At 62.3% G+C, this 230686-nt stretch carries 199 protein-coding genes, 1 tRNA gene and 1 riboswitch (2 of these 201 only partly in view); of the genes, 110 read left to right on the top strand and 90 right to left on the bottom strand.

What is annotated here, in order from left to right; genetic code table 11:
* Window positions 1–659: the 5' portion of a helix-turn-helix domain-containing protein gene (locus LPB73_RS24040; protein WP_231078444.1), read on the bottom strand. 259 nt of this gene lie to the left of the window's left edge; 659 of the gene's 918 nt are visible here — the first part of the coding sequence; it begins with the start codon at window positions 657–659; its stop codon lies off the left edge, out of view.
* 184 nt (window positions 660–843) lie between these two features.
* Here LPB73_RS24040 and LPB73_RS24035 point away from each other — a divergent pair, with 184 nt between their 5' ends.
* Entirely contained in the window at window positions 844–2967 is a 2124-nt protein-coding gene (locus tag LPB73_RS24035) for a molybdopterin-containing oxidoreductase family protein (RefSeq protein WP_120287878.1), read from the top strand.
* A gap of 9 nt (window positions 2968–2976) precedes the next feature.
* Here the strand turns inward: LPB73_RS24035 and LPB73_RS24030 are convergent, their stop codons facing one another.
* The 3 genes from LPB73_RS24030 to LPB73_RS24020 form a co-directional block, all read right to left on the bottom strand.
* Complete coding sequence (locus LPB73_RS24030; protein WP_231078442.1) at window positions 2977–5067, bottom strand: molybdopterin-containing oxidoreductase family protein; 2091 nt, start codon at window positions 5065–5067, stop codon at window positions 2977–2979.
* Between the two features lie 96 nt (window positions 5068–5163).
* The gene (locus LPB73_RS24025) at window positions 5164–5355 is read right to left on the bottom strand and encodes a hypothetical protein (RefSeq protein WP_081422070.1); all 192 of its coding nucleotides are present in this window, start codon (window positions 5353–5355) and stop codon (window positions 5164–5166) included.
* 80 nt (window positions 5356–5435) lie between these two features.
* Window positions 5436–6548 carry an alkene reductase gene (locus LPB73_RS24020; RefSeq protein WP_231078441.1) on the bottom strand — a complete coding sequence of 371 codons (1113 nt, stop codon included), beginning with the start codon at window positions 6546–6548 and terminating at the stop codon, window positions 5436–5438.
* A gap of 192 nt (window positions 6549–6740) precedes the next feature.
* On the opposite strand from LPB73_RS24020, the gene LPB73_RS24015 reads away from it, so the two are divergent.
* From LPB73_RS24015 to LPB73_RS23970, 10 genes are all read left to right on the top strand, one after another.
* On the top strand, window positions 6741–9023 hold the full coding sequence (locus LPB73_RS24015) for an FdhF/YdeP family oxidoreductase (RefSeq protein WP_231078440.1): 2283 nt from the start codon (window positions 6741–6743) through the stop codon (window positions 9021–9023).
* 84 nt (window positions 9024–9107) lie between these two features.
* Window positions 9108–10388: an MFS transporter gene (locus tag LPB73_RS24010; RefSeq protein WP_231078439.1), complete on the top strand. Its 1281-nt coding sequence runs from the start codon at window positions 9108–9110 to the stop codon at window positions 10386–10388.
* A 133-nt stretch (window positions 10389–10521) separates the two neighbouring features.
* On the top strand, window positions 10522–10731 hold the full coding sequence (locus tag LPB73_RS24005) for a hypothetical protein (protein ID WP_068737702.1): 210 nt from the start codon (window positions 10522–10524) through the stop codon (window positions 10729–10731).
* Between the two features lie 19 nt (window positions 10732–10750).
* Window positions 10751–11698, top strand: a complete 948-nt coding sequence (locus LPB73_RS24000) for a glutathione S-transferase family protein (RefSeq protein WP_231078438.1) — start codon at window positions 10751–10753, stop codon at window positions 11696–11698.
* Window positions 11699–11907: 209 nt separating this feature from the next.
* Window positions 11908–13152: an ABC transporter substrate-binding protein gene (locus LPB73_RS23995; RefSeq protein WP_231078437.1), complete on the top strand. Its 1245-nt coding sequence runs from the start codon at window positions 11908–11910 to the stop codon at window positions 13150–13152.
* Window positions 13153–13197: 45 nt separating this feature from the next.
* A complete protein-coding gene (locus LPB73_RS23990; protein ID WP_120287883.1) occupies window positions 13198–13917 on the top strand; it encodes an ABC transporter ATP-binding protein in 720 nt (239 codons plus the stop codon).
* Window positions 13910–14614, top strand: coding sequence for an ABC transporter ATP-binding protein (locus LPB73_RS23985; protein ID WP_231078436.1), 705 nt, complete (start codon window positions 13910–13912; stop codon window positions 14612–14614). Before LPB73_RS23990 ends, LPB73_RS23985 begins: the two co-directional genes overlap by 8 nt.
* A gap of 12 nt (window positions 14615–14626) precedes the next feature.
* The gene (locus LPB73_RS23980) at window positions 14627–15493 is read left to right on the top strand and encodes a branched-chain amino acid ABC transporter permease (protein ID WP_068737690.1); all 867 of its coding nucleotides are present in this window, start codon (window positions 14627–14629) and stop codon (window positions 15491–15493) included.
* Window positions 15490–16485, top strand: coding sequence for a branched-chain amino acid ABC transporter permease (locus tag LPB73_RS23975; RefSeq protein ID WP_231078435.1), 996 nt, complete (start codon window positions 15490–15492; stop codon window positions 16483–16485). The genes LPB73_RS23980 and LPB73_RS23975 overlap by 4 nt, the downstream gene beginning before the upstream one ends.
* Before the next feature lie 114 nt (window positions 16486–16599).
* Complete coding sequence (locus LPB73_RS23970) at window positions 16600–17964, top strand: FAD-containing oxidoreductase (RefSeq protein ID WP_231078434.1); 1365 nt, start codon at window positions 16600–16602, stop codon at window positions 17962–17964.
* Between the two features lie 7 nt (window positions 17965–17971).
* On the opposite strand, the gene LPB73_RS23965 is transcribed toward LPB73_RS23970, so the two are convergent.
* From LPB73_RS23965 to LPB73_RS23950, 4 genes are all read right to left on the bottom strand, one after another.
* Window positions 17972–18151 (bottom strand): hypothetical protein, encoded by a 180-nt coding sequence (locus LPB73_RS23965; protein WP_231078433.1) that lies wholly within the window; start codon window positions 18149–18151, stop codon window positions 17972–17974.
* A 173-nt stretch (window positions 18152–18324) separates the two neighbouring features.
* The gene (locus LPB73_RS23960; RefSeq protein ID WP_093758024.1) at window positions 18325–19074 is read right to left on the bottom strand and encodes a glucose 1-dehydrogenase; all 750 of its coding nucleotides are present in this window, start codon (window positions 19072–19074) and stop codon (window positions 18325–18327) included.
* Between the two features lie 113 nt (window positions 19075–19187).
* Window positions 19188–20771, bottom strand: coding sequence for a Na+/H+ antiporter (locus tag LPB73_RS23955; RefSeq protein ID WP_231078432.1), 1584 nt, complete (start codon window positions 20769–20771; stop codon window positions 19188–19190).
* 188 nt (window positions 20772–20959) lie between these two features.
* Entirely contained in the window at window positions 20960–22024 is a 1065-nt protein-coding gene (locus LPB73_RS23950) for a glycosyltransferase family 4 protein (protein WP_231078431.1), read from the bottom strand.
* 302 nt (window positions 22025–22326) lie between these two features.
* Here LPB73_RS23950 and LPB73_RS23945 point away from each other — a divergent pair, with 302 nt between their 5' ends.
* The 4 genes from LPB73_RS23945 (at window position 22327) to LPB73_RS23930 (ending at window position 28368) form a co-directional block, all read left to right on the top strand.
* The gene (locus tag LPB73_RS23945; protein WP_231078430.1) at window positions 22327–24093 is read left to right on the top strand and encodes an ABC transporter ATP-binding protein; all 1767 of its coding nucleotides are present in this window, start codon (window positions 22327–22329) and stop codon (window positions 24091–24093) included.
* Window positions 24094–24168: 75 nt separating this feature from the next.
* On the top strand, window positions 24169–26370 hold the full coding sequence (locus tag LPB73_RS23940; RefSeq protein WP_175369566.1) for an amylo-alpha-1,6-glucosidase: 2202 nt from the start codon (window positions 24169–24171) through the stop codon (window positions 26368–26370).
* A gap of 57 nt (window positions 26371–26427) precedes the next feature.
* Complete coding sequence (locus LPB73_RS23935; RefSeq protein WP_231078429.1) at window positions 26428–27015, top strand: PRC-barrel domain-containing protein; 588 nt, start codon at window positions 26428–26430, stop codon at window positions 27013–27015.
* Window positions 27016–27102: 87 nt separating this feature from the next.
* Window positions 27103–28368, top strand: coding sequence for an MFS transporter (locus LPB73_RS23930; RefSeq protein ID WP_231081241.1), 1266 nt, complete (start codon window positions 27103–27105; stop codon window positions 28366–28368).
* Here the strand turns inward: LPB73_RS23930 and LPB73_RS23925 are convergent.
* The 4 genes from LPB73_RS23925 to LPB73_RS23910 all read right to left on the bottom strand — a co-directional run bounded on the left by LPB73_RS23925 (window position 28365) and on the right by LPB73_RS23910 (window position 33111).
* Window positions 28365–29543 carry a pyridoxal-phosphate-dependent aminotransferase family protein gene (locus LPB73_RS23925; RefSeq protein ID WP_231078428.1) on the bottom strand — a complete coding sequence of 393 codons (1179 nt, stop codon included), beginning with the start codon at window positions 29541–29543 and terminating at the stop codon, window positions 28365–28367. The two genes, LPB73_RS23930 and LPB73_RS23925, sit on opposite strands and share 4 nt — an antisense overlap.
* 86 nt (window positions 29544–29629) lie before the next feature.
* On the bottom strand, window positions 29630–30481 hold the full coding sequence (locus tag LPB73_RS23920) for an LssY C-terminal domain-containing protein (protein ID WP_089266719.1): 852 nt from the start codon (window positions 30479–30481) through the stop codon (window positions 29630–29632).
* Window positions 30482–30534: 53 nt separating this feature from the next.
* Complete coding sequence (locus LPB73_RS23915; RefSeq protein ID WP_231081239.1) at window positions 30535–31260, bottom strand: thermonuclease family protein; 726 nt, start codon at window positions 31258–31260, stop codon at window positions 30535–30537.
* A gap of 114 nt (window positions 31261–31374) precedes the next feature.
* Window positions 31375–33111, bottom strand: a complete 1737-nt coding sequence (locus LPB73_RS23910; protein WP_231078427.1) for a hypothetical protein — start codon at window positions 33109–33111, stop codon at window positions 31375–31377.
* 350 nt (window positions 33112–33461) lie between these two features.
* Here LPB73_RS23910 and LPB73_RS23905 point away from each other — a divergent pair, with 350 nt between their 5' ends.
* On the top strand, window positions 33462–34328 hold the full coding sequence (locus LPB73_RS23905) for a caspase family protein (protein ID WP_089266722.1): 867 nt from the start codon (window positions 33462–33464) through the stop codon (window positions 34326–34328).
* Window positions 34329–34343: 15 nt separating this feature from the next.
* On the opposite strand, the gene LPB73_RS23900 is transcribed toward LPB73_RS23905, so the two are convergent.
* From LPB73_RS23900 to LPB73_RS23880, 5 genes are all read right to left on the bottom strand, one after another.
* Window positions 34344–35249, bottom strand: a complete 906-nt coding sequence (locus LPB73_RS23900; RefSeq protein WP_231078426.1) for an efflux RND transporter periplasmic adaptor subunit — start codon at window positions 35247–35249, stop codon at window positions 34344–34346.
* Between the two features lie 9 nt (window positions 35250–35258).
* Window positions 35259–38369, bottom strand: a complete 3111-nt coding sequence (locus LPB73_RS23895; RefSeq protein ID WP_231078425.1) for an efflux RND transporter permease subunit — start codon at window positions 38367–38369, stop codon at window positions 35259–35261.
* Window positions 38369–39232, bottom strand: coding sequence for an efflux RND transporter periplasmic adaptor subunit (locus LPB73_RS23890; RefSeq protein WP_231081238.1), 864 nt, complete (start codon window positions 39230–39232; stop codon window positions 38369–38371). The genes LPB73_RS23895 and LPB73_RS23890 overlap by 1 nt, the downstream gene beginning before the upstream one ends.
* 230 nt (window positions 39233–39462) lie before the next feature.
* A complete protein-coding gene (locus tag LPB73_RS23885; protein WP_089266920.1) occupies window positions 39463–40119 on the bottom strand; it encodes an OmpA family protein in 657 nt (218 codons plus the stop codon).
* A 221-nt stretch (window positions 40120–40340) separates the two neighbouring features.
* On the bottom strand, window positions 40341–41843 hold the full coding sequence (locus LPB73_RS23880) for a caspase family protein (protein WP_231078424.1): 1503 nt from the start codon (window positions 41841–41843) through the stop codon (window positions 40341–40343).
* 267 nt (window positions 41844–42110) lie between these two features.
* Between LPB73_RS23880 and LPB73_RS23875 the strand changes: the two genes are divergently transcribed.
* Complete coding sequence (locus tag LPB73_RS23875) at window positions 42111–42923, top strand: N-acyl homoserine lactonase family protein (protein WP_231078423.1); 813 nt, start codon at window positions 42111–42113, stop codon at window positions 42921–42923.
* Window positions 42924–42968: 45 nt separating this feature from the next.
* On the opposite strand, the gene LPB73_RS23870 is transcribed toward LPB73_RS23875, so the two are convergent.
* On the bottom strand, window positions 42969–43442 hold the full coding sequence (locus LPB73_RS23870) for a MarR family winged helix-turn-helix transcriptional regulator (protein WP_231078422.1): 474 nt from the start codon (window positions 43440–43442) through the stop codon (window positions 42969–42971).
* 144 nt (window positions 43443–43586) lie between these two features.
* Between LPB73_RS23870 and LPB73_RS23865 the strand changes: the two genes are divergently transcribed.
* Genes LPB73_RS23865 through hmgA form a run of 4 tightly spaced genes read left to right on the top strand, consistent with a single transcriptional unit; the run spans window position 43587 to window position 47738 of the window.
* Window positions 43587–45200: an FAD-dependent oxidoreductase gene (locus tag LPB73_RS23865; RefSeq protein ID WP_231078421.1), complete on the top strand. Its 1614-nt coding sequence runs from the start codon at window positions 43587–43589 to the stop codon at window positions 45198–45200.
* Window positions 45197–45412: a DUF2783 domain-containing protein gene (locus tag LPB73_RS23860; RefSeq protein ID WP_231078420.1), complete on the top strand. Its 216-nt coding sequence runs from the start codon at window positions 45197–45199 to the stop codon at window positions 45410–45412. The genes LPB73_RS23865 and LPB73_RS23860 overlap by 4 nt, the downstream gene beginning before the upstream one ends.
* 24 nt (window positions 45413–45436) lie before the next feature.
* On the top strand, window positions 45437–46390 hold the full coding sequence (locus LPB73_RS23855; protein WP_231078419.1) for an MBL fold metallo-hydrolase: 954 nt from the start codon (window positions 45437–45439) through the stop codon (window positions 46388–46390).
* Window position 46391: 1 nt separating this feature from the next.
* On the top strand, window positions 46392–47738 hold the full coding sequence (gene hmgA, locus LPB73_RS23850) for a homogentisate 1,2-dioxygenase (RefSeq protein WP_231078418.1): 1347 nt from the start codon (window positions 46392–46394) through the stop codon (window positions 47736–47738).
* A 70-nt stretch (window positions 47739–47808) separates the two neighbouring features.
* Here the strand turns inward: hmgA and LPB73_RS23845 are convergent, their stop codons facing one another.
* The 3 genes from LPB73_RS23845 to LPB73_RS23835 all read right to left on the bottom strand — a co-directional run bounded on the left by LPB73_RS23845 (window position 47809) and on the right by LPB73_RS23835 (window position 51262).
* Window positions 47809–48120, bottom strand: a complete 312-nt coding sequence (locus LPB73_RS23845; RefSeq protein ID WP_231078417.1) for a DUF1272 domain-containing protein — start codon at window positions 48118–48120, stop codon at window positions 47809–47811.
* A 90-nt stretch (window positions 48121–48210) separates the two neighbouring features.
* Complete coding sequence (locus LPB73_RS23840) at window positions 48211–50643, bottom strand: methyltransferase domain-containing protein (protein ID WP_231078416.1); 2433 nt, start codon at window positions 50641–50643, stop codon at window positions 48211–48213.
* Between the two features lie 142 nt (window positions 50644–50785).
* The gene (locus LPB73_RS23835) at window positions 50786–51262 is read right to left on the bottom strand and encodes an Lrp/AsnC family transcriptional regulator (protein ID WP_089266744.1); all 477 of its coding nucleotides are present in this window, start codon (window positions 51260–51262) and stop codon (window positions 50786–50788) included.
* Between the two features lie 133 nt (window positions 51263–51395).
* Between LPB73_RS23835 and hppD the strand changes: the two genes are divergently transcribed.
* The gene (hppD, locus tag LPB73_RS23830; RefSeq protein ID WP_231078415.1) at window positions 51396–52520 is read left to right on the top strand and encodes a 4-hydroxyphenylpyruvate dioxygenase; all 1125 of its coding nucleotides are present in this window, start codon (window positions 51396–51398) and stop codon (window positions 52518–52520) included.
* 200 nt (window positions 52521–52720) lie between these two features.
* Here the strand turns inward: hppD and LPB73_RS23825 are convergent, their stop codons facing one another.
* The 4 genes from LPB73_RS23825 to LPB73_RS23810 form a co-directional block, all read right to left on the bottom strand.
* Complete coding sequence (locus tag LPB73_RS23825; RefSeq protein WP_231078414.1) at window positions 52721–53827, bottom strand: CaiB/BaiF CoA transferase family protein; 1107 nt, start codon at window positions 53825–53827, stop codon at window positions 52721–52723.
* Window positions 53828–54120: 293 nt separating this feature from the next.
* Window positions 54121–54921 carry an FAD binding domain-containing protein gene (locus LPB73_RS23820; RefSeq protein ID WP_231078413.1) on the bottom strand — a complete coding sequence of 267 codons (801 nt, stop codon included), beginning with the start codon at window positions 54919–54921 and terminating at the stop codon, window positions 54121–54123.
* A 74-nt stretch (window positions 54922–54995) separates the two neighbouring features.
* Complete coding sequence (locus tag LPB73_RS23815; RefSeq protein ID WP_231078412.1) at window positions 54996–57350, bottom strand: xanthine dehydrogenase family protein molybdopterin-binding subunit; 2355 nt, start codon at window positions 57348–57350, stop codon at window positions 54996–54998.
* Between the two features lie 88 nt (window positions 57351–57438).
* Window positions 57439–57924, bottom strand: a complete 486-nt coding sequence (locus tag LPB73_RS23810; protein WP_068737631.1) for a (2Fe-2S)-binding protein — start codon at window positions 57922–57924, stop codon at window positions 57439–57441.
* Window positions 57925–58279: 355 nt separating this feature from the next.
* On the opposite strand from LPB73_RS23810, the gene LPB73_RS23805 reads away from it, so the two are divergent.
* The 3 genes from LPB73_RS23805 to LPB73_RS23795 all read left to right on the top strand — a co-directional run bounded on the left by LPB73_RS23805 (window position 58280) and on the right by LPB73_RS23795 (window position 62014).
* The gene (locus LPB73_RS23805) at window positions 58280–58951 is read left to right on the top strand and encodes a 3-oxoacid CoA-transferase subunit A (protein WP_093758046.1); all 672 of its coding nucleotides are present in this window, start codon (window positions 58280–58282) and stop codon (window positions 58949–58951) included.
* Window positions 58948–59652, top strand: coding sequence for a 3-oxoacid CoA-transferase subunit B (locus LPB73_RS23800; RefSeq protein WP_231078411.1), 705 nt, complete (start codon window positions 58948–58950; stop codon window positions 59650–59652). The genes LPB73_RS23805 and LPB73_RS23800 overlap by 4 nt, the downstream gene beginning before the upstream one ends.
* Before the next feature lie 316 nt (window positions 59653–59968).
* Entirely contained in the window at window positions 59969–62014 is a 2046-nt protein-coding gene (locus LPB73_RS23795) for a methyl-accepting chemotaxis protein (RefSeq protein WP_231078410.1), read from the top strand.
* 160 nt (window positions 62015–62174) lie between these two features.
* Here LPB73_RS23795 and atzF read toward each other — a convergent pair whose 3' ends face one another.
* The 4 genes from atzF to LPB73_RS23775 all read right to left on the bottom strand — a co-directional run bounded on the left by atzF (window position 62175) and on the right by LPB73_RS23775 (window position 67493).
* Window positions 62175–63995 (bottom strand): allophanate hydrolase, encoded by a 1821-nt coding sequence (gene atzF, locus LPB73_RS23790; RefSeq protein WP_231078409.1) that lies wholly within the window; start codon window positions 63993–63995, stop codon window positions 62175–62177.
* A gap of 54 nt (window positions 63996–64049) precedes the next feature.
* The gene (locus tag LPB73_RS23785) at window positions 64050–65693 is read right to left on the bottom strand and encodes a regulator (protein ID WP_093758047.1); all 1644 of its coding nucleotides are present in this window, start codon (window positions 65691–65693) and stop codon (window positions 64050–64052) included.
* Window positions 65690–66424 carry a cysteine hydrolase family protein gene (locus LPB73_RS23780; protein ID WP_231078408.1) on the bottom strand — a complete coding sequence of 245 codons (735 nt, stop codon included), beginning with the start codon at window positions 66422–66424 and terminating at the stop codon, window positions 65690–65692. The genes LPB73_RS23785 and LPB73_RS23780 overlap by 4 nt, the downstream gene beginning before the upstream one ends.
* A 262-nt stretch (window positions 66425–66686) precedes the next feature.
* A complete protein-coding gene (locus LPB73_RS23775) occupies window positions 66687–67493 on the bottom strand; it encodes an SDR family oxidoreductase (RefSeq protein ID WP_175369585.1) in 807 nt (268 codons plus the stop codon).
* Window positions 67494–67675: 182 nt separating this feature from the next.
* Here LPB73_RS23775 and LPB73_RS23770 point away from each other — a divergent pair, with 182 nt between their 5' ends.
* Entirely contained in the window at window positions 67676–68401 is a 726-nt protein-coding gene (locus LPB73_RS23770) for a CBS domain-containing protein (protein WP_231078407.1), read from the top strand.
* 56 nt (window positions 68402–68457) lie between these two features.
* Here the strand turns inward: LPB73_RS23770 and LPB73_RS23765 are convergent, their stop codons facing one another.
* On the bottom strand, window positions 68458–69516 hold the full coding sequence (locus LPB73_RS23765; RefSeq protein ID WP_231078406.1) for a polysaccharide deacetylase family protein: 1059 nt from the start codon (window positions 69514–69516) through the stop codon (window positions 68458–68460).
* Between the two features lie 162 nt (window positions 69517–69678).
* Between LPB73_RS23765 and LPB73_RS23760 the strand changes: the two genes are divergently transcribed.
* From LPB73_RS23760 to phoB, 10 genes are all read left to right on the top strand, one after another.
* On the top strand, window positions 69679–71082 hold the full coding sequence (locus LPB73_RS23760) for an OmpA family protein (protein ID WP_231078405.1): 1404 nt from the start codon (window positions 69679–69681) through the stop codon (window positions 71080–71082).
* Window positions 71079–71378 (top strand): hypothetical protein, encoded by a 300-nt coding sequence (locus tag LPB73_RS23755; protein ID WP_068737611.1) that lies wholly within the window; start codon window positions 71079–71081, stop codon window positions 71376–71378. Before LPB73_RS23760 ends, LPB73_RS23755 begins: the two co-directional genes overlap by 4 nt.
* Before the next feature lie 329 nt (window positions 71379–71707).
* Window positions 71708–72754, top strand: coding sequence for a lysylphosphatidylglycerol synthase domain-containing protein (locus tag LPB73_RS23750; protein ID WP_231078404.1), 1047 nt, complete (start codon window positions 71708–71710; stop codon window positions 72752–72754).
* Window positions 72755–72793: 39 nt separating this feature from the next.
* Window positions 72794–74110, top strand: a complete 1317-nt coding sequence (locus tag LPB73_RS23745; protein WP_089266759.1) for an ATP-binding protein — start codon at window positions 72794–72796, stop codon at window positions 74108–74110.
* Between the two features lie 439 nt (window positions 74111–74549).
* Window positions 74550–75560 (top strand): phosphate ABC transporter substrate-binding protein PstS, encoded by a 1011-nt coding sequence (gene pstS / locus LPB73_RS23740; RefSeq protein ID WP_092140314.1) that lies wholly within the window; start codon window positions 74550–74552, stop codon window positions 75558–75560.
* Between the two features lie 147 nt (window positions 75561–75707).
* Window positions 75708–76706: a phosphate ABC transporter permease subunit PstC gene (pstC, locus tag LPB73_RS23735; RefSeq protein WP_086937148.1), complete on the top strand. Its 999-nt coding sequence runs from the start codon at window positions 75708–75710 to the stop codon at window positions 76704–76706.
* Window position 76707: 1 nt separating this feature from the next.
* Window positions 76708–77553, top strand: a complete 846-nt coding sequence (gene pstA, locus LPB73_RS23730) for a phosphate ABC transporter permease PstA (protein WP_089266762.1) — start codon at window positions 76708–76710, stop codon at window positions 77551–77553.
* Window positions 77550–78377 carry a phosphate ABC transporter ATP-binding protein PstB gene (pstB, locus tag LPB73_RS23725; protein ID WP_068737599.1) on the top strand — a complete coding sequence of 276 codons (828 nt, stop codon included), beginning with the start codon at window positions 77550–77552 and terminating at the stop codon, window positions 78375–78377. Before pstA ends, pstB begins: the two co-directional genes overlap by 4 nt.
* A gap of 28 nt (window positions 78378–78405) precedes the next feature.
* On the top strand, window positions 78406–79119 hold the full coding sequence (gene phoU / locus LPB73_RS23720; RefSeq protein WP_089266763.1) for a phosphate signaling complex protein PhoU: 714 nt from the start codon (window positions 78406–78408) through the stop codon (window positions 79117–79119).
* Window positions 79120–79209: 90 nt separating this feature from the next.
* On the top strand, window positions 79210–79914 hold the full coding sequence (phoB, locus tag LPB73_RS23715) for a phosphate regulon transcriptional regulator PhoB (RefSeq protein ID WP_068737970.1): 705 nt from the start codon (window positions 79210–79212) through the stop codon (window positions 79912–79914).
* Window positions 79915–80016: 102 nt separating this feature from the next.
* Here the strand turns inward: phoB and LPB73_RS23710 are convergent, their stop codons facing one another.
* Window positions 80017–80526, bottom strand: a complete 510-nt coding sequence (locus tag LPB73_RS23710; protein ID WP_068737968.1) for a GcrA family cell cycle regulator — start codon at window positions 80524–80526, stop codon at window positions 80017–80019.
* Between the two features lie 446 nt (window positions 80527–80972).
* On the opposite strand from LPB73_RS23710, the gene LPB73_RS23705 reads away from it, so the two are divergent.
* The 3 genes from LPB73_RS23705 (at window position 80973) to LPB73_RS23695 (ending at window position 84422) form a co-directional block, all read left to right on the top strand.
* Window positions 80973–82211, top strand: coding sequence for an aspartate aminotransferase family protein (locus LPB73_RS23705; RefSeq protein ID WP_175369590.1), 1239 nt, complete (start codon window positions 80973–80975; stop codon window positions 82209–82211).
* Window positions 82211–83149 (top strand): ornithine carbamoyltransferase, encoded by a 939-nt coding sequence (argF, locus tag LPB73_RS23700; protein ID WP_068737593.1) that lies wholly within the window; start codon window positions 82211–82213, stop codon window positions 83147–83149. The genes LPB73_RS23705 and argF overlap by 1 nt, the downstream gene beginning before the upstream one ends.
* 274 nt (window positions 83150–83423) lie before the next feature.
* The gene (locus LPB73_RS23695) at window positions 83424–84422 is read left to right on the top strand and encodes an Hsp33 family molecular chaperone (RefSeq protein WP_089266767.1); all 999 of its coding nucleotides are present in this window, start codon (window positions 83424–83426) and stop codon (window positions 84420–84422) included.
* 1025 nt (window positions 84423–85447) lie between these two features.
* Here the strand turns inward: LPB73_RS23695 and apaG are convergent.
* Window positions 85448–85840: a Co2+/Mg2+ efflux protein ApaG gene (gene apaG, locus LPB73_RS23690; protein ID WP_089266768.1), complete on the bottom strand. Its 393-nt coding sequence runs from the start codon at window positions 85838–85840 to the stop codon at window positions 85448–85450.
* A gap of 241 nt (window positions 85841–86081) precedes the next feature.
* Here apaG and LPB73_RS23685 point away from each other — a divergent pair, with 241 nt between their 5' ends.
* From LPB73_RS23685 to LPB73_RS23675, 3 genes are read left to right on the top strand one after another with little or no spacing between them, the layout of a single operon-like run.
* Window positions 86082–87338, top strand: coding sequence for an OpgC domain-containing protein (locus LPB73_RS23685; protein ID WP_184512953.1), 1257 nt, complete (start codon window positions 86082–86084; stop codon window positions 87336–87338).
* Complete coding sequence (locus tag LPB73_RS23680; protein WP_175365881.1) at window positions 87335–88093, top strand: SGNH/GDSL hydrolase family protein; 759 nt, start codon at window positions 87335–87337, stop codon at window positions 88091–88093. Before LPB73_RS23685 ends, LPB73_RS23680 begins: the two co-directional genes overlap by 4 nt.
* On the top strand, window positions 88093–89064 hold the full coding sequence (locus LPB73_RS23675) for an SGNH/GDSL hydrolase family protein (RefSeq protein WP_231078403.1): 972 nt from the start codon (window positions 88093–88095) through the stop codon (window positions 89062–89064). The genes LPB73_RS23680 and LPB73_RS23675 overlap by 1 nt, the downstream gene beginning before the upstream one ends.
* A 128-nt stretch (window positions 89065–89192) precedes the next feature.
* Here LPB73_RS23675 and LPB73_RS23670 read toward each other — a convergent pair whose 3' ends face one another.
* The gene (locus LPB73_RS23670) at window positions 89193–90374 is read right to left on the bottom strand and encodes an O-succinylhomoserine sulfhydrylase (RefSeq protein WP_120287922.1); all 1182 of its coding nucleotides are present in this window, start codon (window positions 90372–90374) and stop codon (window positions 89193–89195) included.
* Between the two features lie 82 nt (window positions 90375–90456).
* A riboswitch (SAM riboswitch) is annotated at window positions 90457–90536 on the bottom strand.
* A 107-nt stretch (window positions 90537–90643) separates the two neighbouring features.
* Between LPB73_RS23670 and LPB73_RS23665 the strand changes: the two genes are divergently transcribed.
* Complete coding sequence (locus LPB73_RS23665) at window positions 90644–91750, top strand: 2'-deoxycytidine 5'-triphosphate deaminase (protein WP_068737579.1); 1107 nt, start codon at window positions 90644–90646, stop codon at window positions 91748–91750.
* Window positions 91751–91850: 100 nt separating this feature from the next.
* On the opposite strand, the gene LPB73_RS23660 is transcribed toward LPB73_RS23665, so the two are convergent.
* Both LPB73_RS23660 and LPB73_RS23655 read right to left on the bottom strand, forming a co-directional pair.
* Window positions 91851–92513 carry an outer membrane protein gene (locus tag LPB73_RS23660; RefSeq protein WP_093758063.1) on the bottom strand — a complete coding sequence of 221 codons (663 nt, stop codon included), beginning with the start codon at window positions 92511–92513 and terminating at the stop codon, window positions 91851–91853.
* A gap of 229 nt (window positions 92514–92742) precedes the next feature.
* Window positions 92743–93636, bottom strand: a complete 894-nt coding sequence (locus tag LPB73_RS23655) for a LysR family transcriptional regulator (RefSeq protein WP_231078402.1) — start codon at window positions 93634–93636, stop codon at window positions 92743–92745.
* A 139-nt stretch (window positions 93637–93775) separates the two neighbouring features.
* Here LPB73_RS23655 and LPB73_RS23650 point away from each other — a divergent pair, with 139 nt between their 5' ends.
* Entirely contained in the window at window positions 93776–94768 is a 993-nt protein-coding gene (locus tag LPB73_RS23650) for an aldo/keto reductase (RefSeq protein WP_231078401.1), read from the top strand.
* Window positions 94769–94786: 18 nt separating this feature from the next.
* On the opposite strand, the gene LPB73_RS23645 is transcribed toward LPB73_RS23650, so the two are convergent.
* A complete protein-coding gene (locus LPB73_RS23645; protein ID WP_231081237.1) occupies window positions 94787–95629 on the bottom strand; it encodes an NAD-dependent epimerase/dehydratase family protein in 843 nt (280 codons plus the stop codon).
* A gap of 162 nt (window positions 95630–95791) precedes the next feature.
* Between LPB73_RS23645 and garD the strand changes: the two genes are divergently transcribed.
* Complete coding sequence (garD, locus tag LPB73_RS23640) at window positions 95792–97336, top strand: galactarate dehydratase (RefSeq protein ID WP_231078400.1); 1545 nt, start codon at window positions 95792–95794, stop codon at window positions 97334–97336.
* A gap of 169 nt (window positions 97337–97505) precedes the next feature.
* Here the strand turns inward: garD and LPB73_RS23635 are convergent, their stop codons facing one another.
* Complete coding sequence (locus LPB73_RS23635) at window positions 97506–98846, bottom strand: PQQ-dependent sugar dehydrogenase (RefSeq protein ID WP_231078399.1); 1341 nt, start codon at window positions 98844–98846, stop codon at window positions 97506–97508.
* A 128-nt stretch (window positions 98847–98974) separates the two neighbouring features.
* Here LPB73_RS23635 and LPB73_RS23630 point away from each other — a divergent pair, with 128 nt between their 5' ends.
* On the top strand, window positions 98975–100027 hold the full coding sequence (locus LPB73_RS23630) for a hypothetical protein (RefSeq protein WP_231078398.1): 1053 nt from the start codon (window positions 98975–98977) through the stop codon (window positions 100025–100027).
* A 129-nt stretch (window positions 100028–100156) separates the two neighbouring features.
* Window positions 100157–101602 (top strand): MATE family efflux transporter, encoded by a 1446-nt coding sequence (locus LPB73_RS23625; RefSeq protein WP_231078397.1) that lies wholly within the window; start codon window positions 100157–100159, stop codon window positions 101600–101602.
* 7 nt (window positions 101603–101609) lie between these two features.
* Here the strand turns inward: LPB73_RS23625 and LPB73_RS23620 are convergent, their stop codons facing one another.
* The 4 genes from LPB73_RS23620 to LPB73_RS23605 are packed head-to-tail and all read right to left on the bottom strand — an operon-like array spanning window position 101610 to window position 104001.
* Window positions 101610–102137 carry a hypothetical protein gene (locus tag LPB73_RS23620; RefSeq protein WP_231078396.1) on the bottom strand — a complete coding sequence of 176 codons (528 nt, stop codon included), beginning with the start codon at window positions 102135–102137 and terminating at the stop codon, window positions 101610–101612.
* A complete protein-coding gene (locus LPB73_RS23615; RefSeq protein WP_231078395.1) occupies window positions 102134–102535 on the bottom strand; it encodes an SRPBCC family protein in 402 nt (133 codons plus the stop codon). The genes LPB73_RS23620 and LPB73_RS23615 overlap by 4 nt, the downstream gene beginning before the upstream one ends.
* Window positions 102536–102570: 35 nt before the next feature.
* Entirely contained in the window at window positions 102571–103413 is an 843-nt protein-coding gene (locus LPB73_RS23610; protein ID WP_231078394.1) for an AraC family transcriptional regulator, read from the bottom strand.
* A 9-nt stretch (window positions 103414–103422) separates the two neighbouring features.
* On the bottom strand, window positions 103423–104001 hold the full coding sequence (locus LPB73_RS23605; protein WP_231078393.1) for a methylated-DNA--[protein]-cysteine S-methyltransferase: 579 nt from the start codon (window positions 103999–104001) through the stop codon (window positions 103423–103425).
* Window positions 104002–104168: 167 nt separating this feature from the next.
* On the opposite strand from LPB73_RS23605, the gene LPB73_RS23600 reads away from it, so the two are divergent.
* Window positions 104169–104242: transfer RNA gene (locus LPB73_RS23600), tRNA-Gly, on the top strand.
* A 110-nt stretch (window positions 104243–104352) separates the two neighbouring features.
* Complete coding sequence (gene corA, locus LPB73_RS23595; protein ID WP_231078392.1) at window positions 104353–105360, top strand: magnesium/cobalt transporter CorA; 1008 nt, start codon at window positions 104353–104355, stop codon at window positions 105358–105360.
* Window positions 105361–105372: 12 nt separating this feature from the next.
* Here corA and LPB73_RS23590 read toward each other — a convergent pair whose 3' ends face one another.
* A complete protein-coding gene (locus LPB73_RS23590) occupies window positions 105373–107031 on the bottom strand; it encodes an FAD-binding dehydrogenase (protein WP_231078391.1) in 1659 nt (552 codons plus the stop codon).
* A gap of 255 nt (window positions 107032–107286) precedes the next feature.
* Here LPB73_RS23590 and LPB73_RS23585 point away from each other — a divergent pair, with 255 nt between their 5' ends.
* The 3 genes from LPB73_RS23585 to LPB73_RS23575 all read left to right on the top strand — a co-directional run bounded on the left by LPB73_RS23585 (window position 107287) and on the right by LPB73_RS23575 (window position 108709).
* Window positions 107287–107745, top strand: a complete 459-nt coding sequence (locus LPB73_RS23585; protein ID WP_089266785.1) for a hypothetical protein — start codon at window positions 107287–107289, stop codon at window positions 107743–107745.
* 143 nt (window positions 107746–107888) lie between these two features.
* A complete protein-coding gene (locus LPB73_RS23580) occupies window positions 107889–108083 on the top strand; it encodes a hypothetical protein (protein WP_089266786.1) in 195 nt (64 codons plus the stop codon).
* A gap of 32 nt (window positions 108084–108115) precedes the next feature.
* A complete protein-coding gene (locus LPB73_RS23575) occupies window positions 108116–108709 on the top strand; it encodes an SCO family protein (protein ID WP_231078390.1) in 594 nt (197 codons plus the stop codon).
* Here the strand turns inward: LPB73_RS23575 and LPB73_RS23570 are convergent.
* Window positions 108700–110580: a glycosyltransferase gene (locus tag LPB73_RS23570; protein WP_231078389.1), complete on the bottom strand. Its 1881-nt coding sequence runs from the start codon at window positions 110578–110580 to the stop codon at window positions 108700–108702. The genes LPB73_RS23575 and LPB73_RS23570 overlap by 10 nt on opposite strands.
* 211 nt (window positions 110581–110791) lie before the next feature.
* Between LPB73_RS23570 and LPB73_RS23565 the strand changes: the two genes are divergently transcribed.
* Window positions 110792–111673 carry a transporter substrate-binding domain-containing protein gene (locus tag LPB73_RS23565; RefSeq protein WP_414716821.1) on the top strand — a complete coding sequence of 294 codons (882 nt, stop codon included), beginning with the start codon at window positions 110792–110794 and terminating at the stop codon, window positions 111671–111673.
* A gap of 72 nt (window positions 111674–111745) precedes the next feature.
* Window positions 111746–113389 carry a lysine--tRNA ligase gene (locus tag LPB73_RS23560; protein ID WP_231078387.1) on the top strand — a complete coding sequence of 548 codons (1644 nt, stop codon included), beginning with the start codon at window positions 111746–111748 and terminating at the stop codon, window positions 113387–113389.
* A gap of 63 nt (window positions 113390–113452) precedes the next feature.
* Here LPB73_RS23560 and LPB73_RS23555 read toward each other — a convergent pair whose 3' ends face one another.
* Both LPB73_RS23555 and LPB73_RS23550 read right to left on the bottom strand, forming a co-directional pair.
* Window positions 113453–113950, bottom strand: a complete 498-nt coding sequence (locus LPB73_RS23555) for an SgcJ/EcaC family oxidoreductase (RefSeq protein ID WP_231078386.1) — start codon at window positions 113948–113950, stop codon at window positions 113453–113455.
* An 83-nt stretch (window positions 113951–114033) separates the two neighbouring features.
* Window positions 114034–114663 carry a S24 family peptidase gene (locus LPB73_RS23550; protein ID WP_089266927.1) on the bottom strand — a complete coding sequence of 210 codons (630 nt, stop codon included), beginning with the start codon at window positions 114661–114663 and terminating at the stop codon, window positions 114034–114036.
* Between the two features lie 224 nt (window positions 114664–114887).
* Between LPB73_RS23550 and LPB73_RS23545 the strand changes: the two genes are divergently transcribed.
* Both LPB73_RS23545 and LPB73_RS23540 read left to right on the top strand, forming a co-directional pair.
* Complete coding sequence (locus LPB73_RS23545) at window positions 114888–115232, top strand: DUF952 domain-containing protein (protein WP_175365899.1); 345 nt, start codon at window positions 114888–114890, stop codon at window positions 115230–115232.
* Window positions 115229–116323, top strand: coding sequence for a quinone-dependent dihydroorotate dehydrogenase (locus tag LPB73_RS23540; RefSeq protein WP_175365900.1), 1095 nt, complete (start codon window positions 115229–115231; stop codon window positions 116321–116323). The genes LPB73_RS23545 and LPB73_RS23540 overlap by 4 nt, the downstream gene beginning before the upstream one ends.
* Here the strand turns inward: LPB73_RS23540 and LPB73_RS23535 are convergent.
* The 4 genes from LPB73_RS23535 to LPB73_RS23520 form a co-directional block, all read right to left on the bottom strand.
* On the bottom strand, window positions 116298–117647 hold the full coding sequence (locus LPB73_RS23535; RefSeq protein ID WP_231078385.1) for an MATE family efflux transporter: 1350 nt from the start codon (window positions 117645–117647) through the stop codon (window positions 116298–116300). The two genes, LPB73_RS23540 and LPB73_RS23535, sit on opposite strands and share 26 nt — an antisense overlap.
* 30 nt (window positions 117648–117677) lie before the next feature.
* Window positions 117678–117983, bottom strand: a complete 306-nt coding sequence (locus LPB73_RS23530) for a DUF6460 domain-containing protein (RefSeq protein ID WP_068737958.1) — start codon at window positions 117981–117983, stop codon at window positions 117678–117680.
* A gap of 86 nt (window positions 117984–118069) precedes the next feature.
* Window positions 118070–119746: an ATP-dependent DNA ligase gene (locus LPB73_RS23525; RefSeq protein ID WP_231078384.1), complete on the bottom strand. Its 1677-nt coding sequence runs from the start codon at window positions 119744–119746 to the stop codon at window positions 118070–118072.
* Window positions 119743–120783, bottom strand: coding sequence for a ligase-associated DNA damage response exonuclease (locus LPB73_RS23520; protein ID WP_231078383.1), 1041 nt, complete (start codon window positions 120781–120783; stop codon window positions 119743–119745). Before LPB73_RS23520 ends, LPB73_RS23525 begins: the two co-directional genes overlap by 4 nt.
* Before the next feature lie 74 nt (window positions 120784–120857).
* On the opposite strand from LPB73_RS23520, the gene LPB73_RS23515 reads away from it, so the two are divergent.
* Window positions 120858–121790, top strand: a complete 933-nt coding sequence (locus LPB73_RS23515) for a methyltransferase domain-containing protein (protein ID WP_231078382.1) — start codon at window positions 120858–120860, stop codon at window positions 121788–121790.
* Window positions 121791–121979: 189 nt separating this feature from the next.
* On the opposite strand, the gene LPB73_RS23510 is transcribed toward LPB73_RS23515, so the two are convergent.
* Window positions 121980–123353, bottom strand: a complete 1374-nt coding sequence (locus LPB73_RS23510; RefSeq protein ID WP_231078381.1) for an outer membrane protein — start codon at window positions 123351–123353, stop codon at window positions 121980–121982.
* A gap of 197 nt (window positions 123354–123550) precedes the next feature.
* Window positions 123551–124900: an outer membrane protein gene (locus LPB73_RS23505; RefSeq protein WP_231078380.1), complete on the bottom strand. Its 1350-nt coding sequence runs from the start codon at window positions 124898–124900 to the stop codon at window positions 123551–123553.
* A gap of 346 nt (window positions 124901–125246) precedes the next feature.
* Here LPB73_RS23505 and LPB73_RS23500 point away from each other — a divergent pair, with 346 nt between their 5' ends.
* The 4 genes from LPB73_RS23500 (at window position 125247) to pdeM (ending at window position 131443) form a co-directional block, all read left to right on the top strand.
* Window positions 125247–126467: an ABC transporter substrate-binding protein gene (locus LPB73_RS23500; RefSeq protein ID WP_231078379.1), complete on the top strand. Its 1221-nt coding sequence runs from the start codon at window positions 125247–125249 to the stop codon at window positions 126465–126467.
* Window positions 126468–126572: 105 nt separating this feature from the next.
* A complete protein-coding gene (locus LPB73_RS23495; RefSeq protein WP_231078378.1) occupies window positions 126573–127790 on the top strand; it encodes an ABC transporter substrate-binding protein in 1218 nt (405 codons plus the stop codon).
* Between the two features lie 186 nt (window positions 127791–127976).
* The gene (locus LPB73_RS23490; RefSeq protein ID WP_231078377.1) at window positions 127977–130712 is read left to right on the top strand and encodes a ligase-associated DNA damage response DEXH box helicase; all 2736 of its coding nucleotides are present in this window, start codon (window positions 127977–127979) and stop codon (window positions 130710–130712) included.
* Between the two features lie 38 nt (window positions 130713–130750).
* Window positions 130751–131443 carry a ligase-associated DNA damage response endonuclease PdeM gene (gene pdeM, locus LPB73_RS23485; protein ID WP_231078376.1) on the top strand — a complete coding sequence of 231 codons (693 nt, stop codon included), beginning with the start codon at window positions 130751–130753 and terminating at the stop codon, window positions 131441–131443.
* A 24-nt stretch (window positions 131444–131467) separates the two neighbouring features.
* Here the strand turns inward: pdeM and LPB73_RS23480 are convergent, their stop codons facing one another.
* Both LPB73_RS23480 and LPB73_RS23475 read right to left on the bottom strand, forming a co-directional pair.
* Window positions 131468–132001, bottom strand: a complete 534-nt coding sequence (locus LPB73_RS23480) for an ureidoglycolate lyase (protein WP_184513009.1) — start codon at window positions 131999–132001, stop codon at window positions 131468–131470.
* A gap of 80 nt (window positions 132002–132081) precedes the next feature.
* On the bottom strand, window positions 132082–132945 hold the full coding sequence (locus LPB73_RS23475; RefSeq protein WP_231078375.1) for a LysR substrate-binding domain-containing protein: 864 nt from the start codon (window positions 132943–132945) through the stop codon (window positions 132082–132084).
* A gap of 95 nt (window positions 132946–133040) precedes the next feature.
* On the opposite strand from LPB73_RS23475, the gene LPB73_RS23470 reads away from it, so the two are divergent.
* From LPB73_RS23470 to LPB73_RS23460, 3 genes are all read left to right on the top strand, one after another.
* A complete protein-coding gene (locus tag LPB73_RS23470) occupies window positions 133041–133967 on the top strand; it encodes a DMT family transporter (RefSeq protein ID WP_231078374.1) in 927 nt (308 codons plus the stop codon).
* A gap of 3 nt (window positions 133968–133970) precedes the next feature.
* Window positions 133971–134735, top strand: coding sequence for an MBL fold metallo-hydrolase (locus LPB73_RS23465; protein WP_231078373.1), 765 nt, complete (start codon window positions 133971–133973; stop codon window positions 134733–134735).
* A gap of 73 nt (window positions 134736–134808) precedes the next feature.
* Window positions 134809–136113, top strand: a complete 1305-nt coding sequence (locus tag LPB73_RS23460; protein ID WP_231078372.1) for an NRAMP family divalent metal transporter — start codon at window positions 134809–134811, stop codon at window positions 136111–136113.
* Between the two features lie 127 nt (window positions 136114–136240).
* Here the strand turns inward: LPB73_RS23460 and LPB73_RS23455 are convergent, their stop codons facing one another.
* From LPB73_RS23455 to LPB73_RS23435, 5 genes are all read right to left on the bottom strand, one after another.
* Window positions 136241–137014 carry a TIGR02186 family protein gene (locus LPB73_RS23455; RefSeq protein ID WP_068737508.1) on the bottom strand — a complete coding sequence of 258 codons (774 nt, stop codon included), beginning with the start codon at window positions 137012–137014 and terminating at the stop codon, window positions 136241–136243.
* Window positions 137011–137940 carry a sulfite exporter TauE/SafE family protein gene (locus LPB73_RS23450; RefSeq protein ID WP_093761694.1) on the bottom strand — a complete coding sequence of 310 codons (930 nt, stop codon included), beginning with the start codon at window positions 137938–137940 and terminating at the stop codon, window positions 137011–137013. The genes LPB73_RS23455 and LPB73_RS23450 overlap by 4 nt, the downstream gene beginning before the upstream one ends.
* A gap of 215 nt (window positions 137941–138155) precedes the next feature.
* Window positions 138156–138971: a hypothetical protein gene (locus LPB73_RS23445; RefSeq protein WP_231078371.1), complete on the bottom strand. Its 816-nt coding sequence runs from the start codon at window positions 138969–138971 to the stop codon at window positions 138156–138158.
* Window positions 138972–139087: 116 nt separating this feature from the next.
* Entirely contained in the window at window positions 139088–142492 is a 3405-nt protein-coding gene (locus LPB73_RS23440) for a tetratricopeptide repeat protein (protein ID WP_231078370.1), read from the bottom strand.
* A 227-nt stretch (window positions 142493–142719) separates the two neighbouring features.
* On the bottom strand, window positions 142720–143307 hold the full coding sequence (locus LPB73_RS23435) for a TetR/AcrR family transcriptional regulator (RefSeq protein ID WP_231078369.1): 588 nt from the start codon (window positions 143305–143307) through the stop codon (window positions 142720–142722).
* A gap of 77 nt (window positions 143308–143384) precedes the next feature.
* Here LPB73_RS23435 and LPB73_RS23430 point away from each other — a divergent pair, with 77 nt between their 5' ends.
* The 4 genes from LPB73_RS23430 (at window position 143385) to LPB73_RS23415 (ending at window position 149271) form a co-directional block, all read left to right on the top strand.
* Window positions 143385–143771, top strand: a complete 387-nt coding sequence (locus tag LPB73_RS23430; RefSeq protein ID WP_120288154.1) for a nuclear transport factor 2 family protein — start codon at window positions 143385–143387, stop codon at window positions 143769–143771.
* 99 nt (window positions 143772–143870) lie between these two features.
* Window positions 143871–145661 (top strand): acyl-CoA dehydrogenase C-terminal domain-containing protein, encoded by a 1791-nt coding sequence (locus LPB73_RS23425; RefSeq protein WP_231078368.1) that lies wholly within the window; start codon window positions 143871–143873, stop codon window positions 145659–145661.
* Window positions 145662–145833: 172 nt separating this feature from the next.
* Window positions 145834–147042, top strand: a complete 1209-nt coding sequence (locus LPB73_RS23420; RefSeq protein ID WP_231078367.1) for an acetyl-CoA C-acetyltransferase — start codon at window positions 145834–145836, stop codon at window positions 147040–147042.
* 12 nt (window positions 147043–147054) lie between these two features.
* Window positions 147055–149271: a 3-hydroxyacyl-CoA dehydrogenase NAD-binding domain-containing protein gene (locus LPB73_RS23415; protein ID WP_231078366.1), complete on the top strand. Its 2217-nt coding sequence runs from the start codon at window positions 147055–147057 to the stop codon at window positions 149269–149271.
* A 265-nt stretch (window positions 149272–149536) separates the two neighbouring features.
* On the opposite strand, the gene gstA is transcribed toward LPB73_RS23415, so the two are convergent.
* The gene (gene gstA / locus LPB73_RS23410) at window positions 149537–150151 is read right to left on the bottom strand and encodes a glutathione transferase GstA (RefSeq protein ID WP_231078365.1); all 615 of its coding nucleotides are present in this window, start codon (window positions 150149–150151) and stop codon (window positions 149537–149539) included.
* A 125-nt stretch (window positions 150152–150276) separates the two neighbouring features.
* On the opposite strand from gstA, the gene LPB73_RS23405 reads away from it, so the two are divergent.
* The 5 genes from LPB73_RS23405 to LPB73_RS23385 all read left to right on the top strand — a co-directional run bounded on the left by LPB73_RS23405 (window position 150277) and on the right by LPB73_RS23385 (window position 153797).
* The gene (locus LPB73_RS23405; protein ID WP_068732586.1) at window positions 150277–150777 is read left to right on the top strand and encodes a MarR family winged helix-turn-helix transcriptional regulator; all 501 of its coding nucleotides are present in this window, start codon (window positions 150277–150279) and stop codon (window positions 150775–150777) included.
* Between the two features lie 96 nt (window positions 150778–150873).
* Window positions 150874–152244, top strand: coding sequence for a glutamate--cysteine ligase (locus tag LPB73_RS23400; RefSeq protein ID WP_231078364.1), 1371 nt, complete (start codon window positions 150874–150876; stop codon window positions 152242–152244).
* A 149-nt stretch (window positions 152245–152393) separates the two neighbouring features.
* On the top strand, window positions 152394–152909 hold the full coding sequence (locus LPB73_RS23395) for a PAN domain-containing protein (RefSeq protein WP_089266816.1): 516 nt from the start codon (window positions 152394–152396) through the stop codon (window positions 152907–152909).
* A 27-nt stretch (window positions 152910–152936) separates the two neighbouring features.
* The gene (locus tag LPB73_RS23390) at window positions 152937–153296 is read left to right on the top strand and encodes a DUF6152 family protein (protein ID WP_231078363.1); all 360 of its coding nucleotides are present in this window, start codon (window positions 152937–152939) and stop codon (window positions 153294–153296) included.
* Between the two features lie 9 nt (window positions 153297–153305).
* Complete coding sequence (locus LPB73_RS23385) at window positions 153306–153797, top strand: hypothetical protein (protein ID WP_231078362.1); 492 nt, start codon at window positions 153306–153308, stop codon at window positions 153795–153797.
* 16 nt (window positions 153798–153813) lie between these two features.
* Here the strand turns inward: LPB73_RS23385 and lepB are convergent, their stop codons facing one another.
* Both lepB and tldD read right to left on the bottom strand, forming a co-directional pair.
* A complete protein-coding gene (lepB, locus tag LPB73_RS23380) occupies window positions 153814–154590 on the bottom strand; it encodes a signal peptidase I (RefSeq protein ID WP_089266821.1) in 777 nt (258 codons plus the stop codon).
* Window positions 154587–156014 (bottom strand): metalloprotease TldD, encoded by a 1428-nt coding sequence (tldD, locus tag LPB73_RS23375; RefSeq protein ID WP_089266822.1) that lies wholly within the window; start codon window positions 156012–156014, stop codon window positions 154587–154589. The genes lepB and tldD overlap by 4 nt, the downstream gene beginning before the upstream one ends.
* Window positions 156015–156357: 343 nt before the next feature.
* Here tldD and LPB73_RS23370 point away from each other — a divergent pair, with 343 nt between their 5' ends.
* On the top strand, window positions 156358–157542 hold the full coding sequence (locus LPB73_RS23370) for a PepSY-associated TM helix domain-containing protein (RefSeq protein WP_231078361.1): 1185 nt from the start codon (window positions 156358–156360) through the stop codon (window positions 157540–157542).
* A 17-nt stretch (window positions 157543–157559) separates the two neighbouring features.
* Here LPB73_RS23370 and LPB73_RS23365 read toward each other — a convergent pair whose 3' ends face one another.
* Window positions 157560–157976, bottom strand: a complete 417-nt coding sequence (locus tag LPB73_RS23365; RefSeq protein ID WP_184520136.1) for a winged helix-turn-helix transcriptional regulator — start codon at window positions 157974–157976, stop codon at window positions 157560–157562.
* A 149-nt stretch (window positions 157977–158125) separates the two neighbouring features.
* Here LPB73_RS23365 and LPB73_RS23360 point away from each other — a divergent pair, with 149 nt between their 5' ends.
* From LPB73_RS23360 to LPB73_RS23350, 3 genes are all read left to right on the top strand, one after another.
* Entirely contained in the window at window positions 158126–158509 is a 384-nt protein-coding gene (locus tag LPB73_RS23360; RefSeq protein ID WP_184513040.1) for a DoxX family protein, read from the top strand.
* Between the two features lie 90 nt (window positions 158510–158599).
* Window positions 158600–159112, top strand: coding sequence for a hypothetical protein (locus tag LPB73_RS23355; RefSeq protein ID WP_231078360.1), 513 nt, complete (start codon window positions 158600–158602; stop codon window positions 159110–159112).
* Window positions 159113–159158: 46 nt separating this feature from the next.
* Window positions 159159–159791, top strand: coding sequence for a TlpA family protein disulfide reductase (locus LPB73_RS23350; RefSeq protein WP_231078359.1), 633 nt, complete (start codon window positions 159159–159161; stop codon window positions 159789–159791).
* An 18-nt stretch (window positions 159792–159809) separates the two neighbouring features.
* Here LPB73_RS23350 and LPB73_RS23345 read toward each other — a convergent pair whose 3' ends face one another.
* Entirely contained in the window at window positions 159810–160370 is a 561-nt protein-coding gene (locus tag LPB73_RS23345; RefSeq protein WP_231078358.1) for an invasion associated locus B family protein, read from the bottom strand.
* 483 nt (window positions 160371–160853) lie between these two features.
* Here LPB73_RS23345 and coxB point away from each other — a divergent pair, with 483 nt between their 5' ends.
* The 13 genes from coxB (at window position 160854) to LPB73_RS23280 (ending at window position 172231) form a co-directional block, all read left to right on the top strand.
* Window positions 160854–161699: a cytochrome c oxidase subunit II gene (gene coxB / locus LPB73_RS23340; RefSeq protein ID WP_089266828.1), complete on the top strand. Its 846-nt coding sequence runs from the start codon at window positions 160854–160856 to the stop codon at window positions 161697–161699.
* A gap of 103 nt (window positions 161700–161802) precedes the next feature.
* Entirely contained in the window at window positions 161803–163428 is a 1626-nt protein-coding gene (gene ctaD, locus LPB73_RS23335; RefSeq protein WP_068732612.1) for a cytochrome c oxidase subunit I, read from the top strand.
* Window positions 163429–163529: 101 nt separating this feature from the next.
* The gene (locus tag LPB73_RS23330; RefSeq protein ID WP_231081236.1) at window positions 163530–164471 is read left to right on the top strand and encodes a heme o synthase; all 942 of its coding nucleotides are present in this window, start codon (window positions 163530–163532) and stop codon (window positions 164469–164471) included.
* 16 nt (window positions 164472–164487) lie between these two features.
* Window positions 164488–164661: a CoxF protein gene (locus tag LPB73_RS23325; protein ID WP_120288167.1), complete on the top strand. Its 174-nt coding sequence runs from the start codon at window positions 164488–164490 to the stop codon at window positions 164659–164661.
* Between the two features lie 19 nt (window positions 164662–164680).
* The gene (locus LPB73_RS23320; protein WP_231078357.1) at window positions 164681–165301 is read left to right on the top strand and encodes a cytochrome c oxidase assembly protein; all 621 of its coding nucleotides are present in this window, start codon (window positions 164681–164683) and stop codon (window positions 165299–165301) included.
* 96 nt (window positions 165302–165397) lie between these two features.
* Window positions 165398–166255 (top strand): cytochrome c oxidase subunit 3, encoded by an 858-nt coding sequence (locus LPB73_RS23315; protein WP_089266832.1) that lies wholly within the window; start codon window positions 165398–165400, stop codon window positions 166253–166255.
* Between the two features lie 80 nt (window positions 166256–166335).
* Entirely contained in the window at window positions 166336–166731 is a 396-nt protein-coding gene (locus LPB73_RS23310) for a DUF983 domain-containing protein (protein WP_231081235.1), read from the top strand.
* The gene (locus LPB73_RS23305) at window positions 166728–167483 is read left to right on the top strand and encodes an SURF1 family protein (RefSeq protein WP_231078356.1); all 756 of its coding nucleotides are present in this window, start codon (window positions 166728–166730) and stop codon (window positions 167481–167483) included. Before LPB73_RS23310 ends, LPB73_RS23305 begins: the two co-directional genes overlap by 4 nt.
* Before the next feature lie 19 nt (window positions 167484–167502).
* Window positions 167503–167898 carry a hypothetical protein gene (locus tag LPB73_RS23300; protein WP_231078355.1) on the top strand — a complete coding sequence of 132 codons (396 nt, stop codon included), beginning with the start codon at window positions 167503–167505 and terminating at the stop codon, window positions 167896–167898.
* A 149-nt stretch (window positions 167899–168047) separates the two neighbouring features.
* Window positions 168048–169463: a threonine synthase gene (thrC, locus tag LPB73_RS23295; RefSeq protein ID WP_231078354.1), complete on the top strand. Its 1416-nt coding sequence runs from the start codon at window positions 168048–168050 to the stop codon at window positions 169461–169463.
* Complete coding sequence (locus LPB73_RS23290) at window positions 169463–170752, top strand: M16 family metallopeptidase (RefSeq protein ID WP_093761650.1); 1290 nt, start codon at window positions 169463–169465, stop codon at window positions 170750–170752. Before thrC ends, LPB73_RS23290 begins: the two co-directional genes overlap by 1 nt.
* 34 nt (window positions 170753–170786) lie before the next feature.
* Window positions 170787–171374, top strand: coding sequence for a GNAT family N-acetyltransferase (locus LPB73_RS23285; protein WP_068732622.1), 588 nt, complete (start codon window positions 170787–170789; stop codon window positions 171372–171374).
* 167 nt (window positions 171375–171541) lie between these two features.
* Window positions 171542–172231, top strand: coding sequence for a hypothetical protein (locus LPB73_RS23280; RefSeq protein ID WP_349768794.1), 690 nt, complete (start codon window positions 171542–171544; stop codon window positions 172229–172231).
* A gap of 72 nt (window positions 172232–172303) precedes the next feature.
* Here LPB73_RS23280 and LPB73_RS23275 read toward each other — a convergent pair whose 3' ends face one another.
* From LPB73_RS23275 to LPB73_RS23255, 5 genes are all read right to left on the bottom strand, one after another.
* A complete protein-coding gene (locus LPB73_RS23275) occupies window positions 172304–172792 on the bottom strand; it encodes an ATP F0F1 synthase subunit B (protein WP_231078353.1) in 489 nt (162 codons plus the stop codon).
* A 4-nt stretch (window positions 172793–172796) separates the two neighbouring features.
* Entirely contained in the window at window positions 172797–173366 is a 570-nt protein-coding gene (locus LPB73_RS23270; protein ID WP_089266933.1) for a F0F1 ATP synthase subunit B', read from the bottom strand.
* A 62-nt stretch (window positions 173367–173428) separates the two neighbouring features.
* Window positions 173429–173656, bottom strand: coding sequence for a F0F1 ATP synthase subunit C (locus tag LPB73_RS23265; RefSeq protein WP_068732626.1), 228 nt, complete (start codon window positions 173654–173656; stop codon window positions 173429–173431).
* A gap of 73 nt (window positions 173657–173729) precedes the next feature.
* Window positions 173730–174479, bottom strand: coding sequence for a F0F1 ATP synthase subunit A (locus LPB73_RS23260; RefSeq protein ID WP_089266839.1), 750 nt, complete (start codon window positions 174477–174479; stop codon window positions 173730–173732).
* A 104-nt stretch (window positions 174480–174583) separates the two neighbouring features.
* Window positions 174584–174961 (bottom strand): AtpZ/AtpI family protein, encoded by a 378-nt coding sequence (locus LPB73_RS23255; protein WP_089266840.1) that lies wholly within the window; start codon window positions 174959–174961, stop codon window positions 174584–174586.
* 275 nt (window positions 174962–175236) lie between these two features.
* On the opposite strand from LPB73_RS23255, the gene LPB73_RS23250 reads away from it, so the two are divergent.
* The 3 genes from LPB73_RS23250 (at window position 175237) to LPB73_RS23240 (ending at window position 176821) form a co-directional block, all read left to right on the top strand.
* Complete coding sequence (locus LPB73_RS23250; RefSeq protein WP_120288171.1) at window positions 175237–175860, top strand: 2-hydroxychromene-2-carboxylate isomerase; 624 nt, start codon at window positions 175237–175239, stop codon at window positions 175858–175860.
* 56 nt (window positions 175861–175916) lie between these two features.
* Window positions 175917–176453 carry a hypothetical protein gene (locus LPB73_RS23245; RefSeq protein WP_414716820.1) on the top strand — a complete coding sequence of 179 codons (537 nt, stop codon included), beginning with the start codon at window positions 175917–175919 and terminating at the stop codon, window positions 176451–176453.
* Window positions 176454–176599: 146 nt separating this feature from the next.
* Window positions 176600–176821, top strand: coding sequence for a DUF6894 family protein (locus LPB73_RS23240; RefSeq protein WP_068732634.1), 222 nt, complete (start codon window positions 176600–176602; stop codon window positions 176819–176821).
* Window positions 176822–176836: 15 nt separating this feature from the next.
* Here LPB73_RS23240 and LPB73_RS23235 read toward each other — a convergent pair whose 3' ends face one another.
* On the bottom strand, window positions 176837–177265 hold the full coding sequence (locus LPB73_RS23235) for a hypothetical protein (RefSeq protein ID WP_231081286.1): 429 nt from the start codon (window positions 177263–177265) through the stop codon (window positions 176837–176839).
* Here LPB73_RS23235 and LPB73_RS23230 point away from each other — a divergent pair.
* A complete protein-coding gene (locus LPB73_RS23230; RefSeq protein WP_231081232.1) occupies window positions 177150–177560 on the top strand; it encodes a secondary thiamine-phosphate synthase enzyme YjbQ in 411 nt (136 codons plus the stop codon). The genes LPB73_RS23235 and LPB73_RS23230 overlap by 116 nt on opposite strands.
* Before the next feature lie 101 nt (window positions 177561–177661).
* Here LPB73_RS23230 and LPB73_RS23225 read toward each other — a convergent pair whose 3' ends face one another.
* Window positions 177662–179314, bottom strand: a complete 1653-nt coding sequence (locus LPB73_RS23225) for an MFS transporter (RefSeq protein WP_374725619.1) — start codon at window positions 179312–179314, stop codon at window positions 177662–177664.
* A gap of 412 nt (window positions 179315–179726) precedes the next feature.
* Between LPB73_RS23225 and LPB73_RS23220 the strand changes: the two genes are divergently transcribed.
* Window positions 179727–180404, top strand: coding sequence for a response regulator (locus LPB73_RS23220; RefSeq protein WP_068732722.1), 678 nt, complete (start codon window positions 179727–179729; stop codon window positions 180402–180404).
* A 5-nt stretch (window positions 180405–180409) separates the two neighbouring features.
* Here the strand turns inward: LPB73_RS23220 and LPB73_RS23215 are convergent, their stop codons facing one another.
* From LPB73_RS23215 to LPB73_RS23185, 7 genes are all read right to left on the bottom strand, one after another.
* A complete protein-coding gene (locus tag LPB73_RS23215; RefSeq protein ID WP_231078352.1) occupies window positions 180410–183928 on the bottom strand; it encodes a PAS domain-containing hybrid sensor histidine kinase/response regulator in 3519 nt (1172 codons plus the stop codon).
* Window positions 183929–184041: 113 nt separating this feature from the next.
* Window positions 184042–184371, bottom strand: coding sequence for a GlpM family protein (locus LPB73_RS23210; RefSeq protein ID WP_068732644.1), 330 nt, complete (start codon window positions 184369–184371; stop codon window positions 184042–184044).
* A gap of 131 nt (window positions 184372–184502) precedes the next feature.
* Window positions 184503–185732: a 5-aminolevulinate synthase gene (hemA, locus tag LPB73_RS23205; RefSeq protein WP_089266846.1), complete on the bottom strand. Its 1230-nt coding sequence runs from the start codon at window positions 185730–185732 to the stop codon at window positions 184503–184505.
* A gap of 162 nt (window positions 185733–185894) precedes the next feature.
* Complete coding sequence (locus tag LPB73_RS23200; RefSeq protein ID WP_231078351.1) at window positions 185895–186959, bottom strand: MBL fold metallo-hydrolase; 1065 nt, start codon at window positions 186957–186959, stop codon at window positions 185895–185897.
* Between the two features lie 87 nt (window positions 186960–187046).
* Window positions 187047–188099 (bottom strand): biotin synthase BioB, encoded by a 1053-nt coding sequence (gene bioB, locus LPB73_RS23195; RefSeq protein ID WP_231078350.1) that lies wholly within the window; start codon window positions 188097–188099, stop codon window positions 187047–187049.
* A gap of 120 nt (window positions 188100–188219) precedes the next feature.
* The gene (locus LPB73_RS23190; RefSeq protein WP_231078349.1) at window positions 188220–190364 is read right to left on the bottom strand and encodes a methyl-accepting chemotaxis protein; all 2145 of its coding nucleotides are present in this window, start codon (window positions 190362–190364) and stop codon (window positions 188220–188222) included.
* Window positions 190365–190554: 190 nt separating this feature from the next.
* Window positions 190555–191289 carry an outer membrane protein gene (locus LPB73_RS23185; RefSeq protein ID WP_089266850.1) on the bottom strand — a complete coding sequence of 245 codons (735 nt, stop codon included), beginning with the start codon at window positions 191287–191289 and terminating at the stop codon, window positions 190555–190557.
* 452 nt (window positions 191290–191741) lie between these two features.
* Here LPB73_RS23185 and LPB73_RS23180 point away from each other — a divergent pair, with 452 nt between their 5' ends.
* Window positions 191742–192098, top strand: coding sequence for a hypothetical protein (locus LPB73_RS23180; protein ID WP_231078348.1), 357 nt, complete (start codon window positions 191742–191744; stop codon window positions 192096–192098).
* 182 nt (window positions 192099–192280) lie between these two features.
* Here the strand turns inward: LPB73_RS23180 and LPB73_RS23175 are convergent, their stop codons facing one another.
* On the bottom strand, window positions 192281–194149 hold the full coding sequence (locus LPB73_RS23175) for a dihydroxy-acid dehydratase (protein WP_231078347.1): 1869 nt from the start codon (window positions 194147–194149) through the stop codon (window positions 192281–192283).
* Window positions 194150–194489: 340 nt separating this feature from the next.
* Between LPB73_RS23175 and greA the strand changes: the two genes are divergently transcribed.
* On the top strand, window positions 194490–194972 hold the full coding sequence (gene greA, locus LPB73_RS23170) for a transcription elongation factor GreA (protein WP_231078346.1): 483 nt from the start codon (window positions 194490–194492) through the stop codon (window positions 194970–194972).
* 86 nt (window positions 194973–195058) lie between these two features.
* On the opposite strand, the gene LPB73_RS23165 is transcribed toward greA, so the two are convergent.
* Window positions 195059–196117, bottom strand: coding sequence for a ketopantoate reductase family protein (locus tag LPB73_RS23165; RefSeq protein ID WP_231078345.1), 1059 nt, complete (start codon window positions 196115–196117; stop codon window positions 195059–195061).
* A gap of 223 nt (window positions 196118–196340) precedes the next feature.
* On the opposite strand from LPB73_RS23165, the gene LPB73_RS23160 reads away from it, so the two are divergent.
* Window positions 196341–197330, top strand: coding sequence for a Bug family tripartite tricarboxylate transporter substrate binding protein (locus tag LPB73_RS23160; RefSeq protein WP_093761630.1), 990 nt, complete (start codon window positions 196341–196343; stop codon window positions 197328–197330).
* Window positions 197331–197483: 153 nt separating this feature from the next.
* Here LPB73_RS23160 and LPB73_RS23155 read toward each other — a convergent pair whose 3' ends face one another.
* Both LPB73_RS23155 and LPB73_RS23150 read right to left on the bottom strand, forming a co-directional pair.
* Entirely contained in the window at window positions 197484–198398 is a 915-nt protein-coding gene (locus LPB73_RS23155) for a 3'-5' exonuclease (protein WP_231078344.1), read from the bottom strand.
* Window positions 198399–198525: 127 nt separating this feature from the next.
* A complete protein-coding gene (locus LPB73_RS23150) occupies window positions 198526–200088 on the bottom strand; it encodes an adenylate/guanylate cyclase domain-containing protein (protein ID WP_231078343.1) in 1563 nt (520 codons plus the stop codon).
* Window positions 200089–200339: 251 nt separating this feature from the next.
* Here LPB73_RS23150 and LPB73_RS23145 point away from each other — a divergent pair, with 251 nt between their 5' ends.
* Window positions 200340–201593 carry an acetyl-CoA C-acetyltransferase gene (locus LPB73_RS23145; RefSeq protein ID WP_231078342.1) on the top strand — a complete coding sequence of 418 codons (1254 nt, stop codon included), beginning with the start codon at window positions 200340–200342 and terminating at the stop codon, window positions 201591–201593.
* A 223-nt stretch (window positions 201594–201816) separates the two neighbouring features.
* On the opposite strand, the gene LPB73_RS23140 is transcribed toward LPB73_RS23145, so the two are convergent.
* Window positions 201817–203265: an amidohydrolase family protein gene (locus LPB73_RS23140; RefSeq protein ID WP_231078341.1), complete on the bottom strand. Its 1449-nt coding sequence runs from the start codon at window positions 203263–203265 to the stop codon at window positions 201817–201819.
* 183 nt (window positions 203266–203448) lie between these two features.
* Between LPB73_RS23140 and LPB73_RS23135 the strand changes: the two genes are divergently transcribed.
* Together LPB73_RS23135 and LPB73_RS23130 are read left to right on the top strand one after the other, a co-directional pair.
* The gene (locus LPB73_RS23135) at window positions 203449–205041 is read left to right on the top strand and encodes a gamma-glutamyltransferase family protein (protein WP_231078340.1); all 1593 of its coding nucleotides are present in this window, start codon (window positions 203449–203451) and stop codon (window positions 205039–205041) included.
* Between the two features lie 615 nt (window positions 205042–205656).
* Window positions 205657–207663, top strand: coding sequence for a TonB-dependent siderophore receptor (locus LPB73_RS23130; RefSeq protein WP_231078339.1), 2007 nt, complete (start codon window positions 205657–205659; stop codon window positions 207661–207663).
* Window positions 207664–207726: 63 nt separating this feature from the next.
* On the opposite strand, the gene feoB is transcribed toward LPB73_RS23130, so the two are convergent.
* The 3 genes from feoB to LPB73_RS23115 all read right to left on the bottom strand — a co-directional run bounded on the left by feoB (window position 207727) and on the right by LPB73_RS23115 (window position 211780).
* On the bottom strand, window positions 207727–209613 hold the full coding sequence (feoB, locus tag LPB73_RS23125) for a ferrous iron transporter B (RefSeq protein WP_231078338.1): 1887 nt from the start codon (window positions 209611–209613) through the stop codon (window positions 207727–207729).
* Window positions 209610–209897 carry a FeoA family protein gene (locus LPB73_RS23120; RefSeq protein WP_175365953.1) on the bottom strand — a complete coding sequence of 96 codons (288 nt, stop codon included), beginning with the start codon at window positions 209895–209897 and terminating at the stop codon, window positions 209610–209612. Before LPB73_RS23120 ends, feoB begins: the two co-directional genes overlap by 4 nt.
* Window positions 209898–209986: 89 nt before the next feature.
* Window positions 209987–211780, bottom strand: coding sequence for an ABC transporter ATP-binding protein (locus LPB73_RS23115; RefSeq protein WP_231078337.1), 1794 nt, complete (start codon window positions 211778–211780; stop codon window positions 209987–209989).
* A gap of 190 nt (window positions 211781–211970) precedes the next feature.
* Between LPB73_RS23115 and LPB73_RS23110 the strand changes: the two genes are divergently transcribed.
* Both LPB73_RS23110 and LPB73_RS23105 read left to right on the top strand, forming a co-directional pair.
* The gene (locus tag LPB73_RS23110; RefSeq protein ID WP_231078336.1) at window positions 211971–213314 is read left to right on the top strand and encodes a TAXI family TRAP transporter solute-binding subunit; all 1344 of its coding nucleotides are present in this window, start codon (window positions 211971–211973) and stop codon (window positions 213312–213314) included.
* 74 nt (window positions 213315–213388) lie between these two features.
* On the top strand, window positions 213389–214348 hold the full coding sequence (locus tag LPB73_RS23105) for a phospholipase D-like domain-containing protein (protein WP_175365956.1): 960 nt from the start codon (window positions 213389–213391) through the stop codon (window positions 214346–214348).
* Window positions 214349–214534: 186 nt separating this feature from the next.
* On the opposite strand, the gene LPB73_RS23100 is transcribed toward LPB73_RS23105, so the two are convergent.
* From LPB73_RS23100 to hutI, 4 genes are all read right to left on the bottom strand, one after another.
* Entirely contained in the window at window positions 214535–215416 is an 882-nt protein-coding gene (locus LPB73_RS23100) for a LysR family transcriptional regulator (RefSeq protein ID WP_120288191.1), read from the bottom strand.
* Between the two features lie 152 nt (window positions 215417–215568).
* The gene (locus tag LPB73_RS23095) at window positions 215569–216138 is read right to left on the bottom strand and encodes a HutD family protein (RefSeq protein WP_231078335.1); all 570 of its coding nucleotides are present in this window, start codon (window positions 216136–216138) and stop codon (window positions 215569–215571) included.
* A gap of 9 nt (window positions 216139–216147) precedes the next feature.
* Window positions 216148–217821: a urocanate hydratase gene (gene hutU / locus LPB73_RS23090; protein WP_231078334.1), complete on the bottom strand. Its 1674-nt coding sequence runs from the start codon at window positions 217819–217821 to the stop codon at window positions 216148–216150.
* A gap of 10 nt (window positions 217822–217831) precedes the next feature.
* Window positions 217832–219058: an imidazolonepropionase gene (gene hutI, locus LPB73_RS23085; protein WP_231078333.1), complete on the bottom strand. Its 1227-nt coding sequence runs from the start codon at window positions 219056–219058 to the stop codon at window positions 217832–217834.
* A gap of 133 nt (window positions 219059–219191) precedes the next feature.
* On the opposite strand from hutI, the gene LPB73_RS23080 reads away from it, so the two are divergent.
* The 7 genes from LPB73_RS23080 (at window position 219192) to LPB73_RS23050 (ending at window position 229807) form a co-directional block, all read left to right on the top strand.
* On the top strand, window positions 219192–220571 hold the full coding sequence (locus tag LPB73_RS23080) for a formimidoylglutamate deiminase (RefSeq protein WP_231078332.1): 1380 nt from the start codon (window positions 219192–219194) through the stop codon (window positions 220569–220571).
* Window positions 220571–221335: a histidine utilization repressor gene (gene hutC / locus LPB73_RS23075; protein ID WP_231078331.1), complete on the top strand. Its 765-nt coding sequence runs from the start codon at window positions 220571–220573 to the stop codon at window positions 221333–221335. The genes LPB73_RS23080 and hutC overlap by 1 nt, the downstream gene beginning before the upstream one ends.
* A gap of 135 nt (window positions 221336–221470) precedes the next feature.
* Entirely contained in the window at window positions 221471–222385 is a 915-nt protein-coding gene (locus LPB73_RS23070; protein WP_231081231.1) for an ABC transporter substrate-binding protein, read from the top strand.
* A 129-nt stretch (window positions 222386–222514) separates the two neighbouring features.
* Entirely contained in the window at window positions 222515–223288 is a 774-nt protein-coding gene (locus tag LPB73_RS23065; protein ID WP_093761596.1) for an ABC transporter permease, read from the top strand.
* Window positions 223285–224070, top strand: a complete 786-nt coding sequence (locus tag LPB73_RS23060) for an ABC transporter ATP-binding protein (protein WP_231078330.1) — start codon at window positions 223285–223287, stop codon at window positions 224068–224070. The genes LPB73_RS23065 and LPB73_RS23060 overlap by 4 nt, the downstream gene beginning before the upstream one ends.
* Before the next feature lie 270 nt (window positions 224071–224340).
* A complete protein-coding gene (locus LPB73_RS23055; protein WP_231078329.1) occupies window positions 224341–226974 on the top strand; it encodes an EAL domain-containing protein in 2634 nt (877 codons plus the stop codon).
* Window positions 226975–227164: 190 nt separating this feature from the next.
* Window positions 227165–229807, top strand: coding sequence for an EAL domain-containing protein (locus tag LPB73_RS23050; RefSeq protein ID WP_231078328.1), 2643 nt, complete (start codon window positions 227165–227167; stop codon window positions 229805–229807).
* Window positions 229808–229810: 3 nt separating this feature from the next.
* Here LPB73_RS23050 and LPB73_RS23045 read toward each other — a convergent pair whose 3' ends face one another.
* Window positions 229811–230686 carry the 3' portion of an ATP-binding protein gene (locus tag LPB73_RS23045; RefSeq protein WP_231078327.1) on the bottom strand. The gene runs 738 nt beyond the window's last position, so 876 of the gene's 1614 nt are visible here — the last part of the coding sequence; its start codon lies beyond the right edge, outside the window — the gene reads right to left on this strand; it ends in the stop codon at window positions 229811–229813.

Here is a 230686-nt window from a genome sequence, read left to right as displayed (position 1 = left end):
GCCGTGCGGGCCATATCGGCGACCGCGAATTCGCGCGAGATGTTGGCGTCAACGAATTCGATTACCCGCGCCAGCCGCCGTTGATCCAATGGCTTGTCGGATGACGGTGGCGGCTTCAGCGGAAGCGCGTTCGCCGCATATTTGTGAACGAGATGTGCGGACAATGCACTGCTGAGTGTTTCAATCAGCAGTCGGCCGGCGGAGGTCTCGGTATTCAGCTCCTGCAGGATCAGCTCGGCGACCTGTTCGATGAATGGATCATGATCGACGCTCTCATAGCGCAAGGTCATACGTGATGGATCGATTTCCAGATCCTGCAGAAGCGTGTCCTCAAAGGGCTGGCCGGGAAGATAGATGTGCAGGCAGTCCGCGACCGGTTCGGAGACGTTGATATATTCTTCGCGAATGCCGGCGGGGCAGAGCCAGATGGTGCCGCGATGGCCCGACGTTCGTTGCCGCATACCGCCGCCCTGACGCTCTACGACCGAGTTGCCGCGCAGGAACATGGCAATCTCGGTATCTCGTGGCAGCACCGAGGGTAAATCGCCGGCCCGATGGCTCCAGCGCTCCGCGAGCAGATGGGGCCAATTCCGGTCCTGAGACCCATCGATGAGATGTCCGGTGACATACTTTTCCGCGCCGTGGCCTGCAATCGTCATAGCCAACCCCCACTCGCTGAAATGATCGCCGCTTAACATTCAATTCCTGTGCCATGGGCGCGGGGCGGAACCCGCCGCGTGGTCAGCAGGATTTGCAAACAGAACAGCAGGCTCGGAAAAGCCAACAGTCCGTCAGCTCAGCATGCTCGGCATCGACCCAGATCGGTAGCCAGCGGAGGCCAGCTTGACCCAGATAACCGTAATTGGTGCATGCCCCCATGATTGCCCCGACACCTGCTCCATGATCACGACGGTCGAAGATGGCCGCGCCGTGTCCGTGCGGGGCAATCCGGATCACCCGTTCACGCAAGGTCGGCTCTGCGTGAAGGTCAACGATTATCAGGAGCGCGTCTATAGCGACCAGCGCATTCTCTATCCGATGCGGCGCTCGGGGCCGAAGGGCAGTGGCCAGTTTACGCGCATCTCATGGGGTGCCGCGCTGTCCGAGATCGCCGGCAAATGGAAGACGATCATCGCTGAGGACGGCGCCAAGGCGATCCTGCCGTGCAGCTATCTTGGCACCCAGGGCATCATCAACGGCCTCAATGTCGGCGATCCCCTGTTCAACAAGCTCGGCGCCACGGTGGCCGAACGTACGTTCTGCGATTCCGGCGCCTGTACTGCCTATCTGATGACGATAGGCCATACGCCGGGTACCGATCCGGAGAGCTTCGTCCATTCCAAATACATCATCCTCTGGGCCTGCAACACGCTCAGCACCAACTCGCATCACTGGCCTTATATCAAGCAGGCGATGAAGAACGGCGCCAAGCTTGTGGTCATCGATCCCGTGCGGACGCGGACCGCGCAGCAGGCGGACTGGCACATCGCTATAAGGCCGGGGACAGACGCGGCGCTGGCGCTGGGCCTCATCCACGTCATCACCACCGAGGGGCTGATCGATCGCGATTACGTCGACAACTATTCGATCGGCTATGACGAGCTGGCCGAACGTGCCGCGATTTACACGCCCGACTACGTGTCTGGAATCACCGGGATCGCGGCGGACGACATCCGCACGCTGGCGCGTGAATATGCCACCACGCCGCCCGCGGTAATCCGCATCGGCGTCGCCGTCGAGCGACATGCCGGCGGAGGCCAGACCGTGCGCGCGATCTCATGTCTGCCCGCGCTGATCGGTGCCTGGCGTCACGTCGGCGGCGGTCTGCTGCAGCTGCCGATCTGGGCGTTTCCGGTGAAATGGGACGTGCTGATGCGCCCGGACCTACAAGGAGAGGATCTGCGCATCGTGAATCTGTGGCAACTCGGCCCGGTGCTCACCGGCGAGCTTGGTTTCGATCCACCGATCAAGTCGCTGTGCGTCTACAATGCCAATCCGATGGCCATGGTCACAGAGCAGGGCAAGATCGAGGCTGGCCTGGCGCGTGAGGATCTGTTTACCGTCGTCAGCGAACACTTCATGACCGACACCGCGCGCTTTGCCGATATCGTGTTGCCGGCGACGACGCAGCTCGAACAGAAGGATCTAATGTTCTCGTGGGGGCATCTTTATCTGTCCTACAACAACCAGGCGATCGAACCCCTCGGCGAAGCCGTATCGAACACTGAGCTGTTTCGCAGGCTCGCCGCCGCCATGGGCATCGACGATCCGTCGTTCTTCCGCAGCGATGACGAGATGATTGCGGATTCGATGGACTGGACCAGTCCCGTGCTGGAAAACATCACCATCGAGCAATTGAAGCAAACCGGCTATGCGCGCTTGAAAGTCGAGGGATCCGATACTTACGCGCCACATCGCGAAGGCAATTTTTTCACGCCGTCAGGCAAATGCGAATTCAAATCCTCGATCGCCGCCGGCGGCAATTTCGTCGTGCCGCTGTTCCGGCAGGGCTATGGTGGCCAACAGTCCGGCGAGCCGGTCGATCCGTTGCCGTCCTATATTCCACCACGAGAATCGCCGCAGACCAATCCCGAGCTGGCGAAGAGATATCCGCTCAGCCTGATCTCGCCGAAGAGCCACGCATTCTTGAATTCCAATTTCGGCAATATGCCGAAGCAGCTCCATCATGCCGGCGAGCAGGCCGTACTACTGCATCCCGACGATGCTGCAGTACGTGGCATCGAAGCGGGCGCGCCGATCCGTGTCTATAACGATCGCGGCTCGTTCGAGGCGCTCGTCACCATCTCGGCGGATGTGAAGCCCGGCGTGGTGGTGGCACCGAGCGGCTATTGGCAACGCTCGACCCGCAAGAGTGCAACGGTGCATGCGCTGACTTCGCCGGCGATGGCCGATCTCGGACGTGCGCCGACCTTCTCCGACATCCTGGTGCAGGTATCGACGGCGTAAGAAGGCGGGCTATCCCGCCTTCTTCACCCACACCTTGTTGTCGTGAAACGCCGCGCCGCCATAGGGCGCGACGGCTTCGCCTGCTGTCAGCATATTGATGCCATGACCGCCGATATGCGCCTTGTTGGGGTGCACCGATTCCGCAATCAGCACGCCGCGCCGCAGGCCCTCGAAGATACGCGCGGTCAGGGTCGTCTCGCCGCGCGTGTTGCCGAGTGTCACGGCATCGCCATCGGCAATGCCGAGCCTCGCCGCGTCGACGGGGTGCATCATCACACTGGGTGCACCCTCGCGGGCCTGCGATGATGGCGTCTCGTTGAACGAGGTGTTGAGGAAGCTGCGCGACGGGCTCGTGGCCAGACGAAACGGATGCGCCTCATCGACCTGTTCGATCACCGCCCAGTGGTCGGGGAACGACGGCATCTCGTCCCACGCGCCCATCAGCCCGGCATTGGGCATCGGCACTGTCGACCAGTCCGCCTTGAAGTGGAATTTGCCGTCGGCATGGGCGAAACCGTCGAGATAGTGCGAGGTGCGGAAATCCGGCTGGATATCGCGCCATTTGTCGGCCTCCAGCCCTTCGATGCCACCGCGGCCGCTGACTTGCAGCGTCTCGTCGATGATGTCGCGCGGATGCATATCGAACGCGCGGTGTTTCGCGCCGAGGCGGGTGGCGATGCCCTGCAGAACGTCGTGGTTCGAGCGGCATTCTTCCGGCGCATCGATCAGCTTGGCACCGACCGAGATGTGCTGGTTGCCGCCGGCGTAATAGAGATCGTCGTGCTCCATGAACATGGTCGCCGGCAGCACGATATCGGCCATCATGGCCGTTTCGGTCATGAACTGCTCATGCACCGCGACGAACAGGTCTTCGCGGGCAAAGCCCTGCCGCACCAAGGCCTGCTCGGGCGCCACCGTCATCGGATTGGTGTTCTGGATCAGCATCGCCTTCACTGGCGGGCCGTTGTGCAAGGCTTCCGCGTCACCGGTCAGAATGCGGCCGATCTTCGACTGATCAAGACGCCGAACGCTCTCGTCGAGCACGTCGAGGCCCTCGATCAGCGTCTTGTCGAATTTCCAGATTGCGGCATTGTTGAAGAAAGCGCCGCCACCTTCATATTGCCAGGCGCCGGTAACGGTGGGCACGCACAGCGCTGCATGCATCTGCGCGGCTCCGTTGCGGCTGCGGGTGAAGCCGTAGCCGAGGCGGAAATAGCTGCGCTTGGTCTCGCCGACCAGGCGCGCGAAGGCTTCGATTTCCGCAGCGGGCACGCCGCAAATGTCTGAGGCCCATTGCGGCGTGCGCGCCGCCAGATGCGCCTCGAACTCGGGCGAGTGGTCGGTATATTTGGCGAGATAGTCGCGATCAGCCAGGCCGTCGCGGAACAGCACATGCATCACGCTGGCGGCGAAGGCGCCGTCTGTACCTGGTCGCAGCAGGATCTTGATGTCGGCCTGCTTCATGGTGTCGTTATCGTAGATATCGACGACGGCAAGCTTGGTGCCGCGCTCTTTCCGGGCGCGGGAGACGTGGGTCATCACATTGATCTGCGTCGAGACGGGGTTGGTGCCCCAGATCACGATCAGGTCCGACTTCGCCATCTCGCGCGGATCGACGCCGGCGACCTTGCCGGTGCCGGCGGCAAAGCCAGCCCAGGCAACGGTTGCGCAGATCGTCGAGTAAAAGCGCGAATACTTCTTCACATTGGCAAGGCGGTTGATGCCATCGCGCATCACCAGGCCCATGGTGCCGGCATAGTAATAGGGAAACACCGACTCCGCGCCGAAGTCGCGCTCGGCCTCGTTGAACCTCAAAGCGATCTCGTCGAGCGCCTCGTCCCAGGTGATGCGGGTGAAATGGCCGGAGCCCTTCGGGCCCGTGCGGCGCATCGGATACATCAGCCGTTCGGGGTGATGGATGCGCTCGGCATAGCGCGCGACCTTCGCGCAGACCACGCCGGCGGTATAGCTTTGCTCCTTGGAGCCGCGGACCCGGCCGATCGTGTTTCCGCCGATCACCTCGATGTCGAGGGCGCAGGCAGAGGGGCAATCATGCGGGCAGGTGGAGTGCTTGATGTCGATCTTGGCTTGAACGTTCATGCAGCCAAGCTAGCCAAAAGTTTACTGGAGGAAAAGCCGTGGTTTTACGCATCCCGCCCGACAACCGGGCAGGCCTCCAGTCCGTAGTCCTCTCGGCTATTTGCCCAGGGCGTCGCGTTGGGCGATCAGCCGGTCCAGCTCCTCATTCTGCTGAGCCAGCCGATCCGCGGTGCGCTCCTCGTTGCTCTCGCCGGAAGCCGCGGTGGCCTGCTCAATCAACTGCCGGATATTGTCGCGAAGGATGGCGATGCGATCGTCGAGCTCGGCGGCTGAGAGGGTGGAATCCATGGGGCGATACTCCTGACCCGCTACGGGCCGTACGCAGACTATAGCGCGCCAGAAGTGCTTTCTATTGAATAATCCGCAGATTAGCCTGCGCCAAACACCGGGTAGTCGGTGTAGCCAGCCACATCGCCGCCGTAAAACGTCGCCCGGTTATAAGGCGTAAAGGGCGCCTTGCGCTTGATACGCTCCGGCAGGTCCGGATTGGCGATGAATGGGCGGCCGAACGCGATGATGTCGACACTGCCGGAAGCGACGGCCTCCTCGGCGGAGGTGCCGTCGAAGCCGCCGGCCGTGACCAGCACGCCGCTCCACATCGGCCGGAACAGCTCATAGGCTTTAGGCACATTGTTATGAAACACTTCCGCGCGGCCGACGCCGCTGGTGCGCGGCTCGACGAAATGGAGGTAGGCGAGGCCGAGCTTGTCGAGCTCACGGACCACATAGCTGTAGAGCGGCATCGGATCGGCTTCGCCGGAGTCATTCGAGACACCATAGGGCGACAGGCGGACGGCGACACGATCCGCGCTCCAGGCGTCGATGACGGCATTGGTCACTTCGAGCAGCAGGCGGGCGCGGTTCTCGATTGAGCCACCATATTGGTCGGTGCGCCGATTGCTGCGGGTCTGCAGAAATTGTTCGAGCAGATAGCCGTTGGCGCCGTGCACCTCGACGCCGTCGAAGCCGGCTTCCCTGGCGTTGCGCGTGGCCTGTCGGTAGGCGTCGATAATGCCGGGAATCTCGCTGGTCTCCAGGGCGCGGGGCGTTTCGTAAGATACCGTCTCGCCTGAAGCCGTCCGCGTGGTAGCGTCGATCGCAATGGCTGACGGCGCGACCGGAAGCCCGCCGCCGGGCTGGAACGAGGAATGTGAGGCACGGCCGACATGCCAGAGCTGCAGGAAGATGATGCCGCCTTTGGCATGCACGGCGTCAGTGACCTGACGCCAGCCGGCGATCTGCTCTTTCGAATAGATGCCCGGCGTGTTCGGGTTGCCTTGCCCTTCCTGCATGACCTGCGACGCCTCGGCGATAATCAATCCGCCTTCGGTCGCGCGCTGAGCATAATATTCGGCATTGAGCGTCCACGCAGCGAGAGATGTCTTCTCGGCACGCATGCGCGTCAGCGGCGCCATCGCAACCCGGTGGCTGAGTTGATACGGGCCAACTTGCAGCGGCTGGAACAGGGAAGAAGAGGTCATCGGCGCTCCATTCAAAATATCAATCGGGCGATAGCCTTGGTGAACAGGTGTCGCGGCGTTCGTATCGTTCAATACAGCGCAGGCCTGGTCAATCAAAGTTGATGGCATCTATTCGCTGTATTACAGCCTTTAATGCTACGAGACGGAATTAGGTTGGGCCATATGGGCCCTGACGACGAAGGACGGATCGCGATGGCGAAGAAGCAGGTTCAGGGCGTCGAAGACTACAAAGGTGCCGCCGCAGGTTGGGGCGCGTTGAAAGCAGTGGCCGACGCGGTGCGCGGACAGTTGGCGGTGGTCAACGAAACGCATGGCCTCCTGACGATGAACCAGCCGCACGGCTTCGATTGCCCGGGCTGCGCCTGGCCTGACCCAAAGCATACATCGTCCTTCGAATTCTGCGAGAACGGCGCCAAGGCGGTGTCGTGGGAAGCAACGGCCAAGCGCACGACGCCGGAATTCTTTGCGGCCCATACGGTGAGCGAACTCTGGGAATGGCATGATCACGACCTCGAAAACGAGGGACGTCTCACCCATCCGATGGCCTATGACCAGGCTAGCGACAAGTATCTTCCGATCTCGTGGGAGGATGCGATGGCGCGGATCGGTGCCGGCTTGCGCGCTTTGCCCGATCCGAACATGGCCGAATTCTACACGTCGGGCCGTTGCTCTAACGAAGCAGCGTTCATGTATCAGTTGTTCGTGCGCGAATTCGGCACCAACAATTTCCCCGATTGCTCGAACATGTGTCACGAGGCGACCAGCGTCGGTCTTCCGGAATCCATCGGCGTTGGTAAGGGCACGGTGACGCTGGAGGATTTCGACCATGCGGATGCTGTGTTCTGCATCGGGCACAATCCTGGCACCAATCATCCGCGCATGCTGACGACGCTCCGCGAATGCTCCAAGCGCGGTGCCGCTATCGTTTCAATCAATCCGCTGCGCGAGCGCGGGCTGGAACGATTCACATCCCCGCAGCATCCCGCGGAAATGCTGACGTTGAGCTCTACGCAGATCTCGTCGACCTATTACCAGGTCAAGGTCGGCGGCGACATTGCGGTGCTGAAGGGCATGATGAAGGCCGTCGTGGCGCTCGACGCTGCGAGCCTGGCCGAAGGCGGTCCCGGTGTGCTCGACCGCGCCTTCATCGCCGAACACACCAACGGCATCGAGGCGCTGCTGGCCGATCTCGATGCGACCTCATGGGAGGCGATCGAGAAATCGTCTGGCCTGCCGCGCGCCGATATCGAAAACCTCGGCAATATCTACGCCGGGGCCAAGAGCGTGATCATCAATTACGGCATGGGTATTACCCAACATCGCCACGGCACCGGTAACGTGCAGCAGATCGCGAATCTCCTGATGCTGCGCGGAAACATCGGCCGTCCCGGCGCCGGCATCTCGCCGTTGCGCGGCCATTCCAACGTGCAGGGCGACCGCACCGTGGGGATCACCGAAGTACCCAACGCCGCGCTGATCGACGGCATCGAACGCACCTTCAACTTCAAGCCGCCGACTGCGCATGGTCATGACGCCGTCGCGTCGGTGAAGGCGATCCGCGATGGACGTTCGAAGGCGTTGATCTGTCTTGGCGGCAATCTCGCGGTCGCGATGTCGGATCCCGAGGCGACCTATCCGGCGATGCGCAGCCTCGATCTCGTGGTGCATATCGCCACCAAGCTCAATCGCTCGCATCTGCTGATCGCAAAGGAGTCGATCATCCTGCCATGCCTTGGTCGCACCGAGATCGACGTGCAGGCGACGGGACCGCAACTGGTGACGGTGGAAGATTCGATGTCGATGGTGCATGCCTCGCGCGGCGGCTTGAAGCCGGCGTCGGAGCATTTGAAATCGGAAACCGCGATCGTTGCCGATATGGCCATCGCGACTTTGCCGAATACCAAGGTGAAGTGGCTCGATTACGTCGCCGACTACAGCAGGATCCGCGACGCCATCGAGTCGGTCTTTCCGGCCTTCGAGGATTACAATGCACGGATCAAGAAGCCGGGTGGCTTCCGGCTGCGCAACGCCGCCTCGGAACGGGAATGGCTGACGCCGAGCAAGAAGGCGCAATTCCTGGTTTTCTCCGGCCTCTATGAGGACGGCCCCGCCGAGACCGCGTTGACGCTGACCACACTGCGCAGCCACGACCAGTACAACACCACGATCTACGGTATGAACGATCGCTATCGCGGCATCACCGGGCGGCGCGATGTGGTGTTCGTCAACGAGCAGGACCTCGCCCGCCGCGGGCTGAGCCACGGTGATCTGATCGACATCGTGCTGGATCGTCCGGACAGCGCGCCGCGCGCGCTGCGTCGGGTGACGGCGGTGGCTTACAACATCCCACAAGGATCGGTGGCGGCCTATTATCCCGAGGCCAATGTGCTCGTGTCGCTCGACCAGCACGATTTGAAGTCGGGAACGCCGGCTTACAAATCGATCCCGATCCGGATCGAGGCATCGGCCGCCTAAGCTGCACCGCAGCATTGAGAGAGCATGACCGCCACGGCTTTCGTGGCGGTTGATGCGCGCCGTGTTTCCGCGTAGGCGAGCGCCATGACCAGTGCTGCCGACTCTTCTGCCTTCAAGCCCGTTGCCATCGATCCGCCCGTGAGCGTGGCCCTCGTGGCCGCCATGCTCATTCTGACCTGCGGGCATGTACTGTCCAACATGCTGCGCACCACGCCTGCGGTCGCGATCGATTTGATGTCGACCGATCTCGGCGTTACGCCGCAGACGCTGGCCGCGCTGACTTCGGCCTATCATTTTTTCTTCGCGCTCCTGCAGATACCGGTCGGCGTCGCGCTGGATCGCTACAGCATCCGCACGGTGTCGCTCGTGCTGTTCGCCGGTACGGTCTGCGGCGCGGCGATTGCCGCGCTATCGACAGGACCTCTGTCGTTCTTCGTGTCGCAGGCAACGATCGGCATGGCGACGTCGGGCATGCTGATGTGCCCGATGACGCTCGCGGCCAAGCGGCTGACACCAGCGCAGTTCGGTCTGTGGTCCGGCATCATTCTGTCATTCGGCAATGCGGGGCTGCTGTTGTCGGCCAGTCCGCTTGCTTACGTCGTCGAGCACTGGGGCTGGCGCGCCGGTTTCTGGATTGCGGCGGCCGCGGCTATTGTCGTGGCCATGCTGATCGCGGTCATGGTGCCGGCATCGCGTCCCGAAGGCCGGCCGCGCGCGCTTCTGGGCGAGATGGTTTCGGTTTTGCAACTCGGTGTATCACGTGCTGTGCGCGGTATCGTGATCCTCGCTTTCGTGTCACTTGCGGTTCAACTCGTGTTGCGTGGCCTTTGGGCAGGTCCCTGGCTGATGAATATCAAGGGACTGTCGCGGATAGAGGCCGGCAATGTACTGGCTCTGTTTACGGTTGCGCTAGTGATCGGACCGGCGCTGTCGGGTTTGCTCGATCGCAAGCTCGGTCATCGCCGCGTGCTGCTGTTTGCGGTCCATCTGTGCGCCGCCGCGCTGCTGCTCGTGATGGCGCTCGGTGCACCGGGCTATCCGTTGGCCACGCTTTTCGGCCTGCCAGTGATGCCTGTGGCAGTCGATACCGGCCTGCTTGTGGTCATCGGCCTTCTCGTGGCGATGCAGCCGCTCGTCTATGCGATGATCCGCCAGGTCGTCGCTGCCGAGAATATTGGCAAAGCGCTCTCTGCAGCAAACCTGTCATTCTTCCTCGGCACCGCCGTGATGCAATCGGCTACCAGTCCGATCGCCGCCGCCTGGGGATTGCCCGCAGTTTTAATCTCAATGGCGGTATTCCTGACCGTATGCACCCTCGTCTTCTTCGCGTTGACGCGTCCCGCAGCGCAGCGCGGGGCTGCATAACAGGTTCATGACGATTGCGACGGCAAGTTGCTGGAATTGCCGCGAGTCCTGTGGTCTGATGCGCAGAGTGACGCGATCAAGACGTCGCGCGCGGTCTCGCATTGCGGGGCGCCTCACACAGGGAGGACGTGACTTGCCGTTTTTCGTCAGGGGAACCGATACGTCAGGGACTGTTTCACTCCGCCGCGACAACGCGGCCGGAGCTGTCAAGAAGGCCAGGGAGCTGCTCGACGACGGCAGCTGGGATGTTGAAATCACCGGCCCGGATGGACTTCCGCATCCGATTGCCGAATTCGAGGCGATGTATTCCGCCGGTGCGACGACGGCGGTGCATGCGACATAGCTGACAGGCAAGGGATGCAGTGACGGCGACCGATCTTGTTCTGCATCACTATCCGCGTTCGCCGTTTGCCGAGAAGGTGCGCGTCGCCTTCGGATTGAAGGGGCTGTCTTGGCGATCGGTGATCCAGCCGCGGATCGCGCCGAAGCCACAGCTCGTGGCGCTCACCGGAGGCTATCGCCGCGTTCCGGTGCTGCAGATCGGCGCAGACGTCTATTGCGATACGCGCCGCATTCTCGCGGAGCTTGAGCGGCGTTTTCTCGAGACGACGCTTTATCCGACGGGCACGCGCGGTCAGGCCGATATCATCGCGGCCTGGGCCGATCGCGCGCTCTTTGCCAATGCTCTTGGACTGGTCTTCGGCCTGAACGGCGATCGTTTTCCGCGGGAGCTGCATACTGATCGCGCGAGTTTCACGTCAGGCAAGTTCGATGGTTGGGACAGCGTGAAGATGCGTGAGCAGATTCCTGCGCTGCGCAACCAGTTTCGCATTCATCTTGCCTGGCTCAGCGATTGGCTTGCGCTTGGCGACGCATTCCTGCTCGGCAACGCGCCGTTACTTGCCGACATCGCCGTCTACCACCCGCTCTGGTACGCGCGCGGCAATCTCGGTGAGAGCGAAGGTCTTGCCGAGCATCCGCGCGTTCTCGCGTGGATGGACCGGGTTGCTGCGCTGGGGCACGGAATGGTTGAGGAGCTGTCGCCCGAGCAGGCGCTGGACATAGCGCGGCTCTGTCAGCCTATGGCGACATCTGCTTCTCCTCATAACGATATTGCAGATGATCAAGGTCTGCCGTTTAAGGAAGGCGTAATGGTATCGGTCATGCCGACCGATTGGGGTTTCGATCCCGTCATCGGTGCGTTTGTTTCTGCGGGTCATGACAGCATCGCTTTGCGGCGTGAGGATCCCGATGTCGGCGCGACGGTTGTACATTTCCCGCGTGCAGGCTTTGCGATTGCGCGACTGTGAAAGCCCCGTCACGGATGCATGGCCCTCATTCGCGATTTCCATGCGCCGCAATTTGACGCAGCTGCGCAAACGCGGCTAAGTCCGAAAAACGCTGCCCGACTGCGATATGCAGACTCCCAATCTGCAACGCGGTGTTCGACACTCCAGCGCCCAGTAACAGAACAAGAAAGCGCGCCGCTTCAGCGACGTTGCGCATCGGAGGATATGACATGACCATGACCCGCCGCACGTTTGGACTTGGTGCCTCTGCCGTTCTGGCGGGGCCGATCGCCGCGCCTTTCATTCGTAGCGCAGGCGCCGCCGAGCCGGCGATCCGCATCGGCATGGTCAATTCGATGAGCGGCGGTCTTGCGGCTTACGCGCAGGAAGGCCAGCCGGCTTTCGAATACATCATCAAGAAGATCAATGCCGAAGGCGGCATCAAGAGCAAGGGCGGCGCCAGAATCGAGCTGGTGCTGGCGGACGACACCAGCCAGCCGGCGCGGACCGCTGCCGAAGCGCGGCGCCTGATCACCGAGGAAAAGGTGCAGCTTCTGACTGGCACCATTCTCAGCGCACAAATGTTGGCGCTGACGCCGGTGGTCGACGAAGCCAAGATTCCGACGCTGTCGGTCTGGGCTGGTGGGTCGCAGTCGAACTATATGTTCACGCTGGGTTATCCCTATGATCGCGGCTATGCGCAGACCATGCATGACTTCGTCATCTCATTGCGCGATGATTTCAAGTTTCCGATCAAGACTGCCGTCATGGCCTATTCGAATTACGAGGCCGGCCAGCAGTCGAACAAATTCCTGGTCGAGAAGCTGAAGGCCAGCGGCATCCAGATCATCGGCGAAGCCGCGCTCGATATTCGTGCGCAGGACCAGACGGCGGCCATGGTTCGTATCCGCTCGCTCAAGCCGGATGTCGTTGTCGGCCTCGTGACGCCGCGCGATGGCATTCTGCTGCATCAGGCGCGTTACAATCTGAACTATCACGGCAGCATCTTCTGCGGTGGCACCGGCGGCTACTCGGATCTGTCGCTCTGGAAGGATCTCGGCCCCGAGATCGGCAAGGCCGTGCTGACGAAGAACCTGTTCGGTATGACCGGCTTCAGCGCCGGCGCCAAGATCGAGTCGATGCAGAAGATCGTCACGGAATTGCGCGATGTCGCCAAGCTCGAAAAAATCGGCCAGGGCGCGGTGCAATACGCCCAGGCGGCGCGCGTGCTGCAGCAGGTGCTTGAGAATGCCAAGTCGCTGCAGAGCGATGCGTTGCTCGAGGCGCTGAAGAACGTCAACATTCCGGCAGGCGATCCGAACCTCTACATCGCCAAGCCGAAGGGCCTGCAATTCGCAGAAGACCGTTTGCTCAAGGACGGTTCTGCGATGTTCATCCAGTGGACTCCCGAGCAGGATCAGCAAGTCGTATTCCCGAAGGAATTTGCCCAGGTGCCGCCGCGGCCGAAGTCCTGATCGGCGCTGTAGTAAGACTGAGCGCAACCTAGAGAGTGGACGGCTGTGGCATTTCTGGAAGTCTCCAACATCACCAGGCGGTTTGGCGGTCTGATCGCGCTCAACGCGGTGAGCTTCGACGTCGAGAAAGGCGAAATTCTTGGCATCATTGGCCCGAACGGTGCCGGCAAGACCACTTTGTTCGGTGTGATCTCCGGCTTCATTCCGCCGAGCGCGGGCGACGTTGTTTATGACGGTGAAAGCATTATCGGGGTGTCGCCGGATCGGCTGGTGCGCCGCGGATTGATGCGCTCCTTCCAGATCGTCCAGTCCTTTGCCGACATGACGGCGCTCGACGTCGTCACGACCGCGGCATTGACACGCCGGCCGATGCGCGAGGCGATCGACTATGCAGCGCAAGCACTGCTGCGCGTCGGTCTCGGCGGCAAGGAACACAAGACACCGGCGACACTGTCGCTGCAGGACAAGAAGCTGCTGGAACTGGCGAAGTGCATCGCTACTGATCCGCGCTGCATTCTGCTCGACGAAGTGATGGCCGGCCTGACCATGGCCGAGACCGCCGCGCCGATCGCGATCATCGAGGAGCTCAACAAGCAGGGCGTCACCATCGTGATGGTTGAGCATGTGATGCCGGTCATCATGCGGCTGGCGCAGCGTATGGTGGTGATCAATTTCGGCGAGAAGATCGCGCAGGGCACGCCCGACGAGATCCTTCGGGATCAGCGCGTCGTCGATGCCTATTTCGGAGATCATCTCGATGCTTGAGATCGATAACCTGGTTGCAGGCTATGGTAGCGTGCCGGTGCTGCGCGACATCAATGCCAAGATAGCTGCGGGTGAGATCGTTGGCCTGCTCGGCGCCAACAACGCCGGCAAGACCACGCTGATCAATGCGCTGTCCGGAATGGTCAAGCCGATATCCGGCCGTATCTTGTTTCTGGGTGAGGACATCAGCAAATTAACGCCGCAGGCGCGTGTCGAGCTCGGCATCGTGCAGGTGCCGGAAGGCCGTCTGGTGTTTCCGGAAATGAGCATCCGCGAAAATCTTCTGCTTGGCGGCATCAATGCGCATGCGCGCAAGCATCGTCCGCAACAGATGGAAAAAGTCATCGGTTTGTTTCCGCGGCTTGGCGAGCGGCTGACCCAGAGTGCCGGTTCACTATCAGGCGGCGAGCAGCAGATGCTGGCCATCGGTCGCGGGCTGATGGCGGAAGCCAAGCTGCTGATGCTCGATGAGCCCTCGCTCGGTCTGTCGCCGCTATTCGTGCAGTATATTTTCGAGATCATCGACAAGTTGCATGCCGACGGGCTGACCATCCTGCTGGTGGAGCAGAATCTGAATTTGACGTTGCGCCACGCCAAGCGCTGCTACGTGCTGGAGCGCGGGCAGGTGGCGGTCGAGGGTGATGCGGAGACCGTGAAGAACGATCCGCGCACGCGCAGCGCCTATCTTGGTCTGTGATCGGAGAGTGATGTGACCGAACTTTATCAAGCTCTCGCCCAAGGCCTTCTGATCGGCGCCACTTATGGCTTGCTGGCGCTGGGCATGGGGCTAGTCTACGGCGTGTCGGGCGTCGTCAATTTCTCGCATGGCGATTTCATCTCGCTCGGCATGTTCATGTGCCTCGCCCTGTATTCCGCATTCGCCATGGACCCTTATGTGTCCATCATCATCACGGTGCCGCTGATGACCGCGATCGGCGCACTGGTCTACATCTTCCTGATACGGCCAATGGTCGGGCATCAGTTCCTGATGGTGGTGCAGCTTACGCTCGGTCTGAGCCTGGTGCTGCAGAACGGCATCCTGATGGTGTTCGGCGGCGAGCCGGCACGCACGCCGTCCTTCGTCGAATCCAAGCTGATCATTCTCGGTGACGTGGTGCTGCGGGTGCCGCATATCGTGGCTTTCGTCGTCTCCTTCGCGCTGGCGATCGGCCTTTACATCATGCTGCGCTCGACCGATTTCGGCCGCTCGATCCGCGCCGTGCACCAGAATGCCCATGCCGCGGCGCTAATGGGCATCAATGTCGGCCGCGTCCAGGTGCTCACTTTCGCGCTCGGCATCGGCATTCTCGCGCTGGCCGCCGCGCTGCTGCTGCCGGGCACTCCGATCCAGCCGACCCAGGGCCTGCGCTACACCGTGATCACGCTGCTAGTCGTGGTGCTCGGCGGCATGACCAATTTCGTCGGCATCATGCTCGGGGGTCTGATCATCGGCATCGCCGAAGCCTTCGGCACGATCTATCTCGACGGCCCGATCGGCCTGCTGCTGCCATACATCATCTTCGTGGCGATCATGCTGTTTCTCCCGAAGGGCCTGACCTGGAGCTCGGCACGATGAGAGACGAATTCTACAAGACGCTCGCATCGCCGATCTGGTGGGGCGCGCTGGTCATCGCCGCCATCATGCCGTTCGTGCTGTCGAGCTATTACGTCCACATCCTCACGCTGGCGCTGGTCTATGTGGCACTAGCCTCGTCGTGGAACATCGTCGGCGGCATGGCCGGGCAGATCTCGCTGGCGCACAGCCTGTTCATCGGCATCGGATCGATGTTCTCGGCCGCGCTCCTGCTCAAGCTCGGCATCAATATGTGGCTGGGTCTCGTGATTTCGGCGGTGATCTCCGGAATCCTGGGCGCCGTGATTGCCTGGATCGATTTCCGCTTTCAGCTCGGCCATCTCTCTTTCGTGCTAATCACGCTGGCTTTCGCGGAAATGGGCAGCATCGTCGTCGAAGGCTGGGACTTCCTCGGCGGCGCGTCCGGGCTGCTGCTGCCGAAGGACACGGGTAATTTCCTGGCGTTCCAGTTTGGCGGCGGTCACGGTGCGTTCTGGATGATGCTGGGGCTGGCCGCGATTTGCGTGCTGGTCAATGTCGCGATCCTCAATTCGCCGCTTGGCTATTATCTGCGCACCATCCGCGACAATGAGAAGGCGGCGCAGGCGATTGGCGTCAACATCCTGCGCTACAAGATCACCGCCATGGTGATCTCGGCGATGCTCGCCTCCGTCGTCGGTACTGCCTATGTGCGCTACCTCACTTTTGCCGATCCCTATCTCCTGATCTCGCCTGTGATCACCATCGAGATTGTGCTGTTCGCAACGGTCGGCGGGCTTGGCCGTGCCTACGGTCCGGCGCTCGGTGCCCTGTTGCTGGTGCCGCTCGGTGAAATCCTGCGTGGCAAGCTCGGCAGCACGCTGCCCGGCCTGCATTATTTCATCTACGGCATCGTGGTGATCTCGGTGATCCTGGTCACGCCGCGTGGGCTGTTGCCGCTGTTTGAGCGGCTCTGGGCGCGCTGGCGCGGCCCGGCGGTTGCCGGCAAGCCCTAAGCGGTTTGGGAATTTCCGGCGCTGGAACTTCGGTCATCCGTTGGCTGATGCCATTTCCAACGATAGTCTCTCGCCACGGCGGAGCATTGGCTGTGCCGGTTGGGAGCTGAAATCATGCGCTTCGACGCTATCATCATCGGCGCTGGGCAGGCCGGACCTTCACTCGCGGGTCGGCTCACATCCGCAGGCATGTCGGTCGCGATTATCGAGCGCCATCTGTTCGGCGGCACCTGCGTCAATACCGGCTGCAAGCCGACCAAGACACTGGTCGCCAGCGCCTATGCTGCGCATCTCGCACGCCGCGGTGCTGACTATGGCGTCATGCTCGACGCGCCCGTGCGGATCGATATGGCTCGCGTGAAGGCGCGGGCAGACAAGGTAATCCATGACTCGCGCAACGGCGTCGAAAGCTGGTTGCGTGGTATGGACAAATGCACGGTCATCAATGGGCACGCGCGCTTCGAATCTGCGGATACGATCCGCGTCGGCGATGAGTTGCTGACGGCGCCAAAGGTCTTCCTGAATGTCGGTGGGCGGGCTGTCGTGCCGGACATGCCGGGGATCAACGACGTCACCTATCTGACCAATACGGGAATCCTGCAGCTGGATCGCGTGCCGAAACATCTGGTGGTCATCGGCGGCAGTTATATTGGGCTCGAATTTGCGCAGATGTATCGCCGCTTCGGCGCCGAAGTGACGGTGGTTGAGAAAGGCGCGCATCTGGTCTCGCGCGAGGATGTGGAGATTTCAGAGGCGATCCGCGATATCCTGCTCGCCGAGGGCATCCATATCCGAACCAATGCCGAATGCATCACCTTCAAGCCACATCCCGATGGCGTGACTGTCGGTGTCGACTGCACCGAAGGCGCGCCGGAGATCATCGGCAGTGATGTTTTGCTCGCAGTCGGGCGACGGCCGAATACCGACGATCTCGGTCTCGACAAGGCTGGCGTCGCTGTGGACGCGCGGGGCTATATCAAGGTCGATGACGGTCTCGCTACCAATGTGCCGGGCATTTTTGCGATGGGCGATTGCAACGGCCGCGGCGCCTTCACGCATACGGCTTACAACGACTTCGAGATCATTGCCGCGAACCTGCTCGATAGCGCAAGCCGCCGCGTCAGCGATCGGCTTCCCGGCTATGCGCTGTTCATCGACCCGCCGCTTGGCCGCGTCGGCATGACGCTGACTCAGGCAAAGGCCACCGGCAGAAAATTGCTGATCGGCAACCGGCCGATGATCCATGTGGGCCGTGCCGTCGAGAAGGGTGAGACCGCGGGCATGATGCAGGTTGTGGTCGATGCTGAAACGAAGAAGATTTTGGGAGCCGCCATCCTCGGTACCGGAGGCGACGAGGCAATCCATGGCATCCTCGACATCATGAATGCCGGCGCCGATTACACCCAGTTGCAATGGGCAGTGCCGATCCATCCGACGGTGTCGGAACTGATCCCGACGCTGCTCAACGAGATGAAGTGATCGCCGCTCAGGCGGTCTGGAACTTGAGCACGGCCATCAGCGTCAACAAGGTGGTTGCGCAGGATGCGGACACAATCGCCATATTGATAAGGCTGCGGACTGCAACGGCCGCGACTGCAGAAATCGGATGAACAGCGTCCGATGCACTGGCTTTCTTGCGCGGAGCCGGTTTCTTCTTTTGTGCCATGCCGATCCCCAAAGAGAGGGGTCAGACCGTTGACCGGCCTGACCCTGACGCCTTCCCTGCCGAGGTGTGTCCCTCGATCATGACGCGACCATCGCATGAATGGCCGGTGAACTGCTTAACGCGCGTGGTGAATCGAATCTGACCGGATTCGATGGTTTATGAATTTCCTCGTTCTAGATTGTCCGTCCGCCATCGACCGGCAGGATCACGCCGGTGAGGAATTCGGATTCCTCGCCGGCCAGATACACGCAGGCATTGGCGATATCCGAGGGGCGCGACATGCGGCCGAGCGGGATCGTCCCGATGAATTTAGCGCGGTTCTCTGGCGTATCCGGCACGCCCATGAAGGATTCCAGTAGCGCGGTTTCGCCGATCACCGGCGCGATGCAATTGACGCGGATGCCATCGGGCGCCAGTTCCACGGCCATCGATTTCGACATCAGGTTCACCGCGCCTTTGGTGGCGTTGTACCAGGTCAGGCCCGGGCGCGGCCGGACGCCGGCTGTCGAGCCGATATTGATGATGCGACCGCTCTTCTGCTTCTTCATCACCGGCACGCAGGCATTGGTCATCAGGAAGATCGATTTCACATTGATGTCGAACGCCTTGTCGAATTCTTCTTCGGTCACTTCGAGCAAGGGCTTGTTGCGAAAGGTCCAGCCGGCATTGTTGACGACGACGTCGAGCTTGCCGAATTTTTCGACCGCGAGCTTCACCGAGGCATCAACATCGGCCTTGCTGGTGACGCTGCCGCCAAGGGCGATTGCGCTGTCGCCGATCTCGGCCGCAACCTTTTTCGCGCCATCGGCATTCAGATCGAGGATGACGACCTTGGCGCCTTCGCGTGCGTAAGACCGCGCGATCTCGGCACCGAAACCCGATGCGCCGCCGGTGACGATAGTGGATAGGCCTTGAAGTCGCATGTTGTTTTCTCCCGGATTTTGCGCCTTGTCTGGCGCTTGACGATCAAGGTTAGAGCCGATGGTGGCGGCTGTGAAGGCGCCACGGCGAATGGCTGCTAAAGGAAGCGTGGCCTTTACAGAAAACGTCTTGCGTTGACTTCTTCGAGATCGAGGCCTTCCTCGATCGCATGCAGCACACTGTCGTGGATTTCGCCCTCACGGTGCATCTTCAGAAGCTCTGCACGGCCGGCTTCGATGGCGGCCAGCACGGTCGTGTAATGGTCGATGCGGTGCGGCGATAGTGCCTCAGCCTCTTCGGCATAGCGCGCCGCGGCGCCCTTGCGATAGGTATATTGCTCGAACAGGCGCGGATGGCGATGTGTGCCGTCATCATTGCGTGACGCCTTCTCGATAGCTGAAAATTGCGCGGCCGCAACGCGCGCGCGCGCCTGCGCTTCGCTGAGTTTGGAATGATGCGGTGCGCGGACATTGTCGGTTTTGATGAGACGGCGCACGATCGGTGCCAGCGTCGAACCCTGGACAAGGACGGTTACCAGGATGACTGCGAAGGTGATCGCCAGGATGACGTCGCGGCCCGGAAATTCCTCCGGCAATGATAATGCGGCAGCGAGGCTCACCACGCCGCGCAAACCGGCCCAGCTCATGATGAACGGTACCGTCCATGGCGGAGCGGGGTCGCGGGCACGCAGCTTCGGCATCAGCATGCGCGGCAGATAGGTGCCGGGAAACATCCAGGCGAAGCGGGCGAGGATCACTGCTGCGATGACAGCAGCCGTCACCGGCAACAGCGCCACCACCGCGTCATAGCCGCCGAGGCGATACAGCACGCCGCGCAGCGACAGCCCGATCAGGATAAACACCAGAGATTCCAGCACGAATACGACGACGCTCCACGCTGCGGTGGCCCGGGTGCGCGTCGCAGCGCCGAAGAATTCGTGCTGCTTCCATCCGAGGATCATGCCGCAGGCGACGGTGGACAGCACGCCGGAGACGTGGAGCTTTTCCGCGGCGATATAGGAGATCCAGGCGACCAGGAAGGTCCATGCAATCGCAAGGTCGATTTCCTTGATGCGCTTGATCACCAGGATGGCGGCGAAGGCGAATGCGATGCCAACAAGCAGGCCGCCGATCGCGACCGAGAAGAAACTCACGGTGGCCGCAGTGGCGCTGAACGAGCCGGTCAGCGCTGCCGCGATGGCGAAGCGCAGCAGCACCAGGCCCGATGCGTCGTTGACGAGGCTTTCGCCCTCCAGCAGCACGATGATGCGCGGCGGAAGCGGCACGCTCTGCAGCACGGCCTTGGCCGCCACCGAATCCGGCGGCGAGACGATGGCGCCGAGCGCAAAACAGGCAGCCCAGGGCAGCGACGGCATCACCAGATGCGCAACCACGCCGACCACGAGGGTGGTGAAGAAGACAGCGCCGACGGCGAGCTGCAGGATGATGCGAAGATCGGCGCGGAAATCCCGCCAGGAGGTGAACCAGGCGCTCGACATCAGCAGCGGCGGCAGAAACAGCACGAGCACCAGCTCGGGGTCGATTTCGACATCCGGGGTGCCCGGGATCAGTGCGAAGCCGATGCCGCCGAGGATCAGGGCAGCCGCGCGCGGGAGCTGAAAACGCCGCGCGATCATGTCGAGCAAAACGATGACAGCCATCAGCAGCAGGATAATTTCGAAGCGGGAAACGGCGGTCATGAGGGCCTGTCGAGATGCGAGAAAAACGGTCGGACGTCGATTCGGGCCAATGCCGTGATCTGATGTCTGTCATCTATCTTGCAAATGTCGCACGGGCTGTACAGCGGGCCAGTGATTTTGCAGCAGGCCAGCACGAAAAAGGGCGACCCGACGGGCCGCCCTTCGATGCCTTAATTATGCGCTTCAGACTACTCTGCGCTGCTGACCAGTCGCAGCGACACCCTATGCTCCATCATGCTGCGATAGGTGGCCACATAATCGAGAGCCATGCGCCGGGCGGTGAAGCGGGTTTCGAACTGCTTGCGGATCGCTGTACGGTCCATGCCGGCGAGACGACCCACCGCGGCAACTGCACTGGTCTCGTCCTCGACGATGAAGCCGGTGAGGGCCTCGTCGATGATCTCCGGCACCGAGCCGCGGTTATAGGCAATGACCGGCGTGCCGCAGGCCATCGATTCGATCATCACCAGGCCAAACGGCTCCGGCCAGTCGATCGGCAGCAACAGACCATAGGCGCCGCTGAGGAATTCCGGCTTCTCCCGGTCGCTGATCTCGCCGATATATTCGACCAGCGGATGATCCATCAGTGGGCGAACGACCTGTTCGTAATAGTCCTCATCCGCGCGGTCGATCTTGGCCGCGATTTTCAGCGGGATGCCGGCGCGGATGGCGATCTTGATCGCGCGGTCGACGCCCTTCTCGGGCGCAATACGCCCGAGCACGGCGAGGTAGCTCGGCGTGATCGGTTGCGGCGTCAGCAATTTCTCGGGAAGGCCGTGATAGATCGTGCGTACGAAATTCGCCTGCGGTACCGGGCGCCGCTGCGCATTCGAAATCGAAATCACGGGAATCTTGGAAAAGGTCGTGAAGGTCGGCTGATGCTCCGGCAGATCCAGACGGCCGTGCAGCGTCGTGAGAAATGGCGTGGGTTGGCGGGAGAATAGCGAGAACGGATAGTAATCGAGATGGAAATGCAGAACGTCGAATTCGTCGTCGTCACATTTCTGTCTTACGCGCTCGAGCATTTCCATATGGAGGGCGTTGGGATCGCGGACAGAGCCATCGAGCCGCAGCGCCTTCGGCCATCCGGCGTCAAGCTTGCCTGACGTTTGAGAGTCGCCGCTGGCGAACAGCGTAACATCATGCCCCTGCGCCACCAGCTCTTCGGTCAACCAGTGGACGACGCGTTCCGTGCCTCCATAGAGCTTCGGCGGAACGGCTTCTGTCAGCGGAGCAACTTGCGCGATGCGCATTTTACATATCTCCCATGTTGGAAGTGATGAACAACTTCAGCGACGACGTGTCGGTACCGGTATGCTGAAGCTGGAACGTTCTCGCATCTGCGAGGTTCCTATGTGATCTGCGTAGTTCGTCCACACTGTGGTCTTGCTGATGCCATCACGTTCAACCACGGTTTCCGGAGTGTTAATGCTGCCCGAATGTTGCGCCGAGATGGCGAGAGCGTGGGTAATTCGGGATGGCATCATCTCCATCAGCGGGCGGGGACGCTGTCCGTCGAGATTCTTGTTCTTATTCAACGGGTTTTGACAATCACATGGACAGTCTTTCCGGATATGCGTATCGCCCTTTCGCTTTCGTGATGCGCTATATCAGGATGCGTTCTGCATCGCATCTGATCATCCTGATATCCGTGCTTGCAGCCGTCGCCTGTTCGGTGGGCACGCAGTACGGAATTAAATTTTTAGTCGATGGCCTCTCATCGGGACCTTCGGGACCCGGTAATACCGTCTGGATCGCATTTGGCGTTCTGATCTCGCTGATCACGGCAGACATGTTCCTGTGGCGCGTGGCCAGCTGGACCGCGAGCTACACATTCGTTGGTGTCACCGGTGATCTCAGGCGCGATATCTTTCGCCATCTGACCGGACACGCACCGAGCTACTTCTCGGATCGGCTGCCCGGCATGCTGACCAGCCGTATCACGGCAACATCCAACGCGGTCTTCACGGTCGAAAACATGTTTGTCTGGAACGTGTTGCCGCCCTGCGTCGCGACATTCGCGGCGATCCTGCTGATTGGAACCGTCAGCCTGCCGATGGCGGCGGGACTGACAGTGGTGGCGGGCGCGGTCGTCGTGATGATGTTCAAGATGGCCGCGGCCGGCAAGAAACTGCATGACGACTTCGCCAGCAAGGCGGCCGCCGTCGATGGCGAAATGGTCGATGTCATCAACAATATGCCGCTGGTCCGCGCATTCTGCGGATTGAGCTTCGAACATGACCGCTTCGATGAAACGGTCGATCGCGAGCTGAACGCCCGTGGTCGCAGCCTGCGCTATCTTGAGCGTCTGCGTCTGACGCATGCGGCCATCACGGTCGCGCTCACGATCGGGCTGCTCGCCTGGGCGATCATGCTCTGGCAAGGCGGCGGTGCCAGCACCGGCGATGTCGTTCTGATCTGTACGCTCGGTCTCTCGATTCTGCATGCGACGCGAGATCTTGCGGTGGCGCTCGTGGATGTCACGCAACATGTTGCGCGCTTGTCCGAGGCGCTGTCCACATTGCTGGTGCCGCATGAGCTTAGCGACCATCCCGAGGCCGAGCCGCTGGTGAAGTCAGGTGCGGCGATCGCCTTCAACAATATCTCGTTCCGCTACCCCGGCGGTCTGCAGGTGTTCGACAAGTTCACATTGCGGCTCAATGCCGGCCAGCGCGTTGGCCTTGTCGGCCAGTCCGGAGGAGGAAAGTCGAGCCTGTTCGTGCTGTTGCAGCGCTTCTACGACGTCCAGGATGGCAGCATCACCATCGATGGCCAGGATATTTCACGCGTAACCCAGCACAGCCTGCGTCACGCGATCTCCGTGGTACCGCAGGACATCTCATTGTTCCATCGCTCCATCATGGAGAACATCCGGTATGGACGTCCCGAGGCGACGGATGACGAGGTATTGCGTGCGGCCATTTCGGCGCGTTGCGACTTCGTCGAGACGCTGCCGGAAGGTCTTCACACCATGGTCGGGGACCGCGGCGTCAAACTGTCCGGCGGGCAGCGTCAACGCATCGCCATTGCACGCGCCTTCCTGAAGGACGCGCCCATTCTGCTGCTGGATGAGGCGACGGCTGCCCTCGACAGTGAATCGGAAGAGGCGATCCGTGAGGCGCTGGCGCGTCTGATGCGTGGTCGCACGGTAATCGCGATCGCGCATCGCCTCGCGACGTTGCGCAATTTCGATCGCGTGGTCATGCTGCAGAGCGGCAAGATCATTGAGGATGGCAAACCTGATCATCTGATGCAGGGCGAGGGGCCATATCGGGAACTCGTCACACAGGAAATGAGCCGTCTCGCGCAGCACGCAGCCTGACGACTCAGTTATCCTCTCCAGGCGCTGCGTTTATCTTCGTGCCTGTCTTCACCTTACAACCGGCCGAGGTCATCCATGCCCATCGAAGCCGCCGCGACCAAGTTGAACGCTATCGCCGATCAAAAGGCGGTCGAGTCGCCGTTCTACATTCCGATGACGGGTCCTGCGTCGCGCCCGCGACGTGCACTCAAGCACGACGATACGTTCGTGGTGCTCGACAGCCATGGTGACATCGGCGCGTCCGCGGGCGGCCCGGATGGCCTGTTCAATGCCGACACGCGCTATCTCGCGCGGCTCGAGCTGGCGCTGAACGACGTTCAGCCGCTGTTGCTCGGCTCGAATCTGCGCGATGACAACTCGTCGCTGACCGTCGATCTGACCAATCCGGATATCTATCGCAACGGCCGCCTCGTGCTGCAGAAAGATATGCTGCACATCGTGCGCACGTTCTTCCTGTGGCGCGGTGCGGCCTATCAGCGGATCGGCCTGCAAAATCACGGCGAACACCGCGCCAGTTTCGATCTGACGCTGTCATTCGACAATGACTTTGCCGATCTGTTCGAGGTGCGCGGCGAAAAGCGCAAGCATCGCGGCATCGCCACCAGCCGCCTGGTCGGGCCCAGTGACGTTGCGCTGGAATATACCGGCCTCGACGGTAAGCCGCTCAGCACGATGGTGCATTTCGATCCGCGCCCGACGCGGCTGGCAGCCAACACCGCGACCTACCACTTCGAGCTGAAGCCGCAGCAAACGACGTCACTGTTCGTTGCTGTCAGTTGCAATGCCGAGGTCGGCCACAAGCCTGTGCCGTTCTTCCGCGGGTTGCTCGCGCATCGCCGCGAGATGCGCAATTTCAGCAAGGGGGCGGCGACGGTCGAGACCTCGAACGATATTTTCAACGAGGTACTCTGCCAGGCGATGGCCGATCTCAGCATCCTGATGACGAATACGCCGCAGGGGCGATATCCCTATGCCGGTATTCCCTGGTATTCGACGACATTCGGTCGCGATGGCCTGATCACGGCGTTGCAATTGTTGTGGATCGATCCGCGCGTGGCGCGCGGCGTGCTGAAACGGCTTGCGGCATTTCAGGCGAAGTCGGTCGATCCGCTTGCGGATGCCGAGCCCGGCAAGATTCTGCACGAAATGCGCGGCGGCGAGATGGCTGCGCTCCGCGAAGTCCCGTTCGCGCAATATTACGGCAGCGTCGACTCCACGCCGCTCTTTGTGATGCTCGCTGGGATGTATGTCGAGCGCACCGGCGATGATGAAACCCTGCGCGAGCTGTGGCCGGCCGTTGAGGCGGCCCTCGGATGGATCGATGGTCCGGGCGATCCCGACAGGGATGGCTTTGTCGAATATCAGCGCGCGACCGAACAAGGATTGCAGAACCAGGGCTGGAAAGATTCGTATGACGCCATCTTCCATGCCGATGGAAAGCTCGCTGAGGGCAATATCGCACTGGCGGAGGTGCAAGGCTATGTCTTCGCCGCCAAGCATCTGGCGTCGCGTCTCGCATTGCGCATAGGCCTGCCCGACAAGGCCCGGCAGCTTGAGGCCGAAGCGGAGCAACTTGCTGCGCGGTTCGAGGAAGCATTCTGGTGCGAGGAACTCGGCACCTATGCGCTTGCGCTCGACGGCAAGAAGATGCCTTGCGCGGTTCGTGCCTCCAATGCGGGACAGTTGCTGTTTACAGGCATCGTCCGTGAAGACCGTGCGCGCATGGTCGCCGCCGACCTGATGCGTCCGCATTTCTTCACCGGCTGGGGCATTCGCACCATCGCGCGCGGCGAGGCGCGCTACAATCCCATGTCCTATCATGACGGCTCGATCTGGCCGCACGACAATGCGCTGATCACACTCGGTCTGGCGCGCTATGGCCTGAAGCATTCGGTCGAGGCCGTCTTCAAGGGCTTGTTCGACACCGCGGCCTATATGGACCTGCGACGATTGCCCGAATTGTTCTGCGGCTTCCAGCGCGAAAAACGCCGCGGCCCGACCTTGTATCCGGTGGCCTGCGCGCCGCAGGCCTGGGCCAGCGCTACGCCGTATACTCTGCTCGAGGCAGCACTGGGAATCGAATTCGATGTCGCGCGCGGGGAAATTCGTTTCCGCAATCCGCGGCTGCCCGCTTTCCTGCAATACGTCATTTTGCGTGATCTTCGGCTCGGCGAATCCAGCGTCGATCTCTGCCTGCGCAAACACGAGAACGATGTGTCGCTGGAAGTGCTGCGAACCCGCGGTCAGATCCAGGTATCGATCGTATTGACGCATTGACGCGTCGCCTGGCGCTGGGGTCGTACCCATCAGCGAAACGCGTGTGAGGGAGTTTCCATGCCTGCAATTCGCATCGTTGCCGGATTGGCTGTAGCGTTGGCGTTGAACGCCGTGGCCGTGTGCCAGGCGGCGGATGCGCCTGTGCCTCCGCCCGCGTCGTCAGAGAAATCCACCCCTGAAGCGCAGCCGTCCGTGCCGCCGCCAGCACCGGATGCGGCTGCGGTGCAGCCGGCAGCGCCACCGGTCGCGTCCACGCCTCATGCGTCTGTCGCCAAACCGCCATCGGTTACGGTGATCGACGCTTTCGATGCCAAAGGCATTCTCGGCCGCGATGTGCGCAGCCCCGCAAGCGAGAATATGGGACGTATCGCCGACGTGATCGTCGATCGCGCGGGGCAGGTGCGCGGCGCGGTCATCGACTTCGGCGGATTCCTCGGGGTCGGCTCGCGCAAGATCGTGGTCGATTGGGGTGCGCTGCATTTCTGGAACGTGGCCGACAAGACCGCCAGCATCACGCTCGATCTCACACGCGAGCAGGTGCGTGCTGCGCCGGAATACAAGGACGACCAGCCGATCGTCGTGCTCGGCGCGTCCGGCACGCTGACGCCGCTGAGGTTTCCGCCTCTCACCATGCAGGAGCGCTAATTGGCGGTTCACGCGACCACACGTGCAGCCGATCTCTCCCGCCGCGACGATGTCGCGGCGGTGCCCGAGGTTGCCTGTGCGCCGGGGATTGCGCCGGAGTCCGAGTTGGGCCCGCAGGAGCCGCAGCGGAGTCCTGAGCCATCGAAGCAGAGCCTGCGCGGGCTCGACTGGTTCATCTTCTTTCTCGCCGATGTGCAAACCGGATTCGGTCCGTTCGTTGCGGTCTATCTCACCACACAGAAATGGACCCAGGTCGAGATCGGCTTCGTGCTGTCGATCGGGGGCATCGTCGCGCTGCTCGGCCAAATTCCGGGCGGCGCGATCATCGATGCGGCGCGCTCGACGCGGCTGGTCGCCGGCGCCGCAGTCGCGACCATCGGCGGCTGTGCGCTAGCCTACGCGGCGCTGCCGGTGTTTCCCGTCATTGTCGCGGCAGCGACGTTGCATGCGATGGCGAGTTGTGTGCTCGGTCCTGCGATCGCCGCTATCAGCCTGGGGCTGGTCGGGCCGCTGCGGATCGGCGAACGGCTGGGGCGCAATGCGCGCTTCGCCTCGCTTGGCAATGGCGTCGCCGCCGCCGTCATGGGCACCTGCGGTTATCTACTGTCCAGCCGGTCGGTGTTCATCGTCACCTTCCTGCTGGCGCTGCCGGTGCTCTACGCGCTGTCGCGGATTCGACCTCAGGAGATCAATTCCGCACAGGCCCATGGTGCCAGCACCAAAGAGGCCGAGAGCAATAAGCCGATCCGTTTTCGCGATCTGGTGCGCCAGAAACCGCTGTTGATTTTCGCCTGCGCTGTACTGCTGCTGCAGCTTGCCAATGCCGCGATGCTGCCTTTGATGGCGGGCGTCGTCACGACGCGCTCGGCCGATTGGGCGCCGGCGCTGATTGCCTTCTGCATCGTGGTACCGCAGGCCATTGTCGCGGCGACCTCGCCGACGGTTGGCCGAAAAGCGCAGCAATGGGGCCGTCGGCCGCTGCTGCTGATCGCCTTCGCCGCGCTCGTGATCCGCGGATTGCTATTCGCCGTGGTCACCGACCCGTTTGCGCTGGTCGCCGTGCAGATCTTCGACGGCGTCACTGCTGCCGTGTTCAGCGTGATGATCCCACTGATCGTCGCCGACATCGCCTTTGGCAGCGGTCGCTTCAGTCTCGCGCAAGGCATTGTCGGCACCGCCACTGGCATCGGCGCGTCACTCAGCACGGTGACGGCCGGCTTCGTCGCCGACAAGCTCGGCGCGCCGGTTGCCTTTGTCGGCCTGGCCTGCGTCGCCGGGCTTGGTCTGTTGCTGATCTGGCTGGTGATGCCGGAAACCCGCCGCGACCACGGCGAGGTTGAGAGCGGACCCTAGGGCGCGACGCTCTCGCCGAGGAAGTTGACCGCCGCCGTGACGCCGCCCTTGCCGTGCGGAATGCCGAGCGCCTGCAGTCCCATCTCGATCACGCCGAGCGTTCCGAGGATCATGGGCGCGTTGACATGGCCCATATGGGCGATGCGGAATGCTTTTTCGTGCAGGTCGCCGATGCCGACGCCGAGAATGACGCCGCATTTATCGCGGCAGTAATCGAGCAGCGGCGTCGGGTTGTCCATCCGCACCGTCGTGACCGTGTTGCCGCGTTCTTTCGGCTCGATGATATTGAAGCTCAGCACGCCGCCGTCGGCCCATACGGCGACGGCGCGGCGGACGGCTTCCGCCAGCAATCGGTGGCGCTGGAACACGTTGACCAGCGTCTCGTCGAACAGCATGTCGATGGCCTGGCGCTGTGCGAACATCAGGTGCACCGGCGCGGTGCCCGAATGTTTCCGATAGTGCTCGTCGCCGTCGCGCTCGGTCCAGTCCCAATAGGGCGTGCGTAGATTGGCAGTTTTGTGCACTTCGCGCGCACGATCATTCGCCGCGACGTAGCCGAGGCCGGGCGGTGTCATCAGGCCTTTCTGCGAGCCGGACATGGCGACATCGATCCCCCATGCATCCATTTCGAATGGCATGCAGCCGAGCGACGCGACGGTGTCGACCATGAACAATGCGGGATGACCGGCCGCCTTGATCGCCTTGCCGATGGCTTCAATGTCGTTGAACGCGCCTGACGCCGTGTCGATCTGCACTGCAAGCACAGCCTTGATCTCATGCTTGGTGTCTTGTCGCAACGTCGCTTCAACCTCGGCAGGACGAATGGCGCGATTCCAGTCGCCCTTCAGGCTCTGCACGTCGACGCCCATGGCGCGCGCCGCGTGGCCCCAGCCGACCGCGAAACGCCCGCTTTCCAGCACCAGGATCTTGTCGCCGCGCGACAGCACATTGGTGAGCGTCGCTTCCCAGGCACCATGCCCGTTGGCGATATACATATAGGTGTTGCCCTTGGTGGCGAACAACGTGCCGATATCGCGCAGCAGCCCGAATGTGAGCTGCACCATTTCCTTGGAGTAGATATCCAGCGGCGGACGATGCATCGCCCGCAATACTTCGTCTGGCATCGTGGTGGGGCCGGGGATGGCGAGAAATTCACGACCTGCACGAACGACCATTTTCAATCCTTGTTGGTATTTTTGGCCATGGTGCCATGGCGCAGCGCGAAATCAAAGCGCGTGTGAGGTGGTTTGAATTTCACCGCTTAGTGAGTCAGCGCATCACGCCCGATCACATTCGCGATGGCCTGGAAGATCTGGTCCTTGATCTCGGTCGCCGCCGGGCTCGGGATCGTCTCGGGAGGGCCGTCGTGTTTGGCGCAGGCCACCACGAGCCGCAGGATCCAGACTTCGCCATCGGTGTAGTACAGGTCACCGCCGCCATTGTGGCCGGCGACGGTTGGCCCGATTCCTGTGACCTGATATTTGGCCTCGACCATGCCGGCCTTTTCGAGGTCGCCTGCGAGTACCGCGCGCTCCGCGTCGATATCGGCAGCGATATGATGCGTGATCGCGCCGGTGTATTTGCTGATCCCGACGCTGCGATCGAAAGTCGCATCGCCGAGCCAGACCGGGCGATCTTCCTGTCCCTTGTCGAGGACCTTCCAGAGCCGGATGTGGTGGCGATGATCAGCGCTGTTGCCGACCGGCTTCTCGAAAGCGAGATCCTCGCGGCGGCCGAGGTAAACCAGCGGGCTCACCGGTGCTTCGCGATAGGGGCGGTCGAGCAAGACGCTGCCGACAATTTCGAGGGACGAGCGCAAGGTTACGGGATCGGCGGGATACCAGCCGGCAGCATGCATCGCGCACAGCACGTCCTTCTTGTCGCCGATCAGGCCGACATTGATCGGATCGCCGGGAATACCTTGTGCGGTCATCGTCGTCATCGGCAATCCGGCAAGGCTCTTCTGGTGCTCGTAATGGGTCCAGAGTTCGGGGAGCAACAGATAGGCGATGCCGCCATAGATGACCAAAGCGAGCAGCGTCAACCGCGCCGCCCGGAATGTCCGGCTGCGGCGTTGTTTTTGCGCAATGACATCCGTCTGCAGGTCAGCCACGGTTCCGCTCGATCGAATCTGAGCGGGGAACCTGCCACGTCAGCGCCACGATGTCATCGTCGGGTCTCGCGGCAGCCGGCGGCTTCGGCCTCTTCTTTAGAGCAAAACCAGCGTGTTCCCTTGCTGATCCGCATGCTGATCTTGGCATACCAGCGGCTTTCGGGCGTGTGGTAGATGCAGACGCCGGCCCGGTTGACGTTGCCCTTGATCCGGCAAGTTGGAGACGGCGCCACGTGGCCGGATGCCGAGGCCAGCAAGATCGGCAAGGCATCCTCCGGAGGCTTGATCGAGCCGAGAATGGTGGTTTTCTTGTTGCGTACGCGCCAGTCCCAGGGCGCAAAGAACGCGCCGGCCCAAAGTCCGGCCTTGGCCTCACGTGCGGCTTTCTCGTCGGCATCATAGGCATGCGAGAAGCGCACATAGGAGAGCGCCCAGCCGCTCTTCACCATCCATTGGCTGATGTCCTCGCCGTCCACCTCGCATTTGGCGACCGAGCGACCGAAGCGATCGGTCCGTAGCACGTGGCAGGTCCAGCTCTTGTCGCCGACATGTTCAACAAGCGCTTCATGCGCTGCGACACCGCAGGTCCAGCGCTCGCCGGCGGCATTCAGGCACAACTGATCGAGGCCGGGCGAGTCCATGCCGGCGAGCCGGATGCGGGTCGCGCCAATGGTCATCTGGTCGCCATCGCGAATCTTCGGCACCCCGGTCACGTCGGCGGCCTGTGCCAGTGCGGGAATGCAAAGCATCGCGACGAAAAGAGAGAAGGTGCGGAACATGCGCATCGAACCATTTGATTGCAAAATCATGACGACAATCCGGAGACAGTGCGGGCATTTCGCCGTGCATGCCAGCGCGGTCGCCCCTTCATACCTTCAACTTCGCGCGATGAACTATGCGGCGTGGCCGTTCATCATTCTCCGCCGCGCCAGTGCGAGACCCATCAGCACGAAGGCTGAGGTCACTTCGGGGCCGCCGACGAGAATCCGTGTCGGCGTTTTCATCTTGTTCCATTCATAGGCCTTGAACGGACCCTTGCGGCCACCTTCGCCTGTGGCGGTGATGATGCAGCGCAGCGCAGGTGCGAAATGCGCGAGCTCGCCGCCAAGATGTCCAAGCGCGATCAGTGCGAGTGCCGCATCGAAAGTATTCATCTCCCGCGCGATCAACTCGTCCTGCACATAAGCGAGAACACGCAGGCGAATGAAGTCGAACGTGCCGTCGGTATCGATGGCCTGTTGTGTCTCGGCCGGCAATTCACGGAAAGCCGCATAGCAGCGGCCGAAATAGGCGCTGTAGAGCTCCGGCAGATAGTAGATGTGCGATTTCGGATCGGCGAAGGCGCCGGATGCCACAAGGCGGCGCTGGAAGCCGATGATCCGCTGCATCGTTTCCAGACGTGTCGGTGTTTCCATCACCTTCCAGCGGACGAGATTCCGGAACGAGACTTCGAGCACGTCGAGATTGAGTGTCGGATCGAGATCGTTGCCATAGGGCCGCTCGCCCGCGAGATTGTCGATCCAGGTAACGACGGCGCCGTCATAGTCGATGTGGTTGTTGAGCGGTACGGTGACCATCGGTTCGTTGCTGCCGTTGCCGACCTGATAGCCGGCATAGAAGTCGAGCAAAGGCTGATCGAGGATCGGATCGGTCGAGCCGGCCTGTGTGGCGGCGGAGAACGAGCAGGCGGTGGTGTCACAGTCCGGCACATAGATGCCGAAACCGAGGTCCTGCTTGATCTGTGCGAACAGCCGGCTGAAGCGCGGATGCGGCGGCGGTGCCAGCGCCGTGATGACGTTCAAACTCGTTCCGTCATGCGAGCGGACTTCCTCGCGGCTGGTGACCAGGCAGAATTCAACCATCGCATCGATGGCGCGGCGCGAGGATGTCGTCTGGTCCGGCGACGGCAGTCCGGTTTCGCCGAAGCTGAGCAGCGCCTCGGTGAAGAAGGCGTCGTAATAGGCGGAGCGATGCCGGATCTGCACCGGCTCCCACATGGGTTCGGCAATTCCGGTCCATGGCGGATTGATGAGTTCTCCGGCCGGTGAGCGTGCGATGAAGATGCGCGCGAGGGTGAACAGCAGCGTCGAATTCTTGTAGCCGCGCGAATTGAGGCCTGTCAGGGCCATCAGGAAATCGCGGCCATGCATGTCGGGATCGCCGATCAGGTTGAACGCCGCGTAAGTAGGAATGAAGCCGTTGCGGTCGAACGAGCGCAACAGATGCGTGCCGCAGGCCTTGATGACATGGTCGATCTCGCCCAGTGACGGTGCCTGCGCTGACGCCGTCACGGGCTTCGGCTCTGGATGGCTCAATGTGACCGTGTCGAGCAGCTCGGCGATGGGCTGGCCGATGGCTTCCCAATCGGGCTTCTCGTCGTCGCGCGCCGCTCTCAGGGCCTGCTGTATGGCTTTGAACCGGGAGGGATCGCGCAACTCGGGCAGGCCGGCGCGGCAGAGCAACGGACGAAGCGCGGCATTGCCAAGCGCGGTTTTGTAGAACTTGACGATATGGGCGTCGCCGCCGGTGTGCTTGTGGAATAGGGGATCGCAGAGGTCGTAAAGCGACGGGCCGTCCTTGCTGGCTGTCAGCGCGCGGTATGCGGCGCCGGCAAAATAAGTCACACCCATGAGGTTTCTTTCAGTGCGGTCCCTGCGCACGCTTCGAAAACCGCCCGCCGCTGCTGCGGCGCAATCGCCTCCCGACACCTGCAAGCCTTTGAAAAATTGCACGAATCGGTCGAGATTACAATTGCGTGAAGCGCAAGCCCGTTCAAGACCTTAGCCTGGTCAGTCAGTAACCCTGTCTTAAATCCCGGCCTTTACCGGTTGCCCGGGTGGGCTCGACGGGTTAACAACCAGTTTGCTGCGATGCCGCAAATTGAGCGCATTTAATACTCATTGGTTTGGCATCCCTTCAAACCTATTTCGACGTTCGCGCGACCCACGGTTGCGCCTGAACGATGAGCAGGAATGACGTTATGAACGTACGGCAGTTTCGCGTATCCCGTCGCTCGATCACTGTGGCCGCAGCTTTTGTTGGCCTGGTGTCGCTGGTGCTTGGCGCCAATGCCGCGCTGAACAAGCGCTCGCTGGAAGCCGCACAGGCCGAGACGGTGACCGGGACGATCAATCCCGTGACGAAGGCGTCGCGCATCGCGCTGGTGATCGGCAACGGTCATTACCCCGACGCCGGCGCGCCGCTGAGCCAGCCGATCAATGATGCACGTGCCATGACGAGCGCACTTCGCCGCGACGGTTTCGACGTCGATGTGGTGGAAGACGCGACCCGCGATGACATGACCCGCGCTGTCGAGCGCCTGAAGGCCAAGATCAAGCCTGAAACCGTCGTGATGCTGTATTTTGGTGGCTATGGCGTCCAGGTTGGCCGCCAGAGCTACATGATCCCGGTCGATGCTGCGATATGGAAAGAGCGTGACATCCGCCGCGATGGCATGAGCGTCGAGGCCGTTCTCGATATCATGAAGGAGCAGGGTGCCCAGGCCAAACTGGTCGTGTTGGATGCCTCCCGCCGGAATCCCTATGAGCGTCGCTTCCGCGGTTACTCCCGTGGTCTCGCGCCGATCGACGTGCCGGAGAATGCGCTGATCCTGACCTCGGCGACGCCGGGCAAGGTTGCCGACGATGTGGATGGTCAGAACAGCCTGCTCGCAACCGAATTGCTGAAGAACATGAAGGCCAAGCCGGCGAGTGCCGAGTCCGTCTTCACCAACACCCGCGTTGCGGTTACCCGCGCGACCGCCGGTGAGCAGGTTCCTGCCGTGTCGTCGTCGCTGGTTGAGGACATCCTGCTCGGCGATAGCGCGACGGCCAAGGCCGGCAGCTAAGCTGTCCCATCGCGTTTACTTGTTAGCGTCTGCGCTGGCCATCACCGGACGAACCGGGTCGCCTTCGCGCAACAAGGCGCCCGCGCGTGCGACAATCACATCGCCATCGCTCAAACCTTCGCGTACCTCCACGCGTCCGCCTGACATCAGCCCGATCTCGACGCGCCGCGTCTCGATGCGCTGCCGCCGGACCACCTGCACGACGGTCCCGCCGGCACTATAGAGAACGGCGGTCAGTGGCACTGCGACGCCGCAGCTTTCGCCAGTCTTGATGATGGCACGCGCGTAGGAATTGCTCATCAGCCGCCGGGCCGAGGTGATCGAGACCACGACCTGGCCGAGCTGGCTGTTGGGCTCCACAGTGGAGGCGACGCGTTTCACTTTACCGTCCAGCTCTCCAGCGCCGATCACCTTGACCTTGACCGGTTGATCGACCTTTAGCTTCGGCAGATCGCGCGTCGGCACCTGGCCGATGAATTCGAACTCGCTCCGCGCGATGATGCTGAAAAGCGCTTCGCCCTTGGCCGATGCGAGTGATCCGACCACGGCGGACGAGGCGCTGACCAATCCTGCGACCGTGGCCTGAACTTGCAGCGATCCGCCTTCCGGTGGCGTCAGGCGTGCGAGGATCTGGCCTGCGGTGACGTTCTCGCCGGCATCGACCATGACCTCTGCGACCTTGAGGCCCGGGCGATCCGGACGGATCGAGACTTCCTCGCGCGGGATCAGGATGCCGGAGACTTCGACCGTCGCGGAGAAGCAGGACTTCGCGGCGGTCAGCACGGTCACTGCTGCACCCTTCGGCGCATCAGCAGGATCGTCGGCGGCCAGAGCCGGCTGTGTGAACACGCATAGCGACAGCGCGACCAGCAATCTGGCCCATGTGGTGGTTCGCTTGGAAGAGGCGATGGACAGGGTCATTGCTTTTGCCTATTTGTGCGGGACGGCGGGTGGTTGACCATTTTGCGGGTCTTCCTCGCCGCTCGACACCAGCAGCTTGCGCCCGAAGCGCCATGCCAATTGTCCGACATCGTCCATCATCATGAACATCGCCGGCACGAACAGCAGCGACAGCGCCGTCGAGAAGATCAGACCGCCAATGATAGCAAGTGCCATCGGCGAGCGGAACTCGCCGCCGGCGCCGAAGGCCAGCGCGGACGGCATCATGCCAGCGACCATGGCAACGGTGGTCATCACGATCGGCCGCGCGCGCTTCATGCCGGCATCGATGATCGCGACCTCTCGCGGTTTACCTTCGCGAATGGCTTCCACTGCAAATTCCACCAGCATGATGGCATTCTTGGTGACGATGCCCATCAGCATCAGGATGCCGATCCAGACAGGCGTGGTGAGTTGCTTTCCAGTCAACAGCAGCGCCAAGATCGCGCCGCCGATGGATAGGGGCAGTGAGAACAGGATGGTGATCGGCTGCAGGAACGTGCCGAACAGCAGCACCAGCACGGCATAGACCATCATCAGGCCTGCCGAGATCGCGGTGGCGAAACCATCAGCGAGTTCGTTCAGGCTTTCGGCGTCGCCGGACTGCTTGACGCTCACATTCTTCGGCAGGCTCTTCATGACCGGCAGTTCGTAAATCTTCTTCAGGGCATCGCCGAGTGCGGCGGTGCCCACGAGATCCGCGGCCACGGTGGCCTGACGTTCCCTGTCGTAGCGGTTGATGCTGGTCGGTCCCTGGTCGAGCTTGATGTCGGCGACCACGGATAGCGGCACGCCGCCGCGCCCGCCGCCAAGCGGCACCCGCAACTGTTCGAGGATCTGGAAATCGGCCCGTGCCGTGTCTTCCAGCTGCACGCGGATCGGCACCAGACGGTCGCCGGCATCGAATTTCGCCAGCGCCGGGCCGACGTCGCCGATGGTGGCGACGCGGATGGTTTCCGACAGGCTTTCGGTGGAGACGCCGAGCCGTGCCGCGAGATCGGCGCGTGGCTGCACGCGCAGCTCAGGACGATCCAGCGAGGTTTCCGAGATCACATTGGAGATCAGCGGAATGCGCTTCATCTGCGTCGCCAGTTCGCTGGCGACATTGGCGACGATATTGCTGTCGGTGCCGGTCACCACCAGCGAGATGGCGCGCAGCCCGTTTTCGTCGAGGAACCAGTAGCGAATATCCGGAACGCTTTCGAGTTCCTTGCTGATATCGAGTTCGAGCAGGCGCTGTGTATGTGCGCTGTCGCGTTCGCTCTTTGGGGTGTAGTTGATGATCAGAGCTGCGCGCCGCACTTCATAGGTGCCGGGCGGAACGTGACCGCCATCGACGAACACGCTCTTCACCTCAGGTCGCTTGCGGAGCCGCGCGACGATGTCTTCGGTGACCTTTTCGGTGTAAGCGAGCTGCGATCCCGGTGGCAATTCCATCGCCATGAGCGAACGCGCCGTGTCCTGGGCCGGCAGGAAGCCCTGCGGCAGCAGCTGGATGCTCCAGATCGACAGTGCGAAGACGGCGAGACCGAACAGAACCGTCACGTAGTAGCGCTTCACCGACAGGGTCACGAGCTTTTTGTAGGCTTGCAGCAGGCGTCCCGGCGGTGGATCGTCGTACTTGTGATCCTTGAGGAAGTAGGCTGCCAGCACAGGCGTGACGAAGCGCGCTGCCAATAGTGAAAAGAATACCTGCACCGAGACGGTGATGCCGAACTGCTTGAAGAATTGTCCGGCGATGCCCGACATGAAGCTGGCTGGGGCAAAGATCGCAATAATGGTCAGGCTGATGGCGATCACGGCGAGGCCGATTTCGTCGGCGGCTTCCAGCGCCGCGCGATAGGGCGACTTGCCCATCCGCATATGCCGCACGATGTTCTCGATCTCGACGATGGCGTCGTCGACGAGAATACCCGTCGAGAGCGTGATGGCGAGGAAACTCACGAGATTGAGCGAGAAGCCGAGCAGGTCCATCGCCCAGAAGGCCGGGAAGATTGACAGCGGCAGCGAGATCGCCGCAATAACCGTGGCGCGCAGGTCGCGCAGGAAGAAGAACACCACGATGACGGCAAGCGCCGCGCCTTCGAATAGCGTCGAGATCGCGGCTTCGTAATTGCCCTTGGTGAAGTCGACCGACGTATCGATCAGTTTCAGATCGACGTCGGGATAGGACGCCTTCAGCGCATCGATGCGCTTCTGCACGGCCGCGGCGACAACCACATCGCTGGCGCCCTTGGAGCGCTTGATGCCCAGCGCCACCACTGGTTCGCCGTTGAAGCGCGCAAAGGTGCGGCGGTCGGCGATGGTGTCGGTGACGGTGCCGAGATCTTCGAGCCGCACTTCGCCGCCAGAGGGCAGGCTGATCATGGTGCCGGCGAGTTCGTTCAGCGTCTTGGCGCCCGCTAGCGTGCGAATGGCCTGATCGTTCTTGCCGATTTCGGCGCGGCCGCCCGCGAGGTCCACATTGGTGCCGCGCAGGCGGCGGGACACATCGACGGCGGTAAGGCCTGCGGCCTGCAAGCGATCGGGATCGAGCGAGACGAGGATTTCGCGCTCGACGCCGCCGATGCGCTCGACCTGCGCGACGTTGCGCACGCCCTGCAACGCGCGCTTGACCACGTCATCGACGAACCACGACAGCTGCTCCGGCGTCTTGCCCGGCGATATCGCCGCATAGGTCACGATTGGCAGGCCGATGACGTCGACGCGCTGGATCAGTGGTTCATTGACATTCTGGGGGAGATTGGCGCGCACGCGCGTCACGGCGTCCTTGACGTCGTTCAGCGCGCGGTCGGTATTGGTTTCCAGCGCGAATTGCACCGTGGTGACCGACAGGCCGTCAGTGATCGACGACGAGATGTGGCGCACGCCTTCGACGCCGGAGACGCCGTCTTCGATGGTCTTGGTGACCTGCGCTTCAAGTTCCGCGGGCGCCGCGCCGAATTGCGAGACGGCGACCGAGATCACCGGAATGTCTGCGCTCGGTAGCCGCGTGATCGCCAGCTTGGTGAAGCTGATCCAGCCGAGTACCAGAAGAATGATCGAGAAGACGATGGACGGAAGCGGATGGCGGATCGACCATGCCGAGATATTCATTGCCATTAACGCACCCGCGATCGATCGAGGTCATCGGCGAACATGGTCTGGACCTTGTCGCCGTCATGAAGTGATGTGCCGGCATCGGCGACGACGATGTCGCCCACCTCGACGCCTTCAAGAATTTCTGTCGACGTATCGGACACCAGCCCGACTTTTACCCGTCGGGTCTCGATGGTGTTGCCCTTCACGAGCTGCACCATGAAGTGTTCGATCGCCGAGCGCGGGATCGCGACGCCGCAGCTGCGCTTGGCGTCGATGCTGGCGCGGGCGAAGACACCGACCTTGAGCGACGGATTGCTGGCCAGCGACAGCCGGACATGGCCGAGCTGTGTCACGCGGTCGATCTGTGGCGACACCAGCCGCACCTTGCCGAAAATATCGGGCTGATCGTCGCGGCTGATCCGCGCCGTGACGCCGGGGTTGAGTTTGAGGATATGGATGCTCGGCACTTCTGCATCGAGCTCGAGTTCGTTGTTGATGGCGATCCTGAACATCGGCCCGGCCTGCGGCGAGGCCGGTGCGCCGACGATGGTGTTCACGGAGGTAATCAGACCTGCCGCGGGGGCGCGCAGCGTCACAGGATTCGGGCGTGCATTGCCTGCCGTCGGCGGCGGTATCAGCCGCGCCAGTTCCTGGTTCTCGGTGACGGTGTCGCCTTCGCGGACCAGCACTTCGGAGACCTTTGAACCTTCGGTCTCGATGCCGACCACGGCCTCGCGGCGCGGAACCACGAATCCAGTGACCCGCACGAGATCGGAGAAGCAGGCATTGGTGGCCTTGGCAACGATCACCATGGCGCCATTCGGCGAAGCGGAGCCGGCGGGTGCGGGTTCAGCGGCGAAGCCGATAGAGGTGGTTGCGACCATGGTGGCCGCCAGCGACAGACATGCGAGAGAGGGGGAGAAGCAGGCAAAAGCCTTCATTGCGAGATCGATCCACTTGGTATTACGGAGCACCAGGGGCATTCGATCGGTGCGGCGGCAGGTCGGGGCAATCTATACAGGATATCCGCGATCACCACAGCAAACAGCGTCCCGCGTGGCGCGGAACGCTGTGGTGCGGCAATCCGCAGCAAGCTCGAAGGTACCACCGAGCTCTATTGGGATGCGGTGGTCTTGTTCGCCATATTCACCACCTGAACGCGGCGGTTGGACGGATCGGTCGGCGCAACGCCGGCCTTCGGCTTGCCCTTGCCATACCCAACGGTGACGAGGTCGGCGCCGGCGATGCCGTATTTGTCCGTCAGATAACGCTTGATGGCATCGGCGCGGCGTTCTGACAGGTCCTGGTTATATTCTTCGCCGCCAACCGCGTCGGTATGGCCGGCGACCACGAAGGTAGCGCCCTTGAGGTCTTCGCTGCTCAGCGCCTTGCCGAGGGCCTGCACTGAGGACAGCGACTTCTTGCTGATATTCGCCGAGTTGTAGTCGAAGGTAATTTCCAGATCGATCGCCGGCTTGGTCTGGGCGACGGCGGCGATCTGTTCGCGCTCGCCGATCGACAGCGACCGTGTGCTGCGATTGCGAAGGGAGTCGACGAACTTGCCTTCGGCGGCATTGACGGCCGGCTCGGCCGGCGGTGTCATTGACAGACCGCGGGTCAGTGGCTTCTTCGGCGCCAATGCGCGCAGGATCTGGTCGGAGGTCACTTCCTCAGCCGCTGCGGCGATGCCTGCGGTTAGCGACAGGGCGACGCTGATCATGGCGATCGTGCGAAGTGCCTTGAAGCCAGGGCGTGCGGATGTGTTCGACATGGGTGCATCCTTCATCTAGTCGCGCGAAACGCGCTTGAATCAAATCCAGCAAATTCTGGTGCCGGATCGCTTCAGGATGGCTTCCGGCTTGCCATCAATAGTGTCCGCTCGCGCGCCGCAGGTTCAAACCGGGCTTGCGACTTTCCTACGATTTTCTTGCGACTTTCCTGCGAAATCCTGCCGACCTCTGGAATCATCGGATGGCGTGTTATCGCGCTGTCTTATCGAACGCCGTAGCTGGCAAATTCCTTGACGATGTCCGGGTCCATGGCTTTGGCATTGGTGATGTCGAGATCGCCTTCAGCGGTCTGGCCAAGGCGATGTTTGGCCAGGCCGCGGCCATAGAGCGATGAGGTCAGCTGCGGATTGATCTTCAGCGCCGCGTCGAAATCCGCAATGGCATTCTTGCTCTGGCCGTTCTTGAGGTTCACCAGGCCGCGGCTGTCCAGCGCATCGACGAAATTCGGGCGCAGGCGCAGGGCTTCATTACAGTCCTTGAGCGCGGCGGCGAGGTCACCGGTCACGGTGCGCGCCCAGCAACGATTGTTGTAGGCCTCGACATCTTTGGGATTCAGTTTGATCGTGGCGTCGAAATCCTTGATCGCAGCGGAATAGGCGCCCTTGCTGGCATAGACTTGGCCGCGGCGATACAGCGCGCCGGCGTCCTCCGGATTGTCGGTCAGTTTGACGTTCAGCGATTTGACGGTCGGATCCTCCGCCAGCGCCAGCAGGATCTTGTTTTCGTCACGTGGGGCTTCGGCGACGACGGCGGGGGCAGGAGTTGGTGCCGCGGCAGGCGCAGGCGCTGCTGCTGGAGCCGCCGGCATGGGTGCAGCAGGTACAGGTGCAGGAGCTGCAGGCGCTGCGGCGACCTCCGGCTTGGGCACAGCAGAGGGGCGCGGTGTCGCAGCCGGCGCCGGATCGGCCGGTTTGGCTTCTGCCACAGCGGCCGAGGCCGGGCGCGTTCCCGCTATGAAAGAGAAGTCTTCTGCCAGCGACGACGAAATCCACGGCACCTGCTCGCTGCGCGACGCGCGGGTGACGTTGACGCGGGTTCGGTTCAGCGTCTGCTCGGCGGTGAGATCCGGAACCCGGATTTCCTTCAGCAGCTCACTGACGAACAACCCGTGATCGCCGCCGCCATCGCTGACGACCGAGCTCAGCGCCGCCGAATACATCACCAGCGTGCCGCTCGGTGCGATCACCGGAGCGAGCCCGGCGGAGAAGCTGCGGAACCGGCGTTCGAACGGATTGCGGCGGGATGCGTCCAAAAGCGCAATCTTGACGCCGGCGCCGCGGCCGTTGATCTCGCCCAGCACGGTCTCGAGGCTGAAGCCGTCGCGGCGCACGTCGGGCTCGGTCCAGATCTGGGCGTCGACCGGGATCATGTAACTCTGCCGCGCGGACTGGATGCCGAAGCCGCTGAAGAACACCAGGGCTACCGAGCCGGGCTTCACCTTGCCGTAGAATTTGTCGAGCGCCCGGCGCATGCCATCGCCGCCGAGATTTTCCCCGGTATCGACCTCAAATCCGTCACGCTTCAATTCGGCGGCGACGTCGCGGGCGTCGTTGATGGGCTCCTTGAGCGGCGCCTCGGCGTCCGGATATTTCGCATTGCCGATCACCAGTGCGATCCGGTGGGTCCGATCTTCCGCGGCGGAGGCCTGCCAGACGGGCGTGGCGGCAAGCGTCAGGAGAGCGATCAGAGCAATGCGCATTTTCATAATGAAACCGGTCCAGACTTGAGGGCGCTGTCCAAGCTGTGGCTTGCGCCGCAGCGACACTAATCCACGCCATTCGCATTATCAAACCGGCGTGATCGCGGCTGTCAACGTGCGGTGCGGGCAGCAGCCATCGCGTCAATTCACCACGCGTCAGCCGTTATCGCTGCAGTCCCGGTTCCCGGTCATTCCGGTGGTTGGAACGGTTTGACCTTTTCCGGCAGCGATGGCTTGTTGCGCACAACAACGACCACGAACGGGACGGGACGAATGAGCGTGACTTACGAAATCTATGCGATCCGCTATGCCACGATGACGCCGCGGACGCCGCAGATGAATTATCTCGCACCCGATCCCCATGAGACCGCAGCGGCCGATCTCGATTATTTCGTCTGGCTGATCCGCGGCGGTGGCCGCGACATTCTTGTCGATACCGGCTTCAACGAAGCCGCCTCGAAGGAGCGCAGCCGCAAGCTCACGATCAATCCCATCGACGCGCTGGCCGATTTCGGCGTGCGCGCCGCGGACATCCGCGACGTCATCGTCACGCATCTGCATTACGACCATGCCGGCAATCTCGATCGCCTCCCCAATGCCAGGTTCCATCTGCAGGACCGCGAGATGAGCTACGCGACGGGCCGCTGCATGTGCAACGGGCTGCTGCGGCATCCGTTCTCGGCGGAAGACGTCACGCTGATGGTGCGTCACGTGTTCAATGAGCGCGTCACGTTCCACAATGGCGATGGCGAGGTTGCTCCGGGCGTCACGCTGCACCGCGTCGGTGGCCATTCAGATGGCTTGCAGATCGTGCGCGTGCAGACCGCGCGGGGCCCGGTGGTGTTGGCGTCAGACGCCTCGCATTACTACGGCAACATGCAGCGCCGCAGCCCGTTTCCAATCGTCTACAATATCGGCGACATGTGCGACGGCTGGACCACCTGCGAGCGCCTTGCCGGCCACCCCGATCGCATCATTCCCGGCCATGATCCGCTGGTGCGCGAGCTCTATCCGCGCGTCGAGGGCAGCAAGGCCGATGCCTATGCGTTGCACGAGATGCCGTCGCGCTCTTTCGTAACGGGTTAGCTTCTGACCCCTCCCCGCAAGCCGGGCGAGGGAAGAATGCGCGCCTTAGTAGGCGCCGACCTTTTGACCGTGCCGCGTCTGCACGAGGTCGAGGCTACGCTCGATCTTGCCGAGCGCAGCCGCGAAATCCTTGCGTTCCTGTGCCGTTAAACACGACAAAATATCGCGTTCCTTGTGCAGCAGGCGCGGGATCAGCTCTTCATAGAGCGCGGTGCCTTTTGCGGAGAGGCGCAATTCGAAGGCGCGGCGGTCGTCTTCGTTCTCGACCCGTTCGATGAGTTCGCGGTCCAGCAGGGCCGTCACCGCCCGGCTGATGGTGGATTTGTGGGTGCGCGTGCATTGCGAAATGAACTGCGCGCTGCAGGCGTCGTCGCGAAAGCCCAGCGTGGCAATGACGCGCCATTCCGGAATATCGAGCCCGTAGCGCACCTGATATTCGTCCGAGAGCGCGGCGCTGACCTCTGCGGCCAGCCGGTTGAGCCGGAATGGAACGAACTGAAACAGGTCGAATTTTGCCACGGAGCCACCAATTCTGCTGTTGACGCCGCTACGGGTCCGGCGTTTAGATGGTTGCAAATGAGACTATCTTAGAGGGAGTGCGATCCGTTGGCCAGACCAGCGTTGATCCGAAAATACATCCGGTTGCAGGGCAGGGGCTGAGCCATGGCGCAACATGTCCGCCAGTTTGCCTATCGCCGCCATGCCGATCAGGCGCGGTCAGCTGCCGCTGCGGCGCATCATCCTGTGGTGATTGTTGGTGCTGGCCCTGTCGGCCTGTCGCTGGCCATCGATCTGGCGCAGCGCGGCCAGCGCGTGGTGCTGCTCGACGACGCCGATCGCATCGGCGATGGCTCGCGCGCGATCTGCTTCTCCAAGCGCTCGCTCGAATATTGGGACCGTCTCGGTGCCGCCCATCGCATGATCGACAAGGGCGTGGTGTGGAAGGTCGGCAAGATCTTTCTCGGACCGGACATGCTGTACCAGTTCGATCTGCTGCCGGAGACCGGCCACAAGATGCCGGCCTTCATTAATCTGCAGCAATATTACGCTGAATCCTTTCTGGTCGATCGCGTGCATCAATTGCCGGAGATCGATCTGCGCTGGCGCAACAAGGTCATCGCGCTGGCGCAGCACAACGACCACGCCGAACTCACCATCGAGACGCCCGATGGGCCATACACGCTGCGCGCCGACTATGTCGTCGCCTGCGACGGCGCGCGGTCAGGGCTGCGCGGCATGGTCGGCGCGGATTTTTCCGGCGAGGTGTTCGAGGATCAGTTCCTGATCGCTGACGTCAAGATGACCGCGGAATTCCCGACCGAGCGTTGGTTCTGGTTCGATCCGCCGTTCCATTCGGGCCAGTCCGCACTGCTGCATCGTCAGCCCGACGATGTCTGGCGTATCGATCTGCAGCTCGGTCCCGATGCCGATCCCACAATCGAACGGCAGCCGGGGATGGTACGTCCGCGCATCGCACGCATGCTCGGCCACGACGATTTCGATTTCGAGTGGATCTCGGTCTACAAATTCCAGTGCCGCCGCGTGCAGCGCTTCCTGCATGAGCGCGTGATCTTTGCCGGCGATGCCGCGCATCAGGTGTCGCCCTTCGGCGCGCGGGGCGCCAATTCCGGCCTCGAAGATGCCGAGAACATCGCCTGGAAGCTCGCACTGGTGCTGGCCGGCAATGCGCCGGCGTCGCTGCTGGCGAGCTATGACGCCGAGCGTGGTCCGGCCGCGGACGAGAATATCCGTGCCTCGACCCATGCGACGGATTTCATCGCCCCGCATTCGAAGCAGGAGCAGCGCATGCGGCAAGCCGTGTTGTCACTTGCCCGGGAGGCCGATTTCGCCAAGCGCATGATCAATGGCGGGCGACTGTCGGTGCCGTCGGTCTATCAGACGCCGCTCTCGACGACCGATAGCGACGACTGGTCTGTCGGTCCGCAACCGGGCGCGCATATGCCGGACGCGCCGCTCGCGACTGATGACGGCGCACATGTGTTTCTCTCGGAATGTTTCGCCGGAGCCGGCCGCGGCTTCACTGTGCTGCAGTCGGATGGTCAGGCGATCGAACTGCCCGAGGGCGTGGCGCGTCTGGTCGTCGGCGATGATGCGGCGCTGCGCGACGAGACCGGGCTGTTCAAGGCGCGTTATGGCGCCGACCCGGGTGTTGCCTATCTGCTGCGCCCCGATGGTTATGTCGCCGCGCGTTTCCGGCATCCGACGCCGCGGGCGATCAAGGCGGCGGTCGCGCGTGCCTCCGGGAGGCCGTCATGACGGCACTATTGACGACGTCCAATTTCGCCAGTCCCGACGACGCCTATCGTGCGATTGTCGAGGCTCATCGCGGATTGACCGACGATCAAAGCGCGGCGCTCGATACGGCGCTGGTGCTGATCCTCGCCAATCATATCGGCGATGCTGCTGTGCTCGGTGACGCGATTGCGCTGGCGAAGCGACGGCTGCCTGTCGCCACACGAACTGACTGACGTAAAGATCAAAGGAAAAGATAGATGACCAAGGGTTTCGCATCCACGACCGACATGACCGAGAAGAAGGTCACCTTCTCGGAGATCGGTACCGATCTATATGCCTTTACGGCCGAGGGCGATCCGAACTCGGCTGTCATCGTCGGCGATGACGGTTGCATCGTGTTCGACGCGCAGGCGACGCCCGCGATGGCCAACAAGGTCATCGAACGGGTGCGGACGGTCACCGACAAGCCGATCAAATATGTCGTGCTGTCGCATTATCATGCGGTGCGCGTGCTCGGCGCGTCTGCCTACAAGGCGCAGGGTGTCGTCGCGTCGCAGGAGACCTATCGGCTGGTGGAAGAACGCGGCCAGCAGGACTGGGATTCCGAGTTCGGGCGTTTCCCGCGTCTGTTCCAGGATGCCGAGAGCATTCCCGGTCTGACCTGGCCAACGCTCACTTTTGAAGGCGAGATGTCGATCTTCCTCGGCAAGCGCGAGGTGCGCCTGATGCAGCTCGGCGCCGGTCATACGTCGGGCGATATCGTCGCCTGGGTGCCGGATGCCGAAGTCATGTTCTCAGGCGATCTCATCGAATATCACTCGGCCTGCTACTGCGGTGATGCGCTGCTGCGCGAATGGCCGTCGACGCTGAACGAGATCCGCGCGTTCAACCCGAAAGCAATTGCGCCGGGTCGCGGTGATGCGTTGAAGGGACTGGAAACGACCCGCGAGGCGATCGCGATGACGCGTGACTTCGTGATGTCGCTCTATGGCGCGGCGGAGCTGTCGGTCGCCAAGGGACGCAGCCTGAAGGAGACCATGGCGTCGACCCGCGAGGTCATGGACAAGAAGTTCTCGAGCTTTGCGATCTACGAGCACTGCTTGCCGTTCAATGTATCCCGCGCCTTCGATGAAGCGTCGGGGATCGACGACCCCGTGATCTGGACCGACAAGCGCGACCGCGAAATGTGGGCCGCGCTCCAAGGAAGATGAGATGAACATCACCACCAATCCCGATCTGATCAGCCGCAACACCGTCAACGTCACGCCGGGCTATATGTCCGGCTTTGGGAACAGCTTCGAAACCGAGGCGCTGCCCGGCGCGCTGCCCATCGGCCGCAACTCGCCGCAGCGCGCGGCCTATGGGCTCTATGCCGAGCAGCTCTCCGGTTCGCCCTTCACGGCGCCGCGCGGCACCAATGAACGGTCCTGGCTATATCGCATTCGCCCGTCGGTGAAACATTCCGGCCGCTTCGAGAAAGCGGACGCGAAATTGTGGCGCACCGCGCCGTGCCACGAGAACGATCTGCCGATCGCACAATTGCGCTGGGATCCGGCGCCGATCCCGAAGGAGGACATGACCTTCCTGCAGGGCGTGCAGACCATGACCACGGCCGGCGATGCCGGCACCCAGGCCGGCATGGCAGCGCATGTCTATCTGATCACCAAATCCATGGTAGATCAGCACTTCTACAATGCCGACGGCGAGATGATGTTCGTGCTGCAGCAGGGTAACTTGTTGTTCGTCACCGAATTCGGCCGCATCGACGCCGAGCCCGGCGAGATCGTGGTGATCCCGCGCGGCGTCAAGTTCCGCGTCGAACTCACCGGCGGCGCCGCGCGCGGCTATCTCTGCGAGAACTATGGCGGCGCCTTCACGCTGCCTGAGCGCGGACCGATCGGCGCCAATTGCCTCGCCAATGCGCGCGACTTCCTCACGCCGGTGGCCGCCTATGAGGACAAGGACACGCCGACCGAGCTCTATGTGAAATGGGGCGGCACGCTGTTCAAGACGGTGCTGCCGCATTCACCCATCGATGTGGTCGCGTGGCACGGCAACTATGCGCCGTATAAATACGACCTGCGGACCTTCTCGCCGGTCGGCGCCATCGGCTTCGATCATCCGGATCCGTCGATCTTTACGGTGCTGACCTCGCCGTCGGAAACTGCCGGCACCGCGAATATCGATTTCGTGATCTTCCCGGAGCGCTGGGCGGTGGCGGAAAACACGTTCCGTCCGCCGTGGTATCACATGAACATCATGTCGGAATTCATGGGGCTTATCTACGGCGTCTATGATGCCAAGCCGCAGGGCTTCACGCCGGGCGGCATCAGCCTGCACAACATGATGCTGCCGCACGGTCCGGACCGCGAGGCTTTTGATCACGCCAGCAATGGCGAGCTGAAGCCGGTTAAGCTCACCGGCACCATGGCCTTCATGTTCGAGACCCGCTACCCCCAGCGCGTTACGGAGCACGCGGCCACGACGGCGACGTTGCAGAGCGACTACGCCGATTGTTGGAAGGGCCTGGAGAAGCGGTTCGATCCGAACAAGCGGTGATACACCGACCGTAGGATGGGTTTCGCGAAGACACTCTACCCATCCTACGGCGCCATCAAGTTGACGTGCCTCAGCGCTCCTCCGGCGGAACGTCCTTGATGCGGGCCGAATGCGCGGCGATGTCTTCGCTGCTCTTTGATAGATGCACGCGTTTGTCCGATGGCGGGCGCTTGGCGACCGACAGGCCGGGCCGCCATTCGGTAGCGGGGCGGATCGGTCGCGGCGTAAAACCTCCGCCGCAATTCGGGCAGACATTGGAGAGTTTGCTTTCCACGCAGTCCGCGCAGAACGTGCATTCATAGCTGCAGATCATGGCATCGCGTGCCGCGGGCGGCAGGTCCTTGTCGCAATATTCGCAGTTCGGCCGCAGCGCCAGTGCCATCGTTCTCTCCCAATCGGTTCGTTGCGCCGATCTTGGCAGAACCGCGATGGTTCGTGAACTGTCAGGCGGCCTGACGCTGGAAGGCGGGTGCTACGACGCTGCGTCCGTGCGCGGGATGTTGAGCCGCCGCGCCCAGGCGATGCCGGGATTGCGTGAGAACAGCCAGGCGAGCGCGTAGAAGCCGATGGCCAGCAGGTACAGAAACGCAAAGCCGAAATACATCGAGTTGTATTCCATCAAACCGCCGAACAGCGCGCCCATCAGGTTATAGGCCAGTGCGGTCGAGATATTGACGCTGGCTCGGGCGATCAGGCTCGAGAAGATGATGCCCGAGAAGAACAGCGGGATCGTCAGCAGCACGCCGCTGAGTGCGAGGTTGGCCCATGGCGAGGCAAAGGCAATCAGCGTGTGGTTGCGCGCATAGAAGTAGCCAACGAGCAGGCTGACGATCAGGCCGCAATAAGCGAGGCCAGTGCGCTGGAATGCGTCCCGTTGCACGATGAGATTGGCCAGAAACGCCATCACCAGCACCATGATGATGGTGGCGGCGATCACGAACCAGGTCCCGCCAAGATGCAGACCCAGCTCGGTGATGGCCTTGGTCTCCACCAGCATGAAGCCGGCGCCGAGAAAGAAAAATGGCAGATAGCCGCGCTCGATTGGGTCATTGAGGCCGATGGTCTTGCGCACGAACATCGTGCTCAGCAACATGACCATGCCGAGCGCGATCATGTAGCTGGTCGGATAGGTCCGGCTGACCATGTAGAAGAACGGCCAGTCATCGGTCGGGATGCTGGCTTCAGGATAGGGCTGCGCATAGCGCTGCGACACGTCCGTGAAGCCGATGGCCGCGAAGGCCTCCATGTTCGGCAGCGCGGCATCGCGACCTTTCTGCACGACGAAGGCCGTCGTCGTGCTCGAATCGTAACGCACGCGAATGGCCAGCGGCTTGCCGGCGCCCGGCAGGCCCTGCAGGATATGCGACAGCTTGAAACCGAGAGACTCGTTCGGCAGCGCGAAAGCAATGGACATCACGCCGTCAGGCTTGAGCAGGCGGAAGGCCTCGTCGATGCCCTCTCGGGTGTAGACATAGGAGTCGACCCGCAGGTTCGATGCATGGCTGAGCGCCGTGTGGGAATCGAGCACGCCATAAATGATCAGGTCGTATTTTTGCTGCGCCGTGCGGAAGAAGTTGCGCGCGTCGTTGATATGTACGGTCACCCGCGGATCGTCATAGGGGTGTTCCGGATGATTGCTGCGGCCGAGATGGATGATGGCGGGATCGATCTCGATGGCGTCCACGTGGGACGCGCCCATGCGCAGCGCCGCCGCAACGTCGTTGCCGCTGCCGGCGCCGACAATGGCCACGCGTTCCGGCTTGGTTTTGAAGTTGAACGGGAACTCGTAATAGGTCCGCACATAGCGGTCCTCGGCAGCTTCAATGCTGCGGTGGCTCTCCGCGAGGTTGAACACCTTCTGATAATACGAGCCGCCCGACAGGATATTCATCAATCCGTCGGATTTCGCCATGCGCTCGAGCAGCTGATAGGGCGAGTAGATCCGTTGGGTCTCCGGCTGCACCGGCCATGCCAGCACCGTAAGCAGCACGCAGAAGCTCGCAATGCCGATCGGCGAGCGGACATCCCGCGACAGCACGAAGACAAGCAGGATGCCGCCGGCCGCGGTGAACCAGATCACCGGAGGCAGCCAGAACAGGCTCATGACGAACAGCACCAGCACGCCGAGGATGCTACCGACGAGATTGAGGCCGTAGGCCTTCAGGGCGTCGGTCGCGTGCAGCAGTTTTCCGCAGAGCTGGCCGACCGGATAGCAGATGCAGGCGCATAGCACGAAGCTCATCGCCAGCAGTAAATAGACGGGAATGCTCTGGGCAAACAGCGACAGCCAGTCGAGGCGATCCATATCGATATTGATCGAGGTCTGTTCATGCATCGGCAGGCCGGTGAAGAATCCGTTGCCGGCTCCGATATCGTAGCGCAATAGCGTGATGACGCTGACGAACAGCGCCAGCATCGGCAGCACCAGCGCCGGTGCGCAGGGTTGTTTCTCGGACACGGCATAGCCGGCGCCAAGGCCTAGAAAGCACGCCAGCAGCGTGAAATTCTTGAAGAACGAAAACACTGGGAAGACCGACGCCAGCCAGCGGATCATCACCAGTTCGAGCAGCAGGCTCACCATGGTGACCAGCACGATCAGCCGTACCTTCTCCTTGGTGCTCATGCTCGCGTAGCCGGCTTCGAAATCGGTGCTGAGCAGCGTGATCTGGCGGCCAAGCGGCTTTGCGATCAGGGGTGGAGAAATGATGATGGCCAGCGCCGCTGCGCCCAGCAACACGCGCACCAGTGTCAGCAGACCATCGGTTGCGGTGATGCCGTCGCTCTCGAACAGCAGGCGCAATGCCAGCAGAGAATAGGCGAAGACGAGGGTGCCAAGGCAGATGCAGAAGAAGCGAACGAGCCGTTGATTGGCATTCTCGGTCGTGCCTGCGTCGCGTCCACCCATCTCTGCTCTTTCCTGCAATGCTTTGGCAGTATCGAGTGTCCAATCAATTCGGATCGGAACCAGACGGGTGTTGTAGGCGCTTCGAGTTAAGAACTGATCAATCGGCGGTTGCAAATTCCGCTGTGTTGCAGGCCTCTGGCGCTCAGGCGAGGGCTGATTTCAGCGGCAGTTTCGATGTTTCCTTCAACCGGTCGAGCACGATCGACGAGCGCACATGCGCCACGCTCTGATGCGGCATCAGCACATTGTTGACGAGGTCGGACAGTCCCTTGAGATCGCGCAGCACGGCCTTGAGCACGTAGTCGGCATCGCCGGTTAGCGAGTAAGCCTCCTGCACCTCGTCGACCCGCTGCACCAGCGTGCGGAACTTCTTGGCATTGTCCGGCGAGTGGGTAGCCAGTTGCACCTGGATGAAGGCGATCACGTTGAAGCCGAGTGCGTCCGATGACAGGTCGGCGTGATAGCCGGAGATCACCTTCTCCTCTTCGAGCCGCATCCGCCGCCGTGAGCATTGCGAGGCCGATAGGCCGACGGCATCGGCGAGCTGCTGGTTGGTCAGCCGGCCGTCATCCTGCAAGGCAGCCAGCATCTTGAGATCGAAGGCGTCTACCGGGATCATGCGTCAAAAGCCTCTTTCATGCGTGAACCGTGCATGAATGTCGCATATTGCATCCGAATTTGCATGCACCTTGCGTCGCAAACGACCGACACTCCAGGCAAGCGATAATGCAAATCAGCTTCGGGAGATCACCATGGGTCCGTTTCCGCACGACGCGCCGGCCGCCACCATCTCGGCACATAATCCGATGGGCACCGACGGCTTTGAATTCGTCGAATACGCGCATCCGAGGCCTGAAGAACTCCACGCCCTGTTCAGGCTGATGGGCTATGTGCCGGTCGCGAAGCACAAGACCAGGAAGATCACGGTCTATCGTCAGGGCGACATCAACTATCTCGTCAACGAAGAGCCCGGAACTCACGGCTTCAATTTCGTCGCCGCGCACGGCCCGTGCGCGCCGTCGATGGCGTTCCGCGTCGTCGATGCGCAGGCGGCCTATGACCGCGCGATTTTGCTCGGTGCCGAGCCGGCGGATGCAATCGCAGCGCAGAAGACGCTCGACGTGCCAGCCATCAAGGGCATCGGCGGCAGCCTATTGTACTTCGTCGATCGCTATGGCGCCAAGGGCTCGGCCTATGACCATGAATTCACATGGCTCGGCGCCAAGAACCCGCGCCCCGAAGGCGCCGGCCTGTTCTATCTCGACCACCTCACCCACAACGTCCATCGCGGTCGGATGGATGTCTGGACTGGCTTCTACGAGGAGCTGTTCAATTTTCGCCAGATACGCTTCTTCGACATCGAGGGACGCGCCTCGGGCCTGTTCTCGCGCGCGCTGACCAGTCCGGACGGCAAGATCCGGATTCCGATCAACGAGGATGCCGGCGATGCCGGCCAGATCGAGGAATATCTCAACACCTATCACGGCGAGGGCATCCAGCACATCGCCTGCGGTGTGACGGATATCTACACGACCATCGAGAAGCTGCGCGCCGATGGCCTGCCCTTCATGCCGGCGCCGCCTGTGACCTATTTCGAGAAGATCGATGCGCGGCTGCCGAAGCATGGCGAGGACGTGCCGCGGCTGCAGAAGAACGGCATCCTGATCGACGGCGAGGGCGTGGTCGAAGGCGGCGAGACCAAGGTGCTGCTGCAGATTTTCTCGGCCAATGCGATTGGACCCATTTTCTTCGAATTCATCCAGCGCAAGGGCGATGACGGTTTCGGCGAGGGCAATTTCAAGGCGCTGTTCGAGTCGATCGAAGAAGATCAGATCAGGCGCGGCGTGCTGCACGTGGCGGACAAGACCGCGGCGTAGTTCTTTCTTCTCCCTCCCTCAAGCGGCGAAGCCGCGCAGTGGGGAGGGTGGATCGACCGCGAAGCGGTCGAGACGGGTGGGGTGGCCCGCGCCCCGACGTCACGTGGGGCACCCCCACCCGACCGGCCTTCGGCCGGCCACCCTCCCCACAAGGGGGAGGGATAAGAGAAGCGGAGCTCCTTAGGCGAGTATGAGCTTTCTCAACTCGCCCACTCCTTCACCGCATCACCGAGCTCCGCCTTCACCGCCGGCCGTGCCGCCGATGGCGTGCGCGAGAACCGCGGTGCGGGTGCCGGCTGTGTCGCGCCTTCGTGCTGGATGAAGACTTCGCGTGCCACCATATGCGGATGTTTCGTGGCTTCCGACATGGTCAGCACCGGCGCGAAGCACACGTCGGTGCCTTCCATGATTTTTGACCACTCGTCGCGGCTTTTGGTCTTGAACACCGCGGTGAGCTTGTCCTTCACCGCGGCCCAGTTTGTCGGGTCCATGTGATTGTCGTAGCAGGCCTCCGAAAGCCCGGCGAGTTCGCGCAGCTCGGCATAGAATTGCGGCTCGATGGAGCCGATCGAGATGAAGTTGCCGCAGCTGCATTCGTAGACGCCGTAGAAATGCGCGCCGCCGTCGAGCATGTTGCTCTCGCGACTTTCCTTCCAGCGACCGGCCGCGGTCATGTCGAAGAACATGGTGATCAAGGATGCCGCGCCGTCGCACATGGCCGCGTCCACCACCTGCCCCTGGCCGGACTTGTTGGCCTCCAGTAGGGCGGCGAGCATGCCCATCACCAGATACATCGAGCCGCCGCCGAAATCGCCGACCAGATTCAATGGCGGCACGGGCTTGTCAGCGCCGCCGATTGCGGCGAGGGCCCCGGTGATCGAAATGTAATTGATGTCATGGCCGGCGGCCTGCGCCAGCGGGCCATGCTGGCCCCAACCGGTCATGCGGCCATAGACCAGCTTCCTGTTGCGGCCGAGGACGACATCCGGCCCGAGGCCGAGGCGTTCCATCACGCCGGGCCGATAGCCTTCCACCAGTGCATCGGCGCTATCCAGCAGCGACAGCACCTGTGCAATGGCGGCCTTGTCCTTGAGATCGACCTCGATGACCTTGCGGCCGCGTGACGCAGCGCCTTTCGGCATCTGCTTCGGGCGCACCAGCGTAATCACTTCGGCACCCATATCGGCCAGCAGCATGCAGGCGAACGGACCGGGGCCGATGCCGGCGAATTCGACGATGCGTGTGCCCTTGAGCGGGCCGGTGGCCTTGGTCTGTGGTCGCGACGACGCGAGGGTGGTGTCCTGCACTTGTGTTTCCCATGCTTGATATTGGCCGTCGATGGCGACGGGCCGATTTGCCGGAAACTGTCTATGCTGGAGGTGACAAGGGCAAGAAGCTTTTGGCCGCAATCCTGCATGCGGCCATGCTGCGGCACTGCACAAAAATGCTAAAGCCAAAACTCGATGTCGTCCCCGCGAAGGCGGGGACCCATAACCACCGAGTTCGTGTTTTGCAAAGGCCTCTGCCGCCATTCCGCCACGACGGGATGGAGGCTATGGATCCCCGCCTTCGCGGGGATGACAATTGAGAGGTTCGAGTTTTACCCCGCCGCGTCCACCGCGCGCTGTGCCATGACCTTGATGAGGTTGGCGCGATATTCCGCCGAGCCGTGGATGTCACCCATCAACCCATCCGCTGAGATCTTCACGCCATCCAGCGCTCCCGCCGACCAGTTGGCTTTCAGTGCAGCCTCGATCGCCGGCACGCGCATCACGCCGCTCTGCGATGCGCCGGTGGCTGCGACGCGGACCTCGCCGGACTTTGTCTGTGCGACAAACACCGCGGTGAGTGCGAAACGCGACGCCGGGTGGCGCATCTTGGCGTAGCCGGCCTTGGCCGGAATGGGGAACGACACGGATGTGATGATCTCGTCCTCTTCCAGGGCCGTCGAGAACAGGCCCTGGAAGAAATCGTCGCCTTTGATCTCGCGTTTATTGGTCTTGATGGTGGCATTTAGCGCCAGCACGGCGGCGGGATAATCGGCGGCGGGATCGTTGTTGGCGATGGAGCCGCCGATGGTGCCGCGATAGCGCACGGCGGGGTCGCCGAGCACCGACGTCAGATGCACGATCGCCGGGATCGCCTTCTTGGCCGCGGGGCTCTGCGTGATGTCGTAATAGGTCGTCGCCGCCTTGATGATCAGCGCGTCGGATGTTGCCTCGATGCCGATCAAGTCCTTGATCTTGGCGAGGTCGATAACATCCGATGGTGCCGCAAGACGCTGCTTCATCACGGGGATCAGCGTGTGGCCACCGGCGAGATACTTGGCCTCGGGATGTTTGGCGAACAGGGCCGCTGCTTCGTCGACGCTGGCGGGGCGGTGATAAGTGGTCTCATACATCGTATTGCTTCCTTATCTTTTGGTCGTGTTTTCTTGACGCGAACCGGATTCCACTTCGCTTGAAAACACTCCGCTTATTCCGCTGCCTGCTGCAATTGCAGCGCTTCCCAGACACGGCCGGGCGTCGCCGGCATCTCGATCTTGTTGTGGCCGAGCGCATCGGTGATGGCGTTGATCACCGCGGGCGACGAACCGATCGCGCCGGCCTCACCGCAGCCTTTCACGCCGAGCGGATTGCCTGGGCACAGCGTCGTGGTGTGCGAGACCCGGAACGATGGCACGTCGTCGGCGCGGGGCATGGCGTAATCCATGAACGACGCCGTCACCGGCTGGCCGTTGTCGTCATAGATAGCGCTTTCGAGCATCGCCTGACCGATGCCCTGGGCGAGGCCGCCATGGACCTGGCCTTCGACGATCATGGGATTGATCAGCCGGCCGAAGTCATCGACAGCCACGAAGTCGACGATGTCGGTCTTGCCGGTGCCGGGATCGATCTCGACCTCGCAGATATAGGCGCCGGCCGGGAAGGTGAAGTTGGTGGGATCGTAGAACGCACCTTCCTTCAGGCCGGGCTCCATGCCGTCAGGCAGGTTGTGTGCGGTATAGGCGGCGAGTGCCACCATCGGCAGCGCGATCGCCTTGTCGGTGCCTGCGACCTTGAACTCGCCATTCTCGATGACGATGTCGCCTTCGGAGGCCTCAAGCAGATGCGCGGCGATCTTCTTCGCCTTGGCTTCCACTTTCTCCATCGCCTTGAAGATCGCGGACATGCCGACCGCCGCCGAGCGCGAACCATAGGTGCCCATGCCGAACTGCACTTTATCAGTGTCGCCATGCACGATCTGGACCTGATCGACTGAGATGCCGAGCCTGTCAGCAACGAGCTGTGCGAAGGTTGTCTCGTGGCCCTGGCCGTGGCTGTGCGATCCCGTCAGCACTTCGATGGTACCGACCGGATTGACGCGGACCTCCGCGGATTCCCACAGGCCGACGCCGGCGCCGAGCGAGCCGACCGCCTTGGAGGGCGCGATGCCGCAGGCTTCGATGTAGCAGGAGAAGCCAAGCCCGCGCAGTTTGCCGGCGGTTTTGGCCTTGGCCTTCCGCGCCGGGAAGCCGGCATAGTCGATGGCTTTCAGCGCCGCGTCGAGCGATGCGCCGAAGTCGCCGATATCATAGGCCATGATGACAGGCGTCTGATGCGGAAACTGGGTCACAAAGTTGAGGCGGCGCAGCTCGGCCGGATCGACTTTCAACTGCCGCGCCGATGTCTCCATCAGTCGCTCCACCAGATAGCTCGCTTCCGGGCGTCCGGCGCCGCGATAGGCATCGACCGGCGTGGTGTTGGTATAGACGCCCATCACCTCGGCATAGATGGTCGGGATATTGTACTGGCCCGACAGCAGCGTGGCGTAGAGATAGGTCGGCACCGAGGACGAGAACAGCGACATATAGGCGCCGAAATTGGCGTGGGTCTTCACCCGCAGGCCCAGGATCCTGTTGTTGGCATCGAACGCCATCTCGGCATGTGAGATGTGATCGCGGCCATGCGCGTCAGTGAGAAATGCCTCGGTGCGGTCACCGGTCCATTTCACCGGGCGGCGTACTTTCTTTGAGGCCCAGAGTGCGACCATTTCCTCGGGATAGATGAAGATCTTCGACCCGAAGCCGCCGCCGACATCGGGGGCGATCACGCGCAGCTTGTGCTCCTGCGCAACATTGTAGAACGCCGACAGGACGAGCCGCGCCACATGTGGATTCTGCGAGGTCGTATGGAGCGTGAAGTGCTCTTCTGCGTCGTCATATTCCGCCACGGCTGCGCGCGGCTCCATCGCGTTCGGCACCAGGCGGTTATTGGTCAGGTCCAGCGAGATGACATTGGCGGCCTTGCTGAAGGCGTCGTTGGTCAGCTTCTCGTCGCCGATCGCCCAGTCATAGACCACATTGCCCGGCGCTTCCGGATGCAGTTGCGGCGCGCCTGAGGCGAGCGCTGCGGTCATGCTGCTGACGGCAGGGAGTTCTTCATAAGTCACGACCACGGCCTCGGCCGCATCCTTCGCCTGGTTCTTGGTCTCGGCGATCACCACGGCGACTGCCTGACCGACGAAGCGCACGGTGTCCGGCGCCATCGCCGGCCATGCGCCCATTTTCATCGGCGTGCCGTCCTTGGAGGACACCGCCCAGCCGCAGATCAGGTTGCCGATCTTGTCGTCCACCAATTGCTGTGCGGTGAGCACGTCCACCACGCCCGGCATATCCTTGGCGGCGGAGGCGTCGATGCCCTTCACTTTCGCATGAGCATGCGGGCTGCGGATGAAATGCGCGTGGGTGAGGCCGACGATCTTGACGTCGTCGACATAGCGGCCGCGGCCGGTGATGAATCGCTTGTCTTCCTTGCGCGCAACGCGTGCGCCGATGCCTTCAACGCCCATCTCATGGGTCTCCCTGCCGGAGTTTTTGATTGTCCGCGCTTTCCATCGAAAGGCGCGGTTGGCTCAGCTCAGATCAATGCGCCGCGGCTCATTCAGCCGCTTGCGCAACCTTCATGCGTCCGGCGGCGTCGAGTACCGATTTGACGATGTTGTGGTAGCCAGTGCAGCGGCAGATATTGCCTTCGAGCTCGTGGCGCACTGTCTCTTCATCGAGATCGCCCGCGTGGCGATTCACGATGTCGATCGCCGACATGATCATGCCCGGCGTGCAGTAGCCGCATTGCAGGCCGTGATTGTCGCGGAACGCCGCCTGCATCGGATGCAGCTGGTCGCCCTTGGCAATGCCTTCAATGGTGGTGACATTGGCGCCGTCGATCTGACCGACCAGCGTGGTGCAGGATTTCACCGCCTTGCCGTCGATATGCACGATGCAGGCGCCGCACTGGCTGGTATCGCAGCCCACATGGGTCCCGGTCAGGTTGAGATTTTCGCGGAGCAGGTGGACGAGAAGGGTTCTGTCTTCGACCGTGGCAGAGACAGATTTGCCATTGACCGTCAGTTTCACTGTGGACACGCAGACCTCCCGGTATTTTTTAATTATTCCAATTAGAAGCGCGGTGCGGAAAGTTTGCAACTGGGAATTTGGTGGGTGCTTCACCCTCCCCTGGAGGGGGAGGGTCGATGCGAGCGTAGCTCGCAGCGGGGTGGGGTGAAATCACAAGCGACGCAGTGTGTGGTCTCACCCCACCCCGTCTCGCATCCGCTTCGCGGGTGCTCACCGACCCTCCCCCTCCAGGGGAGGGTACGCGCGTATCCCTCCTGCAAATTTGTGCCTTCATATCCGCAGGCCGCAATGCTCTAGTCGCGGCGCAATAAATGCCGCAAGCGATTGCGGACAATAACAATTCCGCGACGAGGAGTTTTCGGGAGTGATCGACAAGCGCGTAGCCAGCGCGGCCGAGGCCGTGGCTGGGGTGAAGGACGGGGCAGTCGTCCTGGTGGCCGGGTTCGGTACTGTCGGCATTGCCGATGATCTGCTGGAGGCGCTGCACGAGCAGGGTGCGACCAATCTCACCATCGTCCACAACAATGCCGGCAATGGCGACACTGGTTTGGCCCGGCTGATCAATTCCGGTCGCGTCGCCAAGGTGATCTGTTCTTATCCGCGCTCCGGCGACTACAGCGCTTTCCTGAATGCCTATCGTGCCAAGACGCTGGAACTCGAACTGGTGCCACAGGGCATCATCAGCGAGCGCATGCATGCCCATGCCGCGGGGCTCGGCGGCTTCTTCTCGCCTGTGACGGCGCATACCAAGCTCGCCGAGGGCAAGGAGACCCGCGAGATCGACGGCGTGCTGTATGTGTTCGAGAAGCCGCTGAAGGGCGACATTGCACTGCTGCGCGCCAAGAAGGCGGATCGCTGGGGCAACCTCGTCTATGACCAGTCGGCGCGTAACTTCAATCCGATCATGGCCATGGCTGCCGATCTCAGCGTCGTGCAGGTCAATGAAATGGTCGAACTCGGCAGTCTCGATCCGGAAGCGGTGGTGACGCCGAGCATTTTCATCGATCGTGTGGTGGTAGTGGGAGCAAAGGCATGACGTCGTCTGATAAGACCGCAACATACAAGCCGCTCAATCGCGACCAGATGGCCTGGCGCGCCGCGCAGGACCTGCAGGAAGGCGCCTATGTCAATCTCGGCATCGGCATGCCGACGCGGGCGGCGAGCTATGTGCCCGATGGCCGCGAGGTGATCTTCCACAGCGAGAACGGCATTCTCGGCCTCGGGCCGAAGCCGGAGCCCGGCACGGAAGACGAGAACCTGATCGATGCCGGCAAGAACTACACGACGCTGATCAAGGGCGGGGTGTTCATGCATCACGCCGACGCGTTCCTGATGATCCGCGGCAAGCATCTCGATGTCAGCCTGCTCGGCGCCTTTGAAGTCTCCGAAGCCGGCGATCTCGCCAACTGGACCACGGAAGACCCGTCCTTCCCGCCCGGTGTCGGCGGCGCGATGGATCTCGCAGTTGGCGCCAAGGAAATCCGGGTGATCATGGATCACACCGACAAGTCAGGTAAGCCGCGCATTCTCAAGAAGTGCCGGCTGCCGCTCACGGCACCGGGCTGCGTCAAGCGCATCTACACCAATCTGGCGGTCATTGACGTCACGGAGCAGGGACTGTTTGTGCGCGAGATGGTCGAGGGCATGACGCTGGAGCAGTTGCAGACGCTCACCGAGCCCAAGCTGCAGCTCGCCAACAACTGGCAGTCGCTGACCCCGCCGGCGATGGCGGCGTAGGGACTTCCGAAAACACCCGCCTCTCCACCGTCATGGCCGGGCAAAGCGCGAAGCGCGGCTTCGCTGGATGTCCCGGCCGTCCACGCCTTCCTTGTGGCAAAGACGTGGATGCCCGCGACGAGCGCGGGCATGACGGAGCTTTAAAGCAACAGCCACCCCTGAGGGGGCATCCCCCTGTTCGCCTGCCGCGCAACCTCCAGAAGTTCCGGTATCCGTTTACTCGTCCTTAGCCAATGTGCCGTAGGTTTGGGCATCGGCTTTGCGCGCGCTTGCGCGCGATGACCGGGATGTTGGGAGTGATGAACGGGGGCCCCACGTGGCAACGACGACGCTTGTCCGGAAGAAGCCGGCTTCTTTTAAGTTTCCTGCCCTCAGGTTCCGCGCCAAGGTGACGCTGGGCTTTGCGGCCGTGCTCGCCATCTCCGCGCTCAGCATGGTGCTCGCTTATGTCGGCTTCGAGCGTATCTCGGCCGGCGTGGTGTCGTATCGCACCAGCGTTGCGGAGTCCGGTCTGGCCCGCAACATCGACCGCGAACTGACCTCCTATCAGGCGCTGACGCGCTATTACGTCCTCACCAGCAATGAAGCGGACGCCAAGGCAGCGAAGGCTGCGGAAACCAGTCTGAAGGACGCCATCGACCAGTCGATGAAGGTGACCAAGGACTCCGCGCGGCTCGACAAGATCACCAAGCTGTCCCGCGAATTCATTACGTTCACCAAGGTGTTCGCCGACATCCTCACCGTCAAGGGACAGAACGACACCATCGCGTCGACCCAGTTGTCGCGCACCAGCCTGATGCTGCGTAACAAGATCGATGATCTCGGCGATACCGCGACCATGGCCGGCCTTGCCTCCGTGCAGGATCAGGTCAAGGAAATCACCACCCAGTTCATCACCGCGACCTCGCTCGTGAACACCTATATCGGCAAGGCCGAGGACAAGACCTCGAATGCCGCAACGGCTCGCATCAAGTTCCTGCAGAACTCGTTTGCGACGATCTATGCCAATGACGACAAGATCAACAACAAGGTGAAGGAGATCACCGCGGAGACGAAGCTCTACGCCGATGCTTTCGTCAAGTTCGTTGAGAACACCAAGAAGGTCGACGGTCTCGTTCAGGAAATGTCGGAGACGGCGGGAGCGATCACCAAGCTGTCGACGGCGATGAAGGGGGATCTGCTGTCCGATCAGCAGCGTCTTGAAACCGAATCCGACACCACGATCCACGATACCGAGCGCCAGGTGATGGTGCTGGGCGTTGGCGGCTTCATCGTCGGTGCCATCCTTGCGCTGCTGCTGGGCCGCAGCATTGCCGGTCCGATGATTGCGATGTGCGCAGCGATGCGCAAGCTCGCGGCTGGTGACTTCGAGGTCGTGCTGCCGGGTCTCGGCCGCCGCGACGAACTCGGCGACATGGCGTCCGCCGTGGAGGAATTTAAAGTGCAGGCCATCGCGAAGGCCGAGCGCGATGCCGCCATGCAGGAAGAGCAAAGCCGCGAGGCCGGTGCAGCACGCCGGGCCGAACTCATCCGTTTTGCCGACGATTTCGAAGCCGCTGTGGGTGCGATCGTTTCGAACGTATCGGCATCGGCCGGGCAGCTGGAAACCGCAGCCGGTACGCTGACGCGCACCGCCGAGACCACCGAGGGATTGTCGAGCCGCGTCGCCGGCGCCTCGGATCAGGCCTCCTCGAACATGCAGTCGGTGGCGACCGCCACCGAAGAACTCTCGCTGTCGGTCAATGAAATCGGCCGCCAGGTGCAGACCTCCAGCAAGATCGCGGACAGTGCGGTGGTGCAGGCGCAGCAGACCGATGCCCGCATCGGCGAATTGTCGCGCGCCGCGCAGCGCATCGGCGACGTCGTCGATCTCATCACGGCGATTGCCGAACAGACCAACCTTCTTGCGCTCAATGCGACCATCGAGGCCGCGCGGGCCGGAGATGCCGGCCGCGGCTTTGCGGTTGTTGCCTCCGAAGTGAAGTCGCTGGCCAGCCAGACCGCGAAGGCGACCGAGGAAATCTCGACCCAGATAGCCGGCATGCAGAGCGCAACGCAGGAGTCGGTGTCGGCGATCAAGCAGATCGGCAGCACCATCGGCGAAATTTCGGGCATTGCGTCCGAGATCGCCAGCGCCGTGGAACAGCAGGGCGCTGCCACACGCGAGATCGCGCAGAACGTCCAGCGGGTTGCCCACGGCACCCAGCAGGTCGCCGGCGATATCGTCGACGTCAATCGCGGCGCAACCGAAACCGGCGCGGCATCGGCGCAGGTGCTGAATTCCGCACAGACCCTGTCGAGCGAGAGCGCGCGCCTGCGTGCCGAGCTGGACAGGTTCATGGGGAATATCCGGGCGGCGTAAGGCTCTACGCTCGACATAGAAACTCCGTCATGCCCGGCCTCGTGCCGGGCATCCACGTCTTGGTCCAGTACGAAGACGTGGATGGCTGGGACATCTAGCGAAGCCCGCTTCGCGCTGCCCGGCCATGACAGCGCTTTAACAGTTGCGACGCAAAACGCCGCTACTTCTTCTCAGCCATATACGCCCGCCATCCGCCAAACGACGAAATATCGCGCGCATCTTCCGTCGCCTTGGCTTCCACCAGGAAGCCCTTGACGCTCGATCCGTCGGACAGCGTCAACGTGCCGATCGACATCGGCTGCGGAAGCGATGCAACGAATTTGCCGAAGGCCTCTGCCGACAACGCCCAGACTTCGACGGCGATTTCCGCGCCCGAGCCCGCGGCGACGCGCAACAGGCCGGGCTTCGCCGGCGTCGTGCCGTTGAGTGCGTAGAACTTGTAGTCCGGCGCCGTCGTCGTGGCTTTCAGCAGGCGGCCGTTCAGCGCCGTCAATTCGCCGTTCAGCGCCATGCCCGAGAGATGCGCGCCGACCACCGCGATCGCGATTTCGCCAGCGGCCAACTCAGTGGACAGCGGCGCGAGCGCCGGCTGCGGCAGGGCCCTGGCGCCAACCGGCAATTTGGTGTCGGCGTGAAACACGCGTCCGATGCTGGCCAGCAAGGCGTCGTCGCCGCCCGGCGCCAGTAGCGTGATGCCGAACGGGATGCCGTCGGCACGCATGGCGGCGGGGATGGCGAGGCCGCAGAGGTCGAGCAGGTTGACGAAGTTGGTATAGGTGCCGAGCCGCGAATTGAGCTCGATGGGGTTGGCGAGCACCTGCGCCGTCGTATAGGCGGTCGGCGCCGTCGGCAGCACTAGCGCGTCGATAGCAGTGAAAGCCTGTTCTGCGACCCGCTTCAGCTCCTGCAACTTGTACAAAGCCGCAAACGTATCCGTCGCGCTCTGGCGTGCACCGGCGATGGTGATCTCGCGCGTCACCGGATGAATTGCATCCGGCGCAGACGCCAGCAGATCGCGGATCACCAACAGGCGTTCGGCGACCCATGGGCCATCGTAGAGCAGCCGCGCGGTTTCATAGAACGGCTCGAGATCGAACTCGACCAGCGTCGCACCCAATGACGTCCAGCGCTTCAGCGCGTCCGCATAGGCTTTTTCCGAGGCCTTGTCGCCGAAGAAGATCAACTGGCCATTGCGCGGCACGCCGAGCTTGAGGTCCTTCGGAAACGCGGTGAGCGAACCCGGTACCCGCCTGCGCGAATAGGGATCATGGGCGTCATAGCCGCCCATCACATCGAGCGCGGCAACAGCATCGTCCACCGTCAGCGTGAAGATCGACACGCAATCCAGCGTCCGGCACGCCGGCACCACGCCGGCGGTCGGGATCAGGCCGAGGCTCGGCTTGAGGCCGACGATATTGTTGAGCATCGCCGGCACGCGGCCGGAGCCGGCTGTGTCGGTGCCGAGTGTCAGCGGCACGAGGCCTGCGGATACCGCAACGGCAGAGCCGGAGCTCGATCCGCCCGGCACGAGATCGTCGCGGATCGCATTCTTCGGAATGCCATAGGGCGAGCGCACGCCGACCAGACCCGTCGCGAACTGGTCGAGATTGGTCTTGCCGATGACGATCGCGCCAGCGGCACGCAGCCGCGCCACGGCGCTGGCATCGCGCGTTGCGTTATAGGCGAAAGCGGGACAGGCGGCGGTGGTCGGCAAACCGGCGACGTCGATATTGTCCTTCACGCCGACCGGCACGCCGTAGAGCGGCAGGGTGGCGGGATCCTTCGCAGCGAGCGCCTCGGCTTCGGCGATCGCCTCGGCCTCGTTGCGGAGCGTGATGAAGATGGCGGTATCGCCGCGGTCGCGGATTCGCTGATAGCTGCGGGCGACTGTCTGTGCGGGCGTGACGGTGCCGGCGCGATGCGCGGCGACGATGGCGGCGATCGTTTCGGGAACGGTGGTCTCGGGAACGGACTCACTCACGATGCGAACCTGCTGCGGATGGCACGGGTGTGCCACCCGCAGGTTGAGACGATGTTATTCAGCAGGCACGGCAAGTGGCGGCTCCGATTGCGGGACAGAAGACAGGCTGGTTGCGCCGAACTTGTCCGCGGCGAAGAGCCCGGCTGCAACAAGAGCATAAGCGAGAGCGACGCCGGGCGTCACCCCCAATCCGCCGCCGATCCCGATCGCCTCGCCATGCATGAAGCCGAAATAGGTCAGCACGGCACCGGCCAGAGCGAAAGCCGAAGCGTTGAGGAATTTGCGCTCGATAACGAACACCGCGATGGCGCCGAGCACCAGGCCGACCAGGATCGAGCCGCCGCCCATGACTTCGAGGCCGTGGAACAGCACGCCGTTCTGTCCCATCTTGGCGATGAATTCGGGCGAATGGATCGCGCCGAAATTCATGCCGGCGGCACCGAGTGCGCCCGACAGCAGCACCGTGGCCCAGGCCGCAAGATGCGGCGTGAGTGCGAGGGCAATCGCCGGAGCATGTTCGCGCGGCGTGGTCTCGAACGCCTGCGCACAGATCAGCATGCCGATATAGAGCAGGATTGGTGAGATCGCGACCACAGGGATAACGGCCAGCATCAGCGAGATGACGCCGAACCATGACAGTACGATCACCATCAGGCCGGTCGCTGCCGAGTAGCCGATCCGGCCGCCCATCGCCTTCCAGCCGGGATGGCCGATATAGACCGCGTTGATGAAGGGGTTGCCCATGAGGCAGCCGATCAGCGAGACGACGCCGTCTGCGGTCAGCACGCGGGTGGTCGGATATTCGTCGCCGGCGGCTTCCGCGCTCTCGACATTGTCCATCGCCTCGACCAGATCGTAGATGCCATAGGGAATGGCGGTGACCAGGATGATGCCGAGGAACTGGAAGCCGGAGAACACGTGATCGAAGGCCGGGATCGGCACCGAGAACCCGAAATTGGTGAAGGCTGCTTTCACTCCGGCGACGCTGACGCCGCCGATACCGACTCCAAAGAGATTGGAGCCCCAGGCGATCACCATGCCGACGCCGATCGCGACGAGGCCTGCCGGAATCCCCTTGGGATATTTATAGCCGCCGAACCAGCTCAGCATGATGATGGCAAAACATGTGAGGCCGATCACCGGCGTCATGAACATTTCCAGCGCCGGACGCATCGCGATGAAAGCAATGGAGACGCCGGCCAGCGTGCCCAAGAGCGCGGCGCGCGGTGTTACCTTGCGGATCCAGGGCGCGATGAAGCCGCCGATCATCAGGATGAAGCTCTGGAAGAACACCCAGACGAGGCCGGCTTCCCAGCCCTTGATGGGATCGCCTGTCGTGATCGAGATCGGCAGCATGATCACGAAGGTGACGATGAACATATGCGGCACGCTGATGCCCGAGGGCAGCGCGCAGACATCGCTGCGGCCGGTCTTCTGCGCCAGTTTGTAGGCGAGCCAGGCGTAGTACATCGTGGACAGGCACATCATCAGGCCCATGGCCGGAAGGATGCGTCCGAATACGATGTTGTCAGGCATTTTCAGGACAAAGCGCAGCAGGCCGGTCAGTACCAGCATGTTGACGAGAATATTAGTGCCGAAGCCGAAAAACGCATTCCAGTCGCCCGGCGTCCATAGAGCGGGCTTGAAGTCGGATTTGCCGGCAGAATCTTTAGAAAACGTCCCCGCGGTCGTGCTCATCGTGATGCTCCTGCTGCAAGTTTGTTGGAAATCTCCGGTGCATTTTCAGAAAGTGTCATTGCTTCAAGGATTGCGGCGGATGAGGCGACCCAGCCGAAGATGCCGCCCTGGGCCTTGATCATCTTCAGGCCCATCTCGTGGAATTCAGGGAAGTAGGATGCGCAGCCGTCCGCGATGACGATGCAGCGATAGCCGCGGTCGTTGGCTTCGCGCACGGTGGTGTTGACGCAGACCTCCGTGGTGACACCGCAGACCAGCAGCGTGTCGATGTCGCGCGCCTTGAGATCGGCGCCGAGCGTCGTGGCGTAGAATGCGCCCTTGCCGGGCTTGTCGATGACGATCTCGCCTTCGACGGGATAGAGTGCGGGAATGATGTCGTGACCGGCCTCGCCGCGAATGAGGATGCGTCCCATCGGACCGGGATCGCCGATCCGCAGTGACGGCGCTCCGCGTTCGATCTTGGCGGGCGGTGCGTCAGACAGATCGGGCAGGTGCCCCTCACGGGTGTGCACCACCATCATCCCGGTTTCGCGCGCGGCTTTCAGGACCGCGGCGATCGGGGCGACGGCGCTGGCGAGTTGTGAGACGTCATTGCCGAGCGTCTCGCCGAAGCCGCCGGGCTCCATGAAATCGCGCTGCATGTCGATGATGACGAGCGCTGTCGTGCCCCAGTCGACCGCGACCGGGCCGGGTTCTGCAAGGACCGTCGTTGTATGCAGTGAGTCCGCCATTGCCGTGTACTCCCCGAGGCATGGATGTCTCAGAGGTTAACAAAGCAAGCAGCGTGCCATTGTGTACAACTGCGACGATGGAATAGGTCAGGAGATTATATTTATATAAATCAGATGCTTATTTCAGAATAGCTTTGCGGCCTAAATGTCGTTCGCAGGCTGGACGCTGGTTAATTGCTTAGTTTATAGCCGGGGCTGATAGATCAGCAGCGATCGCGCGTCATTGCAGCCCGAGGGCCGCAATGACGTGGCGTGCGTGACCTCAATCCCAGCCGTCGCCCTTGATGCCTGGATTCGCATAGACGATGCCACCGTCCACCGCGATGGTCGCGCCGACCACGTAATCGCCGGCGCGCGAAGCGAGATAGATCGCGGCGCCCGCCATGTCCTCGTCGGTGCCGATCCGGCCGGCGGGCACGCGGGTCGCTACTTCATCGGCATTGTCGCGTGCAGCCTTGTTCATGTCGGACTGGAACGGGCCCGGCGCGATGGCCGTCACGACCACATGGTCCTTGATCAGTCTCACGGCCATGCGGCGCGTCAGGTGGATCAGGCCGGATTTGCTGGCGGCGTAGGAGTAGGTCTCCATCGGATTGACGAAGATGCCGTCGATGGAAGCGATGTTGATGACCTTGGCGGGCTTGTCCGCGCTGGCTGCTGCACGCAGCGGCCCGGCCAGCGCCTTGGTCAGAAAGAACGGCGTCTTGACGTTCAGCGTCATCACCTTGTCCCAGCCGCTCTCCGGAAATTCATCGAAGTCTGCGCCCCAGGCGGCGCCCGCATTGTTGACGAGAATGTCGAGCTTGGGTTCGCGCTTCTTGATTTCGGCAGCCAGCATCTCGATGCCGGCCATGGTCGAGATGTCGATCGGGAGTGCGATGCATTCACCGGCATATTGCGCGGAGAGTTCTTTCGCGGTGGCTTCGCACGGCCCGGCCTTGCGCGCGGTGATGTAGACCTTCGCCGCGCCCTGGCTGAGAAATCCTGCCGCGATCATCTTGCCGATGCCGCGCGAGCCGCCGGTGACGAGTGCAATGCGGCCATCGAGCGAAAACAGATTGGTGAACATGACGCCTCCCGTTTGTTTTGTCGTTGGGCCGATTGTGTGCGGCGGCGGGCAAGGGGAGTCAACAAGGCGAGTCAACAAGCGCTGCTGCAGTTGACCCAGATCAAGGCCGGAACCGGCGGCCGGCGTAGGCTTCTCGCGTTGGTTCGTCCAGCAAGCGGACCTCAACCCAATGGGAGAGTGTCATGAGAGCTCATCAAATTATGACCCGCAAGCTCGTCACCGTGTCGCCGGACGCGTCGATCAGCGAAGCTGCGCGGCTGATGATCGATTATCACGTTAGCGGATTGCCTGTGGTGGATGCGGCCGGCAAGCTGGTTGGCATTGTGACCGAGCGGGACTTCCTGCGTCGGCACGAGGTCGGCACGCAGCGCAGGCGTCCGCGCTGGCTCGAATTCGTGCGTGGCCCCAGCCTGCAGGCCATCGATTATGTCCGCGAAGCCGGCCGCAAGGTGCACGAGATCATGACCCGCGAGGTCCGCACGGTAACGGAGGAGACCGGTCTGGCCGATATCGTCGACGTGATGGAGAAGTATCACATCAAGCGCGTGCCGGTGGTGCAGGGCGACAAGCTCGTGGGTATCGTCAGCCGGCAGAATTTCGTCGAAGCCATCGCCGATCTCATGCACGATGTCTCCGATGTCGGGTCGAGTGATGCGTTGATCCGCCGCCGCATCGTCGCTGTGCTCAGGCATAACGAATGGACACCATTCGGCCTCGACGTCCGGGTGAAGGATGGCGTCGTGGACATCGACGGCTTCATCACGGACGAGAATGTCCGTCGGGCGATTGTCGTGGCTGCTGAAAATGTGACTGGCGTCACCCGCGTCAACGAGCATCTGTGCTGGGTCGATCCGATGTCGGGCGTGTATTTTCCGCCGGATGCCGATCTGCCGCAAAAGTCGGTTTGATCCGGCGCGGGACGCAAGACTCCAACAAGGCTGCAGTTCGTCTGCAGCGGGCCAGACTATCCGACGCCGCCGCGCTGGAAGCCGTTCCACATCGCGGTGGCCGCGCCGGAGGTCAGCACCGGCAGATAGCGGGTGTCCTGATAGTTGCCGTTCAGCGAGACCCGCGGCAGCGCTGTGAGCTGCGAGAAGTTGTCCGAGGCGATCACGCCGGGGCGCGTTGTCACGGCTGTCTCGAAGCCAGCGCTTTTCGCCAGTGCGAATTCCCGTGTGCCCGCGGCGCAGCGGTCGCCATAGGGATAGGCAAGATGCACGGCCGGGCGCTGCAGAACGTTTTCGATATCGGTGCGGCTGGCTGACAGCTCATGCACGACCATCGCTTCGCTCTGCTTGGCGAGATTGCAGTGGCTTACGGTATGCGCGCCGATTGTCACCAGCGGATCGGCGGCGAAAGGTTTGAGTTCGTCCCACGACATGCACAGCTCACCGCTGACCGCGTCTTCGTCGATGCCATGCGCGGCGCAGAGTACGCTGACCTCGCGGCGGATATCCGCTTCTTCCGGCAATCCGCGCAGCCAGCCATGCAGGCGGTCGAACGCCATGTCCTTGCCGGCGAGCGTCGATGTGTCCAGGCGCACCATCTGTCCGTCGATCGGGGCCTCGATCGTATCGGCCCTGGCGACGATGCGCTCCAGCGCCACCCACCACAGCCGGCCTGTGCCGGAGGCGAAGTCGCTGGTGACATAGACCGTGAAGGGAGCGTCGAAATCCCGCATCGCGGGCAATGCATGGTCGCGGTTGTCGCGATAGCCGTCGTCGCAGGTGAAACAGGCGAAGCGGCGCGAGAAATCCCGCTCCGTCAACCGCCGCTGCACTTCATCGGGCGTCACGATATCGACGTCGGTCGCGCGCAGATAAGCGAGGGTGGCGCGCAGGAAATCCGGTGTGATCTCGAGGTGACGGTTGGGCTGGAACGAACCGGCATGCGCAGGGCGCACATGGTGCAGCATGAAAATGGTGCCCACGCCGCCGAAGATCGGTCGCAACACGCGGTGGGCGCCACTGAAATACAGCGCATCCAGGCCGGCACGAATAATCGTGTTGCGAATCTGCTTCATCGTATGACCGAGCAATTGATGCTACCCACGGAAATGATCAGAAACGATTGAACAAAGCGTTATTCGAATACCCGCGGCGACGCCAGAGGTTTGCCTTGATTTCAATTTGACAGTCCCGCAAGGGTTTGTTTTCTCTCTGTTTCCAGACCCGCAGGACGTCGAATGCACGGATTTTACAGGTGGAGTGCCAAATGGTGGCCCGGGCTCATCCCGCTTGCCATCCTTTGGGTGGTTGCTGCCTGGGTTAGCACGATTCCGCTTGAAACGGATTTAACGGCGCATAGCACTGCGGCGCTGAAAAACACGATCCTCGACAAGAGCCAGATCACGGTTGCCGGGCGTGACGTCTCGTTTTCTGCCGAAGCATTTTCCGAAGATGGTCGCCGCAGCGCGGTCTCGTCGGTCGAGGCCACGCCGGGCGTCCGCCTGGTCAATGACGAAACCCGTCTCGTCGCGGAAGCCAAGCCGTTCGTCTGGGTCGCGGAGCGCGACAATGTCCGCGTCACGCTGTGGGGGACCGCGCCATTGCCGGCCAGCAAGGCGCGAATTGTGGAAGCGGCCCGCGCCGCACTCAGCGGAACCGAGGTCTCCGACCGTATGGGTCTGAAGCGCGGCGCGCCGCCGCGGTTCGATGCCGCAGCTGTGCTGTTGCTCGATCAGGTCGCCAAGCTGAAAGAGGGCAAGGCGGTGATTTCGGATACTAATATCAGCCTCTCCGGCATGGCGCGCGATCTCGGTGGCCGCGAAGCCATTGCGGCCGCGCTGAAGAATCTGCCGGAAGGCTTCACAGTCGCGGCCAATGACGTCAAGGCGCCGCCCTATGTGTTCCAGGCCAACAAGGACCCGGTGACGAATACGCTGACGCTGAGCGGCTATGTCCCGGACAACACCATCCATGCCGCGCTGGCGTCGGCTGCCGGACGCAAGTTCGGCAATGAGAAGATCGTCGATAACCTGAAGGCCAGCATCGGCGCGCCCGGAGGTTTTGCCGCAGCGGTGACGACGGCGCTGGGTGCGCTGTCGCGGCTGTCGACGGGGACCCTGGTGGTGTCCGACCGCGAGGTGAAGCTGTCAGGTGACGCGCTCTACGAAGTGGCCGCGGACCAGATCCGCGCAAGTCTGGCGCGCGAGCTCCCGCAGGGTTGGCAGGCCAAAGCCGAAGTCTCGGTGAAGCCCGCCGCGGCACCGGTCGATGCCAGCGTGTGCCAGCAGCTCTTTGCGCAGAACCTGACCAAGGGTCGCATCCGGTTTGAGCCCTCCAGCGCCAGCATCAATGTGGATTCCGCGGGCTTGCTCGATCGCCTCGTGGAAATCGCCATGCGCTGCGCCAATGTCCGGGTCGAGATCGCCGGCCACACCGACGGCGATGGCGACGCAGCGTTCAATCAGTCGCTGTCGGAAAAGCGCGCGCTTGCCGTCGAAGAATATCTCGTGAAGGCCGGCCTGCCGGCGGACCGTTTCTCCACCATCGGCTACGGCAGCACCCAACCCATCGCCACCAACGATACCGACGAAGGCAAGCTGCAGAATCGCCGGATCGAATTCGTCGTGAGGCAAGCGCCATGACCTATCTTGCGATGTTTCACTGGGGCTGGCTGCTCGGGGCATTCCTGATCGGCTTCTGCATGGGCTGGATCGCCGTGGTCTATCGGGGGCGTTCGGTGTCGCGGGTCTGGATCCAGCGTCTGTCGGTGATCGCCGCGGTCATCGTCGGCATCGCGATTGCCAAAGTCGTGCCCGGCCGCTTCGGCTACTGGCTCGATCTCGGCCTCGCATTGTTCGGCTTCTATCTCGTCGGCTGCGCCATCGGATCGTGGCTGCGCGACATCGTGGTGGTCAGGCAGCAGGCCCGCGCGACCTGAGGTCTGTGGTGCATGCCGCTGACGTCTTTTTTATCAACGTCTCGCCGCCAAATCGGCGGCATGAGGTCACGAAAGCCTCATTGTCACGTGAGACGCGTCACGACGTCGGCATTTTGCCGCAGCGAATGCACCCGAGAGGCTGGTGGTTTGTTAGGACTGACCTAATATACTGATGTGGCTTGTTTTTATTCACAGTCGGCGAATTCCACTTTGCCGCAAAACGCGCTACGACGGTTGTGCCGGAGACAACTGATGTGGCGGTTCCGCCGAGGCTAATCTGACTTCCTGGTCCAGATCTCTCTGGTCAGGGGATCGCATTCGAGGTTGAGATGCTGGAAGCAATACGCAGGGCGATCTCGTTTCTGCGCGAGAAGCAAATCCTGCACAAGCTCGGTGTCTTGATCAGCGTCGCGGTGATCGGCATCGCCTGCTACATGCTGTATCACAAGCTGCGCAACATCGACGCTGCTGCCGTTTTCCGGGCGATGACCGAGACCGAGCCGCGGCTGATCATGTTGTCGGCGCTGTCGGTTGCCGCCGGCTATTTCACGCTGACATTCTACGACTGGTTTGCGGTGCGCACGATCGGTCGCCGCGACGTGCCGTACCGGATCAACGCGCTGGCGGCCTTCACCAGCTATTCCATCGGCCACAATGTCGGCGCCAGCGTCTTCACCGGCGGCGCGGTGCGCTATCGCATCTATTCGGCCTGGGATCTCAGCGCCGTCGATGTCGCCAAGATCGTCTTTCTCGCCGGCCTCACCTTCTGGCTCGGCAATCTCGCGGTGCTCGGCATGGGCATCGCCTATCACCCGGAGGCAGCCAGCGCGATCAACCAGGTGCCGCCATGGATGAACCGCATCCTGGCCTATATCATCCTCGCCGGCCTCGTCGGCTATGTGGTCTGGGTCTGGATGAGGCCGCGCAGCGTCGGCCGTGGCCCCTGGTCGGTGGTACTGCCGGGCGGCCCGCTGACCCTGCTGCAGATCACCATCGGCATCATCGATCTCGGCTTCTGTGCGCTGGCGATGTACATGCTGGTGCCCGCCGAGCCTGACGTCGGTTTCGTCGTGGTGGCGGTGGTGTTCGTCTCGGCCACCTTGCTGGGTTTCGCCAGCCATTCGCCCGGCGGTCTTGGCGTATTCGACGCCGCGATGCTGGTCGGCCTCGAAATGATGGATCAGGAAAAGCTGCTGGCTGGCATGCTGCTGTTCAGGGTGCTTTATTACCTCGCGCCGTTCTTTATATCAGTCATGTTACTGACGCTTCGCGAGCTTATTATCGGTTCGCGATCGAAGAAGCTGCAGGCGGTCGCGGCGGACACCAAGCCCGGCGTCGGCCACCCGCTCAAGGAACATGGTCGCTCCGGCGCCTGATATACGTTCGCATTCGCAGCAGGAAGAGATCCGGTTCAGATGGCCATTGAAGCTTCTCCATCGACCATGTTTTCGCCGTGGCCGGACCGGCTGCGGCATTCGGCGATCATCCTGCTGGCCGCCGGCCTGGCGCTGGCCGCGCTGGTGTTTTTCGGCGAGCTGTCGCCTGTTCGCGCGGGCATCGTGTTCGTCTGCATCGCCGGCGCGGCGCTGGTGCCGTGGCGGCTGCATGACGTGGTGACGGCGCGCGACGAGGCGCTGGCCGCCAATCCTGTCGAGGCGCCCGCGGTGCGCGCGATCATTGCAGGCATTCCCGATCCCGCCGTGCTGCTCGACCGTGCCGGCCGCGTTATCCATCTCAATGCCGCTGCGGCGCAGCTCGCGCCGGCACTCCGCAAGAACGAGCTGGCGCAATTCGCGCTGCGTTCGCCTGAGATCATCACCGCCTTGCGCGAGTCCATCGCCACCACCGAGCCGCGCCGCGCGACTTACCTCGACCACGTTCCCGTCGATCGCTGGATGGAATTGATGATCACGCCGGTGCCGGTTCCGACTGCCTTTGGCGGCACCGACACCTGCATGCTGATGACGTTCCACGACCAGACGCCGCTGCGCCGTGTCGAGGAAATGCGTGCCGACTTTGTCGCCAATGCCAGCCACGAGCTGCGCACGCCGCTGGCGGCGCTGTCCGGCTTCATCGATACGCTGCAGGGACCGGCCAAGGACGACGCCAAGGCGCGCGAGCGCTTTCTCGGCATCATGCATGCGCAGGCGACCCGCATGGCACGGCTGATCGACGATCTGCTGTCGCTGTCGCGCGTCGAACTGTCGGCGCATGTGCGGCCGGATACGCTGGTGGATATTCTCCCCATTATCCGCCAGGTCGGCGATGGGCTGGAGCCGCTGGCCAATGAGCGCAACGTCAGGATCGAAATGGCGCTGCCTGAGACGCCGGTGTCCATCGCTGGCGATCGCGAGGAATTGCTGAGGCTGTTCGAGAACCTGATCGAGAACGCGCTGAAATACGGCGCGTCCGGCGGCAAGGTGGACGTATCGTTGACCACGGAGTCGACCTCGGAGGGTGTGCCGGAAATCCGCGTCGCCGTGCGGGACTATGGCCCGGGCATCGCCCCCGAGCATCTGCCGCGCCTGACCGAGCGTTTCTACCGGGTCGATGTCGGCGACAGCCGCGCACAGGGCGGTACGGGCCTTGGCCTCTCGCTGGTGAAGCACATCCTGAACCGGCACCGCGGCCGGCTGCTGATCGAAAGCGTGCCGAAGAACGGCGCGACTTTTACCGCCGCCTTTCCGCAGGTGAAGACGCCGCCGGCCCCTCCTACCTCCGCCGCGTCCTGATGCCTTAAACTCCCTTCGTTCTCTTGCGCCCGTTAGGGCCGCCCTCGGGCGGTCCCGCATCGCTGCGCTTCGCTCAGAAAGTCAAAAAAGCCCTGGCGGATGGTGCGGCATTGCGTCCGATCACCCTCAATATCGTACCCGCCGCTGTCATACGCGCGCTTGCTTGCGAGGCCGGATTCCGCCTGCTGAAACATATTGTTAACCCCTGTGACGGTGGATTTTGACGGCCTGGCATGTCCCGTATGGCAGGGCATTTTCGCTGTCATTTGCACGGTAAAATTATCCGCGGAGGCAGAAAAACGAAGCATTTACATATGCTTGACGTCGTCATCCAAGTGTCACGGAACTATCATAAAAGCACAATCGACCACCCCTAAACGGGCGGCGTGAGCACAACTGGCGCATCCGGCGCGGTCGCTCACGAGATTGGAGACATCCCATGAAATTCCTCAAAGCGATCGTCGCTGCCGGCCTCGTTGCCGCCTCGACCTCGGCATTTGCCGCCGACATCACGGGTGCCGGCGCAACCTTCCCGTTCCCGGTCTATTCGAAGTGGGCCGACGCCTACAAGAAAGAGACTGGCAATGGTTTGAACTACCAGTCGATTGGTTCGGGCGCCGGCATCAAGCAGATCCAGGCCAAGACCGTGACCTTCGGCGCCACCGACGCGCCGCTCAAGGCTGAGCAGCTCGAGAAGGACGGCCTGGTTCAGTGGCCGATGGTGATGGGCGCGATCGTTCCCGTCGTGAATCTCGAAGGCATTGCCTCGGGCGAGCTGGTTCTCTCCGGCGAAGTGCTCGGCGACATCTATCTCGGCAAGGTCACCAAGTGGGACGACGCTGCCATCGCCAAGCTGAACCCGAAGCTGAAGCTGCCTTCGGCTGCCATCACTGTCGTTCGTCGTTCGGACGGTTCGGGCACCACCTTCAACTTCACTGACTATCTGTCGAAGGCCTCGGCTGACTGGAAGACCAAGGTCGGCACCGGTACGGCTGTCGAGTGGCCGGTTGGCGTCGGCGCCAAGGGCAATGAAGGCGTTGCCGGCAACGTCGGTCAGACCAAGAACGCAATCGGTTACGTTGAATATGCTTACGCCAAGCAGAACAAGCTGACCTATGCCGGCCTCGTCAACAAGGCTGGCAAGACCGTGCAGCCGACCGTCGCGGCCTTCCAGGCTGCTGCTGCCAATGCCGACTGGGCCAAGGCTCCCGGCTACTACGTGATCCTCACCGACCAGCCGGGCGAAGCGTCCTGGCCGATCACTGCGGCGACCTTCATCCTCATGCACAAGGCCCCGACCGACAAGGCGGCCTCGGCTGAAGCGCTGAAGTTCTTCAAGTGGTCGTTCGAAAAGGGCGACAAGGCTGCCGAAGAGCTCGACTACATCCCGATGCCGGACTCGGTCGTCAAACTGATCGAAAAGACCTGGTCGGCTGACATCAAGAGCTGATCTGGTGTGTGGGCGGGGGAGAGGGGCATCTCTCCTCCGTTTGCTGCAGGGCTGAATTTCTTTCTTCTTCTCTTCTGACTTCGCGCCCTGACAAGCCCCTCCAGGGCAATGCGTTTTGGGGTATTGTAACAATTACAGGGGACTGGCGTGGCAGACATGGCCGTACAGAGCTCTTCGATGGACGCTGCCGGACCTTATGATCGTGCGAAGGCTTTGAATGCCTTCAAGACTGGGGATCAGGCGTTTTACTGGATCACCCGCATCTCGGCTCTGTCCGTTCTGTTTATCCTCGGCGGCATCATTCTGTCGCTTATCGTTGGTGCGTGGCCCGCGCTTCGAGAATTCGGCTTCTCGTTCCTGACGACGCAGCGTTGGGCACCGTCGGCTGATCCGCCGGTGCTGGGAGCGCTCGGCCCGATCTACGGCACGCTGATCACCTCGGTGATCGCGATGGCGATCGCCATCCCGGTCGGCATCGGCATCGCGATCTTCCTCACCGAACTGTGCCCGAACTGGCTGCGCCGCCCGATCGGCATGGCGGTTGAGCTTCTCGCCGGTATTCCTTCGATCATCTACGGCATGTGGGGCTTCTTCGTGCTCGGCCCGTTCCTGGCCAACCACGTGCAGCCATTCATGATCAACGCCTTCGAAGGCGTCCCGGTCCTCGGCGTGATCTTCGCCGGCCCGCCGTCCTATCTCTCGCTGTTCAACGCGTCGCTGATCCTCGCCATCATGGTGCTGCCCTTCATCACCTCGATCTCGGTCGACGTGTTCAAGACGGTGCCGCCGGTGCTCAAGGAAGCCGCTTACGGCGTCGGCTGCACCACCTGGGAAGTCGTCCGCAATGTCGTCATCCCCTATACCCGCGTTGGTGTGATCGGTGGCGTCATGCTGGCGCTCGGCCGTGCGCTCGGTGAAACGATGGCGGTGACCTTCATCATCGGCAACTCGTTCCGGATCACAGGCTCGATCTTTGGCCCGGGCACCACGATCTCGGCAGCGATCGCCAGCGAGTTCGCGGAGAGCGACGGTCTGCATCAATCGGGTCTGATCCTGCTCGGTCTCCTGCTGTTCGTGCTGACATTCTTCGTGCTCTCGGCAGCGCGTCTGATGCTGCTGCGTCTGGAAAAGAAGGCGGGCAACTAATATGAACCCGATTTACGCTTCACGCCGTCGCAACGACATGATCATCCGTGGGCTCTGCATGGGTGCCGCTCTCTTTGGCGTCACCTGGCTCGCGCTGATCCTGTTCACGCTGTTCTACAACGGTATCGCCGGCATCAGTCTGCAGATCTTCACCCAGAACACGCCGCCGCCCGGCTCCATGGAAGGCGGCCTGCTCAATGCCATCGTCGGTTCGATCATCATGACCGTCATCGGTGTCGGCATCGGCGCGCCACTCGGCCTGTTCGCTGGCACCTATCTCGCGGAATACGGCAAGCACGACAAACTCACCTCGGTGATCCGCTTCATCAACGACGTGTTGCTGTCGGCCCCGTCCATCATCATCGGCCTGTTCGTTTATGGTGCGGTGGTGGTTCCGATGGGCGGCTTCTCGGCTCTCGCCGGTTCGCTTGCGCTTGCCGTGATCGTGATCCCCGTCGTGGTTCGCACCACTGAAGATATGCTTGGTCTCGTGCCGAACCCGCTGCGCGAAGCGGCCTCGGCGCTTGGCCTGCCGCGCTCCCTGGTCATCAAGCGGATCGCCTATCGTGCAGCCCGCGCCGGTCTGATCACCGGTGTGCTGCTGGCGACGGCGCGTGTCGCAGGTGAAACGGCGCCGCTGCTGTTCACCGCGCTGAGCAACCAGTTCTTCAGCCTCGATCTCACCAAGACGATGGCCAACCTGCCGGTGACCATCAACAACTTCGTGCAGAGCCCCTACGAGTACTGGAAGCAGCTCGCCTGGAGCGGTGCCCTGATCATCACCTTGACCGTACTTGCCCTTAACATTGGCGCGCGCATTCTCGGCGCCGAGAGGACAGCAAAATGAGTGAGCTTTCTGTGTCGTCTGGCGTTCCTTCCGTCTCGATGCCGCCGCCGTCGGCCCTGCAGGGCGAGACCCGTCCCAAGGTCACCGTGCGCGACCTGAACTTCTACTATGGCGAACACCACGCCCTGAAGAAGATCAACCTGACGCTGATGGCGAACCGCGTAACCGCATTCATCGGCCCGTCGGGCTGCGGCAAGTCCACGCTGCTGCGCATCTTCAACCGCATGTATGATCTGTATCCCGGCCAGCGCGCCGAAGGTCAGCTCATGCTCGACAACCAGAACATTCTGGATCCGAAGCTGGATCTCAACCTGCTGCGCGCCCGCGTCGGCATGGTGTTCCAGAAGCCGACCCCGTTCCCGATGACGATTTACGAAAACATCGCCTTCGGTATCCGCCTCTACGAAAAGATCTCCAAGTCGGAGATGGACATTCGCGTCGAGAGGGCGCTGCGCGGCGGTGCACTCTGGAACGAAGTCAAGGACAAGCTCAACGCGTCGGGCCTCAGCCTGTCGGGTGGTCAGCAGCAGCGCCTGTGCATTGCGCGCACCATCGCGGTGCGGCCGGAGGTGATCCTGTTCGACGAGCCGTGCTCGGCGCTGGATCCGATCTCGACCGCGAAGATCGAGGAGCTGATCGACGAGTTGAAGGATCAGTACACGATCGCGATCGTGACCCATAACATGCAGCAGGCTGCCCGCGTCTCCGACAGCACGGCCTTCATGTATCTCGGCGAGTTGATCGAGTTCGATCAGACCAACAAGATCTTCACGTCGCCGACCGATCGCCGCACCCAGGATTACATCACCGGCCGCTTCGGCTGACGCGACATATTCGCGGGAGGAATTTGAGATGGCTTTTGAACACACCACCAAGGCTTTCGACGACGATCTGCAGGAGCTGACCCGTCTCGTCGCCGAGATGGGTGGCCTCGCGGAACGGCAGATCGTCGAATCCGTCGATGCGCTGATCCGCCGGGACGTCGCGCTCGGTGCGCGCGTCGTCGCCACTGACTCCGAGATCGACCAGTTGCAGCGCACAATCGAAGAGCGCGCCGTGCTGACCATCGCCAAACGCCAGCCGATGGCTGTCGATTTGCGCGAGATTGTCGGCGCGCTGCGCGTCGCCACCGATCTGGAACGCATCGGCGATCTCTCCAAGAATATCGGTAAGCGCGTCAATGCACTCGACAGCGACTTCCATCCGCTGAAGCTGATCCGCGGCCTCGAGCACATGACCGACCTCGTGACCACCCAGGTCAAGGCCGTGCTCGACGCCTATGCCGCACACGATCTGCCCGCTGCGATGACGGTGTGGAAGGGCGACGAGGAAATCGACGCGATCTGCACCTCGCTGTTCCGCGAACTCCTGACCTATATGATGGAAGACCCGCGTAACATTTCGTTCTGTATCCACCTGATGTTCTGCGCCAAGAACATCGAGCGGATCGGTGACCATGCCACCAATATTGCGGAAACCGTGTTCTACATGATCGAGGGCCAGCAAATCCTCGACAAGCGCCCGAAGGGCGACATGACCACATTCGCGAATACGCCGACGGTCTGAAGCATGATCCGGGAAGTGGAAGCCAGTCTTCCGCAAGGATCATGATCTAAAGGCTTTTCGGACGTCACTGAGGATATTGACCATATGGCTGTGAATGCACGCATTCTGGTGGTGGAGGACGAGGAAGCCCTCACGACGCTTCTTCGCTACAACCTCGACGCCGAAGGCTATGATGTTGAAACCGTCGCTCGCGGCGACGATGCCGATACCCGCTTGAAGGAGCGGGTGCCGGATCTCGTGGTGCTCGACTGGATGCTGCCGGGCCTGTCCGGCATCGAACTGTGCCGCCGCCTGCGCGCACGGCCCGAAACCAAGGCATTGCCGATCATCATGCTGACGGCGCGCGGCGAAGAGAGCGAGCGCGTTCGCGGTCTCGCCACCGGTGCCGACGATTACATCGTCAAGCCGTTCTCCGTGCCGGAGCTCCTGGCCCGCGTGAAGGGCCTGCTCCGTCGTGCAGCTCCCGAGCGTCTCGCCACCGTCCTGGCGTTTGGCGACATCGAACTCGACCGCGACAAGCGCCGCGTCGTGCGCTCAAGCCGTCCGATCGATCTCGGTCCGACCGAATATCGCCTGCTGGAGTTCTTCCTGGAACATCCGGGCCGCGTGTTCAGCCGCGAGCAGTTGCTCGACAGCGTCTGGGGCCGCGACATCTATATCGACGAGCGCACCGTCGACGTGCATATCGGCCGCCTGCGCAAGCTGCTCAACCCCGCCGGTGAGCCCGATCCGATCCGCACCGTGCGCGGCGCCGGCTACGCGCTGGATGACCGCTTCGACAAGGCGGCGGAGTAGGTATCTTCCTTCTCCCCGCAAGCGGGGAGAGGTTAGAAGCCCCAAACAAAAAAATGCCCGGCTCATCACCGGGCATTTTCTTTGGCTTGGATATCTTCCAGCTCAGCGCGTCGGCTTCGGCACCGCGCGGCGGCGGTCGCTTGCCGGCTGATAGGCGATGCGCGAGTGATGTGCGCAATAGGGGGCGCCGGCCAGGGCCTTGCCGCCGCAGAAATAGAAGTCCGCGCTCGACGGATCGCCGATCGGCCAATGGCAGGTGGCTTCGTTGAGTTCGACCAGCGACAGGCGCTGGCTGATCGGCACAATGTTGTCATAGGCGATCGGATCGGGCTCGGCCTCGATCTCGTAATTATGGGCCAGCGCGGTATTGCCGCGTGCCATCGGGCGGGCGACACGTACCATCTGCTGCGCCGGGCGCGCCTTGCGCTGCCGCGGAGCTGCCGAGGAGGGGCTCTTGGCACGGCCGGACAGGCCAAGGCGGTGAACCTTGCCGATCACGGCGTTGCGGGTCACGTTACCGAGTTCCGCAGCGATCTGGCTGGCGGAAAGGCCGCCTTCCCAGAGTTTCTTCAACTGTTCGACGCGATCGTCGGTCCATGTCATTACCGTCATCGCCGTTTTCCCTTCGTGAGCGCCGGCCTGACCGGGCAGCGCTGCGAGTTGAGACTTCAAAAATCCCTGCGGTCAGAATCCTTTAGCGCTCACCGGGCGCGAATTTCGCGTCCGGCTGTTACGCCGCACTGGATGTGTCAAAAGGATCTACCGCCGCACGAGATGTCGTATCCGACGAGGCAAAAGCTACAATATGCCGTGACTCGCGCGCAAGAGTCGGGCATGCCGCGTCCACATGCTTCTGCAAATAAAGCTGCAAAATCGGCTTTTTCTGCGACTCCGTGTGACTCGAAAGCCGCAGTGCGCGGTTGACAGTCTTCACAGCACACATAGAATAATGCCCACGTGCCGCCCGAGAAGGGCGGCACGTTTCGTTTCTAGGGTCCGTTGTTCGATTTCGCACAGTTGTCATCGACGCGGCCGCAGTCTTTTCGATCGGATCGGTTATGACCAGCAACGCAACGTCTTCGCCCCTCTCTCAGGCTCACTTGCTGCCTGTTTTCGCGCGTGCGGATGTCGCTTTCGAGCGCGGTGAAGGCGCGTGGCTGATTGGAACCGATGGCGAGCGCTATCTCGACTTCACCAGCGGCGTTGCCGTGAACGCGCTGGGCCATGCGCACCCACATATGGTCGCCGCATTGCAGGAGCAGGCCACCAAGCTCTGGCACATGTCGAACCTGTTCAAGAGCCCGGACGGCGAGCGCCTCGCCGCGCGGTTGTGCGAACAAAGCTTTGCCGACTTCGTGTTCTTCGCCAATTCGGGTGCGGAAGCGATGGAATGCGCGATCAAGGTGACCCGCCACTATCATTTCTCCAAGGGCCACCCCGAGCGCACGCGCATCATCACCTTTGAAGGCGCATTCCATGGCCGCACTCTCGGCACGCTGGCGGCGACCGGCGCTGCCAAATATCTCGAAGGCTACGGCACGCCGCTCGACGGCTTCGATCAGTTGCCGCTCGGCGATATCGAAGCCGTGAAGAAGGCGATCGGTCCGAACACCGCCGGCATTCTCATCGAGCCGCTGCAGGGTGAGGGTGGCGTGCGTGCGCCGAGCAACGCGTTCTTTGGCGCGCTGCGCGAACTCTGCGACAAGAACGGCATCCTGCTGATCTTCGACGAAGTGCAGACCGGCATGGGCCGCACCGGCGAGTTGTTCGCCTATCAGCGCATCGGCGTGACGCCGGATGTCATGTCGCTGGCCAAGGCGCTCGGCGGCGGTTTCCCCATCGGTGCGTGCCTCGTTACGGCGGAAGCGGCCGAAGGCATGGCGCCCGGCTCCCATGGTTCGACCTTCGGCGGCAATCCGCTGGCGGTCGCCGCCGCGAATTCCGTGCTCGATATCATGCTGAAGCCAGGCTTCTTCGACCATGTGAAGAAGATGTCGCTGTTGCTGAAACAGAAACTCGCGGGCGTGGTCGACGGCCATCCTGATGTGCTCAGCGAAGTGCGCGGCGAAGGTCTGCTGATCGGCCTCAAGGCTGTCGTGCCGGCCGGCGATCTCGTGGCCGCATTGCGTGACGCGAAGCTGCTGACGGTTGGCGCCGGCGACAATGTCGTGCGCTTCCTGCCGCCGCTGATCGTCAGCGAGGCCGAGATCGAGCAGGCCGTGCAGCGGCTGGAACAGGCCTGCGTGGCCCTCGGCTCATCCGCCAAGGCATCTGCAAAGACGCAGGGAGCCGCGTGATGAGCACGTCACCGCGGCACTTCCTCGATCTCACGGCCGTGCCGGCCAGCGAGTTGCGCAATATCATGAACGCGGCTGCCGCCATGAAGGCGAAGCTGAAAGGGCGGGATGGCTCGAATGCCGAGCCCGATCGTCCGCTCAAGAACAAGACGCTGGCGATGATCTTCGAGAAGCCCTCGACGCGCACCCGCGTGTCGTTCGAGGTCGGCATGCGCCAGCTCGGCGGCGAAGTCGTAATGCTCACCGGCGCCGAAATGCAGCTCGGTCGCGGCGAGACCATTGCCGACACCGCGCGCGTGCTGTCGCGCTTCGTCGACATCATCATGATCCGCATCCTCAATCATGACTCGCTGATGGAGCTCGCGGAAAATGCGACCGTGCCGGTCATCAACGGCCTGACGCGCTTCTCGCATCCCTGCCAGGTGATGGCGGACGTGATGACCTATGAGGAACATCGCGGCCCGATCAAGGGCCGCACCGTGGCCTGGACCGGCGACGACAACAATGTGCTGATGTCCTGGGCGCATGCGGCCGAACGCTTCCAGTTCAAACTGAATATCGCGACGCCGCCGCAGCTGTCGCCGAAGAAGCCGTTCAAGGACTGGGTCAAGGCGGCAAACGCGCCGATCACCTTCAGCGACGATCCCGATGCGATGGTGAAGGGCGTCGATTGCGTCGTCACCGACACCTGGGTGTCGATGGGCGACAAGGACGGCGAGACCCGCCACAACCTGCTCAAACCCTATCAGGTCAATGCGCGCCTGATGTCACTGGCCAAGCCGGACGCACTCTTCATGCACTGCCTGCCGGCGCATCGCGGCGAGGAGGTCACCGACGAGGTCATCGACGGTCCGCAGTCGGTGGTGTTCGACGAGGCCGAAAACCGTCTGCATGCGCAGAAGGGCATTCTGGCCTGGTGCCTCAACGCGGTGGCGTGAGACAGCACGGAGCTTTCTTTCTTCCCCTCTCCCCTTGCGGGAGAGGGTGCCTGAGCAAAGCGAGGGCGGGAGAGGGGTAGCGGCAAAGCGCGGTGTTTGTGGCGCCCCCTCTCCCGTCTCGAACATGCTTCGCATGTTCGATCCACCCTCTCCCACCTGGCGAAGCTTCGCTTCGCGCGGGGGAGAGGGAAGAAAAGCGCAGCTGCTTACGCTCCATTTTCCCGGTTCCATCGCCCCCTTTCACTTGCGGCCCTCCGCCCCCAAATAGAGCGCCATGACCCCATCAAATCCAAATCTCCAGCCCGACGCCCCCATCCGCGCGCCGTCCTCCGTTCCGGTCGATGACGCGGTGCTGCCCTTCGAGGTGGCGCCGCTCGACCTACGCGGGCGGCTGACGCGACTTGGCCCGGCACTCGATGAACTGCTCGCCAAACATGATTATCCCGCGCCGGTGGCCAAGCTGCTCGGCGAGGCCATCGTGCTGACCACGCTGCTCGGCTCCTCGCTGAAATTCGACGGCCGCTTCATCCTGCAGACCCAGACCGATGGTCCGGTGTCGCTGATGATCGTCGACTTCCGCGCGCCGGATAAAATGCGCGCCTATGCGCGGTTCGATGCCGAGCGCCTTTTGCCCGGTCTCGGCACCGCGGCGCTGCTCGGCAAGGGCCATCTGGCGATGACCGTCGATCAGGGGGCGGATATGAGCCGCTATCAGGGGCTCGTCGCGCTTGACGGCGGTACGCTGGAAGATGCCGCACATGAATACTTCCTGCGCTCCGAACAGATTCCGACCAAGGTGCGCCTCGCCGTGGGCGAGGAATGGCGCAGCGGCGAGGAAGGTGGCCCGACACATCGCTGGCGCGCCGGTGGCATGCTGCTGCAGTTCCTGCCAAAGGCGCCGGAGCGCGTGCAGCGCGACCTCCATGCCGGCGATGCGCCGGAGGGCGCGGAGGTGGATGCTGTGCCGGAAGATGACGCCTGGGTCGAGGGCCAGTCGCTGATTGGCACCGTCGAGGATGTCGAGCTGATCGATCCGGATCTGTCCGGCGAGCGGCTGCTGTATCGCCTGTTCCACGAGCGCGGCGTCCGCGTCTTCGCCTCATCGCCGCTGCGCGCGGAGTGTTCCTGCTCGCGCGATGCCGTGTCCGGCATGCTCAAGAGCTTCGAGCCGCAGGACCGCGCCGACATGGTCAAGGACGACAAGGTCGTCGTGACCTGCGAGTTCTGTTCGTCGGTGTATGAGTTCACACCGCAGGAAGCGGGCGTGGAATAGGCATTCGCCCGCGTCACGCCCCGCTGTCATTCCCCGGCACACCAATTGGTGCGGCGAGGAAATTCAATCCACACTCGTCATTCCGGGGCAGGACGGACCGCGAAGCGGACCGGACTGAGCCCGGAATCTCGAAGTGTTTTGCGGTGAACAGGTCGGGATTCCGGGTTCGCCACCGCGAAGGCGCGCAGCCGCCCCGGAATGACGAACGTGGGACAAGCCCGCACCAAACATTTTTTCCTATCCATCATTGACAACATCCCCGTCAGGTTTATATTCCCCTCCGTCCTGCCCCACCGAGAGGGGCGATCGCGATCGTCACGTTCGCGGGGTGGGATGCGGTGGACGCCGGAGATGCGGCGTCACGCGGTTCATGGGGGAACGTCTGTCTTCGGGCAGGACGGATCTGCGCCAGCACTGCCACTGGCAAGGAGACGGCCGGCCTTGAGATGGAAAGAGCCCTGGACAGTGTGACGGACGACCAAATCGAAACGCGTTCGGCCAAGTGCTTTGCGGCTACCCTGTCCCTCCGCCCTGGGACATTAATTTTGGTGATGGGACCGTTCGCCATGGCAGATGTGCAAGCAACCGAAAAAACACCGCAGGCGGAACGTCGGGCACTTGCTCGGCGCCTCCGAAAGTCCTGATGCACACTCAATTGCGGAAGACCGCATCGCATCAGGCCCAAGGGTGCAACGGGCACCCGGCGTTCCGCACGCCCTCTCGCAAGAGGGTGGGAATGCAAACCACGACGGCGCCCCCGCGCCGCAAACAATGGGGGCGATGACGCATGTCTGAAGGACAGTGGCTGTTTGACAGTTGAATCTGAAATCGCGTGACGCGCGCACAAACACCGTCATGCGCGGGCAGCGCGAAGCGAGCTTCACTAGATGTCCCGCGTATCCACGTCTTGGTGACAAAGGAAGGCGTGGATGGCCGGAACAAGTCCGGCCATGACGTGGGGAGAAGCCGATGATCCCCTTCCGCTGCTCGGCTACACGGCCCCGGAGAGGGAGAAGAGCCAGCCCCTAATTCAGCACGCGCTTTCCGTCCGGTCCGTCCAGCGAAAACAGCGGCACGTCGATCTCGAACGGCTCGCCGGTATCGGTCACCATCTGATAGGTGCCTTCCATGAAGCCGGACGTTGTCGGCAGCGGCACACGCGATGTGTATTCGAAGCGTTCGCCGGGGCCGAGCACGGGCTGCTCGCCGACGACGCCTTCGCCGCGCACTTCCTGCATGCGGCCGGATGCATCGGTGATGATCCAGTGCCGGGTCTTCAACTGCACGGTCTCTTTGCCGGCATTGGTGATGACGACCGTATAGGACCAGAAGAACTGTCGCTTCTCCTGCGACGAGCTTTCAGGCATGAAATTCGGTTCGACGGTGACTTCGATCTGTCGTGTGATGGCGCGGTACATGGCGGTGTCATCGTTTAAAATGCGTCGCAAGCATAGCGAAAAACACGTTACCGGCCAAATCCAGGGAAAATCAGCGTGGAGTGCTGCGCGGAACGGCGGCAACCCATCGCGGTTTCAACATAGTTACCGCATAATCGATCCCTGATTTGGCTATGACGTGACGGATCGCCCCATGCAATTGCCTGCGTGGTGTGGGGCGGTCGATTTTCATCATGTGACGATTTCCGCTGAGCGGTGCTGAATGACCTCTGTTGCCGACCCGATTGCCGGCCATCCCCACGCAGATGCGTCCTCCCACGTGTCCGCGTCGCGCGCCTCGACGCGTGCCGATGCCGTGTCGTTTCCCGTCGCAGGCACCGAACGCGAATTGCGCCTCGATCTGTTTCGCGGGCTGGCGCTGTGGCTGATCTTCATTGATCACCTGCCGCCGAATATCCTGACCTGGCTGACGATCCGTAATTACGGTTTCAGCGACGCCACCGAGATCTTCATCTTCATCTCCGGCTATACCGCCGCTTTCGTCTATGGCCGCGCGATGCAGGAGCAGGGCACGCTGGTCGCCAGCGCGCGCATCTTCAAGCGCGTCTGGCAGATCTATGTCGCCCACGTCTTCCTGTTCACGATCTTCCTCGCGGAAATCTCCTATGTTGCGACGCGGTTCGAGAACCCGCTTTATTCCGAGGAAATGGGAATTCTCGATTTTCTCAAACAGCCTGACGTGACCATCGTTCAGGCGCTGTTGCTGAAATTTCGCCCGGTGAACATGGACGTGTTGCCGCTCTATATCGTCCTCATGCTGTTCCTGCCGCCGATCCTCTGGCTGATGCGCCGCCGCGCCGATCTCACGCTGGCGCTGTCGGTCGGTCTTTATGCGCTGACCTGGGAATTCGACCTGCATCTGACCGCCTACCCGAACGGCGTTTGGGCCTTCAATCCGTTCGCCTGGCAGTTGCTGTTCGTGTTCGGTGCCTGGTGCGCGCTGGGCGGCGCCGTCAGGATGTCGCGGATACTGTCATCCAACATCACGCTGTGGCTCTGCGTGGCCTATCTTCTGGCGGCGTTCTGGGTGACGCTGACCTGGTACATTCCGCAGATCCATCATCTGCTGCCGAAGGTCATCGAGCAGTGGATGTATCCCATCAACAAGACCGATCTCGACGTGCTGCGTTTCGCCCACTTCCTGGCGCTGGCGGCGCTCACGGTCCGTTTCCTGCCCAAGGACTGGCCGGGGCTGAAATCGGTGTGGTTGCGGCCAATGGTGCTGTGCGGCCAGCACTCCCTCGAAATCTTCTGTATCGGGGTGTTCCTGGCCTTTGCCGGCCATTTCGTGCTGGCTGAGGTCGCCGGCGGGGCTGGCATGCATGCCTTGATCAGCTTCCTCGGCATAGTTGTTATGTCAACCGCCGCCTGGGTGTTTTCGTGGTACAAGGGCGTCACTGTCAAAGGCGGATCCCGCGCCAAACGATCCGACGCGGATCTCGCAGGAGGGGAAGCATGAAGGCCGTTCTGCGGCTCACGATGCTGGCTGGCCTGCTGGTGGCGGCTCCTGTCCGGGCTGAACCGCCCGCGCATACCTGTGAGGTTCCCGCCTACCTCCTGACCTCCGAAAGCACCCTGCCCAAGGTCGAGGCTGCGGCCAAACCGGGTGGAAAGCTCGATATTCTGGTCGTTGGCAGCCGATCCTCGGTGATCGGGGTCTCAGACCACTCCGCAGCCTATCCGAACCGCCTGCAGGCCTATCTGAAGGAGAAGCTACCGGGCGTCGAGGTGAACGTGGCACTGGAGCTGCAGGTCAAGAAGACCGCCGAGGAAATGGCCCCGACCCTGGAACAGCTGGTGACGGACAAGAAGCCGAACCTGGTGATCTGGCAGACCGGAACCGTGGATGCCATGAAGCAGGCCGACGCCGACGACTTCCGGAACGCCCTGGATGAGGGCGTTGCCGCCATGCAAAAGGCCGGAACTGACGTCATTTTAATGAATCTGCAGTACAGTCCGCGCACGGAGACGATGATTTCCGGCTCCGCCTACCTAGATAATATGCGTGTGGTGGCGCAGCAGCACGACGTCCCGCTGTTCGACCGTTTCGCCATCATGCGGCACTGGAATGAGAGCGGTGATTTTGACCTGTTCAGCGCGTCGCCCGGCATGGAGCTGGCGAAGCGGGTGCATGATTGTCTTGGCCGGGCGCTTTCGACCTTTGTCGTCGATGCGGCCAAGATCAAAGCAGCGGATTTGAGGATTCAGCGTTAATGAGTTTCGTCGGCCATTTGTCTCGCTTTGCTGTCGTCGCTGCCTTTGCTGCTTCCACGACCTTCGCGCTCCCGATCTCATCGTCCGTCGCGCACGCCGAAGCGGCGCAGGCCGCCCCGGCTGACGGCAAGGGCACCGATCAGAGCATTGCGGTCAATGATCCAGCGGACTCCGCGAAGAGGGGCGTCGCTGCGAAAGCCATCGACAGGGTCAAGGAAGTCGCCAAGACCGCGACCGATATCTTGAGCCGCGTCCCCTGCCGTACACCGAAAGGCGGCATGAAGGCGATGGGCGCGCTGCCGCATGTGGCCAGCAAGCTCGTGGCCGGCAAGCCCGTGGTCATCGTTGCGTTCGGCTCGTCCTCCACCGAAGGCTACGGTTCGACAGCGCCGGAATTCACCTATCCGAACCGCCTTGCCGCGCAGCTGCATCGTGCTTACCCGTCGGCCAACATCACCGTGCTCAACCGCGGCAAGGGCGGCGAAGATGCGCCGGAAATGATGGCGCGGCTGCAGAGCGAAGTGATCAATTCGAAGCCTGATCTCGTGATCTGGCAAGTCGGCACCAATGCGGTGCTGCGCAATCTCGATCCCGGCGAAACCAGCAAGATGGTGGAAGACGGCGTCGCCCGCATTCAGGCCGCAGGCGCCGATCTGGTGCTGGTCGATCCGCAATATTCGCCGCTGGTGAATACGCGGCCGGAAGGTACCAGCAAGATGGTCTCGCTGCTGCACAAGGTCGCGGAACTACGCAAGGTCGGCATCTTCCCGCGCTTCGAAGTGATGAAGGAATGGCACGAAGGCCAGCAGATGTCGTTCGACAGCTTCGTCATTGCCGACGGCCTGCATATGAACGATTGGGGCTATGCCTGCTTCGCGCAGTTGCTGGGCGACAACATCATCAAGTCGGTCGGCCAAGTGAAGCTCGGCATCAACGAGCCGCAGATTCAGCAGGCGCAGAAGCCGCTGTAAGTTTATTGTGTTAGTTGAAACTAAAACGCCGTCATGGCCGGGCTTGTCCCGGCCATCCACGTCTTAGTTCTAGGCAAAGACGTGGATACCCGGCATTCGCCGGGCATGACGGAGTGTGATGGCGCGAACTACGCCTTCGCCAGTGCCGCTTCGAGATCCTCGATCAGATCGTCACGATGCTCGAGGCCCGCCGAGAAGCGGATGAAGCCTTCGGTGATCCCGAGTTCAAGCCGTGCTTCCAGCGGCAGACGCTGATGCGTCGTCGTCGCCGGATGCGTGACGAGGCTCTTGGCATCGCCGAGATTGTTCGAGATACGAGCCACTTTCAGCTCGTTGAGGACGCGGAAGGCTGCTGCCTTGCCGCCCTTCACCTCGAAGCCGATCAGCGTCGAACCCGCACGCATCTGCTTCTTCACCGTCGCCGCCTGCGGGTGGTCCTCGCGGCCCGGATAGATCAGCCGCGAGATCTTCGGGTGCTGCGCCAGCACGTCGGCGATCGCCGCGGCAGTCTGCGTCTGCCGCTCGACGCGGATCGCCAGCGTCTCCAGCCCCTTCACCAGCGTCCACGCATTGAACGGCGAGATCGAGGGGCCGGTCTGGCGCAGATAGTTGTGAATGTGCTCGTCGATAAAGTCCTTCGACGACAGGATGATGCCGCCGAGGCAGCGGCCCTGACCGTCGATGTGCTTGGTCGCCGAATACACGACGACATCGGCGCCGAGCGCCAGTGGGCTCTGCCAGAGCGGGGTCGCGAACACGTTATCGACGATCAGCCGCGCACCGCCGGCATGGGCGATGTCAGCGATGGCTGATATGTCGAGCACGTCAAGCGTCGGATTGGTCGGGCTTTCCAGAAACAGCGACTTGGTATTCGGGCGCATTGCCTTCTGCCACTGGTCGAGGTCGAGTCCGTCGACCAGGGTGAACTCGATGCCATAGCGCGGCAGCAGCTCTTCGATGACGTAGCGACAGGACCCGAACAGGGCTTTCGCAGCGACGACGTGATCGCCCATGCGCAGCGGCGCGAGAATGGCGGTGGTCACGGCGGCCATGCCGGTGGCCGTCGAGCGTGCAGCCTCCGCACCTTCGAGGTCGATCATGCGGCTCTCGAACATCGACGTATTCGGATTCGAAAAGCGCGAATAGATGAAACCGGGATCTTCGCCCTTGAACCGCGCCTCGCAGGCTTCTGCGGTCTCGTAGATGAAGCCCTGCGTCAGGAAGAGGGCTTCGGACGTCTCGTTGAATTGCGAGCGCAGCGCGCCGGAATGAACGAGCCGGGTTTCGGGGCGATAGGACTTCGTAGACATGTGACCTCCAACGTACCCGCGTAACACGGGCACAAAAAACCGGCCTGGACGGACGTCCTCAGGCCGGGATCGCATGCTGGAAGGACATGTGTCCCCGGCCTATTTAGCGACTTATTTTACGTGGCTGCAAGCCGGCCGGCTCAAATCACCACGGGATAACGATGTGCATATTCCCGCTTGCCCTTTTCGTCAAGGCGGGGCTGAGATAACCGGTAAAGTCGCTATTTTTCAGTGTATTCTCGCTGAAGGACGACCGAAGGACGAGACCTGTGCCGTTTACGCTTGCCCCCGATGCCGATGGAATTCTGCCCGACCGCATGATTGCGGCGATGGCCGATGCCGGCCTGATCCTGCCGGAATATCCCTTCGTCGAGAGCCAGATTCAGCCCGCCAGCCTCGATCTGCGGCTCGGCTCCATCGCCTATCGTGTGCGCGCCAGCTTCCTGCCGGGGCCGAATTCGACGGTCGCCGAGCGCATCGACGAGCTGAAGCTGCACGAGATCGATCTGTCCGATGGCGCGGTGCTCGAAACCAACTGCGTCTACATCGTGCCGCTGATCGAGAGCCTGGCGCTGCCGCCGAACATCTTTGCCGCCGCCAATCCGAAGAGCTCCACGGGGCGCCTCGACGTGTTCACGCGGGTGATTGCTGATGGCACCAGACGGTTCGATGTGATCGGTGCGGGCTATCACGGGCCGCTTTATGCCGAGATCAGCCCGAAGACATTTCCGGTATTGCTGCGCGAAGGCTCGCGCCTGTCGCAGGTCCGTTTCCGGGTCGGCGATGCGGTGCTCGACACCGAGGCGCTGGAAGAACTCCACGCGCAGGAGCCGCTGGTCGACAGCGACACTGCCGACCTCAACAATGGCCTCGCGCTGTCTGTCGATCTCTCCGGCGAGAATGCCTCGGGCTTCGTCGGCTACCGCGCCAAGCGTCATACCGGTGTGGTCGATATCGATCGCCGCGGTGGCTACAGCGTCAATGAATTCTGGGAGCCGATCTCGGCGCGCAAGGACGGCACGCTGATCCTCGATCCCGGCGAGTTCTACATTCTCGCCTCCAAGGAGGCGGTGCAGGTGCCGCCGGACTATGCCGCCGAAATGGTGCCGTTCGATCCGCTGGTCGGCGAATTCCGTGTCCACTATGCCGGCTTCTTCGATCCCGGCTTCGGTCATGACGGCGCTGGCGGCAAAGGCTCGCGCGCCGTGCTGGAAGTGCGCTCGCGCGAAGTGCCGTTCATTCTCGAACATGGCCAGATCGTCGGCCGTCTCGTCTATGAGCGCATGCTGGATCGTCCGGATGCCCTCTACGGCCAGCGTATCGGCTCGAATTATCAGGGCCAGAGCCTGAAGCTGTCGAAGCACTTCAAGGTCTGATCGCTCACCGCTGGTCATCGTAGCCGAGAAAGAAAAAAGGCCCGCATCGCTGCGGGCCTAAGTTTTTTCTGGAGACGAAGTAGACGATAGATCGTCAGGCTTACTGAACGAAGCCTGCGCCGAAGTTGCCCAGATTGAAGCGATAGTTCAGGCCGGCCTTGATCGTGTGCTCGTCGTTCTTGAAACCACCAACGGCGAGGGTCGGCGTGATGAAGTTGACGTTGCCGAAGTCGTAATACTGGTACTCGACCTTGCCCGACCAGTTCTGGGTGAACAGGTATTCGAGACCGCCACCAACCGTGTAGCCATCGCGGCCACCATCGCCAGCAAAGCCGTTGGTGAAGCGGGAGTCAGCCCAGGCGTAACCACCCTTCACGTAGAGCAGTGCTGGACCCCAGGTGTAACCGACACGACCGGTGACCGAACCGAGGCCGCGATTGTCGAAGTTGCTGCTGGTGGACAGGAAGCTGTAATTGGCTTCAAGACCGAACACCCAGTTCGGGGCGAACTGGTAGTCGTAACCACCCTGCACACCGCCCATGAACGTGCCGTCGTTGCTGCCGCCGAGCAGGTTGTTGTCGTTGCCCGGGAACGCGCCGCCGATGTGACCGCCGATGTAGAAACCGGTCCAGTTGTAGATCGGAGCAGCCGGAGCATAGGCCGGAGCCTTGGTGTAAGGGCGCGCAGCCAGGTCAGCAGCGGACGCCGGAGCGGCCAAAGCGACGAGGGCCAGAGCAGCGGTAGACAGTAGAAGCTTCTTCATCAGGTGTTCCTTCTCAATCCCGACGGGGGATGACGAAAGGCAACCTAGACTATTGCGCAGTGATTGCTGTCACACGCGTGCAACAGCGCCTCAAACGAAAAAGGCAGCTTTGGCGACCACGTCGCGCTTAAGACACAGCATTGCCCAAATTGATTCAGGAACTTTTCACGATGTGCGATTTTGCGTCAATCACGTTCGGATTGAAGCGCTGGAACACGACAACTGCTGATCAGCCGCGGTAACGCAACGCTTCAACCAGCGCCGCGAATGCGGATGTCGGTTGTCGGCGGCTCGGATAATAAAGGTGATAGCCCGAGAACGGTTGGCACCAATCGTCCAGCACTTGAACAAGCCGGCCTGAGGCAATGTGCTCGCGCACGCGATCCTCCGGCAAATAGGCCAGCCCCAGTCCGTTCAACACCGCCTTGTGGCGCAGCGACATGTTGTTGAACACGATCTGGCCATCGACACGCACTTTCAAGGCGCGCCCGCGCTTCTCGAACTCCCATGCATAGAGGCCGCCCATGGTCGGCAGGCGGATATTGATGCAGTCATGCGCGGTGAGGTCTTGCGGGCGTTTTGGCAGCGGTCGTTTGGCGAAATACGACGGTGCGCCGACCACGACCATGCGAAAGTCCGGTCCGATGCGGACGGCAATCATGTCTTTCGCGACCTGTTCTCCCAGGCGAACACCGGCGTCGTAGCGTTCCGCGACGATATCGATGAGGCCGTAATCGACGACGAGTTCGGCCTTGATGTCGGGATAGCGCGGCAGCAGCTTGGTAAGCGCAGGCCAGATGATCGTTTCGGCGGAATGCTCACCTGTTGTGATGCGGATGGTGCCGGCCGGCTTCTCGCGCAGCTCCGTGACAGCCGCGAGTTCGGCGTCGATCTCTTCCAGCTTGGGGCCGATCGTCCGGATCAGGCGTTCACCAGCCTCGGTCGGTGCAACGCTGCGCGTCGTTCGGGTCAATAGTCGCAGTCCAAGCCGCTCCTCGAGACCGCGAATGGTGTGGCTGAGCGCGGATTGAGAGACGCCGAGTTTGGCGGCTGCACGCGTGAAGCTCGCCTCCTTCGCGACGGCGAAGAAAGCGAGGAGGTCGTCGATTGTCTGGCGGGCCATTCATGAATCCGGCTGATAAGTGCGTGCAGATTATATCATCTAGTCTCATGGGCGCACGATCTCCAGATGTCGCAGGTCGGCGGCAACATCCCACCAGCGCGGGAGCCGCTCATTGGCCGGATGGCACAGGAGATTTGACATGAAGACACGCAAACTCGGACGCAATGGACTGGACGTCTCGGCCATCGGTCTCGGCTGTATGGGCATGAGCTTCGGCTACGGGCCTCCGGCCGACACAACGGAAATGACCGCGCTGATCCGCGCAGCCGTCGAACGCGGTGTTACTTTCTTCGATACCGCCGAAGTCTATGGCCCGTTCACCAATGAAGAACTCGTCGGTGCAGCGCTCGCGCCGGTTCGCGATCAGGTCGTCATCGCCACCAAATTCGGCTTCAGGCTCGATCCCGTGACCGGTCAGCAGGTCGGTCTCGACAGCCGACCCGCGCATATTTGCGAGGTCGCTGAAGCATCGCTCAAGCGGTTGAAGATCGATGCCATCGATCTGTTCTACCAGCACCGCGTCGATCCTGACGTGCCGATCGAGGATGTGGCTGGTGCGGTAAAGGACCTGATCCGCGAAGGCAAGGTCAAGCATTTCGGCCTGTCCGAGCCGGGCGTGACGACAATTCGCCGTGCCCATGCCGTGCAGCCGATTACTGCGATCCAGAGCGAGTATTCGTTATGGACGCGCAGTCCCGAAAAGGAAGTGCTGCCGACGCTCGAAGAACTCGGGATTGGCTTCGTGCCCTACAGCCCGCTCGGCAAGGGCTTTCTCACGGGCGCCATGAACGAGAGCACGACGCTCGACAGCGGAGACTTCCGCAATATCCTCCCGCGCTTCACGCCCGAAGCGCGCAAGGCCAATCAGTCGCTGGTCGATCTGCTCGGCGAAATCGCCGGACGGAAGCAGGCGACGCCGGCCCAGATCGCGCTGGCGTGGCTGCTGGCCCAGAAGCCGTGGATCGTGCCGATCCCGGGCACCACGAAACTGCATCGGCTTGAGGAAAATCTCGGTGCAGCAGACGTTGAGCTGACAGCCGACGATCTGCGGGATATCGAGAGCGCTGCTGCGAAGATCACCGTTCAGGGCAACCGATATCCGGACAGGTTGGAAGCGATGACGGGGCGATAGCCCGAAAGTCACGGCTGCTTAGATCTCGCGCCGCTGCCACAGTGCCGTGAGGCCTTCGCGATAGGTCGGAAATGCGAGCTTCACGCCGAGCTCGCGTTTCAGCCGCGCATTCGAGATGCGGTTGTTGCTGGCATAGAAGCTGCGCGCCATCAGGCTCATCTCGGCGGTTGCGAAGTCCTGCTCGGGCGGCGGCGCGATTCCCATCAGCGCTGCGGCGAATGTCACGACGTCCTGCGGCGGCGCCGGCTCGTCGTCGCACAGATTCCAGATGCCGGTCTGCGGATATTCGAATGCAGCCGCGATGGCAGCCGCGATGTCATCCACATGAATGCGATTGAACACCTGGCCCGGTTTGACGATGCGATGGGCCTTGCCGGCTTTGAGATTTTCCAGCGCATTGCGGCCAGGGCCGTAGATGCCAGCGATGCGCAGAATTGTCGTGCGATCGCCGGCCAGAGCGCGCCAGCGCTCTTCGGCATCGATGCGTGCCCTGCGCCGACCCTCGCCGGAGACCGGGGCGGTTTCGTCGATCCAGGCGCCCTGATGATCGCCGTAAACCCCGACGCTGGAGAGATAGACAATGCGCTGGATGCCGCTGGCCGCGATCACAGAGCCGAAGGTCAGCAGCACGGGATCGCCATCTGCGCCGGGCGGGACCGAGACGAGCAGCGTATCGGCGCTCGCTAGGCGATCACCGATGCCGGGATCGGTGACATCCGGGTTGAAGACCAGCGTCTCGATATCCCGAGCAGCCGACTTGCCGGCCGTGCGGATGGTGCCGGCAATCCCGGTGAATTGACCGCCATGCTGGGCGATGAACCGGTTTGCGCTGTAGCCGAGCCCGAAGACGAAAAGACGCACGTTCATTCCATTTCTGCATGAATTCGGGCGCGCCGGCCCATTTCAAGGTCATCATTCGGGCTGCAGAGCGCGTCGGTCAAGTGCGCGACACCGTCATCTTTTGTGCTACTGCTCTGCTACGAGACCGGCGCGAATGCCGGCAGATTTGGGAAGGACAAGGCGATGGCCACCACGCTGGCAGCAGACGCATATGCGCCGCGCTACATCAAACTGAATGCGCGCGACAACGTCGCCATCATCGTCAATGATTTCGGCCTGCCCGCGGGCACCATGATGACCGGCGGCCTGGAGCTGCGTAACTTCGTGCCGCAGGGGCACAAGGTGGCGCTGGAAGATATCGCAAAGGATGCGCCGATCATCCGCTACGGCGAGATCATCGGCTATGCACTGGATATGATTTCGGCCGGCGAATGGGTCGAGGAGGCGCGCATCCACATGCCCGATGCGCCGGATCTCGATAGCCTTGAGATTGCCAATGCCGTTCCGCAACCCCAGCCGCCGCTGAAGGACTACACATTCGAAGGTTTTCGCAATCGCGACGGCTCCGTCGGCGTGAAGAACATTCTCGCCATCAGCACGTCAGTGCAATGCGTCGCCGGCACGCTCGAATTTGCGCTCAAGAAGATCAAGGCCGAGCTGCTGCCGCGCTATCCGAATGTCGATGACGTCGTCGCCGTCACGCATGGCTATGGCTGTGGCGTCGCCATCAATGCGCCGGATGCCTATATTCCGATCCGGACGCTGCAGAACATCGCGCGCAATCCCAATTTTGGCGGCGAGGTGATGGTGGTCGGCCTCGGCTGCGAGAAGCTCGCACCGGAGCGTTTACTGCCGAAGGAGGATCCCGGCAGCATGATGCGCCTTCAGGATGAGAGCAATCAGAGCTTTGGCGACATGGTGGATACGATCATCACCATGGCCGAGGCGCGGCTGAAAATCCTGAACCAGCGCAAACGCGAGACCTGTCCGGCTTCCGACCTCGTGATCGGTCTGCAATGCGGCGGCAGCGACGCGTTTTCCGGCGTGACCGCCAATCCGGCGCTCGGCTTCGCCAGTGATCTTCTGGTGCGCGCCGGCGCAACGGTGATGTTCTCTGAAGTCACCGAAGTGCGCGATGCCATCGAATTGTTGACGCGCCGTGCGGTCAACGAGGATGTCGGCCGCGCGCTGATACGCGAGATGGATTGGTACGATTCCTATCTGGCGCGGGGCGGCGCCGATCGCAGCGCCAATACGACGCCCGGCAACAAGAAGGGCGGCCTCGCCAATATCGTCGAAAAGTCATTGGGCTCAATCGTCAAGTCCGGCTCGAGCGCGATCAGTGGCGTCATCGGCCCGGGCGAGCGTGCGACGACGAAGGGACTGCTGTTTGCGGCAACACCGGCAAGCGATTTCGTCTGCGGCACGCTGCAGCTCGCCGCCGGCATGCAGATGCAGATCTTCACCACAGGGCGCGGCACGCCCTATGGGCTGGCACAGGCGCCGGTCATCAAGGTCTCGACGCGGACCGAACTGGCGAAGCGCTGGTCGGACCTGATCGATTTCGACGCCGGCCGCATTGCGTCAGGCGAGATGACCATCGAGGAAGCCGGCTGGGAGCTGTTCCAGCTGATCCTCGACGTCGCCAGCGGCCGCAAGCAGGTCTGGGCGGACAAGTGGGGACTGCACAACGATCTGGTACTGTTCAACCCCGCGCCGGTGACGTGAAGAATTTCAAGTGGGATAGGCGAAGTAATAAAAACTCGTCATGCCCGGCCTCGTGCCTGGCATCCACGTCTCGGCCATAAACTCAGGAAGACGTGGATCGCCGGGACATCCAGTGAAGCCCTCGCTTCGCGCTGCCCGGCCATGACGGAGCTTCGTCAGGTCTCTGGTATCACTTCAACGCTGCCGCCTTCGCGCCCGATGGCGTCACGCGCCAGATCGTATTGCCAACATCGTCAGCCACCAGCAACGCGCCCTTGCTGTCGATGCGCACGCCGACCGGGCGTCCCTGCGCTTCACCGCTGTCATTGAGGAAGCCGGTGAGCACATCCTGCGGCTTGCCCGATGGCTTGCCGTCGATGAAGGGCACGAAGATCACCTTGTAGCCGCTTTGCGGGCGCCGATTCCACGAGCCGTGCTGGCCGATGAAAGCGCCGTTCTTCATGTTGGCAGGGAAGAGATCGCCGGTGTTGAAGGTCAGGCCGAGCGACGCGGTATGCGCACCGAGCGCGTAATCGGGCGCGATGGCTTTGGCAACCATGTCGGGACGTGGCGGTTGCACGCGGACATCGACGTGTTGGCCGTAATAGCTGTAGGGCCAGCCATAGAAGCCGCCATCCTTCACCGAGGTCATATAGTCCGGCACAAGGTCGCTGCCGATCTCGTCACGCTCGTTGACGGTCACCCACAGCGCGCCGCTTTGCGGCTGCCACGACGGGCCGTTGGGATTGCGCAGACCGGATGCGAAGATGCGCGAGGCGCCGGTCACGCGGTCGATCTCAAGCACCGCGGCGCGGTCTTTCTCGGCCTCCATGCCGTTCTCACCGACATTGCTGTTGGAGCCGACGGTTGCATAGAGTTTCGTGCCGTCGGGACTCGCCGTGAGATCCTTGGTCCAGTGATGATTGATCGGGCCGCCGGGCAGGTCAACCACCTTCACGGCAGGCGTCGTGATCCTGGTATCATTGGTCCTGTAGGGAAACTTCACCACGGCATCGGCATTGGCGACAAAGAATTCGTCGCCCACCAGCACCATGCCGAAGGGTGAGTTGAGCCCTTCGAGAAACGCTGTCTTCGTCTCGGCAACGCCGTCGCCGTCCGCGTCGCGCAGCAGCGAAATACGATTTGCCGTCGGTGTGCCCGCGCCAGCATGGCCCATCACCAGTTTCATGACCCAGCCCTTGATGCCCTGGCCATCTTCCGGTTTCGGCGGCGCATTGCTTTCTGCCACCAGCACGTCGCCATTGGGCAGCACATAGACCGTGCGTGGGTGATCGAGCCCGCGCGCAAAAGCGTTGACCGTCATGCCGTCCGCAGCCTTCGGCTTGGCCCCCTCTGACCAGCCGACAGCCTTGGAGACATTGACAGTCGGGATCAGCGACTTGTGGGGCTCGACAAGTTTCGGCGACGGTCCGAAATCCTCGCCGGATGCGATGGTGGATTGTTCGTTGCATCCGACCAGTGGCAGCGCCAGGGCGACGAGACAGGCGGAAAGCAGGAATTTCTGGCGCATGGAATGTCCTTGTGGCTGAGAACATAAAATGCGCGCGATGCAGGAACGTTCGACCTCCCTGCATGAATTTCATGTGAAGCCGGGGTGATGCGCGGCTATGGTCCTTCCCAATAATCAGGGAAGAAACGATGACCGGACCGACAAATACGAGCGACGAAGCCACCTGGACGCGCTGGCGTAGCGTCGCCGATCTCTATCACGCCTATTTCACCGGCCTGATCCTGACCACGGTCACGCGCCGCGGCACGGCAGACGCCGCCGAGTTCATGTTTCGGATCTTCCGCCGGCAGCAGCAGGAGCGCTTCCTGCCCGGCCTCGCAAAGCTTGGTCTGTCCGGCCTACCGCCGGCTGTCGCGGCGGCCCAGTATCACTATCTCTCGAACTGGATCGGCGGCGTGTCGGTCGAGTACATGGTTGAGAGTGACCGCAAGGCCTGGATCCGCTATCCGCCGCCGCGCTGGATCTGGCGCGGCACCGCGATCTGCGGCGTGCCCGGCGAAGTGTCCCGCGCGATGCTGCGCGGCTGGCACGCCAACAACGGCGTGTCGCTCGGAAATCCCCGCATGGGTTTCGTCTGCACCAAGCAGAGCGTCGATGGCCAGGATGGGCTCGAAGGCTATTACTGCGAATACGACCATGATTTGGATATCGATCAGCGTCTGGTGTTCGCGCGCCATCTGGAAGCGCCGTTGTTCGATCCCGCGAAGGCACCCGCGCTGCCCGTCGATAGCTGGCCGAAAGCCCGGTTGGAGAAGGCCTATCGCAACTACGCCATGGAATATGTACGGACCGCAGCGCCTGTAGCGGTTCAACTGTTCGGTCCGGTCGATGCCGGCTATCTGCTGCATCTCACCGGCAAGCTGATCGGCATGCAGTATTTCGACGAGGTGTCCGCGGGCTTTGGCCTGCCGCGCGGCGACGCCAGGGCTTTCGCGGAATTCCTCGGCACCCTGTTCGCAGCGCAGGACGACATCGTGGAGATCAGCAAGTCCGAGGGCCACTTCGAGATCCGGCAGCAGAGTTGGAAACTGATGGACGGCGTCGCCGACAACAATGCCGCCTGCGCGAGGACCTTGCAGGGGTTGGTCGAGGGTCTCGCCGCCGGATGCGGTCGCAATATACCCATCGCGATGACGCCGGCACGAGGTGGTGCGCTCCCGTTCATCTGGTCGATCGGCTAGCGCCTCGACCCCTTGATACTGCAGTGCAAATCGAACATCCCCCATGCGTGTGTCGCGCATGGCATTGTCCGCGATCGGTGCTAGGAACGAGGTGTCCGGCAGGCAAGACCGGAAGCTCAGGGAGAATGCATGTCGGACGCTGTCGTCGCCGAACCCCGATTGGTCGATGCCGACAAGCAGCCGCTTCCGAGCCTGAAGGCGCCCGCCAAAAATCCCCTGCTGGATCATCCCATTCTGCCGACCATCCTGCGGCTGGCCTGGCCCAATGTCATCGCGCTGACGGCAGGCGCCGTCGTCGTTATTTTCGAGACCACCTATGTCGGCCGGCTCGGCACAGAAGCATTGGCGGCGATGGCGCTGGTGTTTCCCTTCGTGATGCTGACCATGACCATGTCCGGCGGCGCCATGGGCGGTGGCGTGTCCTCGGCCATCGCGCGCGCGCTCGGCGCCGGCGACCGCGCGCGCGCCGATACGCTGGCGGGCCATGCACTGCTGATCGCCATCTGCTTCGGCCTCACCTTCACGGTCGGCATGCTGACCTTCGGCTCCATGCTGCTGCAACTGCTTGGTGGCCGCGGCAATGTGCTAAGCCAGGCGCAGGGCTACATCACCGTCTTCTTCGCTGGTGGCGTGATCCCGTGGCTGCTGAATACCTTCGCAGCGATCCTGCGCGGCACCGGCAACATGAAGATGCCTTCCGCCATGCAGATGGCGGGGGCTGCCTTGCAGGTGGTTCTCGGTGGCGTGCTGGGCCTCGGCTTCGGTCCGATCCCGCAATTCGGCATGCCCGGCGTCGCGGCGGGCACGCTGATTGCATTCACGATCGGCACAGGCGTCATGGGCTGGTATGTCTTTTCCGGTCGTGCGCGAGTCCGGCCTCAGATCAAGGGCTTCCGCATTCAGCGCGGGATGTTCTTCGATATTCTGAAAGTGGGTGCCATCGCCTGTTTCAATCCGCTACAGGGCGTTCTGACTCTCCTGATTTTCACCCATATGCTGGCGCAATACGGCACCGCGGTGCTGGCCGGCTACGGCATCGGTGCGCGGCTCGAATTCATGCTGAGCACGCTGGCTTTCGCGGTGGGTATCGCCTCGGTGCCGATCGTCGGCATGGCAATCGGCGCTGGCCGCATCGCGCGTGCGCGCCGCGTGACCTGGACTGGCAGCGTGATCGCCTTCGGTGTCGTCGGCCTGCTCGGCACACTGATCGCGATCTTCCCCGATGCCTGGGTCAATATGTTCACCAATGATGCCGGTGTGCGTGCGGCAAGCCGGACCTATCTGGCCACCTGTGCGCCAATGTATGCCTTTCTGGGGCTGTCCACGGTGGCCTATTTTGCCTCGCAGGGTGCCGCCAAGGTGCTCGGCCCGGTGCTAGCGCAAACCGCGCGGCTGGTCTTCGTCAGCGTTGGAGGCTGGTGGCTGCTGTCTATCGATGCCTCGGCCACAAGCTTTTTCTGGCTCGCGGCGGCGTCCATGGTGCTGCTCGGCTTGCTGTCGGCACTCAGCGTACTGCTGACGTCGTGGGGACCGAAGGCTGGCCCCGTGCCCGATATCCGGCCGGAGCTCGTCTGAGCAGTTTCTAGCCGACGCGCGTCGCAGTAAATTCCACATCGCGCCGCCACGTCGCGCCGTCGTCATGCGAGGTCTCGCCGCGCCACAGGAACGAGCGTGGCGTGATCTGCGAGAAGCTCCAGCGGATCGGGCGGCCGTCACTGTCGCGGCCGAGCTGGACGATGTCGTCGCCGTGCCTGCGGCCGGTCATGGTGAGAAAATTCTGCATCACCGGATCGGTCCACTGGATCTGCCACGCATCGATGCGTGGATCGTAGATCCGCAGCGTGCTTCCATACGAATAGGCATTCGCTGCGGCGTCGCCGTCGCGCAACTGGCCGCGCGGCGGCACGATCCAGACATCCTGGATGGCGCGGCCTTCCAGCACCCAGCCGAAATGCCATTCACCCTTGCGCCGTCGCTCTTTGCCGTCCGGCATATATCTGGTGACGTCGAGATCCCAAGCGCCGATCAGCCAGCCATAGAGATCCATCTGGCCGATGCGATCCGCGGCAGCGCCGTCCGCTGCGAGCGCATCGAGAAACGATGCAGTCATCGCGCGGCTTTCCCGAACTGGGTCTGCATCGCCGCCAGGCCCAGATCCATCTGCTCGCTCATGTAAGGCGCGATCTCATTCGGCAGCACGTCCGCCGTCCAGACAAACCGGCAGCGGGCGGGTCCATCGGCAAATACCTGTGCCGATGCGCTGTGCTGGGTGATGCGCTCGTTGACGATGGCATAGACGAGGCGCCGTCGGTCGTGGTCGCAGGTGACCAGTCTTTCGCGTGCGACGGACCCATTGGCGAATGTCACGATACGCGCGTCGCCGTCCAGCTTTGTGTCGGTGACGAACCCCGGCACCAGCCGGGTATGCAACGCGCCGAAGTCGGCCAGTGCGGACCAGACATCGTCTGCCGGTGCGCCAAGGAAAATCTCTTTGTGAATCGATGCCATGCTGTGCCTTCCGGTTGATCAGGACGGCAGACTACTCAGTGCACGGCCAGCCGTTCTTGGAAAATCTTGCGGTCGCCGCGGGAAGCCTGTCGAAATGCGCGGGGCGAGACGCCGGCAGCGCGATGGAAGCTGCGCACGAAATTCGAGAGATCGCCGAAGCCGACATCGAAGGCGATGTCGGTGATGGCGCGGTCTTGCTCGGCCAGCAGGTTTGCGGCCCGCCGCAGCCGCGCGCGCACCAGATACTGGTGCGGTGTCACGCCGAGCACATTCCTGAACAGGCGCAGGAAATGAAACGGACTCAATCCGGCCTGACGGGCGGCCGCATCGAGATCGATCTCCTCGCTGGCATGGGCGTCGATCCACAGCGCGGCCTCGACCGCGCGCCGGCGATCCCGTGCATTGCCGTTCACACGCCTGCGCGGCTCGCCCGACACGACGTCGACAAAACGCGCCGCAAAGGCATGACCGATCTCATCGAGCCCGAGATCGCTGTGCGCCCCTGTACTGGCCTGCGCGAGCTCGCCCAGCACCATCAATTCGGCGCGTGGCGCGATGGCGCCCTGCTGCCAGATGTCCCTGGCGTCGCCGACGGTGTCGATCAGCTCAGGCGCGAAGGAGAATGAAAGGCACTCGTCGCCAGAGCCATGATGCTCGTGATGGCAGGTATATTCGTCGCCGGGGTGCCCGATCAGCAGCGCGCCGGCGATGAGTTCGTGCGATTGCCCGCGGCAGCGACAGCCGAAACTGCCCTTGCGAACATAGGAGAGCGAATGGCCGGCGTGCTGTTCGGAAAATGGCAGGTCGTCCGGACCCGCCGTACAGCGATAGTCCGTGACGGTGATCGCGTTGCTCTGGAACAGTGTTGTTGCCTGCATATGCGGAGGTTAGCCCTGCGGGCGTGACGGGGCAACCGACAGCAGGGCATCGAACAGGGTGGTCGTCCGGCCGGCCAGCGCGCCCTCGATCGAGAGCAGCCGCGACTTGGTGATGATGCCGCCATTGCCGGCAAAGCCGCTGGTCTGGCCCGTAACGGCCAGTGCACGGTGGCATGGTACGAGGATCGCAAACGGATTGCGCGCGATGGCCTGGCCGACTGAATAGACCGCGCCGCTGGCGCCGAGCTTGGCCGCGATCTCCGCATGGGTGCGGGTCTCGCCGCGCGGGATCATCCGGATGGCCTCATAGACGCGGCAATTGAACAGCGGCAGGCCATGCATATCGACCGGGATATCGCCGAGGTCGACGGCTTGGCCGCGCAGCAGCGCAACGATGCCCTCGATGGCGTAGTCGACATCGGCCGGCGGCCGGAATTCGCGCGCATCGGGAAGTTGCTGCAGCAGGCGGCGCCGGGTCTCGATCTCGCGCGCTTCCGGCAACTGCACGCCAACAATGCCGGCGTCGCCCCATGCGATACCGCATCGGCCCACCGACGTGTCGAAGGTTGTGTATCCGTGCCCAGCCATCCCGAAGGCGATGTTAGCAGGCGAATTGAAACCGTCATCTGGAATCTTTTGAGCGGTTACCTTTCGAAGGGCGCGGCCGCGTGTGCAGCGCAAGGAAACTGTAACCGGCTGCCATCAATCCGCTTGGCGGATCGGCCGGTCTCGGCTAGATCAGATGGCGCGACGATGCGGGCGTAGTTCAATGGTAGAACGGCAGCTTCCCAAGCTGCATACGAGGGTTCGATTCCCTCCGTCCGCTCCAGCCCCTTCATTCATTCCAGATGATCGGTGCCGCATGGCGATTGAACGGTTTGGCATCCCCGCCGTTCTTCAAAGGCGCCCGTTGCTGTTCGCACAACACAAGGTTCTTGCATGACGTTTCCCCTCTCAGCTGCCACCGCCGGCAATGTGCCCGGTGTTGTCGCCTCCAGCGTCTATGCCAATGGCCGCCGTGTTGCGGATATCCCCGTCGAAGAGGCGGGGGTCTGGGCGCAGAAGCCGGGCCATGTCGTCTGGATCGGACTGTTTGAACCCTCTCTTGAACTGCTCGAGAAACTGCGCGCGCAATTCGATCTGCATCCGCTCGCCATCGAGGACGCGCTGAAGTCGCATCAGCATCCCAAGGTGGAGCAGTATGGCGAAGCGCTCTTCATCGTCGCGCGAACGGCGCAACTGGTCGATCAGACGGTTGCTTTCGGCGAGACGCACATCTTCTTGGGTAAAGGCTACGTCGTGTCTGTGCGCCATGGCGCCTCGACGTCTTATGCGTCTGTCCGCGAGCGGTGCGAGGCTTGCCCGACCAACCTGACGCACGGCGAAGACTACATCCTCTACGCAATTCTCGATTTTATCGTCGACAATTATCGTCCAGTCATCGAATCCATCCTGTCAGAGATCGACGAGCTCGAGGATGGTGTCCTGCACCGCATGCTGACGCGGACCGAATTCGAGCGGCTCTACAAGCTGCGCCGCGAGCTGTTGCGCCTGCGTCGCGCGGTCGGGCCGCTGGTCGATGTCTGTCACCGACTCGAACATATCGATATCCTGTTCATCGACGATGACATGAAGCCGCTGTTCCGCGACGTGCTGGATCACGTCAAACGCGCGGAAGAAGATATCGATTCGCTGCGCGAAGTGCTGGCCTTTGCCTTTGAAGCCAGCTTGATGTCAGGGCAGTCGCAGCAAACCGAAATTACCCGCAGACTTGCGGCCTGGGCGGCGATCCTGGCGGTGCCGACGGCGATTGCCGGAATCTACGGCATGAATTTCGAACATATGCCGGAGCTGAAATGGGCTTACGGCTATTATGTCGTGCTGGGCGGCATCGCCGCGATCTGCGGTTACCTGTACACCCGCTTCAAGCGCAACGGATGGCTGTGATCGACGAAGCGATCACCCCACCGCCTTCGCCGCCGATCGTCCCGCCGTCCGACCCGTAAACAAACACCCGCCTAAAAACGTGCCTTCCAGCGAGCGATAGCCGTGCATGCCGCCGCCGCCGAAGCCGGCGGCTTCGCCGACCGCGTAGAGGCCGGGCATGATCTGGCCGTTGCTGCCGAACGCGCGCGAGTCCAGATCGGTCTCGAAACCGCCCAGCGTCTTGCGCGTCAGGATGTTGAGCCGCACGGCGATCAGCGGGCCCTGTGCGGGATCGAGAATGCGATGCGGCTTCGCGGTGCGGATCAGGCGGTCGCCGATATATTTGCGCGCATTGTGGATGTTCATCACCTGCGCATCCTTGACGTAGGGATTGGCCATGGTGCGGTCACGGGCCTCGATCTGCGTCCGGATCTCATCGAGCTTCAGCAGATTGTCGCCGGTCAGTGCATTCATTGCGCTGACGAGGTCGTCGAGATTGTCGCGCACCACGAAGTCGATGCCGTGATCCTTGAAGGCTTCGACCGGCGCCGGCGCGCCCTTGTTGGTGGCGCGGCGCGCGGTCATCAGCCAGCTCTTGCCGGTGAGGTCCGGGTTCTGCTCGGAGCCCGAGAGCGCAAACTCTTTCTTGATAATCGCCTGCGTCAGCACGAACCATGAATAATCATAGCCGGTGGACTGGATATATTGCAGTTGGCCGAGCGTGTCGGAGCCCGGAAACAGCGGCGCCGGCAGCCGCTTGCCGGTGGCGTCGAACCACATCGATGACGGGCCGGGCAGAATGCGGATGCCGTGTTTCGGCCAGATCGGATTCCAGTTCTCGATACCCTCGACATAGTGCCACATGCGATCGCGATTGATCAGCCGCGCACCGGCAGCTTCCGTGATGCCCATCATGCGACCGTCGACATGGGCGGGCACACCGGAGATCATGCGCTTCGGCGGTTCGCCGAGGCGCTTCGGCCAGTTCTGCCGCACCAGGTCATGATTGCCGCCGATGCCGCCGGAGGCGACGATTACGGCTTGCGCGCGCAGCGAGAAGTCGCCGATCACATTGCGCGAACTGCTTTCGCCGCGCTCGGCATTGGACGGTTCGAGGATCGTGCCGCTGACGCCGTCGACGGTTCCGTTGGTGACGCTGAGGGCATCGACGCGGTGGCGGAACCTGAAACTCAGCAGGCCCTTCTTCTGTGCCTCGCGCGCACGCCGCTCGAACGGCTCGACGATGCCGGGGCCAGTGCCCCAGGTGACATGAAAGCGCGGAACCGAATTGCCATGGCCCATCGCGTCATAGCCGCCGCGTTCGGCCCAGCCGACCACAGGAAACACGCGGTGACCCATGGCCCGCAGCCAGTCGCGTTTCTCGCCGGCGGCGAAAGCGACATAGGCTTCGGCCCAGCGCCGTGGCCACAGGTCCTCATCGCGATCGAAGCCGGCCGTGCCCTGCCAGTCCTGCATCGCCAGGTCATGGGAGTCTTTGATGCCAAGGCGCCGCTGTTCCGGCGAGTCGACGAAGAACAAACCGCCGAACGACCAGAACGCCTGGCCGCCGAGATTCTGCTCGCCTTCCTGATCGACCACGACAACGCGCTTGCCGGCGTCGGCAATTTCCGTGGCGGCAACGAGGCCCGCGAGTCCGCCGCCGACGACGATGACATCCGCATCAACGGCCATACTGTTTCCCCATTTTGTTAATGGAGATTGAAGTCGGCGCGGGAACTTTGGTCAACGGAAATTGCGCGCGAAGGGCGGCGCTGTTTCAGATTGATACCGCGACGGAACGAGGTGCATCCCGCGCGCAACACTCGATTTGAATCGCATTGGAAGCGTCATGGTCGTCTGGACAAAGCCACGATCTGGCAACACGCTGACTGTGCCCTGCATCACTAGGGCGCTCAGATTCGGGATCGACAGGTTTTGGGGCTGGACATGAAGTTCGTTACGGGTTTGCTGGCGGCGGTCTTGCTGTTCGCGGGCGTCGGGGCAAGTCACGCGGTGGTTCGGATCGCGGATGATCGTGGCGGACGGATCGGAACCTATGTCGACAGATATCAGGGATTGCGCACTTCCGGCGAAACCGTGATCATCGATGGCCTGTGCGCCTCGGCCTGCACGATCGTGCTTGGCGCGGTTCCGCGTGACCGGATCTGCGTCACCTCCAATGCCAATCTCGGCTTTCATGCGGCCTGGGACATGGGTGCCAATGGTCGCGCGGTGACCAACCCGGAAGCCACCCAGATGTTGTATTCGATGTATCCGACGCAGATCCGGCGCTGGATCTCCAAACGCGGCGGACTGAAGACGCAGATGATCTTCCTGCGCGGCCGCCAGCTGATGGGCATGTACAAGCCCTGTTACATGGACGCCCACGCCTCCAGCGCGCGCTAGGCCGATCTGAGCTTTATTCCATCAGCATGACGTGATGCCCTGCGGCGCCGGGAACGCTTGCCCACGCCGTCATCTCAGCCTATCTGGAACTAGGATGGCGGGCTCCCGAATGATCTCGGGCCTGGCCGTTCTGAGATCGTCTGATGGTGCAGCCTTTATCGACGCCCGAGAGCACGATGCCCGCGTCCGAGCGGCCGTCACGGCTTGCGTCGGTCATTGTTGCATCGGCCGCGGCATTCGTGGCGCTCCTTGTGGTGGGCGCCATCGGGCTGTGGGCACATTACGGCACGGCCGTATTTTTCGAGATGATCAAGACTGGCATCGCCGCCTGCATGTGATCGGCTGCCAAGGGTAATTCAGGGGACATTCCATGACTGATCGTACCACCCGGCCGCTGGTCGTCATTGCTGCCTTCGCTGGCAGCGTCGCGGCGGGGTTGCTGGTCGTGCTGTGGCTGACGGGAGGTTTCCGCAATGTCGCCGCACCGGCCTCGATCGGCGGTCCGTTCCAGCTCACCGATCAGTCCGGCCAGACCGTCACCGAGCAGAGCCTGAAGGGCAAGCCGACGCTGGTCTTCTTCGGCTTCACCCATTGCCCGGACATCTGCCCGACCTCGCTGTTCGAAATGTCGGAAGTGCTGCGCGCGATGGGCAAGGACGCCGATCGTATCAATACCTATTTCGTCTCGGTCGATCCCGAGCGCGATACGGCACCGATCATGAAGGAATATCTGTCGAGCTTCGATCCGCATCTGAAGGGTTTGACCGGTACGCCTGATGCGGTGGCGAAGGTGATTTCCGGCTACCGCGTCTATGCCAAGAAGGTGCCGACCAAGGACGGTGACTATACGATGGATCACACCGCGCTGATCTATCTGATGGACCGCGACGGCAATTTCGTCGCGCCGTTCAACCTCAAGCGCAAGCCGGAAGAAGCGGCCACGGATCTCAAGCGCTATCTCTGAGGTCGCCTGCGGTTCGCTGCCATCGTGCCGGTCCGATGCACGAGACCGTGCGCGGTCTTTTCCCAGTGATGGCGCTGGGTCCAGAATTGCCACAGCGCGCGCCAGGTCGCGATCGAGAGACATCCCCAATAGATCGGCGTCAGGACCAGGATCCAGCCATCGCGCAGGCGGCCACGGCGCATCAGGCCGGTGAGGCCCAGGATGCAGGTCGCGATGAAGCCGCAGGCGATGGCCAGCACGTGCAGTGACGACAGCCGGTCGCCAAGCAGCAGGGTGCTATCGGCAAGCAGCAGGCAGGCGATAAGTTTGACTACCAGCACCGCAAAGGCCAGCGACGTCAGGATATTGCCGCCGAAGACGATGTTGAGTGCGAGGAATCCCCGCGCACCGGCTTCGTCCCACAGTTTTCGGGGATCGCGCATATGCACGGCCCAGGTCTGCATCCAGCCCTTCATCCAGCGTGAGCGTTGGCGCAGCCACGCGCCGAACGCGATCGGTGCTTCCTCAAGCGTGACCGATGGAATGGTGACCGAGCGATAGCCCAGCCGCGCCAGGCGGATCCCGAGGTCGGCATCTTCCGTGACGTTATAGGCGTCCCAGCCGCCGATGCGGCGCAAGGTGTCCGTGCGGAAATGATTGGAGGTGCCGCCAAGGGGCAGTGGCATGCCCAATGCGACCAGCCCGGGCAGGAAGACCGCGAACAGCCCGGCATATTCGACTGCCGCCATGCGCGACAGCAGGCTGTGCGTCAGATTGTCGAAATGCAGCCCAGCCTGAACGCAGGCGACGTCGTCGTTGTGCTGGCGAAACATGCCGAGCGCGGCGCGCAATTGGCCGGGGTCGGGATCGTCTTCGGCATCGAACACGGTCAGAAAGCTGCCGCGCACGAAGGGAAGTGCAACATTCAGCGCCTTCGGCTTGGTTTTCGGACCCGTCGCCTGTGCGATCAGGACTTGAACCTGCGGCCCCGGCCGGGCTCTGGCAACGGCGGCGCGGGTCCGCAGATCGTCGGGCTCGAGCACCAGAATGATGTCGAGTTTTTCGGAGGGATAGTCGAGCCTTTGCAGGGATCGCAACAGGCCCGGAACGGACGCTTCCTCGCGATAGAGTGCGACGACCACCGAGTAGATTGGCAGTTGATCGTCGCGCAACGGCGGAAACTGTTGCTCCGGCTGCGGCGGCACCAGCACGCAAGTCAGCCTGAGAAGCGAAAAGGCGAGAAACCAGATCGCCGCCAGGCCGCCGATCAGATCCATCGCCAGCGTCGGATACAGAAGCGCGAGAACCGCGCATACCAGCAGCAGAATCGCCGGCTGCAATCCTTTGCGCCAACCGACGGCCGACTTGGCCGACATGGCAGGTCGCGTCTGCAGCAGGCCTTCGGCGGCGATATCCGAAAGCGCGTCGCCGGTCTGCTCGGTCAGATATTGATGCAGGTGACGCCGCGTGGTCAGCCGAATGCGCGCGATAAGTGATGGATATGTGGTGGAGAAACGCATCAGCCGCCGTGCCGTAAAGGCGCGCGGCGTGACGATCCAGTTGAGTGTGTCATCCTGCTGGAGGGGCAGGATGCCGAACTCTGCGATCCCCGGAAGATCGGCATCAGCCAGGGGGCAGTGAGCGCGCCCGACTGTCGAGAGATCGTCGAAGCCGATGCCAAGGTGGCGGGCCAGATGCGCGACATACTTTTCCTCGGTGATCACGCCCCATTGGATCAGGACCTGATCGGCGCCCAGATTGAGCTCGCGGCTCCGGCGCTCCGCGGCGTGCAGAAGCGGGACCGGGAGTATGCCGCGCAGGCAGTCGAGTTCGCTGGCTGGTTCCGCGCGCCGGTCCGACCCGTCTCGCTCCGGCATGGGGAAGGAGGTCATCCTGCCGATCGGCAGAGGAGGAGAGCGTAGCGCGGCGGCCGGCTGGCGCGAAACGCGCGGCCGATGACCCCGGGAAGATTGCTGCACCCCCATGCAACGCCCTCACACCACAAACGCTACTCGCGTCTCGCGCCGGATGGTCTATAAGACCGCGATCCGGAAGCACCCTATGCAACCACAGATGGTTAATTCCCGCAACCAAATACCGCTGATGAAGTGTCGCGCAACTGCGCTGACCCTTGGCGCTTTGCTGGCCGCATGGATGTCGCTGTTTTCGGCCGCACCGGCTTTGGCGCAGACGTCGGCTCCGGCTGTGAGCCAGCCCGGTCCGCAGGCCGTGCCGGGCTTCTGGGATCCGCGTCGCCGTCCGGACCGGCCGGACCTGTCGCGCATCACCGTGATCCGCTTCCTGACCGAGACCGACTACCCGCCGTTCAACTTCACCGGCCCCGACGGCAATCCGGCGGGCTTCAACGTCGATCTCGCACGTCTTCTCTGCGAGGAGATCAAGGTCACCTGCACGGTGCAGATGCGCCGCTTCGAGACGTTGCTCGATGCCATTTCCAGCAACCGGGGCGACGCGATCATCGCCTCCATGGCGGTGACGCCGCAGATTCGCGCCCGCGTCGATTTCACCGATCCCTATTACCGTGCGCCGGCGCGCTTCGTGGCCCGCAAGAATGCGGTGATGCCGGAGATCCGCCCGGAATATCTCGAAGGCAAGAAGGTCGGCGTGATCGCGGGCTCGACCCACGAAGCCTATCTCAAGGCGATGTTCACCGATGCGGTGCTGGTGCCTTTTCCAAGCGACGATGCGCTACGCCAGGCGCTGAAACGCAGCGAGGTCGATTTCATCTTCGGCGATGCGATCTCGTTCGCCTTCTGGATCAATGGCAGCGATTCCGGCGATTGTTGCGCCTTCAGCGGCGGGCCCTTCATCGAGAGCCGTTTTTTCGGTGAAGGCATCGGCATTGCCGTCCGCAAAGGCAACGACACGCTGCGCCAGGCGCTGAACTGGGCCCTGTTCCGGGTCTGGGAGAAAGGCCGCTACACCGATTTGTGGCTGCGTTATTTCTCGGTCAGCCCTTTCTGAATTTTCTCATCCCGCGGTTTGGCATTTCGGTGCGGAGCCGCTAGGTTCCGCGGCCCGGAGGCCCAAAATACGATGTCCACGCTAGACCCCACCATGAGCCCGAGCGAGTTGCGCGCGCTCGCCGAGACTTCCAACGCCTGGCCGTTTGAGCAGGCGAAGGCGCTGGTGGCACGTCTGAAGAAAACGCCGAAAGATGAAGTGCTGTTCGAGACCGGCTACGGCCCGTCGGGCCTGCCGCATATCGGCACCTTCGGCGAAGTCGCGCGCACCACCATGGTGCGCCACGCCTTCCGCGTACTCACCGAGGACAAGATCAAGACCCGGCTGATTGCCTTCTCGGACGACATGGACGGCCTGCGCAAGGTGCCGGACAATGTGCCGAACAAGGACATGCTGGCCGCGCATCTCGGCAAGCCGCTGACTCGCGTGCCGGATCCGTTCTCGAACGAATATCCGTCCTTCGGCGCGGCCAACAATGCACGGCTGCGCGTCTTCCTGGATCAGTTCGGCTTCGACTACGAGTTCGCCTCGTCGACTGACTACTACACATCCGGCCGGTTCGATGCGACGCTGCTGAAGATGCTCGCAGTCTATGACAAGGTCATGGACATCATCCTGCCGACCCTCGGCCCGGATCGCCGCGCGACCTATTCGCCGTTCCTTCCCATTAGCAAGACCACTGGCGTCGTGCTGCAGGTGCCGATGATCCGGCGCGACGTGGCTGCAGGCACCGTCACCTATGTCGATCCCGACACTAACGAAGAAGTCACGACGCCGGTCACCGGCGGCGCTGTGAAGTGCCAGTGGAAGGCCGACTGGGCGATGCGCTGGGCTGCGCTCGGCATCGATTATGAAATGGCCGGCAAGGATCTCATCGATTCCGTGAAGCTGTCGGGCAAGATCTGCGCGGCGCTCGGTGGCACACCGCCGGAAGGCTTCAACTATGAGCTCTTCCTCGACGATAAGGGCGGCAAGATTTCGAAGTCGAAGGGCAATGGCCTGACCATCGACGAATGGTTGCGCTATGCCTCGCCGGAATCGCTATCGCTATTCATGTATCGCGAACCGAAGGCGGCAAAGCGGCTGTTCTTCGACGTGATCCCGCGCAATGTCGACGAGTATCAGCAGTTCGTCGAAGGCTATGCGAAGCAGGATCCCAAGCAGCGGCTGTCCAATCCGGCCTGGCACATTCACGCGAGTGCCCCGCCGGTGGCGGATATGCCGGTCACGTTCCAACTGCTGCTGACGCTGGTGTCGTCGTCGAATGCCGAGAATGCCGAAACCCTGTGGGGCTTCATCCGGCGTTATCGGCCGGGCGTCTCCGCGGCGACGCATCCGCGGCTCGACGCGATGGTCGGCTATGCCATCAACTACTATCGGGACTTCGTGGCGCCGACCAAGACGTTCCGCGAGCCCACCGATATCGAGCGCGTGGCGCTGCAGGATCTGCGCGATGCGCTGTCGCAACTGCCGGCGGAGGCCACGCCGGAAGACATCCAGAACGCGGTCTATGAGATCGGCCGCCGCGAGCCGTTCCTTGATCACAAGAAGCTCGCCAAGGATGGCCGGCCCGGCGTCTCGCTCGACTGGTTCAACATGCTGTACCAGGTGCTGCTCGGCCAGGAGAAGGGCCCGCGCTTCGGGTCCTTCGTCGCAGTCTATGGCGTGCAGAATGCGATCAACATGATCGACGGCGCGCTGGCGCGCTCGGCCTGAGGCTTACACCCAACGAAACGTCAAAGGCGCGTTTCCTGACGGAGCGCGCCTTTTTCTTGACGCCTACTTCGGCGCCGCCGGCGTGACAGGTTCCGGCATTGCCGACGAGTGGTGATGCGCGATCAGCCATTTCTTGTCGCGGTAGACATAAACATAGCTGTAGCGGGCCTTGACGATTTGCGTATCGCTGGGGGATTTTCCGGACAGTGTGAAGGTGTAGGTGCCGACGTCGGATGCCATGTTGCAGCCGATCTTGACGGTGCGCGTGTCGATCTTGCCTTGCGGGTGCTTCTTCAGAAAATCCACGAAGTAGCTCTGGATCGACGCGCTGTCGGTGCGCGGCGTGTTCGACACCGTCGGCAGCAGCACCGCGTCCGAGGCGTAATTGGCGGTGACCTTGGCGGGGTCGAGCGTTGCGAGCGAGGCATTCCAGCGGTCGAATAGCGCTTCGATCTGCTTTGTCGTGACGACCGCGCAGGTCATGGGCTTCGCATGTGCGAGAGAACCTGCGCTAACGAGGGCCAGCGCGATCGCGCCGGCAACGATTGTTCTGGTTTTCATGGCGCCACCGAAGGTTGCGAGTTTCGGATAGGGAACTCGCATAGATCATTCGGTGGCCGGACGCCAGTCCAGAGTGTGTTCGGTTACTGGCTCGCCCAGACGATGCGCGCGATCCAGGCGATGTCGGCGGCCGGAAAGCTGCGGTCGACATGGTTCGGATTGAGCGACTGCAGCTCGATGATCTTCGTGGTTCGGCGCTTCAATTCCTTCGCCATCACCTCGCCGTCCTTGGTCTTGACCACGACGCGGTCGCCCTTGCGGATCTGCGCTTCAGGCGAGACGACGATGATGTCGCCGTCACGATAAGCGGGCTTCATCGAGTCGCCAGAGATCTTCAGCGCATAGGCGTGCTCGTCATTCACCGACGGCAGGCCCACTTCGTCCCAGCCCTTGCTTCCGGCGGGAAAACCCGCGTCGTCGAAGTAACCGCCATGGCCGGCCTGTGCGAAGCCGAGCAGCGGCACCGACTGCACGATGCGCTTGGTGCCTTCGATCAGCGTGACGAAGCTGTCGATGGTCACGCCGGTCGCGGTCAGCGCCTTCGAGACCGACTCCGTCGACGGCCAGCGTTCGCGGCCGTCATTGGTGATGCGCTTGGACTTGTTGAAGGTCGTGGCGTCGAGCCCCGCCTTCTTCGCAAGGCCGGAGGGTGACATGCCGTTGCGCTCTGCGAGGCGGTCGAGGGCGTTCCAGATCTGGGCGTGCGAGAGCATCATCGGTTTCGGTCCCTTGGCCCGGATTTCTGCGGGGCGGTGAATCGTGGCGAAATCTAGGAATTATTGCCGTGAATGCACGGATTTCGCAACAGGCATTTGAAAAAAATGTGCAGCCTTGAAGTGGAGGGGGGGCGCCGATACGGTCGACTGTCGGCTCCAGCCACCGAATCCCGCGACTGGGCGTCCACACCACATCGAAAACAACCAGGAAGTCTGGGCGGTTGCGCACCATCTATAAAATCTGTCCGGCCTCGAGCTGGCGCGAGGCCGAGCGCCAGGGCACCTATCGCGGCAGTGCCGATGATGCCCGGGACGGCTTCATCCACTTCTCGACCGCGGCACAGCTCCCCGAGACGCTCCGGAAGTATTATTTCGGCCAGACCGGCCTGTTTCTGGTCGCTGTGGACGCAGACGCACTCGGTGACGACCTGCGCTGGGAGCCATCCCGCGGTGGCGATCTGTTCCCGCATCTCTACGGCGAACTCGATCTCGGCGCCGTCACGGCCGTCCTGGATCTGCGTGCGCGCTCCGACGGCAACCACGACATTCCGGAGCTCAAATCGTGATCCGCGCTTTCGATGCCTTTTCCCTGCCGATGCTGCGCATGCTCGACGCCGAAGACGCGCACCGCCTCGCGATCCGTGGGTTGCGCATGCTGCCTTACGCCCGCCCGCGGCCGGATGATCCAAAACTCGCGGTCCGTGCATTTGGTCTGAACTTCCCCAATCCGGTGGGGATCGCCGCCGGCTTCGACAAGAATGCCGAGGTGCCGGACGCGCTGCTCCGTCTCGGCTTCGGCTTCGCCGAGATCGGCTCGGTGACGCCGAAGCCGCAATCCGGCAACCCACGCCCGCGCATCTTTCGGCTGGAGCGTGACGAGGCGGTCATCAACCGGCTCGGATTCAACAATGACGGTGCGGAGGTCGTGCTGCGTCGGCTGGCTGCACGTGCGCAGAATGGCGGTATCGTCGGCGTCAACGTCGGCGCCAACAAGGATTCGCCCGATCGCACGCAGGATTATGTGCGGCTGATCGAGACCTTTGCGCCGGTGGCGAGCTATTTCACCGTCAACGTGTCATCGCCGAACACGCCGGGCCTGCGCAATCTGCAGCAGGCCGCCGAACTCGACGATCTGCTGGCGCGGGTGATCGATGCGCGTGAGCGCGTTCGCAAGAATGCGGGAGATTCTCCGGTGTTGCTGAAGATCGCGCCCGATCTCAGCCTCGCCGACCTCGACGATGTCGTCCATGTCGCGCGCTCGCGCGGCGTCGATGGCATGATCGTCGCGAACACCACTATCGGCCGTCCCTCGACCTTGCGCGAACAGGCACGCTCGAAAGAGCAGGGCGGATTGTCCGGGCGGCCCTTGTTCAGGCTGTCTACCCGCATGGTGGCGGAGACCTTCGTGCGTGTCGAAGGTGCATTTCCGCTGATCGGCGCCGGCGGCATCGACAGCGGCGGTGCGGCGCTCACCAAGATTCGCGCGGGTGCGAGCCTGATCCAGCTCTATTCGGCGCTGGTCTATAAAGGCGTCGGCCTTGTCGACAGCATCAAGGCCGACCTGTCCTCGACGCTGCTGCGCACCGGCCGTGATTCACTGTCGGAAATCGTCGGCGCCGATGCGGCGACGATCACAGCGGAAGACTGGCCGGCGTAAGCCAGGCCTGCTGCGGAAACGACTGTCGCAGCAGGGCTGGATGACGCAGCGCTTGCAAAGCGCCGCGCGACAGCATGAACACCAGAAACGCGAGCCATAGTCCGGTATTGCCAAGGCTGGCCAGTGCGAACCATGCGGCGATGTAAATCGCTAACGCCAGCAGCATCAGGTTGCGCATGTCGCGCGCCCACGATGCGCCGATATAGATGCCGTCATAGGCGTAAGCGAGGACGCCACAGGCGGGCGCCAGCGCTGCCAGCAGCATGTAATTCCGCGCAGCGAGCCGAACTTCGGGGCTGGTGGTGATGAAATCGATCAGCGCGCCGCCGAACAGCACGAATAGCAACGTGACAGCGATGCCGAATGCCGTGCTCCAGATCAGGACGAGCTTTACGGCCCGGGAAAACTGCTTGCGGTCGCGAGCGCCGGTGCCTTGACCGCAGAGCTGCTCGGCGGCGGTGGCGATGCCGTCGAGGAAGAACGAGCCGATCATGACGAAGTTGTTGAGCACTGCATTGGCAGCCAGGGTCAGGTCGCCTGCACGGGCGCCCTGCGCCGTGAAGAAGAGAAATGCAGCAATCAGTGCTGCCGTACGGATCATGATGTCGCGATTGACTGCGAACAACCGTAGTAGCCGGATGCGGTCGAACAGGACCGCGCGCGGCACATCGATGCGGCCGCCAAGGATTTTCCACACGGCGATGAGGCCGGCGAGAAAGCCCGCGGTTTCCGCGATCACCGTGGCCAGTGCTGCGCCGCTGACGCCAAAGTCGAATTGCAGGACCAGCAGGGAGGTGAGTGCCATGTTGGCGAGATTGATGCCGACCTGCAGTGCCAGAGCGATCCCGGTGCGCGCCTGGCCGACCAGCCAGCCGAGAATGACATAGTTGCCGAGCATCAGCGGCGCGGACCAGAGTCGGATGAAGAAATACTGGCGTGCGGCGGATGTGACGGCGTCGCTGCCGCCCATGATGCTGAACACCAGCGCCGCCAGCGGTGTCCGCAAGATAATCAGCGTCAGCCCGATCGCCGCTCCGAGCATCAACGCGCGCAGCAGGATAGCGCGCACCTCGATCCGGTCACCGGCGCCAAGCGCCTGTGCGGTGAAGGCAACCGTCGCCATGCGCAGAAATCCGAACAGCCAGAAAATGCAGTCGAATGCCACGGAGGCCAAAGCCACACCGCCGAGCAGGTGCGGGTCGCCAAGCCTGCCGATTGCCGCGGTCGAGACGATGCCGATCAGAGGCGTCGTCAGATTGGCCAGCATGGCCGGGCCGGCAATGGCAAAGACGCGCCTGTTGGTGACGGACAATCCCGACGACATCAATGCAGCCTGAAGCGGATGATGCGCGTCTCAGCGGCCGCGGGGGGCGCTGAACAGCCGCATGATCAGCCAGATCGGCACGACGATCACGGCGCCGAGCAGGAAGTAGCGCCAGAGGCCATTGATGGCATCGAAGCCGAGGTCATAGACCCACTGGAACAGGCGACGGATGCTGGTGACAATGTTCCACGGATCGAAGCCGATGGCGGCGAGAACGACGCCGACCAGGATCGACAGCAGGATCAGCCGGCCGAGTACCGCCAGCGGCGAACCGCCGAGGAAGCGCGCCAGGCCGTCATTGTTGGCCGGCAAGTCCCGGGTCTCATTTGGCTGCATCATGGTCTCCTGCGCGCAAATCGCGCGTTGATCATAGGTGGTCCCACGCAAATGGGGAACCCGGCTCGTTCGTCAAGTATGGACCGTCAAGGCGTCGCAGGCTCGGGCGGTGCAATTGTGGTCTCCGCCTTCAGCATGCGCTCCAGCGTCTCCAGCCGGTCGGCCTCACGTGGCGGCTTGTCCCAGCGCAGCCGGCTGATGCGGGGAAACCGCATTGCGACCCCCGACTTGTGCCGGGGCGAGCGCGCCAGCCCTTCAAAGGCAACTTCCAGCACCAGCCCCTTGTCAGGTTCGTGGGTGACGTGGCGGACCGGGCCGAACTTTTCGGTGGTGTTGCGGCGAACGAAGCGGTCGATTTGCAACAGCTCCTCGTCGGTGAAGCCGAAATAGGCTTTGCCGACCGGTACCAGCTGGTCGCCGCTCTCGCCTGCGGTCCAGACGCCGAAGGTGTAATCCGAATAATAGGACGAGCGCTTGCCGTGGCCGCGCTGTGCATACATCAGCACGGCGTCGATGACGTGCGGGTCGCGCTTCCACTTCCACCACTGGCCTTTCGGTCGTCCCGGGAGATAGGCGGAATCGCGCCGCTTCAGCATCACGCCTTCGACGGCATCGGCATCTTCGCCGGCTCCGGCACTGACAGGATCGGCACGCGCGGCGGTGAGGGCATCCCATGTTGCGAACGGGATCTGGTCGGACAGATCGATCCTGTCGTCGTCGAGCTCCGCGATGAATCTTTCCAGTTTGATTCGTCGCTGTTCGAATGGCAGTTCGCGCAAATCCGTCTCGCCATCGCCAAGCAGGTCATAGGCGCGCAGATGAATGGGATATTCCTTCATCAGCTTCGGCGTCACGCTTTTCCGGTTCAGGCGTTGTTGCAGCACGTTGAATGACTGCACGCGTCCCTCGCGCAGAACCAGCAACTCGCCATCGATCGCGCCGGGCAAACGCAGCGATGGCGTCAGGTCCGGGAAGCTTCCGGTGATGTCCTCGCCGGTTCGCGAATAGAGCCGCGTGACGATCCTGTCGTTATCGCCTTTGCCGCTGACCGCCTGAATCCGGATGCCATCCCATTTCCACTCCGCGACGAAATCGGACGCGTCGAGATTGGCGAAGTCGGACTCTTCGATGGCATGTGCCAGCATCACCGGGCGGAACGGCGCCGGATCGCGATTGACCGGCTTCTCCGCGCGACCTTCGAGCCAGGCGAATAATTCGCCATAGGGCGACGCAAGGCCGGGCCAGATCAGCTCGACGTCATGCGGGTCCTTGTCGCCGAGCGCCGCGGCGGCGGTCTTGGCCAGCCGCGCCGAAACGCCAATCCGCATCGCGCCGGTGACGAGCTTCAACAGTGCCCAGCGCCCGGTCTCGTCGAGTTCATCCAGCCAGCGGGTGAGTTGTGCGGGCAATTCGGCCTTGCCGAGCGTGCGGAGTGTGGTGACTACTTCGGTGAGTGTCGGTGGTGGCGGGTTGTTGTGCACGATGTCCTGGGCCTTCGGCCACATCAGCGCAACCGTCTCCGAGAGATCGCCGACATAGTCATAAGAGAGTTCAAACAACACCGGATCAGTTCGCGATGCGATGAGGTCGCGGATCAATCCAGCTTTCGCATGCTTGAACGACAGCGCACCTGTCAGCGCCGCTAGCGCGTAGCCACGGTCGGGATCGGACACTTCGCGGAAATAGCCCGTGATCAGCCGCAGCTTGTTGTTGCGGCCGGGTTCGTAGGCCAGGCGATCGAGCAGTTCGGCGAAGCGGTTCATGCCTCGGCGCTTTCGCCGGGCGGAAGTGTCTCTTCTTCCTCTTCGTCGCCATAGCCGACCAGCGCAAGAGGCCGCGCAGTCAGGCCTTTGCTCTGGCACCAATGCACCAGCGCGTCTTCCTGGCCATGCGTGACCCAGATTTCGCCGGCTCCAGTGGCGCCGATGGTGGCGCATAATCCATCCCAGTCCGCGTGATCTGAAATCACCAGCGGCAGTTCGACGCCGCGTTGCCGCGCACGGGCGCGCACGCGCATCCAGCCGGACGCAAAGGCGGTGACTGGATCGGGAAAGCGCCGCGTCCACACATCCGATGTGGCCGACGGCGGCGCCAGCGTGATGGTGCCGGCGAGATCGGCTTTCTTGACGCCCTTCACCGGGCGCAGTTCGCCTAGATCGATGCCGCGGCTCTGATAATAGTGTGTGATCTTCTCCATCGCGCCATGCAGATAGATCGGTGCATCGTAGCCGGCCTCACGGATCAGCTTGATGACCCGCTGCGCCTTTCCCAGCGAATAGGCGCCGACCAGATGCGCGCGCTCCGGAAACAGCGCGACCGAGGCCAGCAGTTTCTTCACTTCGTCGGCGGCATTGCCATGACGAAACACCGGAAGCCCGAACGTCGCTTCGGTGATGAACACATCGCAGGGCACCACCTCGAACGGTGTGCAGGTCGGGTCATGGGCGTCCTTGTAGTCGCCGGAGGCGACAATGCAGATATCCTTGCAGGTCACCGCCATCTGCGCGGAGCCGAGGACATGGCCGGCGGGATGGCAGGACACCGTGACGTCGCCGAGCTTTACCGTCTCGCCATAGGCAATGGCCTGCGTGCTGCCGGCGAAATTGTCGCCATAGCGCAGCCGCATCATGTCGAGAGTCTCCTGCGTCGCCAGCACATGGCCGTGACCCGGTCGCGCATGGTCGGAATGGCCGTGGGTGATCACGGCGCGCTCGACCGGTCTGACCGGGTCGATATGGAAGCCGCCCGGTTTGCAGCGAAGGCCGGCGGGAACCGGGATAAGGATGTCTTGCGGACGCATCTCGGTTATATAGGTCCGCCTCGGGTTGGTTCGAGTCATCCTGCGAACGCCCCGCCCTCCGATCGGTTCCCACCATGCCCGCGCGCTTGTTCATGTCATCCGGCGATATGAACGCCGACCGGCGTTTCGACTATGCGCGCGACCTGCAGGTGCAGGGCGATCTGGTGGCGGCGGCCGATCTGTTTGAGCAGGCCACTGATCTGGCGCCGGGCTTTGCCACCGCATGGTTCGTGCTCGGGGAGGTCCGGGAGCAGCTGGGTGACACCGCCGGCGCCATCGCCGCGTTTCGCCGCGCGCAGGCCAGCGATCCCGGTGATCGCAACGGTGCTGGTCTGCGGTTGATGCGGCTCGGCGCTGACGATCTCTCGGCCATGCCGGCGACCTATGTGACGGCGCTGTTCGATCAATACGCGCCCAAGTTCGACGCCGCGCTGGTCGATACGCTCGGTTATCGCGGACCAGCGGTCCTGTTGGGCGCCGTGCGTGCCGCATGCGCTGCGACGGATAGGGTGATGCTCTTCCCCCGCGCCATCGATCTCGGTTGCGGCACCGGGCTGGCGGCCGGCGCTTTTGCTGCCTGCACCGGCGCCATTATCGGCATCGACCTGTCGTCGCGCATGATCGAGCGCGCTCATGCCACCGGGCTTTACGCCGAGCTTGAAGTGGCCGAGATCGTCGAGGGTTTGTGCCGCCGGTCAGATAGCAGTGTCGAACTGGTCATCGCCGCCGACGTGCTGATCTATCTGCACGACCTTGCGCCGGTTTTGCGAGAAGCTACGCGCGTGCTGGTTCCAGACGGGCTGCTCGCCTTCACGGCCGAGACCCATGACGGCGACGGTGTCGCTCTCGGCGCGGGCTTGCGTTATGCGCAGAGCGAAGATCATCTGCGCGGCCTGATCGCAGCTGCTGGCCTGGCGCTCATTCATCTTGAGCACGTTTCGTCTCGCACGGAACGCGGCGCTGCCGCACCAGGACTGGTGGCCGTCGCGATCAAGCGTCGGCTTTAACGCCGTCGGGGTCAGCCAGTGCAAGTTTGCTGGCGCAATCCAGAAATCGAAGCGAAAAGACGGTTGCTTCGTTGCAAGGGCTCCTTGCAATGACGGCCGGGCAATAACGTCTGTGAGCGCCAGGCGTCCTACCAAATAAAAACCCCGGCCGCGAGGCCGGGGTTTTGCCTATCGGAGATGTCGCTGTGATCAGTACTTCGCAACGACCGGACTGTTGAAGTGATAGTTCAGGCCGGTGCGGAAGATGTGTTCGGTGACCGCGGTCGTGACGGTCGCGGTGTTGACGGTGTTCGAGGCCGTGCCGAGATCGACATAGAGATATTCGGTCTTGGAGGTCCAGTTCGGTCCGAACAGGCCGAGCAGCCGGAACGGGGTTTCGATACCCGCGCCGGCGGTCCAGCCGCTCTTGGTGGTCGAAACATTGAACGCCTGGACGCCGTCTTCGCTGATCTTGGTCTTCACGCCGCCGTAAGCGTAACCGCCGGTGGCATAGAACAGGGTCGATCCCACGGAGTAGCCGAGGCGGCCGCGAACGGTGCCGAACCAGGGCAGCTTGGCGTCATGGGCGAGGCTGCCGAAGTCGATCACGGTCTTGTTGTCGCGCTGGCTGGAAGCCTGGATGTCGGCTTCCAGACCGTAGACCCAGTTCGCGGCTTGCCAGTTATAACCAAGCTGCAAGCCGCCGTTGATGCCGTCGGGAGCGAGGTTGAAGATCAGGCTCGTGGCCGGGTCGCCAGGCAGATCACCTGGTTTGGAGATGCTGCTGCGATCGCGGCCGGTGCCGGAACCGACGTTGCCGCCGAGATACCAGCCGGTCCAGTCCGCTGCGACGACCGGCGTGTAAACGGCGCTGCCGCCGACGCGGTAGTTCAGCCCGACGCGAAAGATGTTCTCGCGAACTTCGGTGTTGAGCGTCTGGGGGCCGAACGTGTAGCTGTTGTTCCCCATGTTCAGGTAGAGATACTCGATCTTGCCGGTCCAGTTGCCGCCGAGGGCCGCTTCAACGCCGCTGCCGACGACCCAACCGTTCTGTATCCTGTTGGTCGAGAAGACCGTCCCGGAGTTATCGAAGGTGATGCTGGTCTTGACGTTGCCGTAGGCGTAACCGCCGGTGACGTAGCCGAGCACGGGGCCGGTGGCGAGGCCGATGCGGCCGCGAACCGTGCCGAACCAGTCGATCTTCTGGTTGTAGGTGGTCGACACGAACGGGCTGCCCAGATTGGTGCGGTCATCGCTCAGGCCGGCGCCCTGGATGTCGGCTTCGAGGCCGTAGACCACCGGGCCGAGCATGGAGCCGGTCTGCCAGTTGTAGCCGACCTGACCGCCGCCGAGCGCGCCTTGCGGTGACAGGTAGGTCGATTCGGTGCCCAGAAATCCGTCGTTGTGGATGGCGCGATCCCGGCCGAGCCCGATGCCGGCGTTGACGCCCAGATAGAAGCCGGTCCAGTCATAAACGGCGACTACCGGCGCTTTGTAGTACGGCGCCTTTGCGGCCATGTCGGCGGCTTGTGCACCGGCGGTCAGGGACAACAGCGCGGCGGTCGTGAGGCAGAGGCTTTTCATGAAGGGATCCAGTCCAGATTTCTGGTCGAATTATGAAGCGGTAACTAGATGCTGTCTGTAGCCGCGCGACCAGAAATTGCGGTATTTGGATATTGGGTTCCTTGTGGTTAATTTTCTCGGAACAGCGTTGTTCAGGGCACAAACAAAAACCCCGGCCGCGAGGCCGGGGTTTTCGATTTTAGCGGATGTCGCTGAGATCAGTACTTCGCAACGACCGGGCTGTTGAAGTGATAGTTCAGGCCGGTGCGGAAGATGTGCTCGGTAACCTTGCTCTCGCTGACGACGCCGGGAAGGATCGTGGTCGAAGCTGAGCCGAGGTCGACATAGAGATATTCGGTCTTCGAGGTCCAGTTCGGTCCGAACAGGCCGAGCAGCTTGAAGGGGGTCTCGATGCCGGCGCCGGCGGTCCAGCCACTCTTGGTGGTCGAAGCGTTGGCAACTTCCACGCCCAGTGCGTTGATCTTGGTCTTCACGCCGCCGTAGGCGTAACCGCCGGTGGCGTAGAACAGGGTCGAACCGACCGAGTAGCCGAGGCGGCCACGAACCGTGCCGAACCAGGGCAGCTTCTGATCGTAGCTGACGAGGCCGAGAGCAACGGCAGTTTTGTTGTCGCGCTGGCTGGAAGCCTGGATGTCGGCTTCGAGACCATAAACCCAGTTCGATGCCTGCCAGTTGTAACCGATCTGGGCACCGCCGTTGATGCCGTCCGGAGAAAGGTTGAACTGCTCGGGAACCGGGGTGACGCCGGTAAGCGTGGTGCGATCACGACCAGTGCCGGAACCGATGTTGCCGCCGAGGTACCAGCCGGTCCAGTTCGCCGCAGCGACCGGGGTGTAAACGCTGTTGCCGCCGATGCGGTAGTTCAGACCGACGCGGAACAGGTTTTCACGCAGTTCGGTGTTGGTGAGCTGGGTCGGGGTAGCGAACGCGTCAGAGCGGTTGCCGAGGTTCAGGTAGAGATATTCGATCTTGCCGGTCCAGTTGCCGCCCAGCGCTGCTTCCACGCCGCTGCCGATGGTCCAGCCGGTGGCCATGCGGCTGTCCGAGAACGCCGTCACGCCGCCTTCGGTGATCGTGGTCTTGACGTTGCCGTAAGCGAAACCGCCGGTGAAGTAGCTCAGGACCGGACCGGTTGCGAGACCGACGCGGCCACGAACGGTGCCGAACCAATCAGACTTCTGACCGTAGACGGTCTGCAGCGGGCCAACCACATTGGCGCCACCGCCGGTGAGGCCCGAACCCTGGATGTCGGCTTCGAGGCCGTAAACGATCGGGCCGAGCAGCGAGTCGCCCTGCCAGTTATAGCCGATCTGGCCGCCGCCGAAGCCGCCCTGCGGCGTGAGATACAGCGAGTCGCCGGTGTAGCTGTGGGTGACGCGGTCGCGGTTGATGCCGACGCCGGCGTTCACGCCGATGTAGAAGCCGGTCCAGTTGTAGACCGAGACGAGGGGCGCCTTGTAATAAGGGGCCTTGACGGCCAGATCGGCAGCCTGCGCGCTCACAGCGGTTCCGAGCAGCGCGGCGCTCGCAAGAAGAATACGTTTCATGGTCGACCCCAATTCAGATTTGAACCGTTAGAATAGGGGAGTCGGGTCATATTGGCTGTATCCGGACGGCCACACTGTCCGACATTGCAACCGCAGGGGCGCCGGCCAAAAAAAGCCGGTTAAATAAGCGTTTAGACACTCGTGGCGCGATGCGTATTTCGTCACGTTTGGGTGCGCTGAGACCCTGTCGATAGCCAACCCACGGAAAACATGAGGCAACCGGTGAGGGATTGCCAAGCCTGTCGCGCCCGCAGAGGATAAGGGCAAGCTCGTACAGCCGCGATCAACGCCGCGACGGGTCACAAAAACACACCCGCACAAGCGGGTCTCAGGGAGAAAACACCAGATGCCTTCGCGCCACAGGTCCGTCTTCAGGACCGCGACACTCGCTGCAGTTGTCTCCGTACTGGCCCATTCGGCCTTTGCGGCGGACAAGAAATACGACCCCGGTGCCAGCGATACCGAGATCAAGCTCGGTCAGACCATCCCCTATAGCGGCGCCGGTTCCCTGTACGGCGTGATCGGTCGGACACAGGCCGCCTATTTCCAGATGCTGAACGAAAAGGGCGGCATCAACGGGCGCAAGATCAATTTCATGTCGCTGGACGATGCCTACAGCGCGCCGAAGGCCGTCGAAGCCACCCGCCGGCTCGCCGAGCAGGACGAGGTGCTGGCGCTGTTCGGCTCGCTGGGCACCGCGCCGCAGTCGGCGGTGCAGAAGTTCCTCAACAGCAAGAAGATCCCGCAACTGCTACTCAACACCGGCGCGTCGCGATGGAACAACCCGAAAGAGTTCAAGTGGACCACGCCGGGCCTGCCGATCTATTCGACCGAGGGCCGGATCATCGCGCGCTACCTGATGCAGGCCAGGCCGAACGCCAAGGTCGCGATCCTTTACCAGAACGACGAGTTCGGAAAGGACTTCATGAATTCGTTCAAGGAGATTCTGGCCGAAGCGGGCGGTTCCGCGAAGGTGATCGCCGAGGCGTCTTATGACCTCACCGATCCGACCATCGATTCCCAACTGATCAATCTGGCGAAATCGGGAGCCGACACTTTCTTCAACATCTCCACCGGCAAGGCGACATCTCAGTCGATCCGCAAGGTCGCAGAGCTTGGCTGGAAGCCGCTGCATCTCCTGGTGTCGACCTCGAGCGGTCGCTCGATCATCAACGCCGCCGGTGCCGAGAACGCCAAGGGCATCGTGGCGATGACCTATACAAAGGAGGTCGGCAGCGAGAAGTGGAAGGACGATCCGGACGTGATCGCCTTCCAGGAGCTGCGCAAGAAGTATCTGCCGAATGTCGATCCCGATAACACCATCGCGTTTCAGGGCTATTCGCAGGGTGTGACCATGGCGGAGATCCTGCGCCGCTGCGGCGACGATCTCACCCGCGAGAATGTCCTGAAGCATGCCACCAATCTGGAAGGCTACCGCGCACCGGTGTTCCTGCCGGGTATCACCTACGGCTTCACGCCGACCGACTACACCACCATCAAGGCGCTCTATGTCGGCACCTTCAACGGCACCGATTGGGATTTGTCGGACAAACCCGTCAGCCAGTAAGCGCGTACTTTAAAGTAACGACCATCCCCGGAGATAGGCCGGGGATGGAGACGACCAATCGGACTCGCAAAGAGCCGGATCAAAAATCATCAGGGAGAAAACGCCATGAACAAGGGACTGTTTGCGTCTGCGGCGCGGGTCGCCGTCGTCGTGTTGCCACTGACTGTGACGGCCGCTATCGCCGCCGACAAGAAATACGATCCAGGCGCCAGCGACACCGAGATCAAGATCGGGCAAACCATTCCGCATAGTGGTCCCGGCTCGCTCTATGGCGTGCTGGGCCGTGTCGGCGAAGCCTATTTTCAGAGCTTGAACGAGAAGGGCGGCATCAACGGCCGCAAGATCAAGTTTCTGACGATGGACGATTCCTACAGCGCGCCGAAGGCGGTCGAGGCCACACGCCGTCTGGTGGAGCAGGAGGAGGTACTCGCACTCTATGGCTCGCTCGGCACCGCGCCGCAGACGGCCGTGCACAAATATCTCAATTCCAAGGGCGTACCGCAGCTGCTGCTCAACACCGGCGCATCGAAGTGGAACGATCCGAAGAACAACAAATGGACCATGGCCGGCCTGCCACTCTATCCGACCGAGGCGCGTATTCTCGCCAAATATGCCGTCAGCGTGAATCCGAATGCGAAAGTCGGCATCCTCTATCAGAACGATGATTTCGGCCGGGATTTCCTCGGGCCGTTCAAGGATGAACTCGCGAAAGCCGGCGGCACCGCCAAGGTGATCGCCGAGGTGACCTATGACCTCACAGATCCCACGATCGACTCGCAGCTGATCAATCTCGCCAAATCCGGCGCCGATGTTTTCTATAACATCACCACCGGCAAGGCGACGTCACAGTCGATCCGCAAGGTGGTCGAGCTCGGCTGGAAGCCGCTGCAGTTGCTGTCGGCGGGCTCCACCGGTCGATCGATCCTGGAGGCGGCAGGGTTGGAGAACGCCAAGGGCATCGTCTCGATTGCCTATGGCAAGGATATCGGCTCGCCGCTTTATGCCAAGGATCCCGACATCGTGGCGTTCGAGGCTTTGCGCGCGAAATATCTGCCCACGGTCTCGGCCGATAATTCGATCGCCTTCTTCGGCTATGGTCAGGCCGTGTCCATGGCAGAGATTTTGCGCCGCTGCGGCGACGAGCTCACCCACGAGAACGTACTGAAACAGGCCATCGGCCTGAACGGCTTCCGCGCTCCGCAAATGCTGCCGGGGGTGAGTTACAGCTATACCAATGACGCCTATGTTCCGATGGCGACGCTCTACACTCAGCGGTTCGACGGCAAGGACTGGATCATCTCCGACAAGTCGGTGACGCAATAAGACCACAGGTCTTTCCGCGTCATTGCGAGTCCCGGCGAAATTGGCGCGGCCAATTTCGTTTGGGCGGAGCAATCCAGTCCTCTCTTGCTGTTTTCTGGATTGCTTCGTCGCAAGGGCTTAGGGGAAAGTTGCACGGCAACTTTCCTTGACCTCGCAATGACGGCTGAGAGTGCCTAGTTCTAACGCGTGCCGCCCCGTAAATCCGTCGCCAAACCCGACCTGTTGCCCGATCACTTCCTGCGCTGGTTCGCCATGCGCGGCTGGTCGCCGCGCGAACATCAATTGGCGCTGCTGCAGAAGGCGCGCGACGATCGCTCGGCGCTGCTGATCGCGCCGACCGGCGCCGGCAAGACGCTGGCCGGATTCCTGCCGACGCTGGTGGAACTGAGCGGCAACAAAAACGCCGCGGGGGCAGCTCCCTCCCCCCTTGCGGGGGAGGGCCGGGGAGGGGGGTCCACAAGCGTCGCCGTACTAGCGATACCCCCCTCCCGGCAGCCTGCGGCTGCCGACCTCCCCCGCAAGGGGGGAGGTAAGAAAGCAGCACCTGCGCTTGCCGGAAGCGCGCCGAGCAAGGTGGTCTCCACCGGCCATACCGTTCAGCGCACCGGCGGCCTGCACACGCTCTACATTTCCCCGCTGAAAGCCCTCGCCGTCGACATCGCGCGCAATCTGGAAACACCAATCGCGGAGATGCAGCTGCCGATCAAGGTCGAGACCCGCACCGGCGATACGCCGGTGTCGCGCCGCGCGCGGCAGCGCCGCTATCCGCCGGATATTCTTCTGACCACGCCGGAACAGCTGGCCTTGCTGCTGTCGTCCGACGATGCGCCGTTTCTGTTCTCGTCACTCAAGCGCGTCGTGCTCGACGAGTTGCATGCGCTGGTGACGTCGAAGCGCGGGGATCTGCTGTCGCTCGGGCTCGCACGGCTGTGGAAACTCGCGCCCGAGATGCGGGCCATAGGCCTGTCGGCGACGGTCGCCGAGCCTGAATCGCTGGCACGTTTCCTCGTGCCGCAGCCCGTTGGCGAAAGCGTTTCCGCCGATATCGTCGTCGTCGGCGGCGCCGCCGAGCCGGTGGTCGAAATGCTCGACACCAAGGAACGGTTGCCCTGGGCCGGCCATTCTGCGCGCCATGCACTCGGCGAGATCTACGATCTCATCAGGGCCAACAAGACGACGCTGGTCTTCGTCAACACCCGCAGTCAGGCCGAGATGCTGTTCCAGGATCTCTGGCGCATGAACGACGATGGCCTCGCCATCGCGCTTCATCATGGCTCTCTGGACGTCGCGCAGCGCCGCAAGGTCGAGGACGCGATGTCGGCCGGGAAACTACGCGGTGTGGTCTGCACGTCGTCGCTCGATCTCGGCGTCGACTGGGGCGATGTGGATCTCGTCATTAATGTCGGCGCGCCGAAGGGCGCCTCGCGGCTGATGCAGCGCATCGGCCGCGCCAATCACCGGATCGACGAAGCCTCGCGCGCCGTGCTGGTTCCGGCCAATCGGTTTGAAGTGCTGGAATGCCGCGTCGCCATCGATGCCGTTGCCGAAAATGCACAGGATACGCCGCCGCTGCGGACTGGTTCGCTCGATGTGCTGGCGCAGCACGTGCTCGGCTGCGCCTGCGGCGCACCGTTTCGTGCGGATGATCTGTATGACGAAGTGCGCTCGGCTGCGCCCTATGCCGAGCTGTCGCGTGTCGATTTCGACGATACCGTGGAGTTCGTGGCGTCCGGCGGCTATGCGCTGAAAATCTACGAGCGTTTCGCCCGCATCAAGCAGGACGCCTCGGGCAAATGGCGCGTCACCAATCCGAAGGTGCGCCAGATGTATCGCATGAATGTCGGCACCATCGTCGAGGATACGATGCTGAAGGTGCGGCTGGTGCGCGGAGGCAGCGGAAAAGGCAAAAAGGGTGTCACTGGTGCGCTGGCGCGCGGGGGACGCATGCTCGGCCAGATCGAGGAGTATTTCATCGAAGGCCTTGTGGTCGGCGACACCTTCGTCTTTGGCGGGGAAGTCGTGCGCTATGAATCCCTTGTCGAGGATCAGGTCTATGTCTCGCGCGCCCATGACAGGGATGCCAAGGTGCCGTCCTATATGGGCGGCAAGTTTCCGCTCTCGACTTACCTCGCCGAACGCGTGCGCAAACTGCTGGACGATGAGCGCGCCTGGAAAGGCCTGCCCGACCAGGTGCGCGAATGGTTGTTACTGCAGGCCCATGTCTCGCATGTGCCCGGCGCACGCGAGTTGATGGTCGAGACCTTTCCGCGTGCCGACAAGCATTACCTCGTCTGCTATCCGTTCGAAGGCCGCCTCGCGCATCAGACATTGGGTATGCTGCTGACGCGCCGTCTTGAACGCGCCCGCGCGCGGCCGCTGGGCTTCGTTGCCAATGAATATGCGCTGGCCATATGGGGCCTCGGCGACACGTCGCACATGATCAGGCAGGGCAGGCTTGATCTCGCCGCTTTGTTCGATCCCGACATGCTCGGCGACGATCTCGAAGCCTGGCTCGCGGAATCGGCGCTGATGAAGCGCACGTTCCGCACCTGCGCGGTGATTTCGGGGCTGATCCATACGCGCTTCACCGGCGAGGAGAAATCGCGCCGTCAGGTGCTGTTCTCCACGGACCTGATCTATGACGTGTTGCGCAAGCACCAGCCCGATCATGTGTTGCTGCGCGCCGCGCGCGCCGACGCCGCGACGGGATTGCTGGACATTCGGCGATTGAGCGACATGCTGACGCGCATCCAAGGCCGTATCATTCACCGGGTACTCGATCGCGTCTCGCCGCTGGCGGTGCCGGTGATGCTGGAAATCGGCCGTGAAGCGGTATACGGCGAAGCGTCGGACGAACTCCTGGCAGAAGCCGCCGAGGAACTCGTGAAAGAGGCGGCGGGATTCGAAGAGACAGAATCGTAAGGGTTTTGCGAATCTCGCATTCGTCCTAAAAGAGCACCATGCACGCTGAGACCATCATTGTTGATATGAGCACCGTCAGCATTGCCGGCGTCACGCTGGCTGCGGACCTGTCGGGCGCCTTGTATTGGGAAGAGCAGAAACTTCTCGTGGTGTCCGACCTGCATCTCGAAAAGGGCTCGAGCTATGCCAACCGCGGCGTGTTGCTGCCGCCTTACGACACCATCGCCACGCTCGGTCGCCTCGGTGCGGTGATCGCGCGTCACGATCCGCGCATCGTGATTGCGCTCGGCGACAGCTTCCACGACCGTGACGCCCATGAGCGGTTGTCTCCGGCCAATCGCGAGGTGCTGTCCGCATTGCAGATGCGCCGTGACTGGATCTGGATATCAGGCAATCACGATCCCGCATTGCCGCCAGATCTTGGCGGCACCGTCGCAGACGAGGTCGCCATCGGCCCGATCACCTTCCGTCATGAGCCGACTGGTGCTGCAGGCGAGATTGCCGGTCACCTGCATCCAAAGGCGCGCGTCAGCACACGCGGTCGCGCCGTCGAACGTCGTTGTTTTGCGAGCGATGGCGCCCGTGCGGTGATGCCGGCCTTCGGCGCCTATGCCGGCGGGCTCAACATCCGCGATGCGGCATTCGCGCGGATCTTCCAGACCCTTGGCTTTGTTGCCCATGTGCTCGGCGACCGGCGTATGCACGCCATTGCTGCCTCGCGCTGCTGCTAGAGCAACATTTCATACATCGTCGTTCTACCCGTCCAGGAGAAGGCGGACCTGCGGGATTTCCAGGATGGCAGACTCCTTTGCGGGGCGCTCGTTGACGAGATGGCCAATGAGGTCCTCCGTCGTCGAGCCACGGGTCAGCATCAGGCACGTCGCATTGTCGGCGCGCGTTGCGTGCCAAACGCCGGCGCGCATGCAGATTCCGACGCCAGGAGACAAACGATAAGCTCGGAGGGTCGACAGGTCAGGCGTCTGGTTTGCGTCACTCAAGCAAAGGACCTGAACGATCTCTTTCGTGAGAGGCACGACCGCCTGTTGGGTCAGGTGATGGACTTCAAGCTTTGAGACAAGCGGATTGTTGTCACGATACTCGACCCACAGGACCTCGGTGTTGCCTCCCGTGCCGGGATCAAAGAAGTGTTCGTGCCAGAAATCGCTCGCCGGGCTTCGAAAACCGACCGCATCTTTTTTGAGCAGATCGGTTTTGCCGAGCACCCATCCGAAGGGCTCGAACGACGTGGGACTCAGAGCCTCGACAGTAACAGCGTTGGATGTCGGCATGGAGGGCTCCTGAGGCTCGTGTCCGAAGCATGGCTTCCACGGCCTTGCAAACCGACGAGCATTTAAAAGAAAGAGCGGCCTTACGCCGCCTTCGCCTGCACGCTATCGCAGAACTCGGCGAGGTGGTCGGCAAGCCGCAGCGTTGCCGGGCTCGCGTCGGGCGCGGCCATCAGCGTCACTTCAGTCTGGTCGATCGGCGCGAAGCCTTCCTTCGCTGTCAGAATGCGATGATCGGCCTGGATAGCCATGTCGGACAGGATGCTGAGGCCAAGTCCGGCGGCGACCGCGGCCTGGATGCCGGCGAGGCCGGAGCTCGTATAGGCCATATGCCAGCTGCGGCCTGCCGCCTCGATGGCATGGATCGCGCGGGTCCGGTAAAGGCAGCCGGCGGGAAAGCCGATCAACGGGACCGACCGGATGGCGGGGTCGATCGGATGCGCCTTGCTCGTGACCCAATGGATCCGCTCGGGCCACACCGCAATGCCACCTTTCTCACCGGCGGCGCGCTTGAACAGTGCCAGGTCGAGTTCGCCGCGTTCGAGATCGCGGCGCAAATACGTGCTTTGGTCGGCGCGCACGTCGAGCCGCAAGCCGGGCCGCGACCGCGAAAAATTCGCCAGCAATTCGGTCAGGCGATAGGCCGCGAAATCCTCGGGGATGCCGAGCCTGACAGCGCCTTCATTGGTCGGGCGCGCCAGTACGTCGCGAGCTTCCTCCGCCAGCGCCAGCAGTCGTCGCGCATAGGACAGCAGCCGCTCGCCGGCTTCGGTCGGGGTCACGTCCTTGCCGGCGCGGTTCAGCAGCGGCTGGCCGATATCCTCTTCCAGTCGCTTGATTTGCTGGCTGACGGTGGATTGGGTGCGGTGAACGCGCTCGCCGGCGCGGGTAAAGCCGCGGGCATCGACCACCGAGACGAAGCTGCGCAGGAGTTCGAGATCCAGCATCGGCTGTCCATTCGTTTTTCAACTGACAACAAGTATATCATTTAATTTCCAAATGGGAAGGCGGGCGCATAGACCGGTGGCAAAGGAGATTTCCGATGTCCCTCGCGCCGTCAGTCGCGGTTCCTCGTGCCGCCTTCAATCCGCTGCCGATCTATATCGGCATCTTCTGTCTGCTTTGGAGTTTCTCCTTCGTCGCAGGGAAGATCGCCGTCACCGATTGCCCGCCGCTCATTCTGCTCGCCGCGCGGTTCTCGCTCGCTGGTGTTCTGATCCTTGGCATTTCCGCCTTGCGCCGCGGTGCCTGGTCGCTGTCCTGGCGCGATGTCGCGGCCTACGCCGTCATCGGCCTGGCCAATAACGCGCTGTATCTCGGCCTCGGCTATACCGGCCTGCAAACCATCTCCGCCGGTCTCGGCGGCCTGGTCGTCAGCGCAAACCCGGTATTTACAGCCGTGTTCGCAGCACTGTTGCTGAAGGAGCCGCTCACCGGACGCAAGGTCGCCGGGCTCTTGCTCGGCATCGCCGGCGTCGCCTCGATCGTCTGGCACCGCATATCGGTGGGCACCGACAGCGCGCAGGGCATCGTATTCACGCTGGCATCGCTCGCTTCCATCGTGACTGGGACGATCCTGTTCAAGCTGCTGGCACCCAAGGGCAGCCTGTGGCTCGGCAACGGCGTGCAGAATCTTGTGGCCGGCGTGGTGCTGATCCCGGTGGCGCTCACGTTTTCCGATATTGGCGCGATCGTGCCGAGTGCGCGATTGATCGCTTCGTTTGCATTCCTGACATTGGGCGGTTCTATCCTCGGCTATCTGCTGTGGTTTCATCTCCTGAAGACCTGCGGCGCCACCGCTGCCAGCGCCTATCACTTCCTGATGCCGCCACTCGGCATGCTGTTCGCCTGGATGGTGCTCGGCGAGCATGTCGAAAGTCGTGATCTCCTGGGGATCGTCCCGGTCGCCCTCGGTATCTATCTCGTCACCAGACCGGCCGCTTCACCAGCCCCCCTGCGACAGGAGTAGTTCATGTCCCTCACTATCACCCTGATCGGCGGCCCCACCGCGCTGATTGAAATCGACGGGTTCCGGTTGCTCACCGATCCGACCTTCGATCATCCGGGCGCTTACAAGCTGCCGCATGTCACGCTGGAAAAACTCGTCGGCCCCGCGATCTCCGCCGCGCAAGTCGGCGCGGTTGATGTGGTGCTGCTCAGTCACGATCAGCACTCCGACAATCTTGACAATTCCGGGCGCGATTTCCTGCGTCACGCGCCGCGCGTGCTGACAACCATTGCGGGCGCCAAGCGCCTCGGTGGGGATGTTGAAGGTCTCGCGCCATGGGACAGCACCGAGCTTACCGGTAAGGATGGTCACTCGCTGACGATCACCGCGACCCCGGCGCGTCATGGCCCGGCCGGCATCGAGCCGCTGTCGGGCGATGTCATCGGATTCGTGCTGAGCTCGCACGCGCCGGGGAGCAGGCCGATCTACATTACAGGCGACACCGTCTGGTTCGACGGCGTCGCCGAGGTCGCGCGGCGTTTTCCGGCCGGCGTGGTACTGCCCTTCGCCGGCGCGGCGCAAACCCGCGGGCCATTCCACCTCACCATGGACACCAACGACACGATCGAGACGGCGCGCGCATTTCCCGATGCGACGATTGTGCCGGTGCACACCGACGGATGGGCGCATTTCAAACAGAGTGCCGGCGACCTGCGCGCATCCTTCGACACGCTCGGCTTCGGTGCCCGTCTGCGTATCCTCGAACCGGGTGTGCGGACCTTGATCTAGCCCATTGCCAGTCCCTGCTTCGGAACGTTAGCTGCGACGGCACGTTGCCGAGCGGTGAGATGGCAGGGATCAGATGTCGGACCAGTCCAGCGAGAAGCCTGATGATCAGGAGGGAGAAGCTACTGGTCCGAAAGGCTTTCTGAAACGGCTTGGTCCTGGTCTGATCACCGGCGCTTCCGACGACGATCCGTCCGGCATCGGCACCTATAGCCAGGCCGGGGCGCAGCTCGGCTACGGCATCGGCTGGACCATGCTGTTGACCTTTCCGCTGATGGTCGCAATCCAGGAAATTTCCGGACGCGTTGGCAGCGTGACCGGTCGTGGCATTTCCGGCAATGTCTGCCGGCACTATCCGGCATCGCTGCTGCACCTCATCGTGTCGCTGCTGTTCATCGCCAACACGATCAACATCGCGGCCGATCTCGGCGCCATGGCCGATGCCACCAAGCTGCTCGTCGGCGGTCACGGCATCATCTATGTCGTTCTGTTCGGCGCGCTCTCGGTGGGCGCGCAGATTTTCTTCGATTACAAGCGCTATGTCTCGGTGCTGAAGTGGCTGACGCTCTGCCTGTTCTCCTATGTCGCCGCGCTTGCGGTCGTGAAGGTCGACTGGAGCGCGGCTCTCACAGGCATCCTGCTGCCGCAAATCACCTGGAGCGGCTCGTATCTCACCACCATAGTCGCCATTCTCGGGACGACGATTTCGCCATATCTGTTCTTCTGGCAGGCCTCGCAGGAGGCGGAGGACGAACGTATCGATCCCGCCAAAGCTCCGTTGATCGAGAGGCCGATTGGTGCCGCGATGGAGTTTTCGCGCATTCGGGCCGACACGATCGTCGGCATGGCGTTCTCCAACCTGATCGCGCTGTCGATCATCATTACGGCTGCGGCCACGCTCAATGCCTCCGGCAAGACGGATATCGAGACCTCGGCGCAGGCGGCTGAAGCCTTGCGGCCGATCGCCGGAGTATTCGCGGAATGGATATTTGCGCTGGGCATCGTCGGTACCGGTCTGCTGGCGATCCCGGTACTCGCGGGCTCGACTGCTTATGCTGTGGGCGAAGGTCAGCGCTGGCTTGTCGGACTCGATCGCAAGCCGCGCGAGGCCGTGGCGTTCTACGCGGTGCTGGCACTGTCCGCGGTGATCGGGATCGCGCTGAATTTCACCTCGATCAACCCGATCTCGGCGCTGTACTGGAGCGCCGTCATCAACGGCGTTCTGGCAGTGCCGGTGATGGTGCTGCTGATGGTGATGTCACGCCGCAAGGATGTGATGGGCGATTTTGTGATCAAGGGGCCGTTGCACTGGCTCGGTTGGCTGTCGACTGCAGCAATGGCCGTGAGTGTGGTGGCGATGATGGTGGGGATATTTTTGTAGCGCGCAGAATCCTCAACCGTCATTGCGAGGAGCGAAGCGACGCGGCAATCCAGAAGGCCACAAGCGAAGGAAGACTGGATTGCTTCGTCGCAAGGGCTCCTCGCAATGACGGCGGTGAGAGTAGAGTTCAATCCCGCCTGAACACGATCGACGCAGCCCACCCAGACATCAGCGCCATCGCGGCGGTGAGCAGCCCGTAGATGAAACCGTGATTGCGCGCGGCATTGGCGACGAACTGCTCGAAGCCGACCTTGACGATATCGAACGCCGTCTCCGCTTTCGAGATCAGCGCACCGTCGGCGAACAGTTTGATCTCGACATCGTAGGTTCCAATGGGGACTTCGGCGGGCAGCGGAATGCTGGTTCGGAACAGCGTCGGTGTCAGGAATGTCACCGCTGAGGTCTCCTCGCGATACAGTCCGTGTTCCTTGCGCAGTCGTACAAAGGCGCTCCGGAACGGGTCTGTGGCCACGACGTCCGCATAGTCGGTGCCGACGCGCTGGGTCAGCAGGACGTTATTGATTCCGAGCTGCTGGCGGCGCTGTACGTCGGCAGGTGCGATAGCGTCCATAGGACGGTTGGAAAACACGGCGAGATAGGACGGCACCTGCAGGAACTGGCGCGAATCCGTGTTGATCCAGATGCCGAAGCGGCGCTCCTTGCGCCGGGTCATGAGGTCGGTGCGCGGCCCGTTGACGGTGACGACGAGATTGTAGTTGTTGCGGCCGGGCGGTGTCTTGTCGTCTTTCTCGACAGCGCCGAACAGCACCAGTTCCTCGCCGGCATAATTCGGCGTCACGGTCACGCGATGGTTCGACACCGAGACGATCAGCTGTTCGGCGCGGGCCGGGGCGAGCATTCCGATGCCGAGTGCGGCGATGATCGGGAGCGCGCGTATCATGGAGCGACGCCTCCGGTATCGCGGATCGTGAACAGATCTGCGGGGCGAACGACCAGTTCCACCGCGAAGCGGACGCCGACCGCCAGGATCAGCAGGCCCAGCAGCAGGCGCAAATGCTCGCCGCGAATCTTCTGCCCGGCGCGGGCGCCGAATTGTGCGCCGGTGACGCCGCCGACCATCAGGATGAGGGCCAGCACCGCATCGACCAGATGATTGGTGACGGCGTGCAGCAATGTCGCGATCACCATGGTGACCAGCGTCAGCACCATGGATGTGCCGATGACCGTCGAAGTTGGAATGCGCAACCAGTAGATCAGGATCGGGATCAGGATAAAGCTGCCGCCGATGCCCATCACGGCGCCGATGAAGCCGATCAGGAGGCCGACGGCGATCACCGGGATCACCGAAAGATAGATCTTGGAGCGCTTGAACCGCATCTTCAGCGGCAGGCCGTGAACCCAACTATGGCTGCCGGAACGGCGCAAGTTCACGGGATCACCGCGCCGTATGCGCAGCAGCGCGCGCAGGCCCTCCCAGAACATCAAGCTGCCGACGGCGGTGAGCAGGATCACATAGGACAGCGAGATGGTGAGGTCGAGCTGGCCGAGATTGCGCAGCTGCGTGAAGGCCCACACGCCGAGCGCCGTGCCGACCACGCCCCCGGTCAGAAGCACACTCGCAAGCGCGGGATCGATGGCGCGGCGTCGCCAGTAGGACAGCGCGCCGGAGAAAGACGAGGCTGCAATGTGGCTTGCCACTGACGCGACCGACACCGCGGGGGCGATGCCGACGAAAATCAGCAGCGGTGTCATCAGGAAGCCGCCGCCGATCCCGAACATGCCGGAGACGAAGCCGACCGCAGCGCCCATCGCCAGGATGAGCAACACATTGATCGGAATGTCGGCGATCGGGAGATACAGTTGCACGCGCGTTCGCTTCGGAATTCTGGCCCTGAGTTGGGCCGAAACCGCTCATGGCGTGGTTCTGGAGGCGGCGCGGATTGCGAGCCGCGTCCTCGTCTTAGACGATATCGTCCGTTGATGGGATTAAAGAATTCGGTAAAGGCGCGGTTTTCCGCCTCTACCGATGAGGCACCTTTCAAGGTGGTAAATTTTGTTGGGCCAGGCGCAGGCCGGGGGTATCACGACTTCCTGGCCGGATCGGTGACGAGGTTCATGGCGGCGGCCTCGCTGGTGCCGAGCCAGCGGATTTTCTCGGTGGCTGACATCGCCTCGACGACCGACGAGGCGACGCCCATCTTGGTCATGTAGCTGAGCACATAGCCCATGGTGCGCTGTGCCGAAGCGGTGGGGTCAGCGCCCGGCTTGGGCGACACGAAGCGGTGAACGCCCAGCCGTGAGCCCTCGACGCCGATGCGGGCCTTGCCGCCGGCATAGGTCATCACGCAGGCGCTGGCGCAGTAGGACGGTTTGATGCGGCCCGCCGAATCCACCGTGCCCACGGCGGTGGTCAGCCCGCGCGCGCGGATGATCTCGCCCATGATGATGGCCTGGCCGACATTTCCGCCCGGAGACGACAGCAGCACGGTATCGCCGGGCGCGAGTTTGGCGTCATCGAGCTTTTCGCGAAACCAGCTCGCAGTGGCCGGGCCGATCTCGCCCGTGATCGCCAGCGCTGGACGGCCGCGGCCCGAATTGTCCGGATCGAGACTTCCGACCTCCGAAGACGACATGCTCGGCGAGACATAGAGGTCTTTCCAATAGGCCCAGGCCTCGGGTTTGGAGAGCTCCTGATAGGCCTGCGCACCGATGCCGCCGAATATCACGACCGCGAGTGCGACCGAGGGCCAGTTGAACCATTTGCTGTGCGGTGGCTCGGGCAGCGGGGGCTGCGGTGGGGCAGACGGCTCGGGGGGACGTGCGGCCCAGGGGTTGACCGTAGGGATCCCCGATGGACGTTCCGCGCCCCCCGATGTGTCGTCATTCCGAAAAGACAAATCAATTTCCTCGTCGTTCAGTCCGGCCCGGCGCGCACTTCACGGCGCCAAATTTGCTGAAGGTTTGTTGAGGAAATAAGACCGCCGGTTCGATCCGGCGGCCAGAAAAATCTGCCTTAGCGCGCAGCTCGCTTGCCCATCGATGCTTTCGCCCCGGCCTGTGCCGGCGTGGCATCCCAACCGCCCGCGGGAGTGGCCACGTTAATGGCGTCTTCGGGCTGGCCTTCCGGCGCGAAGGTCTGGACCGCCAGCCTGGCCGCGGCCAGCGACTGCGGATCGAGACGCTTGGCAATGTCATCGCGCTTGCGGCCGGCATCGACGTCGCCCTGGGAGGCGGCGAGGCTGAACCACTTGAAGCTCTCGGCGAGGTTCTGTTCGACGCCGATGCCGCGGGCATAGAGGATGCCGAGATTGAACTGGCTGTCGGCGACGCCGCGATCGGCGGCCTTGCGGAACCAGTACGACGCGCTCTTGTAGTTGGCGCCCTTGGTGCCGCCATCCGCATCGAGCACAGCGAGATTGTGCATCGCCTTGGCGTTACCACGGTCGGCGGCGAGCACGTAATAGCGGCGGGCGACGTCGAGATCCTTCTTCGCGCCGAGGCCCTTCTCGAACAGCGCGCCCAGGCGGAACATGGCCGGCACGACATTGGCCTGCGCCGCGCGGTCATACCACTTGGCGGCTTCGTCGTAGTTCTGCGCTACGCCCTTGCCCTCGGCATAGCGGACGCCGATTTCGAACGCGGCAGAGGCGTCGCCCTTGAGCGCCGCGTTGCGCAACGCGGTGCTGCCGATGGTCTCGGGCAGGCGCTCGCCGGCGGGGATGGAGGCTGTGGTGATCTTCTGACCGCTCGACGGCAACACCGGCCCGGCGGCACTGGCCTGCGGTGCGGCAATGCTGCCGGTCACGTCGGGCGACACATATGGCACGGGCGCGGCCTGTGGCACTGGCTGCGGCGCAGTCTCGACGGCGGCGGGTGGCGGTGCGATCAGCGATTGCTTGCCGATCGGGGTCGGCGACGTCATCGACGGCGCGGCCGGCACGGGAGCAGCGGGCTTGGTCAGGACCTCGGCCGGCTCGGGCGCGTTCAGCTGCAGCGGCGGTGCCGAGTGAATATTCTCGGCCAACGGCGCCGGCGCACCGCTGTCCAGCAGCGTCATCGCCATCTTGAACGAGCCGAGCACGATCACGACCACGCTGGCGCCGACCAGCAGTGAGCGGATCTTCGAGCCGATCGTGGAGGATGACTTTTCGCTATCGGCAAGCTGCGGCCCGGGTCTGGTGGCCTTCGATTTGTCGGTCCTGGATTTGTCAGACCTGGACTTGTCGTTGCCGGTTGCGGCGGCAGCCTGTGCGGCGCGACGCGCGGCAGCAATGAAACTCGACGCCGTGGCCTGTTCGGGGGCATCGACGGCGATTTCGCTGATAGCGTCTTCCGACGCGGCGATGCGTTCGGATGGCGATGCGCCGCGGCCCTGCGGACGCGTGCCGGGTTCGAGCGGATGATCTGGTGGCAGCGCCGGGTCAACCATCGGGCGCGGCGACGCACGCTCAGCAGCGGATGCAGACTGCGCGACTGGCTTTGGCGCGGGCGGAGGATCGAGAATGTCGCTGATCGCCTTCGGCATCGGGAAGGCCGATGCCGGTTCGTGCGAGATCGCAGTTGCCGCGAAGTCGCGCGGCGCGGCATCGAAGTGAACCTGCGGCGGACGCACCTCGACCTGCGACGGCGCAGCCTGTGGCTTCACCGGATTGGGCATCTGCGGGCGCGTCGGAGCAGGCACCGAAACATCTGGTGCAGTCGCGGGGCGCGAGGTCGGAGCGGGTGTTGCAACGGGCGCGGATTGCTTGGCAGGCGCGGCGCTGACCGCGCGCAGATCGCCCTCGATCCTTGCGAGGCGATCGACCACATGGCCGAGCGTGGAGTGTACGACCTCAAGCGAATCCTGCGTGTGGCGGTCGGTTTCCGACTGGCTGAAGCGCATGTCGGAGAGTTCGCGCTTGATCGTGTCGACCAGGCCGGGATCGATCGATGACGCCTTGCTGCGGGGATTGTCCAGCGCGGCGAACAGCGACTGCTGGCGTTCGAGATGGCGCAGGATGTCCTGCAGCCCGTCCTCGACACGGCCGAGATTGTTGCCGCGCGTATCGGTGATGCTCTCCATCCGCTCGAGCAGATAGGAGACGCGCTGTTCGAGATGCGCGAAGGCCGACGACGAGTCATTGCCCACCGGCATATGGTCGAGACGCTCGGACAGCGTCCGCAATGCGGTTTCCAGATGATCCGAGCTGGCCATGACAGCCGGGCGCTCGCGATTTTCCAGCGCTGCCGTCAACGTCATGATGCGCGCCTCGAGCGCGGCAAATGAATCGCTGTTGTCGGCGCGTGCGAGCTGATCGACCTTCGACGACAGCGTCTGCAGGTCGTCGCTGAGACGGCCGAGTGCTTCGTTGGAGGCGACGTTGGACACGATGGCGCGCAGCGCCGTGATCGCGCCTTGCAGCTGTTCCATGGTGCCGGGATCGTTGCTCGAGCGCACGATCAAGTCGATCTTGCCGCCGAGATTGCGGATCGCCTCGTCGAAGCCGGCGAGCTGTTCGGCCGGGGTCAGCGTGGTCAGCGTCTTGTGGATGTCGGCCAGTGCGCGTTCGAGATTGGCCAGTACGTCGCCGTCGATGCCGCTATGGCGGTTGTCGTCGATGCGGCGGCCGAGTTCACGGATCTCGTTCTCGATTGATTCAATCGCGCGACGCGGCATCGCTTCGGTGATGACGTTGCGGATCTCGGCGAGTTCGCCGCGGAAGGCCGCGATCGACTGCTCGATATTATTGTCCGGGCGCTGCAGCGCATCGATCTTTGTGGTGATCTGGAACAGCTGCCGCTCCAGGCCGGACATATCCGGCATGAAGCTCTGCGGCGGCGCGGCAGGCTGCGCATAAGGCGGCTGCACGAAGGACGGTGCAATGGGCGGCGTATTGCGCGGGGCCATGCGCGGCGTGCCGTCGAGTTCGCCCTGACGGGCCGCGATCTCGGCGATGGCGAAGTCCAGCGAAAACGGATCGATCGGCGATGAGGCGCTATAGACCTGATTGGCGGCGCGCTCGACCATATCGATGCGCGGCTGTTGCGGCGGCGCGGGGCGATATGTGGGCTCGCTGATCTGCGACAGGCGCGCATCGAGCCGTGAAATCGCATCATTGAGCTGGCGCGCGACGCCGGGCTCGCTGCTGCGTTGTGCAGGCTTCGAGAATAGTTCGATCTGCCGGGCAATGGCGTCGAGCCGCTCGTGGATTTCGACGACATCGGCAGCGTCGCGCTGCGGCAGCGCTGCGCGCGGGGTAAGGGGGCGTTCCTGGTCGCGCGGGCGTGCGTTGGGGGAGTTATAGCGCGGGGGAGCTTCGCCGATGGTCGAGTTCAGCCAGTCGCCCAGCGACATGCCGGCACGGCGCGCCGCAGCTTCGGCCCGCTCGCGAACCGATGGCTCAATCCCGTCAACACTCCACGATACGCGCGAATTCATGCTTTGGTCCGGTTCCGAGCTTGACGCCCACCAGCGCCTGCAGCCTCCCCCGCGCGTCCCATTGTGAAGACAATCGTAACGTGCGCGGGTCGTCTGCCTCTGATCCGGACTTTTCAGGGTTAGGGTAAATAACGGGTTAAGGATCGGGCTCGGCCAGCCTTAAAAGTTAACTCGCTGATACACTTGCGCCGATTTGCAGGTAGGATCGGATGTCTCTGGCTTTGGCGTCAGCGCGTAAACAGCGCACTCAAATCGTCGACATCCAGTTCGGTGATGGCGCTGTGGCGCGGATCCATCACCGCGGACTGGCCGATATAGGCCCAATAGAGAAACTCGGCGCGGGGCAGTGCCCGCTGGCTTTCGACCCCGGCTTCAATCAACCATTTCGCCATATAGCCGACGCGCCTGGCATCGACCGACGCGACCATTTTGGCGATGTCTGCGTCGGTCGAGGCCATGGCGCGGATGGCACGATCCAGGCTGCGGTCTTCGTTGAAGGCGAGCTTCATCAAATGGGTCAGACGTGCGGCACCCACGATCGACGTATCGATCCCCTCGATCACCTGATCGGTCGTCCGCTCCTGCCAGCGCTGCAGAAGCTGTAGTCGAAATTCAGATATGTCTTTGAAATGCCAATAGAAACTTCCGCGTGACACGTTTAGGCCGGTGGCCAGTGCGCCGACCCTCAGCGCGTCGGCGCCTTGCCGCGCGAGGATCCTCAGCCCGTGGTCGAGCCAGGCCGAGCGCGTCAGGCGGTCTTTGGTCAGTTGGTCATCCATTCCCCGACCATACACATGTGTATTGACGAAATCCACGCTCTGGCGTTAACGTCCATGCAGAAGTGTATGGAGCGGCACTGGCCGAACAGTGCCCGATGCGGGAGGGAGAGCCGATGAGCGTGAGCGGCCTCGATAGATGGTACAGCTTCATGCGGTCTCATGATCGGGCGATGCTGTGGGACCTGCTGCATCCGGACGCCGTGTTCGAAAGCCCGGTCGTGCATGCGCCGCAGCGGGGCCGTGAGATCGTGTTCAAGTATCTGACGACTGCAGAGAAAGTGCTGGGTGGCCCCGGCTTCGCCTACAAAGGCGAATGGCGCAGCGACAACGGCGCGGTGCTCGAATTCGAGAACGAGATCGAAGGCATCAAAATCAATGGCGTCGACATGATCACCTTCGCCGATGATGGACGCATTACCCACTTCAAGGTGATGGTCAGGCCGCTCAAGGCCATCAACCTGTTGCACCGGCTGATGGGCGAGGAATTGGCGCGGCAATGAGCCGCCAGCTGGTCTGCTTCGTCTCCGATAACAATTGCGTAAATCTGACACGGCGGCGCCGTATCATCCGATCAATCGAATTCAAACCGAGAGAATTCCATGCCCAGCTACAAAGCCCCGCTTGAAGACGTCGGCTTCCTGCTCAACGACGTGTTTCAGTTCGATCGCTACAACAATCTGCCCGGCTTTGCTGACGCGTCCGCCGATGTGCGCGAGGCGATTCTGGGCGAAGCCGCCAAGCTCAGCGAAGAAGTGCTGCAGCCGCTGAATCGCGTCGGCGACCTCGAAGGCTGCAAGCGCAACGACGACGGCAGCGTGACCACGCCGAAAGGCTTCAAGGAAGCCTACAAGCAGGTCGCCGAGGGCGGCTGGCTCGGCCTCTCGGCTCCCGCTGAATTCGGTGGCCAGGGTCTGCCGGTGACGCTGTCGCAGACCGTCGCCGAATTTCAGATCTCCGCCAATATGGCGTTCTCGATGTATGGCGGCCTCACCATGGGTGCGACCGCAGCACTCATCGTGCACGGCAAGCCCGAGCAGAAGTCGATGTTCCTGCCGAAGATGGTCGCCGGCGAATGGACCGGCACCATGAACCTCACCGAGCCGCATTGCGGCACGGATCTGGGTCTGCTGCGCACCAAGGCCGCGCCGCAGGCGGACGGCAGCTACAAGATTTCCGGCACCAAGATCTTCATCTCGGCCGGCGAGCACGACCTTGCCGACAATATCATCCATCTGGTGCTGGCCCGCATCGAGGGCGCACCAGCCGGCATCAAGGGCGTGTCGCTGTTCGTCGTGCCGAAGTTCCTGGTCAATGCCGATGGATCGATCGGCGCACGCAATGGCGTGATGTGCGGCTCGATCGAGCACAAGATGGGCATCCACGGCAATTCCACCTGCGTGATGAATTACGACGGCGCCACCGGCTGGCTGATCGGCGAAGAGAACAAGGGCATGCAGGGCATGTTCGTGATGATGAACGAAGCCCGCCTCGGCGTCGCCGTGCAGGGTCTCGCGCAGTCCGAAGTTGCCTATCAGAACGCGGTCGCCTATGCGAAGGACCGCCTGCAGGGCCGCTCGCTGACCGGGCCGAAGTCGCCGGACAAGCCGGCCGATTCGATCATGGTTCATCCGGACGTGCGCCGCACGCTACTCACCATCCGCGCCTTCAATGAAGCCGCCCGCGCGATGGTGGTGTGGACCGCGCTGAAGAGCGACGTCGCGCATCGCTCCGACGATCCGAAGGAGCGTCAGGCCGCCGACGATCACATGGGCCTGATGACACCGGTGCTGAAGGGTGTTTTGACTGACGGCGGTTTTGCCAACGCGGTCTCCGCGCAGCAGATGTTCGGTGGCCACGGCTATATCGCCGAATGGGGCATGGAGCAGTTCGTGCGCGACGCGCGTATTGCCATGATCTATGAAGGCGCCAACGGCATCCAGGCACTCGATCTGGTCGGCCGCAAGCTGCCGCGCGATGGCGGCCGTGCCGCGATGGCGTTCTTCGGCGAGGTCGGCGCATTTGCGAAGGAGCATGGCGCTGACGAAGCCATGAAGCCTTACATCGATCCGCTCTCGAATGCGCTCGGTCATCTGCAGCAGGCGACCATGTGGCTGATGAACAACGCCATGATGAAGCCCGACAACGCCGGTGCCGGCGCCACCGATTACATGCAGCTGTTCGGCCTCACCGCCTTCGCTTATATGTGGGCGAAGATGGCCAAGGTCGCGCAGGACAAGATTGCCGCCGATGGCGCGACACCTTATCTGACGACCAAGCTGGTCACCGGCCGCTTCTTCATGGAGCGGATGTTGCCCGAAACCGCACTCCATCTCGCCCGCATCCAGACCGGCAGCGCGACGACGATGGAGCTTCCGGCGGAAGCGTTCTAGTCACTATATGCGCCGTCATGCCCGGCCTTGTGCCGGGCATCCACGCCTTGGCGGCGCGCGAGAGAAGACGTGGATGGCCGGGACATCTAGCGAAGCCGCGCTTCGCGCTTTTGCCCCGGCCATGACGGCGTTTTAGAAATTCGAACAACACGGCCACTCTAAGGGAGACACCATGCCCGAGGCATATATCTACGATCACGTTCGCACGCCGCGCGGCCGCGGCAAGGCCGATGGCTCGCTGCATGAGGTGACCGCGCTGGCGCTCGCCACCGCGCCGCTGAAGGCGCTGAAGGAACGCAACAACCTCAAGCCTGGCACCATCGATGACGTCATTCTCGGCGTGGTCGATCCGGTCGGCGAGGCCGGCGGCGACATCGCACGCATGGCTGCGCTGTCGGCCGGCTACGGCAATGACGTGCCGGGCATCCAGATCAACCGCTTCTGCGCCTCAGGCCTCGACGCTGTGAACTTCGCCGCGGCGCAGATCATGTCTGGCCAGCACGAAATGACCATTGGCGGCGGTGCCGAGAGCATGAGCCGCGTCGGCATTGGTGCTGCCGGTGGCGCATGGCCGGTCGATCCCTCGATCGCCGTGCCTGCTTACTTCATGCCGCAGGGTGTGTCGGCGGATCTGATCGCGACCAAATATGGGTTTTCGCGCGACGACGTCGATGCCTATTCGGTGCAGAGCCAGCAGCGCGCTGCCAAGGCCTGGGACGAGGGTCGCTTCAAGAACTCGGTCATTCCGGTGAAGGACATCAACGGCCTCACCATTCTGGCCAAGGACGAACATATGCGCCCGTCCACCACGATGCAGTCGCTCGCGGCGCTGCAGCCTTCTTTTGTGACGATGGCGCAGATGGGCGGCTTCGATGCGGTGGCGATCCAGTCGCATCCGGAAATCGAAGGCGTCAACTACGTCCATCACGCCGGCAACTCGTCGGGTATCGTCGATGGCGCTGGCGCCGTGCTCCTCGGCAGCGAGGCGGCCGGCAAGAAGGCGGGCCTCAAGCCGCGCGCGAAGATTCGCGCCTTCGCCAATATCGGCTCCGAACCGGCGATGATGCTCACCGGTCCTGTGGACGTTACCAAGAAGGTACTGGAGCGTTCTGGCATGAAGCTCTCGGACATCGATCTGTTCGAGCTCAACGAAGCCTTCGCTTCGGTGGTGCTGCGCTTTATCCAGGCCTTCGATATCGACAATGAGAAAATCAATGTCTGCGGCGGCGCCATCGCCATGGGCCATCCGCTCGGCGCCACCGGCGCGATGATTCTCGGCACCGTGCTGGACGAACTCGAGCGCACCAACAAATCGACGGCCCTCGTCACCCTCTGCATCGGCGGCGGCATGGGCACCGCCACCATCATCGAACGCGTGTAAGGAGCGGCCAACATGACCTTCAAGAATTTCAAGGTTGAGACCGACGCCGACGGCATCGCGCTCGTTACCTGGGACATCTTCGGCCGTTCGATGAACGTGCTCGACGTGGCGACCATCGAGGAACTCGGCGCGATCGTCGATCAGACGACTGCGGATGCCGCCGTGAAAGGCGTCGTCATCACCTCCGGCAAGGAAGCTTTCTCGGCCGGTGCCGATCTGTCGATGCTGGAAGGCATGGGCAAGGTGTTCGCCGAGACCAAGGCTGCCAAGGGCGAGGAAGCCGCGCAGCAGATGCTGTTCGACGAGAGCCGCAAGCTGTCGCTGACGCTGCGCAAGATCGAGACCTCCGGCAAGCCATGGGTCGCAGCCATCAACGGTCTTGCGCTCGGCGGCGCGTTCGAACTGACGCTGGCCTGCCACTATCGCGTTGCTGCGGAAAATCCGAAGACGCGTCTGGGTCTGCCTGAAATCAAGGTCGGCCTGTTCCCCGGTGGCGGCGGCACGCAGCGCCTCGCGCGCATGCTGCAGCCGCAGGACACCATGCAGATGCTGCTGAAGGGCGACGCGATCAATCTCGTCAAGGCGAAGGCGATGGGCATCGTCGGCGCGGTGGTGCCATCGGCCGATCTCATCACGGCCGCGAAGGAGTGGATCAAGGCTGGCGGCAAGCCCGTGGCGCCCTGGGACGAGAAGGGCTTCAAGCTGCCCGGCGGCCCCGTCTATTCCAAGCAGGGCATGATGATGTTCCCCGCGGGCAACGCGATCTATCGCCGCGAGACCTTCGACAATTATCCGGCGGCCCGCGCCATCATGCAGTGCGTCTATGAAGGCCTGCAGCTGCCGATGGATGCGGCGCTCCGCGTCGAGTCCCGTCAGTTCGCACATATCCTGCAGACCAAGGAAGCGGCGGCGATGATCCGCAGCCTGTTCCTGTCGATGCAGGAACTCAACAAGGGTGCGCGTCGTCCACAGAACGTGCCGCCGACCAAGGTCAAGAAGCTCGCCGTCATCGGCGCCGGCTTCATGGGCGCGTCAGTTGGCTTCGTCTCTGCACGCGGCGGCATGGACGTGGTGCTGATCGACCGCGACCAGGCTAGTGCCGACAAGGGCCTCGGTCATTGCATCGCGGCCATCGATGGCCTGATCGCTAAGGGCCGCGCCAAGGAGGCCGACAAGACCGCTTTGATGGCGAAGATCACCGCGACTGCAGACTTTGAGGTGATCAAGGACTGCGACCTCGTTATCGAGGCCGTGTTTGAGGATCGCGCGGTCAAGGCCGAGATCTACAAGAAGGTGCAGCCGCTGCTGAAGGAAGGCGCCATCATCGCGTCGAACACCTCGACGCTGCCGATCAACTCGCTCGCCGAAGAGTTCGCGGACCAGTCCAAGTTCATCGGCATCCACTTCTTCTCGCCGGTCGAGAAGATGATGCTGGTGGAGATCATCGTCGGCAAGAACACCGGCGATGTCGCGCTCGCCACCGCTCTCGACTACGTTCGCGTCATCGGCAAGACGCCCATTGTCGTCAATGACTCCCGCGGCTTCTTCGCCAATCGCTGTGTGCTGCGCTTCACGGCCGAAGGCCTCGAAATGCTGCTCGAAGGCGTGCCGCCGGCGATGATCGAGAACACCGCCAAGATGGCCGGCATGCCGGTCGGGCCGCTGTCGCTGTCGGACGAGATCGCGCTCGACCTCGTGCTGAAGATCATGAAGGCCACCGAAGCCGATTTGGGTTCGCAGGCCGTCGATCAGGCGCAGAAGAAGCTGATCGTCGAGATGGTGGAGAAGCAGGAGCGCTTCGGTCGCAAGAACGGCAAGGGCTTCTACGAGTATCCGCCGAAGGGCAAGGGCTCGAAGGCTCTGTGGAAGGGCATCGCGCCGTTGCTGCCGAAACCGGTCGATCCCGATACGCTCGATGTCGAGGAGCTGAAACAGCGCTTCCTGGTGGTGCAGGCGGTAGAAGCCGCGCGTACCGTCGAGGATCACGTGATCGTCGATCCGCGCGAGGCCGATGTCGGCTCGATCCTCGGCTTCGGCTTCGCGCCGTTCACCGGCGGTACACTGAGCTATATCGACTTCATGGGCACAAAGAAGTTCGTCGAGCTCTGCCACAAGCTTGAAGCCAAATACGGCTCCCGCTTCACGCCGCCGAAGCTGCTCGAAGAGATGGCCGCCAAGGGCGAGACCTTCTACGGCCGCTTCCCACCGAAGAAGCTCGCGGCGGCGTAGGTCTTCCCCTCGCCCCCGGACGCGGCGCAGCCGCGGCTGGTGGGAGAGGGTGGATCGACCGCTCTAGCGAAGCTTCGCGCGGGCGGTCGAGACGGGAGAGGGGGGCTCTTCGCTCGGAGCAAGAGCCCTCTCCCGCCTTCGCTCCGCTCAGGCACCCTCTCCCGCGGCGCGCAGCTTCGCTGCGCTGGGGGAGAGGGGAAGCAGTAAACAAAAAGGGCCGGATCATCGATCCGGCCCTTTCGTATTTCAGCTCGATGCCAACAGCTTACGCCGCCTTCATCAGGCCTTCCTTCTCCAGCGCGGCCTGCACTTGCGGGCGGGCAGCGACGCGGTCCTTGTAGGTTATCAGGTTCTTGAACTCGGAGAGATCGATGCTCATCCGGTCGGCCCATTTCAGCATGACGAACAGATAGCCGTCGGCGACGCTGAAATCCTTGCCCAGCAGGTAATCCTTACCTGCGAGCTGGCCATCGAGATATTTGAACTTGCCCATCAGGCGGGTCTTGAAGAAGCCCTTCACTTCGTTATCGAACACCGGCTGGAACAGCGGGCTGAAGTTCTTGTGCAGCTCGCCATTGATGAAGCCAAGATACTCCTGCAGCTGACGGCGCGCATCGCTGCCATTGGCCGGCGCCAGATTTTTGGCAGCAGCCTGGTCGGCGATGTATTGCACGATGACCGGACCTTCGGTCACGAGCGCACCGCTGTCGAGGCCGAGGGCCGGCACTTGGCCCTTGGGGTTGATGGCGAGATAGTCGTCGCCATTTTCCAGCTTCTTGGCTTTGAGGTCGACCTTCACGAGATCGTAAGGCAGGCCAGCTTCGAGAAGTGCGATATGAGGCGAGAGCGAACAGGCGCCTGGCGAATAATACAGCTTCATCGAAAATTCCTCCCTGAGGACATTGGTTTAACCACGCGGGTGACTAAATGCATATGCATGAAAGAGTCAAGATTGATGCAGCTGCATCAAGTGGGCTAGGGTGCCGCCACCATTTGGACTGAGCCATGAAACGTAAACCTTCCACCGAGGCGACAGCCGCCTGGATCCGCCTGATGCGAATCCAGAGCCGGGTGCTGGACGGCGTCGAGCAGGACCTCAAGCGCGCCGGTTTTCCGCCGCTCGCATGGTACGACGCGTTGGCCGAGTTGTCGCGCTCGCCGACCGGCGAGATGCGCCCGGTCGAGCTCGAAAAGCAGATGCTGATACCGCAATATTCGACATCGCGGCTGATCGATCGTCTGGTCGACGAAGGCCTGGCTGCACGCCGCGAATGCAAGATGGACAAGCGCGGCCTGTTCGTCGAGATCACGGCTGCCGGGCGCGAGTTGCACAAGAAGATGGGGTGCGCCTATTCAACGGCGATCGAGAAACATGTCGGCTCGAAACTGTCCGACGCAGATGCAGCAAAACTGTGCGGCCTGCTCGACCGGCTCGGCTGCGCGTGCCAAGAAGCGGCATCGACAGTGACATCGCCGGCCGCCAGAGACGCCGCGCCGGCGCGATGAACCTTAAATTTTTGCCTACGTTCGCGACCCGCACGGGCCGCGGGCGTTCCCGACACCGCGCGCAACAGATTGCAGCGCCTTTCATTCGGAATTTCCATGGCGCGTGACCAAATCGATATGACGCCGCTGCAGTCGCGCGACGAACTCGTGGCGTGGCTGGCGGCGGGCGTGAAGCCGCCATCGGAATTCCGCATCGGCACCGAACACGAGAAGACGCCGTTCACGCTCGTTGGTCATAATCCCGTGCCTTACGAAGGTCCGCGCGGCATCGGCGCGGTGCTCGACGGTATGAAGCATCTGCTCGGCTGGGAGCCGATCATGGAAGCCGGCAATATCATCGGCCTCTATGACGTCACCGGCGGCGGCGCAATCTCGCTCGAGCCTGGCGGCCAGTTTGAATTGTCGGGCGCGCCGGTGGAGACAGTCCACCAGACGCAATCCGAATTGATGGCGCATCTGGCGCAGGTGCGCGAAGTGGCGACGCCGCTCGGCATCGGCTTTCTGGGCCTCGGTCTCACGCCCTCCTGGTCGCGCGCGCAGATTCCGGTGATGCCCAAGGGCCGCTACAAGATCATGACCAACTACATGCCCAAAGTGGGCCAGTACGGTCTGGACATGATGTACCGGACCTGCACGGTGCAGACCAATCTCGACTTCTCCTCGGAAGCGGACATGGTCAAGAAGCTGCGCGTTTCCGTTGCGCTGCAGCCGATCGCGACCGCCTTGTTCGCAAATTCGCCATTCACTGAAGGCAAGCCGAACGGCTTCCTGTCGTTCCGGTCCGAAGTCTGGCGCGACACCGACAATGCCCGCTCCGGCATGATCCCGTGGGCGTTCGAAGACGGCATGGGCTTCGAGCGCTGGGTCGATTACGCGCTGGATGTTCCGATGTATTTCGTCAAGCGCGGCGACACTTACATCGACGTGTCGGGCTCGTCGTTCCGCGATTTCTTTGCGGGCAAGAACGAGAAGATACCCGGCGAGCGACCCACTCTCTCGGATTGGGCCAATCATCTCTCGACGATTTTCCCCGAAGTGCGCCTGAAGCGTTATCTCGAAATGCGCGGCGCCGATGGCGTGCCGTCGGATCGTTTGCCGGCACTGTCGGCGTTCTGGGTCGGATTGCTTTATGACGACAGCGCCCTCAATGCGGCCTGGGATATCGTCAAGAACTGGACTGCGGCGGAACGACAGGCGTTGCGCGACGATGTGCCGAAGTTGGGCTTCAAGGCGAAGATCAAGGATCGGTATCTGTTCGAAATCGCCAAGGAGTGTCTGCAGTTGGCCCATGGTGGCCTGCGCCGGCGCGGCAAGCTCGACGCGCACGGCCGCGATGAGTCCCACCATCTGGAGGCACTCGATCGGATACTGGATTCCGGCAAGACTCCGGCCGAGCAGATGCTCGACAGGTTCCATGGCGCCTGGGGTGGCTCGGTGGCGCCCGCCTATAAGGAATACTGCTTCTAGATCAGCGGCTTGGCGAAGCTGAAAATCCGTTCATCGGCGGTACAGGTGACCGGCGTTCCAATGGCGTCCTTCTTACGCCGTTTGCAAACCGCTGAAAGTCATCCTGCATGCCGAGGAACCTGTTCAGAGCGTGTCTGACAGCCCTCGCCATGCTGTTGCTCGCAGCCGTTACGCCCGCCCAGGCGCAAACCAATTTCGATCGCCCTGGCGGTGACTATTCGCGTTCGGTCTCACTGTCCGGCGATCCGGCCGAATGCGCGCTGATCTGCGAGCGCGACAAGAAGTGCCGCGCCTGGAGCTTCAACTATCCGAGCGATAATTCGGAAAACGCGGTGTGCTGGCTGAAAGACAAGGTGCCGCCGCGGGTCGAGAGCTATTGCTGCGTCTCCGGCGTGCGTGGCGCCGGCGTCATCGAGCCGCGCACCGGTCCGGTGGAAACCTCGACAGATCGTTTTGGCGGCGACTATCGTTCGTTCGAGATCAAGAACGACGACAAGGCCGAGCACGGCGATGCCTGCCGCGATGCCTGCCAGGGCGACAATAAATGCCGCGCCTGGACCTTTGCGCGCCCCGGTTATGCCGGCAAGAATGCGCGCTGCTTCCTGAAGAACGACATCAAGCCGCCGCGGCGAAAACCGGGTTTCATCTCGGGCGTTGTGAGGTAGCATTCCGGCAATAAAGGGAGTTGAGCCATGACGCGTCTCCTGCCCGCAGTAACATTCGCTGGATTACTGATTGCTGTTACGACGGTCGCCGCCGTCGCCCATCACGGTTGGGGCAGCTACGACGCTGCCAACCCGGTCACCGTGAACGGTCCTGTCGAAAACAGCAAATTCGAGAACCCGCATGCGACCATCGTGATCAAGGGGGCCGACAAGGCCTGGACTGTCACTCTTGCGCCGACCTCGCGCATGACGGCGCGCGGGGCATCTGCCGATACCGTGGCTGTCGGCAAGACCGTCTCGGCCTTCGGCTATCCATCCACCGTCGAGAAGGACGAGATGCGCGCCGAACGCATCACCGTGGACGGCAAAACCTACGAACTGCGATAGCGCCGGCCCATGACCGAGAGCGCACCCGCGATCTTCATGGCGATGGAAGCGTCCGCAATTGGCGCTGCGATCCGGCAATCGCGCTGGCTCTATATGTCTGCCAATATCGGCCACATCGTCGCGCTGATGTTCTTCGCCGGTGCCATTGCGGTGATGGATGTCCGGCTTGCAGGCGGGTTGGCTGCAACGGCGCCTGGTCCACTGCTGCGCAGGGCGCGCCGCTTTGCCATTGCCGGATTTCTCGGCCTCGTGGTCACCGGCAGCATTCTGTTTACCGCTGAAGCGAGTCATGTCGTGCTGAACCGCGTGTTTCAGATCAAGGCGGCCCTGATCGCGCTGGGCCTACTCAATGTCGTCTGGGTCGAAGCGGTTATCATGCCGAGGATCGCAGCGTTGCCGCCGCTGTCACCGATGCCTGCGGGTGCGCGGCAAGGCGCGCTGGCATCGATGGCCATTTGGTTCGCGGTCGCCATATGCGGCCGCGCCATTGCTTACTTCTGAGCTGCTGTCGCGGTGCTCAATGCACCCCGGTAAAGAACCGCGCCATGCGGAAGCCCGATAGCCAGTTGGTGACCGGCTGGCTCCGCATGCCAAGATCCCATGAGCCGACAATGGCATCGACGCGGCCGACGAGGTTATCCATCGGCAGCAGGCCGACACCACCTTGCGACACCGGTACGCGGCTGTCGGCGGAGTTGTCGCGGTTGTCGCCCATCACGAACAGATGGTCGGGGGGAATAACGACTTCCGGCGTGTTGTCGAGGCGGCCGTTGTCGCGCAGCTTGAAGATCGGATGCGACACGCCGCCGGGCAGGGTTTCGACATAACGGTGCGCCGGTTCGGAGCCGCCGCTATCATCTTCCGCGGCACCGATGCCGTCGGCCTTCACCGACGTCGCGACGCCATTGAGCCAGACCTGACCGCCGCGCAGTTCGACGCGGTCGCCGGGCAGGCCGATCACACGCTTGACCCAGACCTGGGAGCGGTCGCCGGGCCAGCGAAACACCACGACATCGCCGCGCTTCGGCGTGGTCGCGAAGACGCGGCCGGTCTCGGGAAGGGAGACATGGATCGGCAGCGAAGCTGTTGAGTAGCCGTAGGGAAACTTTGTCGCCAGCAATGCATCGCCGATCAGCAGAGTCGGCTCCATGGAGGCCGACGGCACATAGAACGGTTCGGCGAGCGCGCCCTTGGCCACGAAGACGATGCCGACAATCGCGACGATCTGTGCCAGCTGGCCGGACCAGCGCTTTGCAGTCGATGCGACGGTTGTGGTTTCCGTATCCGTGGTCACTGGCCCGTTCCTCCGATGGTCACCTTGTCCATGCGCAGCGTTGGCTGGCCGACGCCGACCGGCACGCCCTGGCCGTGCTTGCCGCAAGTCCCGATGCCGTCATCGAGCGCGAGATCGTTGCCGATCATGCTGATGCGGTGCAGGTCGGTCGGACCGTTGCCAATCATCATCGCGCCCTTCAGCGGCGCACCGATCTTGCCGTTCTCGATCTTGTAGGCCTCGGTGCACTGAAACACGTATTTGCCGGAGGTTATGTCGACCTGGCCGCCGCCAAAGTTCACCGCATAGATGCCGTTCTTCACGGAGGCGAGGATTTCCGCGGGATCGCGCTGGCCGGCCAGCATGTAGGTGTTGGTCATGCGCGGCATCGGCACATGGGCATAGCCTTGACGGCGTCCGTTGCCGGTTGGCTTCATGCCCATCAGGCGCGCGTTCTGGCGATCCTGCATGTAACCGACCAGGATGCCGTCCTCGATCAGCGTTGTGCGGTTGGTCGGCGTGCCTTCGTCGTCGATAGATAGCGAGCCGCGGCGTGACGAGATGGTGCCGTCATCGACAACAGTCACGCCCTTGGCGGCAACCTGCTGGCCCATCAGGCCGGCGAAAGCCGAAGTCTGCTTGCGGTTGAAATCGCCTTCCAGCCCGTGGCCGACGGCTTCATGCAGCATCACGCCGGGCCAGCCGGGGCCGAGCACCACGTCCATTTCGCCGGCGGGCGCAGGAATCGATTCGAGATTGACCAGTGCCTCGCGCAGTGCGCCATCGGCTGCCGTGCGCCACGACCCGCTCTCGATGAAGCGCGCATAGCCCTCGCGGCCGCCATAGCCCTTCGAGCCGCTTTCCTGCCGATCACCCTGACCGGCGACGACGGAGATATTCACGCGGACCAGCGGACGGATGTCGCGATAGCTCTCGCCGTCCGGGCGCAGGATTTCGACCACCTGCCAGGTGGCGCCGAGGGAGACCGAGACCTGGCGGACGCGCGGGTCCTTGTCGCGGACATAGGCGTCGATTTCGGCCAGCAGCTTGACCTTGGCCTCGAAGCCCGGCGCGTCCAGCGGATTGTCGTCACTATAGAGCCGCACATTGGTATGCGAGGGGGCTGCGGCAAAGGTACCGGCATAGCCGCCACGGACCGCATTGACCGCATCGGCCGCACGGATCAGCGCCGGGATCGAGACGTCGGAGGAATGTGCATAGCCGACCGCATCGTCCTTGACGGCGCGAAGGCCAAAACCCTGCGCGGTGTCGTAGGTCGCCTGCTTCAGCCGGCCGTTGTCGAAACCGAGCGCCTCGGACTGGCTGTATTCGAGAAACAGCTCGCCATCGTCAGCTCCCTGTAGCCCCCGCATCAGCTCGCGGCGAACTTCGTCGCGGTCCAGATTGGCGCGGTCGATCAGGGAGGTGGTGGCTGGGCTGGTCATGCAGGCTCCAATGTCAGCGGCGCGGCCCCGGCGCCAGGCGCGGGGCCACGATTTCAATTTGTAGCGACAACCCGGGGATGGGTCGCCTTACAATGGCGTAACCTGCGGCGAAACAGGCGATTCAAACCAAGATAGGTGCTGTTTTGACAAAAAGGGAGGCCTCCACATCGCCGGGGCGAGATCCTCTGGGGGCAACCGTGCCAGCGATGATGTGGCTACCTTGGAGCTATTACAAACTGCGTTCCGATGCGCCTCAGGCTGCGGTGCGGTAGACCTCCGAGCACCATCCTGTGTGAACGGTATTCCTTGCAGGACTAATCTCTTCTGGCAGTTATCGCTTTTGATGGCCTCACGAACCAAATCCGCATTCCTGCAAGTCCATTCCATCATCGGCCTGGCGATCTCGCTGATCCTCGGCCTGATCGGTCTGACCGGCGCCATGCTGAGCTTCGAGGACGAAATCGTCGCTGCGCTGAATCGCGATGTGACGAAGGTGGATCCGCGCCCCGCACCTGTGCTCGGACCTGATGAGCTGGTGGCGCGGGTTCAGGCGGTGCCAGGAGCGGGCAAGGTTGGTCTCATTGTCTTTTCGAGCGAGCCCGGCACGGCGGTGCGGATGCGCTTTGCCCGCAGCGAGACTGGGGAACGCTCGTCGGTCTATGTCGATCCCTATGACGGCCGCGTCGTCTCGGCGATGCAGGGGGAGGGCTTCTTCGCGACGCTGCGCAACCTGCATCGCTTTCTGCTGTTGCCGGGCAACGGCAATGGCTATGGCCGTCTGATCACCGGCGTCGCCGTGCTCGGCCTGTTCGTATTGCTGATCTCCGGGATGGTGCTGCGCTGGCCGCGCCGTGTCCGCAGCATCAAGGCTTGGCTGAGGCCGAATCTGGCGATGCCCGGCCGTCCGTTTCACAGGTCGCTGCACAGCGTCGTCGGCACCTGGTTGCTGCCGGTCTATCTGGTGACCATTCTCACCGGCCTCTGGTGGTCGTTCGACTGGTACAAGGCTAGCGCCACCTGGCTTCTGTCGAGCAAGCCTGCTGCGACCGCGCCGGCCATGCGCGCAGCAAAGGGGGGCGCCAAAGCACCTGCCGCTGATGCGCCTGCGACTCCGTCACTCGATAAGGTCTGGTCGACGTTTCTGGCTGATCAGGGCAGCCGCTATGCGATGGCGATCATGCAGCTGCCGAACGGACCGGGCAGTGTCGTGCGTATCCGCTCGGTGGCAAAGGATGCGTCATTCGATGAAGCGCGCGACGATTTCCGCATCGATGGCGTGACCGGCCGCATGGTGTCGGCAGAGCTCTACAACGACAAGACATTCGGTGAGCGCATTCTGGCTGCGGTGCTGCACATCCACACCGGTGCGTTCCTGGGACTGCCCGGTCGCATCGTGTTCTTGCTGGCCGCGGCCCTGATGCCGCTGTTCACCGTGACCGGCTTCATCCTGTATTTCTCGCGCCGCCGCCTGCGTGCGGCATCGAAGCCTGGGCGCCGTCATGCGGTCGGGCTGGTGCCCGGCGAGTAAGTCGCTCCATTTCTGGATTAAGGATGAGTCAGGGGCGCTGCGCTCTCGTCGGAGCCGGATGAGGTCGTGGATCGGGCCTGCATCGCAGAGAAATGCGCCTGCGACCATCGGAACAGTTCCTCGAAGACCGGCCTGAGCGCTCTCGCCGATTCCGTGATTTCATATTCCACCCTCGGAGGTATCTCGGCGAAGACCGTGCGCTTGACGAGTCCGTTGGACTCGAGATCGCGTAGTTGTGTCGTCAGCATGTGTTGCGTCACATTCGGAATCGCGCGCTGCAGTTCTCCGAACCGGTGTTTGCTCTGGACCAGTTGCCAGAGGATCTCACATTTCCATTTGCCGGTAATCATCCCCAGCGCCCGATGAAAATCTTCTACGTCCCGTCCCTGCTGACATTCGGGGAGCGCGATATCGCCTGTTTTTCCATTAGTCATGTTTTTCATACTATCTCAGAAAAAGCATTCTACTTGTCTTTTTCATCTTACTGCCGAAATTTGTGCTTCGAAAGCGCGCCGTGAATCTGAAGCAGACTTTGCCGTCAGCCGCGTCGCCGAAACCGTTTTGACCATCTTCGGAGCTGCTTATGTCATCGTCTTCCGTCACCTCGTCAGCACCGCGGCGCTGGACCTCCATCAGTCTCTGGGCCGTCAGGGGCTTGCTCGCTCTTGCGTTCGCCGCTGCGGGGACTGCCAAACTTTACGGCGTGCCGATGCTCGTCGAGGAGTTCGAACATATCGGTCTTGGGCAATGGTTCCGCTATCTGACCGGCACGCTCGAAATCCTCGGAGCGGTCCTGATCATCATTCCGTCAACGGTCGCGTTTGGCGCGGCCCTCCTGTGCTGCATCATGATCGGTGCGATTTTCACGCATGTATTTGTCATTGGCGGTTCGCCGATTCCGGCGATCGTGCTGCTCGCATTGAGCGTTATCGTGGCTTACGCCAAGCGCAGCATGATCCTCAGGTAGCGAGCGCTCACGCTCTCATCCGGCCATCCACGGATTGCCGTTGAAAAAAGCCGAACGTTTCAGTGTGTTCGAGTGCAAGTGATGATTTCAATGCGGAGTTATAGCGGCAAGGCCTTGGCCACGGTGGCGTTCGGTCTGGCGTTTGCGGCACCGTTATTCGTCACGCTGGCTTTGACGGATGCAGGGTCCGCCATTTCAAAGCCGTGGGCGCCGGAGACGAAGCCTGCGGCGGCCAAGGCACATCGTCTCGTATTGCAGATCAACACTGACGACCCGACCGTCATGAGAGCGCTGATTTCGACGTCGCTGAACCTGCCGAAATACTACCGGGAGACGAAGCAAGACTTCTCGATCGAAATCGTCGCTTACAACGCCGGTATTCATATGTTTCGAGTGGATACGTCGCCGGTCAAGGAACTGCTGAAGGTCGTCCAGGGTCTCACTCCTGACATTCGCTTCGTGGTCTGCGAAGCGACCAAGCTGGGTATGGAGCGCAGCGAGGGCCATCCGATTTCGTTTATCGACAATGTCCAGATGGTTCCGAGCGGGCCTGGACGGATCATCGAGCTACAGGAAGCGGGTTGGTCCTATATCCGATCCTGAGCGGCACCCTTCGCTACCCTATTTGATGCCCATCGGAAGCTGGACCGTGACAACACCGCACCGCGGACGGGCGATTGCTCGCTCGCCAATCTCGCGACGTACGCTGCTCAAAGGGGCATTGGCCACGACGGCCGCATTGGCTGTGGGGGGCGCTGCCGCGGATGCGCGGCCTGATGGGCCGCCGCCCTTTGGCACCACCCGGCATCAGTTCACCGTCATCCGGGGAGCGCGGCCGATCCCGTCCGTTGCGGTGCCTCGCCTCGTTGGCAAGCCGGTTGATCTGACCGCGTTTCCAGGAAAGGTCGTTCTGGTCAATTTCTGGGCGACATGGTGCCCGGCCTGCAAGACCGAGTTGCCGATCCTTGATCGGCTTCAGGACATCGAGACTCGCGCAAATCTGCAGGTTATCGCGATCGCCACCGATCGCGCAGACGTTGCTTCGTTCGTGCGCAACCTGAAGCTGAGGCACCTCGATGTCGGTATCGAGCCCGGTGGACTGGTCGCACGTGCCGGCGAGGTTGCCGCTCCGGACACTCCGTTCAGCCTCTACGCGATGCCTATCTCATATCTGATCGGAACGACGGGGCAGGTCGAGGGGTATCTTGCTGGAGAGGCCGACTGGACATCTGAAGATGCCCGGCGATTGCTGGACTATTATAGGGGGCGTGGTTCCGGCTGATGCTGCCGGGTTCAAAGTCTATGGCAGCTTGTCGTAACCCTCGCCGATGCCGTTGAGGCTGAGCGGGAAGCCGATGCCTTCTTCGGGCGTTTCGAAGATGATGAAGGTGGCAGTCTTGGCTGTGCGGAGCTGGGCGAGCAGCTTGTCGTCCATCACGACTTCGGCAACGCAGCCATTGGGCAGGCAGCGCACGAAGCCGGCGCGGCCGACGTCCTGATTGTCAAGCTTGAGGCCGAGGCCGGAGGGCAGCAGCACACCGAGCGGCGCCACCACGCGCATCAGCTTGCTCTTCTGGTCGGCGGTCTTCAGCACGATCACGGTCAGGCCGGCATTGGAGCGGTCTTCCGCCACCACGCTCTGGATCAGGGCACATTGTTCGGCCTGGGCACCGGGCGGGGTGTCGCAGCGGATCTGCCAGTCGCCATGAACTGAGCGCACCGCACCCTGGGCGCTGGCGGTAGTCGGGACGGCGGCGATCGCCGCCAGGGCTAGACAACCGAGCGCCAGCCGGCGCCAGCCTGCGATCCCATGGGCCGGGCGGTTCAGGGTCGGTTTATGCTGCAACTTCGAGTGCCCCATCCGGGTCGATTCCTTAGGCGGTGACGTGGTGGTCGTAGTCCAGGGCAGCACGCTTGACGCTGTCTGTCCGGAGGATTTTTCCAGACCACGGAATGATACGGCAATGACGGCGCCTTGAAGGCATCCACGGAGCCACGAAAGCGCTCGCAGGCGCGAATCAGCATCCTGCCGATCGCCTGATCTGTGCCTACATCGGACAATTCCGCTGTCAAGCGCCGTTCGGCTGCCGCATGCCTGTTTATGCCTGATTTCATGCAGCAATTGCGACCTTCGTTCAATACCGCCGAATGCATTACGGGATGCGCCACTCCTGCATTGCGACAGACCGCGAATTATGGTTTGAGAGGCTAGATTTCGACGCATTCTAACAACTGCCTCCAGGCCAATCACTTGGGCGTTTTGGCAAATTGGCAGGGTGCGGATCGGGCGGCATAATTCGGCGACAGGCCGAAATGCGACAGTAAATATGGGAGCGCGAGCGGCATGAGGATGTCGAGGGGCCAGATTGGCCGCCGGTTGCTGGGGTTAGCAGTTGTTGGGGCCGGGCTTGCTTTTGGCGGTGCTGCATTCGCAGAGGTGATGGGCCAGCCCGCGCCGTGGGAATTCAAGCTGCAGGAAGCCGCCACGCCGGTGATGGAGAACATCACCTGGTTTCATAATTTCCTGCTCTGGCTGATCACCGCCATCACACTGTTCGTGCTTGTACTTCTCGTCATCGTGGTGATGAAGTTCAACTCCAAGGCCAATCCGGTCGCATCCAAGACCACGCACAACACGCTGATCGAAGTGGCGTGGACCATCATCCCGGTTCTGATCCTGGTCGCAGTGGCGGTGCCGTCGTTCCGTCTGCTGTTCCTGGAACTCGATATTCCGAAAGCCGACCTGACCATCAAGGCAACCGGCAAGCAGTGGTTCTGGACCTACAGCTATCCCGACAACGGCCCGTTCGAATTCGACTCGCTGATGGCCACCGACAAGCAGCCGCGCCTGCTCGCCGTCGATAACGAAGTCGTCGTTCCCGTGAACAAGGTCGTGCGTGTGCAGACGACCGCCGCAGACGTCATCCATTCCTTCGCGATCCCGTCCTTCGGCATCAAGATCGACGCCGTTCCGGGTCGTCTGAACGAGACCTGGTTCAAGGCCACCAAGACCGGCATGTTCTATGGCCAATGCTCGGAACTGTGCGGCAAGGATCACGCGTTCATGCCGATCGCGATCCGCGTCGTCAGCGATCAGGAATTCACGGCATGGGTCGAGACCGCGAAGAAGAAGTTCGCGTCCAATCCGGCGAATTCCTACGCTTCGGCCGGAACTGCTGTGGCGCAGTAAGCGGGTGGCGGAGCCGCGAGGCTCCGCACGCACTGTAAGAAATTAGGGCGAGGGGACCGCAAGGTCCAAAGACTGCCAGAAGAAGACAAAGCAGGATTTGAAAATGGCAACGACCGCGGCAACACCGGCTCACGACGATCACGCCCACGACGATCATGCGCATGCGCATCCGACGGGGTGGCGGCGCTACGTCTATTCGACGAACCATAAGGACATCGGCACGATGTACCTTATCTTCGCGATCGTGGCGGGTGTCATCGGCGGCATCATGTCGATCCTGATCCGCATCGAGTTGATGTATCCGGGCGTCCAGATCTTCCACGAAAGCCACACCTACAACGTCTTCGTCACCTCGCACGGTCTGATCATGATCTTCTTCATGGTGATGCCCGCGATGATCGGCGGTTTCGGCAACTGGATGGTGCCGCTGATGATCGGTGCGCCGGACATGGCCTTCCCGCGCATGAACAACGTGTCGTTCTGGCTGCTGCCGGCCGCCTTTGCGCTGCTCATCATCTCGACCTTCGTGGAAGGCGAGCCCGGTGCCAACGGTGTCGGTGCCGGCTGGACCATGTATGCGCCGCTCTCGACATCGGGCCATCCCGGGCCTGCCGTCGACTTCGCGATTCTGGCGCTGCATCTCGCCGGTGCATCGTCGATCCTCGGTGCCATCAACTTCATCACCACCATCTTCAACATGCGCGCGCCGGGCATGACCCTGCACAAGATGCCGCTGTTCGTGTGGTCGATCCTGGTGACCGTGTTCCTGCTGCTGCTGTCGCTGCCGGTTCTGGCGGGCGCCATCACCATGCTGCTGACGGACCGTAACTTCGGCACCACCTTCTTCGCCGCAGACGGCGGCGGTGATCCGATCCTGTTCCAGCATCTGTTCTGGTTCTTCGGTCACCCCGAAGTGTACATCCTGATTCTGCCTGGCTTCGGCATGATCTCGCAGATCATCTCGACCTTCTCGAAGAAGCCGGTGTTCGGCTATCTCGGCATGGCCTATGCGATGGTCGCCATCGGCGGCATCGGCTTCGTCGTCTGGGCGCACCACATGTACACCGTCGGCATGTCGTCGGCGACGCAGGCCTACTTCGTTGCCGCCACGATGGTCATCGCGGTGCCGACCGGCGTGAAGATCTTCTCCTGGATCGCCACGATGTGGGGCGGTTCCATCGAGTTCAAGGCGCCGATGCTGTGGGCCGTGGGCTTCATCTTCCTGTTCACCCTCGGCGGCGTCACCGGTGTCGTGCTGGCCAATGCCGGCGTCGATCGCGTGCTGCAGGACACCTACTATGTGGTCGCGCACTTCCACTACGTGCTGTCGCTGGGCGCCGTGTTCGCCATCTTCGCCGGCTGGTATTACTGGTTCCCGAAGATGTTCGGCTACATGTATTCGGAAACCATCGCTAAGGCGCATTTCTGGGTCACCTTCATTGGCGTGAATCTGGTGTTCTTCCCGCAGCACTTCCTGGGTCTGTCGGGCATGCCGCGCCGTTATGTCGATTATCCGGATGCCTTCGCCGGCTGGAACCTGGTGTCGTCGATCGGCTCCTACATCTCCGGCTTTGCCGTGCTGATCTTCATCTACGGCGTGATCGAAGCTTTCGTCCGCAAGGAACAGGCTGCGAACAATCCGTGGGGTTCGGGCGCGACCACGCTGGAATGGACCCTGAGCTCGCCGCCGCCGTTCCATCAGTTCGAAGTGCTGCCGCGCGTTCAGTAAGTGGTTTTCGTGCGGCGCTCTTGGGTGCCGCACCGAGTTAATGCCTCCGCCGAACTCGCAAGAGTTTCGGCGGAGTGCTCGTAACAAAAGTGAGAATGATCTTGTCCGTCCTCGACCACCATACCATCGACCTGTCTGCCCCCCGCATCTCCGAAGCGGGTGTTGCCGACTACATCGCGCTGCTCAAGCCGCGGGTGATGTCGCTGGTCGTGTTCACGGCGATGGTCGGTTATTTCCTGGCGCCGGGCGATCATCACCCGGTGCTGGCGATCACCTCGATCCTCTGTATCGCTGTCGGCGGCGGCGCCTCCGGCGCGCTGAACATGTGGTACGAGGCCGATATCGACGCGCTGATGTCGCGCACCGCCAACCGCCCGATCCCGCGCGGTCGCATCACCCGGCCGGAAGCACTGACCTTCGGTCTGGTGCTGGCCTTCTTCTCGGTGATGACGCTCGGCATCCTCGTCAACTGGCTCGCCGGCGCGCTGCTCGCTTTCACCATCTTCTTCTATGTCGTGGTCTACACCATCGCTCTGAAGCGCTGGACCGCGCAGAACATCGTCATCGGCGGTGCAGCCGGCGCGCTGCCGCCAGTCGTTGCCTGGGCTGCGGCGTCAGGAACGCTCTCGATGGAGCCGGTCCTGCTGTTTCTGATCATCTTCTTCTGGACCCCGCCGCATTTCTGGGCGCTGGCCCTGTTCCGCAACGACGATTACACCCGCGCCGGCGTGCCGATGCTGCCGGTGGTCGCCGGTCCCGACGCGACCCGGCTGCAGATCCTGCTCTACACCATCGTGCTGGTCGCAACTGCCGTCGCGCCTTGGCCGCTCGGTTATTTCTCGGCCGTCTACGGCACGGCTTCGCTGATCCTTGGCGCCGGCATGATGTATCTCGCCGTCGAGGTCTATCGTCTGCGCGAAGGCACGCCTGCCAATCGCGCGACGCGCAAGCTGTTTGCTTTCTCGATCGTCTATCTGTTCGCGCTGTTTGCCATTCTGTTGCTCGAGGTGGTCGTGAAGGCCATCCTCCCGATGGTCTGGTAGAGGGGCGCATGATCCGATGGACAATGAGCGCAAGCCTACCGAGCCAGAGGGCATCGTCCTCACCGAGGCGCAGAAGAAGAGCCGGCGCGAACGCTCGCTGGCCATCGCCTGGGCGCTCGGCATTCTCGTCGTGCTGTTTTTTGCCGTCACCATGGTCAAGGGGCCGGCCGTTCTCATCCGGCCGATGTAAATGACAGAAGCCGAGTGACATGACCGATCAGCCGCAGAACATCAAAGCCTCGAAGCCGCGCCTCGGTCGCGATGCGACGGTGGCTGCGGCGTGCGGTCTGCTGGTGGCCTTCATGGTCGGCGCGTCCTACGCCGCCGTGCCGCTCTATAACTGGTTCTGCCGCGCCACCGGCTTCAACGGCACCACGATGGTGGCGAGTTCGGCACCCGCGACGGGCCCGATCGCACGCAAGATCGCCGTGCGCTTCGATGCCAATGTGTCCGGCGGACTGCCGTGGAAGTTCGTCCCGGAGCAGAGCGAGATCGAGGTCAAGATCGGCGAGGTCGTGACTGTATTCTACACCGTGACCAACCAGTCCGCCCGCACCACCTCCGCACAGGCTGCCTATAATGTGGCGCCGCTGACGGTGGGTGCGTATTTCCAGAAGATCAATTGCTTCTGCTTCACCGACCAGACCCTGGCGCCCGGTGAGAAGCGCGAAATGCCCGTCGTATTCTATGTCGATCCTGCGCTGGCCGCGGATAGCGAGAATGACGGACTGAAGTCGATCACACTGTCCTACACGTTCTACCCCCTGCGCGATCCCGCGCCGAAGCCGCTGGCGGCGACGGAGACTGACAAGCGCAAGGGTAACCTCTAAGAGAAAGCTCTGAGAGAAATCCTGGAGCGTTCCGCGTTATAAAATTGAGAGAACTCGCACCGGCTTCAACCGGCGCAGCTGACGGAGAGAACCGCAATGGCTACGGCGCAAGCAAAGCACCACGACTATCACCTCGTCGATCCCTCGCCGTGGCCGGCGGTAGGCTCGCTGTTCGCCTTCATCATGGCGGTCGGTGCGGTCAGCTGGATGCATCACATGTATGCCGCGGCGCCCATCGTGTTCGGCGTCGGCACCATCGGCGTGCTCTACGTGTTCGCAAGCTGGTGGACCGACGTGGTTCGTGAAGCCCAGTACAAGGGCGATCACACCCGCGTGGTGCAGATCAGCCATCGCTACGGCATGATCCTGTTCATCGCTTCGGAAGTGATGTTCTTCGTTGCCTGGTTCTGGGCCTATTTCAATTCGTCGCTGTTCCCCGGCGATCCCGTCCATGCCACCCGCGAAGCACTGTTCGGTGGCGTTTGGCCGCCGAAGGGCATCCAGACCTTCGATCCCTGGCACCTGCCGCTGCTCAACACGCTGATCCTGCTGACCTCGGGCACGACCGTCACCTGGGCGCATCACGCGCTGCTGGAAGGCGACCGCAAGGCGGTGAAATACGCCCTGATCCTCACCGTACTGCTCGGCGCTGCCTTCTCCTGCGTGCAGGCCTTCGAATACGCCCACGCCGCTTTCGGCTTCAAGGGCAACATCTACGGTGCGACTTTCTTCATGGCGACCGGCTTCCACGGTTTCCACGTGCTGGTCGGCACCATCTTCCTCTTGGTCTGCCTGTTCCGCGTCTATGCCGGTCACTTCACGCCAAAGCAGCATCTCGGTTTCGAATTCGCCGCCTGGTACTGGCACTTCGTGGACGTGGTCTGGCTGTTCCTGTTCGTTACGATCTATGTCTGGGGCTATGGCGGCCCTATCGTCGGCGCAGCCGCGCACTGATCGCATTCGGGTGCTACAAGAGGGCGGCCGCAGGGCCGCCCTTTTTGTTTGGCGCTTGCGCCGTGAAAGAATTCGACTCGATGCCCGATCAACTCGCTGCCCCCGTCACGCTCGGCCAGACCGTCATTCGCGGCCTGACCTGTAAATGCCCGCGTTGCGGCGCGGGCAGGCTCTATGCGGGTTTCATCAATCTGGCGCCGCGCTGTGAGCGTTGCGAACTGGACTATGCTTTCATCGACACCGGCGATGGTCCTGCGATCTTCATCATCATGATCGCAGGGGCCATCGTTGTCGGTTGCGCGCTGGTGGTGGAGGTCAAGTATCAGCCGCCATTCTGGCTGCATGCCGCGCTGTGGCTGCCGCTGATTCTCGCGACCACGCTGCTGCCGTTGCGCTCAATGAAGTCGCTGCTGATCGCCCTGCAATTTCACCACAAGGCTTCCGAAGGCCAACTCATCGATCGCACACCGAAATGAACACTGTTGCAGCGCGCCGGCGCAATATCACCGGTCTCGGCATCGTCACGCTCATCATCGTTGGCGTGCTTCTCAGCCTCGGGTTCTGGCAGCTGCAGCGCCGCACAGAGAAACATGCGTTGATCGCTGCACTCACGGAGCGCCTTGCAGGTGCGCCCGGCACATTGCCCGCGCCCGCCACATGGAGCACGCTGACCCCGGCGAAGGACGAATTCCGCCGCGTCAGCTTCTCGGCCACCTACAAACCCGTGCCGGACGGCATGGTCTACAGCTCCGGCTCCGGGGTGCGGCCCGATGTGCCGGGCCCGGTGACCTGGGCCTTCCTGCCGGCGCAGCTGGCATCCGGCGAGACCGTCGTGATCAATGCAGGCTTCGTGCAGAACACGATGCAGGACCGCGCGCAGCAGGACCGCGCCGTGCAGAAGCTCATCACCGGCACCCCCGTGACCCTGACCGGCTATCTGCGCTTTCCCGAAACCGCGGGCACGTTGACGCCCCATGACGACGTCAGCAAGCGCCTCTGGTTCAACCGCGACCAGCGTGCCATGGCGCAGGCGCTCGGCTGGGGCGCTGTGGCCCCGTTCTATGTCGATCTGGAAAGTCCCGTGCCGGCCAACGTCATTCCGAAGCCCGGTCCGCTCGAAATCCATCTCAAGGATGACCACATGCAATATGCCATCACATGGTTTGGCCTCGCGGCCGCCGTGGTGATTGCTTTCGGAGCGTGGATCAAGGGGCAGCGGGCTGTTTGAGCCAGCTCCGGAGGAAATCGTGGAGAAGAGCCGGGACATCATTTTGGCCGCCGAAGGAAAGCGAATTCTGGAGCATCATCTGGCTCTTGGGCCCCAAAAAGCGGTGAGCTACCTGCCGATCAACACGATTGAAAACGTCCTTCACCTGACCGTGCCAATCTACCGTTCCCTTATCGCGGATGGCGGACATCAGAGTCTTCTATTCGCTGATGGAGAATGCTGTATCGGCTCCGGAGCCATCTACGCTTACAGTCCGGATGACCTTGGTGCCGTCCTGTTTGAGAGCCGGCCAATCCTTGCTTCGAACGATTGGCCAACTTCCCAAATTGAATTTCTGAAGCGAGTAGCGGCCCTATGGGTTGAGCCAGGAAGCCCGATCCTGCCGGTCATCCGGAGGGCGTTCGGCGAAACTTAACGCTCGGGTGCCTGGTTCGTCGGACCGCCCCATTGGCGGTTTCCCCACTCGGCGAAACCCATTATGGTGCCCTCAGACTTAGCTGCCAGCGAAGTTTTAACCCCATTATTATCAAAGGCTTGGCGGTTTCCGCGCCTTTGGAGGACGCCTTGACGACCTATATCTCGACGCGGGGAGAGGCCCCGAAACTCGGTTTTTGCGATGTCATGCTGACCGGGCTTGCCCGCGACGGCGGCCTCTACATTCCCGAGGTCTGGCCCCAGTTGTCAGCCGAGACCATCGCGTCGCTGTTCGGCCGGCCCTATTGGGAAGTCGCCGTCGAGGTGCTCCGGCCGTTCGTGGCCGGCGAGATTTCCGACGAGGATCTCGGGCGCATGGCCAATGAGGCCTATGCCACCTTCCGCCATCCCGCCGTGGTGCCGCTCGACCAGACCGCGTCGAACCAGTTCGTGCTCGAGCTGTTTCACGGCCCGACGCTGGCGTTCAAGGACGTCGCCATGCAGCTCATCGCGCGGCTGATGGATCATGTTCTCGCCAAGCGCAATCAGCGCACCACCATCGTGGTCGCGACCTCGGGGGACACCGGCGGCGCTGCCGTCGATGCCTTCGCCGGTCGCGACAATGTCGATCTCGTCGTGCTGTTTCCGAACGGCCGCATTTCCGACGTGCAGCGTCGCATGATGACCACGACCGGCGCGTCGAACGTCCATGCGCTCGCCGTCGAGGGCCATTTCGACGATTGCCAGGCGATCGTGAAGGGCCTGTTCAACCATCACAAGTTTCGTGACGCCGTGTCGTTGTCAGGTGTGAACTCGATCAACTGGGCGCGTATCGTTGCGCAGGTGGTTTACTACTTCACCTCGGCAGTCGCCGTCGGTGCGCCTGCACGCAGCGTTGATTTCACGGTACCTACCGGCAATTTCGGCGACATCTTTGCGGGTTATGTGGCCAAGCGCATGGGTCTGCCGGTGCGCAAGCTGCGCGTCGCTGCCAACGTCAACGACATCCTCGATCGCACGCTCAAGACCGGCATCTACGAGGTGCGTGAGGTGCACGCCTCGTCGTCCCCGTCGATGGACATTCAGGTGTCGTCGAATTTCGAACGTCTGCTGTTCGAAGCCTCCGGCCGCGATGCTGCGCTGGTGCGTGGCCTGATGGATTCGCTGAAGCAGTCTGGTCGTTTCGTGCTGCCCGAGAAAGTGCTGACCGCGATCCGTGCCGATTTCGAATCCGGCCGCGCCGACGAGGACGAGACATCGGCTGCGATCCGGACCGCATGGCGCGAAACCGGCGATCTGATCGATCCGCATACCGCCGTGGCATTGGCCGTCGCCGATCGTGACACCACCGAGATGCATGTGCCCAATGTCGTGCTGTCGACAGCGCATGCAGCGAAATTCCCTGATGCGGTGGAAGCGGCGTGCGGCGTGCGGCCGGCATTGCCGGTCTATCTGGAAGGGCTGATGACGAAGCCCGAGCATATTAAGGTCATGAAGAATGACCAAAGCGATATTGAGCAGTTCGTGCTGTCGGTCAGCCGTGCTGCGAAGCAAGGAGTATCCTGATGACCGTCGAAGTTACCAAACTGCCTTCGGGCCTGACGGTTATCACCGATACCATGCCGCATCTGGAAACCGCAGCGCTCGGCGTCTGGACCGGCGTCGGTGGCCGCGATGAGAAGCCCAACGAGCACGGCATCTCGCATCTGCTTGAGCACATGGCGTTCAAGGGCACCAAGAAGCGTTCGTCGCGCGAGATCGTCGAGGAGATCGAGGCGGTTGGCGGCGATCTCAATGCCGCGACCTCGACCGAAACCACAGCCTATTACGCCCGCGTGATGAAGGCCGATGTGCCGCTCGCGCTCGACGTGCTCTCCGACATTCTCGCCAATCCGACATTCGTGCCGGATGAGCTGGAGCGCGAGAAGAGCGTGATCGTGCAGGAGATCGGCGCGGCGCAGGATACGCCCGATGACGTCGTGTTCGAACATCTCAACGAGCTCTGCTATCCCGACCAGCCGATGGGCCGTTCGCTTCTGGGCACCGCCAAGACGCTGAAGGGGTTTGATCGCGACATGCTGCAGAGCTACCTGTCCACGCATTATCGCGGGCCGGACATGGTGGTGGCTGCAGCCGGCGCCGTGAATCATCGCCAGGTCGTGCATGAAGCCGCCGATCGCTTTTCCAGCTTCGAAGGCACGGCCGCTCCGAAGCCGCAGCCGGCGATGTTCGGCAAGGGCGGTTCGCGTGTGGTCAATCGCGATCTTGAACAGGCGCATCTGACGCTGGCGCTGGAAGGCTTGCCACAATCGGACCTGTCGCTGTTCAGTCTGCAGGTCTTCACCAACATTCTCGGCGGCGGCATGTCCTCGCGGCTGTTCCAGGAAGTGCGTGAGAAGCGCGGCCTCTGCTATTCGATCTACACCTTCCACGCGCCCTATACCGACACCGGCTTCTTCGGTCTCTATACCGGCACCGATCCCACCGATGCGCCGGAGATGATGGAAGTCATCGTCGATGTCATCAACGAGTCGGTGGAGACATTGACCGAGGCCGAAATCGCGCGCGCCAAAGCGCAGATGAAGGCCGGTCTGCTGATGGCGTTGGAGAGCTGCAGCTCGCGCGCCGAGCAATTGGCGCGGCACATGCTGGCCTATGGCCGTCCGCTCACTGTGGAAGAGCTCGTCCAGCGCATCGATGACGTTAGCGTGGAATCGACCCGCAATGTCGCCCGTGGCCTGCTGACGCGCAGCCGCCCGGCCGTGGCGGCACTCGGCAGCGGCCGGGGGCTGGACACGGCGGTGGCTTTTGCGGAAGGATTGACCCGCGCCAAGGACAAGAGCCTGCTTCACTAGGCAGGTGAGGTCCGAGGCATCAGGGAGCGAGCCTATGGCCCTGTTTCGTTTGCCATCGAGCATGCCGGCGGCGCTGGCGCCGCGCGGCTACGGCGTTGCATTGCGCGCGCCCGTGATGAGCGATTTTCCGCAATGGGCCGATCTGCGTGAGCTGAGCCGGGGTTATCTCACGCCGTGGGAGCCGATCTGGCCGTCAGACGACCTGACGCGCTCCGGCTTTCGCCGCCGGCTGCGCCGCTATGCCGACGATGCGTCCGCCGATCGCGCCTATCCGTTTCTGGTGTTTCGCGAGTCCGATGGCACGCTGCTGGGCGGCGTGACGCTGGCCAATGTGCGCCGGGGTATCGTCCAGGCCGGCACCATCGGCTACTGGGTCGGCCAGCCCTATACCGGGCAGGGCGTGATGACCGCGGCGCTGCGGGTGCTGTTGCCAACGTTGTTTGGCGAGTTGAACCTGCACCGCATCGAGGCGGCCTGCATTCCCACCAACCTGCCGTCGGTGCGGGTGCTGGAGAAGTGTGGCTTCTCGCGCGAAGGGCTGGCGCGGCGCTATCTCTGCATCAATGGCATCTGGCAGGATCACCTGCTTTACGGCATGCTGCATGAGGACTTCCGCGGGTAGTCGTGGTGCAACGCGATGTCCGGATGTGGCGCAATGGCGCGCATCTGTCCTGTCTCAAGCGCCTTGTTTAAGTGCCTTGGGTTCGCCGCCATTGCGCTGTTATAAGGCCCTGCGCACGCCTTGGGCGGGGCTGCGCAAACGACTGAATTTCCGGGGATATCTTCATAATGCGCAACATTCGTTCGATGCCGATCAGCGGCCGCACCGGCGCGCTCCGCGGCCTGCTGGTGATCACTGCAGCAAGCCTGACGCTGGCCGGTTGCGGCGGCGGCAGCATGTTCGGCGGCGGTTCGCCGAGCAGCAGCGGCGGCGGCGGCAGTCCGTCGATGACCGATCGCTTTACCCAGTTGTTCTCGGGCAAGTCCACCGAGGTCGGCGCGCCGCAGTCGCCGCAGACCGATGAGAACGATCTGACCTGCCCGAGCGTCAGCATCCGGCCGGGCGCCTCGACCTATGCGGTCGGCGCTGCGGGCAAGCCTGCGGTCGGCAACGATCTGGCTTTCCAGGCCACCATCACCCGGACAGCGCGCTCCTGCGATCTCAATGGTGGTCAGATCTCGGTCAAGATCGGCATCCAGGGCCGCGTCATCGTCGGGCCGGCCGGCGCGCCAGCAGTGGTCGATGTGCCGCTGCGTGTCGCCGTGGTGCAGGAAGGTGTGACGCCGAAGACCATCGCCACCAAGGTGTTCCAGACCAATGTACAGATCGGCAGCGAGACCAGCGTGCCGTTCAGCCTGGTCGGCGAGGATCTCGTCTATCCGGTGCCGACAGGCACCGCAGGCGATTCCTACATCTTCTATATCGGCTTCGATCCGCAAGCCCTGAAATCGCAGGCACCCGCACGCAAGCGGCGCTAAGGGGTTATCCGAGCCAACAAAAAAGCCGGCGCGATCATCTCGCGCCGGCTTTTTCAGTTTGAAGTCTTTCGCTTAGTTCAGCTTGGAGCGAACTTCGCCGATGCCCTTGGTGATCAGGTCGTCGGCCACCGAGCCCTTTACGGACTGCGACAGTACCGAGGCTGCCGCATTCACTGCGGCTTCGGCTGCGGCTGCACGAACGTCTGCGATAGCCTGGGCTTCCGCCATCGCGATCTTGCCCTCTGCGCTCTTGGTGCGGCGAGCGACAAAATCTTCCATCTTGGTCTTGGCTTCGGCGGCGATGCGCTCGGCCTCTTCCTTGGCGGAAGTAATGATGTCCTGCGCTTCGCGCTCGGCCGCTGCATGACGCTTTTTGTAGTCTGCGAGCAGCGCGGCGGCTTCATCACGCAGGCGACGGGCGTCGTCGAGTTCCTGCTTGATGCGGACGCTGCGGTGGTCGAGCGCCGTCAGGATGGTGCGGTGAATACCGAACCAGCCGAACACCGCCATCAGAAGGACAAAAGCGACGGCGACCCAGAATTCAGCTTGAAGTCCGAACATCCGTTTATCCTTTCAGCGACGCGTCGAGCGCGGCGTTGACGGCGCCTGCATCCGGGCTGATGCCCGTCAGGCGTTCGACGATCGCCGAGGCCGTGTCCGCAGCGATGCTGCGCACATTGCCCATCGCCGTTGCGCGGGTGGTGGCGATGGTCTGCTCCGCTGCAGCAAGCTTGGTGGCAAGGCTCTCTTCGAGCTTCGCCTTGGCCTGCTCCTGTTCCGCATTGAGCTTCTCACGAACTTCGGTCGCCATCGCCTGCGCCTTGGCGCGAGCATTGGCGAGTTCGGTTTCGTAAGCCTTCAATGCAGCGTCGGAATCGCCCTTGAGCTTGGCGGCTTCGTTCAGGTCCGTATCGAGAACCTGCTGACGGGCCGCAAGCACGCCGCCGACGCGGGGCAGCGCCAGACGCGACACGATCAGATAGAGCAAGCCGAACGCGATCGCGAACGACACCAGCTGTGAAGCGAAGGTGTTGCTCTCGAACGGCGGAAACGACGCCTTGTGACCACCGTCTGCCGCAGTGTGTGCGGCAGTCCCGTGATCGGCGCCCTTGGATTTGCCCTGACCTTCAGCCACAGCAGTCTCCTTATCGATCGGAAGCGCTCCAGGACGGAGCGGCAACCGGATCCGTTTTCAGCTTAGACGGCGAACAGCAGCAGCAGCGCGATCAGCAGCGAGAAGATGCCGAGCGCTTCGGTCACGGCGAAGCCGAAGATCAGGTTAGCGAACTGGCCCTGGGAAGCCGACGGGTTGCGGAGCGCACCGTTGAGGAACTGGCTGAAGATCATGCCGACGCCGATGCCAGCGCCACCCATGCCGAGACAAGCAATGCCGGCGCCGATGTACTTCGCTGCGATGGGATCCATAGTAAAACTCCTTCTTGGGATAGGGGATTAAGACAGTTGAGGGGTGGAATTCCGCCAGAACACTAAAACGCGGTTAGTGGCCCGGATGAAGTGCGTCGTTGAGATAGATGCAGGTCAGGATCGTGAACACATAGGCCTGCAGGAAGGCGACCAGCAGTTCCAGCGCGGTCAGCGCCGTGGTCATGGCCAGCGGCAGCACCGAACCGAAAATGCCGAGTGCGCCGAGTGCGCTGAGCGAGGTCACGAAGCCGGCAAAAACCTTCAGCGTGATGTGGCCGGCCAGCATGTTGGCGAACAGACGAACCGAATGCGACACCGGGCGGGACAGGAACGAGATCACCTCGATCACCGTGACCAGCGGCAGGATGTAAATCGGAATACCGTGCGGCACGAACAGCTTGAAGAAGCCGAGACCGTTTTTGTAGAGGCCGTAGAGCAGCACGGTCAGGAACACCATCAATGCCAGCGCGACGGCGACGATCAGATGGCTGGTGACGGTGAAGGTATAGGGGATGATGCCGATCAGATTCGCCGTCAGGATGAACATGAACAGCGAGAACACGAACGGGAAGAACTTCATCCCTTCTTCGCCGATGCTACTGCGCACCGTATTCGAGACGAATTCGAAGGACAGTTCGGCGACCGACTGGAAACGGCTCGGGATCAGCGCACGTCCGGCGCTGCCGCCGATCATCAGCAGCGACACGACGGCGACAGCGCCGAACATATAGGCCGATGAGTTGGTGAAGGCGATTTCCTGATTGCCGATATGGCCCAGGGTGAAGATCTTGTGGATCTCAAATTGATGGATCGGATCGGCCATCCACGTCGGTCTTTCAATTCGGCCGGAACGTCCGGCGTTTCCTTGCCGGACAGCCGGCACTCAAATGCTGCGCCAACGACGCAGAGGTCTTGGGCGCGAATTTCTTATTCCGCTTTTTTCCCGACACCAGCCGAGCGCATCACGTTCATCACGCCGGCGACGAAACCGAGCAGCATGAGAACGATCAGCCCCCACGGCGATGTCGACAGCAAACGATCGAAGCCCCAGCCCAGAATCGTTCCGACGACGACGCCCGCGACCAGTTCCGAAGAAAGACGGAGACCCACCGCCATGGCCGATGCCCTGGACTGCGCGTTTCCGCTTCCAGTTTCGGATTGGTCAGTCTGAAGTTTGCGCTCATCCTGAAGTTTGGACAGACGCTGATTCAGACTTCCGAGCCTTGCGGAAAGCGCAGCCTCATCGGGAGACGATTTGCCATCGTTTCTGCGTTCACTGTCATCGTCCCGTGTGCCGTTCGTCATGCTTGCGACACTCGAAATAACGCTGCAAATGCTGGAAATAACGCCCCATCACCCTTCAAAGCCGGGCGGACCATACTTAGCGCATCTTGCCAAGTCAAGATTCGCTGATCGCCTGTTAGTGCTTTGATTCATTTGATTTTATTGGCAAAATTCGAATCCCGCTGCGCGGGATCGCCGCAGCGCAAGAATGACTTTCGAGGTGATCTATCTTGCACGGCGCAGGGCGCTCTGTTGGAGTACCGCAGAGTTTGAAAACGCCCCTGCCGGAGCCCGGAATGTCTCAAGAGATCGACTACTATTTTTCGCTGCCATCGCCCTGGGCCTATATCGGCCACACGCTCTTTCGCGATCTCGTAAGTACTTATGATCTCAAGGTGAATCATAAGCCGGTATTTCTCGGCGATCTGTTTTCGGAAACCGGCGGCCTTCCGCTGGGCAAGCGTCATCCGGTGCGGCAGCGCTACCGGATGCTTGAATTGCAGCGCTGGCGCGACAAGCGCGGTCTCGATTTCCATCTGCAGCCGAAGAACTGGCCATTCGATGGCCGACTCGCCGACGGTCTGGTGATCGCGGCGCTCGAGGCCGGACACGATCCGGACCCGTTCCTGCGCCGCGCATTTCCTGCGGTCTGGGAAGGTCAGCTCAATCTCGGCGACACGGCCGTGCTGACCAGGCTGGCGGATGATTCGGGGCTGCCGGGCGCGAAACTGCTAGAGCGCGCGGCGTCCAGCGATGTGGCTGCGATATACGAACAGAACCGTCAGGAGGCGATTGCGGCTGACGTGTTCGGCTCGCCGGCCTATGTGCTCAACGGTGAAGTATTTTGGGGCCAGGACCGGCTCGAATTGCTGGCAGATGCGTTGAAGGCGAAGCGAGCGCCTTTCAAATCTCAAATCTGAGCACATCTGAGAGTAAAGGTGGCTATCGCCCCGAACTCGCAACGCGGAGCATCTCCATGAAGAATGCTGTGGTGCGTTTTACCTTCCCCGGGCAGCCCATGCGATACGCTGCGCGGATTGGCGCGGTTCTGATGGCCGGGACCGTCAGTGCGTCTGCGCAGGCCCTCCCGGACATCGAGAATGGCCGTTATTCGCTGTCGCCGATCGCTGAAGGCGTCATCCGCCTGGATACCCGCACCGGCACGGTTTCGACATGCACGGATAAGGGATCCGGCTGGGCCTGCTATGTTTTACCGGATGAACGTGCCGCGCTCGATACCGAGATAGGGCGGCTGCAGAGGGACAACGACAGACTGAAGGCGGAGCTTGCGGAGCGTGGTCCAGCCGTCGCCGGCAAGACCGATGAAGCGCTCCCGAAGCAGGATTCGCTGAAGCCCGGGAAGTCAGGGAGTGCGGATGGCGAGCGCAAGATCGAGATTCCGCTGCCGAGCGAACGCGATGTCGATCGGGTGATGGCCTTTGTCGAAAATGCGTGGCGTCGCCTTGTCGACATGGCCAGCCGCATCCAGCGCGATTCCAGCGGGAAAATCTGAGCGCTGCCAGTTGCGCTACGGATAGCAGTGCTCACATCGTTGATGGATATGATGCGCGGGGCCTTTTGCCGCGATATCGAGAATAGTTCAGCACTAGCAGACAGGAGCCAAATCGTACGTTTTTCGACTCAAGGGAGGCCACTTTGATGCCGAGATTTTATTTCGATCTGGTCGATGGGACGACCGTGCCCGACGCTTCCGGGCAGATTTTGCGCAATGAATTACTGGCCGCTGAGGTCGCCGACAAGCTCGCAGGCGATATTTACAAGATCAGGCCCGAGCTCCGCGGCAAGCACTTCGCCATTTCCGTCCGCAACGAGGAAGGCGATGAAATTCACCGCGCAGACGTGGTTAGCTCCGACGATTAACGCAGTGCGCAGCTCTTATTTGCGGTCGAGGCCGATATTGTCGCCGTCGCCATGGATGGTGTCGCGGTCGGCTTGATCGGTGTTGTCTGCGTCCTTGATGACAGCTTTCTCCTGTGCGCGCCGTTCGTCCTTGCGTGGCCCCGGCCCCGGAATGTCCCTTGATGTTTTAGGCTTCATGGCGTTTTCCCTTGTCCATCCTGATTGAAGTGGGAACGCCATATGCGCGTTTTGGTTCATCAGAAGATCCACCAGTCGAAAGGTTAGCGTCGTGACATCTGCCAGATCCATCACGCACAGCGCGCCGTCTGCAGTTCGTGTCGAAACTGTCGTGTCGTCGCTGCTGACTGTGCAGACATCCGGTGCCGGCTTCATCGATATCACCCGCGAGGTCGGCAAATTCCTGAGCGAGATCGGGGCCCGAGAAGGTGCGTTGACGCTGTTCATCCGCCATACCTCCGCGTCGCTCACCATCCAGGAAAACGCCGATCCTTCCGTGCTGGTCGATCTCATGACAACGCTCGATCGTCTTGCGCCTCAGGATTTTAACTGGACGCACGATACGGAGGGTCCCGACGATATGCCGGCGCATGTTCGTACCATGCTGACCGCAACCTCGCTGCACATCCCCGTTCTGTCAGGCAAGCTCGCGCTTGGAACCTGGCAGGGGATCTATCTGATCGAACACCGCGCCCGCCCGCATCGCCGCGAGGTGGTGCTGCAGTTCGTCGGCGCGACCTGACGCTCGCAGATCTGCTGAAACAAAAAAAGGCCGCGGATTGCTCCGCGGCCGGTTTGTTGTTGTCGTGTCTGCCGGCAGCCTGGGCTGCCGGCTTGGCGAGATTAGTTCGCGCTGATATCGACGTCCTTGGTCTCCGGCAGGAAGAAGAAGCCGACGACCACGGTGATTGCCGCGAAGATGATCGGGTACCACAAGCCGGCATAGATATCGCCGGTCGAGGCCACGATGGCGAAGGCAGTCGCCGGGAGAAGTCCGCCGAACCAGCCGTTGCCGATGTGATAGGGCAGCGACATCGAGGTGTAGCGGATCTTGGTCGGGAACAGTTCGACCAGCATTGCCGCGATCGGCCCGTAGACCATGGTCACGAACAGCACCAGGACGAACAGCAGTCCGATCACCGCCGCGACCTGCGGACGGAAGATATCGAACGGATGCGCCATCTTCACGATCTGCGCGTCGCCCGCCTTGGGATAGCCCGCCGCCTGAACCGCTGCGAGAACCTGCGGGTTCGACGCTGCAGCCGCGGTGTAGGGCACGTCCTTGCCGTTGACGACGACCTTCACGCCCGAGCCCGCTGCACCGTAGGCGGTCGAGTACTTGACCGACGACTGGGCCAGATAGGCGCGGGCCGTATCGCAAGGCGTGGAGAACACGCGGGTGCCGACCGGGTTGAACAGATCGCCGCACAGCGCGGGATCTGAAACGACTTCCACCTTCACGGTCTCGATCGCCTTTTCCAGAGTCGGGTTGGCGTTGGTGGTGATCATCCGGAAGATCGGGAAGAAGGTCAGCGCTGCGATCAGGCAGCCTGCCAGAATGATCGGCTTGCGGCCGATCTTGTCGGACAGGGCGCCCCAGAACACGAAGAAGCCGGTGCCGAGCAGCAGCGACCACGCGATCAGGAGATTCGCGGTGTAACCGTCGACCTTGAGGATCGATTGCATGAAGAACAGCGCGTAGAACTGGCCGGTGTACCAGACCACGCCCTGGCCCATCACGCCGCCGAACAGTGCGATCAGCACGATCTTGGCGTTGCTCCAGTTGCCGAAGGCTTCGGTGAGCGGAGCCTTGGAGCCCTTGCCCTCGTCCTTCATCTTCTGGAACACGGGCGATTCATTCAGGCGCAGACGGATCCAGACCGAGATGCCGAGCAGAACCACCGAGACCAGGAACGGAATTCTCCAGCCCCAGGCGGCGAATTCAGGCTCACCCAGCGCCGACCGCGTGAACAGGATCACGAGCAGCGACAGGAACAGGCCGAGCGTGGCCGTGGTCTGAATGAACGACGTGTAGTAGCCACGCTTGCCGGCCGGCGAGTGTTCCGCCACATAAGTTGCCGCGCCGCCATATTCGCCGCCGAGCGCAAGGCCCTGCAGTAGGCGCAGGCCGATCAGGATGATCGGAGCCGCGATGCCGATGGTTGCTGCGTTAGGCAGGATGCCGACGATGAAGGTCGACAGGCCCATGATGAGGATGGTGACGAGGAACGTATACTTGCGGCCGACGATGTCGCCGACGCGTCCGAATACGATGGCGCCAAACGGACGAACGATGAAGCCCGCGGCGAAGGCCAGCAGCGCGAAGATGTCGCGCGTGGCCTGATTGAACATCGGCAGCTTGGTGGCGGGATCGATCACGCCGAAGAATTGCGCGCCGATGATGCCGGCCAGCGAGCCGAACAGGTAGAAGTCATACCATTCGAAAACAGTGCCGAGCGATGACGCGAAGATGACGAAGCGTTCGTCCTTCGTCATCCCTTGGGCTTTCGCCGATGTTGCTGCGATGGTGGACATGTTTGAATCGCTCCCCAAATCCGTTGCAAAATTTATTGTGGCTTCTCGCTCGCTGCGCCGAACTTCTGTCGGCTCATTGCAGAGAACTTCGATGCAAAAGGTAGCATTGCGGGGAAATGCGACCCAATACGACTTTAGGCCGTGCGCAAGGGGGCTGTGCGCAGACGTCGCAGTGGCGAAAACGTCCTTCCGCCCGTGCGCGTGCATATGAAATATTGCGCCGCACAATAGCCCGCGTTCACCAATTTACCGCGTGGCAGCATTGGACGCTTGCAAGACGTTGTCGCGCGGGGGACACTTGTGGCGAAATGCGCTTTTGCGCGTCGTCTCAACGCGGTCGCTGGTTCGCCGCAAGATTTTTGCATGGATTTTGATGACCGTTATCGCTCCCTCGCGCCTCATTATTGCCGACGATCATCCGTTGTTCCGCGGTGCATTGCGGCAGGCGGTCAGCAGTGTGCTGCCGACGACCACGGTCGATGAAGCTGGTACATTCGAGGATCTGACCAAACTGCTGGAACAGGATTCCGACGTCGATCTGATCCTGCTCGATCTGTCGATGCCGGGGATATCAGGATTCTCGGGACTGATTTACCTCCGAGCACAGTATCCCGCGATTCCGGTGGTTATCGTCTCCGCCAGCGATGACGTCGGTACGATCCGCCAATCGCTGGACTTTGGCGCGTCAGGCTTCATTCCAAAGCGCTTCGGCGTCGATACGCTGCGCGATGCCATCGTGCGCGTGATGGATGGCGACGTCTGGGTTCCACCGGACGTCGACATGTCCGCAGCAGCCGATCCGGAAATGAGCAAACTGCGCGATCGGCTGGTGACGCTGACGCCGCAGCAGGTCCGCGTGCTGATGATGCTGTCGCAGGGTCTGCTCAACAAGCAGATCGCCTATGAGCTTGGCGTGTCCGAGGCGACCATCAAGGCGCATGTCTCGGCGATCCTGCAGAAGCTTGGCGTCGAGAGCCGCACCCAGGCTGTCATCGCCGCCGCAAAGATCGCTGGCGGCCAGTGGCGCCAGGGCGAACAGACCCCGCAATAGCTTGGCTACTCCGCCGCGATCATCTGCTGCGTGCGCCATTGCCCGAGCAGAGCGCGCAGCGACGCCGGTTTGACCGGTTTGTTCAACACCGCGATCTTGTCCTGGCGCGCGGCGGACTGCACATGCGGGCTGCGGTCGGCGGTGATCAGGATGGCCGGGATTTCCTTGCCGAAACGGTTGCGAATTTCCCGGATCGCGGCGACGCCGTTGCCGCGGTCGAGATGGTAATCGACCAGCAAGCCCGTGAGGCGTCGGCCCGAGCCCTGGATTTCGGCGATGGCGTTCATCGCGGCTTCCGGATCAGGGACGGCGACGACCTCGGCTCCCCAAGCCTGCAGCAGCGTCTTCATGCCATCGAGAATCGCCATGTCGTTCTCGATACAGACAACGAGCGTGCCCGACATAGGTGACTTCGACAGTGGCGTCGCGCTGGTGACCGCCGTGGTGTGATTGATCGCCTTGGCCACCGGCACCGTCACTGAGAAGAACGAGCCGCCGCTGCGATTGGAATCCAGCGCGATGCCGTGATTGAGCACATGCGCGAGACGTTTGACGATCGACAGACCGAGCCCGAGGCCACGCGCGATCCGCGCGCCCTGTTCGAGCCGGTGAAATTCCTTGAAAATCTCGCCGCGCTTGAGGATCGGAATGCCGACGCCGGTATCGTAGATGCCGATCTGCAAGGCCTTGCCGCGGCGCCGGCAGCCGACCAAGACGCGGCCGTGCGGTGTGTATTTGATCGCGTTCGAGATCAGGTTCTGCAACAGACGTCGCAGCATCAGGCGATCGGATTCCACGGGCAGTGAGCACGGCACGAATGTGAGCTTGACGCCGCGGGCGTGTGCAATCGGTGCATATTCGATCTCGAGTGAACGCATCAGGTCGCCGATGCGGAAACTCGATATCGCGGGACTCATGGCGCCGGCATCGAGGCGCGAGATGTCGAGCAGTGCGCCGAGGATCTCCTCGATGGCTTCCAGCGAGTCGTCGATATTCTCGACCAGCCGCGCATCCTCGCCGCCGCTCTTTCGCTCGACCAGGCTGGTGACATAGAGCCGTGCGGCGTTGAGCGGCTGCAGAATGTCGTGGCTGGCGGCGGCCAGAAAGCGGGTCTTCGAGATATTGGCGTCTTCCGCAGTGCTTTTGGCGAGCGCCAGTTCGGAATTCAGTCGCGTCAGTTCCTCGGTGCGGTCGCGGACGCGTTTTTCTAGCGTGGCATTGGCGCGCTCCAGCGCTTCTGCTGCCTCGAAGCTGGGCGTGACGTCGGAGAAGGTGAGCACGAGCCCGCCATCGGGCATCTTGTTGGTGCGTACCTCGATGACGATCTGGCGGTCCTGCAGTCGTTCAAGATAGGGCTCGCCCTCGGTCGTGTAGGCAGCCAGCCGCGCCTGTGTCAGCGTTTCGTTGTCGCCGTAAGGCGATGCGCTCTGGATGCCGATGAATTCCAGAATCTCCCGGAGCGGAATGCCGATCTGCACGATCTGCGGCGGCAGGCCGAGCAGTTCGCCGAACTGCCGGTTTGACACGATCAGCTGCAGGTCGGGGTTGAAGACGGCGATGCCCTGGCGGACGTGATTGAGCGCAGTCTGCAGGATCTCGCGATTGAAATGCAGCGCCGCATGCGAATCGTCGAGTAGCTTCAGCGCCGCCTTGGCCGACACCGTGCGCTTGCGAAGCAGCAGCGACATCACCACCCGGGACGAAGCTGCGCCGATCGATGACGCGATCAGATATTCTGCGTGCTGCAGCAATTCGAAATCCGCAGGCGCGGCTGGATCGAGATCGACACGGCGACGCGTGGCGAAAGCATCGAAGGATTCACGCGCGCGGTCCGGGCCGAGATATTGGGTCACGGTGCTGAGGATATCCTGCACCGTGACTGTGGTCCGCCAGCGCCGGAACGCCGGTGTGATCGGCGCCAGCGTATTAGGCACGAAGACATCGGCCTGCAGCCGTTCGATCGACGACGGCGCCCGCATCAGCGAGAGCACGATATAGGTCAGGATATTGAGCGACAGGCTCCAGAGCGTGCCGTGCAGCAGCGGTGGCAGTTCGGTGCCGAGCAGGTCCTGTGGCCGCAACGCCTCGATGCCGAACGGCCCGTGCTGCAGGAACAGGACGCCTGCGGTGCTGCCTTCGAGGAAGCTCGGGATGAACAGCGTGTAGGCCCAGACGATGAAGCCGACCACCATGCCGCCCATGGCGCCACGGGCAGTTGCGCGCCGCCAGATCAGCCCGCCAAAGAAAGCTGGAGCGAGTTGCGCGATGGCGGCAAATGACAGCAGGCCGATGGCAGCCAGTTGCGTATTGCCGAGCGCGCGGAAATAGAAATAGGCCATCACCATGATGGCGAAGATCGAGAAGCGCCGCGCCTTCAGCAGGAAGTTCCCGAAGTCGGTCTGCTCATTCTGCGTCTGTGGCCCGCGCCGCAAGACCAGTGGCAACACGATATCGTTGGACACCATAATGGCCAGCGCAACGCATTCGACGATCACCATCGCGGTGGCAGCCGATAAGCCGCCGATGAACACCGCCATGCTGAGCGTGCTGGAGCCAGCTTCGATCGGCAGCGCCAGCACATACATGTCGCTGTCGACGGCGCCGAACGGAAAGGTCACGAGGCCCGCCAGGGCGATCGGAATGACGAATAGGTTGATGGCGATCAGATAGGTGGGAAACAGCCAGCGCGCACGGCTCACTTCCGAGTCGCTGGAATTTTCGACGACGCTGACATGGAACTGCCGGGGCAGCAACATGATGGCGCAGAACGACAGCAGCACCATGGTGAGGAAATTGCCGAACGACGGCACATAGTTGATGGCGCGCATCGCCTCCGGTGTCTTCATCGCGCGCTCGACCAGTTCCGAGGGGCCGAACATCCAGAATGTCACGAAGGCGCCGGCGATGATGAACACCACCAGCTTGACGATGGATTCGGTAGCCACGGCGAGCATCAAGCCATGCTGATGCTCGGTCGCATTGGTCTGCCTTGTGCCGAACAGGACGGCGAACATCGCCATGGCCAGCGTCACGACCAGTGCCATGTCGCCGACGATGGGAACGCCGGCAATGGCCTTGTCCTCGCCGAGGATCGTTTCCAACGACGACGCGACGGCTTTCAGCTGCAGCGCAATGTACGGAACCGAACCGATGATGGCGATCACGGCCACGGTGGCGGCGACGGCCTGGCTCTTGCCGTAACGCGCGGCGATGAAGTCGGCGATCGAGGTGATGTTCTGGGTCTTGGCGAGGTGGATCACACGCCGCAGCACCGGCGAGAAGAAGGCAAAGAACAGGATCGGGCCGACATAGATGGCGAGGAAATCCACGCTGGTCCGGCTCGCCACGCCGACCGAGCCGAAGAACGTCCATGACGTGCAATAGATCGCCAGCGACAGCGGATAGATGACGGCCTTGGCGCGGCCGCTCTGGAACAGCGCGATCCGGTCGCCATAGCTGGCGACGCAAAACAGAAATCCGATGTAGCAGAGGGCGGCAACAATCACGCCCCAGTCGTGCAGCATCGTGCGTGCTCCCTTTGGCGGGCTGAAGCCCGTCCGTCAGGCGAAAATCTAGCCGGTTGCGCCGGTGCAGGCGACAGGGATTTGGCCGGACGCCGGGGAATGCCGGATCGTCGTTAAATCCAGCGCGGGCCGAAAAAGGCGATCAGGATAATGAACAGCCAGGCGGTCACGCCGGCCAGCAGAGCGAGGCGGTAATCGAACGTGCCGACCGTGAGATAGCAGATGCCGAGAAAAGCGAGATAGGCCGGAATGGTCTTCGCGCCGGCCATGCAGGCTTCCCGGAAGCCTGCACTGTCGCCTTTTGCGCCGACGATGAGCAGCGCAATGATCGCAAAGGTCGGAAACAGCGGCAGAATGCCGGGCAGCGTGTTGCCCCGTTTGGACAACCAGGCAATCAGGGCGGTGAGCAGTCCGCCGAGAATACCTTTCCAGATGATGTCCATGATGGTGACTCGTTTGAGGCGGGCGTCGTTCTCTCCGCCTCATTGCGAGGAGCATAGCGACGAAGCAATCCAGTCTTCGCTTCGGGCCTCTGGATTGCTTCGCTGCGCTCGCAATGACGGCCGTGAGAGGATTACTCCGCTGCCAGCGCCTTGGTGCGCAGTGGCAGGCCGAGTTCATCCCACACCTGCAGCAGCGATTCCGCGAGATGATCGATCAGCACGTCGTCGTGATAGGGCGACGGCGTGATGCGGAGGCGCTCGGCGCCCTTGGCGACGGTCGGGTAGTTGATCGGCTGGATGTAAATGCCGTGATCTTCGAGCAGCAGATCGCAGGCCTTCTTGCAGAGTTCGGCATCGCCAACGAATACCGGCACGATATGGGTGTCGGTGGACATCACCGGAATGCCGGCGGCGGTGAGGATCGCCTTGACCCGCGCAGCGCGATCCTGATGGCGCTCACGCTCCCAGCTGGAGCTCTTCAGGTGCTTGATCGCTGCGGTCGCGGCCGAGCAGATCGCCGGCGGCAGCGCGGTGGTGAAGATAAAGCCCGGCGCATAGGAGCGCACGGCGTCTACAATGTCCTTGTTTGCTGCGATATAGCCGCCGAGGCAGCCATAGGCTTTGGCGAGCGTGCCTTCGAGTACGTCGATGCGATGCATCACGCCATCACGCTCGGCAATGCCGCCGCCGCGTGGGCCATACATGCCGACCGCATGCACTTCGTCCACATAGGTCATCGCGCCATAGCGTTCGGCGAGATCGCAGATCGCAGCCAGCGGCGCGACGTCGCCGTCCATCGAATACAGACTCTCGCAGGCGATCAGCTTCGGACGCGCGGGATCGGCAGCCTTCAGCAGTTCCTCGAGATGCGCGACGTCGTTATGGCGGAACACCACGCGGTCGCATCCGGCCTGCCGGATGCCTTCGATCATCGAGTTATGATTCAGCGCATCAGACAGGATCAGGCAATTCGGCATCAGCTTGGCGAGCGTGGAAATGCCGGTCTGGTTCGAGACATAGCCCGAGGTGAACAGCAGGGCGGCCTGCTTGCCGTGGAGGTCCGCGAGTTCTTCCTCGAGCTGCACCAGCGGATGATGGGTGCCTGCGATATTGCGGGTGCCGCCGGCGCCGGTGCCGACACGGGTCGCAGTCTCGACCATGGCGCCGACCACTTTCGGGTGCTGGCCCATGCCGAGGTAATCGTTGGAGCACCAGATCACGACATTGCGCGGGCCCTGCGGCGTGTGCCAGACCGCATGCGGGAACCGACCGGCAATGCGCTCGAGATCGGCGAAGACACGATAACGGCGCTCGTCATGCAAACGATTGAGCGCGTCACTGAAGAACTTGCTGTAATCCATCGCAAAAGACCCAAAAACGAAACCCGAACCCAGCGTCAGGTGCGTTTTAGAGCTTTTCCAGCTTGGCTGTCGAGGCGCAATTGGTCAATTTGACCAAGCGCCGCGGCTTTTGATGTGCATCAAGAGCCTGAGGTCATTCACGAATTTTTTCTGCGCTGCAGGTTACGCCGATTTGAACCGCAGCGTGCCATCGGCGCCCATTGTCGAGGTCAGCCGCTTCTGCGCCAACATGTGATTGACGTGGGCGATCAATTCGCCGGCCGCAAAGCCGGTCTGGTGGGCATCCAGCTTGTGCTTGTGAAACACCACCGGCACGAGTTGGGCGGAGGTCTTGCCGGTGTCCTTGCACGCGGCGGCGATCATCTGGCAGCGCTCTTCATGATGGTCGGCGAGCTGCTTGATGCGGATCTTGAGGCCGTGAAACGGCACGCCGTGACCGGGGAGCACGAGCACATCGTCGGGCAGCGTCTCGGCGAGACGTTTCAGTGAATGCAGATAGGAGCCGAGCGAATTCTCGTCGGGCTCATGGGCCCAGACGCTGACATTCGGCGAGATCTTGCTGAGCACCTGATCGGCCGACAGGAACAGTTTGTCGGCCTCGCAATACAGCATCACCTGATCCGGAGAATGGCCGGCGCCGGTGAGCACGCGGAAGGTGCGCGTGCCGATCACGAGATCGTCGCCATCGGACAGTCGGCGATAGGCGGCCGGAAGCGGTACCGTCTTCTTCAGATACTCCTGGCCGCGGCCGAGCAATTGCTCGGTAATATCTGCATCCATGCCGTGGCGATGGAAGAACTGCCGCATATTGACGATGCGCTCTTCGGTGCGGCGGTGCTGGTGATAGACGCCCTGCAGATATTCGACTTGCGACATATAGAACGGGCAGTTGAACCGCTGCACCATCCAGCCGGCCTGGCCGACATGATCGGGATGCGCGTGGGTGACGATCACCTTGCTGATCGGTTTGCCCTTCAGCGGACCTTCGAACAGTTTCGTCCATGCAGCGATGGTGGCGTCATTGCCGATGCCGGTATCCACCATGGCCCAGCCGTCGCCGTCGGCGAGCAGATAGATGTTCACATGGTTGAGGCGAAACGGCAGGTCGAGCCGGATCCAGAGAACGCCCGGAGCAATTTCGACCACCTGATCGGTCCCGGGATGGTTCTCCCAGGGATAGCGGAGGTCATCGGCTGGCTTTGTGCTGGCGTCTGTTTTCGAATGCATCGGTTCTGTCACAATGTCCTTTTCATCCGGCTTAGCGGGCCAAGGACCCCTGCGCCAGCACAAATTCGGCTGGCGCAGGGCATGGGTTTATGCGCTGGCGCGCATATCGGCCTGTGCTGAAGCGGTAACCGGCGGAGTCGGCGTGCTCTTTCCGCTCACGTCGTCGAGCCGCGAGGTCATGCCCAGCCGGTCCAGCAGGTTGGCGTCGCGGTCGGTCTGGGGGTTCTTCGTGGTCAGCAGCACGTCGCCGATGAAGATGGAATTGGCGCCGGCGACGAAGCACAGTGCCTGCAATTCATCGGTCATATATTGCCGTCCGGCGGAAAGCCGCACCACGCTCTTGGGCATCATGATACGCGCCACGGCAATCATGCGGACCAGCGCGATCGGATCCGGGCGCTCGGCGGTGTCGTTGACCGGCACGCCCTTCACTTCGTTCCACATATTGATCGGCACGCTGTCCGGATGATGCGGCAGGTTCGCCAGCAGCATCAGCATGCCCAGACGATCCTCGACCTGCTCGCCCATGCCGATGATACCGCCGCAGCAGACCTTGAGGCCGGCATGGCGCGCCCGCGCCAATGTCTCGATGCGATCTTCCATCGTGCGCGTAGTGATGATCTTGCCGTAGAATTCCGGCGAGGTATCGACATTGTGATTGTAGAAGTCGAGGCCGGCGTCCTGCAGGCGTTTGGCCTGATCTTCCGTGAGCATGCCCAGCGTCGCGCAGGTCTCGAGGCCGAGATCCTTCACCGCGCTGACCATATCGCATACGCGGTCGAGATCCTTGTCCTTGGGATTGCGCCAGGCCGCGGCCATGCAGAAGCGGCTCGCACCGGCATCCTTTGCGCGCTGCGCCGTGGCAACCACGGCGTCGCGGTCCATCAGCTTGGTCGCCTTGACGTCAGTGTTGTAGTGCGCGCTTTGCGAGCAATAACCGCAGTCTTCCGCGCAGCCGCCGGTCTTGATGCTGAGCAGGCTCGCGGTCTCGACGTGATTCGGATCGAAATTGATGCGGTGGGTGCTCTGCGCCTGAAAAATCAGGTCTGCAAACGGCAAATCATAGAGTGCCTGGGCTTCATGGCGTTGCCAGTCGTGGCGCAGTTCGGTCGATGTCCATGCAGAGGGAGTTGGGGGCATTCACGCAATCCTTACATTCTGCGCAGCCACCGATCATGGGCTGCTGTGAAAGCAGTCCATGATTTTGAGGGTTGGAGCAATGACGCTGGCCGGGTGCAGCCATGCGCTGGATCGCCGCTCCTATGCCGCGCGGATACTCGACAGGAATTCGTCGATTTCACCACGAAGAACGTCCGCCTCGCGGCGCAGTTCGCCCGAGGCGCCGAGCACGTCGTTGGCAGCCGTGCCGGCCTGCGTCGATGCATCGCTGACGCCGACAATGTTGCTCGACACTTCGCTGGTGCCGCCGGCGGCGTGCTGGATGTTGCGCGCGATCTCGCGTGTTGCCGCACCTTGCTGTTCGACGGCGGTAGCGATGGCAGCACTCACATGATTGATCTCGGCGATGGTCTGCCCGATGTTGCGGATCGCTCCGACGGCGGTGGACGTGACCTGCTGCATCGACACGATCTGCGTGCGAATCTCGTCGGTGGCCTTTGCGGTCTGATCGGCAAGGCTCTTCACCTCGGAGGCGACGACGGCGAAGCCACGGCCTGCATCGCCGGCGCGCGCAGCCTCGATGGTCGCGTTGAGCGCCAGCAGGTTGGTCTGCGACGCGATGGTCTGGATCAGATCGATCACCACGCTGATGCGATTGGCGTTGTCGGCCAAGCCCTGCATCGTTGCATCGGTTTCGCCGGCCTCGTTGACGGCCTTGGCGGCGATTTCGGTTGACGTGACGACCTGTCGGCTGATCTCGTTGATCGATGACGACAGCTGCTCGGTCCCGGCCGACACCGTCTGGACGTTCACCGAAGTTTCCTCTGCAGCCGACGCGACGGCGCTGACCAGCGCGCTGGAACGATCGGCGGTGGCCGTCATGCTCTGCGCGGTCGATTGCATGGAATCGGCTGAACTCTGCAGCTTCTCCAAAGCGGTGCGCACCTTGCTCTCGAAGTCGACGATGCGGGCTTCGATGCGCGACGTGCGTTCGCCCTTGGCAATGCGGTCCTGATCCTGCTCCGCGCTGAGCGCGCGGGCGTTGATCATGCTGTCGCGAAACACTTCGAGCGTGCCCGCCATCGCCGCGATTTCGTCCTGCTGGCGGCTGCGGGCGATCTCGGTGTCGAGATCTCCGCTGGACAGCCGCTGCATCGCGCGCTGCAATTGCGCGAGGCGGCGCAGAATGCTGCGGCCGACATAGAGCCAGACGAACAATGCCGATCCGATCAGCGTCAGCGCGCCGAGGCCGAGCATCGCCTGCGTCGCGAGCGTGATTGTCGTCTGTGCCTGTGTCGTGGCGGCATCGGTTTCGCTGCGTACCTTGTCGACCAGTTGCTTGACGCTCATGCCGAGGCCGACATTGAGCTTGCGCGTCTCGTCGAGAATGAGTTCGCCGTATTCGACGGTATCCATCTCCTTCTGGCGCACCTTGAAGACGCTGTTCTTGCCGTCGCCGATCGCCAGCAGCTGCAGGGCGGCTTCCTTGAGTTCTTTGGTCCCTTTGATGCCGACGAGAGCATCGAGATTGGATTTGACGCGGGTCTGGGCGGCCTTGAAGTTGTCTTCGATCGGAGAGAGCGCTTCCGACGAGCCGGCCGACAGTGCGGCCATCAGATCGGACGAGATCAGGTTGGTGCTGGCGACGACTTCGCCGACCTGCACGATGACTCGCGCGGCTTCGCCGGAATCTTCGGCCGAGAAGACTGTTGCCCGCAGCGTGTCGTTCATCACGTTCTGGGCGTCGGTGGCGGCTGGCTCCGACATCTTGACGAAGTTTGCCGCAGCGGCGCGCAGGGAGTCGTATTGCTTCTGATGCTGGGCGACGGCGTCGAGACGTTCCTGGGTGGCAGCGCCAAGGCTGCGAATCGTGTCTTCGATGTTCTTGACGGTATCGGCCAGGGCGGCGACCACGGCCTTGTCGGCGCCGAGCTTGGCGATGGTGTCGAGCTTCTCGACTGCAATCTTGTGCGTATCCCGCATGCGTTGCGAGCGTTCCTTCAGAACGTCGGGGCTGCTCGATGCCAGCAGCATCGGGCCCTGGCTGGCAAGACTCTCGCTGGCGGTGGCCAGTTGAAGGCTGGCGGTCAGTTTCGGAATGTCCCGGCCGTTCAGGTCCGTCATCATGCCGCCGAGCTGACCGAGAATCATGCCGGCACCGGCGCTGATCAGGATCGCCATGCCCGCAATAACCGCGAAGGCGGCGAACAGGCTGCCGCGGATGCCCCAACGGGGCCGCGAGAAACGAAACCGTCCGAATTTTCCGATGAATGACGTCAGTGCCATTGATTCCCCCCGCGTCCACCGTCCTGGTGGCGGATCGCGTAGAGAGTATGTAGGTACCGGGTTAATATTCGGGTAAATCGGCAACCTTTGGCTGTCGCGGGGCTTGCGAGGTTACCAAAGGGTAAAACGAAAAAGGCCGGCGTTTCCGCCGGCCTTTCCGTAGTCACGAGCCTGAAATCAGGCGCGAAGCTCAGTACTTCGCGACAACCGGGCCACCCCAGTTGAAGCGGTAGTTCAGGCCAGCCTTGACGGTGTGCTCGTCGTTCTTGGACGACAGGCCGACGATGCCAGCAGGCGACGGAGCGGCGAAGGTGGTCTTGCCGAAGTCGTAGTACTGGTACTCAACCTTGCCCGACCAGTTCTGGGTGAACAGGTATTCGAGGCCGGCGCCGACGGTGTAACCGTCATGCTTGGTGCCGCCAGCGAAGGCAACCGGAACGCCACCAGCGGTGGTGACCAGCGATTCGCTGTAGTCGGAGTAAGCGTAGCCGCCCTTCACGTAGAGCAGTGCCGGACCCCAGGTGTAACCGATACGACCGGTGACCGAGCCGAGGCCCTTCTGGTTCAGGTTGTAGGTGACGCCTGGCGTGGTGAGGAAAGCGACGTTGGTGTTGTTCGAACCAACCCAGCTGTACTGACCTTCGATACCAACGACCCAGTTCGGAGCGAACTGGTAGTCAGCGCCGATCTGCAGACCGCCGAGGAAACGGCCATCCGAATTGTCGGAGGTGCCGCCGAAGCCGTTCGAACCATTGAACGCGCCGCCGACGTGACCGCCGATGTAGAAACCGGTCCAGTTGTAGATCGGAGCGGCAACGTAAGCCGGAGCCTTGGTATAGGGACGAGCAGCCAGGTCAGCGGCCATTGCCGGAACCGAGGCGCCCAGGGCGATCAGGGCAACGGTGCCCATCAGGAAGTTCTTCATTTTCTTCTTCTCCAGAAAACCATTTTAGAGCGAGAGCGCGTTCGCTCCGTCTATGGCGTGGACTTAGACAGCTTTTGCGTAAAATGCTGTCACCCATTCGCCACAGCAATCGACAACCCGACACGATCTGGATTGGCGCAACGGCATGCTTATCGACGCCTTAATAAAAGCTGAAAGATGCCTTAATTTACAGAGGTTTGGCGGACCAGCGTACCTGCTCGGGCTAACCCGCAGCAGTTTGGTTTTGCTCTAGATCGATTTATTGTGATCGGCAAAACCGCAGCGCTTTATCCGCATCGGCTGCAACCCCGCATCACGTTTGGAACGTCTCAAAACCGCTGTGCAAACGTCGGCTGCGGGGCCACCCAGATCACATTGGAAACAAAAAACGCGCGACCCGTTAGATGTTCGCGTGGCGCCGGTCGGCGCCTCCGGGAATGGAATCGCGTTGCATGCAGGTTGAGCGGATTTTACGTGAATACGGCCACTTCCTTCGGCCGATGAGTGAAGCGCCACGCGACGGTCAGCGAATCCTTGGCCACTCTGCCCAAGGTGGTGCCCAAGGCGGCCACCTCATTTCCTGCTACTGGGAACCGCACCCCCAAGGCCTGATCGGGCCGAACTGGGTGGAGGAGCGCGATAGCCCCATCGGTTATATCGACCGCTATTTCGATGGCTGGATCAGGCCCCGCGAATTCAGGCTGCTTGATTCGGTCGCCATCAACCGGTTGCTCGTCGCTTACATCGACGATGCCCGCGCCGCCGATAACCGCGAGGCGCTCAAAATGCTCGAAGCGGGAGATGGCTAGAGCATGATCCCGAAAAGAGGATGCCGGTTTTCGCCGACAAACGAGTTCGTTTGTCGAGAGATCGTGCTTCCAATCAAGAAAAATGCTCCGGCCGTTTTGGGAAGAGCTGATGGAAGATGACGGGAAATGGCTCGGGCCGGGAGCTTCGCAGCAAACCCGGCCCTGAGCGCCCGTCCGCAGGTTTAGAAAGCCTTGTTGGCTTCTGGACGATGCGTATTTTTCGGCACGAAACCCGAGCGTGTGGCCTCGCGCTGGTTGCGCACCCAAACCTCGCGGTTCGGATGCAGGCCGGCGCCGCGGGTGGCGGGCACGGCGCTGGTGCGGGCGCGATGGAGCAAGCGCGTATCAGCCTCGCCGCAGCTCGGATGGATGCCGCCATTGTCCGCAACGACCTTTTCCCATGCCGCCTTGCGCTTGGCATAGATGGCCGGATCCTGCAGCTGCGTGCAGTTAAGTTCGTTGAGATTGAGGTCGGCGATGATCTCGTCGCCGTCCTCGATCAACCCGATGGCACCACCGAGTGCGGCTTCCGGGCCGACATGGCCGATGACCAGGCCCACCGAGCCGCCGGAGAAGCGCGCATCGGTCATGAGACCAACCACGATATTGCGCTCGCGGCACAGCGTGGTGATACGCGAGGTCGGGTCGAGCATTTCCGGCATGCCGGGCGCACCCACAGGGCCGTCGTAGCGCACGATGACCATGTCGTGGTTCTGGAATTTCTCCGGATGCTGGTCGAGCGCCTGCAGCAGGCCGCGCTCGCCTTCGAACACGCGCGCGGTGCCGCGGAAGCGATTGTCCTCGAGCCCGCCTTCGACGCCGGCGAGCTTGAGAATGGCGGAAAATTCCGGCGACAGGTTACCGCCGAGCACGCGCAACCCGCCGGTCGGCTTGTAGGGCTTCGCGACAGTATAGACGACACGGCCGTCGGCCGGCTTGGTCTCGAGGCGTTTGATCTGCTCGGCCAGCGTTTCGCCGGTGCAGGTCAACACGTCGCCATTGATCAGGCCGGCATCCATCAGCTCGCGCACGATCACCTGCACGCCGCCGACCGCATCGATATCGACCATCGAATACTTGCCGTAGGGCCGCGCGTCGGTGAGGACCGGCACGATATATTGCGAAAGGTAGTTGAACTCCGCCGGCGTCATCACTTCTTTCCAGAAGTCCGCAAAGCCTGCGGCGCGCGCGATTTCCGGCGCATGCAGCGTCACATTGGTCGAGCCACCGATCGCCAGCGACACGATCATCGCGTTGCGGATCGAGTCGCGGCTGACGATGTCGCGCGGCTTGATGCCCTTGGCGATCATGTTGGCGAGATAGCTGACCAGCTGCTCCGGGAATTCCTTGACGCGGCGCGGATCGTCCGACGGCGGCGCCACCATGTGCAGCGGCTGCATGCCGACCACGCCGATGAAGGTCTGCATGGTGTTGTAGGTGAAGATGCCGCCGCAAGAGCCATAGCCCGGGCAGGCATGGCAGGCGATGCGGTGGCGATATTCGGCATCCGGATTGCCGGCGACCTGATAGGCGCTGACGATGTCGAGCTTCTCGCCCGTCTCCGGATCGGTGCCGGGATGGATCGCGCCGTCCGACATGATGATCGACGGCTCGTTATGTTCGAGCAGCGCAGCCAGCGCGCCGACCGGCGGCTTGTCGCAGGCGACCACGGCGATGGTGCCGAGCAGGCCGGTTGCGCTCAGATGCTCCGACAGCGCGTCGTTGGTCACTTCGCGGCCGATCAGCGAATAGCGCATTTCGCGCGTGCCGTTGCGGATGCCGTCCGAGGTCGCAATGGTGTATTCCGGCTGCACCAGCCGATAGGGCAGCTGGCCTTGGCCGCGGCCGATGCGCTTCTTCAGGCTCTCATGAATCGCGTCCACCTTGGACATCACGCCCATATAGCACTGGCTGTCGCCCTTGGTGCCGACCACGCCCACCGACGGCTCATGAATGAGCGTCTCGTCCGTGCCGAGTATGCGCGCAATGCCGATGGTCTGCGCTGAGCGGCCGGGATGGTTGTCGATGGTGACGACGGGCGACTTGGACACGACGAATTCCTTCCTGACGGCGTTCTTGATCTGCGAGGCTTGAATGCACCGCCGCCGGCGCTCGGCATTGGCGCATGTCAGACCCTGCGGTCAGGGCAGGGTCCGTCCACGATCCAATTTAGGATCGGTCTAGCCAGTGCATAACCCCCGAAGATCGCAAACACAATCGGATTGCCCCTCCGCTGGAACAGGGCTGCCTTGTCGCCGTCCGGTGCCGCAAAGCAGCAAAATTCCGGGTGCCATTTACGCGATCAGGCTATTTCTGCATGGTTTTGACAAACCAATGGGATAATCGCTTCCTGCGCCGTCACAGCGGATCGCGTCGATACGGAGTTCGAGATTGAGCGTTGCCTTCACCAAGGAAGAAAGTGCCGAAACGGCTGCGGAAACCCTGCTGCCCGATCGCCCGATCTCGCCTCATCCGAACCTCGTGACCGAGGCAGGTTTGCAGGCGCTGGAGACGCAGCTCCAGCAGGCCCGCGAGGCGCATGACGCCGCGAGCGCGATCGACGACGTGAACGAACGGCGGCGGCAGGCGGCAATCCCGTTGCGGGACATGCGCTATTTCGCGGCCCGTGTCCGCACGGCCCAGCTCGTTCCAGCTCCGACATCGACCGACACCGTAGCCTTTGGGAGCACGGTGACTTTCAGCCGCAATGACGGGCGTGTGCAGACCTATCGGATCGTGGGCGAGGACGAAGCGGATCCCAAGGCCGGTTCGATTTCCTTCGTGTCCCCGGTGGCGAAATCGCTCATGGGCAAGGCCGTCGGCGATGTCGTCGGCACGGGCGTCCAGGAACTCGAGATCATATCGATTGAATAGAGGACACACGCCGTCGCGGTGGTGGCTTCGCGTCTGACGTCAGTCGCGAAGCCAATATTCAATCACAGCACCATCACGCCAGCGCGTCAGATTCCCGCGCCGGACTCCAGCCGCTCGTTGAGCTTCTGATCGACGACCTCGACCGTGCGGTCGATATTTGCATTGGTCATGCCGAGCTGATGCGAGATCAACTTCACCAGAAGATCGACCCGCTCGATAAACGGCGCGCCGGCCGCGACAGCCCGGGCCGCCGATGACGGCTTGAGCAGGCTCTCCGCTGCCTTGGCGTATTTGGCGAACGGGACCTGATCTTCGGGATCAGCGCCGAGACGCCGCGCCACGGCATCGACATGCTCGTAGATCGACTGCGACACTTTCAGGTCGCCGTGAACGGCCTCGCGGATCGACTGCGGCTCTTCCGGCGTGATGCAGCGATAGTTGCCCGTGAGTAGCATCGACCATTTCGCCAGCGGCACGAACAGCGAGTCGAATACTTTCAGCTTCACCGGCACGTCCTGGCCGTCGAGCTTCACGGCGTCGATGTCGGCTTCGAGTTCGCGCAGCAGCTTGTTGTGAGCCGGATCGGCAAAGGCCGATGCCTTGAAATTCGTCGGCAGGCCGACGTGAAGGACATTCGCCGCTTCTTCCGGTGGCCGGAAGGCCTGCGGATCGGGCGAGCACAGCGTCACCAGTCCCGGGTCGAAGCGTTCCCACACCTGGGCATTGGTATAGGCCTCTTCGAGTTTCATGTCGGCCAGCCCCGGAATGCGCTTGAGATAGGGCAGCGGCGGCATGTTCATGATCGACAGACAAGGCAGCTTCGCCGCGGCGATCTTGATCATCAGAACGCGGATCGTGTGGTTGGTGTATTGCGGCTCCTGCATCGCAAGGCCGACCAGATCGTAGCGCGACAGGTCGACCTGATCCGGCGAGGTCGCATCCAGTTTGCCTGGCAGGTCGCGTGAGAAGATGGCGCGGTGGGTCGGTTCGTCGCGCAGTTTGATGCGCACTTCCGTACCATCGCGATTGATGAGTTCGGCGGTCTTCTTCCGGCACACGAGGGTTACGTTATGACCGGCCATCAAGAGCTTCGTCGCCAGCAACGAGCCGTAGGAAGCTCCGAGAATCAGAATATTCCGCGCCATGGTGTTTCGTCCCTCACGTGATGTGTGCGCCAGATCCGAACGGTCCGGCATTTTTAGTTTGCGCGGACACTACTGCACTGCCGCGCTGCGATCCAGATGGCGTGAGCCGATACGTGCAGAGCTGGAAGCGATTTGCTTTTCCAATGCGCCAATCTGTCCCGCCTATCGTCGTGGCGAATGAGGGAGCGATCGGGTACCGTCATAAAAAACAACGGAGGGAAACATGTCTGCGATCATCAATCGTCGTCACTTCATTGCTGCCGGGTCGGCAGCTGCCGCCATGCCGTTCGTCGCGCGCGGTGCTTCGGCGCAAGCCGCTTGGCCATCGCGGCAGATACGCATGATCTGCAGTTACCCAGCTGGTGGGCAGACCGATCTGCTCGCGCGCGCCTTCGGCGAATATATTTCCAAACAGGTCGGACAGACTGTCGTCATCGAAAACAAGGCCGGCGCGTCTGGCGCCATTGGCACAGCGGAAGTCGCGCGCGCCGAGCCAGACGGTCACACGATTCTCTGCTCCATCTCGACCACCTATGTAATGAACCGTGTGATGCTCAAGACGCCCGGCTACGACATGGACAAGGACCTGACGCTGGTCAGCGTCATTCCCGGCGCCGGATTGCCACTGGTTGCCAGTCCAAAATCCGGCGTCAAGACGCTGGAGGACTTCGTCGCCTTCGCGCGCAAGAACGACAAGGTGAACTTCGGCACCTATAGCGTCGGCTCGGCCCCGCACATGACGATCAACGAACTCAACAAGCAGTATGGCCTCAAGATCGAGCCGATCCATTATCGCGGCGAAGCGCCGATGTGGACGGGACTGGCGGAAGGCTCGATCGATTTTGCGATGGGCAGCTACACGGCATCACAAAGTGTGCTGCAGAGCGACCGCGGCGTGCCATTCGCCGTGCATTCGAAGAAGGTCGACGCCATCCCCAATGTGAAGACGCTGCCTGAACAGGGGGCGACGTCGAAGTTCTTCACGGTGAGTGGCTTCACGGGCTGGGCTGTGCCCAAGGCAACGCCGCAGCCGATTGTCGATCGGCTGTCGCAGCTTTGCGTCGCGGCCAACAGCGATCCGAAAGTGAAGGAAGTGCTGAAGACCTTCGTGCTCGAACCGGCGCTCGGCTTCAAGGAGACCAATGCGCTGTATCAGAAGGAGCTACCGGTCTGGATCGAGGCGGCACAGGCGCTCGGTTTGCAGCCGGTCTGACCGCCGGCTGGATTGAATTAACGTCCGTCATTGCGAGGAGCGAAGCGACGCGGCAATCCAGTTCTTGTCTTCAAGAAGAAAAAGACTGGATTGCTTCGTCGCAAGAGCTCCTCGCAATGACGGCGCGAATATCTAGCCTTTTCTCTAGATGTTCTACGCTCGCACCGAAAACCGGCTCATCGCGCTGAGCGCCTGCACACGCGGTTCGACATCGCGCATATAGATCGTCTTGCGCAGGAATTCGATTTCGCTCGCTTCCTTGCTTTCCTCGACATCGATGTACCAGGACTTTGGCCGGCCGTCGGAGCCGTCGCTCCAGCGATAGCCGCGTCGCTTCAGCTCGTCCTTGAGATCGAAAGGCGACTGCTCTGCCCAGACTCGCATCGTTTTCTTCCGGGCGCGTTCCAGAAGAACCGCCAGTGCCGGCGCACCGAGATCGGGCAATTCGAACGCGAGAATCTCCAGCAGCGCGTGACAATCGTCGATCGCGCGGTGGGCCTGGTGAAAGAAGCCTGCGCCGGCGAGCAGATAGCCGAGGCGCGATCCGTCAAAGCCGTGTTTGCGCCAGTCCACTTCCGTGGCCGAACAGCCCCAGGCCTTGTGCTGGAACACCGGCCAGTAGCGCTCGGAAAACTTGCGGTCGAAGCCTGCATTATGCGCGATGACGATGACGGCGTCGTCGGCGAAAGCGGCGACGGCATCGGGATCGATGCGGTGTCCCGCAACGGTCTCGTCCGTGATGCCCGTCAGCTCGGTGATCTCCGGCGGGATCGGCCGCGACGGCTCGTTGAATGCGGTGAAGACATCCGCCACGCGCGTAATGCTGCCGTCCGGCAGATAGTCGAACTTGATCATGGCAAGTTCGATGACTTCGTCGCGCACCTGATCGAGGCCCGTGGTCTCGACGTCGAGGAGGATTCCGGATCGGGTCGGCTGGCCATTGGCCGGCGCAAATTCGGTGCGCGGGATCAGCCGGCGGAGGACGCGGTAATCGGTCGATCTTGCGAGCGTGTCCGCCATGGCGGCAAGGCCGGGATCGTCCTGCAGGCTAAGATCGTCTTGGAGCATCTGATTCCGGGCAGTTCTTCAGGCGCAGCGTCGTTCAGCCATGACTATGGTGTTCGCTGAATCGGGGCAACCTGCCTGCCGGCGATAGACACAGCTGTGTGGCGCTGGGGCGTTGATTCGGCGCAGATTATACCTTGCGATCCAGCGAGGCGAGCGCCTCGTTCAGCACGGAACGCAGGCGGTCGGCGTCGGCCGGCCGCACGGCGGAAGGGTCCAGATAGAAATCCAGCCCCGGCATGCGTTCAACGACGATATCGGTTTGTACCGGCCTGTCGTCGATGATGCTGTCGACCGCATAGGGCACGACCTCGCGGCTGATGCCCTTCATGGTGATCGGCGGCAGCGGATGCGAGGTGATGATGTCGCTCACCAGTGCGAAGGTTTCATAGCTGATGGCGATGCCGCCAGGTTCTGCGATCGACTGCAGGCGTGCGGCGAGGTTCGCTTCCGCGCCGATGATCGTATAGTCCATGCGATCGGCGCTGCCGAAATTGCCGACATTGCAATAGCCGGAATTGATGCCGATGCGAGCCTTGAACGGCTCCTCGATGCCTTCGGTGCGCCACTTCGCATTCAACTCGATCAGCCTGCGCTGCATCCGCCACGCCATGCGCAGGCAGTCCTGCGCATCCTGCCGGTCGCCCTTGGTTTCGGGGTCGCCGAAGAAGATCAGCATCGCATCGCCGATGAATTTATCGATCGTGCCGCCATATTCGTGGGCAATCGCCGACATCTCCGTGAAATACTCGTTGAGCAGATGCGTGATCAGCTCTGGCTGCAGCCGCTCGGTGGTGGCCGTGAAATTCTGGATGTCGGAGAAGAAGATCGTCAGCTTCTTGCGCTCGGTATGGATGGTGACGTCCTTCTGACCGCTGAAGATGCTCTTGTAGACCTGGGGCGAGATGTAGCGAGAGATCTTCATGGAGAGTGCGGCGAGGAAATCGTTGTTGGCTTCCAGCTCATGGTTCATGCCGGCAATGCGCTGCGACTGGCGCCGCTGCAAAGCCAGGAACGAGACGCCGCTGACGGCGGCCAGCGCAAAATAGGCCAGCAGGAACTTGAACGAGAACAGATTGGCCGCGATCGGTTGCGTGATGATGACTTCCTGGATGCCGCGGACGTCGCCGACCTTCCAGTCCTTCTTTGGGCTTTCCGGGTGGGTGTTGTGGCAGCTGACACAGGCCGGGCCCATCAGCACCGGCGCGACGATGCGGACCGTGTCGCTGAACAGCGACGCCCTGGTGTCGATGATCTTCTGTTCGGAATTGTCGCGCAGGCTGCGCAGCGCGGTCTTTTCGAAATCGTCGAGCTGGTGCGGCGCGCGGTTCTGGAATGGGTAGTCCGACACGAAGCGGTAGTTGATATTCTCCTGCTGCGCCCCGATCACCCGGCCGAGTTCGAGGGACAGCGTCGCCGGAATCGGGATCGCGCCCGGTACGCTTTCATAATTGTGAACCACCTGCGTGGTGCCCTGATGGGCCAGCACGCGCCCGACCACATTGGTTGCGTAATAACCACGCACACTGGTGATCACGGAGTTCAGGTCGTTGGCCTGCCGGCGCAAAGCGGCGTCAACCAGATTGGTCAGATCCAGCCACACGGCTACAGGCAGCAGAAGCAACAGCGCGGCGACGGCGAGGCCGGGCGCAAATACACGCGAGCGTCGGCGGGTGACATCAGGCTGATCCATGAAGATAGGTTCCTGGATTTCTGGCTGTTGAGCGCAATGAGCGTGCAGCGGCGCGGTGGCCTCCGTCTCATAGCACCGGTATGGTTATAATATCGTGCCTGGGTTGTGCCAATTTTCCGGTAGCGGATGAAATTGCGCCGGATGCCCGCCAATTTTGGCAGACGTGCATGCCGCCTGCGCACCTTGACTTCACGGGTCGCTTGGCCAATCTCGCGGTCAGAAAAACACTTCAAAACTCTTGGGAGAAGATCATGGCCGACGCTTATATTATCGACGCAGTCCGCACGCCCCGTGGTATCGGCAAAGTGGGCAAGGGCAAGCTCGCCGAACAGCATCCGCAGCATCTCGCCGCCACCGTGCTCAAGGCGATTGCCGAGCGCAACAAACTCAACACCGCAGACGTCGACGACGTGATCTGGTCGACCTCGACCCAGCGCGGCAAGCAGGGCGGCGATCTCGGCCGAATGGCCGCGCTCGATGCCGGCTATGACATCAAGGCCTCCGGCACCACCCTCGATCGCTTCTGCGGCGGCGGCATCACCGCGGTGAACTTCGCCGCGGCCCAGATCATGTCGGGCATGGAAGACGTCGTCATCGCCGGCGGCACCGAGATGATGTCGCTGACCGGTGCGATGGCCGCCGAAGATATGGCGGCCGGCAAGGCGCCGCTCGGCATGGGCTCGGGCAACAAGCGGCTCGCCAAGGTGCATCCGCAGTCGCATCAGGGCATCTGCGGCGACGCGATTGCCTCGATGGAGGGCATCAGCCGCGAGGCGCTCGATGCGCTAGGCCTCGAAAGCCAGCGTCGCGCTGCGATCGCGATCAAGGAAGGCCGTTTCGACAAGAGCCTCGTCCCGGTCAAGGATGACGAGGGCAACATCGTGCTCGCCAAGGACGAATATCCGCGTCCGGAAACCACTGCCGAAGGTCTCGCCGGCCTGAAGCCGGCTTTCGCCGCGATGGCCGATCATCCGCTGGATGAAAGCGGCATGACCTTCCGCAAGCAGATCAACCAGAAATATCCGGATCTCAAGATCGAGCATTTCCACCACGCCGGCAATTCATCGGGCGTGGTCGATGGTGCCGCAGCCTTGCTGCTGACCTCAAAGTCCTATGCCGACAAGCATGGCCTGAAGCCACGCGCACGCATCGTGGCCATGGCCAATATCGGCGACGACCCGACCCTGATGCTGAATGCGCCGGTGCCGGCTGCGAAGAAGGTGCTGGCAAAGGCCGGTCTCAAGAAGGAAGACATCGATCTGTGGGAGATCAATGAAGCCTTCGCCGTGGTCGCCGAGAAGTTCATCCGCGATCTCGACCTCGACCGCAGCAAGGTCAACGTCAATGGCGGCTCGATCGCGCTGGGTCATCCGATCGGCGCCACCGGCGCGATCCTGATCGGCACGGTTCTCGACGAACTCGAGCGCCGCAACCTGAAGCGCGGTCTGGTCACCATGTGCGCCGCCGGCGGCATGGCACCGGCGATCATCATCGAGCGCGTGTAAGCGTTTGCTTCTAACCTCTCCCCGCTCTTTGCGGGGAGAGGTCGACCGGCAAAGCCGGTCGGGTGAGGGGCTATCACTTCAGACACAGCACACGCGGACTCGCGGGTCGGAAAATTTCTCAACCCGTGAGTCCGCGTGTGCCGAAGCATCAAACCCTAACCCTCTCCCCGCAAATGTGGGGCGAGGGAACGTGCCGGCGTCTGGAGCAAAGCCTGTGACGGCCTTACTCGTTTGATGGCCACGCCAACGGGAACGACAGCGGCGAGATTTCCGTCAGCTTGCGGCCCGCCCAGTCGAGACCGGGCGTGCGCTCCTCGGCGCGGATCTGCGCCTCATGCACACGCAGCGCCGCGGCTGGATAATCGAACGTCTGCACCACGCCGTCCTTCACCACCTGCCGGCCATCGACATAGACGTGACGCACCGCGCGTTCCGCCGCCGCATAGATCATGCTGCGGATCGGATCGCGATGCGGCTGCATCATCGGATGGGTGACGTCGACCATCACGAAATCGGCCTTGCAGCCAGCCTCGAGCCTACCGATGTCGTCGCGGCCGAGCGCCTTGGCGCCGACGGTGGTGGCAGCCTCGAACAGCATGGTCGAGTTCAGGCCGCGCGGATGCCCGGCCATCAGTCGCGAGGTCATCGTCACGTTGCGCATTTCCTCGATCATGTTGTGCGGATAGGTATCGGTGCCGATCGCCACCGAAATGCCGGCCGCGCGATAGCGGCCGACATCGCGTAGCGCGATGCCGCGGCGCATGAACACGGTGGGACAATGCGCCACCGTCGTTCCGGTTTCGGCGAGCAGCGCAAGATCGCGCTTGGTGTGCCACGGCGTCAGCGGATGGTCGTCGACGAAGATGGAGTGACCGACCAGCGAGGTCGGGCCGAGCACGCCGAGTTCGCCGAGCCACTGGATCGGCGTCACGCCATGCCGGCGGACGATCTCGTGGAATTCCGACACCGACTGTGCGGCATGAGTCTGCCACGGAATGCCGCGGCGTTTCGCTTCGGCGTAACTGTCTTTCATCAGTTGCGGCGTGCAGGTGTCGATCTGCGCCGGATACATCATGCCGGAGAGGCGGCCGGACGGATGGCTCTCGGCGGCATCGATGAGCGCGAAGGCCTGCAGCATGCCGTCTTCGCCGGCCTTCTCGTTCCATTCGTAATCGACGAGCGTGCCATTCGGCGTGAACCAGCGCGCCGAGCGGAACCCCGGAGCGATATAGACGCGCAGGCCGCTTTGTCCGGCGAGATCGAGCCATTGCGGATGCGGCATCGATAGATCAACCACCGTGGTGACGCCGGACAGCAGCAGTTCGGAATACGCAACGCGCACGCAGTCCGGCACGCCTTCCGGATCGGACCGCAGGATCGGCATGTATTCGTAAAGCGACGAATTATACAGGCCGGGCGAGCCGATCTCGTCGAGAAAGCCCTTGTTGAGTGGTTCGCTGGACGGATGCGAGTGGATATCGACGAGACCCGGCATCACCATGAACCCGCGTCCGTCGATGGTCGTGACCGCTTCGCCCTGATAGTCGCGGCCGGCAAACACGATCTGGCCGCCGTCGAAAGCGACGTCGCCGCCGGTGACATAGGTGTGGCTGTTCTTTGCGGCGTCCCAGGCGACGACATAGTCCGCGTTGCGGATAACGGTGATGGTCAATGCTGATCCTCTCGCGATCGACGAAATGTGAGGAACCGTAAGCGCAAGCGACTAGCCGGTGCAAGATCGAGAGGTGAGCAGACCCGCCTGTCTATTTGGCAGGTGCAACCCGTCTGTTCGGCTCGTGCAAATGACGATAAGAAGACGCGTTGATCTGCAAAGTCCTGAAGAGAGCCTGAACTGATGCAATACAGACATGATGGCCTTTACGCTTCCCGCCGTTCGCCGGTCATGGCGCGCAATGTGGTGGCGGCGTCGCAGCCGCTGGCAACGCACGCCGGGTTGCGCATGCTGGAGCGCGGCGGCAATGCGCTGGATGCGGCGCTCGCGGCAGCGATCACGCTGACCGTGGTCGAGCCGACCGGCAACGGCATCGGATCGGACGCCTATTGCATCCTCTGGGATGGCAAGGAGCTGCACGGCCTCAACGCCTCGGGCCGGTCGCCGGCGGGATGGACGCCGGAGCGATTTGCAAATCACAAGACATTCCCGCATCGCGGGTGGGAGAGCGTCACCGTGCCCGGCGCCGTCTCGGCCTGGGTCGACCTGTCCGAACGCTTCGGCAAGCTGCCATTCGCTGACTTGTTCGAGCCTGCGATCTCCTATGCGGAGAATGGCTTCCACGTCTCGCCCGTGATCGCCGAACTCTGGCGCCGCGGTGCGGAGGAGTTGAAGAACCAGCCGGGCTTTGCCGAGGCCTTCATGCCGAACGGTCGTGCGCCTGCGGCGGGTGAACTCTTCAAGGCACCGGGCCATGCCTATTCACTCAAGCTGATCGCCGAGACCAAAGGCCAAGCCTTCTATCGCGGCGAACTCGCCCAGCGCATCGCTGCCTTTGCGCGCGAACATGGCGCTGTGCTCGACGAGGCCGACATGGCCGCGCATCGCAATGACTGGTGCGGCACCATCCATCAGGATTTCGGCGACGCATCGCTGCACGAAATCCCGCCGAACGGGCAGGGCATCGCGGCGCTGATGGCGCTGGGCATCATGCGGGCCTATGGCACCGACGGTCTCGTGCTCGACAGCGGCGATGCCTTCCATCTGCAGATCGAAGCCACGAAACTAGCTTTCGCCGATGTCTATGCCTATGCCGCCGATCTAGATTACATGCACGATGTCACCGTCGCGCATCTGCTCAATCCCACCTATCTCGCCTCGCGCACCAAGCTGATCGATCGCAGCCGTGCGCAGGATTTCGGCGCCGGTGCGCCCAAGACCGGCGGCACGGTGTGCCTGTCCACCGGCGACGCTTCCGGCATGATGGTGTCCTATATCCAGTCGAACTATTCGGGCTTCGGCTCTGGCGTCGTCGTGCCCGGCACCGGCATCAGCCTGCAGAATCGTGGCTTCGGTTTCGTCCTGACTGAGGGTCATCCCAATCAGGTCGGTCCGCGCAAGCGCCCGTTCCAGACCATCATTCCCGGTTTTGTCATGCAGGGCAAAGAGCCGCTGATGGCCTTCGGCCTGATGGGCGGCCCGATGCAGGCACAGGGCCATCTGCAGATCATGCTGCGCATGCAGCTCTGGGGGCAGGATCCGCAGACGGCGGCGGATGCGCCGCGCTGGCGCTATGTCGCTGGGTTGAAAGTGGCGATCGAAACCGCGGTGCCGGACAATGTCGCGGCAGACCTCGCCAGCCGCGGCCATGTCATCGAGCGCGAACCGCCGGACTCCGCCTTCGGTTTCGGCGGCGCGCAGCTCGTGCGCAAAATCGATGGCGGCTATGTCGCCGGCTCGGACCCGCGCAAGGATGGGCTCGCGGCGGGATTCTGAGTCCGATACTCGGCCGTCATTGCGAGGTCAGGGAAAGCAAGCTTTCCCCTTAGCGAAGCGACGAAGCAATCCAGTTCTTTCTGGATTGCTTCGCTGCGCTCGCAATGACGAGCTTCTTCTGCCTCAGCCCAGCCCGGCCGCCTTCGCGACGGTGGAGGTGATCAGGCCCGCCACATAGGAACGACAGTGCGGTGGCCAGGCTCCATTTGCCAACGCCAGGCCGATCGTATCCGGCGCCGACTTTGACCTATTCTAGCAGTTGACCTGTTGCCATTCTCTCTTTGGATCACGAAGAAGCTGTAAAGCGGGCTGCTTAGGCTTGCTGAATAGCTGGGGCAATTCGTGATCATAAAATCAAAGAACTGGAAGCGTGCCGCATGGCTCGGTGCGGCGAGTGCGTTTGTCATGTCGCTCGATTTTACGACTGCTGTTCGTGCGCAGTCGACACTTCCCGCAGTGACGGTCGACGCGCCACAACAGCAAGCGACACGGCGCCCTCAAGTCAAACGCAGCACATCAGGCGCGCGGGGCGACCGTCGCGTTGCTGCCCGCCGATCGCAGCAAGCCGTTGCGCCAAGTCCGGTCAATCCGAGGCCCGAAACCGCTTGGGGGCACGTGGACGGCTACGTCGCGACCCGTAGCGGGACGGGCACAAAAACCGACACGCCGTTGATCGAAACGCCGCAGGCAATTTCCGTCGTCACGCAGGATCAGATCCAGGCACAGGCCGCACAGAGCGTGTCGCAGGCCACGCGCTATACGTCCGGGGTGGTCGGCGAGCGGAACGGTGCCGACGGCCGCTTCGATCAGGTTTATGTCAGGGGCTTTCTCGCCGATCAGTATCTGGACTCGTTGCGGGTGGCGTCGGGCACCTTCGCCTATACGCTGGTCGATCCTTTCAATCTTGAGCGGTTGGAGGTGCTGCACGGGCCTGCGTCGGTGCTCTACGGTCAGGCCTCGCCGGGCGGTGTGGTCAATATGGTCAGCAAGCGGCCGACCACAGAGCCGTATCAGGAGATGTTCGTTTCGACCGGCAGTTACGGCCGCGTCCAGAGCGGCATCGATGTCAGCGGGCCACTCGATAAAAACAAGGAATTTCTCTATCGCCTCACCGCTTCCGGCTACGACGTCGGCAGCCAGGTCGACCACGGCGACTATCAGCGCGTCTCGATCGCGCCGTCGCTGACGTGGCGGCCGACAAACGATACCACGATCACCTTCCAGGGGACCTATCAAAGGGACCCGAAAGCGGGCTTCTACAATCAGCTACTGCCGAATGGCGTGGGAACGTTGTTCTCGACCGTCAATGGCCGGATTCCAACCAGCTTCTACCTGGGCGACCCCAACTATAATATATTCAAGCGCGAATATGGTTCGATTGGCTATCTGTTCGAACATCGCTTCGATAACGTTTGGACGGTGCGGCAAAATCTCCGCTATACCGACAACAGCACCTATACACAGGCGGTCTATCCCCAGTCCAACCAGACGAACATTACCAGCATAGGCCGCGATGCGTTTTCTGCGGCGGAAACACTGCGTACCTTTGCAATCGACAATCAGGCCGAAGCGAAGTTCGCGACCGGACCGTTCCAGCACATGACGTTGTTCGGGGTGGACTACCAGACCGGCACCGATCGGGCCTCCAACGGCTATCTCGCCGATGTTGGAGCGATCAACGCGCTGAATCCTGTCTATGGCATAACTGTTCCAGCGCTGGATTTCGATGGCGCCAGCAGGCAGACCTTCGATCAGGTCGGCGTTTATCTGCAGGATCAGATCAAGTTCGACCACTGGGTTGCGCTATTGGGAGTCCGGCATGATCGAGCCGAGTCGCGTACGGTCTCGACCTTCGACGGCACGACCTTCGGCACCACCGCGACATCGGATGAAGCGACCACCAAGCGCGGCGCCTTGCTGTACAAGTTCGACAACGGCGTGGCGCCATACATTCAATACACGGAGTCGTTCCAGCCGATCGTTGGGGCGTCGAACAGGACCCTGAATCCGTTCAAGCCGACGACCGGTCAGCAGAAGGAGTTCGGCGTTAAGTATCAACCAGACGAAAAGATGCTCCTGACTTTCGCAGCTTTCGACCTGAAGCAGCAGAACGTGGTGATGCAGGATCCGAACGATATCAGAAACCGGGTCCAGGCCGGCGAGATCCGGTCGCGCGGGATCGAGATCGAGGGCAAGGTACAGGTCGATCGCAGCCTGACATTGCTTGGCGCCTACACTTATCTCGACCTGGTCAATACGAATTCGGAGCCTGATACGCTCGGTAAACGGCCAATCGGTGTCCCGCGCAATGCGGCATCGCTATGGGCCGATTACACCTTCCGCAGCGGCGTCCTCGATGGTTTCGGTCTGGCGGCCGGCGTCCGCTATTTCGGGGAAACAGCGGGCGACAGCATGAACACCTATAACGTTCCCGGCGTCACGCTGTTCGATGCGGCGCTTCACTATGATCTTGCCGGACTTGGACCGCAGTTCAAGGGCTTCAAGTTCCAGCTCAATGCCAGCAACCTGTTCGACAAGACCTATGTGCGGCTGTGTCAGGATTCCGGCTGCTATTATGGCATGCGGCGCGATGTGATCGCGACGCTGCGTTACCGATGGTGATGCAGCGGCACAGGATGAACTTCAAATCACAGTGTCGGTGCGAAGGATGCCACGCTGGCCGGGCTACCCCAGCCCGGCCGCCTTCGCGATGGTGTAGGTGATCAGGCTCGCCACATAGGCCAGCGCGAACATGTAGAGGAACGTCACCACCATCCACTTGGTGCTGCCGGTCTCGCGGCGGATCACGGCCAGTGTCGAGGCGCATTGGGGGGCGAAGATGAACCAGGCCAGGAACGACAGGGCCGTCGCGAGGCTCCATTTGCTGGCCAGCGCCTGGCCGATCGCATCCGCCGCTTCCTTGCCGCCTTCGATCGCATAGACGGTGCCGAGCGCGCCGACCGCGACTTCGCGCGCCGCCATGCCGGGGATCAGCGCCACGGCGATCTGCCAGTTGAAGCCGAGCGGTGCGAAGAACGGCTCCAGGAATTTTCCGATCATCGCAGCCAGGCTGTAATTGATCGCCGGACCTTCGGCGCCGGCCGGTGCCTGCGGGAACGAGGCCAGGAACCAGATCAGGATCATCATCGACAGGATCGTGGTGCCGGCGCGCTGCAGGAACATCTTGGCGCGGGTATAGACGCCGATGGCGATGCTCTTGATGCGCGGCAGCTTGTAGTCCGGCAATTCCAGCATGAAGGGCGCCGGCTGGTAGTCGCGCCACATGAAGAACTTGATGACGAAGGACGCGGCGAGGGCGCTGCCGATGCCGGCGATGTAGAGCCCGAACATCACCAGACCCTGCAGATTGACCCAGCCCCAGACGTTTTCCGCCGGGATGAAGGCGGAGATGATCAGCGTATAGACCGGGATGCGCGCCGAACAGGTCATCAGCGGCGCGATCAAGATGGTGGTCAGGCGGTCGCGGCGGTTGTCGATCACACGCGTTGCCATGATGCCGGGGATGGCGCAGGCGAAGCTCGACAGCAGCGGGATGAAGGCGCGGCCATGCAGTCCGGCGCCGCCCATGATGCGGTCCATCAGGAACGCCGCGCGCGCCATGTAACCGAAATCTTCCAGCAGCAGGATGAACAGGAAGATGATGATGATCTGCGGCAGGAACACCAGCACGCTGCCGACGCCGGCGATCAACCCGTTCTGCAGGAAACTCTGCAAGATTCCTTCAGGCAGCACCTGTGCCACCAGCGTACCCAGCGCGCCGAACGAATCCGACAGCAGCTCCATCAGCGGCTGCGCCCAGGAGAACACCGCCTGGAACATCACAAACAAAATGAGCGCGAGAATCGCGAGACCGGCGACGGGATGCAGCACCACGGCATCGACGCGCGTGGTCAGCGTGTCGGGCTTGGTTGGCATCGTGACGGTTTCGCGGATGATGCGGTCGGCCTCGCGCTGCAGCGCCTTCATCTCGGACAGGCCGAGCGGCTTCCAGCCGTCGCCGGCGACGACCGCCGGCATATTGGCGGCGAATTCGTCGGTGCGCTTGCGCAATTCCTCGACGCCGGCCTTCTTCACCGCGATCGAGGTGATCACCGGCACGCCGAGTGCTACGGACATCGCATCGACATCGATGCTGACGCCGCGGCGCTGCGCGATGTCGAACATGTTGAGCACCACCAGCAGTGGGCGACCGGTACGCTTGAGTTCCAGGATCAGCCGCAGCGTGAGGCGCAGATTGGTAGCGTCGGCGATGCACAGGACCAGATCGGGTGCAGCTTCGCCGGGGCGCTTGCCGAGTACGACGTCGCGGGTGATCTCCTCGTCCGGGCTGCGGCCGCGCAGCGAATAGGTGCCGGGCAGGTCGAGCAGCGTCACCTGACGGCCGACCGGTGTCACAAAGGCGCCTGCCTTGCGCTCGACGGTGACGCCCGCATAGTTGGCCACCTTCTGGCGGCTGCCGGTGAGTGCGTTGAACAGCGATGTCTTGCCGCTATTGGGGGCTCCCACCAGCGCGAGATGAAAGCGCTCGGTGGTCACGTCTGTATGGGTCATTTCACAACAACTGCCATGGCTTCGCGCCGGCGGACGGCGATCGTAATATTGTCGACGCGCACCGCGATCGGATCGCGCTGGATGGCACCCTGATGCAGGATCTCGACGCGCGCGCCTTCGGTGAAGCCCATTTCCAGCAGATGCCGTTCGAGCTCGTGGCCGCTCTCGGCGGCGCCTGCAATATCGGGCTGCAACGCCACGATGGTTCCGATGAATCCGCGCGGCGCATTGCCGAGGCGCAATTCGTGTATGGATGTTTCGGATGCAGTCTGGTGGACGGTCATGCCCGACCTTGTCGAGCAGCGTCCTGACAAGGTCAAGACAAACGCACGTATGTTATTAGAATGATTATAAAGAGGCGCTCCGACACCGCCTACGATGCGCCCGCGGACTGCTCGTTCACCACCCGCTGCTGAATCTTCACCAGTTCTGCATAGATGCCGCCTTGGGCGATCAGTTCGTCGTTGGAGCCCTGCTCGGCGACGACGCCTTCTTTCAGCACGATGATCTTGTCGGCGTCGCGAATGGTCGAAAGCCGATGCGCGATCATGATGACGGTGCGGCCCTGCATCAGCCGGCGCAGCGCCTCGATCACCAGCGCCTCGGATTCCGGATCGAGCGCTGCTGTCGGCTCGTCCAGGATCATGATCGGGCTGTTGCGCACCACCGCACGCGCGATGCCGATGCGCTGGCGCTGGCCGCCGGACAGCGTGTCGCCGCGTTCGCCGACCATGGAGTCGTAACCGTGTGGCATGCGGCTGATGAACTCGTCGGCATTGGCGATCTTGGCGGCGGCAACGATCTCGTCATCGGTGGCGCCGGGCCGGCCATAAGCGATGTTCTCGCGGATCGTGCCGCGGAACAGCACGGTCTCCTGCAGCACGAAGCCGACCTGGGCGCGGAGCGCCGATAATTTGTAGTCGGTGACGTCGACGCCATCGATCAGCACGCGCCCCGATGTTGCGTCGTAGAAGCGCGGGATCAGGCTGAGCACCGTGGATTTGCCGGAGCCGGTCGGCCCGACCACGCCGACGATCTGGCCGGGTTCGATATGCAGCGAAACATCGCGGAGCACGCTGGCCTCCTCGCTATAGGCGAAGGCGACGTTTTCGAAGGTGATGGCTCCCTTGGCGCGACCGGGATCGACCGCACCCGATTTTTCCACGATGACATCGTCGGCGGCCAGGATGTTCTGGATCCGCTCCAGCGCCACGGTGGTCTGCGCGATCGCGCTGGTCATGCTGGCGAGGTCCTTCACCGGTTTGAAGAACTGCGCGAGATAAGCGAGGTACACGGTGAGCGCGCCAGCCGTCATGGTGCCAGCGACAATCAGCGAGGTCCCCTTCCACAGCACGATGGCGGTGCAGAACGCCACCACGATGCTGACCACAGGCGAGAGCAGTGATTTCACCTGGCGCGCCTTCATGGCGGCCTCGACCGTCGCATGGCTGGCGGCCTCCAGCCGCGCCAGTTCGAGATCCTGCCTGCCGAAGGCCGTGACTGCGCGCACCTGGCCGAGGCCCTGCTGGACCACGGCGACAATCTCGCTCTGTCGTTGCCGCACCGTGCGCGTGACTTCCTTCACGGCGCGCTTGAAATGGAACACGAAGACGATCAGGAACGGCGTGATGCCGAGCGCGATCAGCGTAAAATCCCAGTCGAGCCAGAACATCAGCCCGATCATGAAGACGATGGTGATGAGATCGAGCAGGATATCCAGCGTCGACGATGACGCGAAGTTCTGCAGCGTTGTGACGTCGGTGGTGATCGTGGACATCAGCGCGCCGGTCTTGGCCTTGTCGTAGTAGCGCAGCGACAGCCGATGCAGATGCGCATAGATGCGGATGCGCAGGTCGTTGGCCACCCACTGGCCGACCGATGTCGAATAGTAGTTGTCGATGTAGGTGGCGATCGCGCCGATCACGGCGATGACCAGGGTGGCGATGCCGGCGAACAGTGCGACGCCGAGCGTGTGGCGGCCGATGCCATAGTCATGGGCCCAGTCCAGCCAAGCGGGCAGGTGATGGCTGCCCAGCGCGTCATCGAGCACCAGTTTCAGCGGCCAGGGCGCGGCCAGGCTCATGGCGATCTCGACCAGCATGGCGAGGAAGACAATGATCAGCCAGCCGCGATAGGGCCGGAGCATATCGAGTACCAGACGAGTCATCGAACATTGTCTCCAGCAACACGGCCAGGCCGGGAATCATGAGCAGTCCGGGCGGTCGCAGTATATAGCCGCCGTCGGTTAGCGGGTCTTAACTGTAGTCGGGTACAGATGGATTTTTGCTGACAGCCCGCGCATTGTGGCATGCGGGCAGGAGCGTCAGTTAATTTGGCAGGGCTGCGCAGGACCGAACATGAACGTGCGATCCGTTGCTTTCCCGTTCTGGGGCAGGGTGCTTCTGCTGGCCGGCATCCTCGGTCTGGTGGTGGGCGGCGGCCTTCTGACCTGGCGCTATATCGAGCGTCCGACCGTGCTCAAGCTGGCGGTCGGATCGATCGATGGCGAAGCCGGCAAGACGGCCTCGATCATCGCCAGCCATTTCGCCACCAGGAAGTCGCCGATCCGGCTGGATTTCGAGACCTTTGGCAATGCCGTCGATGCCGGCAAGGCATTCTCCTCCGGCAAGGTCGATCTCGCTGTCGTCCGGGCCGATGTCGGCGATCTCTCCGAGGCGCGCGCCGTTGCCGTCATGGCCAAGGCGGTCGTCATGCTGATCGCGCCTCCCGGCTCGAAAATCACCAGCGTCGAAGGTCTGCGAGGCCGCACCGTCGGTGTGGTGGGCGGCGAGGTCAATCGCAAGCTGGTCGATGCGCTCACCAAGCAATACGACCTGACGAGCGCGAGGGTCACATTCAAGAATCTTGAGGTCAGCGATACCCGGCGCGCGGTGGAAGCCAAGGAAGTGGGCGCGCTGCTGGTGGTGATCCCGCTGACCGAGAAGTATTTGTCCCTGGTGCGCGGTCTGTTCAAAACCGGCGCGCCCGTGCTGATCCCGATCGATGCCGCCGGCGCCATTGCCGATGCCAATGGCGCCTATGAGAGCTTCGACATTCCGAAAGGGTCGCTCCGCGGCGCGCCGCCCGTCCCGGATGATGACGTGACAACGCTTCGGGTCAGTTACTATCTGGTCGCGAACAAGAAGCTCCATTCCAGCCTGATCGCGCGTCTGACCGAAATGGTGATCGCGGCGCGCCGCGATCTGATCGCCGGGCAACCGCAACTGGCCGGTATCGCCGCTGCCGACACCGATCCCGATGCCTTTATCCCCATTCATCCCGGCGCTGCTGCCTACTACAACGGTACCGAGCAGAGCTTCATGGACAAATACGGCGACGACATCTATCTCGCCCCCATGATCCTTGGCGCCCTTGCCTCTGTGCTGGCTGCCGCCTGGAAATTCCTCGGCATCCGCCCGCCCGACCACCGTGAGGCGACACTCAATGCACTTTATGCATTGCCGCGCCGGATCCGGGCGGCGGCGGACGATGCGGAACTGTGCGCGATCGAGCAGGAGGTCGACGATCTTCTCAGCGCGCAATTGGCGAAGACCATGCGCAATGATGACGATGCACTTGAAATGGCGACGCTGGTCTCTTCGGCACAGCGCCTCGATAACCTCATTCATCACCGCCGTTCGGCGCTGGCGCGGGCCCCATTTTCTGCCGCGCCGCATTCAAGTATAGAGTCGGAGACGTAGTTCCAGGCCATGACGCTGTTTTGCAGAACCAACAGCCGTTTGCGGGCACCTTTATTTCTCGCGAGAGGTCAATCATGACGCATAACCTGCTCGTGTTTCCGGATGACACCGCGCAGTGCATCATCGATCCGATCAGGGCGGCAAAGCGCAGCCTGAACATCCGGATGTTCCTGTTCACCGATCCGACGCTGCTGCATGAGGTGATCGCGGCGAAGCGGCGCGGCGTGAAAGTGCGCGTCATGCTCAATCCGGCCCGGCGAAATGGCGAGAGCGAGAATGACGAAACCGCCGCGGCACTGGCTGCGGCCGGGGTCGAGGTCCGTGACAGCAATCCGGCCTTCGCGCTGACCCATCAGAAATCGATGGTGATCGATCATGAGTGGGGATTTGTGGAGTCGCTGAACTGGGAGACCCGCGATCTCACCGAAACGCGCGACTACGCGGTGACCACGACCAAGAAGCTCGAGATTTCCGAGATGGTGGATTGCTTCGAGGCCGACTGGGCGAAGCAGGATTTCGTGCCGAACCCGGACTCGCAACTGATCTGGTGTCCAAACAACGGCCGCGAGCGGATCGGCGCTTTCATCGATTCCGCGCGGGACACGCTGTGGATCCAGAACGAGCGTTATCAGGACACGGACATCATCGAGCGGCTGGTTCGCGCAGTGTTGCGCGGCGTTCAGGTCCACATCATGGCGCGGCAGCCGCACAAGCTGAAGAAGAACAAGCTGATCGAGGGGATCGGCGGTTTGCGCATCATGCATGACGTCGGCGCCAAGGTGCACCGGCTCAATGACATGAAGCTGCACGGCAAGATGCTGTTGGCCGACGAGGAACGCGCTATCGTCGGTTCGATCAATCTCACGCCGGGCAGTTTTGACGATCGCCGCGAACTGGCCATTGAGACCGACGCGCACCATGTTGTGAAGCGTCTCGTCGAGACCTCACATCACGACTGGAAACATTCGCGCAAGCTCGACCTCTCCGACGAGGCGGTGCAGGCGGACCTGGAAAAACACGGCATCCGGCAGTAGCGCGTTGTCGCTCAGCGCCGATCCGGCCGCGGCGATTGCCGGGCTCGGGGCTGCACAGGTTTCCTTTCCGCGCGGCGAGCATATTCCGTGGCCAGGTTCAGCAGTCGTTCGCGAACCACGGGGTCATCAATCTCCCGCGCCAGCTTTTCGCAGCGCTCGGCCTGCTCTCTGAAATATGCGGCTTCGCTAGGCAACTTTGTCGTTTTCCATGGGCAGTGCGGGGCGCAGGAACATCGCCGAGAGCTGATCCTTGATTTCTAGGACACGCGGCGATGTCATACCCGGGCGAATGCAGAGCAGCGCTTTGATGGTCGGAAGCTCCGGCAAGTAATAGTCCCTGGCCCAGACCAGTCCCGGCGGAATGATCCGGCTGGGAACAGCCGTTAGTCCGATGCCGGCTTCGACGGCAGCTTTCTTCGCGCTGTAGTCCTGGCTGCTGAAGGCAATCCGATAGGAAAGGCCATGCCGTGTGAGCGTATGAATCATCCAGTCGTCATTGGTCCAGGTGACGATTGGGATCGGTGCGCCGGGGCTGAGCACGAATGATTTCGAGCGAACCCATGCCAGCCGATCCTCGGCTTCATCGACAATGAGCGGAGCCAGATCGGCACTGATTTCTCCCCGCTGGAAAAAACACCCGACGTCGATATGGCCGTCGATCAACGCTGTCGCAATCTCGGTGGACATTCCGGCATGGATATGGATGTCATTGAGGTTGCTCAGGCTCTGCTCGGCGACGAAGCGCTGCGCGAGGACAACGCTCAGGCCCAAACGAAGCCGGTCGACATGATTATCGGCTCCGCCGAGCGCAAGCACCTGATCGTTGGCCTCGATGATCTTGCGCGCCTGCGCAAGCACCAGCTTGCCGAGATCGGTCGGACAACTTCCGTTTGGCGTCTTGCTGAATAGCGAACCGCCAACAAGTTGTTCGAGGCGCTTGATCTGCGAACTCACCGCGGGCTGACTCAACCCCAATTGCTCCGCAGCCTTGGTCAAGCTACCTGTTTCTGAAATGGCAACGACGGTACGAACAATTTCAATCGGAATATTGAGATGCCGCTTGTGCATTTGAATATCCAGCCTCGCAATTGCGCCATGAGTCGGACCAAGTAGTGTCGCGATTCTCTACCAATCATATAGGCGTAATCACTCTTGGTTATATATTTGATTTGGATGGCATTTCGGGAACTTATGGCGTCATCAAAATCAGTGTGTGGCGGCTATCTACCGAATTCGATGATGACTACACGCGCCGTCGCATCGGGCTCAATCGCGACAGGTGCTGATCCTTGTTCCACAAGCAGCCCATCATGCGCCGACAGGCTGTCGACGGTCGATGCCGACCGTACGGTCGCAGTGCCATGCTCAACGAACAGAAACGCTTGTGCAGAAACTATAAAATCCTGACGTTTCATGACGTTGATGCGTCTCACATGCTGTGAGACGATCCCGCGCCTGCTCATCACATTCAAATCTGTAATGGGGCCGTCGATCAGTAACGCTGACGTTTGCTGATCGCCCGGAAAGGAATGGATCGTACTGCGATCAATGCGCACAGATGCGCTGCCGTGGACATTGAGGTCGATGCCGGCGCCATCGATGACCAGAAGTGTACGATCAATCCCGGGAAATGACGAGAACGGTCCGTCGCTCGTCACCTGCGCCATACTGACGCGCCAGTCGAAATCGTCCAGCTTTGCATTCGCCGGGAAGATCGCGATCTCCGTGGTCGATCCCAACCCGTTCTTCCAGGGCATCACCTTGTAGTTCGCGGCGCGCAGGATCTGCATGCGCCGCACTCAGCCCTTGGCGTGCAGCGATGGCAGATTGAGGTGATGTTCCTCTGCGCAGGCGATGGCTTCCTCATAGCCCGCATCGGCGTGACGCATCACGCCGGTGGCCGGATCGTTCCACAATACCCGTTCGAGGCGCTTTGCCGCTTCCGGCGTGCCGTCGGCGACGATGACCATGCCGGAATGCTGCGAGAAGCCCATGCCGACGCCGCCGCCGTGATGTAGCGACACCCATGTTGCGCCAGATGCGCAGTTGAGCAGCGCATTGAGCAGCGGCCAGTCGGAGACGGCGTCGGAGCCGTCCTTCATCGCTTCGGTCTCGCGGTTCGGGCTTGCCACTGAACCCGAGTCGAGATGATCCCTGCCGATCACGATCGGTGCCTTGAGCTCGCCCGAGGCCACCATTTCGTTGAAGGCGAGGCCGAGGCGATGGCGATCGCCGAGCCCAACCCAGCAGATCCGCGCCGGCAGGCCCTGAAACTGGATGCGCTCGCGCGCCATGTCGAGCCAGTTCACCAGCGCCTTGTTGTGTCCGAGGATCTCCTTCACCTTGGCGTCCGTCTTGTAGATGTCCTCGGGATCGCCGGAGAGTGCAGCCCAGCGGAACGGGCCGATGCCGCGGCAGAACAGCGGGCGGATATAGGCGGGGACGAAGCCCGGGAAGTCGAACGCGTTGTCGACGCCTTCTTCCTTCGCCATCTGGCGGATGTTGTTGCCGTAATCGACCGTCGGCACGCCCATCTTGTGGAAGTCGAGCATGGCGCGGACATGCTCGCTCATCGACTTGCGCGAGGCCTTCTCGACGGCCTGCGGATCGGTGGCACGCTTGGCTTCCCACTCGGACAGCGTCCAGCCTTTCGGCAGATAGCCGTTGACCGGATCATGCGCTGAGGTCTGGTCGGTGACGATGTCCGGCCTGATGCCGCGGCGGACCAGCTCGGGGAAGATGTCGGCAGCATTGCCAAGCACGCCAACGGAAATTGGCTTCTTCTCCTTGTTGGCCTTCTCGATGATCGCCAATGCGTCGTCGAGATCCTTTGCCTGCACGTCGAGATAACGGCTCTTCAAGCGCATCTCGATGCGGCTCGGCTGGCACTCGACCGCGAGGCACGACGCGCCGGCCATGGTGGCAGCCAGCGTCTGCGCGCCGCCCATGCCGCCCAAGCCTGCCGTGAGAATCCATTTGCCGGAGAGGTCACCGTTATAGTGCTGACGTCCGGCCTCGACGAAGGTCTCGTAGGTGCCCTGCACGATCCCTTGCGAGCCGATATAGATCCACGAGCCGGCCGTCATCTGGCCGTACATCATCAAGCCCTTGCGATCGAGCTCGTTGAAGTGCTCCCAGGTGGCCCAGCGCGGCACGAGATTGGAATTGGCGATCAGCACGCGCGGCGCATCCGCATGCGTCTTGAATACGCCGACCGGCTTGCCGGATTGCACCAGAAGCGTCTCGTCAGTGTTGAGCTCGCGCAGCGACTTCGCGATCTGATCGAAAGCTTCCCAATTGCGCGCGGCGCGGCCGATGCCGCCATAGACGACGAGCTCGTTGGGATTCTCGGCCACTTCCGGATCGAGATTGTTCATCAGCATGCGCAGCGGCGCTTCGGTGAGCCAGTCCTTGGCGGAAAGCTCGGTGCCGCGCGGGCTGCGGACGATGCGGCTGTTCTTGCTGCGATCCATGATGATGTCCTTAGTTGGATTTCGCGGAGGTCCGGCCGTGCCAGACGCGGGCGTGAAGCGGATTGAAGCCGACGCGGTAGACCAGCTCGGCGGGATGTTCGATGTCCCAGATGGCGAGATCGCAGGCTTTGCCCGCTTCCAGCGTGCCGACTTCGCTCAGCTTGCCCAGTGCCCGCGCGCCTTCGCGTGTGACGCCGAGCAGGCATTCATCCACGGTCATGCGGAACAGTGTCGCGCCCATATTCATGGTCAGCAGCAGCGAGGTCAGCGGCGAGGTGCCGGGATTGCTGTCGGTGGCCAGTGCCAGATGGGTGCCATGCTTGCGGAACAGCGCGATCGGCGGCGCCTGGGTTTCACGCAGGGTGTAGTAAGCACCCGGCAATACTACGGCGACGGTGCCGGCCTTGGTCAGCGCGATGACGCCGTCTTCATCGGTATGTTCGAGATGATCGGCGGAGAGCGCGTTGTGCTCGGCGGCGAGCCTCGCGCCATGCAGGTTGGAGAGCTGATCGGCATGCAGCTTGACCGGCAGGCCGAGTTTCTTGGCGGCGTCGAACACCCGCGCCGTCTGCTCCGGCGAAAATGCGATGCCTTCGCAGAACGCGTCGACAGCGTCGGCGAGCTTCAGCTCGGCGATCGCCGGCAGCATTTCGGCGATGACGGTGTCGATATAGGCATCCTTGTCGCCATTCGCTTCCGGCGGCATCGCATGCGCGCCAAGGAATGATGTCACCACTGATACGTCGCGCTCGCGGCCGAGCTGCCTCGCGGCCTTGAGGCAGCGGATCTCGGTCTCCTTGTCGAGCCCATAGCCCGACTTGATCTCGATGGTGGTGACGCCTTCGGCGAGTAGATGGTCGAGCCGCTTCAATCCGCTGACGACGAGCTGCGCTTCGCTGGCCGCACGCGTGGCCTTCATGCTTGAGGCGATGCCGCCGCCGGCGCGCGAAATGTCCTCATAGCTCGCGCCCTCGAGCCGCATCGCGAATTCACTGGCGCGGTTGCCGCCATAGATCAGATGGGTGTGGCAATCGACCAGCCCGGGTGTGATCCAGCGACCCTCGCAATCGATCTGTGTCTTGGCATCGGCATCCGGCGGCAGGTCTAACGCAGGACCAGCGTAAGCAATCCGGCCATCCTTTGCTGCGATGCACCCGTCCTCCACAATCCCGAGGCCGGGCGTGCCAGGCGCCATCGTGGCAAGGCGTGCATTGGTCCAGATGGTGTCGAAGGTCATGGTGCGAATCTCATGGTGAAAGTCACTTCCAGGAACTCGGCGCACTGCCGCAAATTCGGGACGTCGTATGTCTATACATAATCAGCGGCCTCGCTTATTGTCGAGCGTCTTTTGAATGCAACAGGCAATCGCTATGGGCACGCAACGTGCTGCAAAAAGGCTGTTCTTCGCGCACGCGCTGCTGCCGTCAGGCTGGGCGCGCGACGTCGTTGTCGCAATCGAGAATGGCGCCATCACGGCCGTTGCCGCGAATTCGAGCAGCGCTGACGCTGAAATCATCAGCGGCGTGGCGCTGCCCGGATTGCCCAATCTGCACAGCCATGCGTTCCAGCGCGGCATGGCGGGCCTCACCGAAATCCGCGGCGCCACGCAGGACAGTTTCTGGACTTGGCGGCAGCTCATGTATCGTTTCATCGATACGCTGACGCCGGATGACGTCGAGGCGATTGCTTCTTTCGCCTATGCCGAGATGCTGGAAGCCGGTTTTACCTCAATCGCGGAATTCCACTATCTGCATCACGACGAGACCGGCGCGCCCTATGCGAATCTCGCGGAGATGGGTACGCGCATCGCTGCGGCATCCAGCGAGACCGGCATCGGTCTGACGCTGCTGCCGTCTTTTTATAACTTCAGTGGCTTCGGCGGCGCGCCGTCAATTCACGGTCAGCGCCGTTTCGTCAATGATCCCGCGCGCTTTCTGGCGCTACTGGAGAAATCCCGCGCCGCCATCGCGCCTCTCGATGATGCCGCCATCGGCATCGCGCCGCATTCATTGCGTGCGATCACGCCGGAGACGTTGAATGACGTTCTCAAGGCGGTGCCCGATGGACCGATCCATATCCACGTGGCGGAGCAAACGAAGGAAGTCGACGACTGTATCGCCTGGTCCGGTCAGCGCCCGGTGGCGTGGTTGCTGGATCATATGCCGGTCGACAGGCGCTGGGTGCTGATCCACGCGACCCATATGGCCGATGCAGAAACCGCCGGTGTCGCGAAAGCAGGTGCCGTCATCGGCCTGTGCCCGCTCACCGAAGCGAGCCTCGGCGACGGCATTTTCGAAGGCCCGCGCTTCATCGATGCCGGCGGTGTGTTCGGCGTTGGCAGCGATTCCAATATCGAGATTACGGCGCCGGGCGAGTTGAAGCAGCTTGAGTACAGCCAGCGTCTCGCCTATCGCGTCCGCAACGCCGTCGCGCGCCATGAAGGCGAGTCCACCGGCCGTGCGCTCTATGAACATGCGCTGGTCGGCGGCACGCAGGCCTCGGGCCGCAATATCGGTGCACTTGCGGTCGGCAAGCGTGCGGACATCGTCGTGCTGGACACCGCGCATCCCGATCTCTGTGCCGTCACCGGTGACCGCTGGCTCGATGCCATGACCTTTGTTGCCGGCAAGTCGGCGATCTCCGACGTCTTTGTCGGAGGCAGGCAGGTCGTCAACGGCGGTCGCCACATCAAGCGCGCATCCATCACCGAACGCTATCGGCGTGTCGTGCAGCGGCTGGCGACACTCTGATGGCGACAGCGCGCGTGTCAAAGTCGGCAAATGGAAAAGCGGAGGCCGCGCCGCAGGCGCTGTATCAGCGCATCCGTGCCGATCTCGAAGAGAAGATCCTCTCCGGCCGCTGGCCGCCCGGCTATCGCATTCCGTTCGAGCATGAACTGGTCGAGAGCTATAACTGTTCGCGGATGACCGTGAACAAGGTGCTGTCAGGTCTCGCAGCCGCTGGTGTCATCGAGCGCAAGCGCCGCGTCGGCAGTTTTGTCGCCAAGCCGCTGGTGCAGTCCGCGGTACTGCATATTCCCGATATCCAGGCCGAAATCGCCAAGCGCGGCGAGGCTTATGCCTATGAGTTGCTCACGCGCAAACGGCGGAAGGCGACCAAGGACGATCTCGAACGTCTCGGCATCGACAAGAGCTGCGACGTGCTGGTGTTGAGCTGTCGGCACATCGCCAAGGGCAGGCCCTTCGCGCTGGAAGAGCGCCTGATCAATCTCGACGTGGTGCCGCCCGCATCTGAAATCGATTTCACGCGCGTGCCGCCCGGTACCTGGCTGCTTGGTCACGTGCCGTGGAATGAGGCTGAACACCGGATTACGGCAAGTCTCGCCGACGATGTCGCCTTGAAAGCATTGACGCTGAAGAAGCCGGCCGCCTGTCTCGTGGTCGAGCGCCGCACGTGGCGCAAGAACAAGATCATCACATCGGTGCGCGTCACCTATCCGAACGATCTGTATCAGCTCACCGCGCGCTTCACGCCGACGGGGCTGCGATCATGAGGACGATATGAATCATCTGCCGCAGGCCGTCTGCGGAAATTGACTCTGGCAATCCGCCATGTTGCCATGCAGTATCATTCTAAATCTGGCTGAGGAGAGTGCGTTATGAAGTTGATTGGAGTTTCCGTCGCCGCCATGCTCGCGGCTCTCGTTGCGACCCCGGCTGCGGCGCAGACCAAGGTCACCATCGCCATTTCCGGCTGGACGGGTTTTGCGCCGCTGACGCTGGCGAAGGAAGCTGGCATCTTCGCCAAGAACGGTCTCGACGTCACCATCAAGAAGGTGCCGCAGGCCAGCCGCCATCTCGCCATCGCATCGGGCGATGTGCAATGCGCCGCCACCACGGTCGAGACCTGGGTGGTGTGGAATGCCAATGGCGTCGCCACCACGCAGCTGTTCCAGCTCGATAAGTCCTATGGCGCCGACGGCATGGCCGTGCGCGCCGGCACCGCATCGATCAAGGACCTGAAGGGCAAGACCGTTGCCGCATCGGCTCCGGGCACCGCGCCCTATTTCACGCTCGCCTGGTTCCTGAAGAAGAACGGTCTCAGCGTGAAGGATGTCTCCGTCGTCAATATGGAGCCGGGTCCGGCAGCACAGGCCTTCATCGCCGGCCAGAACGATGCGGCCATGACCTACGAGCCATATCTCTCTGCCGTGCGCGAGAAGCCGGAAGCTGGCAAGATCATCGCCACCACGCTCGACTATCCGATGATTATGGACACCTTCGGCTGCACGCCGAAATTCATCGCCGATAACGAAGGTGCCGTGAAGGCGCTGGCAAAGAGCTATTTCGAGGCCGTTGCGATGATCAAGGCCGACCAGGCCAAGTCCTATGAGATCATGGGCGCTGACGTGAAGCAGACCGGCGAGAAGTTCGGCGCCTCCGCGCAGTATCTGCGCTGGCAGGATCAGGAGGCGAACAAGAAGTTCTTCGCCGGCGAGCACCTGGCGTTCTCGAAGGAAGCTGCCGAGCTGCTGCTCGAAATCGGTGTGATCAAGGAAATCCCGGATCTGTCGAAGCTCGCCGATCCGCGCTTCATTCAGTAAATCTCCGCCATCGCTTCCGTCATTGCGAGGAGCGAAGCGACGCGGCAATCCAGCTCTGCTTAAGGAAGACTGGATTGCTTCGTCGCAAGAGCTCCTCGCAATGACGGTCATGAGCATCGAATACGCAGCATGAAACCACTCGCCCCCATCTCATCCACCGCGCGCGTGGTGCTCGGCATCTCCTTCTTCGTGCTGTTCGTTGCCGCATGGTCCTATGCGACCTTTGGCGGCTTCGTCTCCAAAACCTTTCTCGCCAATCCGTGGACCATGCTGCAGGACGGCTGGTTTCTGCTGGTGAAGCAGGGCTTCCTGCATGATATCGGCATGACCATCTGGCGCGTGATCGGTGGTTTCGTTCTGGCGGCGCTGTTCGCGGTGCCTATCGGCATCCTGATGGGCGCCTACAAGCCGATCGAAGCCTTTCTCGAACCCTTCGTTTCCTTTGCGCGCTATCTGCCAGCCTCGGCCTTCATCCCCTTGCTGATCCTGTGGGCTGGTATCGGCGAATTGCAGAAGCTGCTGGTGATTTTCATCGGCTCGGTATTCCAGCTCATTCTGATGGTCGCTGTCTCCGTCGGCAGCGTGCGCCGGGATCTCGTCGAGGCATCGCTGACGCTTGGCGCGCGCGATGCCGGGGTGCTCAAGCGCGTTCTCATCCCGTCCGCCGCGCCTGAGATCGCGGAAATTCTCCGTCTCGTGCTCGGCTGGGCCTGGACCTATGTCATCGTCGCCGAACTGATCGGCTCGTCCTCGGGCATCGGCCACATGATCATCGACAGCCAGGCGCTGCTGGCCACCGGCCAGATCATCTTCGGCATCATCGTCATCGGAATCATCGGTTTGATTTCGGACTACGCGTTCAAGGCTGCGAACCGGCGCTTGTTTCCGTGGAGCATCATTTGAGCAAGCTCGTCATCGACAACGTCTCGCGGATTTTTCCTGCCGTGCGCGGCGGCACGCCGACGCGTGCGCTGGAGCCGACCAATCTCTCCGTTGCGGATAATGACTTCGTCACGATCCTCGGACCAAGTGGTTGTGGCAAGTCCACGCTGCTGCGCATGGTCGCCGGGCTGGATACGCCGACCACGGGTCGCATCATGCTCGACGGCAAAGCCATCACCGGTCCCGGCGCCGATCGCGGCATGGTGTTCCAATCCTACACGCTGTTTCCCTGGCTCACGGTGTCGGAGAATATTTCCTTCGGTCTGCGCGAGCGCGGTGTGTCCCAGCGTGAGCGCAACGACATCGCCAAACAGTGGCTGGAGAAGGTGGGCCTCACCAGCTTCGCCAATCATTTCCCGAAGCAACTCTCCGGCGGCATGCAGCAGCGCACCGCGATTGCGCGTGCGCTCGCCAATGATCCCAAGATCCTGCTGCTCGACGAGCCGTTCGGCGCACTCGATAACCAGACCCGCGCCTTGATGCAGGAATTGCTACTCGGCATCTGGGAGCGCGAGCGCAAGACGGTGATCTTCGTCACCCACGATATCGAGGAAGCGGTGTTCCTCGCGTCGCGCACCGTGGTGATGTCGGCGCGTCCCGGTCGCATCAAGGCCGATATCGCGGTCGATCTACCGCATCCGCGGCACTACACAATCAAGACCAGCCCGGCTTTTTCCGATCTCAAAGCGCGGCTCACGGAAGAAATCCGTGTCGAGGCCGTGCTCGCGGCTGAGGCCCACTGAGATTCTCAGGCCGCATCAGCGGCGTCAGGATACCGCTTGAGCGACGGGCGATCTATCGAAGGTTGCGTCGTTGCTTGCGTATCCTGCTGTGGCTGCGTGGTTTTATCCGAACCTTAAGTACGTTCGCGGCCGCCGGGAACTCGGGCGCCGCGCAAAACAATTTGGCGACGTCTCGCACATACGATTGCACCACCTCGGCTGAAAGCCGGTGATCGGGTCATTTTCAAAGACGGTCCGATGGTTTGAGCAAAGTAATTGCGAGTTGCGTTTATGACGTTGGTGCATGTCGAGAAGAGTGATGCGGCCAGGACGCTCCTCGCCGGGCTGGAGCAGGCCATCGATGCTGTCGTGATGATCGACAGCAAGAATAGCGTGACCCATTTCAACGCCGCCGCCGAACGGTTGTGGGGCTATGAGCGCGATGAAGTGCTCGGGCGAAGTATCAGCTTTTTGGTGCCGATGGCCATCAGGTCGCAGCATGACGGATACATCGCCGCGAACCGCGCGACCGGCGTCAATCGCATCGTCGGTCACAGCCGCGAGGTGAAAATCGAACGCAAGGACGGCAGCGAGATCTGGGGATCGTTGTCGATGTCGCGCGTCGAGGTGAATGGCGAGATCACCTATATGGGCTTCGTCCGCGATGTGACGGAGGAGGTGAAGCGCAGGGAAGAAATTATCCCGCTGGCTCTCGTGGTCGACAAGACGAAACGCGCTATCTACATCGCGGGTCGCGATGCACGGATTTGCTATGTCAACGGCGCCTTCACCGGCATGTTCGGCTACGCGCTGGATGAGGCGACGGGACTCGTCCCGGAGGAATTCCTCGTCGGCGCATATACCAGCCAGGCGACGCTCGCATATCTGGACCAGCAGATCAGAACGGAAGGTTCTGCCGAAGACGAAATTCTCCTTTACGACAAAGCCGGCAACGAGGTCTGGGTCTCGGTTGCCTTGAATGCGATTCATGGCGCGGATGGAAAAATCCAGCACCTCGTCGCATTGATGACCGATATCACCGAGAGTAAGCAGCTTCAGTCGCTGCAGCATCACATTCTCGAAGCGCTGGCCGATGAGCAGCCGCTGCGGGGTGTGATGGACAATCTTTGCCGGAAGGTGGAGCAGATCGCGCCCGATGTCGTCTGTTCGGTGCTACATGTAGATTCCGCGGGATTGCTGCATCCTTTGGGAGGGCCAAGCCTCCCCGCAGGTTATGCGCAGGCGCTGGACGGCATTGCCATCGGACCGGATGTCGGGTCTTGCGGGACCGCTGCCTTTCGCGGCGAGCCTGTTCTGGTCACCGATATCGAAAACGATCCTCTCTGGCTGCCATACAACAGCGCGCCGCTGGCTTCCGGTCTGAAGGCATGTTGGTCGATGCCGATCAAGACCAAGGATGGGCGCGTCATCGGCACGTTCGCATTCTATTTCAGGGAATGTCGCAGACCCAGCCGCTTGCATCACGGCATCGTCGATGCCTGTGTTCATCTCGCCGCGGTCGCCATCGAGCGTGAGGAAGCGCGCAACGAAATCTCGCGGCTTGCTTATTTCGATGCGCTCACCGGTCTGCCGAACCGGACCCATATGCGCCAGTTGATGGAGCGCGCCGTCGCGGAATGCTCCGCAGATGCGCAGATGGCGCTGATATTTCTTGACCTGGATCACTTCAAGGACGTCAACGACACGCTGGGGCATGCTGTCGGCGATGACTTGCTGGTCGCCGTCACACAGCGGCTTCATCAGCACATCCGACCCGGCGATATCCTCAGTCGTCAGGGCGGCGATGAATTCATCATCCTGATGCCGAACTGTATCGCGGCAGATGCATCCCGCATCGCGAGCCGTCTCACCGAGGCACTGTCGGTTCCGTTGCAGCTCGGCAACAATCAGGTGCCTATTTCCGCCAGCGCCGGCATCAGCATGTTTCCCGACAATGCCCGCGATCTCGATAGTCTGCTGAAATATGCTGATGCGGCGATGTACAAGGCGAAGCAGGCCGGCCGCTCCACGCATCGGTTTTTCAGCAACGACATGGACCGCGTGAATGAGGAGCGCCTTCGTCTCAGCGCCGCTTTGCGCCACGCGCTTGCGCAAGGCGGCCTGCGGTTGCACTACCAGCCGCAGATTCGCGCGAGCAGCGGGGATCTCTACGGCGTCGAGGCGCTGGCGCGCTGGCATGATCCCGTATTGGGCGATGTGTCACCGGCGAAGTTCATTCCGCTCGCGGAGGAATGCGGCCTCATCGAGCAGATCGGTGTCTGGTCGCTACGCGAGGCATGCAGGCAGATTGCGGCGTGGCAAAAGGCAGGGCTCGATGTGCCTTGCGTCTCGGTCAACCTGTCGCCGATCAATTTTCTGAATCCGGGATTGCCGGCGTTGATCTCCGACATCATCGCGGAAAACGGGCTGGCGCCGAACAGGCTGATGCTCGAAGTCACCGAGGGCGCGGTGATGAGCGAACACACGACCGCGATCGAGATCATGATGCAGATCCGCGCGGCTGGCATCGGATTGTCGATGGATGATTTCGGCACGGGCTATTCGAGCTTGAGCCGCCTGGCGCATTTGCCGGTGCGCGAGCTGAAGATCGATCGCAGCTTCATGCGCGGTATCGAGACCGAGGTCTGTGCTCTGGCAATCACCACCGCCATCGTGTGCGTCGGGCAGAGCCTCAACATGACGGTCGTGGCCGAAGGCGTCGAGACCGAAGAGCAGCGCAGGATTCTGGCCGGGCTGGGCTGTGACGTCATTCAGGGGTTCCTGTATTCGCCGGCACTGTCCGCATTCGATCTCGAAGCCTGGCTGGTGGCCCGCCATGCCGAACGCTGGGCGGCGCTGGTTGACGAGCGCCGGGCCGAAGCTGCGCAAGAGGAAATGTGGCCGGGTGCGCTCGCGGCCATGTAATCTCGAGAAGTTGACGACCGTCGTTAACGCGTTATTAACGACATCCGGTATTCCGGTCCCTCGATATGAGATCGAACGAACTTCTTAGCTACTGGAGTTCGAATACACTCGTACCTGCGAATGACATTGCCGTTGTAACGAAGACAGCCGTCGTCGTGCTCACGCGGCTCCTGTGATCGAAGGTCGTTTCATGCCTACAAGTCCCGTCGGCCAGCCCAGTGAAGCTGCGAAGGCACTGTTCTCGGCGTTCGAACAGGCGGTCGATGCTGTCGTTATCACGGGTATCGACAACCAGATCCGGTACTTCAATGCCGCGGCCGAGCGGATGTGGGGATATCACCGCGACGAAGTCGTCGGTCGGCAGGTCAGCGTCCTCGTTCCGCTCGATGTGCGCGAACACCTCGATGGAGTGATCGCGGCAAAGTCTGCCATGGACCCCCGGACCGCGGTCAAGGGCCGCCGCGAGTTCAGGATCAGCCGCAAGGACGGGAGCGAGGCTTGGGGCGCGTTCTCGATCTCGCGTGTCGATTATGCCGGCAAGACGCTCTACATCAACTTCATCCGCGACGTGACGGACGATGTCCGTGACCGCGAGCAAAATGCGCTAATGGCACTGGTTGCCGAGAAGACCGACCGTGTCGTGATGGTCTCCAAACGCGATATGACCATCGTCTATGTCAACGACGCTTTTACGGAGCTGTTCGGATACACGCTTGCGGAAGCGATGGGCAAACACCCGCGGGACTTGCTGACCGGAGAGTATACCGACAACGAAACGCTGGAGCGGTTTCACGCGCAGATCGATGCCGAAGGACATGGGCAAGAGGATATCCTCGTCTATGACAAGAACGGTCACGAGATCTGGATCTCGAGCACCGTCAACGCAGGCCGCAATAAAGCCGGCGAGGTCGAGCATCTGGTCGCGGTGCTCGACGACATCACCGAGAGCAAGCAGATCCATTCGCTGCAGCATCATGTGCTGGAAAATCTCGCCAATGACATGCCGGTCATGGATGTGATCGGCGATCTCTGCCACCGCGTCGAAGCCATCGCGCCCGATATCGTCCCGTCGGTGCTGCATGTGGACGCGGACGGTCGGCTCCATCCACTCGGCGGCCCCAGTCTCCCGCCGGCCTTCGCGCCCATTATTGACGGTATTGCCATCGGTCCCGATGTCGGGTCCTGCGGCGCGGCAGCCTTTCTCGGCCACGCGGTGCTGGCCACCGATATCGCCACCGATCCGCGGTGGCAGCTTTATAGCAGCCTGCCGTTGGAGGCCGGTCTGCGCGCCTGCTGGTCGACGCCGATCAAGGCGCGGGACGGCCGCGTCATCGGCGCCTTTGCCTTCTATTTCCGCGAGACACGGGGCCCGACGCGCTGGCACCAGACCATCGTCGATGCCTGTGTGCATCTGTGCGCACTGGCCATTGAACGGCACGAGGCCCGCAGCGAAATCGCGCGTCTGGCCTATTTCGATGCGCTGACCGGCCTGCCGAACCGCGCGCAACTGCGCCAGATCCTGACGGGGCTGATCGACAAGAGCAAGCCGAGGGACCGCATTGCGGTGATGTTCCTCGATATCGATCACTTCAAGGACGTCAACGACACGCTCGGTCATTCCATTGGCGACGAGTTGCTGGTCAAGGTCACGCAACGACTGTGCAGGCAAATCCGGCCGGCCGATACGCTGAGCCGGCAGGGCGGCGACGAATTCGTCATTGTGCTGCCGAATTGCGATGTTGAAGGCGCCGCCTTGATCGCCAGCCGCCTGCTCGAGACACTGCTGCCGCCCATGCAGCTTGGCGCCAAGCTGGTGCCGGTATCGGCCAGCATCGGCGTCAGCATCTATCCCGACAATGCCGGCGATATCGATGGTCTGCTCAAACATGCCGATGCGGCGATGTATCAGGCCAAGCAGGCCGGCCGCTCGACCTATCGCTTCTTCAGTGCGGAGATGAACCGCGTCAGCGAGGAGCGACTCGCCTTCAGTACGGCGCTGCGCAATGCCATCGTGCAGGATGCGCTGCGGCTTCACTATCAGCCGCAGGTTCGCGCTGACGGTCGCCTTTACGGTGTCGAGGCGCTGGCTCGCTGGTCAGATCCGGTGCTCGGCGAAGTGCCGCCATCGAAATTCATTCCGCTCGCGGAAGAATACGGACTGATCGAGCTGATCGGCACATGGTCGCTGCGCGAAGCCTGCCGGCAGGTCGCGGCCTGGCGCAGAAATGGCGTCGACGTGCCCAGCGTCTCGGTCAATCTGTCGCCGATCAATTTCCAGAATGGCGATCTCGCCACGCTGGTCGGCGAAGTGATCGCCGAAAACGGTCTGTCGCCGGACATGCTGATGCTGGAGGTCACCGAAGGCGTGGTGATGAGCGAGCATTCGACCGCCGTCGAGACCATGGAGAAAATTCGCAAATCCGGCGTGCAGCTGTCGATGGATGATTTCGGTACCGGCTATTCCAGCCTCAGCCGTCTCGCGCATCTGCCGATCCGTGAGTTGAAGATCGATCGCAGTTTCATGCGCGGCCTTGAAAGCGAGGCGAGCGCGCTGGCGATTACGCGCGCCATCATACGCGTTGGCCAGAGCCTCGACATGATCGTGGTCGCCGAAGGCGTCGAGACCGATGGGCAGCGCCGGATTCTTACGGAACTCGGCTGCGACGTTATCCAGGGCTTCGTCTATTCGCCTGCGCTGCCGGTGCCGGATTTCGAGCTCTGGTTCGCGAATCACGAAACGTCGCGTGCCGCCATTGCCCTGAGCGAGGTGCGGCGTCAGGCGCATTCGGAGCGGACGCTGGGCGTCGTTCCGTCCGTCAGACGGATCCCGTAGTCGCTATCTCTTGTCGAGCATCTCGCGCACCTTGTTGCCGAGGGCCGCTTGTGTAATGGGCTTCTGCAGCAAGGAGACGCCGGGGTCGAGCCGGCCCTGATGCACGATGGCGTTGCGCGAATAGCCGGTCATGAACAACACTTTCAGCTTCGGCTGCCGCTTTTGCATCTCGTCGGCCAGCAGTCGCCCGTTCATGCCGGGCATCACGATATCGGTCAGCAGCAGGTCGAATGGTTCGGGATCATCGCTGAAATCGGCCAGCGCTGCGTCGGCATTGCCGGCTTCGCGGACTTGATAGTTGAGACCTTCCAGCGTCTCGACCAGGTAGGACCGCACATCCGGATCGTCCTCCACGATCATCACAGTCTCGTTGCCCTTGCTGCCGACGATGCGCGTCTCGATCTCGCTTGCTTGCTCCGCATGCTGCCTGCTGCGCGGCAGATAGACCTTGATGGTCGTGCCTTCGCCGACCTCGCTATAGATCTTCACATGGCCGCCGGATTGCTTGACGAAGCCGTAGACCTGGCTCAGGCCGAGGCCGGTGCCCTGTCCGGGCTCCTTGGTGGTGAAGAACGGGTCGAAGGCGCGCTCCTGCACGTCCTTTGGCATGCCCGGTCCGGTATCCGTCACCGAGATCAGGACATACTGCCCGATGACGACATCGGAATGCTGCAGGGCGTAGATCTCGTCGATGAAGGCGTTGCTGGTTTCGAGCGTCAGTTTGCCGATCTTCAGATGGTCTTGGCCGGCCATGGCGTCGCGTGCATTGACCACGAGATTGAGGATGGCGGCTTCCATCTGGCTCGGATCGACCTCGACCTGCCACAGCCCGGCGCCGCCGACGATTTCGAGATCGATATTCTCGCTCAATGTGCGCTG

The sequence above is a fragment of the Tardiphaga sp. 37S4 genome (genome assembly GCF_021044645.1).
GTDB lineage: Bacteria > Pseudomonadota > Alphaproteobacteria > Rhizobiales > Xanthobacteraceae > Tardiphaga > Tardiphaga robiniae.
Note: the sequence above shows the minus strand (reverse complement) of the source record. Positions and strands in the feature narration are given on the sequence as shown.

Coding starts and splice junctions, on each gene's coding strand:
- LPB73_RS24030 (WP_231078442.1), bottom strand. CDS start 5,067: ATGAACGTTCAAGCCAAGATCGACATCAAGCACTCCACCTGCCCGCAT.
- LPB73_RS24025 (WP_081422070.1), bottom strand. CDS start 5,355: ATGGATTCCACCCTCTCAGCCGCCGAGCTCGACGATCGCATCGCCATC.
- LPB73_RS24020 (WP_231078441.1), bottom strand. CDS start 6,548: ATGACCTCTTCTTCCCTGTTCCAGCCGCTGCAAGTTGGCCCGTATCAA.
- LPB73_RS24015 (WP_231078440.1), top strand. CDS start 6,741: ATGGCGAAGAAGCAGGTTCAGGGCGTCGAAGACTACAAAGGTGCCGCC.
- LPB73_RS24010 (WP_231078439.1), top strand. CDS start 9,108: ATGACCAGTGCTGCCGACTCTTCTGCCTTCAAGCCCGTTGCCATCGAT.
- LPB73_RS23995 (WP_231078437.1), top strand. CDS start 11,908: ATGACCATGACCCGCCGCACGTTTGGACTTGGTGCCTCTGCCGTTCTG.
- LPB73_RS23985 (WP_231078436.1), top strand. CDS start 13,910: ATGCTTGAGATCGATAACCTGGTTGCAGGCTATGGTAGCGTGCCGGTG.
- LPB73_RS23975 (WP_231078435.1), top strand. CDS start 15,490: ATGAGAGACGAATTCTACAAGACGCTCGCATCGCCGATCTGGTGGGGC.
- LPB73_RS23970 (WP_231078434.1), top strand. CDS start 16,600: ATGCGCTTCGACGCTATCATCATCGGCGCTGGGCAGGCCGGACCTTCA.
- LPB73_RS23965 (WP_231078433.1), bottom strand. CDS start 18,151: ATGGCACAAAAGAAGAAACCGGCTCCGCGCAAGAAAGCCAGTGCATCG.
- LPB73_RS23960 (WP_093758024.1), bottom strand. CDS start 19,074: ATGCGACTTCAAGGCCTATCCACTATCGTCACCGGCGGCGCATCGGGT.
- LPB73_RS23955 (WP_231078432.1), bottom strand. CDS start 20,771: ATGACCGCCGTTTCCCGCTTCGAAATTATCCTGCTGCTGATGGCTGTC.
- LPB73_RS23950 (WP_231078431.1), bottom strand. CDS start 22,024: ATGCGCATCGCGCAAGTTGCTCCGCTGACAGAAGCCGTTCCGCCGAAG.
- LPB73_RS23945 (WP_231078430.1), top strand. CDS start 22,327: ATGGACAGTCTTTCCGGATATGCGTATCGCCCTTTCGCTTTCGTGATG.
- LPB73_RS23940 (WP_175369566.1), top strand. CDS start 24,169: ATGCCCATCGAAGCCGCCGCGACCAAGTTGAACGCTATCGCCGATCAA.
- LPB73_RS23935 (WP_231078429.1), top strand. CDS start 26,428: ATGCCTGCAATTCGCATCGTTGCCGGATTGGCTGTAGCGTTGGCGTTG.
- LPB73_RS23925 (WP_231078428.1), bottom strand. CDS start 29,543: ATGGTCGTTCGTGCAGGTCGTGAATTTCTCGCCATCCCCGGCCCCACC.
- LPB73_RS23915 (WP_231081239.1), bottom strand. CDS start 31,260: ATGTTCCGCACCTTCTCTCTTTTCGTCGCGATGCTTTGCATTCCCGCA.
- LPB73_RS23910 (WP_231078427.1), bottom strand. CDS start 33,111: ATGGGTGTGACTTATTTTGCCGGCGCCGCATACCGCGCGCTGACAGCC.
- LPB73_RS23905 (WP_089266722.1), top strand. CDS start 33,462: ATGAACGTACGGCAGTTTCGCGTATCCCGTCGCTCGATCACTGTGGCC.
- LPB73_RS23900 (WP_231078426.1), bottom strand. CDS start 35,249: ATGACCCTGTCCATCGCCTCTTCCAAGCGAACCACCACATGGGCCAGA.
- LPB73_RS23895 (WP_231078425.1), bottom strand. CDS start 38,369: ATGGCAATGAATATCTCGGCATGGTCGATCCGCCATCCGCTTCCGTCC.
- LPB73_RS23890 (WP_231081238.1), bottom strand. CDS start 39,232: ATGGTCGCAACCACCTCTATCGGCTTCGCCGCTGAACCCGCACCCGCC.
- LPB73_RS23885 (WP_089266920.1), bottom strand. CDS start 40,119: ATGTCGAACACATCCGCACGCCCTGGCTTCAAGGCACTTCGCACGATC.
- LPB73_RS23880 (WP_231078424.1), bottom strand. CDS start 41,843: ATGAAAATGCGCATTGCTCTGATCGCTCTCCTGACGCTTGCCGCCACG.
- LPB73_RS23875 (WP_231078423.1), top strand. CDS start 42,111: ATGAGCGTGACTTACGAAATCTATGCGATCCGCTATGCCACGATGACG.
- LPB73_RS23865 (WP_231078421.1), top strand. CDS start 43,587: ATGGCGCAACATGTCCGCCAGTTTGCCTATCGCCGCCATGCCGATCAG.
- LPB73_RS23860 (WP_231078420.1), top strand. CDS start 45,197: ATGACGGCACTATTGACGACGTCCAATTTCGCCAGTCCCGACGACGCC.
- LPB73_RS23855 (WP_231078419.1), top strand. CDS start 45,437: ATGACCAAGGGTTTCGCATCCACGACCGACATGACCGAGAAGAAGGTC.
- hmgA (WP_231078418.1), top strand. CDS start 46,392: ATGAACATCACCACCAATCCCGATCTGATCAGCCGCAACACCGTCAAC.
- LPB73_RS23845 (WP_231078417.1), bottom strand. CDS start 48,120: ATGGCACTGGCGCTGCGGCCGAACTGCGAATATTGCGACAAGGACCTG.
- LPB73_RS23840 (WP_231078416.1), bottom strand. CDS start 50,643: ATGGGTGGACGCGACGCAGGCACGACCGAGAATGCCAATCAACGGCTC.
- LPB73_RS23835 (WP_089266744.1), bottom strand. CDS start 51,262: ATGATCCCGGTAGACGCCTTCGATCTCAAGATGCTGGCTGCCTTGCAG.
- hppD (WP_231078415.1), top strand. CDS start 51,396: ATGGGTCCGTTTCCGCACGACGCGCCGGCCGCCACCATCTCGGCACAT.
- LPB73_RS23820 (WP_231078413.1), bottom strand. CDS start 54,921: ATGTATGAGACCACTTATCACCGCCCCGCCAGCGTCGACGAAGCAGCG.
- LPB73_RS23815 (WP_231078412.1), bottom strand. CDS start 57,350: ATGGGCGTTGAAGGCATCGGCGCACGCGTTGCGCGCAAGGAAGACAAG.
- LPB73_RS23800 (WP_231078411.1), top strand. CDS start 58,948: ATGACGTCGTCTGATAAGACCGCAACATACAAGCCGCTCAATCGCGAC.
- LPB73_RS23785 (WP_093758047.1), bottom strand. CDS start 65,693: ATGAGCACGACCGCGGGGACGTTTTCTAAAGATTCTGCCGGCAAATCC.
- LPB73_RS23780 (WP_231078408.1), bottom strand. CDS start 66,424: ATGGCGGACTCACTGCATACAACGACGGTCCTTGCAGAACCCGGCCCG.
- LPB73_RS23775 (WP_175369585.1), bottom strand. CDS start 67,493: ATGTTCACCAATCTGTTTTCGCTCGATGGCCGCATTGCACTCGTCACC.
- LPB73_RS23770 (WP_231078407.1), top strand. CDS start 67,676: ATGAGAGCTCATCAAATTATGACCCGCAAGCTCGTCACCGTGTCGCCG.
- LPB73_RS23765 (WP_231078406.1), bottom strand. CDS start 69,516: ATGAAGCAGATTCGCAACACGATTATTCGTGCCGGCCTGGATGCGCTG.
- LPB73_RS23760 (WP_231078405.1), top strand. CDS start 69,679: ATGCACGGATTTTACAGGTGGAGTGCCAAATGGTGGCCCGGGCTCATC.
- LPB73_RS23755 (WP_068737611.1), top strand. CDS start 71,079: ATGACCTATCTTGCGATGTTTCACTGGGGCTGGCTGCTCGGGGCATTC.
- LPB73_RS23750 (WP_231078404.1), top strand. CDS start 71,708: ATGCTGGAAGCAATACGCAGGGCGATCTCGTTTCTGCGCGAGAAGCAA.
- LPB73_RS23745 (WP_089266759.1), top strand. CDS start 72,794: ATGGCCATTGAAGCTTCTCCATCGACCATGTTTTCGCCGTGGCCGGAC.
- pstS (WP_092140314.1), top strand. CDS start 74,550: ATGAAATTCCTCAAAGCGATCGTCGCTGCCGGCCTCGTTGCCGCCTCG.
- pstA (WP_089266762.1), top strand. CDS start 76,708: ATGAACCCGATTTACGCTTCACGCCGTCGCAACGACATGATCATCCGT.
- pstB (WP_068737599.1), top strand. CDS start 77,550: ATGAGTGAGCTTTCTGTGTCGTCTGGCGTTCCTTCCGTCTCGATGCCG.
- phoU (WP_089266763.1), top strand. CDS start 78,406: ATGGCTTTTGAACACACCACCAAGGCTTTCGACGACGATCTGCAGGAG.
- LPB73_RS23710 (WP_068737968.1), bottom strand. CDS start 80,526: ATGACGGTAATGACATGGACCGACGATCGCGTCGAACAGTTGAAGAAA.
- LPB73_RS23705 (WP_175369590.1), top strand. CDS start 80,973: ATGACCAGCAACGCAACGTCTTCGCCCCTCTCTCAGGCTCACTTGCTG.
- argF (WP_068737593.1), top strand. CDS start 82,211: ATGAGCACGTCACCGCGGCACTTCCTCGATCTCACGGCCGTGCCGGCC.
- LPB73_RS23695 (WP_089266767.1), top strand. CDS start 83,424: ATGACCCCATCAAATCCAAATCTCCAGCCCGACGCCCCCATCCGCGCG.
- apaG (WP_089266768.1), bottom strand. CDS start 85,840: ATGTACCGCGCCATCACACGACAGATCGAAGTCACCGTCGAACCGAAT.
- LPB73_RS23685 (WP_184512953.1), top strand. CDS start 86,082: ATGACCTCTGTTGCCGACCCGATTGCCGGCCATCCCCACGCAGATGCG.
- LPB73_RS23680 (WP_175365881.1), top strand. CDS start 87,335: ATGAAGGCCGTTCTGCGGCTCACGATGCTGGCTGGCCTGCTGGTGGCG.
- LPB73_RS23675 (WP_231078403.1), top strand. CDS start 88,093: ATGAGTTTCGTCGGCCATTTGTCTCGCTTTGCTGTCGTCGCTGCCTTT.
- LPB73_RS23670 (WP_120287922.1), bottom strand. CDS start 90,374: ATGTCTACGAAGTCCTATCGCCCCGAAACCCGGCTCGTTCATTCCGGC.
- LPB73_RS23660 (WP_093758063.1), bottom strand. CDS start 92,513: ATGAAGAAGCTTCTACTGTCTACCGCTGCTCTGGCCCTCGTCGCTTTG.
- LPB73_RS23655 (WP_231078402.1), bottom strand. CDS start 93,636: ATGGCCCGCCAGACAATCGACGACCTCCTCGCTTTCTTCGCCGTCGCG.
- LPB73_RS23650 (WP_231078401.1), top strand. CDS start 93,776: ATGAAGACACGCAAACTCGGACGCAATGGACTGGACGTCTCGGCCATC.
- garD (WP_231078400.1), top strand. CDS start 95,792: ATGGCCACCACGCTGGCAGCAGACGCATATGCGCCGCGCTACATCAAA.
- LPB73_RS23635 (WP_231078399.1), bottom strand. CDS start 98,846: ATGCGCCAGAAATTCCTGCTTTCCGCCTGTCTCGTCGCCCTGGCGCTG.
- LPB73_RS23630 (WP_231078398.1), top strand. CDS start 98,975: ATGACCGGACCGACAAATACGAGCGACGAAGCCACCTGGACGCGCTGG.
- LPB73_RS23625 (WP_231078397.1), top strand. CDS start 100,157: ATGTCGGACGCTGTCGTCGCCGAACCCCGATTGGTCGATGCCGACAAG.
- LPB73_RS23620 (WP_231078396.1), bottom strand. CDS start 102,137: ATGACTGCATCGTTTCTCGATGCGCTCGCAGCGGACGGCGCTGCCGCG.
- LPB73_RS23615 (WP_231078395.1), bottom strand. CDS start 102,535: ATGGCATCGATTCACAAAGAGATTTTCCTTGGCGCACCGGCAGACGAT.
- LPB73_RS23610 (WP_231078394.1), bottom strand. CDS start 103,413: ATGCAGGCAACAACACTGTTCCAGAGCAACGCGATCACCGTCACGGAC.
- LPB73_RS23605 (WP_231078393.1), bottom strand. CDS start 104,001: ATGGCTGGGCACGGATACACAACCTTCGACACGTCGGTGGGCCGATGC.
- corA (WP_231078392.1), top strand. CDS start 104,353: ATGACGTTTCCCCTCTCAGCTGCCACCGCCGGCAATGTGCCCGGTGTT.
- LPB73_RS23590 (WP_231078391.1), bottom strand. CDS start 107,031: ATGGCCGTTGATGCGGATGTCATCGTCGTCGGCGGCGGACTCGCGGGC.
- LPB73_RS23585 (WP_089266785.1), top strand. CDS start 107,287: ATGAAGTTCGTTACGGGTTTGCTGGCGGCGGTCTTGCTGTTCGCGGGC.
- LPB73_RS23580 (WP_089266786.1), top strand. CDS start 107,889: ATGGTGCAGCCTTTATCGACGCCCGAGAGCACGATGCCCGCGTCCGAG.
- LPB73_RS23575 (WP_231078390.1), top strand. CDS start 108,116: ATGACTGATCGTACCACCCGGCCGCTGGTCGTCATTGCTGCCTTCGCT.
- LPB73_RS23570 (WP_231078389.1), bottom strand. CDS start 110,580: ATGACCTCCTTCCCCATGCCGGAGCGAGACGGGTCGGACCGGCGCGCG.
- LPB73_RS23565 (WP_414716821.1), top strand. CDS start 110,792: ATGAAGTGTCGCGCAACTGCGCTGACCCTTGGCGCTTTGCTGGCCGCA.
- LPB73_RS23560 (WP_231078387.1), top strand. CDS start 111,746: ATGTCCACGCTAGACCCCACCATGAGCCCGAGCGAGTTGCGCGCGCTC.
- LPB73_RS23555 (WP_231078386.1), bottom strand. CDS start 113,950: ATGAAAACCAGAACAATCGTTGCCGGCGCGATCGCGCTGGCCCTCGTT.
- LPB73_RS23550 (WP_089266927.1), bottom strand. CDS start 114,663: ATGCTCTCGCACGCCCAGATCTGGAACGCCCTCGACCGCCTCGCAGAG.
- LPB73_RS23535 (WP_231078385.1), bottom strand. CDS start 117,647: ATGTCGTCGGGATTGTCCGTCACCAACAGGCGCGTCTTTGCCATTGCC.
- LPB73_RS23530 (WP_068737958.1), bottom strand. CDS start 117,983: ATGCAGCCAAATGAGACCCGGGACTTGCCGGCCAACAATGACGGCCTG.
- LPB73_RS23525 (WP_231078384.1), bottom strand. CDS start 119,746: ATGAACCGCTTCGCCGAACTGCTCGATCGCCTGGCCTACGAACCCGGC.
- LPB73_RS23520 (WP_231078383.1), bottom strand. CDS start 120,783: ATGCGTCCGCAAGACATCCTTATCCCGGTTCCCGCCGGCCTTCGCTGC.
- LPB73_RS23515 (WP_231078382.1), top strand. CDS start 120,858: ATGCCCGCGCGCTTGTTCATGTCATCCGGCGATATGAACGCCGACCGG.
- LPB73_RS23510 (WP_231078381.1), bottom strand. CDS start 123,353: ATGAAAAGCCTCTGCCTCACGACCGCCGCGCTGTTGTCCCTGACCGCC.
- LPB73_RS23505 (WP_231078380.1), bottom strand. CDS start 124,900: ATGAAACGTATTCTTCTTGCGAGCGCCGCGCTGCTCGGAACCGCTGTG.
- LPB73_RS23500 (WP_231078379.1), top strand. CDS start 125,247: ATGCCTTCGCGCCACAGGTCCGTCTTCAGGACCGCGACACTCGCTGCA.
- LPB73_RS23495 (WP_231078378.1), top strand. CDS start 126,573: ATGAACAAGGGACTGTTTGCGTCTGCGGCGCGGGTCGCCGTCGTCGTG.
- pdeM (WP_231078376.1), top strand. CDS start 130,751: ATGCACGCTGAGACCATCATTGTTGATATGAGCACCGTCAGCATTGCC.
- LPB73_RS23480 (WP_184513009.1), bottom strand. CDS start 132,001: ATGCCGACATCCAACGCTGTTACTGTCGAGGCTCTGAGTCCCACGTCG.
- LPB73_RS23475 (WP_231078375.1), bottom strand. CDS start 132,945: ATGCTGGATCTCGAACTCCTGCGCAGCTTCGTCTCGGTGGTCGATGCC.
- LPB73_RS23470 (WP_231078374.1), top strand. CDS start 133,041: ATGTCCCTCGCGCCGTCAGTCGCGGTTCCTCGTGCCGCCTTCAATCCG.
- LPB73_RS23465 (WP_231078373.1), top strand. CDS start 133,971: ATGTCCCTCACTATCACCCTGATCGGCGGCCCCACCGCGCTGATTGAA.
- LPB73_RS23460 (WP_231078372.1), top strand. CDS start 134,809: ATGTCGGACCAGTCCAGCGAGAAGCCTGATGATCAGGAGGGAGAAGCT.
- LPB73_RS23455 (WP_068737508.1), bottom strand. CDS start 137,014: ATGATACGCGCGCTCCCGATCATCGCCGCACTCGGCATCGGAATGCTC.
- LPB73_RS23440 (WP_231078370.1), bottom strand. CDS start 142,492: ATGAATTCGCGCGTATCGTGGAGTGTTGACGGGATTGAGCCATCGGTT.
- LPB73_RS23430 (WP_120288154.1), top strand. CDS start 143,385: ATGAGCGTGAGCGGCCTCGATAGATGGTACAGCTTCATGCGGTCTCAT.
- LPB73_RS23425 (WP_231078368.1), top strand. CDS start 143,871: ATGCCCAGCTACAAAGCCCCGCTTGAAGACGTCGGCTTCCTGCTCAAC.
- LPB73_RS23420 (WP_231078367.1), top strand. CDS start 145,834: ATGCCCGAGGCATATATCTACGATCACGTTCGCACGCCGCGCGGCCGC.
- LPB73_RS23415 (WP_231078366.1), top strand. CDS start 147,055: ATGACCTTCAAGAATTTCAAGGTTGAGACCGACGCCGACGGCATCGCG.
- gstA (WP_231078365.1), bottom strand. CDS start 150,151: ATGAAGCTGTATTATTCGCCAGGCGCCTGTTCGCTCTCGCCTCATATC.
- LPB73_RS23405 (WP_068732586.1), top strand. CDS start 150,277: ATGAAACGTAAACCTTCCACCGAGGCGACAGCCGCCTGGATCCGCCTG.
- LPB73_RS23400 (WP_231078364.1), top strand. CDS start 150,874: ATGGCGCGTGACCAAATCGATATGACGCCGCTGCAGTCGCGCGACGAA.
- LPB73_RS23395 (WP_089266816.1), top strand. CDS start 152,394: ATGCTGTTGCTCGCAGCCGTTACGCCCGCCCAGGCGCAAACCAATTTC.
- LPB73_RS23390 (WP_231078363.1), top strand. CDS start 152,937: ATGACGCGTCTCCTGCCCGCAGTAACATTCGCTGGATTACTGATTGCT.
- LPB73_RS23385 (WP_231078362.1), top strand. CDS start 153,306: ATGACCGAGAGCGCACCCGCGATCTTCATGGCGATGGAAGCGTCCGCA.
- tldD (WP_089266822.1), bottom strand. CDS start 156,014: ATGACCAGCCCAGCCACCACCTCCCTGATCGACCGCGCCAATCTGGAC.
- LPB73_RS23370 (WP_231078361.1), top strand. CDS start 156,358: ATGGCCTCACGAACCAAATCCGCATTCCTGCAAGTCCATTCCATCATC.
- LPB73_RS23365 (WP_184520136.1), bottom strand. CDS start 157,976: ATGACTAATGGAAAAACAGGCGATATCGCGCTCCCCGAATGTCAGCAG.
- LPB73_RS23360 (WP_184513040.1), top strand. CDS start 158,126: ATGTCATCGTCTTCCGTCACCTCGTCAGCACCGCGGCGCTGGACCTCC.
- LPB73_RS23355 (WP_231078360.1), top strand. CDS start 158,600: ATGCGGAGTTATAGCGGCAAGGCCTTGGCCACGGTGGCGTTCGGTCTG.
- LPB73_RS23345 (WP_231078358.1), bottom strand. CDS start 160,370: ATGGGGCACTCGAAGTTGCAGCATAAACCGACCCTGAACCGCCCGGCC.
- coxB (WP_089266828.1), top strand. CDS start 160,854: ATGAGGATGTCGAGGGGCCAGATTGGCCGCCGGTTGCTGGGGTTAGCA.
- ctaD (WP_068732612.1), top strand. CDS start 161,803: ATGGCAACGACCGCGGCAACACCGGCTCACGACGATCACGCCCACGAC.
- LPB73_RS23325 (WP_120288167.1), top strand. CDS start 164,488: ATGGACAATGAGCGCAAGCCTACCGAGCCAGAGGGCATCGTCCTCACC.
- LPB73_RS23320 (WP_231078357.1), top strand. CDS start 164,681: ATGACCGATCAGCCGCAGAACATCAAAGCCTCGAAGCCGCGCCTCGGT.
- LPB73_RS23315 (WP_089266832.1), top strand. CDS start 165,398: ATGGCTACGGCGCAAGCAAAGCACCACGACTATCACCTCGTCGATCCC.
- LPB73_RS23310 (WP_231081235.1), top strand. CDS start 166,336: ATGCCCGATCAACTCGCTGCCCCCGTCACGCTCGGCCAGACCGTCATT.
- LPB73_RS23305 (WP_231078356.1), top strand. CDS start 166,728: ATGAACACTGTTGCAGCGCGCCGGCGCAATATCACCGGTCTCGGCATC.
- LPB73_RS23290 (WP_093761650.1), top strand. CDS start 169,463: ATGACCGTCGAAGTTACCAAACTGCCTTCGGGCCTGACGGTTATCACC.
- LPB73_RS23285 (WP_068732622.1), top strand. CDS start 170,787: ATGGCCCTGTTTCGTTTGCCATCGAGCATGCCGGCGGCGCTGGCGCCG.
- LPB73_RS23280 (WP_349768794.1), top strand. CDS start 171,542: ATGCGCAACATTCGTTCGATGCCGATCAGCGGCCGCACCGGCGCGCTC.
- LPB73_RS23275 (WP_231078353.1), bottom strand. CDS start 172,792: ATGTTCGGACTTCAAGCTGAATTCTGGGTCGCCGTCGCTTTTGTCCTT.
- LPB73_RS23265 (WP_068732626.1), bottom strand. CDS start 173,656: ATGGATCCCATCGCAGCGAAGTACATCGGCGCCGGCATTGCTTGTCTC.
- LPB73_RS23260 (WP_089266839.1), bottom strand. CDS start 174,479: ATGGCCGATCCGATCCATCAATTTGAGATCCACAAGATCTTCACCCTG.
- LPB73_RS23255 (WP_089266840.1), bottom strand. CDS start 174,961: ATGACGAACGGCACACGGGACGATGACAGTGAACGCAGAAACGATGGC.
- LPB73_RS23250 (WP_120288171.1), top strand. CDS start 175,237: ATGTCTCAAGAGATCGACTACTATTTTTCGCTGCCATCGCCCTGGGCC.
- LPB73_RS23245 (WP_414716820.1), top strand. CDS start 175,917: ATGAAGAATGCTGTGGTGCGTTTTACCTTCCCCGGGCAGCCCATGCGA.
- LPB73_RS23240 (WP_068732634.1), top strand. CDS start 176,600: ATGCCGAGATTTTATTTCGATCTGGTCGATGGGACGACCGTGCCCGAC.
- LPB73_RS23235 (WP_231081286.1), bottom strand. CDS start 177,265: ATGAACAGCGTCAACGCACCTTCTCGGGCCCCGATCTCGCTCAGGAAT.
- LPB73_RS23225 (WP_374725619.1), bottom strand. CDS start 179,314: ATGACGAAGGACGAACGCTTCGTCATCTTCGCGTCATCGCTCGGCACT.
- LPB73_RS23220 (WP_068732722.1), top strand. CDS start 179,727: ATGACCGTTATCGCTCCCTCGCGCCTCATTATTGCCGACGATCATCCG.
- LPB73_RS23215 (WP_231078352.1), bottom strand. CDS start 183,928: ATGCTGCACGACTGGGGCGTGATTGTTGCCGCCCTCTGCTACATCGGA.
- LPB73_RS23210 (WP_068732644.1), bottom strand. CDS start 184,371: ATGGACATCATCTGGAAAGGTATTCTCGGCGGACTGCTCACCGCCCTG.
- hemA (WP_089266846.1), bottom strand. CDS start 185,732: ATGGATTACAGCAAGTTCTTCAGTGACGCGCTCAATCGTTTGCATGAC.
- LPB73_RS23200 (WP_231078351.1), bottom strand. CDS start 186,959: ATGCATTCGAAAACAGACGCCAGCACAAAGCCAGCCGATGACCTCCGC.
- bioB (WP_231078350.1), bottom strand. CDS start 188,099: ATGCCCCCAACTCCCTCTGCATGGACATCGACCGAACTGCGCCACGAC.
- LPB73_RS23190 (WP_231078349.1), bottom strand. CDS start 190,364: ATGGCACTGACGTCATTCATCGGAAAATTCGGACGGTTTCGTTTCTCG.
- LPB73_RS23185 (WP_089266850.1), bottom strand. CDS start 191,289: ATGAAGAACTTCCTGATGGGCACCGTTGCCCTGATCGCCCTGGGCGCC.
- LPB73_RS23180 (WP_231078348.1), top strand. CDS start 191,742: ATGCAGGTTGAGCGGATTTTACGTGAATACGGCCACTTCCTTCGGCCG.
- LPB73_RS23165 (WP_231078345.1), bottom strand. CDS start 196,117: ATGGCGCGGAATATTCTGATTCTCGGAGCTTCCTACGGCTCGTTGCTG.
- LPB73_RS23160 (WP_093761630.1), top strand. CDS start 196,341: ATGTCTGCGATCATCAATCGTCGTCACTTCATTGCTGCCGGGTCGGCA.
- LPB73_RS23155 (WP_231078344.1), bottom strand. CDS start 198,398: ATGCTCCAAGACGATCTTAGCCTGCAGGACGATCCCGGCCTTGCCGCC.
- LPB73_RS23150 (WP_231078343.1), bottom strand. CDS start 200,088: ATGGATCAGCCTGATGTCACCCGCCGACGCTCGCGTGTATTTGCGCCC.
- LPB73_RS23145 (WP_231078342.1), top strand. CDS start 200,340: ATGGCCGACGCTTATATTATCGACGCAGTCCGCACGCCCCGTGGTATC.
- LPB73_RS23135 (WP_231078340.1), top strand. CDS start 203,449: ATGCAATACAGACATGATGGCCTTTACGCTTCCCGCCGTTCGCCGGTC.
- feoB (WP_231078338.1), bottom strand. CDS start 209,613: ATGACCCATACAGACGTGACCACCGAGCGCTTTCATCTCGCGCTGGTG.
- LPB73_RS23120 (WP_175365953.1), bottom strand. CDS start 209,897: ATGACCGTCCACCAGACTGCATCCGAAACATCCATACACGAATTGCGC.
- LPB73_RS23115 (WP_231078337.1), bottom strand. CDS start 211,780: ATGACTCGTCTGGTACTCGATATGCTCCGGCCCTATCGCGGCTGGCTG.
- LPB73_RS23110 (WP_231078336.1), top strand. CDS start 211,971: ATGAACGTGCGATCCGTTGCTTTCCCGTTCTGGGGCAGGGTGCTTCTG.
- LPB73_RS23105 (WP_175365956.1), top strand. CDS start 213,389: ATGACGCATAACCTGCTCGTGTTTCCGGATGACACCGCGCAGTGCATC.
- LPB73_RS23100 (WP_120288191.1), bottom strand. CDS start 215,416: ATGCACAAGCGGCATCTCAATATTCCGATTGAAATTGTTCGTACCGTC.
- LPB73_RS23095 (WP_231078335.1), bottom strand. CDS start 216,138: ATGCAGATCCTGCGCGCCGCGAACTACAAGGTGATGCCCTGGAAGAAC.
- hutU (WP_231078334.1), bottom strand. CDS start 217,821: ATGGATCGCAGCAAGAACAGCCGCATCGTCCGCAGCCCGCGCGGCACC.
- hutI (WP_231078333.1), bottom strand. CDS start 219,058: ATGACCTTCGACACCATCTGGACCAATGCACGCCTTGCCACGATGGCG.
- LPB73_RS23080 (WP_231078332.1), top strand. CDS start 219,192: ATGGGCACGCAACGTGCTGCAAAAAGGCTGTTCTTCGCGCACGCGCTG.
- hutC (WP_231078331.1), top strand. CDS start 220,571: ATGGCGACAGCGCGCGTGTCAAAGTCGGCAAATGGAAAAGCGGAGGCC.
- LPB73_RS23070 (WP_231081231.1), top strand. CDS start 221,471: ATGCTCGCGGCTCTCGTTGCGACCCCGGCTGCGGCGCAGACCAAGGTC.
- LPB73_RS23065 (WP_093761596.1), top strand. CDS start 222,515: ATGAAACCACTCGCCCCCATCTCATCCACCGCGCGCGTGGTGCTCGGC.
- LPB73_RS23055 (WP_231078329.1), top strand. CDS start 224,341: ATGACGTTGGTGCATGTCGAGAAGAGTGATGCGGCCAGGACGCTCCTC.
- LPB73_RS23050 (WP_231078328.1), top strand. CDS start 227,165: ATGCCTACAAGTCCCGTCGGCCAGCCCAGTGAAGCTGCGAAGGCACTG.